The sequence below is a fragment of the Bradyrhizobium sp. CCGUVB14 genome (genome assembly GCF_024199935.1).
In the GTDB taxonomy this organism is placed as follows: domain Bacteria; phylum Pseudomonadota; class Alphaproteobacteria; order Rhizobiales; family Xanthobacteraceae; genus Bradyrhizobium.
Window position 1 is genome coordinate 2,102,038 of the sequence record NZ_JANADS010000001.1, and the last position, 230,686, is coordinate 2,332,723.

Here is a 230,686-nt window from a genome sequence, read left to right on the forward strand (position 1 = left end):
CAAAGTTGCCATGTCTCATTACCATGCTAGAGGCGACAAACGAGATCCGGCGAGGGAGCATGATGGATGCGTTGCGTGCGGCACGTACCGACATCGTCAAATGGAACGCGCAGGACGCGGGCGTTGCGGATATATCGAAATGCGGCCTCAAGGGCTCGCCGACTATCGTCAAGCGTGTCTTCGCCCCCTCCAAGCGCGCCGAGAGAGCAATGCTGGTGGAGGACGCCAACCAGCCTGTACCGGCGTTGATCGACGCGATCTTTAAGCACCGGCCAAAGTTAGAAGCTGAACTTGCAGCCCTGGCGCGCGCTTCTGATCTGAAGCCGTAGCGATGAGCCGTTGAAATCTCCCGCTATTGTCGCGCCGTGGTGCTGCCCATGAAGGCTTGGTACAAGAGTCTATACGCCCAGGTGCTGATCGCCATTGTCATGGGCACCGTCGTCGGATGGCTGTGGCCCTCGCTCGCAACCAACGACTGGATCAAGGCGATGGGCGACGGCTTCGTCAAGCTGATCAAGATGGTGATCGCCCCGATCATCTTCTGTACCGTGGTCTCGGGCATCGCCCACATCCAGGACGCCAAGAAGGTCGGGCGCATCGGCGTCAAAGCGCTGGTCTATTTCGAGATCGTCTCCACCTTCGCGCTCGTCATCGGGCTCGTCGTCGGCAATCTGGTTCGCCCGGGTGCGGGCTTCGGTGGCGCAGCGGCAAACGCAAAGGCGGTCGTCAACTACGCCAAGCAAGCCGAGGGACAAAAGACAGTTGACTTCATTCTGCATATCATCCCGGACACCGTGGTCGGCGCGTTTGCGCAAGGTGAGATCCTCCAGGTTCTACTGTTCTCTGTGCTGTTTGGCTTCGCCATCATGGGGCTCGGCGAGCGCGGCCACGCAATCCGCAACTTCATCGACGATGCGGCCCATGCCGTGTTTGGCGTCATCTCGATCGTGATGCGCGCAGCGCCGATCGGCGCATTCGGTGCGATGGCCTATACCATTGGCACGTTCGGCACCAGTGCGATCCTCAACCTGATCGGGCTGATCGCGACCTTTTACGTCACCGCTGCGCTGTTCGTGTTCATCGTGCTCGGAACCATCGCGCGTCTTGCCGGCTTCTCGATCTTCCAGTTCCTTGCTTACATCAAGGACGAGCTGTTGATCGTGCTCGGCACTTCGTCGTCGGAAAGTGCGCTGCCGTCCTTGATGGAGAAGCTCGAGCGGCTCGGCTGCTCGAAGTCCGTGGTTGGCCTTGTGGTGCCCACGGGCTACTCGTTCAACCTCGATGGCACCAACATCTATATGACCCTGGCGAGCCTGTTCATCGCGCAGGCGCTCGGCTTCGATCTCACCTTGGGCCAGCAGCTCACCATCCTGGTGGTGGCGATGCTGACCTCGAAAGGCGCCTCCGGCATCACCGGTGCGGGCTTCATCACGCTCGCCGCGACGCTGGCGGTCGTCGATCCGCGGCTCGTGCCGGGCATGGCAATCGTGCTCGGTATCGACAAATTCATGAGCGAATGCCGCGCGCTGACCAATCTCTGCGGCAACGGCGTCGCCTGCGTGGTCGTCGCCTGGTGGGAAGGCGAACTCGATCGCAAGGAGCTCAGTGGGCGGGTCTGCCGCTAAAATCGATCGGACGAGTATCGGAGAACGACCTCAAGCAAGCCTGACGCCTTTGATGCCGTGCGATGGTGACCAGCTCGTGCGGCTCGGCAGCGACGCTGATCTCTGCGCCGCTGGCGCATGGAGTAGCAGCAGCACGTCGAGACCCGGCGCTGGATTTGCAAAATCAGGCAACTGTTGGCGAAGGAGACTTGACCGGAGAGTGACCCGCCGGTCCAAGTGTTTTCCGCCGTAACGAGATGCCGGGGGATTTCATGGTCAAACCATGGGCTGAGTTTGGTTGAGGACTCACGAACATCGGACGCGAGCTGGCGAAGAGGCCGAAAGGGCGTGTGGAGGTGGCCGCATCGAGTCTTCGCCGTGGCAGAACCGGGCTCGCTCCGGCGCCGCAACGAGCCCGGACTATCTCCGGAGAAGTTCTGTTAATGCGTCAATCGCGCTCGCCGAGCAACGAATATCGTCAATTTCTTGAGATAGCGTAAGTGCTCTTGCCCGAATGGCCGATATATTCGGACGGTCTAATATGGGACATCTAAGTTCGTTCAGACGTTGGTTCAGTTCGTCCAGCTGAGCCTGAAGTCGTTCGATGTCCGCATCTCGATGTGTTGGGGATTTGATGGTCCAGGCTCGCCGTGCTTGCATGACTAGTCCCCTTCTTTAACTCGCACCAACGGCTTAGCAGAGTTCGTGGCCGGAATTGGGAATCCCTCTCCGAGCGCCTGGCGGTTTAACGTCGCACCGAAGCTGCGCTTCTATCTGCCAGTCTCATCAATCGCTATGATCTCGTTGAGCGGTAATGTGGCCGACAACAGAGTGCGTTGCTGGCCGGTGGACAGATAAGGCTGCCTTGTTGGAATGAACTTGAATCTAACGCGGCGTCAGGTTGTAGGATTAGCGACAATCGTGAAGAAGCTAACGGTGATACGTGAATCGGTGTAATCGGCTATCGAGGAGAGTTTACTGCGCGCGAGGTCAACGCATGTGCGGAACGTTCCAGTCGAATGCGCGAAAGGAAGGACAAGCGATGTCAGGATTGCCATTGGTCCCAACGCGCGTTTCGAAGCGCTCGTTCATGGCCCGCAATGCAGGAGAAGGCAGCCTTGAGGGAGGACGGCGTATCCAGTGCGTCCCTCTCCCCTGCTTGGCACGTCGGCGACTGGCAGAATGAGACCTGCATGGATTAACATCGATACCACCGTCGGGCCAAATGACGACAGAGTTGTTTCTCGCCGGTCGGCTGCACAACCCGTCACGGTCTTCCCAAACTGCGGCGAAACGACTTGGTGTGGTCGAGCTACGGCGACCGTGAACATGTGGTCTTGTCGAAGCCAAAGGCTGTAAAATGCCGCCGCTCGTTTCAAATGATGAAGCGCTGGTGGCTTGTGACGAACGAGCAATGGGGCTCGGTCCGTGGTCAGTGATGACCAGACTAACGCTTTGCTTCATGCACGCCTCATAGGCTGGAATCGAGGCCATGTTCTGCAAAGTGCATCAAGCGATCGAGCCACGGGGACTGCCGCGAGTTGCAGCGATCAAGGTCGCTGGGTTTGGGACGCTTCCATCCTTAGTGCGATCGTTCCTTGCGCCAGGGTGAGACGCCGCCCGCGCAGCGTCGAGCTGTCCGTGAGGATACAATGGCGCGTCTCATCGATGAGGAAGTGAACCGTTCGGGAAGCGGTCGCCTCGTCAATCGGAGTACGGTGCCGCGCTCCTAGCGACATGCGCCCGTAGGTCGTGGCAGTAGAAGGGGCAGACTGGCACTGCGCAGCAGTGCCAGTTTGGAACGAAGAAGGTTCCGAGCAGAACGTGATCTACATCAGATCCGATGTATCTGCGTGGCAAAGGAGATGACATGAGAGCGCAGATTGTGGATCAGCTCGAAGCTGGTCGCGTACGACATGGACAATTCGCCAGCGCACCAGGGTCAGGTCCTCGCGGTCTCTTCTTTGTGCAGGGACCCTGCGGCTGCAGATTAGAAATCATTGGATTGCTCCGTCCACGTTGGGAGCATGTCTCCGTTTCGACACCGCGGCGTTGTCCGAATTGGCAGGAGATGTGCTTCGTCAAGGATCTCTTTTGGGAGAAGGAAGAGTGCGTGATGCAGCTTCATCCGCCCGAGTCCGAATACGTGAACAACAGCCGTTACTGTCTGCATCTCTGGAGGCCGACTAGTCAGGAAATTCCGATGCCGCCCTCGTGGTTCGTTGGTATAGTCGGAATTGGCCCATCTGAAGCGGCCACACTGGCTGCGCAAATACGGGTCAGGTGACGCAGATCGATCGGATCCGCCCCAACTGGAACTGGCACGATCAAGGAGTACCTCATCCCACTCGTGAAGGAGCTGCACGCCGATCACCGGCGGAATGCAATTGACCGGCCATCGATCCATTTTGAGTTTCTCAGAAACTCCGCGCATGGGTCCATAACCCAGTGTGCGGAGCGGTCCTTGCCTCCTGGTCATTCGCCCGCGTTGCCGCCGATAGGAGAAAGCCCATCCGTTATTCGGATATGTTCTATGAATACAATCGATTGTGTGCACTGCCGAGAACGGCGGATAAAAAGGACCGATCCGGAGAGACGTCAGAGCCTATCAGGATGATTTGCCGCGAGAGGAATTCTCAAGTCTGCGTCGAGCATCGCTGCCGAGCACGAATGGGCTAGACTTGCATGAGCTGCTCGTCGCGTCCGGAAACGAAATTCCCACCATACTTCTTTTGGCTGAGCTCGGCGACGACAACCGGGCTCGCGCGCCGAAAGCCAGCGCGTCGCATTTGCTGCGCGAGCCGTTCAGCAATAGCGAGCTGCACGCGTGCATCAAAGTGACCCTCAAAGACCGGACGACGCTTCGGAGGGCCCTTAATATGATCGGGCTGGGCTTGGTGACCTCCTCGTGTGGTAACCACCGGAGTCGGCTCCTGGCCGCAAATCGGATGCGAGTTCTAATTTCGCCGAAGTTAAATTGTTTCGGGGCGACAAGCCCGCCTTCCAAGCATAAGACGATTAACTCAAGCCACCAGATCTCGGTTGATGTCAACGCATAACCGGTGGGCGAGCTGAGAGCCGGGACCCCCTGGCAAGGCCGGTATATTGAGCTTTTGCGACATAGGCAGGAAGAAAACTGTAGTCGTTCAGAGTTATCTGGCGCATATCTCGCATAGATCGGGGCTGGCATTGCTAACGGGCTTGTGAAGCCTTGTGGTGACGCTTACGAGCAGATCGGTCGATAAGGTAATCATCCAACTTTCGGCCGGCACGAAGTTGCGGGCTGAGCCATCGCGGTGGTTTCCCACGGCCCGACCAAAGTGTGCTCCGTGTTCTTCGGATTTCTAAACTTTGGCCGCACAGGCGGGGAGGGCCTACGCTCACGACCTAGCCGGGCGAAGCTTATCGACGCTTCCGATGGTTCGCAGCCGCTCCTCTAGTCTGACCGTTTCCGCTGTAATCCGTTGAGCTAGAGCTGCGGACGCCTTCTCGCGGAGACTCCACAACTCGTCGACGCTCATTGACTTCAAGTCATTCGTCTTCATTGCGATCTGCCATGCTCGAAAATTTCATCGCATGAAATAGTCGCGCGAAGTAGTAAACAAGCCGCGAGTTTCGGGTAGCGAAACGGATGAGCTCGTTAAGACCGCAGAAGAACCTGGGAGCCGCCCTACAGCGTTGTCGGAGAACGACGAAGCAATCGATGGCTAGAGTAGCAACGACATTAGTTGCTTCTTTCTGGGCAATCTATTGGATTGCCAGGACAGGTCCACATTGCGGACCGAGCAACCTCACTCCACGAGCTATATAGCTACCGCGCGGCGGTTCGACATAGTCGGCACCGTCAATCCAAAATGACATATCCTCGACCGTAAGCCGTGGATTATAGATCCATCCAGTCTGGACAGCTTTCACCACTGCGAACGCCTCGCGTGGCGAAGACGAGTCCGGAATAATGACATCAGCATCTTGCTCACATGCTGACAGTAGCTCGATAAGATCTTTGACCTTCATTTCGCAGCCTTCGGATTGCAGTCGAGAGGAGCCTCCATCTAGGAGCTCTGAGGAATCGGTCAACCCTGCGCCACCTGCAGGCGACCGACCGCAACAGGCAGGGCTCTCCTTTCTCAGTCGAAGAGCCGCACCTTCTCCGCCTGCCGAGCCGAATTATCAAGACGCCACCGCGTTTCAGCTGCCTATCGTGACAAATCCATAGCGAATTGATCTGACGGCCGAGTCAGTTCTTTCGGGTGAATCCGCGCTCGTTACCCATCGCGCAGCTGGCGAGAGATGAGCGTTCCCGTATGGGCCGTTCCACCAACCACAAGTTTGTCTAGACAATACCGACCTTGAGTGAAGCTGTGTCGGCTACGGCTTCTGCAGCAAAATATCGTTCCGGGCGAGATTCTCACGGGGCTTGAATCGGACGGTGCGTCAAGTTGTATGATCGCAAAGTGGTTTCAATACGAACGAGGAATAAAGCGCGGGTCATGATGTGCTCGCCGCTCATCCGAAAAGGCGCAACCGCTCTGCAAGCTGAGGTTTATCGATGACGCTATTTTTAGTGCTGCTTCCGATTTTGTTTGTTGGTTTCGCAGTTGGGTACACCGTGCGCGCATGGCGCTCTCAAAAGCGGCGTGAGCGCTATCGTTTGCACGCGGCTTACCTTCGGCCGGTCTCCCGCGTTACGGAAAGTCCCATAGAAAGGTCCAAGCGCAGAGCGTTCTGATGCGTCATCAAGTCGGAACTCAAAAAGACAGGGGAACCGAAGCGGATTCCGGAAGATATGCCGACTAGGATGTTTATCAGATACCGCAGATGGCGCGGTTTCAGGTTATCGGCACAAATCTCCCGGCGATAAGCGATTATGGATGCCAAGGCTGGCGCGGACAATGAAGTCCAGCTGCCGGTGGCAAGGGCGTTCAATGAGTGCGGGTCCTTGATGCGACACCTCGTTCGCGAGCCTCGCGTCATCCACCTGCGGAGCCCCCGCCGAGTACGCCGGCGGGGGCGTCTTCTAGAGGCCGTGGCGATAAACCCGGCACGTAACGAGATCTGGACAGTTCGGCGAAGTGGTCACGGTTGTTGAGCAAGGACGTCGTGAGAGCGGAGGTGTCGTCAGATTTAAAAATCGGGCGCTTTACCTGATTTCCGTTTCACGATCATGCGTCTTCTCACCTGAGCGTCGAAATTGTGCGCTGAACGATTTAAGATTAGGGCGGTTCCGCAACCACAATTCGTCTTGAGAATTGGCATCCTCTTCCCTCGGCGGTTGCGTCGCGCGCTGCTGAGCCAACTGCGCCGAACCATCCCCGGTGTTTGGGCATGCGGCTTCGCCGTGTTTGGTCACGCGTGTTGCGGCTCAACGCTCTCGCGACAGTGTTAATTGAGTAAGGCGCCGTGTGCGGGGGCGCCGTGGTCGCAGGCGCAGACACCGACTGGCGGCACAACTGCGGAAAGTTCAAGCGACATCCGGGCATTCCAGTCGACGCCGCAACGAATCACATCGTATCAGAAGCGTCGAGTTTTGAAGAAGGGACCTCGAGAGCGAGCAGTGTGGCGAATGTTAGCGAGGCTGATCCCTTCCCGGTCTTGGCGCGAGTCTACGCTTGCAAGCGTGTCGCCTCCTGCTCGTTCGCTGAATTGGCTTGAAGCTGTCGCAGCGTCAGGTTGTAGAGTTCCAGAAGATCGCAGCAAAACCGAGGTCTTCCAATGGAAGCAGGCTGCGCTTGTCAGTGTGCGCGAATGTCAAGGTGAAGGTGGCGGGTTTTGTTGAAAAGAGATCTGAAGCATCTTGCAGACGTCGCGCCTTGCATTGGAGGGCACCAACGACATTTGCGGCGGCGTGGCGGCAGTCACAAACGGCATCGGACAGGCAGAAAGCCGTAACGGCACCGAAACTCTGATCGTCTCGATCGCTGAACTCGTCCTGCCTCAGCCGAAGTCCCGAACTGACCAAAGGCGAAAAGGAAGGCATTCAATGCGCCTTGACCAAAGAACGGCCGGCGGTGTCTCTCAACAGGGCGGCCGGCCGCATTGGGAAATCACCGCGTCGATCGACAGGGCCGCTCGTGCTGGGGCCGAAAGCGCAACCAACAATTCGGCCTGGCTCGAGAGTACGTGATGGATCTAAAGGCAATCATGGGCAAAGTCGCTAGCGGCGCCCCCTTGGGCCACCAGGAAATGGCCCTGGCGTTCGACAGTATGCTGTCGGGCAAGGCGACGCCCGCACAGATGGGTGGGTTGTTGCTGGCGCTGAGGGTGCGCGGCGAGACAGCGGAAGAAATAGCCGGCGCGGTTTCCGCGATGCGCGGCAGAATGCGACCGGTCAATGTACCGCCCGATTCCGTCGACATCGCGGGCACAGGCGGTGATGGTTCCGGCTCGGTCAACGTCTCGACATGCGCCTCTTTCATTGTCGCGGGCGCCGGCATTCCTGTCGCCAAGCACGGAAACCGCGCGCTGTCATCACGCTCGGGCTCCGCCGATGTACTGGCATCGCTTGGAGTGAAGATCGATTTGGAGCCCGATGATGTCGCCCGCTGTGTCCGGGATGCCGGGATCGGGTTCATGTTTGCGCCGACCCATCATCCGGCAATGAAAAACGTGAACGCGACCCGGGTCGAGCTCGCGACCCGCACAATCTTTAACCTCCTCGGACCGCTCTGCAATCCTGCGCGCGTCAAGCGGCAGATGATTGGTGTGTTTTCGCGCCGATGGGTGAAGCCTCTGGCGGAAGTCTCTAAGAACCTCGGCGCGGAATCGGTGTGGGTGGTGCACGGCTGCGATGGACTTGACGAGATCACGCTCACCGGCCCCACCTCTGTCGCCGTGCTGGAGGAGGGCGAGATTCGCAGCTTCGAGATGACGCCGGAAGAAGCCGGGCTCCCTCTCTGCCGAAAGGAGGAACTGAAGGGCGGAGATCCCGATGCGAACGCGATTGCACTGCAGAGCGTGCTGGAGGGCATGCGAGGCCCATATCGGGATGTTGCTCTCCTGAACGCAGCGGCGGCCATCATAGTAGCCGGTCGGGCCACAACGTTGAAGGAGGGCGTGGCCATCGCGCAGGCATCACTTGACAGTGGCGCCGCCGCCGCGCGCTTGAAGCATCTGGTTGCAATTTCCAACGCCAAGTAAGCGACATGATCGATTCCGACATTCTGACGAAGATCGAGATATACAAACGCGAAGAGATCGCAGCTGCCAGACGCGCGAGTCCGCGTGCTGAGCTCGACGCGCGCGCACGGCGTGCGCCTTCTCCGCGCGGCTTTCTCAGCGCAATTAATAGGAAGCGCGCGTCAGGTAGCTATGCCCTCATCGCCGAGATCAAGAGAGCGTCGCCATCGAGGGGGCTCATTCGCTCTGACTTTTATCCGCCGTCTCTTGCCAGATCGTATGAAGCAGGAGGCGCCGCCTGCCTCTCGGTCTTGACGGACAAAGCATCTTTCATGGGTGACCTCGATTATATGGAGACGGCGCGTGCGGCCACAAACCTGCCGGTCTTGCGCAAGGACTTTATTTTCGACACGTATCAGGTGATCGAGGCTCGCGCCCATGGCGCCGACTGCATTCTGCTGATTATGGCCGCGCTGGACGACGGGGCTGCCCACGACCTCGAGGCTGCGGCCTTAACGTACGGTATGGACGTCTTGATCGAGGTCCACGACCGCGCAGAGCTCGATCGCGCCCTCAAGCTTCGCTCGCAGATGATCGGCATCAATAACCGCAACCTGCGCACGTTCGTGACAAACCTTAAGACAAGCGAAATCCTGGCGCCGCTCGTCCCGAAGGATCGTCTGATCGTCAGTGAAAGCGGCATCTGCGCGTTCACCGATCTGGCGCGGCTCTCGCGATCCGGCATCTCGACCTTCCTAGTGGGCGAAAATCTCATGCGTCAGTCTGACTTGACAGCAGCAACTCGCGCTCTGCTTTCACCAAATCAGGCGGCAGCGACTCGGGCGAACCAATGACACGCAAAGTCTCCAATCAGCTGATGCGCCATACTCATATCCACGCTGACAGCGCCAGCCTTCGCATGATCGGTAGATCGGGAACACGCGTCGGTATGCAACCCGCCACAGCGAAAGGTCGTGTATCGACAATTGCGAAATCGGCCTTAGGACCATGGTCGGATCGGCGAGTGATGATCGCGCATCCGCATGTCACGGATCATTTGCAAATTGCAGCGGAGCGCCAAAAAGTCTCGTTTGCGCAGCTTTGCGACTATTCCAGAGGCGCGTCGGCGCCTAAGCCTTGAAGACGGATGGGCTAGTGTCAACCACGAGCAGGCCCGCATTAGGCTTGCCGACAGAACCTCCAGGCGTGTTCATCACCATGAACCGGCTAGTCACAAGCTCGACCGAGGCGCTTGTTACCGATCTTCTCTCCGACGCAGAAGCCTGCTCGATGTGCTCAACGGAGTTGAGAGGGCGCATATCGATCGAGCGGAGGGCCAGCTCGGACCACCTGAAGATGAAAACGACGTGCAGGAAAATACGCGTCGGGGGAATCACCGAAATGGTCGATCGCATGCCAACCACGACCAACGTTCCGAAGCTATTGCATGTCAGGGTATCGATATAGCTTGGCGACGTCAGTCGAGGCCGCAAGTCTCGCCCAACCGATCTGCGACCAAGATAGCTTATCCGAGCGATAAAGCGCCGGCCTGGGGAACCGAGAGCCGAGAGCGCGGCAATGTCCGCATAGCGCGAACGCTCGAACTTGAACGTGGTCCCGCAGGCGGGGCGCTGATCATCGGTTGCCTTGCCTGATGAGCGATATTCAATCCATCGAGGCGATCGAGTTTCGCCAAGCCATGCGAAATCTGGCCAGCGGTGTTGCGATCGTGGCGACAGGAACGGCGCTGCAACGGCGTGGTTTAACGGTCAGTTCTATCACTTCGATTTGCATAGAGCCCCCCTGTTTGCTGATCGGCATCGATAACAGTTCCGGGACTCACGATGCTATACTTGCGAACGGCAGTTTTGGCGTGAGCCTTCTTGCTATTGATCATCGGGACATCGCTCTGCGGTTCGCCGGTCGAGATGGCTCCAAGGGTCTCCAACGGTTCGATACCGCTCCTTGGGATCAGGGAATTCTCGACGTGCCTCTATTGCAAGGCGCAATCTGCGCTCTCGAATGCGTTTTGCACCACTATCAAGTCATTGGCACGCACGGAATATTTATCGGCCGAACCGTTAGGGTGCGCCCAGGCGAGGGCAATCCACTTATCAACTGTCGCGGCGAACTTCGAACACTACCGCACGATTGAATGCAGCTTTCTCAAGCGGCATATCAACGCTGGCAGCTAGACTCGTGGTTGGAAAAAAGGCGATGGAGCCGCGCTATGATCGTAGAATACTCGCCCGAGAGTGACGTCCGGCTGATGGGGCCGCTCGACTTTTGCGGGTTCAAACTCGTTCTGCGAGGTACGCTCGGCATCCCCTCGAGGTTGGTCGGAATCACGGCCGTTGACCAGGACAATGCATTGGTTCCTATCGATCTGGTGCCTAACACCTGGTCGTAGGACGATCGGGGTTGGGACGTGGCTTACAGCCAGATGATCTCTGGTCCCCGCGAACGCGCCTGGATCGATCCCAAAGCAAACGCGATCCGCGCACGCATTGGCTTGATACCCCTCATCTCGCCTGGATTTTCAGACGTGTCACGGGTCGCGAGTGAGTCAAGTTTTGCGTGCTTCCGCAACGACAGTGGCAAAGCAGTGGATAGTCGTGTGGACTCTAAGGATTCCCTTTTGAGGCCAAATCAGATTCGAGGCTTCTTTTTGGGAGGCGGCCTTGGGTGTGATGGATCGTTTGGTGTTGAGCGACGCGGCCTGGGAGCGCATGGCGCCGCTCATCATAGGCCGGCCTGACCAGAAAGGTTCGACCGGACGCGACAATCGGATGTTCGTGGAAGGGGGGCTTTGGATCGTTCGTACGGGCTCTCCCTGGCGTAATCTTCCGGAGGCGTTTGGGGATTGGAATAGCGTGTTCCGGCGCTTCAGTCGATGGAGCATCAAGGCCTTAGTTAGGCCGCCATCGCTTTCTTGGCGGCTTGCGCAAGAAAACCAGATCGAGTGAAGCCATGCTGTTCGGCATAGTTGTCGATCTCACTCAGAACGTCGGCGGGAAGAGTGACGTTGACGCGCACACTCTTCACCTCTTCCGCAGGCGCTGGAATGAGAACGGCAACGCCATCTCTGTTCTCAGCGTTCGCCATGATATCCTCGAGAGAGGAGGGCTCAGGTACGGCTTGGCCGTCTGCTGCCATACCTTCCAGATGTAGGGCCAAGGCTTCCGCAGCCATAGCGCGTGCATCGTCCAGATCCGTGCCAGCGGTGATCAGGCCGGGAAGATCGGGAAACGAAACACCATAGTCGCTGTCCGCGTCCTTATGGATCAGTGCAATATAGTGTCGCATGTGAGTTCCCCTCCTTGGGTGGGCCGGTCGCCCTCTCGATGCGGTGTCATTTCAACTTCAGGTCGGCTTGTTTCTCGATGCTCTTTAGCGTTCCAACCGGGATGTCCCGCTTGGGGTGAGGGACTGTGACCCGGCCATTCTTAGTCGGGTGTTTGAATTGAATGTGGCTACCTTTTTGGGCAACCGTCGGCCTTCAGAGCTTTGATAATGTTTGCCGATTTCATCTGTGTATTTATACACACCGAAGCTAACAGGAGTCAACACATAAATACACACTAATTCGAAAGGTTCCGTTCCTCGAGCGCCGCGGGGGAGGGGATCCGTTGTTGAACAAGCGAACAAGCAGATTGAGCAGCAGGCTCATCGTTTTGCCGGCCCCTTTCTGCTTCCACGAGAAGCATTTCGTTTTGAGGTGACGCCTCCGACGCTGGACTATTTCTGCGCGCTCAAGAAGCGATGGGGGATGTCAATCGCCACTATGATCTATCGAGCGTTCGACCTGGGCATGATCGACGAGCAGGAAAAGAGCGTTCTCTATCGAAATTCGACGCGGCGAGGCTGGCGCGGCCCATTGCAAGTGCCATTCGACAGCCCGTCTGAGATGCCGATCGAACGGCCGAAAATGATCCGCCGTGGATTACGGGTTGTCATTGAGCTCGGGACAAGCAAGGTAGCCATCAAAGCTGCGTTGAATTTGCCTGAGAAAGAGATCGAGCAGATCGCGGGCTTAGAGCCGGGCTTCTTTCGACCCGCGGCCGAGGTTCATAGCCTTGCGACGGCGAAACGGCAGACGCTGAAAGCAGTCGACGTCGAAAGCGGCGAGGTAATAGAGTTTCCGCACGCCACAAAGCGTTCCTAATCTCGCATCCGATAAGCCCCATCGGCCGAGCCGCGAGGAACGAGAGGGGCAGCAGACTCGGAAAGCCGCGCAGAAGTCAAGTCGCGTGAGCAATCCGCGACGCGGCAAACATACTTCGCATCGCGCGGTGTGCTTCACTAGCAGGCTGCTGAAAAAGATGCCTTGGATGATGATTTTCGTAATATGCGGCTTGAAAACGAAGCCAGCGATGGGCCTCGATGAGCTCCGCATGCGCTGTATAGGTGGGGTTGGTGGCTCATTTTTGACGCTCCAGACGGATTCATCCCGTCGCGGCCAGCAGCTTTGGGATGCGAACGAGGTTGTAGGCTGCGGCGGTGAACACGAAGAACCACTCGACCAGGCCGCGGCCGCGATGGCGCGTCTTGCGCAGGCCGCCAACCGTCTTGATCCACCCGAACGGCTCCTCGATCAGCTTGCGTTTGATGGTGCTGATCCGATAGCCGGGATGGCGGGTGGTGCGCGCGTCGATCGCCGAGCGGCGGTTGGTGTCGTTCTGCGAGACATGCGGCGTGCAGCCGCGCTCGCGGCAGCCGGCGACGAAGTCGGCAGTGTCGTAGTTCTTGTCGCCGCCGACCGTGCTACCGGGCCGGGCATTGTCCTCGATCATGTCGAGCGCAGTCGCGCGCTCGGCGGTGCCGTTGGCCTCGGTCAACCGCGCATCGACGATGAGTCCGTTGCGATTCTCCGTCATCAGATGCCCCATGTGGCAGAGCTTGGCCTCCTTGCCAGCACCCTTGCGGAACAGGCGGGCGTCGGGGTCCGTCGTCGAGGAATGCGTGGCGTTCTTGCGCTTCTCGCCATGGAAGTCGCGCTCGGCATTGCGGGAGCCGCGATCCTTTCCCGCGGGCGGATCGCCAGCGTCCTTCGGCACGAAGCTCTTCATGCTGGCCCAGGCCTCGATCAGCGTACCGTCAACCGAAAAGTGCTCGCTGGACAGCAGTCCTCGCACCTGCGGCAGGTTCAGCACGGCGACGAAGAACTTGGCGGCGATGTCGCCGTCGAGCAGCCGATCCCTGTTCTTGCAGAACACGGTCGGATTCCACACCGCGTCATCCATCGAAAGACCGACGAACCAGCGAAACAGCAGATTATAGTCGAGCTGCTCCATCAACTGCCGTTCCGAACGCACCGTATAGAAGGCTTGCAGCAGCAGCGCTCGCAAAAGCCGCTCCGGCGGGATCGACGGCCGACCTTCGCGCGAGTAAAGCCTGCTAAAATCGCGCGACAACTCTTTCAGCGCAGCGTCGACCAGGTCGCGGATCGCACGCAGCGGATGATCCGCCGGAACACGCTGCTCCAATCGCACGTAGCTGAATATGCCTTCCGACCGCTGATCTGCCCCGCGCATCGCAATCCCCAGCCCCAAGGAATCAAGCAAATGCAGGGAATCACAATCCGCGCGTCGCGCGAAGCGACTTTTTCAGCAGCCTGCTAGTCTTACTGCGTCACAAAAGAAGGCGCTGTTTGATCGGGCGAATGCAACAGGGACAGCGTGAGAGGGTGCGGACGATGGCAACGATCAGTCTTCGCCGCATCGTCGCAATCGAGTTCGGGATGTGACGTTCGGGTCGCAGCAGCGGAGCCTCTGGGTCGGTAACCGTTGGAAACCGCAAGTCTCTTGAACGGCCTGGTGGAACGAGATCCCGAGGGGGGAATCGTCTCCCTCTCGGAGACCAGGAATCCGTAGGCTGCGATGCACAGCGTAGCGTGGTGGTGGAAGCCACGCCAACCTCGCCCTTCGAAATGCCCGAGCCCGACCTCTTGTTTGAGATCCTGATAATCGCGCTCGATGCGCCAGCGCAGCTTGGTTAGATCGACTAGCCTTCCAAAAGTGATCGTTTCCGGCAACGTTGAAAGCCAGTATTTGGTCGGCTCGTCCTCACCTTCTGGCCATTCGATCAAAAGCCATTCTTCCGGTCGGCTTTCGGTGAGTTGGTAATCTCGATGCGCGACGCAAACGCGCGCGCGAGCGAAGCGCGACGATAGCCGCTCGGCCGCGCCCTCTCGCCACTTGATCGTGCGCCAGACCCGCTTAGGAAGGCAAAGAGCAAGCTCCTTGACCGAAATCGGTTGATGCTTGTGGTCGCGGCGCAGCAGCTTTGGTGGTCGCCCTTTGCCCGACCATTTTTTCGGCGGTAGCGGCGCCGTGTCGGATGTCCACACCGTGGTGTTTGGCAAGATACCAGCCACATAGGTCAACGCCAACGCGCTGATGCTGGTCCGCAGGTCCGTGTTGCAGCCATATCCGGCATCCATCAGCACCACGCCGCGAGGAAGCCCGGTTCTGCAGGCTGCTTCGATCTGTTCAAGCGCGATCTCTGGCTTGGTCTTAAAGCTGATCTCCTTGGGCACGCCCGCTTTGCGCCGACGTTTCTTATCTGCCGCCCATTCCTGCGGCAGATAGAGACGATACATCGCCGGCAGACTGGCGTGGTGATTGGCAAGCGACAGGGATACCGCGACTTGGCAGTTATCCTGCTTGCCGAGCTGCCCGCAATATTGACGCGCCACACCGACCGAGTGCGCTCCCTTCTTGGGAAAACCGGTGTCATCGATGATCCACGCTTCGATCGGTCCATGGCGCTCTATCGCCGGCAGTACCATCTCACCCACTTTGGCCAAAACACCCTCGTCAGACCAAGGCGATTGGCCGACGAAGTGCAGCAGCGACTGATGCTGCGCCGCCGTCCGATCAGGTGCCGTTACCGCTGCCATAGGCTCAACGCTTTTACGCTCCCCCGGCATGATTAAGCCGATGCAATAATCAAACAACGGCTGGGCCCGGTCCGCATGTCCGATCACACTCACAAGTTTCTCGACAAAAGCCGAAAATCGCGATTCACTGCCGCCTGATGTCCGGAGATCCATATCAGCCCCCGTTGCCGATGCCTGAATCTCAACAGGTAACTGATTCTCACAGGATCTCGCCCGCGATCTTTTGAATCAGACACTTTTTCTGACTCAGTAGTACTAGATGGAAGCCGCCCGAGAGGCGGTACCTAGCATTTCCGACGGTCCACGTGCATTGGCCGACTCAAGTTCCTCGGACGAAGGTTCAGAACGCCAATATGTCATTCCATGAAGGTGTCCGCCAGGGACCGTGCAGCTCAAGGAGGCGCAGCACACGATTTTATCGGAGTGCGTTTTGTCGTTGTTCCTCAAGTGTTGTGGGCAGCGGCGGTAGAATTGACGCGTCAGCAGCGCAAGAAATGAGCCCGCCAAAAGGCGAGTGACAGGAGTGTTAGGAGGGTAGGGCATGGCCCAAAGCGCAGCTGCGCGATGAACGAGATCACCACCATTGCTCGGCATTTGTAAGGCTCAAAAGACGGCGCCTGCAACTATCGAACCCAGCGCCTGACGGCAAGCCTTATGTTCGGCCAACTCCCGCAGCGACTTCAGACCGAATGATGGTTGCGGTGTTCAATGAAGCCTCTAGCGAGAGGTCCCCAAATGCGAGCTGACAAAGAAGATAGTTGGCGCCTGCCTCTTCCAGATGATTGAGGAGTGTTTGTCGTATTGAAGCGGCCGTCCCGGCGACGCACAGCTCACTCTCGATTGCTGCATCGAACGTCAAGGGCAGATTTTGTGGAGTGGGGATGTTGTTGCGTTCATAAAGGAACTTGAAGCTGTCGAGCCAGCGACCATAAGCAGGTGCAGCGAGTGAATAAGCATCTGCTTCAGAACTTCCAGCCACGACCATACGCAGCAAGCCAAGAAACGGCGACTGACCATTCGCGTCTGAGCGTTGCTCTCGATGCGAGCGGTATGCGTCCGTGACCCTTCGGACGGACGATGAGGGCCCAAGACTCGCGATGTTTGCACCGATTTCCGCGGCCCAGCTTGCCGAATCGGGGTGATTTACAGCGATCCATGTCGGGGGATGCGGCCACTGACGAGGCGTCAGCGTCAATGGAACCTCGTCCAATTGGTAATGGGTACCCTCGTAGGAGAGCGTGCCGCCGCGCATGGCTTTAACAAGGATTTCGCTAGCTTCCGTATAACGTCCCGGTGCAGCGTCTGCACGGACCCCGAAATATCCCAACTCAACGGGGAGGGAGCCGCGTCCGATGCCAAGTTCAAGCCTACCGCCGCTCAAGTGATCCAACATACAGGCCTCTTCAAAGACCCGCAGCGGATGATGAAGGCTAAGCAGCATAACCATCGGGCCGATGCGAAGATTGGTTGTGCGTTGAGCGACGCTGGACAAGAACAGATTCGGCGAAGGACTTCTGCCATGTGGAGTACAATGGTGCTCTGCTAGATGATAGGCATAGAACCCCAGACGATCGCATGCTTCAGCGAGCAGGAGCCGATCGTCATATTGTTTGGCGACATCACGGCCGTTCGCGTCCAGGTGATCGAAGATGCCGAACGTCAGTGTTGATGAAGGGAGATTTTTCACTAGATCACCTCGAGAATTGCAGCAGGAGAGTTATCGGCTTGGCTTAGCGCGAAGATCTGGAAATGTTACCGACCGCTGAAAGAAACGTATCCATTTGCGCGTCTGTGCCGATTGTAATGCGTATGAAAGTTTCGAGACCGCTTTCAGGAAAGAATGCAACAAGCACGTTGCGGCCCTGCAATGCGGCTTGCCACCAAGCGCCATCGTGTTCGCCGGGCACCCGAGCCAGCAAAAAATTTGCGTGGGAAGGCAATACCGCAAACCCAAGTTTGGACAGCTCAATTGTCGTTCGTTCCCTTGCAAGCATGATACGTTGGTGGTCCTCCTCGAAGGCGGCTCGATGCGCAATGATGCTCGCGCCGACCGCATGACCAATCACATTCATGTTGAAGAGGTTCTGCATGGTACGCAGCCTGCCGATGAGCTCGGGGTGACCGAAGCCGAAGCCGATGCGAAGGCCCGCGGTGGCATAACTTTTCGAAAAAGTTCTCAGTACCAGAAGATTTGAATAGCGGTTGACGAGCCGTAGTCCGTTATCGGGCGCAAAGTCGACATACGCTTCGTCGAGCACGATCAGTCGATCAGATTGTGCTACGAGCCTTTCGATATCGGCGATCGAAACAAACGTTCCCGTCGGATTGTTCGGATTGGCCAGCACGATGAACTTGGCATCCCTGGCGGGACCGAAAAGCAATTGGTGCGTGGGTAAGGAATGGGTCTTACCCCACCCGATCTCCAGAAATTGAGCTTCGTGCAACATGGCGAGCTTGCGGTTGAACGAAAATCCGGGCGATATCATCGCGACGGTGTCGCCCGGAGCGAGGAACGCTTTGTAGATGAGACCGAGAAGTTCAGACGATCCGTTCCCAGCAATCACCTGATCGGCGGACAGTCCGTAGGCACAGGCGGCCGCCTCGCGCAAGCCGGCGTTATCGTCTTCCGGATACAGATAATGCTGCTCAAGGGCGGCAATCGCGCTTTGCCTGATGATCGGCGGCAACGGGAATGGGTTCTCGTTCATGTTGAGTTTGACGCAATTAGCATCAAGCGCGGGCGGAGCAGGTGGCGTAACATCTAACTGTTTTGCCACGTGCGAGAGGGACGAGAGTGCGCTTAGCAGCCTTGCGTCTGACATGTGGTCACTCCGTCGAAAAGCATGGGTTCTGAGCATGGCGATGGTCCGATCTGGCTGAACACTCGTCTTGGAGCATGAGCTTCCGCACCAGCAGGCCGACCTGTCTCTTCACAGTCGGACGGCGCGGAGCTTCACCAGTTTTTAGATATCTATCCTAACAGTTGCATGAATGCAGGAAAGAAACCTTAAGGTGTGTTCCTCGTTCCTCGTATTGCGAGGGGCGAGTCGGTCGGATGTGAGCTCTCCCATGATACCTGCATTGAGTGCTGTTCAACTCCAGCGAAGGCGCATTGTCGGCCTGGAGAACTTCATCGACATCTCGATGAAGACTGTCGGCGGTGAGTTCAGACAGATCGATGTCTACTGTTCGGTAACGGCGGACCTCAAGAAAGCCCGCCGCGCGGCCGCGGGTCGTGCTTGGAGTTGAGGGACATCGTAGTTGTTCTCCAGCAGGGAGATATAGATGCTCTTGTACGCTTTCTTGGACGTGCTCGAGGAGCGTGACAGACTGACGCGGCGCAAACATTTGCGTTTGAGACATTCACAACCCTCGTTCCGGCGTCATCGACGGCCCCGATGCTCCTACCTGTTCTGGTAGTGTACAACTTGACCCTACGTTCGTTTCAAGGGGGCGATAGTCGTTGGACAATGGGGCATACTCGCTACAATGAGACTCGAGCCGCTAACGATCGACGAAATCGCCAAGCCATAAGGAAACGAGGCAAACTGCTTGCACTCAGTCGCTGCTTGCGTGTCCGAAGGCCGGCGACGCTATTCTCAGCGACGGCGTTTACGCGCCTGTGAGAGCCACCGCAGGGTCGCAAAGGCGCCTTCTGATGGGAAGTGAATCAAACCGAGCCACCCTCTAACTTGCAAACGGCCGCTTCAAGCGCGCGACACAGGAGGCGGGCCCGAGCGACCGTAGCTCGGAGTGTCTTTGTTCCTGATATCCCAATCCTCCAAGGTCTCCGAAACAATGGTAAAACCGCGGTAGATCGGCACATTCACTATCCCGGCATGTTCGGCCGGCACTTTGCCGAAATTGCCAGAGCCGCTGGTATGTATGGGGTGCGCCTTGAACATCCCCCAGAGGTAGACGACGGCATCGCCGCCGCGCCTGCGCACGAAGGGCCAGCTTTAGTCGACGCCGTCGTCAATCGGACCGAGCTCGCCGTGCCGCCCTCCGTAACGATGGAGATGGCCAAGGGCTTCTCTCTCCACACGCCTAAAGCAATTTGAATGACCGGACCGATGAGGTCATTGACTAAAGAGGATCTCGGGATTGGCTTTCCTGAAAGTACGACACCGTCTTCTGCCGAAGGAACGTGTGCAGCGATCGCATGCACTGGTACGGGGGAACGATGACAATCAAACAATCAAACAGCCGTTGATGAGATGGAGATTGCCTGGCCCGCAGCTTCCGGCACAGATGGCGAACTCGCTGGTCAGGTGAGCCTCGGCACCGGCCGCAAAGGCCGCCACTTCCTCGTGGCGGACATGAATCCAGTCGATGCATCCGTGACGGCGGATCGCATCGGTAAGGTCATTCTGGCTATCCCCAGCGATTGCATAGATGCGCTTGCCCCCGACCTTAGCAAGAGTGCGGGCAGAACGGATCTGCAACACTGGGCCATGGCCGATGTCTTGTCCGAGCGATTGACTTAGCGAAGCGCGAACGCCTCGCAAACATATCGACGGCGCAGCGCGATATCGCGTAAATGAACTCTTCGGCTGCCAATTCAGTTGCTACTGGTATGATCGTCTCCGCGCGTGCAAGCCACCAGATCTAGCCACGCCCTCGCAGCATGTGACAGATAAGCACCGCGGCGCCAAATCACTGCAATGTGCCAGTCCATATCAGCTTCGTCGAGCGGCACCCAAGCGATCGACAGATGTTTGCGTTGTTCCGCGATCATCCGCGGCAGAAAAGCTGGCCTCATACCCGTCGCAGCAAGCTCGACGATAAAATCAATCTGGCTGCTACGCGCGACGACTCGCTGCATTGATGTCGAGTATCGCGGCGTGGTTCTTTGTTGGCGCCGACCCAAGACTACAAGAGGCTCATTTTTCGCCAGTAGCAACATTCTCTTTGAATGCAATCGGAATCAGTATCTGGCCCCCCGGTGTCTGAACTTCCGCCGATGATCTCCCTGCGCACCGCTTCCGACCAAAGGTAGCGCATCGTTGAGGCCGTGCCGGAAAAGGCAATACGGCTTCTCGACTTGGTGCCGAGGTCGATCGGAACTGCCTCTCCGGTGTATACCGACTTGTGTTTCAGGCAGAAGATCTGTGCTGCATGCCTTTGCGTGTCAAATGCTCAAAGACTGCGCAGTCTTACCGGCGCGTTGGTCTAAGCGCCGGGCGATTCGGTGCGCGCCAAATCGCGACGACCGCGAAAGAATGGCCAAAAGCCATGATGGTCGCACGGTCTCTGTAGATGAATGCCCCTGACGATCGCTACAGATTCGTTGCGTTCTCGTTCCGCCCCGTGCACTAGGAAAAATCCAGTCGACGAGTAGGAATAATCTAGTCGACATTGCGTTTGCGCGCCTCCGTCTGGCCAGCGCGCTTTCATGTTGCATCGAGCGACAAATCGATCCGCGCATGGTCTCGCGCCGCAGGTCGGTCTTCCTTTTGCCCTAACGCAGCCAAATGCCCTTGCAAGGAGCCGAGCCGCCGACACGACGTTTGACAGGAGAGACGGTGCAAGTGTTGCAGGCAAGAAGTGGTGTCTTCGATCCGGAAGACCTTTGCATGTTGGGGAAGATTTTTGATGAGGCGGTGGCGGCGCTGCCGGCAAGTATGCGAACTCCCATCAACAGAACGGAGATCGCCAAGCTTGTGCTTGGACGCACAGCCGCTGGTCGGGCCGAATTGGTCCGCCTCAGGAAGCTGATGGTAGCCATTGCTTCCGCCGTTTAGTCCAGCAGAGGTCCAATGCTTCTTTCGATGCGCCCATGACGAGGTCATCCGACGCAAAGTCAACAGTGTGGTTGCTTCTTGCATGTCACATTCGCCCGGTGAAGCGCTTCCTCGGAAGGCAAAGTTCGATATTTCGTGCGAGAACCTGGCCGCAAGATCTACGGGCCGTCAAAACCGCTTGAATCTCACGTGGCGTTAGGTTGTAGGTTTGAAAACTGAGAAACATGAACAGACCTACAGTACTCAGGCGTCGATGGCGACGCATCGGTGAACTTGCGGATGCGACCGGCGTGACGGTACGCACTCTGCGTCACTATGAGCACACGGGATTGTTGGCCGCCTCGCAGCGCACGTGCGGTGGTCACCGGATCTACGACGGTGAGAGCCTCAGAAGAGTTTATCACATTCTGGCGCTTCGTGATCTCGGATTCTCTCTTCGAGAGATTCGGAAGGCGATGGACGGCAGAACTTCGCTTCCTGATTTATTGAGCGAGCAATTGGAGCGAGCGGAGCTTCAGGTCGCGCGTGCAACAAAGTTGCGCGATCGTTTGCGCAACATTACGAAGAATACGGAAGCGGATGTCAGTGTAGACGAGCTACCGGCCCGCCTTGATGCAATGTCGCGAGAGAGCGGTGGTCAGACGCGCCGGCGGGCACGGGCTCCCGATGATGGGGATCGATAGTGGCGGCCAGGAGAACTACGATTGCGTGAACGATCGGTCAAGAACGTGACGTTATGCCTACGGCAACAACCACGACTGAGGTGCCAAAACGAGCGTACATCGTAGCGCGAATCAGCCGACGTCAGGGGTCGCAAATGGCATTTCTTCGCCTGAGTTCATTTGCCGGTGCAGCGGTCCTTGCTTTCGTGTTGGTCTCCGGCGCCTCAGCTGACGATGTTTACGTTGCAGTGGCCGGACCTATGACAGGCAGCAAAGCTGCGGTTGGTGCTCAGATGCTTTACGGCGCAAGTGCGGCCGTGGCTGATTTGAACTCTTCTGGATTGCTTCCAGAACTCAAGATCAGATTGAGTGTCGCCGACGACGCCTGCGATCCGAAGCAGGCCGTTGCGGTAGCCAATCGGCTGGCAGCGGACCAGGTTAGGTTGGTTGTTGGTCACTATTGTTCTTCTTCCTCAATTCCCGCTTCCGACGTTTACGCTGAAGCGGGAATTATTCAGATTTCGCCCGGATCAACCGATCCTCAGCTGACGGAGCGAGGTCTGCGAACGGCTTTTCGGATCTGTGGCCGTGACGACCAGCAAGGGGTAGTGGCCGCCAACTATATCTTGCGGCACCACTCTAAAAGAAAGATCGCCGTCCTCGATGACAAGAGCGCAGCTGGCAAGGGCATTGCAGATGTCGTTGCGTCTCGTCTTCATGATGCGGGCCTCCTGAATATCATGCGACAAAGCTATATGGCCGGCGAAAAGGATTACACCGCTCTGGTATCAAGGATGAAGAGGGAAGGAATCGAAATCGCCTATATCGGTGGCTATTACGCCGAAATCGGCTTAATTGTACGCCAAGCCGCTGACGCACGCGCGCGTCTCACGGTCATGGCTAACGACGCGCTGATGACGAGCGAATTCTGGGCGATTGCGAGCAGTGCCGCAAATGGCACTCTCTTCACATTCATGTTCGATGCCACCAAGAACGCAGAGGCTGCCGGCGTCGTAGCCAGATTGAAAGCAACAAAACGAACTGCGGAAGGCTACACTCTTTACGCTTATGCCGCGGTACAGGCGTGGGCCCTTGCGGTGAGGCGCGCTGGCTCCTTCAACGCTCTGCGCGTCGCGAAAGCGCTTCGTTCGCAAGAAGTTGAAACCGTGATTGGCCACGTGCGGTTTGATGCGAAGGGCGACAATGCATCTGCCGGTTTCGTGGTCAATCGCTGGCGCGGCAACACGATCGAGAGGGTCGAGTAGACCAGGTATCGGTGGCTGAACGAACGACCTGATTATCAACAGGCCCGCTGCCTGTTTGGCCAATCGGCCGCCAGCAGAGTCTTGCGGTGGATGAGAACGCGATCCTCCGAGGCAACCATCGGAGATCGAAAGACACCGCGATCACCGGGTGGATCAGGGAGAGGACGGTCGAGCTGCCTGACAGGAGAAATGTGCGGCGAAGGGCTGACCCCGAAGAATCACCGGGGACGGAAAGCTATATCGACTTGTGAGGTCTCACTGTCGTCGGGCCGCCATTTCTTGGAGCGAGCGAAGGTCCTGCGAACCGCGATTGTCATGCCGAAGCATGTATCGCTGTGTCTCTAGCGGGCTAAGAGTGGTTCGGAAGATGCCGTAGGCGTGTCTTGGCGCGGGGAGAAACTAGGCGCCCTGCCTCCTGCAACAAAATTTCACGCATCCATATGCTTGCCGGATCAGTATTGTGAAGGGAAGGCCATTGGACGGCCTCGGTAAAGCCCGGAAGCGGTAGCGGGAGTTTAGTGATCCGCAGCGGCATCGTCTTTGCGAAGTACTTCACGAGCGTCAGGGGCATCGTCGCTATTCGGTTGGTTCCAAGTAACATGGGAGGGATCATGCTGAAGCTTTGCACGACGACCTCAACGCGCCTCTTGATGCCGTGCTCTTGCATAAACCATTCGTCTATGGAAGGCACTCGATTGCGCCCGAACTTGACCGCGACATGCCCCATTGACATGTATCTCTCGAATGTAAGCTGCCGCGATAGTTGCTTGTTCGAGCGGCAGCCGACGCACACGAGTGTCTCGTCAAAAAGGGTCGCCTTGGGGTGAGCGTCCGACATGTAGAGCTCGGGCACGATAAGAAAATCGATTTCGGCGCGCTGGAGAGGGTGATCGAACGGATTTGCGAGAGGTACCAACTCGAACCTGACGCCGGGCGCATCTCGTGCGACACGCTCCACGACATGTCGAAACCACACGACCGCAGCAAAATCAGACAGGCTGATCCTAAAGCGCCGTTCAGAGTCGGCCGGTTTGAATGCATCCCTGGAAGTTATGGAGAACTGGATGTGAAGTAGAGCCTCGCGAGTTGGGGCAGCGAGGGCTTCTGCACGTGGAGTCGGAATAAGTTCGCGACCTTTCATCGTAAAGAGGTCGTCTTTGAAATACGCGCGTAGGCGGCCAACCGCCGCGCTCATGGCCGGCTGGCTCAAGTTGATGCTGCGCGCCGCTGCTGTGAGGTTACCCTCAGTCATCAGAGCATCGAGCGCGACGAGGAGATTAAGATCAAGCCCTCGGAAACGCATTGTCACCTATCCGCACTGTAGATGTTTCTCATCCAAACAATCGATTTTACGAATTCGCTCGGCGCCGTCTAGGAAATCTCCAGTACCTGAGCAATCGGGGTAGGTTTCGGAGACGCAGAGCGTGGCACCGCAGATCGCAAGAATTGGTGATGCAGTTTCGTCGGCGCTTGGGCGTAACAGCTTAGCTCGGCCTCCGTCATTGTATTGTCACATCCGAATGCATTGCATCGATTCCAGTGTTAACCACTCATGCCAACGCTCGCCGAGCGCACACGCGGCGAGCCGTCGCGCCCGCTTTAAGAGAACAAATGAGCGGCAACAAGTTCGTCGCGTGCATCGAACTTGGCGGCAGAGATTGGACGAGGCAAATGAAGCCGCGGCTAACACGCTCGTGTCCCGCTTTCGGTGCCCGCGATCAGCATATCTCCTGTACGGCCAGAGGAGCGTGACGTCGCTTGCAGCGGAGTCGCAGCTCCTTCGCCCGTTCGAGACAGTTTCTACAATGGGGTCGTCTCCCGCTGCAACCGTACGCCGCTCAATAATGCGGCCAGGAGCGCGATTTAAACCATCGTATGCACTCCGCATACCATTCAATGGAAGGCGTCTACCTCGATATGATTGGGTAACTGGGTGGGCCTTGGATAACTTGAGTACCACACATCGCGGCCGCGGAGGATTTGAGACACTAGACAGAGCGCCACCTGTAACAGAGCCGGCCGCTACTTGCCTGGAGACGACGGCGATAACGAGCCGCGGTACACTCAAGATGAGCATGAAGGGTGGCTCGCTCCCCGCGCGATGCGATCGTAACGCCGTCCACAAGCCAACATTCCCCCCATTCGCTGACGACCCCATCGAACGAGCACCGTCACACTGCCCGTCGCTCGCTTGAGGCGTGCCTCAGGAAGGCAGCAAGAAGCAGGAGAGTCTTTCATGCGCCCTCAACTCCAGTGGAGGACGTGCTGGGAAAATAACTTACAACTCGCCGACCACGTCCAAATCTCCGGCTTCTTTCGAAGCGCCTACGGGCCGACCGGAGCGTTCAACGCAAAGCCATTTGAAGGCAATCGAAGCTGGGCGGGCGCGAGACCGGAGCTCAGGGTAGTTGGCTACGATGATCGCGGCGTCGCGGCTCATATCGGCGCATTGCGCCGGTTCATCAAAGTCGGTGGAACCGATCTGTTGGTGGCCGAACTTGGGTTGTACGCGGTACGCCCGGATCTCGAAGGTCTCGGAATCAGTCATTCCATGCGCGTGATGTATCCTCTGTTGCAGGAGCTCGGCGTCCCCTTCGGCTTCGGTACGGTTCGGCATGAACTCAAAGAACATGTCTTTAGGCTGCTCGGCCGGCCGGGATTGGCGACAATTGTTCAGGGCATTCGCGTGCGATCAACTCTTCCCGATATCTATGCCAACTTGCCCCCAACTCGAGTCGATGACGCGCTGCTTGTAGTGTTCCCTATAGCGCGGCCGATGAGCGAGTGGCCCGCCGGCACAGTCATCGAGCGTAATGGGCCAGAGCTGTGAAACAAACGAGTTGCTTGCTCGAAGCCAACAGCAAGCGCATCACGGACACCGCTCGCCACAGCGTCTATCTGACGTTCGATGATGGGCCTAATCCATACTGCACGCCGGATATTCTTGATGTGCTGGCGGAGTACCGCGCGCCGGCGACGTTCTGTGTCATTGGCACGTACGCGACGAATGAGCCAGAGCTGATTCGTCGGATGGTCGCGGAAGGGCACGAGGTCGCGAACCACACGATGACACATCCCGATCTGTCCAGATGCGACCCCGACGAGGTGCAGTGTGAAATAATGACCGCGAGTAGCGCCATCAGGAGCGCATGCCCTCAGGCCCCGGTGCGACGTGTGCGTGCGCCGTATGGGATTTGGACCGAAGCAGTGCTGGCCAAGTCAGCGAAGGCCGGACTTGCGGCTCTTCACTGGTCGGTAGACCCGCGCGACTGGTGTTGTCCCGGCGTCGATACAATCGTCGAAGCAGTGTTAGCCTCTGTCCGCCCTGGTGCGATCGTTCTCTTGCATGACGGATGCCCGCCCGACGAGTTGGGGCCGGGCATTCATGCCGGTCTGCGCAACCAGACGGTGAAGGCGCTGTCCCAACTTATTCCAGCCTTGCATGATCGCGGATTCGCGATCCGCCCGCTTCCGCAAACTCATTGAACAATTGGCGTCCTAATGAACCTACTTGCCACAACTAGTACTGTTGTCGTTTCGACTTATGCGTTGCTCTCCGCGGTCTACAAGTCGGCGCAGGCGTTCCATGCATCGCCGACACGAGTGTCGTCGGTATCATCAGATGGGGGCGACCCTGAATCGATACCCAGCGTGGATGTAATCGTACCCTGCTTCAACGAGGACCCGCGCACGCTGTCGGCATGCCTAGAATCCATTGCAAGCCAAGACTATGTTGGGCAACTACGCGTCTATGTCGTCGACGACGGTTCTGGAAATCGCGACGACGTGGCACCCGTCCATCATGCCTATGCGCACGATTCAAGGTTCAACTTTATTCTCCTGCGAAAGAACGTTGGAAAACGTAAGGCACAGATTGCCGCGATCCGCCGGTCTTCCGGAGAACTGGTCCTCAACGTCGATTCGGACACGATACTCGCGACCGATGTGGTCAGGAGGCTCGCACTGAGAATGCAAGATGATGGGATCGGTGCTGCCATGGGGCAGCTGACGGCGAGCAACCGGAGCGCCACTTGGCTAACTCGGTTGATCGACATGGAGTACTGGTTGGCGTGCAACGAAGAGCGCGCAGCTCAAGCTCGTTTCGGCGCGGTCATGTGCTGCTGTGGTCCATGTGCCATGTACCGACGATCGGCCCTCGATTTGCTGCTGGATCAGTACGAGGCGCAATTCTTCCGAGGAAAGCCGAGCGATTTTGGTGAGGATCGCCATCTCACGATCCTTATGCTGAAAGCAGGATTTCGAACTCAATACGTTCCAGACGCGTACGCCGCGACAGTGGTTCCAGATAGGGTAGGGCCGTATCTGCGCCAACAGCTTCGCTGGGCCCGCAGCACTTTCCGAGATACCCTACTTGCGTTGCGCCTTTTGCCCGGTCTCGATCGATACCTGACATTAGACGTTATCGGGCAAAACGTCGGCCCGCTTCTTCTGGCGCTTTCGGTGGTAACGGGCATTGCACAGCTCGCGCTCACGGACACTGTGCCATGGTGGACAGTTCTGGTCGTCGCATCAATGACCATGGTGAGATGCGGCGTAGCTGCCTTGCGTGCTCGTCAACTGCGATTCTTGGCGTTTTCTTTGCACACGCCCATCAATATCTTTCTGCTACTTCCGGTAAAGGCCTATGCGTTGTGTACGCTTAGCAATAGCGATTGGCTCTCACGCAATTCAGCCAAGGCACCTGGGTTTGGCGTAAACCAGGCGCTCCAGCAGAACCAGGATACTCAACCAGACCCAGCCCGGCCTTCGGGATCGGCAGTTCCGATTCGTAGTTCGCGCCGTCCGTCTAGCAATGACACGACCGCATTTGCAGCGGCGAGCGATTCGGACTGAGGAGCGGTAACTCATGAACCCGGATGACCGTTATCAATCGTTGGAACGAGAATTAACTGCCGATGATCCATGGCGGCTGGACGGCAATCCGTTCGAGCGAGAGCGTCATACGCAGATGCTCCGGCTTTCGCTTTCCAACGGCTTCATCACGAATGCGCTCGAGGTCGGGTGTGCGGCCGGCGCATTCACGGAAAAGCTTGCGCCCCATTGCGGACGACTTACAGTCGTTGACATCGCGCCGCGAGCGATCGGTCGGGCGAGCCAACGGACGAAGCGATGGTCGCACATCACATGGATAGTCTCTGATATTCAGCAGTTCTCTCGAACGGAACGGTTCGACTTGATCGTGGTGGCGGAAGTGCTCTACTACCTCCGCGATATTGCCGAGATGCGTACGGCCATCGGCAATTTGGTGGGAATGCTTGCGCCGGATGGTCATCTGGTTTTCGGATCGGCGCGTGATGCCACCTGCCTCGGCTGGGGACATGCTGCCGGCGCCGAGACGATCATCGCAATGTTGAACGAAACATTGGTCGAGGTCGAACGGGTGCAATGTCAGGGCGAGTCGGCCAACGAAGACTGCTTGCTCGCTTGTTTTCGGAATTCTGTCTTCCCTTCTATCTAAAAACTGACCGTAGCATCGGGGCACTATGCGTATCTGTGGCATCAAGCTGACGCACGACGGGTCCATCGCTCTTGTAGAGGATGGACGTCTGGCCTTTTGCATCGAGCATGAAAAACGTGAGAACAACCGACGGTACTCGGCCATCGAGAATCTCGACACAGTTGTTCTCACATTGGCGGAACACGGCCTTCATCCCCGCGATATTGATCAGTTCGTCATCGACGGTTGGGACGGGGAAATCGAAACGGAATTCCACGTCCTGAGTGGGTCGGAACGTCTGACGCTCAAAGGCGCACCGTATGTTGAACCTCCCGATGGGCTCCTATCTTCACGCGAGGGGGATGGGCTGGTGCTCGAGGGCGAGAGTTTCTCCTATAAGAGCTATGCGCACGTCACGGGCCATGTTGCCTCCGCTTACTGCACGAGCCCGTTTGCGAAAGCGAGAGATCCGGCTTTCTGCCTCGTATGGGATGGCTGCATCTTTCCGCGACTTTATTATGTGGAGCCGGGCGGGGGCCGCTTTCTCGAATGCCTATTCCCGATGATAGGCCATGCTTATGCTGTCGCTGGCCATTACTTCGGGCCCTATCGGCAGCCGAACCGGACCAGCTGGGACCTTGGCGTTGCGGGCAAACTGATGGCCTATATCGGTCTGGGGGCGCCCGATGAAGGCGTTGTGACGGTGTTTAGGGAGGTCTATGAGAAGCGCTTTGCGGGGGACACGGAGTCCGCTCAGCGTTACCGTGCGAACATAAATAATGCCGAGGCGTCACTTGCGGCTACGCATGAATTCTTCGTAGAAAGCGCACTTCGACTAGAGGTCAAGCGACCCGCGGATGTACTCGCATCGTTTCATATTTTCCTCGAGCGTCTGCTCATGCGGGAGATGGGCCTTGCTTTGCTTCGGCATTCGTACTTTCCGGGGCCGCGCAATCTATGCATAGCCGGTGGTTGTGGTCTTAACATCAAGTGGAACAGTGCGTTACGTGCGACCGGCCTGTTCGATGCTGTTTGGGTGCCGCCTTTCCCGAATGACAGTGGTTCAGCAATCGGAGCCGCCTGCTCGGCAATGGTGGCGGACAAAGGTTTCGTACCCCTTGAGTGGTCGGTCCATAGTGGTCCAGCCCTTGCAGGCGGAGATGCACCGGTGGGATGGGACGCAGCACCCTGCAGCATAGGCGAGCTTGCCGCACTCCTCGCAACTGGTAAGCCCGTGGTCTTCCTTAACGGCCGCGCCGAACTCGGCCCACGCGCCCTGGGTGGCAGAAGCATTCTTGCTGCGGCGACATCTCCGACAATGAAGGACTATCTCAACGATATCAAATTTCGCGAACACTTCCGGCCGGTTGCGCCGATATGCCTGGAGGACCGAGCGCCGGACATTTTCGATCCTGGATCGCCGGACCCTTACATGCTCTTCGACCATCAGACGCGGCCAGAGTGGCGAGACAGAATCCCCGCTGTTGTGCACCTCGACGGATCCGCACGGTTACAGACGATTGGCAGAACATCGCAGCACAAAGTGGCTGAATTGCTCATTGAATATGAAAAATTCACGGGCATTCCGCTGCTTTGCAACACCAGCGCCAATCACCATGGACGTGGCTTCTTTCCCGATGTCGCAGCTGCCTGCAAATGGGGGCGCATCGAACACATCTGGTGCGACGGCCTGCTTTGGACCAAAACGCTCGAAGTCAAGGTGCCGTCGTCCGAGCTGGCTCTGACAAGCTGAGATGAACGCATGTCGAGCGTAGCGATCAGTTTTGCCGCTGTAAACAAATCGTATCGCGGCAAAGCAGTTGTCAACGATCTGGCATTCACCGTTGCAGCGGGAGAGTGCTTCGGGCTGCTCGGTCCAAATGGTGCGGGCAAGAGCACCATTGTGCGTATGATACTCGGCATGGTCCCGCCGGACTCTGGCCAGATTACAGTGCTCGGCAAGCAAGTACCGGCACACGCTCGCTTGGCACGCGCAGGCGTGGGCGTGGTCCCGCAATTCGACAACCTCGAGAATGAGTTCACGGTCCGCGAGAATTTGCTGGTGTTCGGGCGCTATTTCGGCATGAACGCGCGCGAAATCGATGCGGTCATTCCATCGCTGCTCGAATTTGCCCGCCTCGAGAGCAGGGCCGATGCGCGCGTTGCCGAGTTGTCCGGTGGCATGAAGCGCCGATTGGTGCTGGCACGTGCGCTGATCAACGACCCGCATCTGCTCGTTATGGACGAACCAACGACAGGTCTTGATCCGCACGCGCGCCATCTGATCTGGGAGCGCCTGCGAGCGCTACTCGCGCGCGGCAAGACGATCCTGCTGACGACCCACTTTATGGAAGAGGCCGAGCGGTTGTGCGACAGGCTCTGCGTGCTTGAGGAAGGACGCAAGATCGCCGAAGGTGAGCCTCAGGCGCTAATCATCGAACAGATCGGCTGCGATGTCATGGAGATCTATGGTGGCAACCCGCAGGTATCCATTGAGCTGATCAAGCCTTACGCGCAGCGCATCGAACTAAGCGGCGAGACGATCTTTTGCTATGCGACGGATCTGGAGCAAGTGCGGAGGCAGTTGCGAGGGGCTGTGGGGTTGCGGCTTCTAGAGCGTCCGCCGAACCTCGAGGATGTGTTCTTGCGACTGACCGGACGCGAGATAGAGATATGATGAATATGACTTATGGCGCGGCCATGCCTGCGAATGCGTTTAACTGGGTTGCGGTATGGCGACGCAACTATCTAGCATGGAGGAAGGTCGCGCTTGCGTCGCTGCTCGGCAATCTCGCCGATCCGATGACCAATCTACTGGGGCTTGGCTTCGGCCTCGGACTCATCGTCGGTCGTGTAAACGGGACCTCATATATCGATTTTCTGGTGGGCGGGATGGTCGCGACCAGCGCGATGACTTCCGCGAGCTTCGAGACGATTTACGCAACATTCGCCCGCATGCACACGCAACGGACCTGGGAGGCAATGCTGTGCACACAGCTTACTCTTGGCGACATCCTGCTCGGAGAAGTGGCATGGGCAGCCAGCAAGGCCGTGCTGGCCGGTACAGGCATCACAATCGTCGCCGCGGGCTTGGGTTACGCGGCGTGGCCATCCATGCTGTATGCGCTACCCGCAATCGCTCTTACCGGGTTCGTGTTCGCAAGCTTGGCGATGGTCATCGTATCCTTAGCGCCAAGTTACGACTATTTCATATTCTACCAAACACTTGTCCTTACACCCATGGTGTTCCTCTGCGGCGCAGTGTTTCCGATCAATCAGTTGCCCGCGGCCTTCCAGTTCGTCGCAGGCCTGTTGCCGCTGGAGCATTCGATTGAGCTCATTCGCCCGGCGATGCTGGGGCGGCCAATCGGCAGCGTCGGTATACACATAGGCGCACTCTGCATTTATGCGGTCGTGCCATTCTCGTTGTCGGTTGCGCTGCTTCTCCAACGCCTCATGCGCTGAGACGCCGCAGTGGAAAGCACGACGCCGCAGCGAGCAACCGTGGGCCGGTTGGTCCCAATAGAGCCCTCTCACAATAAATGGAGAGTAAGATGCTGTGTCTCGGATTGAGCGGCGGATTAGACAAGATTTATGAATTCCGACCCGAGCTTCCAAGTACGTTTCTTCACGACGGCGCTGCGGTGCTCGTGCGTGACGGTCGTGTGATAGCGGCCGTTGAAGAAGAGCGCCTCAATCGGGTCAAGCATTCCAATAAATTTCCGAGCAACTCAATCCAATACTGTCTCGATGCTGCCGGTATTCGACTGAGCGACGTCGATCGCATCGCGTTCTATGCGACCGAAGCGTATTGCAATGCAATGCTCGAACGCCTGTTTGTCTCGCAGCCATCCGATGCCATTCCGATGGATGCTAGGCTCCTGCTCCGGACGATGCTGGCTCAGGAGTTCAACACCGAAGTCGATCCATCGCGCGTTTCGTTCGTAAGTCACCACCAGGCGCACGCAGTAAGTGCATTTGCAATGTCTGGATTTGAGCAGAGTCTGGTCCTCGCAATCGATGGCGGTGGTGAGTTTGTCTCCGGTCTCGTGGCCATCGGGTCCGGGACCGAAGTCAATCAACTCGAGAGCTTCCCGGAGAGCAACTCTTTGGGGCTATTTTATCTCGAGACGATCCGGTATCTGGGTTATAGCTTGTTCGATGAGTACAAGGTCATGGGCCTTGCTCCTTATGGCGATCCTGCGCCTTATCGCGAGCTGTTTGAGCGGTTCTACGAGCTCTCTGAGAACGGGGGCTACCGGCTCTACCTGGATCGCATCGGACCGGCGTTGGTCCGCAATATTCAGGTTCGACGAAAAGGCATGCCATTCACCCAGCAGCATCGAGATGTCAGCGCGTCATTGCAGGAAGCGCTCGAGCGAATCGTGTTTCACATAGTTCAGCACTACCGCGAAGCCACGGGTATGAAGCGGCTGTGCTTGGCTGGTGGCGTGGCCCACAACTGCACCGTCAATGGTAAGCTGCTGTATTCGGGTTTGTTCAAGGAGATCTTCGTGCAACCCGCGGCGCATGACGCAGGCTGCGCCCTAGGCGCTGCATTGATGGCATCTGATGAGGTTGGGCGGCCTGCCCCGCGCGAGCGGCTGAAGGAGGTCTATTGGGGGCCAGATCTCGGGACCGACCGCGCCTTGGAGCAGGAATTGGCGGCATGGGCCGGACATCTCGACGTCGAACGCAGTGATGACGTGTCCGGCAGAGCGGCCGATTGGATGGCAAACGGCGCAGTAATCGGATGGGTGCAGGGTCGGTCGGAGTTCGGACCACGTGCGCTGGGTAACCGCAGTATTCTCGCCGATCCCCGACCTTCCGCGAACAAGGGTCGCATAAACGCTATGGTCAAGAAGCGCGAGGGGTATCGACCGTTCGCCCCTTCCGTATTGGAGGAGGATGCGCGCGAATATTTCGATCTCCCGGCCGGAACGGACGAATTTCCCTTCATGAACTTCGTCGTTAGCGTACTTGATGCCAAGCGCGGCTTGCTGGGCGCCGTCACACATGTTGATGGTACCGCACGGCTACAGACAGTGTCGCGCAAGTCGAACCCAGCCTACTGGCGGCTTATTGATGAGTTCAAGAAGCGGACGGGCATCCCGGTTCTGCTGAATACCTCCTTTAACAACAACGCCGAGCCGATCGTGGATTCGGTTGCAGATGCCGTTGCCACATTTCTGACGACCGAGCTCGATGCTCTCGTAGTTGGACCGTTCCTTGTCAAAAAGCGCGCTGCAACGCTCGAGGATTGGACCTCGCTCGCGGTTTCACTGCCGCCTTATGCATCCCTGTATTGCGTCCGCGCACACACGGCACGAGACCGACAGGAGACGGCATGCGAGATCCGCACGACCGTCTCCGGCGGTGGTGGTGTGCGCATTTCAGATAGCGTGTTCGATCTGCTGATGCGGATCAAGGGCGAAGCCGTCCTCCGCGACCTCTTCAATTCGATGACATTGGATCAGGTCGCGCGCGAAGTTCTCGTCAAAGAACTACGGAGCCTATGGGAACAGCGGCGTGTTCGCCTGCATCCTCCCTCACGCGCTACACGGGTGCAGAACGACAGCGATCGTATGGCAGAGCCAGCATGAACGTCGATCGATGACTAGGTCGTGTTGACGGTTCTAATCCAGAGCATCGCTGCGGCGATGCTTAGCATCGACAGGAAAGCTCTGGCAGTTTTTTCGTAACGGGTGGCGACGCGACGGAACTGTTTGATGCGATTGACACAACGTTCGACAAGATTGCGATGTTTGTAGGCCTCACGGTCATATTTGATCTGGATCGTGCGGTTCGATCGCGGCGGGATCACAGCCTCGATGCCACGCTCCACAAGGTCAGCACGAATGGCGTCGCTGTCGTAGCCTTTGTCACCGAGAAGTTTTCTGGGACTGAGGTCGTGAAGCTCCATCAATGCGTCGTAGCCATTAACTTCATGGACCTCGCCGCCAGTGATGTCGAAGGTCAGCGGGTGGCCTTCGGCATTCGTGCGGATGTGGACCTTCGTCGAGAAGCCGCCGCGCGAGCGGCCGAGCGCCTCTTGATTTTGATTCCCCCCTTTTACTCCAGCTGCATGCTGGTGCGCCCGGATGATGGTGGAATCGATGGCGTGCTCCTCGTCGGCGGCAGGCCCGAGACTCGCCAAAGTCCCGAATGCCGCATCCCACACCCCGAGCTTGCTCCAGCGTGTGAAGCGAATGAAGACCGAGTTCCACTTGCCATATCGTTCCGGCATGTCGCGCCACGGCACGCCAGTTCGCGGAACCCACAGAATGCCGTTGACCGTACGCCGCTTGTCTAGAATTGGCGGGCCTCGTTCGCCGCCATCGGGCAACAACGGATCGAGCATCTGCCATCGTGTCTCCGTCGGATCGGCCCGACTCAATCCTGCCTCCTAGAAAGGCAGCCTTGAATCAAAACTCGATTCCTCTGTCAAAAACCTTCAACACGGCCTAGTACCCCCTTTCCCAGGGAAGTGAGTCATGATTCAACGTTGGGATGGTACCCGAAGCGAGAGGAGTCCACTTTTCGAAGAAAGATCGTAAGGTGCTGTGAGGAACGTTGGCGCTCACCGCTGACGCTGCAGCGCGATTTGACGTGAGCGCGGATCGTTCTTATAGCTGCGGCCGGCCGCAGTACCCGATCGATCGCCAAGGAGGTTGGGTCCAGCCGCGGACTGTCAGCCTTTGGCGCCATCGCTATGCGGATCAAGGTCTTGAAGGCCTGCAAAGCAAGCCCCTGCCGGGCAAGCAGCCGATCTATACGAAGGCTACCGACAGACGGATTTTAAAGTTGCTGGATAAGTCGCCTCCCGCCGGGTACGCGCGCCGGACAGGGCCGCTGCTGGCTGGAAACTTGGCGATGTCGACGTTCAATATTTCTGGCGCTTCCTGCGCAATAACAAAATCGATCTCGCTGCCGCAAGTCATGGTGCGAGAGCAACGACCCGCAGTTTATGGCCAAAGCTGCCGACGTAGTCGGCCTCTATGTGGCACCGCTCAAAAGGCTATCGTCCTATGCGTAGACGAAAAACGCTCGATTCAGGCCTTGGAACGAGCACAGGGTTATCCGACGCTGCCCGACGGTCGCGCCTTGGCCGGGTAAGGCCACGACTACAAGCGGCACGACCGCGCCATTTGCAGCGCTGGAAGTCGCCACCGGGAAGATCCTTGCGACGCAATCGAAACGCCGCCGCCGGGTCGAGTTTGTTGACTTCATGGATCGTGTGACCGCAGCATTTCCGAACCGCCAGCTTCGCGCTCGACAATCTCACAAACCCACAAAAAGAGCGCGCTATGGCTTTTGGGCGCATCCCAATGTGAAAGTTCATTTCACGCCCACAAGCATCCTGGCTCAATCAGGCTGAGGTGTGGTTCTCGATCTTGCAGGGGCAGTCGTTGAGCGGCGCCTCATTCACAAGTCTCAAACAGCTCAAGCAGCACATCGATGCCTACATCAAAGCATACAACGACAAAGCCGAGCCTTTCGTCCGGACAAAGAAAAAGGTTCGACCGCGTCCATACAAAAGGTAGACGTATCACTCAGCTATGATTCCGGGTGCTAGGGCCGCGATGACCTCTGGAGATCTTACGCAGAGTTCCCTAGGTCTGATCCGTCCGGTATGTCGTGGCGAGGACAGTAAAATGTTTGTTGATGGTGGTCTGTGAAAGAAAGGTTCGTTGTTTCCCGACGACGTACTGGCTTCGGTGATTGCTTGTGGTCGCTCGCGTCGGCTTGGCAATACGCCAAGCGGACAGGGCGTACGTTGGTTATCGACTGGCGCGGATCTTGTTATCTCGATGAGCCCTTCACCAACGCGTTTGGGGTGTTCTTCGAGCTAATCCAAGACATCGCCGGTGTACCCGTGATTTGCGATGATCGGATCAATCAGCTCTCTTTTCCGGGACCGTTTTTTCCAAGTTGGTGGAATCGGCCATCCGTCGACTGCGTTTATCGACCAGACGAGCAGATTTTCCGTGAACGTGATGAGCTGAGGCAGCTCTTCGAGGCTCGGGATGACACTCACGCGAATACTGTGGTGTGTGATGCTTGTTTGATGTGGGGGTGTGATCAGGATGCCGAACGACAAATATTTCGGGCCGTCAAACCGCGGTCTGAAGTTCAAACTCGGATTGACGCGATCTATCAGGAGCACTTCAAGGGTCGCAGCGTAATAGGCATTCATGTTCGACACGGCAATGGCGAAGATATCGTGGGGCACACGCCATACTGGGCCGATCCGGAGCGTGCCTTGCGGCAGGTGTGCACGGCCATCGAAGAGATCAAGGCATCGCCCCACGAAAGGCCGGTGAGAGTGTTCTTATGTACGGACAGTCCGAAAGTTCTGGATCGGGTGTCGGCCATGTTTCCCGACCTCTTTACCATCCCAAAGCGCTTCCAGGCGGTTCAAGCAGGGTAAGCGCTCCTTTCTACGCACCTATGCAGTTGAGCGCGGGGATGGGATGAGGTGTCCACCATGAGCGAGGTGGACACCATCGATGATCACTCCAGAAGAACCTTTGAGACTTGAGACGGTCGGCGTGTTGTGCAATGGCCGGCGTCGCTATGATCCGGCCAGCAAACAGCGACTGGTCGAGGCCTGTCTGCAGCCTGGCGTGTCGCTGGCGGGGCTGGCGTTGCAACACGGCGTGAACGCGAACCTGCTGCGCAAGTGGGTGGCCAAGCGACAACTTCAGAACGGGGATGACCAGCCGGAGGCGCGGGCGCCGATTGCGCCAGCTTTTATTCCGGTTTGCGCGACGGAGCGATCCTGTGCAGGGCGGCTGACGGCATCGATGCCCAACGGCGTGACGCTTTCGCTGGAAGGCGGCGACGCGCAGTTGCTGTCGGCGGTGATTGAAGCGCTGGGGCGTTGCGATGTTCCGACTGGCGTCTGATCTTCGGGTCTACCTTCACCGCGAACCGATTGACTTCCGGGCGGGCATCAACAGCCTGGCGATCGTGGTGGAGCAGTCGATGGGGCTGGATCCGTTCCAACGCGCGGTGTTCGCGTTCTGCAATCGTCGCCGCGACCGGATCAAGCTGCTGATTTATGATCGGTCAGGATTTTGGATGCTGCTGAAGCGGCTGGAGGCCGACAGATTCCACTGGCCCCGAAGTCAGGAGGCGGTGCTGACGCTGACGATGGAGGAGCTGCACTGGCTGCTTGACGGCATCAACATCGCGGCGATGCGTCGTCATCCGGTGCGGCAATATCAGAGCGTGGGCTGAGCGTGTTCGATGCGGGCGGCGTCATCGGGCTTCGGCATGGCCGTTCTCAGATGACGCCGCCGAAGACATGACGAAGACATGGGAGCCCGGTTGACGCGGCGGCATGACTTCGATTCAAGACTACGATGAGTGTGCGTCCAGCGAAGGCTGGCATGTTCAGTAGGAGTTAGTCCTACCGGGGTAAAAGTCAGTGCCCTGTAGCACGGATAGCAGGAGGGGAGGAAACGAACCTTTTGAAGCCTATCGACAAGTCTCCCGACGGGGAGATCGCGAGTCATCGGGCCGTATCGAAAGAGAACGCGTTGTGGCCTCGAAATATTGAAGACCGAGGGCCGAGCCCCCATTCATCGGGCGAAGGCAACATGGGCAGCCGAAAACTGACTGACACGGCTGTGCACCTCGGCGGGGTGGAAGCGACAGCACGATGACAAGGACATGCCGAGCAACTGGAGAAGCCCTCCTCGTCCCGGCAAGAAATTGTCGGAGCAAGATAGGCCATATAACCGGCGAACACCGGGAAAGTGGTCGAAGACGAGAGGGTGGCGGCCGGGTCCGTATGTAGCTGCGAAGTGGCGTAACGGCCGTGGAGCGAAGGGACCCTGCCATTTGTGAAGTCTCCAACGCAAGGAAGGCAAGGACGAAATGATAAAAGCGTCCATCGATTTGCAGGACCTGAGGCGGAGACTATACGTCAAGGCGAAGGCTGAACCGTCCTGGCGTTTCTGGGGCCTATATGTCCACGTCTGCAAGGTGGAGACGCTACGCATGGCGTATGAGATGGCTAGAGAAAATGACGGCGCTCCGGGAATAGACGGAGTGACCTTCGGAGCCATCGAAGCGCAAGGCGTAGATGCTCTGCTTGAGCAGCTACGGGACGAACTGATCGGGCATACCTATCGACCACTTCCGGCGCGGAGACAGGAAATACCGAAGGACGGGAACAAAGTTCGAGTCCTTTCGATTCCGGCGATCCGCGATCGGGTGGTCCAAGGTGCGCTCAAACTCATACTCGAACCTGTCTTCGAGGCGGACTTCCAATCGGGGTCGTTTGGATACCGGCCCAAGCGGGCAGCACATGACGCGATCAAGCGAGTAGCAAAGGCAATAACGCAACGGAAGACGCGGGTCCTCGATTTTGATTTGCGAGCGTATTTCGACAATATTCGGCATGACCGGTTGTTGACGAAAGTGGCGCAGCGGATCAACGACGCGGACATCATGCACCTTCTAAAGGTTATGCTGAAAACCTCTGGCAAGAAGGGCGTTCCGCAAGGCGGAGTGATTTCACCCTTGCTCAGTAATCTCTACCTCAACGAGGTGGACAAGATGCTGGAGCGGGCGCGGGACGTCACACGCATCGGCAAGTACACCGGTGTCGACTACGCGAGATTCGCAGACGATCTGGTGATCTTGATTGACGCCCACAAACGTCGTGACTGGCTGGTTGGTGCCGTTATCAAACGGCTACGGGAGGAATTTGTCAAACTTCAGGTAGAAGTCAACGATGAGAAGAGCCGTACAGTCGACCTGGAGCGAGGCGAGAGCTTTGGCTTTCTAGGTTTCGACTTCCGCTATCTCCGCAGTCGACGTGGAGTGATGCGGCCGCATATGACGCCTAAGCTCAAGAAGCGAACGGCGATTATGCGGGAGCTCAAGGAAGTATTTCGACGGCATCGGTCGCAGCCGATTGAGAGGATAATCAACCTGATCAATCCGAAGCTCCGTGGCTGGGTGAACTACTTTGCGGTTGGGCACTCCAGTGAGTGCTTCAGCTACATCAAAGAGTGGGTAGAGAAGAAGGTCAGGCGTCATCTGACGCGGGCGCAGAAACGGAAGGGCTTCGGCTGGAGGCGGTGGAGTACATCATGGCTGTACGGTACCCTAAAGCTGTTTAATGGCTATCAGGTGACATACAACATGACGAAAGCTGCCCCAGTGTGATGAGCCCATAAACCTTAGCGCGAAGCAAATGGGTGCGCGTAGTGCGGGAAATCTGCACGCTGCGTGCGACGAGGCGGGGGCTGGAAACGTGCTCGACCAAGAGATCTGGTCGAGTGGCGCGCCAGCCCTCGACCCTACCGCAAGCCCACGACGCACGAACTGGAAGCCTTGATCGCGGCGCTGAAGGCCGAGAACGAGAAGCTCGCGCAGCGCGTGAGGCACCTTGAGGAGCAGTTGCGGCTGGAGCGGCTGCATCGCTACGCGCCACGCAGCGAGAAGCTCAAGGATCGCATCTTCAACGAAGCCGAACAGGCTTCCGCCGAAGAAGGCGCGGAACAGGACGATCTCGAACCGGCGGTCGTGCCGGATACGGGGCGGCCGGAGGGTGAGACGCCCGCGCCGAAGAAGCGCGGCCGCAAGCCTCTGCCGGCGGATCTGCCGCGCCAGCGTATCGAACATGATCTGCCCGAGGACCGGAAGGCCTGCCCGTGCTGCCGGAATCGGATGCACCGGATGGGCGAGAACGTCACCGAACAACTGCATATCGAGGTGAAGGCGACAGTGCTGCAGCACGTGCGGTTCAAGTACGCGTGCCGTCACTGCGAGCGCACTGCGCTGAACACCCCGATCGTGATCGCACCGATGCCGGCGCAGCCATTGCCGGGCAGCGTCGCCACGGCTTCGACGCTGGCGCTCGTGCTGGCCAACAAATACGTCGACGGCACGCCGCTGTATCGTCTGGCGGACGCGCTGGCACGCGCCAACGTCAGCGTCGGCCGCGGCGCCCTGGCCAATTGGGTGATCCGGTCGAGCGAATTGCACCTGCAACGCGTGTATGATGCGCTGAAGCAAACGCTCCGGTCGCAGCCTCTGATCCATGGCGACGAGACGTGGGTCAAGGTCCTCAAGGAGGACGGGCGGGATGCGCAGACCAAATCGTACATGTGGGTCTACCGCAGTGGCCAGGACAGCGCCCAGCCAGTCGTGTTGTTCGATTACCAGCCCGGTCGCGGCCAGGAGCATCCACAGGCCTTCCTGGCCAGTTGGGGCGGCCTGTTGATGAGCGACGGCTATGACGCCTGGCGCACGCTCTCCGGTGTCACTCATCTTGGCTGCATGGCGCACGCGCGCAGGAAATTTACCGACGCGCTCAAGGCGATGAAGAAGCCCGGCGGCCTCTCGTTGCAGGCACTCAGGTTCTTCGAGGCATTGTATGAGGTCGAGAGGCTGGCGCGCCAGACGCCGCCCGACGGCAAAACGCGCGCCGAATACGCCTTGCGGCTGCGCCAGCAGCACAGCGTCCCGGTCCTGGCTGCGTTCAAAAATTGGCTCGACGATCAGGCGCCGAACGTGCTGCCCGAAAGCCTGACCGGCAAGGCCATCGCCTATGCCCGCAACCAATGGGATTATCTGGCCCGCTACGCCAATGATGGCCTTGCGCCGATCGACAACAATGTTCTCGAACGCGACATCAGACCCTTTGTGACCGGAAGAAAAAACTGGTTGTTCAGCGACACCGTCGCCGGCGCAAAGGCCAGCGCGGTGATCTACAGCCTGGTGCTGACATGCCGGGCCTGTGACGTTGAGCCCTACGCCTGGCTATGTCACGTGCTCGCTGAACTGCCGCAGCGTCCGCCCGACGCCGACATCGAAGACCTGTTGCCATTCAACTTTGCCAAGCACGCAGAGACCGTCAACCCTGGCTGATCGCCTTAAAGCCAACAGGGACACTCCACCAATCAAAATCCCCGCCCTGCGCAGACGAGGAGATGATGCTGCACCGTGCGTCAAAAAGCGCGCTTACCAAGCAGGGCCATTGCACAGTGCAAAACTGGGAGCGGAGGGAGGGTTCTCTGCTCTCATCGAGATGTACCTCCTCGGTCGATGCGATACCGTGATCCGCTTTCCGCCGACCAGCGCCTTCACGCGCTATGCGCGCCTTGTCGCGCCGCGCATTATTGAGTTCGATTTGAATGATCCGACTCGTCTGATCTTGATCGATGAGCCGCTCGAGCATCACCCGATCTTATAAGTTGCATGCCCTTACACTCTCGCCGATCGTGCGGCGACTTGTGTTTGTTCTGTTGTCGCGCTGCCGCGTCTTGACGAGGGTGGCGGGCCTTTTGCCGATTGGGGCGCCTTGGCAGTCGAGGTCATCGCTCTAATTTAACTCAATGCGCCGAAACGCGCTCACCGGCGAATCTTGCCGGTTCCGGGACCACTGAGACAACGAATCCGACATACGGGGGTGGTAACGTTCGATTGGCGGGCGTTGCGGGTATCGTTGCGGGTGCGGCAGTGAGTGCCGTTGTTCTGAGATGTCTGCCCGCGCAACAGGCTGTCGTGCTTGCTGTCTTACGGTCTCGCAGATAGTCGAGTGCCCCCAATTCGATCGAGAGACGAAAGGCTGCCGAGCCGCAACCTGGGTCGTGGGACGTGACGAAGCGACTTACTTCCCGTGAGTCGAAGGCGGTCAACCAAAAAGATGCCAGCGACTGTGACGTCGGATCGTCCGGCTGACAAATGACAAACCGTGCGCTCAAGACGCATTGAAGCATTTCCAACAAACTTGGCACTGTTGCCGTAGTTGCGCTTGAGTAAGAGAAGAGACGAATTTGACAGGAGCGCACGTCCGCCGGGGACAACTTGGGGAGCTCAAAGACACGGTAAGATCCCTCGCCTGTGTGGTTGCCAGAAAGCACACGCGCTTAATGTCTTCGATCCGCTAAGCTGTTAGCGAGCGCGACACTGCGTCGCAATCGCATCGGCATTCTTCGTATTGCACTGGCCCAAATCCTGCACAGATCCAAGCGCAAGTGAGTGCGACAAGGAGAATGGAAGAAAGATGCGCTTGGACCGGCATGTCAGACAACCATGCGCTCCAATGTCGCATGTCGGAAATCGACGTCAATATCCGTTGCATGTTGGTGGGACCGGCATGCAGCAGGAAAGACTGGAATATGCTGGTGCTCAATGCGCGTCGCGACTTCGGCTCGTCGGCCGGAGATCGATTTTTGCGCTGGCACGCCAGCTCTTGCCCGCGGCAAGCTGTCGATGATGATTCATTCCCGCAAGGGGCGGTGGCTGAAGACGATGTCGAGGTCGAGCTGGCTACCGCCGGATCCGACCGCACCGCTTGACCGAACTCAAAGAGTTTGGGCGCAAGCGGCTTCTGGCATTGCGCAACAGCGCGGCCGGCTCACACTCCGTGCCGGAGGGCGCGCTGCTGACATCATCGGAAACGCCAGTCGCCGACGGACGCAATTAACATCAGTCGTGGCGGCCGAGCCTGTTGGCATCGCGGTGGCGTTCCGTCCTTTGACCTACACGCGACCTGCATGGCCACCTGGGGTAGGCATATCGCTCCAACATTCTGGGACGTCGTGGTGGGAAAGCGAAAAGCTCACCCTGCGCTCGAATGAAGCAAGTGAAACACGAGATATCGCGATCCGCGACGTAGGCCGTATGTGATCATCTGCGAATACGTGAGAAGTCATCTCTTGTTTTCGTTGGGTCTGCACCAATATTATTCCAGCGAAGGTTTGTGCGCGATCTTGTGAAGCAGCGTGAATCGAGTGAAGCGTCTTGTTCACCGTCGTGCCATGAAAAGATGTTATCTCCTGGCGGCATCCGAGTGGACACGAGATTGAGCGTGACATGCAAGACGATGTTTTGAAGTGCGAACTAAGCGCAAGCGAGGAGAGGAAGGGCGACGTCGGCGTTGTCACAGTGCATATTGCTTCCGCGGGCGAATGGCCTGGCTCGGAGGGCGAGGCGAACAATCCCGTGGTCGTACCCTTGAACGAAATCGCCCTCAGAGGAGTGTTCGAAATATCGAACATGCTTGCTAGTCCTTCGCGGCTCGAAGTCGCGCTGGCAAGCGTCATCGAACTGCTTCAATCCTCACTGCAGATGCGGCACGGTGTCGTCTCTCTCCTGGCAGACGACGACGTGGCGGAAATCGCGGTCGGCGCCGGTTGGACCGAAGGAAGCGATGAACGCTACCGCATGCGCCTGCCTCAAAAGGCGATTGATGAGATTGTGGCGACGGGGATGCCGTTCGTAGCTGAAGACGTTGCAACGCATCCAGCGTTTAGTGCTGCTGACATGGATGTGCTCGGGGCCGGCGATCACATTCGGTTATCCTTTATCGGAGTTCCCATCAGCGTCGATGGACAAGTAGTCGGCACCCTATCGATCGAGCGTGTGCCAGATACCGACTCGATGTTCCCGCTCGATTCCGATGTCCGGCTGCTCACCATGATTGCCAACCTCATCGGACAGGCGGTGAAGCTCCATCGCTTGGTGGCGCGCGACCGCAAGCGCCTCATGGCGGAGAGCTATCGATGGCAGAAGGAGCTCCTCGAATTTAAGCAACCGGCGCGAGAGCGTAAGAAGGTTCATATCGATGGTATCATCGGTACCAGTCCGGCACTACGCGGACTGCTCGACAAGATCGCGGTGGTAGCCAAGTCGAATGCCACAGTTCTGTTGCGAGGTGAGTCGGGCACCGGCAAGGAGCTGGTAGCCAAAGCTATTCACGAGTTATCTCCGCGGACTAAGCGGCCGTTCATTAAGATGAACTGCGCGGCGCTGCCTGAGACAGTGCTGGAATCCGAATTGTTCGGCCACGAAAAGGGGGCGTTTACTGGTGCCCATAATTCACGCAAGGGGCGCTTTGAGCTTGCCGACAAGGGGACGCTGTTTCTAGACGAGATCGGCGAGATCTCGGGCTCGTTTCAGGCAAAGCTGTTGCGGGTTCTTCAGGAACAAGAGTTCGAGCGGGTCGGTAGCGGCCACACTATAAAAGTTGATGTCCGCGTGATCGCTGCAACCAACAAGGACCTGGAAGGGGCGGTGGCAAAGAACGAGTTTCGCGCCGACCTTTATTATCGTATTAGCGTAGTTCCATTGCTGCTGCCCCCGTTGCGCGAAAGACGTAGTGACATTCCGCTGCTCGCCACCGAGTTTCTCAAAAATTTCAACAGCGAAAACTGTCGTACGTTAACGTTCGATCCGAGTGCCATGGACGTGCTGATGAATTGTGGTTTTCCGGGTAATGTGCGTGAACTCGAAAACTGCGTGCAACGGACCGCAACACTGGCGCCAGGGCCGTTCATCGTCAGGCGCGATTTTGCTTGCTGTCACGGTCAATGCCTCTCGGCCCTGTTGTGGAAGAGCGGATCGGATCAAACGAAGCCGCGGGCCACGGTGATCGGTGAGCTATCGGCGAAACCAGTTATACCGGCCCCTGACACAGCTGCGTCGATTGCCGTTCTAAGTCCACCTATCGAGGTCGCGCCGGCCGATGGTGCGATCGTGAGTGGTGCAAAGCTGACGGATCGCGAGCGCCTCATTGCTGCAATGGAAAAAGCTGGCTGGGTTCAGGCAAAGGCCGCGCGCCTTCTTGCACTGACGCCGCGCCAAATCGGATACGCGCTCAGGAAATATGGCATCGAAATCAAGCGTCTGTGAACAGCTCCTGGATTCGGTCTATGCTGTCAGAGGCGCGAATGTGAAGTGACGAGAGGCCTCCCACGCCCAAGAAGAAGCAGCATCGGAGATCCGGCGCGACGATGAGAAAATGCGTGTGATGGTCGAGGCCGTCAGCCGGCTGCAGGAACCGGCCAGTCCCCGGCAAGGCGGTCGGTGCAGCGAAAGCCAAGCCGGTTGACGTAAAATGCTTAGGCTCTCAGGACGTAGGCTCTCAGGACGTCAGGTACAAAATATGCGACGTGAGATAGGGGGCGTGGACGGATAACGGAGGCTGGCGATAAAACAGCCGAGGCTGTCGATTGGCCGTAATAGATACGTCCCCGAAGCGTTCGAGAAATTCCCCATAACCACGGGCTGCCGTCTGACAGAAACCGGCAAGCCGATCACGAAATCGGTGCCATCGATCGATTCGATGGAACCGTCATCAAGATAGCGCACATCGCGGTTGCGGCGCAATTCCGCGGCATTGTGTCTAACATTGCCATATTGGCCGCGCCCATTACCGTCTTCCGAAATCGGCAACGCGGGCTCGGCGGCTTAGACGCCTCGCAAAGGAGGCAATCGGCCGGCTACCGATCAAGATCGTTGAACTTCCGTTCAAGCTCCCGCCCGTGCAACTATCTGTGCAGTGGCACAGATACAGATCGAACGATACGGCCTTGAGCTGGCTCCTTGAGATGATGAGGGCAACGGCAAGGAATTTAGGCTGAGCCCCCACATGCGAGGGACTTGAACGGTCAGAATGGCAAACACGTCTTTTGCCGCGTTTGGTGGATCCTGTGTATCTCGGCGGTCGGGTGCAGGATGAAACTTCTTTGGCGGGTGCGGCCAGGAGCTTGACGAAGAGCCTCCTCTCCAGTGGTTAATTAGCAAGAGCGACATTGAAGTTTTGCGTCTGAAAGTGGCTCGTCCTGTGGCGGAGGATCAGACAACCCGCTGTGTGGTGTGCGGAAGGACGACCGCCTCTGGTGTATTCCTGCCGGCCATCAGGCCGACAGTGCAGATTGGTAGGAAGATTGAGGTCCGGGAGCTGGAAGAACGAGGGCCGCAGCCTATGCAAGGTCGCTAATAGATCCGTGCCACGGGGGGGGCGCACCACGCCACCACTGAGGCCGACACTATAATCCGGGCCACCGTCCTAGTTCGGTACGCAGACTACAAATAGCGTTGTTCGCCAGATCAAATACATTCTTTTCTCCTGTTCTCAATGAACGTTCCAGGTGGGCTCGTAGCCTGGCGCGCAGCAACGCCTCAGCATTGTGGGTCAGAAATGGATCTTTCTCTACGAAACGCCATGACTTCTCAAACGCTGCGCTAACCAAAGTATCGAGTGTGTGCTCTGGCTTGGGCGAAGTGTGATCCATGGATAGAAACTCCAACAAGATATCCTTTTTCAGCAACGACTCGCCGCTGGTCAGAGAAGGTAGGTTGAAAGCGGCGCTTGGGGCGGGGAGTACTTGCAGTCATTCAGCTCGTGAACCCATGCCTATACAGGTGCTTGTTGAAGCGATGATGACTGCTGCTGTGCAAAGCTGCTTCAGTACTTCACAAATTCGGTATTCTAGTAAAACTTGCCACGATTGGCGCCTCACGTGATGGATAAAATCTATCGTCCATCCGCAGGACGAATCTGTTAGCTTCGCCGGGTTCAGATCCCATTGGCGTCAGAGCTGCTAAGCCAACTGCTATTTCGCTATTTCTCGCCTACGTGCATAAAGGCTTCCACAAAGCGCCTCGGTAAGACCACGCGAGCGGTAGGACGTCTCTTCAAGGCCAGAAAGTCCGGCGCTTTTTCGAGAGTTCGGCGTAGGAAGAAGATCAGCGAAATGATGAAGCAGCCCGCAAAGAACGGAAATGCGCCAACCCTAGAACGGTTTCACGCGGCATCGTCTCTGTAGCCGAGGATCGCTGCAACGAAGATCGCGACCTGCTGGCTCGACGATTGGAGCGAGGTGCAGAAGCCGCGGTTCCGGGGGCGTTGAGATCTCCGATAGATAGACCGAAACGCCGCCGGCGCACGATAGCGCCGATCGGGCGCATTAGAGCGCCCATTCAGAACATACCAAACGTGCTAAGCAGCAAAGTGGTTTCATCATCCGATGCAAAGAATGCCTTCACGACAACGCTAGCACAGAAGCCGGATAGGAAGAAGTCGAACTGCTCGAAAAAAATCCGCTCGTCGCACGATAGTCGCACCGCCCGGGAAATCGAGGTCGACATGGTCGTAGAAGTGGCTGTCCTCGGTTGCGGGCGTGAGCTTGACCACCGCGTCAGGAAAATCCTCAAGAGGGACCGAAACGTCATGGTCAATCGGCCTGCCACCAATCGGATCGCAGAATTGATCAAACAGACACGCCGCGACGATGGAAACCTTTAGCCAATCTTCTTGCAGGGAAGCGCGAATAGTGGGGACCGCTAACACCAGTAACAGGATCAGTCCGCCGAAGGCCAGGGTAATGGATTCGGAATAGGCACGAGAAGCAGCCAGCGCTGCCATTGGACGAGACAGATGCGGTCTATAAATCTCAAGTAACGACCATATGGTGTCCGCAACGCCCTTGCGCATACCCGGGCGGAAACGAAAAGACAGCTCGCAGTCCGACAGGAAGTGCCGGATAGCGGTCCTCCGGTTCGGCGGTATAGTCTGACTCACGTGGATCTTTCACTTCTACTATGTGCGTGTGCCTGGGATGTTCAGGCGCGTCTTTCTGAGGTCCGACGGCAACCTCCAAGTCGGTAGCCGGATATCTCAAGAGGCCGCTGCCACTTGGCGCAGCAGAGGCCAGCGCGAGGCTGACATATCCACTGCTGCGGAAGGCGCCTGCGGCCGAGTGATTGTCGCGACTTCAGCTCACATGTCCGCTTAGGATTGCGAAAGCCGAGCAAAACGACCGGAGTTCGTCTTTGGAAAAGTCGAACAGTACGGATGGATCCATGCTGGTCGCAAGGACGATCGATCGCCGGTGCCCACCCGAAAGTCGCTCGAGCCGCAGTTTGTTCGAGCGCCGTATCTTATGAGCTGCATCGAAACAAATGACGTTCTGACTAGCCATAACTTGCTCCCGTTATCTGATGTGGATCCTGCTCTCGAAATCGGCGAGCAGATTCGGCTGCCCACATAGGGGGAAAGTGTGGCGCCTTTGCGCGGATGCTGAAGTGATAGATCGGCAACACCTGACATCTGTCGCAGGTGCGTCAACTTCCGTCAGTAAAAAACGACGGGTACGGCGTGGTCGAAAGCTGAGGTCGGTGGGAAACTGAAGCAAACGGTATTCTTGGCAGGCATAGGGCGCGAGCTTGCGGAATGATCTAATCGCAACAGGCGAGCAGGATCTAAAATCGGCTCAGCGTGACGCATCACATTGCCTGGGTCATCGATGGATCGCACAAACGACACTGCCGCGTGCCTTGGATTTGAACGCCGGAAGGAGGGCGAGCCGCAGACCCACAACGGGTCGGAATCGGCAGTCGATAGGTTGCCGAAGACGGTGCAAAACGATCCGCCTTCCGAGATCCAGCTTGCTGGAAGTTCCTTTCAAGCGCGCCATCGCGTGAGAGTTGCTCATGGAGCGGCCACACGCGCGGGCGAGGCACATGAACTGCGGTGAAGCAATCCAAGTTCCGTCAATTGCTGAAGTTTTGGTCGCCTGATCGGGAATCAAGATCTCTGAGTACATTATGCTGAATCTTGCCTAACGCCGTTCGCGGCAATTCTTCCGTGAAAATGATTTCGCGGGGCACTTTGAAACGCGCGAGATGCGATTGCGCATGCGTTACGAGAGCTTCGGCGTTCGTCCCGGCTCCGGGGCGCGCGATCACATAAGCGACCGGTACCTCGTCCCATAAAGGATCCGGCCGGCCAATGACCGCGCACTCTGCAACGTCAGTATGCTCGAGGAGTACACGCTCGACCTCCGCCGGATAGATGTTTTCTCCGCCGGAAATAATCAGGTTCTTCTTGCGGTCATGAACCCAAAAATAGCCGTCGCGATCACGAGAGGCGATGTCGCCAGTGCGATACCAGCCGTCATGCATCGCCTCGCGCGTGGCTGCTTGATTGTCCCAATACGCGTGCAATACGTTTGGGCCTCGCACGGCGATCTCACCCGGCGTCCCCGCGGGCAACTCGTTACCGGCATCGTCTATCACGATCGCTTCACAGCACAGTCCGGGTAGGCCGGTCGACCCCTGCCGCGAAAGGTCACCGCCGAGCCTCGTATAGATCGCAATGGGGCTCGTTTCCGTAGAGCCGTAGACATGCAGCACGGGCACCCGGCGCGCAGCCAAGCGATCGATCAAGTGTTGCGGCACAATCGTTGAACCCACCGAGACCGCTTTCAGCGACGACAGATCGGCCGTCGACCACCTAAGGTCGCCAGTCAAGGTTTGAATGATCGCAGGCACCAAGGCGGTCAAAGTCGGCCGATCATGCGCGAGTGCGGTAAAGGTGGCGTCAGTCGTAAACCGTGAACAAATGCTAACGGTCGCGCCAAGATGCAATGCCGGCGTCGTCTGAATGTTGAGCCCGCCGACGTGAAAAAGTGGCAGTACTGTCAGCACATGATCGTCGGATGTGAGGTCGTGCATATGCTGACTCATCACGCCGTTCCAAAACAAGGCTTCTTGGCTCAGAATTGCTCCCTTTGGCCGGCCCGTGGTCCCTGAAGTATAGACGATCAGAAGCGGGTCGGTCATGTCCGCGTTGGGGTTGTAGTTCTCTCGCTGTATCTGCTCCAACAAGCCCTCCCATGTGCGCGTGCCGGAAGACGCAAAGTCGAAGCCCACGGTCGTTACCTGGGGCAGTGTCGCTGCTAGAATCGGCAGGAGTCCTTCAAAAGCCTGCTCGGTGAGCAGAAGCTTGGCCCCTGCGTCGGCTAAGATGAAAAGCTGCTCGGTAACCGCCAACCGCCAATTCAAGGGCACCAATATCGCCCCGAGTCGCGCGCAAGCGTAGAGGAGAACGAGGTAATCAGGGCGGTTGAGGCTGAGGAGAGCAACGCGATCGCCTCTGTTGACCCCGAGCTCATTTTTCATGGCACGTGCTGCGCGGTCGATGCGTCGATTAAGGTCGGCGTAACTTAATGTCTCGCCTTCGAAATGGATCGCAGGCTTGTTAGGAGCGAACGCAGCGTTGCGCTCAATCAGTGAGCAGAGATCCACTATTCTTGATCCTCTCTTGGGTCCTTACAGGGCTCTCAGCCGAGTTGTCCGAATCAGCGTTTGTCGTCGCCCATTTGAAGGTTGTGACTGTGTTTCACGCTTGAGAGGCCGATGTAGCCAAACGGACAAGACGTCAGGGTCATTCAACACTGGCTGCACCGACATCGCCGGGACCTTGGCGCGCAAGGCTCCGTATAACTCAGGCCGCCGCAAGCGCGGGCTCGGCACCGGACGCGTTCGGCATTGTTGTGGGAGGCGACCGGCTCGCATTTTCGTACCACTGGTGCGTCACAGCTCAGCACGACAACTGCGGTATCACACTCAACTCGAGATCACGGAAGCTGGTGTAATTCTGCCGAATCCATTGATGCAGTTCGCTTGAGGAATCCTTTTCATGGCGTAGATAGCCGGTGAAAGACAAACCTAATCGGCAGATAAAGGCGTTCAGAAATGCCGGCAGTGCCGCGAAGCGGAGCACGCGGCCCCGCTTCATGGCCTCGAATAGTTCGCCGCGGACAACGAACTCGTTATGGACGGTGATCAGTATCTGCGGCGGAACCTGCCACCGTAGCATCTCATGGGCGCGCGTAGAGACACGGTCGATGTCAGGCATGAATAGGACGATTGGCACGACGTTGTGCAATATCGCCTCGCTCAAGAAGTCAATCTCACCGCACATTTTGAAGAACTCGTCGAAGGCGTGGAAGCCGAGGTCGATCACCTTTGCCACGCTATCGTTGAGGATCAGTCGATCAACTAGCTGCATCTTGCCATAGGTATCCATGATATCCGCTGTCTCAGTGACAGTGGGGAGGTAGTCGAGCAACGACGGCTCCTTCAAGTTGAGGTCGAAGGAGAGCACTGTACCGTTCTTCAGTAGCAAGAACTCGCTCAAGAGCCGCGCGACCAGGGTCTTGCCGACCTGCGGGCTCGCAGAGCAGATGATGTAGACCGGGGTTACCAAAACTGCGATCCAGCGTTGCATAAGTCCTCGATTGACTACCTCTCGCCCGCACGGGTCACCGACTTGGCGCCGGCGAGGTCTGTCAAGTTGATGCGGTCATATTCGCTCCAGACATTGGCAAGCCAATGTCTGACGTAACCGCGCAGCACGAAAGAGTAGTCCGCGGCGTCTTCGTGCGGTCCTTTGTTCGCAACAAAATTGACGAACGGGACGGAGGCGACTTCGACCTGTTCATAGGCCATCTCATTGAGCTTCGGGATCGTTAAGTCAGTGGCGTCTTTGATGCGGCGGAAATAGGAGTTGTACGTCGCCTGGTCCCATTGAAAGAACTGCGTGTCGTTGATGAAGTTCTTGACCAGGTAGTACTTTGCCCCGGCCATGAAATTGCTCGTTTCGGCTATCTCGTCCAGCGAGGCGATAGACGATCCCAATACATGGAATACGGCAAAGGTAATTTGCCCCGATCGCGCGGCGTCTAAAAAGCCTATATCGCGCAGCGACGCGAGCGCTGGGGACATCAGTCCTGCGCGCACGTCGATCACGCTGACGGATAGGCCCGAGTTCAGCGTGTCGAAAATCTTCATCTGGTCCGCGGTCCTCGTCATATCCACGATTTCGGTGATCGCGGGGTGAAAGCGCTTGAGCGTCCCGCGCGGCGACTCGGTGTCAAATGCGCGGGTCTGCACGTTGTTCGCGCTGAAATAATCAAGAAGCGTCCGAGACACGGTCGTTTTGCCGACCCCTCCCTTGTCCGCTCCGATCACAATAACTACTGGCTTTACCATGGAAGTCCTCTCAAGATCCTCGTTCAATCCATGCGACCGCGAAGTGCGCGGCCTGCGTGTCTGCGGTCGTGGCTTCGACGCAATCATGGCCTAATGTGGAGTTCGTTTGATTTGTGAGATCTAGACAGCCGCTCCTGTTGAGGATGCGGCTGTCTATCGTCGCTCTGGAAAAGATGGCATCTCAGTTCATACGTGCGTTTCCATGTCCGAGTGGCTTACTAAAGCGCGATAGCGACTTCACGTTGTCCTACGAAGCTCCGCATAGGCAGCATCATCAGACCAAGCACAACGGAAAGCACGATTGCGACCGCGGCGACAAAAGTATGCTTGTCCCAACCCGTCCCTTCTCGAGGAGCTTGATGCGCCAACATCAACGACGTCAGGCCGCGGTTGGGGCGCTGGGAAGAGCGGATGCGCATGGGTTGGTCCTACTAGTCAGGTGAGACGGATCGCCAGACCGGCATTGTCGAGCGCTTGTAGGATTTCATTTGCAACACGTTGAGCGCTGCCCTTGTGCTCGCCGATCTGGCTAGATGCCACGACGCCCGTGATTATGGAGCATGCTTTCTGTCGCTCCGCGAATGTGTTCTCAAGATAGTCGCCGCATGCATTGCATTCGATCACAGGACGGCCGCTCCATGGGTCATGTGATGCAGTGTGATCTCTGGCATGACATTTCGGGCATTGCATGTGTCAGGCTTTCGAGTCGGAGTCTTCGTTCTTGTGAAGCGTATGTCGGCGCGGGGTATCTCTTGTCCAGGTCGTCGCGCGCGAAACCGCGACCTACAGTCTGAATATGCCGTAGTGTGGCACTCCGATTGGAGTATTAAGCGAAGCGCTCAATGCGATTGAGAGTGCGTTTCTGGTGTCTATTGGATCAAGAATGCCGTCATCCCAAAGCTCGGATGTTGCATAATAGGCACTCGATCGCTCCCGATACTCTTCCAAAATCGGCTCTCGAATGGCTGCTAATTCTTGCTCGGACAGACGCCCGCCGTCACGAGCCAATTGCCTCGCCTTGACGTGGGTTAGCACACCAGCCGCTTGCTCCGCCCCCATGGCCGAAATCTGAGAGTGTGGCCAGGTAAACATAAAGCGTGGGTCGAAGGCTCGACCAGCCATGGCGTATGTCCCTGCTCCATGAGAGCCGTTGCAAATCACCGTTATTTTCGGGACCTCCGCTCCGGAGACGGCCATGATGAGCTTGGCTCCGTCCTTCGTGATGCCGCGCTCTTCGTATTCCCGTCCAACCATGAAGCCGGTGGTGTTCTGCAGGAAGAGCAAAGGCGTCCGGTTGTTGTCGCAGAGCTGTATGAAGTGGGCGCCCTTCAGGGCACTGTCGTTTTGCAGCACGCCGTTGTTTGCGATAACCCCGATCTGGTATCCATGGAGTCGTGCGAAACCGCATACCAGGGATTGGCCATAGCGGGGCTGGTACTCGTGGAACCGGCTGCCGTCAACGAGGCGCGCGATGATCTCCCGCATGTCGAACAGCGCGCGGGGATCCTTTGGAATAATGCCGTATAATTCAGATGGATCATAGGCCGGAAGCTCCGGAGCAGATTGAGCAATCGCTTCTTTCGCTGGACGCTTCATCTGAGCAACAATGTCGCGCGCAATGGCAATCGCATGCATCTCGGAAGTCGCGAAGTAGTCACTCGTTCCCGAAACGCTCGTATGCATGCGAGCGCCACCAAGCGCTTCGGCAGATACCACCTCTCCGGTGGCGGCCTTCACGACTGGAGGTCCGCCGAGAAAGATGGCCCCGGTCCCCTGCACGATGATATTGTAATCGCTCAGCGCCGGAACGTAGGCTCCTCCCGCGGTACAGTGCCCCATTACGATGGCAACCTGCGGCACCCCCATCTTGGAGAGAACTGATTGGTTACGCAGAATTCGACCTGCGTGATAGCGATCAGCGAAGAACTCTGCCTGCAAAGGCAAGAACCCGCCCGCGCAGTCACAAAGATGGACCACCATCAGGCGGTTCTCAATTGCGATATCTAAGGCGCGTACGAGTTTTTTTACGGATAGTGGATACCAAGCGCCGCCCTTCACACTGGCATCATCCGCATGAACAATGACCTCGCGACCCGCCACTATGCCGATGCCGACGATCTGCGCTGCACACGGCACTTCGCCCTCGTAAGCCTTGTTGGCGGCGAGAGTCGAAAGCTCGAGAAACGGGGTGTGGGGATCAAGTAACGCCTCGATCCGATCACGAACGAACAGTTTGTTTTGCTGCCGCAGGCGTCCACGGTCTCGCGCCGGTCGATCGAAGCGAGCTGAACGCTGGCGCTCCTTCAATTCCGTCGCAAGTCGTCGGTTATGGAGCTCGTTGAGGCGAAAGTCTCGCGACTTGGTGTCCACCCGGGAAGCAATCCGATGCACGTCAGCGCCCTTCCTCGAAAAATGTAACCAGCGCGGAGTCTCGCTCGAAACTGTCGCCTACGCCGAAGTGAACGCGCTCGACCACACCGTTCCGAGGAGCACGCACGATGAATTCCAATTTCATACTTTCGACCAGCATCAGCGTCGCGCCTGCAGACACGACATCACCACGAGAAACTTGGGTTGCAATCACGACGCCAGGCATCGGTGCTCGAGCCACAAGATGGCGCGCCTGCTCGTCCAAGCAAGCGAGCGTTCGCAGTTGATCGCGATATCGTAAAATGTGCGTCCTGCCGCGGATATGCAGGTAAATGATATCACCATCGATTGCGAATTTAACGGGAACGGTGTCGCTCGCAATGACAAGGGTACCGCTACCGGCGAGTTCGTGTGAAAACGACACCGGGGCAAATACCGCGTCGTCCAGGTGAAGACGATAACCGTGTTGGTCAGGTGAGAGCCATAATTCATAGTTCTCGTCATCAAGTGCAAAAAGGTGCTTCACATCAATTTCTCCACTTGCCGATCTCTGCGTGGAGCGCGGGCACGGCATCTGCTGAATCGCGAACGGGCCTTGTCAGGAGCGCGGCGGCCGCTAGGACGGCAGGTAGGTCGATCGCACATTGGCCAGCCGCCACGTGCGGGTTTTCATCGAGATAGCCGGTATGAATTTGTCCGCTCAAAAACGTCTCGTCAGCGAACAGACGCGCAAGGAAATCTACGTTCGTCTCGCAGCCAAGAAGCACCAACTCGCGCATTACGCGTTCGGACGCTAATGCGGCGTCACGGCGGTTGGACGAATGTACAACGACCTTTGCAAGCATGGGATCGAATGCAGTCGTGATCTGCTGACCTTGAACAATGCCGCTGTCAATTCGTACCCCCTCGCGCTGAGGGTACTCCAGCATGAGTATCTTTCCGGTCGTCGGAACGTAGTCGCGTTCAGGAGCTTCAGCGTATATTCTGGCCTCAATCGCGTGGCCTTCAGAGACGATATCGGACTGTGCATAGCGAAGCGGGCGACCTGCGGCGATATGAACTTGCTCGGCAACGAGATCGATGCCGGTGACCATCTCAGTTACAGGATGCTCAACCTGAAGCCGGGTATTCATCTCTAGAAAGTAGAATTGACTCCCTTCGAAGATGAATTCGACAGTTCCGGCATTGCGATAGTTAGCACTACGAGCGATGCCGACCGCTATTTCGCAGACCTCGTTACGCAACTTTGGCGACAAGGCAGGTGAGGGTGTCTCCTCAATGATTTTCTGGAAGCGGCGTTGCACCGAGCACTCTCGTTCGAAAAGGTGGATCACCTTCCCGAAGGAATCGCCTAGCACCTGTACCTCGATGTGGCGTGGTTTTTCGGCATATCTCTCGACATAGAGCCGGCCATCATCGAAGTAACGTAGCCCCTCACGGCGCGCATGCGCGATCGCGTCATCAAGGTTGTCGAGATTGCGAACAATCCGCATGCCCTTGCCGCCGCCGCCAGCGGAAAGTTTCACCAGCAAAGGTAGGCCAAGGGCCCGCGCTCTGGAATGGAAGGTGTCTGGATCGTCTTCCTCGACGGCGGAAGGCGCGACCGGAAATCCACAGCGCTTAACAAAACTGCGGGCGCGAATTTTGTCGCCCATCAGTTCGATGCTTTCTGAACTCGGCCCGACGAATGCAATGCCCGCCCTTTCAACAGCTCTCGCAAACTCTGCGCTCTCCGACAGAAATCCATACCCAGGATGCAAGGCGCCGGCTCTTGCTCTGCAGGCTGACGCGATAATTTGCTCGGCATCGAGATAGGCCGCGATCGGGGAGCAACCGTCGATGGCGATCGCAGTGTCCGCCATGGAAACCGCTGGCGTGTCTGCATCGACATCGTGATAGACGATTGCGGAGCGTAACCCCAATTTGCGCAACGTCTTGATGATGCGCACGGCTACCTCGCCCCTATTGGCGACCAGGACCGTATCGAAGGGGAGTGTCTGCATCGCGTATTCGTCCAAAGAGGGTCGGAATTCCGGCGCTTGAGAGCTGTTGGTCCACGAGAAAGTGCGCGCACTCGTCACGCAAGGGCGAAATGGCCGCGATGCCCCATGGATCGGGTTCGAGCGAGGCCGGCCGGGACCGATCGAAGCCGCGCCGAAGTCATTTCGAGCCTGCCTTTGCGCTGCCATGCGTTGACATCACGTAGCGACACTGGTCACTCAAGCTGGTGACCTTAGTTCGGAGACAAGCAGTGATTGCCTCGATATCCGGTATGACGCTGCTGCAGAGCCGAAACACGTCCGGTGTGCAAGCCCTCTGGTCCTCCTCCGTTGCCGGCTTATCTCGGGCGACGGCGGGCTCGAGAGTGAGAGAGAGCATGGTCGCAAACGCAATGAAAGCTATTGCATTGGAACCGGTTCTATAGGGCCAGAGAGCGAGGGGACACAGGCTTCGAGTCAAGATATCCTCTTTGATGGTTGATTGGCGCCGTATTGAGCGTCGTGCGAGGCGGTCAACGCTTCTGCAATAGAGAGTTGGCCAAGGGCTCAGATCAGCGACTCTCGCGAAGAGCGACAGCGTTTTAATTCGCGGGGCGGGGTGCTGCTCTGGGCCATAGTGACGGTTGCTTCAAGCGAGCTCGAATGCATCCGAGAGCGACAGATAAGAGGTAATTGCAACGCACGTCTCTGGATGCAGGTGAACTGCACGGCGATCCGTGTCATCACAGTGTTCCGTGTCGGACATCCTCGTGACGCGTAGGGGTGGCTCCTGTATCGGACATATCGGGTTTGTGACGATGAGCACGAACCACGATGGGAGATCGAACTGGCGAACTGAATGGAGGTCTCTTGTCATGGGCGACGGAGACGTGCGCATGCTCGGCATCGGACTCAGAGTACGCCCTCTCTTTCGCCTGACTTGGGCCAAAGGTGGCAAGCCATTCAAGGTCTCGAGGAAGTCGGCGATCGCTCTTTCGGGCGAGGGGGCCGGATCCTGATAGCGTCGTCCGAGGTGAACACAAAGAGGGTGGGACATTGGCGATCCTTAGACTCCTTGGAGATGTTGGCCTCGCCGGAGACCACCATCACTTGTTCGAGATCGTACAATTTGACGCCACGTGCGATTCAAGCCCTCCGAGCGTTTTGTTTGACGACATTGTGTGAATTTGTATGGCGGCGGCACGCACATCATTCGCGACAACGTTTTGAGGGCAAGGCGACAAGAAAGATAGAGGGTGAAACGATCTCGCGGCTCAGCCAACCAAATCGCAAAGGTGATCGTGGCGAATCCTGAGTGATTGCGATGCAGAAGCAGACGTCACTCGCCAAACGGGGCCACTCGTGGACAAAAGGTAAAAGGCCCGTTCGCCGTCAGTCCACGCGGAGATCGGCGAGCGATCAAGCAGGCAACTGCGGTGGCATGAGAAGGTTTGCGCTTTCGAAGCGAGCCGAACAATCTGCTGTCAGCCCGACTTCGTCGTGCACGATTGCAGCGTCGCGAAAGGAAAGCCGATGTCCTCTGGCTCAACGAGAGCAGGGGCGCGCCTGCAGCCAACTAGAGTTGGTAGGCACCAAAGGAATCGCTTGAATCTTACGTAACGTCACACTGTAGGCCTGGAGCGCAGAATGTGAACGGAATACGAAAGGCATGCATCATGCATGAATGGCGCAGCTTTCAATTGAACACGCTCCCTACTTACGTGCTCGGCATAGAGTATAGCATCGTGACGCCGGTTGCCGACTATTCTCTCCCCAATAATTGCGGCCGGTCTAAGGAAGACGAGCAAGAGAGGGCCAAAAAAATATGGGCCGGCTGCTTCGCGCCTCAGGACCGGATCAAGTACATCCGCAAAAAACGCTCGCAGTTTGAGTTCCGTGACATCAGTCAGATGATGGACGTCGTGCGGGGCCGCTGCTTCACCGGCTGCGCGTCGGAGCTAGTCAACTGGCGCAATCGGTTCAGGGCGAGGGCGTGGCGCGTCGTCCTATTGTTCTGCCTGGCCACATGGTTAGCCATTGTCTTCGCCGTGGTTCGAGCAGTCAGTTGAACGTTGGCACGCGAACTCATTACAAGCTGCGGACCTGAGCATTGGCTCGGATCGAGAGTGTCGAGGAGCGAGCGAACTCTGCGAGTCCGGCACTCGCTAGAGCATTTTCCGCTTGATGTGGATCAGGCCCCGTATCCTGCATGTCGAAAGTAGTTGTCGCACTGGTCGGGCGCAAATGTCTTCATGAGCTTGCCGATCAGTTTCATGAGCGCCTTGACGGTGCGTGCCGCGCCCTTGCGCAGCGCGGTCTTCAGCTTCGAGAATGCCATTTCGATCGGGTTGAGATCGGGCGAGTAGGCCGGCAAATAGCGCACCTTGGCGCCGACCGCTTCGATCGCCTGGCGAACGCCGTCGATCTTGTGGGTACGCAGATTGTCCATGAAGACGATGTCTCTTTTGCGCAGCGTCGGCGCGAGGATCTGCTCGACATAAGCGAGGAATGACGGCCCGTCCATCGCCCCGTCGAAGACATACGGCGCCGTCAAGCCATCGATGCGCAGCGCGGCAACGAGTGTCAGCGTCTTCCAGTGGCCGTGCGGCACGCTCGCAACGAGACGCTCGCCACGCGGTGAGCGGCCGTAATGCCGTACCATCTTCGTCGTGACCGCCGTCTCGTCGATGAACACGAGGCGCGGCGCTTCAAGCTTGGATTGCTCGGCCTTCAGCTCGGCGCGCGCGGCAGCGACATCGGAGCGATCCTGTTCAGCGGCGTGCAGAGTTTTTTTTGAACGTGATGTCGTGGCGTTCGTAGAAGCGCCAGACCGATGTCGTCCCGACTTTCAGCCGCTTCTCGGACTTGAGCCGCGCGCGAATCTCTTCGAGTGTCAAGTCCGGCTCCGCGGCGATGAGATTGAGCAGCCACTGGCGATGCGCCTCGAGCGGAGAGCGGCTCTGGCCCGTGCCGGGCAATGCCGCCACACTGCCCGTCCTCGTCCAGCGCTCGATCCAGCGGATCGCGGTCGAGGCGCTGAGACCGAGCACGCGCGCGGCTTCCCGTCTGCTCTCGCCGTCTTCGACAAGTGCCACCGCACGCACTCTCAGGTCTTTCGAATATCCCTTCGCCATCGCTCGCCCCGTCGTTAAAGCCAGAGCAATCGAATCTGATTTGCGCGACCGAGGGAATCTGGAGGGTTCTGTGAGGTCGCGCTCACGCGAGGGCGCGGCAAGCGCTTATAACGCGACCTCATTGAAGCCGGATTGAACGAAGGCGCGGGAGATCATGCACGGTGGTGCGGCTATGGGGATAGTTTGAGATCGCGGGTTGCTATCGGCAGACTGCGGAGCTGACGCGGCGACGTTTTGGTTGCGCAATGGCGGCAACTTGAGACAGAGAGCATTTTACAGGCGGTCGTGGTCGAGGGCCCGCTGCGTCGAATAATCTTCATCGCGCTGTTTGGCCGCACGGATTCGGCAGCGTCTGCGATGATCGAGACGATGGGATCATAATGACGAATGATGATCGTCGTGCACGGCATGAATTGGCTCACGATGTGTCGCACCGGAACGATTGGGTTGGAGCGCCGGAACGATTGAAGCTGTGTCGAAAGCGCTCGATGATGCGCATGACGCCACCACAATCAGGACAGGCGGGAACCTTGGCCCACGTCGGAGCGTCCGAATCCACAGGCGACGGCTCGCCATCGTTTGGCGCTGTCCGCTCAGACTCGAGAAGTTTGCGGCAGAGGGCAAGTTTGATAGCGCGATGGCCGTTGGCCATGAAGCCGAAGTGGCGGATGCGATGGAAGCCATCGGGCAGCGTGTGAAGAAGGAAGCGGCGGATGAACTCGTCGGGCTTGAGCTTCATGATCTTTGTCGCGCCGTTCTGGCGGTAGTCCTTCCAGGTGAAGGCGACGTGATCCTCGTCGAGGGCGACGAGCCGGCTGTTGGCGATTGCAACGCGATGGGTATAGCGGCCGAGATAGGCCAGCACCTGCGCGGGGCCGCCGAACGGCCGTTTGGCGTAGACGACCCAGCTGATGCGCCGCATGGCGACGAGGTGAGCTGCGAAGGCGGCAGGCTCGGCCAGGGATGCGAGATCGCTGAAGAAGTTCAGGGTGCCAGCGTCGAAGGCGGCGGTCAGACGTTCGAGGAACAGGCGTCTGAACAGCCGGGCGAGCGGTTTGATGGCCAGGAAGAAGTTTGGTCGGCTGGCGATCCAGCGCGCGCCATCGGGCGAGAGGCCGCCGCCCGGCACGACGCAGTGGACGTGGGGATGGTGCGTCAGCGCCTGCCCCCAGGTGTGGAGGACGGCGACGACGCCGATCTCGGCACCGAGCCGGCGTGGATTGGCGGCGAGCGTCGACATCGCCTCGGCGGCGGCTTTGAACAGGATCGCATAAACGATGGCCTTGTTCTGAAAGGCGATCGCGGCGATCGGAGCCGGCAGTGTGAAGACGACGTGGAAATAGGGAACCGGCAGCAGGTCGGCTTCTCGCGCGGCGAGCCACGCGGCTCGGGCCGGCCCCTGACACTTCGGACAGTGCCGGTTGCGGCAAGAATTATAGGCGACGCGTGTCGTGCCGCAGTCGTCGCAAGCCTCCATGTGGCCGCCGAGCGCCTCGGTCCGGCACGCCACGATCGCGCTCATCACGCGCCGCTCGACCCGACCGAGATGACCGGCATGTACACGGCGATAGGTGTCGCCATGCTGGCGCAGAATATCGGCAATCTCGATGGCGGGCCTGTTGCAGCGGCTGTCGGGGCGGATCATCACCCGCATCCCGCCGCGGATCATCTAGGTGGCGTCACCTCCAGCGACAGGCGATCGAGCGGGCTCTGCGTTGCCCGGATCGTATCGGTGGCGACCTGCGTGTAGCGCGCTGTCGACGACAAATTATTGTGCCCGAGCAAGACCTGGATGATCCGGATATCGGTTCCGTTCTCGAGAAGATGCGTCGCGAAGCTGTGGCGCAGCGTGTGGAGCGTGACGCGCTTGGTCAGGCCCGCAGCCTTCACCGCCGACCGACAGGCGGCGTGCAACACGGTCTGATCGATCGGATGATCTTGGTCACGACCCGGGAACAGATAAAGCCGCGGCCGGGCAAGCCGCCAGTAGGTGCGCAGGATGCCCAGCAGCTGGGGCGACAGCATCACGTTGCGATCCTTCGCGCCCTTGCCGTGGCGCACCTGGATGACGCCGCGGGCGCTGTCGATGTCTTCGATCCGCAGTCCCGCGACTTCGGAGGCCCTGAGTCCGGCCGCATAGGCCGTGGTGAGCGCGGCGCGGCTCTTCAGGCTGGACACGGCCTCGAGGAACTGAACCACTTCGTCGGCGCTGAGCACGACCGGCAGCTTGCGCGGTTCTCGCGCATAGGGAATGCGCTCCGGGATGAGCGCCTCGCCAAGTGTGACGCCGTAGAAAAACCGTAGCGCACAGACGATCTGGTTCAGCGCCGGCCATGAGATGCCGGTCGAGACCAGATGCACCTGGAAGGCGCGGACATCTTCCAGCTCCAACCGATCCGGAGATTTGCCGAAATAGCGGCTGAACTTCGAAACCGCGCTGATGTAGGATCGTTGCGTCGCCGGCGACAGATTGCGGACGGTCATGTCTTCGATCATGCGGCGGCGAAGAGGGCTCAAATCGGCCATCTCAATACTCCTGTCTGAGGGGGTGGGCTCCAACACCCACATCCTCTCAGCCAGGGGGCGATCTACGCCACCTTGCCCCTCGCGCCGCGGCAGCGGCTTCGTTCAATCCCCTGTACCCTTCCGATTCACATAAAGTGGAAACCGCTCTAGCAATCCGTCGAGCCAAGAGTTCGTCAACGAGGTGGTCGTCCATTGCCCATCGGTGCAGAGACCGGGTAGTAGCGATGCGTCGGCTTATGTGAGCGCACCAGCGGTACCGGAAATCGGTCGTTCTGGCGCGACTTCGACGATCGATTGACGAGATCAGATATCGGCGATTGGCCGAAAGTCGCCTCGGACGCGTCGAGCGGCCCACGCCAGGGCGAAAGCAGCTCGATTTCTCTTTTGCGGTCGTCGTGACTGTTCTTCACCGTGTTACGATGAGGAGCGAGGTCTATTAGTATTCAAGCGGCAGCCACAAGGGCAATAATCAACTTAACGAGAAGACCAAGTTCGATTTCAGTAAAAGATGCACGCCCTAGGATGAGTTTGGCTATGTCTGTCCGGTTGGAATGAGTTCGCAAGCTTGGGGGTAACGCCAAGACTGCTTCATCAAAAAGACGTCCCAGCTTCAAAAGCTGTTCCGGCTCGTACAGTTTGCCGTACTCCCGCTCGATGCGTCTCGCTTTCCCTCCTGTGACTGCACTATCAGTTTGTTCGTTAACTTTCGAGCACATGTCGAGCTTCGTCGCTACCAGCTCGTTTGTAAGTGCATTGAGGAGCCGAGTTGCTTCAAGCGCGCTTTGGCCCTCGCAGATTAGTCTTGCAATCTCTTCGATTTGTAACTCGATCCTCTGTTTAAGGTGTTGAACACGGGAATTGCAGCAACGTGAGAGCGCAGCACGCGCTCCAGGCGGCGCAGTGGTGATATGTGGGTCAGCATCAGCTTTCAGTCGAACGGGAGATGAGCTGGCAAAAGCGCGAAAAGGAAGAGGGAAATATCGAAGCAGCTGCGTAAAAAGGCCAAATGCCATCACCCGATATGCTTGGTTCAGGTGCTCAACTGCTCTCGATTTTCGAGATACGTACACTGTCAAAGTCATAGCTGCCTCATGCATCGTTCTGGTACACGAATCTTCTAGCGCGACGCGCCGGCCTCCAGCGCGCGGGAGGATGCTGCCCGATAAGACCGGCTGATAACCGTTCGAAAGGCCTTTTTGGAGCCTTACCGTTGAACAGGTGACGAATTAGTCCACCTGGAGCAACTGCCCTTAGCAGTCGACGATCAATCCTCACGACCCGCTCCAATCCCCGAGCTCAAGCGCTGCGTTGACTAGCAGCAGTCATTTGGATTGGTAAAATAGATTGTTGTGATGCAGCGCATTCACCCCATGGATGGAAGGAGCGAGCAATGACGTATTCCGGATTACGTCCGCAGCAATCGAAATGCCGTTGATGCAGCGCTACGATTACGAGTCTTTCGCGTCTGGTCGAGCTTGGCGCTGGGAAGTTACCGAACGGTAGGCCAAGGAGCGAGTTTTCTCGCGCCACGACACAGACTAGGTGATGCAGTCGTGCAGTCGTTAGATTGAGTTCGCGGATCGTCCGTGTTCAGCAACTCTCGATCGCACACGCCACCATTTTGGAAGTGGTATTAGGGCCTCGTTGCGCGATTAGATTGTGCCCTGTCGTCATATCTGTTGAAGACGCGTCACTGCAGCCGGCAACGCAAGCGATCATGGCCTCTAGCGGGCGGCAATCGTCTCAAGGTTGTGTCTGGTACGGTGCGATAAGTGTGGACATGCCGGGCTCGTACATTTCCCGAGGCCGCCCATGTGGGTTCGAAGAGCGTGCCCCGCTCCGGATCGCGCAGACAAGCGGAAATCTGACACTCCCGGCAACGCGTAGAAATTGTCATGTTGTGGAATATATGGCAGATTCCATTTGAGCCCAGTTTAATCGACCGGACGGTCGAATGTCGCAGAACCCTCTCAAGCCGCCTCAATTCGACATGGAAAGACATGAGGATTCGGTGGTGCTTTGGGAAGACGATGATTGGGTCTTCTGTCGCGCGTGGCGTCCGAACGCCGATGGTGACCGGCAACTAGTTTTGATTGTGCGATCCGCTCCAGCGCACCCTCCGCGTGCTGCGCTCGACCGCCTGGCCCATGAATATGAATTAAGGGAAGGGCTCGACCGGGGATGGGCGGTGCGGCCTCTGGAGCTACTCCGCGAAGGTGGCCGAACCACTCTGGTTCTGGAGGATCCGTCTGGTGAACCCCTGGTTCGCCTGCTGGGCGTACCTTTGGAGCTGGACTGCTTTCTGGATCTGGCCATTAGCATCACTGAAACTCTAGGCAACATTCACCGGAATGGCTTAGTGCATAAAGACGTGAAGCCGGCTCATATTCTGGTCAATTGCCCGGACGGACAGGTTCGGTTCACCGGATTTGGCCTTGCTTCGCGCCACCCGCGCGAGCGGCAGGCGAGCGAGCCGCCCGAGTTCATCGCGGGCACACTGCCCTACATGGCGCCGGAACAGACCGGGCGGATGAATCGCTCCGTCGATTCTCGCAGTGACCTCTATTCACTCGGCGTCACGTTCTACGAGATGCTCACAGGTGCACTGCCGTTCGCCGCGTCTGATCCAATGGAGTGGATCCACTGTCATATCGCCAGAAAGCCAATATCCCCGCGAGAGAAGGCAGAAGGCATCCCGGAGCCGGTTTCCCGAATAGTGATGAAGCTACTCGCCAAGGCTGCGGAGGATCGTTACCAAACGGCCGCCGGTGTTAAGCACGATCTGCGGCGTTGCCTCGTCGAATGGTCGGGCCGGCGACGTATCGCCCCCTTTGTGCTAGGCGAACAGGATACGCCGGATCGCCTACTGATCCCCGAGAGACTCTACGGGAGAGGCGCCGAAATCGAGGCGTTGCTCGCCGCTTTCGATCGCGTGGTCGAGAGCGGCGCCCCGAGGTTAGTACTTGTCGCCGGTTACTCCGGCGTCGGCAAGTCCTCGGTTGTCCACGAGTTGCATAAAGCTCTGGTGCCCTCGCGTGGGGTCTTCGCGTCGGGCAAATTTGATCAATTCAAGCGTGACATTCCCTACTCTACGCTAGTTCAGGTATTTCAGGGGGTTGTCCGGCCTCTTCTCGGCAAAAGTGACGCTGAGCTCGCGAATTGGCGCAACGCACTCCTGGATGCACTCGGTCCGAACGGACGACTAATGATCGACCTGATTCCCGAGCTAGGGCTGATCATCGGCGAGCAGCCTGCCGTTCCGGAGCTTCCGTCCCAGCAAGCACAAACTCGCTTCCAACTGGTCTTTCGCCGGTTTGTCGGCGTCTTCGCCAGCCAACATCATCCGTTGGTGATCTTCCTTGACGATTTGCAATGGTTCGATGCGGCAACCCTTGACGTGCTCGAGCATCTCCTGACCGAGGTCGAACTGCAACTGCTGCTCATCGGTGCGTACCGGAGCAACGAGGTTGATTCCAGCCATCCACTGAAACTCAAACTCGATAGCATTAACAGCACCGGGAAGAATGTAGAGGAGATTACGCTTGCGCCACTGAGCCCTGAGCATGTCGAGCAGTTGATTGCGGATGCATTTCGCTGCAAGCCGAAGCGCGCAGCACCGCTCGCTCAGCTCGTTCACCAGAAGACTGCGGGCAATCCGTTCTTTGTCATTCAATTCGTTTCTGCTCTCTCCGCAGAGAAACTATTGAGCTTCGATCACAGCGCGGCGTGCTGGACTTGGGATCTCGAACGCATCCACGCAAAGGGATACACCGATAACGTGGTCGACCTGATGGTCGGGATACTTGCCCGTCTGACAGCCGCAACGCAGAATGCGCTGCAGCAGCTCGCCTGTTTCGGCAACATCGCCGAAGCATCGGAGCTTTCAATTGTCTACGGGACTTCGCAGGCGCGGGTAAACGCACTGCTGTGGCCGGCGATCCATCAGGGTCTAGTCGAGCGACACGGAAACATGTACAGTTTCGTCCACGACCGCATTCAGGAGGCCGCGTACTCGTTGGTTCCGGAAGTATTGCGCGCTCCAGCCCATCTGCGGATTGGCCGGATGCTCGCCGCGCATACGCCTCCGGAGAGCCGTCGAGAGGCTATCTTTAATATCGTCAATCAACTCGATCGGGGGCTGTCCCTAATAACCTCCAGTAAGGAACGAGAGCAGCTCGCAGAGTTCAATCTGATCGCTGGCCAGCGTGCCAAAGCGTCCGCAGCTTATGCATCCGCACTCACCTACCTGATCGCCGGCATTGCACTGCTTGCGGACGACTCATGGCAGAATCAGCGCGAGCTCACCTTCGCGCTGGAGCTGAACCGGGCCGAGTGCGAATTCCTGATCGGCGAGCTGGACGCCGCCGAGGAGCGCCTATCCGCGCTTTCCAAGCGCACTATGCATGCGGTCGAACAAGCACGTGTAGCATGTTTGCGCGTGGATCTGTACCTGACGCGCGGCCGCAACGAGCGTGCGGTGGCGGTAGGTCTCGAGTATTTGCGCTGCGTCGGGATTGACTGGTCGCCACGTCCGACGCGGGAGGAGGCTCAATCCGAATATCAGCTGATGTGGTCCAAGATCCCTGATGGCCAGATTGAAAAAATTGCAGAGTTGCCTTTAATGAAAGACGAGACATGCCTTGCTATTTTAGCCGTCTTGACGCGGATCGTGCCGCCGGCCGCGTTCACTGACACCAACCTACCTACCTTGGTGATATGCCGAGCGGTGAATCTTAGCCTCGACCACGGCAACTCTGACGCTTCGTGTGCGCACTACGCTTGGCTTAACCGGGTCTTAGGTGGCCGGTTCGGTGACTATCAAGCCGCTTATCGTTTTGGTCAGCTTGCCTGCGATCTGGTCGATCGTCGTGGGTTGGTCCGTTTTCAGGCTCCGGTCTATCTAGCCGTCGGATCCACTGTGATTCCTTGGATCAAACACATCAGGGCTGGTCGCGACTGGATTACGCGGGCGTTCAAGGCGGCCACCGAAGTCGGCGATCTCGTTTATGGGGCCTACAGTCTGGCGCATTTGACCTCAAGCATGATCAGCGTGGGCGATCCTCTGAAAGATGTACAGAGCGAAATAGCGAGAAACCTCGCTACCGTTCGAAAGATGAAGTTCCGCTTCGCGTCCGACATCATAGGTCTGCAGCTCGGATTCGTTCGCACGATGCGAGGCCTCACGCGCAGGTTCGGCTGCTTTGATGATCACGAAATTGACGAATTGGCCGTCGAGCGCTCCCTCGAGAAAGGTCCAGAAGTCGCCGCTCTTGGAGCCATCTATTGGACCCGTAAGCTTCAGGCGCGTTTCTTTGCGGGTGACTACGTCGCCGCGATCAATGCGAGGTCAAAGGCAGAACTTCTAATATGGACAGTACCGACGGAAGGCTCAACAGCGGATTTCCACTTCTACGGTGCGCTGGCTCACTCTTGTCATTGCGATGGTTCAGTCGCGAGTGAAGAGAAAGAGCATCGAGGTATCATAAACGCCCATCACAAACAGCTTCTGGCGTGGGCGACGAATTGCCCTCAGAATTTTGAACATCGAGCTGCTTTGGTTGCAGCCGAAATGGCAAGGCTTGACAATCGCGATGCAGAAGCAATGCGGCTCTACGAACACTCCATACGATCCGCAGCGGCCGATGGTTTTCATCACCATGAGGCGATCGCCTGCGAGCTTGCGGGGCGATTTTACGCTGCGCGTGGGTATGAGAGGATCGCAAAGACTTATCTGAGCGATGCACGGCACAACTATCTGCGTTGGGGAGCGGATGGGAAAGTGCGACAGCTCGGCGAGTTGTCTCCTTATCTGAATGAGGAGGATGACGCGCGAGCCCTGTCCGGCACGAGCATAGGAGCGCCCGTTGAAAATCTAGACCTTGCTACGGTCATCAAAGTCTCGCAGGCGGTCTCCGGTGAGATCATTCTGCAGAGGCTCATTGATAGACTCATGCGCACCGCCATTGAGCAGGCCGGTGCCGAGCGAGGTCTGCTGATCTTGCTCCGTGGCAATGAACCGCGGATCGAGGCAGAAGCCACAACCGCCAGTCAAGCGCCCGTTGTGCACATGCATGAGCAATCGGTGACCGCGGCTGCCCTCCCAGAATCGGTGCTCCACTATGTCATGCGCACCGGTGAAAACGTCATTCTCGAGAATGCTGCTGTCCAATCTTCATTTGCTAACGACCCCTATATCCGCGAACACGGGTCGCGTTCGGTTCTGTGCCTGCCCCTCATCACTCAATCCAAGCTCATCGGTCTGCTCTACCTCGAAAACAACCTGGCGCCCGGCATCTTCGCGCTGGCGCGGAGTTCGGTGCTAAAGCTGCTCGCCTCGCAAGCAGCAATAGCCCTAGAAAACAGTCGTTTGTACCGTGATGTTCAGGAACGTGAAACGAAAATCCGCCGCCTGGTCGACGCCAACATTATCGGGATCTTTATCTTTAGCGATGACGGGGAAATTATCGAAGCTAATCATGCCTTTCTCGAGATAGTTGGATACGACCGCGAAGATCTCGTCGCGGGCCGGGTGCGCTGGAACGAGCTAACTCCCCCAGACTGGACGGAGCGCACTGCGCGCGCCGAGACGGAGATGCGAATGACTGGAGCTGTCCAAGCTTTCGAGAAGGAGTACATCCGCAAGGATGGTACCCGCGTGCCGGTTCTGATCGGGGCAGCCGGGTTCGATGTGCGACAGGATCAGGGTGTTGCGTTTGTGGTTGATTTGACTGAACGCAAGCGGGCGGAAGCCGAAGCCCGCGAAAGCGAGCGGCGGTATCGCGAGACCCTGATCGAGCTCGCACACGCAAATCGCGTCACCACAATGGGGCAATTGACGGCCTCGATCGCGCACGAAGTCAACCAACCCATCGGTGCGGTCGTCAGCAACGCGGAGGCCGGTCTAAACTGGCTCGATGCGCAGCCGCCAAACCTGCAACGGGTCCGGCAGACATTCGGTCGGATTCTCAGCGATGCCGTGCGAGCTGGAGAGATCATCGATCGGATCCGGGCGCTAATCAGGAACGCGCCTCCGCAAAAGTCCCCCTTGGCGATCAATGATGTGGTACTTGAAGTTGCAGCCCTGACCCGCGCGGAAGCGATGAATAACAGTGTCTCGGTGCAAACCCAACTCGCGGGCGCCTTGCCGCTCATTCGGGCAGATCGAGTTCAACTCCAACAGGTGATTATCAATTTGATCATCAACGCCGTCGAGGCGATGAGCGGAGTAGAGGAGGGAGCGCGGGAGCTGGTAATCAGCACTGCGAGATCCGGCTCGACTGGCATACTGGTTAGCTTGCAAGATTCCGGTCCAGGATTTGATTCGAACAGTGTAGAGCGCCTGTTCGAGGCCTTCTACACCACCAAAGCCCAGGGTATGGGCATGGGACTGGCTATCTGCCGTTCAATCATCGAGGCCCATGGCGGACGCATGTGGGCGAGTGCGAACGAGACTAGAGGCGCCGTCTTTCAGTTCTCTCTGCCTGTCGAGCCGGATGATACCGATCCCAGCTTACAAACTGATGGAATACCGGTGGCATGAGACACGACGAGAGTCCCGGCAAAGCTCCGTCCGCATAGCGATTGGTTGTGTCTCAGATAATTGCGTCCCTTGTCAGTCCGCCGTTTGATGCGCGGATTTGTCGAGCCCGGCCTTCTGGCAGATCGAAACGGTCCGAAGCGCTGAAATTTCTTAGGTCGACCGGAGCTATCGAAAATCGCATGGTGGCAAACTAGAGAACGATTGCGTTTCTGATCGAGGACGGGTGATCTGGGCTTAGGGTGCCGAAGAGGTCGGTCTTCAAGCCTTCACCGACTTTGGAATGGAAAACCTGATCGGGCCGATAAGTTCCGCAAAGAAAAGCGTTAACTCCATAAGCGGTATCTCTGCGACCTAGGTCGAATGAATACTCTTGAACTGGCGTTTCGCCCCTCTTTCGTCGTCTTGCCAATCGGAACATCATCTCACGCTCCAATCGTTCGGTCATCCGTGCGGGATCAGCAACCACGAAAACATCTCCCCCGCTTCGTTTAAGTCGCGCTTACCGCTTCAGACATGGCGCAGGCGCAGCCTCTCTCTCGATACGCCGCCGTAAGAATGGATGCGAACTCCATTTTGCGGCTGCGCACCAATCGCCATTCGCGAGCTGCGCGTGGAAGGCTCGTGATTGGTCGGGTGTGCCGAGTCAGGACAATTTTGAAGTCGCGTGCTCGCTCAAAGTCGCCTGAAGAGCACGCCGTATCCTGCCGTGGAAGAAGTCGCAACTGGTCGCTGAAATTTTTGCGGGCTTGTCAGCTCCTGAACAGCTAACTGACCTATTGAGGCGTCTCCCAAAAATCTGAACGTCAATTCCTTCTACCAGACTGAGAACGTCACGGACTGGCCGATGTCAATATGAACTGAAGGGGTGCCCGCTTGCTGACGGTACGCACGATGAATCTGCTGAGCTGCAGACTTCGATACGTGGACTCGGGGCCAAAGCTTTCACGTCTTCACTCGGCCGTTTCCCGTGGGCCGAGCTCGATGTCTTCCAGCTGCGCGGATTTGTGAGGTGCCATGGAGCGAACGAACAACAATTTCAACCTGTTCGACTTTGATGTGGAAGGATTCGCGCGGGCGTACGGTCAGCAGCCGCAGGCCGATCAGCGCTCCGGCGATACCGTTCAAGGTTTTGAGGAGCGATTGGGCGCGTTGCAACTGAGCTCGTCTCGCGAAAACTCCGCAGAAGCTAGTTCGCCTGATGCGCGTCCCGGAGGGAGTGGAGCGATCCGGGGGGGCGACATCGGTGGTTCGATGCGGATGCCACGACAGGCGGGGAGCGCGTTCAGGTCCACGCGGCGCAGCGTTGACATCCCCTGCGCTCTCCCTAGAGAGTGGATCGAAGAACAGCCGCAGTCCGATCTGCGGGATGATCGCTTCGGAAGTGCACGGTACATCCCGTTGTCCGATTCGGAGTCCCCGACCCAAGCCGAGCGCAGCAAGAAACGGGGACTATGGTCGCGCATCAAGTCAGAAGTGGGGAAGGCGTTTGGAGGGAGACGCAGCGAAAAATCGTCTAGCTTCCAGGCGCAGCATGATATCCTTTCAACAAACATTCGAGTTGATCACGCCAAGCAACCGGCCCGCATACGCGGCGTATTCGAGGAGGACGATGCGCTCTTGAACGAGTTCGAGAGCCAAGCCGCAGGGCTGAGCGCTGGCACAATTCGGAATGCTCGAGCCGACATTCGCAATTTCAGCGCCTGGCTTAACGAGAATGGAAGGGAACAAATCGCCTACCGGCTGGGTAATCCTGCGCTGGAACCGGGGTTGGACCGCGATTTAGAGGCCTACGCGAATGCTCGCCATATCAACAGAAGGCGCACGGATGCGGCTTTGAAGAAGCTTCGGGATGCCAAGGCCGGAAAGGCTGTGACAACTGCTAACTTTCGATTGGTTCCTTATGCCGTGGATGCGACCCTGATCGACATGTGGGGGGCAGCGGAAAAAAGGGCACATAGGGTCGAGCCGGAAACTGTGAACCGACGGGCTGGCCGTCTTTCCAGGCTGAGTGACTGGTTGCAAACGCGCGAGAGGGGAGCCATGGCTGACAGGCTCTTCACTCAAGGGCTCGCTCAAGACGTCAAGGAGTACAGGCAGCAAACTGGGGACCGCAAAATCGACGCCGATTTGCTCCGGCTCCAGCGATACCAACAAGTGATCGACGGAAATCGAGCGCTGGGAATAAGCCTTCCTGAGGATGCTCCGGGGAATACGGTTCGCCAGCCCAGTCCACCGCAAGATCCTCTCGCAATGCCGGCCACACCAAGTGACGGGGCATGGGATCTTTGGAGGGAGGTTATGCAACAACCCGCATCACCATCGGCCACACAGGTCCGCGGACCGGAGCCGAGCCCAGACCAGGATCTTCCCGCAATGCCAGAGACACCGAGCGAAGGGGCTTGGGGCGTCTGGAGGGAGTTTATACAAGAGCCCGCGTCATCATCATCCGCCGCGCGGATGCCGTCGGACGTCTATGGCGATCTTGAGCCACTGGTTAATCTGAATCCTCCCACACCGTACGAATTGTACGACGATGCGCACTCTACGCCCGCACTTGGCGGGGCCAGACCGCCGTCGTTCGTTGGGCCATCAGTTCTCCGGCAGGAGGTCGGGGATATCGGGCCAATCATCGGTGAGGGTTGGCGCCACGGCTCCCAACCGGCCTCGGACGTGGTCATCGACATCCTCCATAACATTGATCGACTGCCAAACCAGTTCGGCCCGCGGCAGGTCGAGATCCAGGGAGAGCTTTACTCGGTCACACTGGGGCCGGGAGGGCGCAACGACGTTCGTCTCATCCATCATCCGCGCGCTAGCCACATAGATGAAGCTGCGCCATCCGTTCGGGCCACTGGGCAATCCCTTCGGCCTGTACCTGATCTTGGCTATCTCATTCGCGGTGGGTGGCAACACCGCGAACGCTTGCTTCCGAACTACCTTGCCCGAGCCTTGGAAGGCGAGGGCCTCATGCCCGCTGTCGGCCGCCCAACGTACGTCAACATCCACGGTGTGCCTTACAGGGCCGAGTTGGTGCAAACGGACAGCGGCGAACGCGTTCGGATCCATCCTGAGCTTGGCTGAAGAGCGCGCTTTGACGGCAACGCATTCTAGTTTGGTAATCCTCGGCTTTAGTAGCGCAAACTCGAGAAGCGGCAGGCCGCGGACCTGCCCAGCTCGTACAGATAGTGCGGGCGAGGACATGGAAACCACGAAGTCGCCACGACGGCCCCCGAAAGGTAAGTCGACAGTGATCGACAGCGTAGATGCAGCCCATCAACACAATCGATTTTACCAGTCTGATAGGATTCCGCATAAGGCAAAAGTCGGCTTGGAGAAAAGCCTTCAGTCATATCGGAATGGTTATCGATCCTTGCTTGAATGGCCTGGAGAAACAGTCGATCTATGTCGAGCGTCAATGCCAGCGCACGGTCAAGTCCGACCGCGTGCTTCGGTTGGCATGAGGCCGAACTCCGTGGATCCCGGTCCGATTGAACAGAAGAAAGCAACACCAGATTTCGTTTGGGACGGACATCGGCCCTCTGTGGCTAAGGTTAGCGGCGAATGCCCTCGCCGCAAATGGACCGCCGGCAGCAGCCACTCCCTCTGCCGACGGAAGCTGGGGCGATGCGCAGTAGCATCGCTCCTTCCGAGACTGACTTGTGCCCGGCCACCGAAGGTGGCCGGGCTTCTTTTGGGTGGCGCGGACGAGCGACCGCCCGGAAGGCGGTCGTCCGCAATTCAGTTTCGTTTCATCTCTGCAGCAGCGCATTTCCTCATAGTGGAGCAGGTGCATCATGAATGACTCTCAAGACAACAGGCGATCATGCAGTTCATACTGGTAAATCACAGGACGCCAAGCAGCTCGTCGACCTGCATCGAGTGTCATCGACCTCTAGGGGGCGGCTACTTGCGAGATATGTCCACGCGGGAGCCCTACTGCGGCTACGATTGTTATCTTTGCTACCGGGAGAAGAGACTATGCGTGCCGTGGTTCGCGATTAGATACAGCGTCCGTTCGCTCGCGCGCGATTATTTTGCTCACATCGAAACTGTCGGTTCCTTTGCTGCCGCTACATGCTGGTATTCGATCGCACTCACCGAAGCCGCACTGCGTCTTGGCGAAATGGCGCTGTTGAAGCGACCCCATACGTAAGAACGCATGGGGCTAACTAGCATTACAGTTGTGTTTCTTGTGGATTTCTGAATCCATGGGCAACCATGATTCGAATGTCGTGGGCGCGGGCCGCGTCGGTTGAGGAGACGCTTGCGTTATGGGCGGCGTCGCTTCGAGAGATCAAGAAGCGGATACGTCCGTTGTTCACGCAAGAGCGTGTGGCGACGAATGCGGGCCTGTTCCTGGAAGGCCTGCTCGGAGATGAGCAGCGCAAGACCGGTTGGATGCGGGCGGAGGCGGCTGGCGATCCTGGCCCATGGCGGCAGCAGGCGCTTCTTGGTCGTGGGGATTGGGACGCGGATGCTTTGCGCGATATCGTGCGCGACTATGTCATCGAGCATTTGGCGGATGACGACGCGGTGCTAGTGATCGACGAGACCGGCTTTCTCAAGCAGGGAAAAGCGTCATGCGGAGTGGCGCGGCAATACACTGGTTCGGCAGGCAAGATTACGAACTCTGATGTTTGGCATTCGGCTTTCGGGTGACGACGGAAAGCATGGGTGGCGCCGCAAAACGAAGAGGTTGTTCATGTTAGTCCCATTGCGCTACTGGGCACTGCTGTCCATGCTCGCCGCCGTAGGCGCCGGCGCACAAGCGAAGGATCGCCGCACGGTCGCCGAACCTGTCGCACCTAGTTATGTCTGCGCCCGCCTGGCGCCATCAAGACAAAACGACACAGCCAGGCTGCAAGACGCCATTGCTCACTGCCCTCCTGGCTCAGCGGTTTATTTGTCCGGCGGGACGTTCCTGTCGGGCCCCCTCGAGATGAAATCCGGAGTAACGCTATGGATCGAACGCGGCGCCACGCTTGTCGCGGTTGCCGAGAGGGAGGCCTATGACAAAGGCTTGGGAAATTGTGGTCGCATCGAAGGCAAGGGCGATGGTTGCCGGCCGTTCATCAGCTTCTCCAAAACACGTGGAGGCGGCATCTATGGCGAGGGCATGATTGACGGCCAGGGCGGCGCGCTCATGGTCGGCACTACAGAGAGTTGGTGGCAGCTGGCTCGGCGCGCGCAAGCCGAGGGCGGCTACCAGAACGTCCCACGCCTGATCCAGATCGATCATGCCCATGACATTACCTTCCACGGCATCACACTGCGCAATGCGCCCAATTTCCACGTGGCGATGAGCCGGGTTGAAGGTGCCACCCTTTGGGGCGTCACGATCGATACACCGGCCGACGCCCGCAATACAGATGGCATCGATCCCGGCGCCAGCCAGGATGTGACGATTACTCACTGTCAGATACGCACTGGGGACGACAATGTGGCTATCAAAGCAGGCAACAATGGTCCCACACGCCATATTTCCATTATCGACAACTATTTTGGCTGGGGGCACGGCATGTCGATCGGCAGTGAGGTGAGCTCAGGTGTCAGCGACATACTGGTGCACGGCCTGACCCTGGACGGCACGACGTCTGGTCTGCGCATCAAGAGCGATGTCAGCCGGGGCGGTCTGGTGGAGAGGGTGACCTATGAGAATGTGTGCCTGCGCGGCAACCGATGGCCCATCTATTTTGATACACGCTATGACATCCATGCATCCGGTATCCGGATTCCGCTCTACCGAAAGATCGCTCTACACCACGTGCGTGGCGGTGATGGTGCGCTGGTGATGCACGGGCTTGATGGAGGTCATGCACTTGAGATTGCGCTCGATGATGTGCGGTTTTCCGATTCTGCGACCTGGCAGGTGGAAAATGCAAATGTGGTGGTCTCCGACGTGTGGCCACCGTTGCGCAGTGGGCAAGCCCCACTGTCGTCGGGTGAATGGGAAGGCTGTGCAAAGGCATTCCGCTAACCACCGACCAGCGTCCAGAAGGTCTCGCGCCCCGGTAGTACTCATCGCTTCATTGTAGCATCCGCACTTGACCGCACAAGAATAGCAGGCGCTCGGAATGTGGCTGGCGTTGCTACTCGGTGCCGAATCGGGGGATAAGCTTGGCTATCCGAGAAGCTTGCGAGATTCGCGAGGCGGATCGCAAACCTTAATGGGTAAGATAATAGGACAATGGCCCGTGTGCGCGCGAGAGAACGGCGCGACGGCAGACAAATCACAATTCCTCGATCAACCCATAGTTCCTATTTTGATGGTGAGTTCGGCAGCCAGTTCGTGTCATCAGCAAAAAAGGAGTTGAGCGACCATTGCCTAGCTTCACTGTCCGTCAGTTGATGGGAGTAAGGCTCCCGTCCTCCGAGATTGGCGCCGATTCCGGTGGATTGGTATTCGGCATAGTAGGCTGTCATTAGCCTGTTGGTCTTGCCGCGATCCCACTCGATCCACCCTTCCGCTATCACCGGCGCATTCATCTTGGTGGATAAGAAGATCACCGTAGCATAAGAGCGCCAAGGGCGGCCAAGAGCGATGCCACGTGCGGCGAGATCGGCGGTCAGAGTGCAATGGTCAAAAACATAGGCGCTGTCCTCCTCCGGCGAGTCTTTGCTTTGTGCGGTGTACACCACTGCCTGATTGGCGAGGCCGTGCAGCTCACAGCGCTGAAAATAGGCATTGGCGTTTCCGAATATATAGTCGACATGTCCCTCGATATAGCAGTCCGAAAAATATTGCCGTGCTCTTCGGCCATTCGGCCCTCTGTTGGCGAACAGCGTGTCCTGTGCGCCGAGCAGGCGGATGTGGGTAATAACGTCCTTGTCTCCAGTAATAGCCAGCGCTACGGCCTGCGACAGCGGATTGACCGGATTTAGGGAATAGTCGTTTTGTACCGTTAGATTGTTGAGCCGGAAGTCATCGCCAGATGCATCCATTGTGGCGGAATGAACGGTTCCACCCACTTTGATCGCGCCGTCGCCATAGACGACAACCGTGTCTTCCGGCTTCTTCCCCGTGCCTCTGATATGAACGCCGGATTTACTGACCTTCACCTTCTCGCGATAGATGCCCGGCGCGATCAGAATGTCGCCGCCTCGAGCTGGCAATGCGTCTATGGCCACCTGGATGGAGCGATATGCCTTGTCGCCGGATTGCGAGACAAGAATTTGCTCAGCACTGGTTTTCGGGAGCTGAAAGCAGCTGGTCAGAATGGCAGTGGAAATCAGGAAATATCGCATATCGGTCCTTATTCTTTGTCGGGCCAGTTGCTCGCTCGCGGCTGCAATGCTCGGCCAAACTAGTACCGTTCCACAGAGATGATGACGGATTTTTTTAGCGCAAAATCGGCAAGGCTTCCGGAGGGACGAGAAGTTGGATGCTTCGGGCAGCTCCGGGCACGCGTGTGATGAGCCCGGCTTTTTCCAAGGTCAGCACCATCTGGTGGACGGTGGGAGCGGTGACCTCGAAATGGCGACGCATGTCGGCTTCGGCCGGGGGCCGTTTGAAGATCCGGCTATAGGCGTAGATGAAGGCTAGGTACCGGCCTTGGGTCTGCGTAAAGCGGGGTCCGGCCGCCGCGGGGCTTTCGTCAAGTGTTTGACTCATTTCCGATTCATCCGCGCCTCGACGCTTAAGGAGGTGCAGTTGAATATAAAGTTTCGTGTCGACTTTAGCCAATCGGAACGTGATCAACTTGACGCTTTGTTGAGCGGGGGACGCCACGCGACGCGCAAAATAAAACGCGCGCAGATCCTCGTGGCGGCGAACGACGGCTTGAGCGACGAGGCAATCGCCGCAACCTTGAAGGTCTCAGGATCGACGATTTATCGGACCAAGCGCCGTTTCGTGGAGGCGAACCTTGAGGGTGCGCTCTCCGAGGAGCCGCGCCCTGGGGTAGCACGCAAATTATCGAGCAAGGAGGAGGCGCTCCTGGTGGCGACCGCCTGCTCAAAGCCGCCACCGGGAAGGGCCCGCTGGACCCTTGAGCTGCTGGCCGATGAGATGGTCCGGCTCACCGACCATGAAGAGCTGTCTTCTGAGACCGTCCGTCGACGGCTGGCGGAGAACCATCTGAAGCCCTGGCGCAAAGACATGCGGTGCATCCCCAAGGTTGACGGGGAATACGTCGCTCGCATGGAGGATGTGCTCGACCTCTATGCCGAGGCGCCCGATCCCCAACGACCTGTGGTCTGCTCACATGGGGATTGAGTGTGTCAAGGTGGTTGGTCAGCTCTTTGTTCGATGGCAGGCCAGCTCTTCGTCCCGACCTTGGAGCTTTGGAGATGGGGCGCGCAGATCAAGTCAAGGCCGGCCCGTAGGGCCGCCGCGCAGCGGCTTGGCCTTGACTTGATCGAGCACGCCATCAGGCTGATGTGGTCGGGCGTAGGCAGGCCAGATAGCTCCTTTTTTCGATGGCGATCCAAGTCGAGCCCGGTTTTGGCAATCTGGTTTACTTGCCAGATCAAACTCACATTCGGTCGTCGCGCGAGGCAACTGCACCAACATTCCGCTTGCGGCGGGCAGGCTCGAGAGGACGAGACCATTCTTCGACGCGGCTTTTTGAAGCCATGCAGACCATCGGTTCGTCCACCCGGATCGGCCGAGGCTGATCGAACCTCGGCAGATTGGTTTTGAGTTTGCGGGGGAAAGCGCTTGTGTTAGGCGACGGACTTCATCACGGCTCCCTCAATCACGACGCCTGCGGTCACGTACTTCCACAGAGCCACGAGCAGCTTGCGCGCCAGCGCCACGATCGCACGCTTGCGGCCGCGCTGGCTGTGCGCCTTGAACCACTGCGCCAGAGCCGATTGTCCCTGGTGGCGCACCCAGAGCCAGGCGAGCTGGACCATGGTTGTGCGCAGCCGCGGATTGCCGGCCTTCGACACGCCCTGCTCGCGTTCGATACCGCCACTCCGCCATGGCGTGGCCGCAAGACCGGCATAGGCAGCAACCTGACGACGGTTGGCGAAGTGGCGGTAGAAGGCCTCCGACCAGAGAACCCCGGCGAAGTTGGCGCCCATTCCCTTCAAGGCGAGCAGCATTGTGACCGGGTCCGCTGCGCCCTTCTTCTCGCCGGCTGGCTTTCCCGCCTCGACCAGGAGAGCATCCTGCGCGGCCTCCACTGCCTTGATCTGGTCGAGCAGCAGTTCGAGCCGATCGAGTTCGCGACTGACCTGCTCTTTGAGATGCGGCAGCAGTGCGCGACCGTCCCCCGTACGCAGGGCCTCAAGGCGCGCCCGCCGGTCGCGCCGCAACGGCGCGTAATCAGATATCCCTTGCGCGAACAGAAGGCCTTTGATCCGGTTCACATGCTCGATCCGCTCAGCGATCAATGTCCGCCGCTCACGGCAAATCCGGCGGCGGTCCTCTTCTTCCGGAGAGGGAGCAACGACCATCGCGCAGACCCGCGGCTCGCCGCGCTTGTAGGCCAAAAGCGCCCGCAGCAGCGTCTCGCCATCCAGCCTGTCCGTCTTGGCCCGCCTGCGCCGGCGCGAAGTCGCGATCGAGGCCGGATCCACCACGTGGCTCTCGATGCCCTCCTGCTGCAGACTGCGGTGAAGCCAGAACCCATCCAGCCCCGCCTCCTGGATTGTAATGATCGGATAGCTCTCACCCGTTCGCGCCTGCGCCTTGCGCTTTAGCTCTGCGAACAGCTTCAAGAGTTCCGCAATATCGCCGGCCTTCACGCTGCGTTTGGACATTTTCTCGCTCTTGCCGGGCGATAGCGAGGTAACCAGCCAAGTCGAACGGCTCAGTTCCAACGACACAAAAATTGCGCCAAACTGCGTGCGGATAGCGGCCGGTCCGTCGGAATGATGATCGAGCAACATCGTCGTTCTCCAGGTTGAAGGGATTCAGCAACCTCAGTCTGGCCTCAGACCTAGTCGCTATCCACTCCCCATGGAATCTTCGACGAGAGTCCGACCCAACTCATCGGCGAGGTGCGCGAGCCCATTGCCGCCAAGCCGGGCCAGCTTGAGCGCTACGACTGCGAATATCGCCGCAACGGCACCGTCAATCTGTTCGTCTTCCTCGACGCCCACCGTCCCTGGCGCCGAGTCAAGGTCACCGACCGGCGCACCAACCAAGACTTCGCCGAGTGCATGCGCGAGTTGGTCGATATCGACTATCCCGACGCCCCGATCATCCGGGTGGTGATGGACAACCTCTCCACCCACTCAACCGGGGCGCTTTACGACGCCTTCCCCGCACCGGAGGCTCGCCGGGTGCTGAAGCGGCTTCAGTTCCACCACACCCCGAAACACGCCAGCTGGCTGAATATGGTGGAAATCGAAATCGGCGTCCTGCGCAGCCAATGCCTCGACCGCAGCATCGACGACAAGGAAACCATCCTCGCCGAGGTCGCCGCTTGGCAACAGCGGCGCAACGCCGAAGGCGCTCAAATCCAATGGATGTTCACTACCGAGAAGGCTCGCGAAAAACTCCACAAAGCCTATCCCGTCAAGGAGTCATAATCTCTGTGGAGCGGTACTAGCTGCGTCCAACATGTGCTTATAGTGGCAGCTTCCTACCCGTCCCACACCTGGATGCATGGGGCAACTTCAATCGTGGATGACGATCGCGCCGCTTCAGCGTCGGCGTGGGGACGAATATGAAAATTGTCAGAACTCACACTTGGTTTCGTCGTATCTTGCCCTGCCTTGCTTGGAGAGGCCCATGTCCGAAAAGCGACATTAGGGTGAGAACGTTGTGTTGGCGCGATGCAAATCGTTGGATCCCCTCTGCAATCGTGGCTTGCAGGCTCCTGGCACGATGATTGCTCAATAGTCGAAGGGCACCGTCACGGCGATATTGCAGTCGCTGGCGAGGGAGTTCAAATGCGGCGCAGGCCAGCTGGTGCGAACCAATGCCTTGCCAAATCTTGGCTTCCCGAGCCGGAGGTGCAGCCGTGCATGTCGGGATGAAGGTTGTGCCAACAAATGCTGGAGCAGGAACGCGGATAGCATGGTGCCTGTGGTCAGCGACCGATGGCGTGACCGTGCCGGTCGCATCCGAGAAATACGAAACGCCATGACTGTTCTGCCAGAGGAAAACTGATGAAGTTTGGAGTGTTCTATGAGCACCAATTACCGCAGCCCTGGGAAAATGGCGGCGAGAAAGAATTGTTCGACAACGCGCTGGAGCAGATCGAGCTCGCCGATCAGCTCGGATTCGATTACATGTGGCAGGTTGAGCACCACTTCCTCGAGGAATACTCCCACTCGTCCGCACCCGAAGTCTTTCTGGGTGCCGTTTCGCAGCGTACGAAAAATATCCGCGTTGGCCACGGCATTTGTCTTTCGCCGCCGCACTACAATCATCCAGCGCGGGTAGCTGAGCGCCTCGCGACGCTCGATCTCATCTCTGGAGGACGCGTCGAATGGGGGACTGGAGAATCCGCCTCGCTAATCGAGATGCATGGGTTTGGAATAGAGCCCGAGTTGAAGAGTGCCATGTGGCGGGAAGGCGTCGAACAGACCGCCAATATGATGACCATGCGGCCGTATCCGGGATACGAGGGACGATTCTTCAAAATGCCTTCCCGCAACATCGTGCCAAAGCCGATTCAGAAACCGCACCCACCGCTCTGGATGGCTTGTTCGCGGCGCGACAGCATTTTGCGCGCCGCCCGTTATGGTGTAGGCGCGCTGGTCTTTGGGTTTGTCGAAGCGTCTCAAGCAAAACTCTGGCGGGACGAGTACTATGAGACAATCAAGTCAGACGAGTGCGTTCCCATCGGTCATTCGGTGAACGCCAATATAGCAACGCTCAACGGTATGATGGTTCATGACAGTGCCGAAGAAGCGATGCGTCGCGGAATCGATGGCTTCAAGTTTTTCGGATATTCGATCGCACATTATGCGATATATGGTGAACATCGTCCTGGGCGCACGAATTTGTGGCGTCGCTTCCAAGCGGTCAAGGACGACATCAAGGAGACGCCGGGCTCTGGTAGCATCGGTCGGCCTCAGAGCGTTCGTGACCATCTCATGAGCTACGCGGATGTCGGTATCGACCAGATGATCTTCATCCAGCAGTGCGGACTAAATAAGCACGAGCATATCTGCGAGGCACTCGAGCTGTTTGCCAAAGAGGTTATGCCCGCACTGAAAGAGCGGGAAGACGAGCGTGTCCGACGTAAAGAAGAGGAGCTGGCACCCTACGTAGCGGCAGCGCTGGCCCGCAAGCCCTTGATGCCGGAGCTGCGCGAAACGGACATCCCGAACATCGAGGCTATGGGCATCGTACTCGAGCGTCGCACTGGTAAGGACTACGCTTCGGCGGGCGGCCCCTTCGCGGATCCAACCCGCGGAGGTGCCATTCCGATGGTTTCACGCGAAACCTATGCCAAGGCAGCAAGGTCGACTGATGGCGAAGCGGAACTTGCCTGAGTTCATGTTCGGTGCCGCTCGCAGCGGCGACGGCGGAGCACCACACCTGCAAGCATCTGAGCCCTAATGAAGATATCACACGCGTTCACATTCGAGGCGGCTCACCGTCTTCCGAACGTGCCGGCCACACATAGGTGCAGCCGCGTGCACGGCCATTCCTATCGAATTGAAGTGCAGCTCGATGGACCGGTGGATCCGGTCACAGGATTCGTCGTAGACTTCTTCGACCTTGAGGAGTCCTTCGCCGAAGTGATGAATGCACTCGATCATCAATGTCTGAATGAGGTCGAAGGATTAGGCAATCCCACGGCGGAAAACATTGCCATTTGGATCTGGGAAAGACTGTATCGCAAGTTTCAAGGAATGTCGTGTGTTCGAGTCTATGAAACATCCGATGCTTGGGCCGAATATGACGGACGATGACAAGGGTATCAGCCCATTTTGTCGGTCCCGCTGGGGCTGATTAGAGCCGCTCGAACCTTCAATTCGAGGCTGCAATCCAAAAGCTCGCGAAATGGAAATCCCGGCTGAAAGAGTTCGTGAGATGGCCTCGTACGGCAGAAGACATTCCTGAGCATTTCCCTCCACGGCCGACCTAGTGACGGGGCACTGCGCGGCCCCGAACGCCATCTAGCTGGCCGTGCCGGCGTATTGATCGTGACAATCGCCGGTCGATGCGGAGCTAACACGACGCGGGCAACCTGACATCTTGGAACGCGGGCAGACGGCGCAAGAGAAAAAGATGGTTGAAGCGCCCCGGCGCTCGTCGTCACGAAGAAAGCGCGCCGGGTCCGCCAGACGTCGCCAGTGCATTCTGACCAATCTGTCCGCTCATGAATCAAGTAGCGTGGCAGATCTGGGGCGGGCCCGGTCGGTCAAAGCATTGCCTCCGCGATATACTGACCGGAGCGCGACGGAGCTTGAATCGCACGTTGCGTCAAGTTGTAGACCGCACCATGGTGATACCGACCTAGCAAGGTGGCGCGATATGACGTTCTCACAATGCATGTGGGGAAAGGAAGGTGTTGCTCTTCTTTTCATTATACTTTCCATCTTCTTTGCTAGCTTCGGGTTGGCCTATGCCTCGCTAGAGTCACGGTTTCAGCGACGTGACCAGTACAGACTAGACGTGCATGATGCATCCCCTAGTGTCGGCTCTCCAGACGCCTGCGACCGCGAGAGCCGATAAGGGTAGGGATGGATCTCCGAATAGCGGAAGGTTCTCTCATCGTTCAATGGCTCATGCAGCGGAGAGCGGGATGCATACATCGAAATCCGCAGCTGCTCGTGAGATAAGGAGCAGAAGCTCCTGCACGTGCGTATTTGAGGGCTCTCCCACGGCCCGCGTGGGCAAACGCACGAGGCCGCGTCTACACTGAGATGATGTTGTACGAAGTAGCAGCCCACGAGGGCGGCAATCTCGAGAATCCGAGCAACTAGTCGCTCCAAGTTAGGTCGCTGTTCTTGAAGCTCACAAAGCGATTGGCACATTCGACGGGCATCGGGTGAAGCCGTCTTGCTGTTAAACACAAACGTTCAAAGACCATAATACTCGATCCGGCGTCGAATGTCCTGTTCGTCAAGCGGCGCCACTGGATTGGCGGTCGCAAATACGAGAGCGTCAATGGCACGGCGCCTTTCTTGTAGCCTGTCGTCTTGTCGTGCAAACACAAATTTATAGAGCTTACCAACTGACGCCACGTCCGATTCAAGTTCTATCGAAGCGCTCGCGTAAATTATGCTTTGCTGCTGTGGAGCAGGCTATGCGCCTCAGTTTTGCCACGCTAGTCGCTTCAGTCAGAGCAGCATCATCACGGATGTACTGGTGGTGCTAGAGGCGGAACCCGGCGCATTTTACACACGGCAAAGTGCGCCGGGCGCCTCGGTTGATCGCGAGCCGCAATTCGTCGAAGTCTGAATCGATTGCGCCGAAGTGCGTTGTCGAAGGACAGTTGGTGGGCGAGCTGCAAACCAGCTGGAAGACAAAAGGGGCCTCCTGCACGAACATGGCCTTGTCAGCCCGCATCGCCACCTGAGCCGGCCTCAACGCCCATTCAATTCGAGAGGCAAGGGCTTCTGCGTTGAACCGACGAAGATGTCGGTCAGGTGATGTCTGGCCGAGGGCATTGCGTCCTGCATTGCCGGCCTTGGTCCAATAATTGCTAATTCCCGGCCGGAGATGCCGGGGGTGCGCATCTAATCTAGTCCTAAAGGAGCTCGCTTGCGCCTTCATGAATCAAAAGGAGACAGCGTTGCTGGCCCGACCTCTACGCCGGATCTCGCGCTCTGCCCGTTTCACGACGATAGGTCGCACGCGCAGGCTGGCGGAAGGAAGACGCTTGTATTGACCGGCGCTTCGCGGGGCATTGGCCACGCGACGGGCAGGTTGTTTTCGGAGGCTGGCTGGCGAGTCATCTCCTGTTCTCGACAACCCTTCGATAGCCGATGTCCCTGGGAGTCGGGAGGCAATAACCATGTGCAGGTTGAGTTGAGCGATCATCGCGCGTTACCGGGCGCGATTGCCGAAATCAAGAAGCGGCTCAATGGAGAGCCGCTTCACGCGCTGATCAACAATGCGGGCATCTCCCCAAAGGCGTCGGACGGAGGCCGACTGAATTCGCTAACAACATCCATCGGAACTTGGATGAGCGTATTTCACGTCAATTTGGTCGCGCCGATTCTGCTTTCCCAAGGCCTGTTCGAAGAGTTGAAAGTGGCATCTGGCTCGATCGTCAACGTCACCTCAATCGTTGGCACTCGTGTGCATCCTTTCGCCGGTACAGCCTATGCGACCTCCAAGGCAGCGCTTGCCTGTCTCACGCGCGAGATGGCGCATGATTACGCTCCGTTCGGGATTCGGGTCAACGCGATCGCGCCAGGCGAGATCAAGACCGACATCCTCTCGCCGGAAACCGAAGCGAAGCTCGCGCCTATCATACCGCTACATCGTGTCGGCACACCCGATGAGGTTGCGAAGGTTATCTTCTTCCTCTGTTCAAGCGCTGCGAGCTACGTCACAGGTGCGGAAGTGCCGATCAATGGCGGACAGCACGTGTGATATGGGCGGACAGAGCAGGACGCGAAAGTAGGCTTGGTCGCGCTGGCCTAAGACGAGATATCGGCTACCGTCGTGCAACGTCAATTCGACGGTCGCGAACGCGACAAAAATGCTCGCGTAGACGACAAAATGGCTGTCGCTAGTCCGACGGCGCAAGTAGAACGTCCCACGTGACTTACAATGAGTCAAAGGTTGAAGCCGGAGAAGTGTGAGGCAGTCGGACGAGGCGCCGTTGATAGTGACACCGCTAGCTGCTGGTAGGTTTGGTGCAACTGAACACGGGAAAGCCCACGTCGCCTCTCTTGAGGTCGCTGCAGACCGGCTACACGCTCAAGACATTCGTATCATAATAATTCTGGCGGGCATTACGAATGCAAGGTGCCGTCTGGCTTGCGATGGCACACGTCTGACGGATAGTGTCGAACTATCCAATCGCCTCGTGTGTGGCACGATGCTTGAAGGGAAAATGCCGAAGTCGAACGGCATCGTTTACTCGCAGGAGTCGCAATTCATGGCTTATAAGATCGTCGCCTCGCAATGCTCGGTTTGCGGTGCATGTGAGTTCGAGTGTCCGAACGGCGCGATCAGTTTAAAGCGCGACATATATGTGATTGATCCCAAGAAGTGCACAGAGTGCGAGGGGCACTGCGATACGCCGCAATGCGCCGTCGTCTGTCCAGTCGAAGGCACATGCGTCCCCGCCTGACGACGTCGAAGAGGATGTTGCCCCGATCGAGGCGATCGAGAGATCGTCGGCGCACGCACGCCGAATTATCAAGTGGCGTAGCGAGCTTGCGGTAGCATGCCGGTCAGTGTCATCGTCGCCAGCGGTTAATGGATGATTGGCAGCTTAGCAGAGTGGGGCGCGGCATCGCGTCGACCAATCGCTATCGCTTTGAGGCTCTGATAGCCGGAAGGATTCTGTCGGAAGATCGCAGAAATCCGCCGGAGAGGGAACGAACTTGCCCGAATGCCTCCATGACCGCTGGAGGCCTAATGGACCATGACCGGGGATAGCCCGGGCGTCGAGGACCCAAAGAGCCCGAACTTCAGGACATAATGCGCGCGGAGGTCGAAAGAGATGGTCTCCTCCTTCGACGAGTTAGATCTGAGCATCCTGAGGGTGGCCCCTAGTTGGTCATGTTGGAGGTCTGCGGCGCAAAAGCTCGCGGTCGAAGCGGGCTCCAAACCGGTTCCCTTGGCCCAACGCCAAGGTAGAGCTGAAAAAGTAGATAAAGTGTCATGCCGCTCGCGGATGTCATCTGCGAGCTGGCGCAGGTGGACTGCAATTCGGCTATCCGAAGACGCATAACAAGCGCCTAATCGAACGCGACACAAATGACATGGGATGGTTCGCCGGGAAGGTCCGGTGCGCCCAAGGCTGCACTGACGACACCGCAGACAGAACTGAACGAGATTGGATTGCTGATGACCCCGTGTGCGCCTTGTTCAAGCCCGGCCTGCACCACAGGATCGGATTTCCGTTCTGCTACGAGGAGGATCTTGGCGCTCGTGAACACTCTATTTAGTTCGTCCAGGACCGCCTCGCCTCGGTCCCGCAGGATGGCAATGCCGATCAGTACTACGGCGGGAGTCTTCGTGGACGACGACATAGCCTCAGCCATCGCGGCAAAAGCATGTGTCCGATAGTGTTCGCGTAAGATGTAGTCGAGCGCGGAACGCACCACCTGCTCAGGTTCGATCAGGAAAATGGTCGGACGGTCTTCACTCGTTGAAACGTCGGTTTCGAACTGCATAGTACCCTCGGCTCATTCATTGATGCGCCTCAAGCAAGCTCCGGACCGGAATACGATCAGAGATGTGCGGTAGGATAGCTGCCGTTGTGGCTAGTCGGTAAGACAAGTATTGCCGTGTTTCGGACAGGCGAGTGCAACGAAACATCGAGCCTTGCCGATGTCGGACTTGCAACAAAGCGCATCTGGACCGGTATCTATCTCCACTTACTTCGTTTTTCGTCCCGAAAAGGCGCTGGCACGCTCGTTGCAAAAGTCATTACCCGAGGGCGACGCTGTCGACCATTGTATTGGACTGCGCTGTGATGCGGCGAGCTGGACGATGGGATCACGACAGAGCGCAGCAGGTAGATCGTCAATCGGTTGATGGAGAACAACATGGCTTCGCTGAGACAAATCGCGTTTTATGGCAAGGGTGGTATCGGTAAATCGACGACCTCGCAGAACACCCTCGCAGCACTCGCCGAGATGAATCACAAGATCCTGATCGTCGGCTGCGACCCGAAGGCGGACTCGACCCGCCTGATCTTGCACGCCAAGGCACAGGACACAATCTTGAGTCTCGCGGCAAGCGCCGGCAGCGTCGAAGACCTCGAAATCGAGGACGTCTTGAAGGTCGGCTACAAGGATATTCGCTGCGTCGAATCCGGTGGTCCGGAGCCGGGCGTCGGGTGCGCCGGCCGTGGCGTCATCACCTCGATCAACTTCCTGGAAGAGAACGGGGCCTACGAGGACATCGATTACGTGTCATACGACGTGCTCGGCGATGTCGTCTGCGGCGGATTTGCAATGCCGATACGTGAGAACAAGGCGCAAGAGATCTATATCGTCATGTCCGGCGAGATGATGGCGATGTATGCCGCCAACAACATCTCCAAGGGCATTCTGAAGTATGCCAATTCGGGCGGGGTGCGGCTGGGCGGCTTGATCTGCAACGAGCGGCAAACCGACAAGGAGCTGGAGCTGGCAGAAGCGCTCGCCAAGAAGCTCGGCACCCAGCTGATCCACTTCGTGCCCCGCGACAACGTCGTTCAGCACGCCGAGCTGCGCCGCATGACGGTGCTGGAATATGCGCCGGACTCCAAGCAGGCAGACCACTATCGCAATCTTGCGACCAAAATCCACAACAATGGCGGCAAGGGCATCATCCCGACCCCGATCAGCATGGACGAGCTTGAGGACATGCTGATGGAGCACGGCATCATGAACCAGATCGATGAAAGCCAGGTCGGTAAGACTGCTTCCGAGCTCGCCGCGCTGTCCGCGTAATTCAGTTCGCATATTCGACGTCTTTCGAGAAAGCGTTGACGCCTGAAGCGCACAAGACAATTAGAAGGATATCCGCATGAGCCTCGCATCTACCCAGAGCGTTGCAGAGATCAAGGCCCGCAATAAGGAGCTGATTGACGAAGTTTTGAAGGTCTACCCGGAGAAGACCGCCAAGCGTCGTGCAAAGCACCTTAACGTGCACGAGGCTGGTAAGTCCGACTGCGGCGTCAAATCGAATCTCAAATCGATCCCAGGTGTTATGACTATTCGAGGTTGCGCCTATGCCGGCTCGAAAGGGGTGGTGTGGGGGCCGATCAAGGACATGATCCACATCAGTCACGGCCCGGTTGGTTGCGGGCAGTATTCCTGGGGATCGCGGCGCAATTATTATGTCGGTACCACCGGCATCGACACCTTCGGAACCATGCAGTTCACCTCCGACTTCCGGGAAAAGGACATCGTCTTCGGCGGCGACAAGAAGCTCGCCAAGGTCATCGACGAGATCCAGGACCTGTTTCCGCTCAACCGAGGAATCAGCATCCAGTCGGAATGCCCTGTCGGCCTGATCGGCGATGACATAGAGGCGGTGTCGAAGGTCAAATCAAAGGAATATGACGGCAAGACAATCGTTCCGGTGCGCTGCGAAGGCTTCCGCGGCGTATCGCAGTCGCTTGGTCACCACATCGCCAACGACGCCATCCGTGACTGGGTGTTCGACAAGATCACCTCGGAGACGGAACGGCGATTCGAGCCAACGCCCTATGACGTTGCCATCATCGGCGACTACAACATCGGCGGCGACGCCTGGTCCTCTCGCATCCTCCTGGAGGAGATGGGCCTTCGGGTGATTGCGCAATGGTCGGGCGACGGCAGCCTTGCCGAGCTTGAGGCGACGCCAAAGGCGAAGCTGAACATCCTGCACTGCTATCGCTCCATGAACTACATCTCTCGCCACATGGAGGAGAAGTTTGGTATTCCGTGGTGCGAGTACAACTTCTTCGGCCCATCCAAAATCGTAGAGTCACTGCGCAAGATCGCGAGCTTCTTCGACGACAAGATCAAAGAGGGGGCCGAGCGCGTCATCGTGAAATACCAGCCGCTGATGGACGCCGTCATCGCGAAGTACCGACCGCGCCTGGAAGGCAAGTCCGTGATGCTCTTCGTGGGTGGCCTGCGCCCGCGGCACGTGATTGGCGCTTATGAAGATCTCGGTATGGAGGTCATCGGGACCGGCTACGAGTTCGGCCACAACGACGATTATCAGCGCACCGCCCAGCATTACGTTAAGGACGGTACGTTGATTTATGACGACGTCACTGGCTACGAATTCGAGCGCTTCGTCGAGAAGATCCAGCCTGACCTCGTTGGTTCTGGCATCAAAGAGAAGTACGTGTTCCAGAAGATGGGCGTGCCGTTCCGGCAAATGCACTCCTGGGACTATTCGGGTCCTTATCATGGCTACGATGGGTTCGCGATCTTCGCCCGAGACATGGACATGGCAATCAATTCCCCGATCTGGAAGAAGACGAGGGCGCCGTGGAAGGACGCCCCGCGTCCGAGCCTGATGGCGGCGGAATAGGCGAGCCGGGCCAGACGATCGAACACGAATCCAAAAAGGACGCCACGATGACCCAGAATGCCGAAAAAGTGCTCGATCATTTTGAGCTGTTCCGAGGTCCGGAATACCAGCAGATGCTGGCTAACAAAAGAGCGCTCTTCGAGAATGCACACGATCCCGCGGAGGTTGCGCGTATCCGCGAATGGACCAAAACCCCCGAATATCGCGAGAAGAACTTCGCGCGCGAGGAACTGACCATCAATCCGGCCAAGGCCTGCCAGCCGTTAGGTGCGGTGTTTGCTTCGATCGGATTCGAGGGCACCTTGCCCTTCGTGCACGGCTCACAGGGCTGCGTCGCCTATTACCGAAGCCACCTGTCACGACACTTCAAGGAGCCGACCTCCTGTGTTTCCTCGTCGATGACCGAAGACGCAGCCGTATTCGGCGGCCTCAACAACATGACCGACGGGCTCGCCAACAGCTATAACACGTACAAACCGAAGATGATTTCGGTCTCGACCACGTGCATGGCGGAAGTGATCGGCGACGATCTCAACGCCTTCATCAAGACCTCGAAGGAAAAGGGGGCGGTGCCGGCTAAGTTCGACGTTGCCTTTGCTCATACGCCTGCCTTCGTCGGTAGCCACGTCACCGGCTATGATAACGCCCTGAAAGGCATCATCGAGCATTTCTGGGACGGAAAAGCCGGGTCCGAACCCAAGCTTGAGCGCGAGCCGAACGACAAGATCAACTTCATCGGGGGCTTCGACGGCTACACCGTAGGCAACCTCCGCGAGATAAAGCGCATTTTCGAATTGATGGGGATCAGATACACGATCCTTGCGGATAACAGTGACGTGTTCGACACGCCCACTGACGGTGAGTTTCGCATGTATGATGGCGGCACGACTCTGAAAGACGCCGCGGATGCGATCCACGCCAGGGCGACCATCTCTATGCAGCAATATTGCACGGAGAAAACGCTTCCGTTCATCGAGAGTCATGGCCAGCAAGTCGTTGCGTTCAATCATCCGGTCGGCGTTAGTGCGACGGACGACTTTGTGATGACGCTGTCACGCATTTCGGGCAAGGCAATCCCAAAGGTCCTAGAACAAGAGCGCGGTCGTCTGGTCGACGCCATGGCAGACTCCAGCGCACACATTCACGGTAAGAAGTTTGCAATCTATGGTGATCCCGACCTTTGCTATGGCTTGGCGACCTTCCTGCTCGAGCTAGGTGCCGAACCGACACACGTCCTGTCAACCAACGGCAACAAGGCCTGGGAAGAGAAGATGCAGGCGCTCTTCGCCAGTTCGCAGTTCGGCAAAGACTGCCATGCCTATCCGGGTAGGGACCTCTGGCACATGCGATCGCTGCTGTTCACCGAGCCGGTCGACCTTCTGATCGGCAACACCTATGGCAAGTACCTGGAGCGCGATACGGGCACGCCGCTGATCCGCATCGGCTTCCCGGTGTTCGATCGGCATCATCATCACCGCTATCCGGTTTGGGGTTATCAGGGAGGTATGAATGTTCTGGTGAAGATACTCGATAAGATTTTTGACGAGATCGATAAGAACACCAACGTGGTCGGAAAGACGGACTACAGCTTCGACATCATCCGCTGATGTGGGCGTGTCTCCGCCTCATTGCGGCTTATCGCCGCCGTGAGGTGGGGATGCGGGCGCCAGCCGGCCTATCGACCGTGCCCGAACCAGAAAACGTCCGCGGAAGGAGACAACCGTGACTTCACTATCGGCGACCATCCAAGGCGTCTTCAACAAGGCGGATTGCGTTGAGAACGCCAACAAATCGGCAGCTGCCCGCAAGAAGGGCTGCACCAAGCAACTGCAGCCTGGCGGAGCCGCCGGAGGTTGCGCTTTTGATGGCGCCAAGATTGCGCTCCAGCCGTTTACCGATGTCGCTCATCTGGTTCATGGCCCGATCGCGTGCGAAGGAAATTCCTGGGACAATCGCGGTTCTGCCTCCTCTGGCTCCGATCTCTGGCGCAGAAGCTTCACGACCGACATGCAAGAGATCGATATCGTGTTCGGCGGCGAGAAGCGGCTATACAAAGCCATCAGGGAAATCATCCGTAAGTATGATCCTCCGGCGATCTTCGTCTACCAAACCTGCGTGCCTGCCATGATCGGCGACGATATCGACGCGGTCTGCAAGATCGCCACAGCGAAATGCGGCAGGCCTGTCATTCCTGTTAACGCGCCGGGATTTGTCGGTTCGAAGAACCTTGGAAATAAGCTCGCCGGCGAAGCGCTGCTGCGATACGTGATCGGTACCCAAGAACCCGATTACACGACCCTCTACGACATCAATCTCATCGGGGAATACAACCTGTCCGGCGAATTCTGGCAGGTCAAGCCGCTGTTGGACGAACTCGGGATTCGCGTCCTGTCCTGCATCTCCGGCGATGGCAGATATCGCGACGTTGCCTGCTCACATCGGGCGCGCGCGGCAATGATGGTGTGCTCGAAGTCCTTGATCAATGTTGCGAGTAAGATGAAGGAGCGATACGGCATCCCATTCTTCGAAGGATCATTCTACGGTATCCAGGACTCCAGCGAGTCTTTGCGCGAGATTGCGCGCATGCTGATCGAGCGCGGAGCGCCGGCCGAGTTAATGGAACGCACCGAGCTCACAGTCGCACGCGAGGAAGCGAAGGCGAGGGCCGCAATCGCGTTCTTCAAGCCGCGTTTTGCTGGCAAAAAGGTGCTGCTTGTCACCGGGGGCGTTAAATCGTGGTCAGTCGTCGCGGCTTTGCAGGAGGCCGGACTTGAGATCGTCGGAACTTCTGTAAAAAAATCAACCATGAAGGACAAGGAGCGCATCCAAAAGTTGATGGGCCATGATGCTCACATGATCGAGGATCTGACCCCGCGTGAAATGTCCAAGATGCTCAAAGAAGCAAAAGCCGACATCATGCTCTCGGGCGGCAAGTCGCAATTTGTCGCCCTTAAGACCGCGACGCCATGGCTCGATATCAATCAGGAACGCTGCCACGCCTATATGGGCTATCTCGGCATCGTAAGGCTGATGGAAGAGATCGATAAGGCACTCTACAACCCAATATGGGATCAGCTCCGTAAGCCCGCGCCGTGGGATGATGCCGACGTCGCTTGGAAAGCCAAGTCGCTTGCGCAGGTAGATGTGGCAACTGTCGATATTGATCCGAGTTTGGAGCGCGTCGAAAAGGCGCGCTGCGATAAAAGAGCCTTTCGTTGCCAAAATCTTGATCTCGGTGTCACCAAGGAGAGCGTTGTCACTCTCGGTTCGACTACAGTCGATGACATCGCGGAGCATGCCGGGGCCCCCGACATCTGCGGCGCCAGTGAGCGGGCGATCGCGGGAATGACTGCGGACCTGCCGACCTCCACGCAGGAGGCGGCAGAGTAGGACGGTAAATCAGGTTCAAAGCCATGGCTATCGTTACCAGTTCCAATAAAGCCTGCTCGAGCAACCCGCTCAAGATGAGCCAGCCAATCGGCGGCTCCTTTGCCTTCTTGGGGCTTCGGGGGGCAATGCCGCTCCTACACGGTTCTCAAGGCTGCACGTCCTTTGGCTTGACCCTGTTTGTCCGCCATTTCAAGGAGGCGGTGCCGCTGCAGACCTCCGCGATGAGCGAGGTTGCCACAGTTCTCGGTGGCTACGAGAATGTCGAGCAGGCGATCCTCAATATCTGCAACCGCACCAAGCCCGAGATCATCGGTATCAATTCGACAGGAGTCACCGAGACCAAGGGTGACGACGTCGAGGCGTTCATCCGCCTTATCCGGCAGAAGCATCCGCAGCTCGAAAAATTGCCGCTTGTCTACGTTTCGACGCCGGATTTCAAGGACGCGTTTCAAGATGGCTGGGAAAAGACCGTGGCGCGCATGATCGAGGTGCTTGTCGATCCTCGCGATGCAGCCGCACCGCGCGACCTCTCGCGCGTTAATGTCCTGCCTGGCTGCCACCTGACCCCCGGCGACCTTGACGAGCTGCGGACGATTTTTGATGATTTTGGGCTGAGGCCGTCCTTCCTGCCGGATATCGCCGGTTCGCTCGACGGTCACATTCCCGATGAATTCACGCCGACCACGATCGGTGGGATCGGGGTCGACGAGATCGCGACTATGGGGCAGGCGGCTTGGACGATCGCGATCGGAGCGCAGATGAGGCGCGCGGCCGAGGCCATGCAAGCAAGGACGGGTGTGCCGTTCCGGCTGTTCGAGCGGCTCTGTGGCCTCGGCCCTAGCGATGTATTCATCGCGTCTGTAAGCGAGATCAGCGGCAAACCAGTGCCCCCAAAATACCGCCGGCAACGTGGCCAGCTCGCGGACGCCATGCTGGATGCGCATTTCCATATTGGCGGCCGAAAGCTCGCCATCGGGGCTGAGCCGGACCTCTTGTTCGACATATCCAGCATGCTCTGTGAGATGGGCGCACAGCTGACCGCGGCAGTGACGACAACGGCCTCTCCGGTGCTCGAACGCGTCAGGGGGGGAGAGGTTATCATCGGCGATCTTGAAGATCTGGAGGAGCTGGCCAAAACGCGCGAATGCGATCTCCTGATCTCCCATTCACACGGCCGCCAAGCGGCAGCACGGCTGAACATTCCATTCTACCGTGCTGGCTTCCCGATGTTCGATCGCATTGGCGCAGGTCACCAGATGACGGTCGGCTATCGCGGCACGCGCGAGCTGATCTTTGACCTTGCCAATCTCATCATTGCCGACCGCGAGGACAACCGCCAGCCGACGCCGGACACCTGGCGCATCACCGACAACGGCCTGCATGTCGTTCCCCCGCGGCCCAATTGATGCGAAGAGAGGAATTATGCCGATGAAAGTCGCATTCGCCACCCAGGATCTGAAGCGCGTCGATGCCCATTTTGGCTGGGCTAGAAATATCGCCATCTATGAAGTCAGGCCAGAGGGGCACAGTTTCGTCGAAGCCATCCAGTTTGACGGCGACCTTAAGGACGACGGTAACGAGGACAAGCTCGCGCCGAAGATCGAAGCTATCAAAGACTGCTCCATCCTCTATGTGGCCGCGATCGGCGGCTCTGGCGCCGCGCGCGTCGTCGCAAATAAGATCCATCCCATGAAGGTGAACCAGCCTGAAGCGATCGACGATCTTTGTGTCAAGCTTGAAGCCGTATTGAAAGGCTCACCGCCACCCTGGTTGCGCAAGGTGCTTGCCAAGGGCCAGGAACGCTCGTTTGATTTAGAGGATTGAGGTAAACGACATGACTGAGGCGGCCGAATTGATCCAACCCGGGCCTGCGGGAGAGGCGCCCTTTGTGAAGGAGCTCGTCAAAATCTGGCGCGCCGAGGACGGGCATGGTGCTTGGGAGGGCAAGAAGGACCTAGAGCTGCTCGAGCCCTATATTCTCGACAGGGAGAAGCGCCGCACCTTGCCGATCGTCGGTGACCCCGATCCGGACACGATCTGGCGGCTTGAACTGTTCTTCAACGCTGTCGCCGTGTCCATTGAGAAGGCGACCGGCGTGATGGTCTCGCCCATGCTGAAAATGCACCATGAAGGCTTTGGCCGCATAGTGCTGATCGGCGGGCGGCTCATTGTCGTAAATAAGCAGCTGCGCGACGTGCATCGTTTCGGTTTTGACAACCTCTCAAAACTTGCCACGGAAGGTGACATGTATGTCGACCGCGGAATTGAGATGATCCGTAGGTTCCCGGAAGTTGCGAACTACTGAGGTGACGAATGAGCGATCTTGAAGCACTGAAAGCCGAGATCAAGAAGCTTTCCGCCAAGGCGACTCAGGCAAAGATGGATCTCCACGATTTCGCCGAAGAATTGCCGGTCAACTGGACCTCGGTCCTGAGTGTGGCCCAGAAGGTCCACGATGCCTTCGACGAGCTCGAGCGCAAGCGCGAGGATCTCAAAGCGCAGGGAAGAGCAGACGGAAAGTAACCATGTCATTCGCAACGCGCGACGGCCGCGACTGGAAGCCGGAGTATCTGGCTTCCATCGACCCAAAGAAGTGCATAGGCTGCGGCCGCTGTTACAAGGTGTGTGGCCGCGAGGTCATGATGCTGAAGGGTATCAATGCGGACGGCGAGATGATCGATCTAGAAGACGATGACGATGAGATCGAGAAGAAGATCATGGTGCTAAACGATGACGGAGCGTGCATCGGCTGCGGGGCTTGTGCCCGGGTGTGCCCGACCAACTGCCAAACCCACGTTTCAGCTGCTTGAGTTTAGCCATCGGAAACAGAGAAGCGATAACGTCGCTAGGGATCTTCTGCAAGGACTGAAATGGACTCCGTTTTTGGGACCATCAGTTAAGTTGGAAAGCGACCGCTCCGTTTGCTAGATGGAGCGGATGATGACGAAGAAGACGAGACGGAAGATTGATGTAGCGCTGAAGGCGAAGATCGCCTTGGAGGCGGTGCGAGAGCAAGCGACGGTCGCCGATTTGGCCCAGCGTTACGAGGTTCACCCCAATCAGATCTACGCCTGGAAGAAGCAGCTTCTGGAGAATGCGGCGCGCTCCTTCGACGCCAATGTTGGCCTTGACGCGGAAAAGGCGGCGGAGAAAAAGGTCGAGGACCTCTACGCCAAGATCGGGCAATTGACGGTGGAGCGGGATTTTTTGGCAAAGAGGTCCGGAAGATGAGCGTTTCGGACCGTCGCGGGATGCTCGATCGCGCCGACAAGGGGCTGTCGATCCGCCGCCAATGCGAACTGCTCGGCGTGGCGCGCTCCGGCGTCTATCGCCTGCCAAAGCCGGCCAACGACAATGATCTCGCGGTGATGCGGCGGATCGACGAGTTGTTCACCGCCTGGCCATTTCTCGGCTCGCGGCGGATCACGGCGATGCTGAAGGCCGAGGGCGAGACGATCAACCGCAAGCGCGTGCAGCGGCTGATGCGCCAGATGGGCATCGCGGCGCTGGGTCCGAAGCCGAACACCAGCAAGCCGGCGCCGGGTCACAAGATCCATCCCTATCTGTTGCGCAACATGACGATCGACCGCCCGAACCAGGTGTGGGCGGCCGACATCACCTATTTGCCCATTGGCCGCGGCTTCCTCTACCTCGTCGCGATCATCGACTGGGCGAGCCGCGCCGTGCCGGCGTGGCGTCTGTCCAATACGATGGACACCTCGTTCTGCCTGGCGGCGCTCGACGACGCCTTGGCGCGACACGGCCGACCGGAGATTTTCAACACCGATCAAGGCTCGCAATTCACCAGTGCCGCCTTCACCGGCGCGCTCGCGGCGGCCGGGATCAAGATCTCCATGGATGGCCGCGGCCGCTGGATGGACAACGTGTTCATCGAACGGCTGTGGCGCTCCCTCAAGCATGAGGATATCTACCTCAAGGGCTACGCCGACGGCCGCGAGGCCAAGGCCGGCATCGCCGCGTGGATAGAGTTCTACAATGAACAGCGCTTGCATCAGGCGCTTGGCTATCGCACGCCGATGGCGGTCTGGCGCGAAGCAACCGCAGCCGCTGTGGACATGATGGACAACGCTACCGCGTTGACCACATGCCCATCTGTGGACGCCCCGCTGGATGCAAGAAGAATCTTTCGATCAGGTGTTGCGCGTAGTCGGGTGCTGACATCTGTCCGGCCTTTATTGCGACCGTCAGATGTCGCGGGCCCGTATGGGAGTTCGCGGATCAGATCCAAATCACAGCAGCGTGCTTGGAAGCACCTGGGCATGTACTGGTTTTCCTGACCCCGTCTCATCGACTGTTGCGCCGTACCTTCCGTTTGACCTTCCTACCTCCTCGACGACCTCTGGCCGGGCGGACTAAGCGATTAAGCCGCTGCGACCGGAGCTTTGTAGACCCCACCGTTGACCATCAAAGCCCAAACGGTGCGAGCCATCTTGTTGGCAAGAGCGACCGCGACAAGCATGGGCGGCTTACGAGCGAGCATGCGCTCCAGCCATGTCCCTTGCGATGCACCGCGTCGGCGAGCCAGCTTCACCACCGCACTCGCCCCGATGATGAGGAGACGCCGCAGCGTTCGCTCACCCATTTTCGATATTTGGCCGAGCTTCTGTTTTCCACCAGTGGAACGTTGCAGCGGCGTCAAACCCAACCACGCAGCGAAATCCCGGCCACGTTTGAAGTTTTCAGGCTCAGGCGCTAGCGCCATCAGAGCCGTCGCCGTGATTGGGCCGATGCCAGGAACCGTCATAAGCCGTCGAGCAACCTCCTCTTCTCGGGCTCGTCGCGCGATCTCAATATCGAGTTGCTTGATTTGCTCTTCCAGCACCCCCAGCATCTTGACCAGGATGTCGAGCGCCGGGTGCGCCGCCGTTGGCACGCCGCTCCCGGAAGCTTGCGCGTGCTCAACCAGCCCGGCGACATTGGACGCCCCCTTTGCAACGACCAGGCCGTATTCGGCGAGGTGACCTCGCAGCGCGTTTATGATCTGAGTACGTTGCCGGACCAAAAGATCACGAGCGCGAAACACGACCGCGCTCGCCTGCTGGTCCTCACTCTTCGCGGCGGCAAAGCGCATGGTGGGGCGTTGGGCTGCTTCGCAAATCGCTTCTGCATCGGCCATATCGTTTTTCTGGCGCTTAACAAAGGGCTTTACATAGGACGGTGGAATCAGACGCACTGTGTGACCTAGCTTGCCAATTTCACGAGCCCAGTAATGGGCGCTGGCGCAGGCTTCCATCGCTACCAGGCACGCAGGCTGCCGGGCAAAGAAAGCCAGCACTTTGTCACGACGCAGCTGTTTGCGGAAAACAACATCGCCGCCAGCGTCTGCGCCATGTGCCTGAAAAACATGTTTCGCCAAGTCTAGTCCAATCGTGCTAACCTCGTTCACGGACGCCTCCTCTTTTGTGACGGTTCAACACCCCTCACTTTGGCATATCGATGCCGTCGAGGGGCGTCCACCCCATCACAGCAACAGCAGACAACGTCGTTGGCGGCGTGATAGAAAGGAAGTAGGAGCGGTCGGATTTCCCAACTAACAAACCGGCTCAAACGGTCCCGCTCCGCGGGTTCATTTCAGGACCAAGCCTATATAGCGTCAGAAGGCATTGGGTGAGTGCGTGAGTGCTCCGCCTCTGCCGCTGCGGCTCTAAAAGGAGTTGGCCCTGGCGCCTCTCGTCGTCATTGCCGCGCTTGTCGGCGATAATTCGGTATGTCGTGAAAACTTGATACCAGTTTCGCCGAGATATGATGGTTAAATCGAAGCTATAAAGCCGCCTCAACTCTTGCTACTCGATTCCCTGTTCACATGCTTTCATCATCGCGGCAATCCGAAACCGCTCCTGGATGGAGATGGGGTTAGCGAGCATATCGGCCTCTGCCTTCTTAAAGGCGGCGAGAACGATCTCGGCTTCCTCGCGCGTCAGCGGGACGCGGCCGGCCATGTGGGTAGCGTCAGGTACTGCGGCCAGGATTGCTCGGCAGTACGGATGATCCTTGACCTCGATGAGCTCGCTAGCTTCCAGCTTTCCGTCAAGCAGGATTGCCAACCCTAGCACCTCGAGCTTGCGGCCGTCCTGAGTGGTCTTGATGAGCGTTGCCATTTCTATTCTGCCTCCTGCGCGACGATGGAAAGTCGCCTTGGGCCACAGTACATTGTCGGGCGGGGTCCGCCGCGACGCCAGCTGGAATCAGTCCCGTCAAACAGAACGAGAGCTCTACCCATCTTCGCTCTCGCTCCCTCAGCGAAGCCTGGAGGTAGGATGGGCATTGTAGTCGTCGAGCCGCTCAAGCCAGCCGTTTGAACTTGAACTGCCGCAATCTGTACCGAGGGGACTTGCATGCGAGACTTTCGCACTGTTGATCGTTCGATTGTCTGGCCTGGCGGACAAGTCCAGCACAACGCCAACAGTCCTGGCAAATGGGATAAGATGAGATCTGACGCCAGAACTCACACGGGGCGGTTCTCGTTGCGATTCTTCACCGGCTGCATCTTGGCGAGGCCTTCTTCGTAGGAGAGTTCGGCATAAGGGGCATTGATGCTCTTGGCGGCATCGAGCAGATAATCGAGCTTGCCGGCAGTATCGAGTTTCTTGATGTCGTTTTTCTCGACCCCAGTGAGATCCATCATCTCCTTCCAAACCGTCGACTCGTCACACGGTAGTATGCGAAATGTGACGTCACGGATCTTGATGCTGTATTTCGCCAGAAGATCGATATTGTTGCAGAACATGAAGTAGGTGCCGTTCTGGCTCAAGGCGCCATCCAGTACCGTTGCGGCATCGGCAAGATAGGCAAGAGAATGCAGGTAGCCAGCCAATACCGGGATTGTGGCCTCTCCCTCGTCCGCGACCGTCAATACCTGCTCGATCGAATAGTCGGGCGGACGCTTCTCGTCGGCCACCTGAACCTGGAACCTTAGCGCGATATCGCCGCGGAAGCCGAAGCGGCCCGGCTTTGTGGTGTCACCCTTCAGCACCGCATTGAGCAATCGGCCTTCTTTATCAAGCCGGCCAAGAGCGGTGTTGTCGATCGACGTCATGAAATCCTCCTGGTCTAATGTGGCTGGCGCAGGGTGTCGAATCGAGCGAACCCACGTTCGGCTCCATGCAAATTGTTTGCCGTCGGCCCACGTATGCGGCGAAAGCCAAAAGCGGCGCCTCGTCTGCGCGGCTTTGACGGACATATCCTGCCGGCAGCGTTACAGCACCGTGCCAAGATTGTTTCCTAGCGGCAAAGCGTCATGTCGTAAGCCCGACACGCCCTGCAGCGCAAATGACCGACATTCGCCAAAGCCAAGTACTATCGGGAGCGTGGTTGCTGGCATGGGACTTGCCAATCTCATCCCGAGCTGACGTAGCTCGCGAGGGAAATCGATGATCAGTCTGACGAAAAGCGCGGAGAATGCGGTGAAGAGCGCGATCTCTGCGTCAGCGCAGCCGGCGAAGGGCTTGCGGATAATGGTCGAAGGGGGCGGCTGCGCCGGATTAAAGTACGCGATGGGGCTTGCCGACGAGCCGAAGCCTAATGAGACCGTAATCGAGCGGGGCGGCATCAAGGTATTTGTCGACAAGAATTGTCACCCGCATCTTGCCGGCACGACGATCGATTTTGTGGTGGCGCCGGAGGGCTCTGGCTTCACCTTTGACAATCCCAACGCAAAGTCGGGCTGCTCATGCGGCAAGTCGTTTGGCTAGAGCTGCATCCCTGACGAGTCGCCACGAAGAGGTTTGAAACATGCTTGTCGAGACCGAACAAACGAGACAGCTGCCGGCCGCGAAACCTGCCGAATGTGAGCGTATCGTCCGCGCCGTACTCGACGAAATTCGGCCGAATCTGAAGCGTGACGGCGGAGATTGCGAGCTTATTGGCATCGACGGCAACAAGATTATGATCAAGCTTACGGGGGCTTGCGTCTTCTGCAAGCTCGCCAGCGCAACACTGGAAGGCATCCAGGCGCGCCTCATCGAACGGCTTGGCAAATTCGTCCGCCTGATCCCGGTCGCGGGATCCTCCAAAGCCCGATACTAAGAAGGCGCACTGTGCAGTCGGTCTACCTCGACAACAACGCGACCACTCGGACGGATCCGTCCGTCGTCGCTGCGATGCTACCATTCTTCTCCGAGCAATTCGGCAATGCCTCATCCGCCCATGCAGCAGGCAGGCAAGTTGCAGAAAGCATAAGACAGGCTCGTAGGAGTGTACAGGCACTGATCGGTGCTGCTTTTGATCACGAGATCGTCTTTACCTCGGGCGGTACCGAATCGGATAACACGGCGATCCTTTCGGCACTCTCCGTGCAGGAGCGACGCGACGAACTCGTCACCACGACCGTGGAACATCCCGCTGTGCTCTCGCTCGCAGATGAGCTCGGCCGTCGCGGCAACAAATGCCATCTAATTCCTGTTGACTGCTCCGGCCGGCTCGACATTGATGCTTATCGTCGCGCGTTGTCCCCGCGTACCGCGGTCGTCTCCGTCATGTGGGCCAATAATGAGACCGGCACGATGTTTCCGGTGGAGGTCCTCGCCAAGATGGCGCGATCCATCGGCGCACTCTTCCACACTGATGCGGTGCAGGCTGCGGGGCGGGTTCCGATCGACGTGAAGACGACCCAGATCGACATGCTGTCGCTCTCTGGCCACAAACTGCATGGTCCAAAAGGCGTTGGCGCTCTCTATGTGCGCAAGGACACTAAGTTCAGGCGACTGATTTTCGGCGGACCGCAAGAGCGCCGCCGACGTTCCGGCACCGAGAACGTCCCCGGTATCATTGGGCTGGGTAAGGCTGCGGAGCTTGCTGCCGTAGAGCTCGGGCAGGAGCGCAGGAAAATAGTCGCGCTGCGCGACCGGCTGGAGCAGGGCGTCATCGCCTTCGGCAAGTGTGTGGTGCTCGGCGACAAGGAGAGCCGTCTGCCAAACACGTCAAATATCGCCTTCGAGCATCTCGAAGGTGAAGCAATTATTCATCATTTGAGTCGCGCTGGCATTGCCGCGTCCCTCGGATCAGCCTGCGCGTCAGGCTCCATGGAACCGTCTCATGTGCACCGAGCGATGCACGTACCGTCTGCCTTGTTGCACGGCGCGATCCGCTTTTCGCTGTCTCGCGAGACCACCAGCGAGGAGATCGATCACGTCCTCGTTGTGCTACGAAATATCATCGCGAAACTGAGAGGGACCCCATCTGGGCGGTCAGAGCGTGCAAAGACGACCTTTCGATCCAATGAGTCTATCAGATGAAAGTCATCATTCGTCGTTCTCCTGAAACTGGTCTCTCGATCTACGTCCCCAAGAAGGATCTTGAGGATCGGATCGTTGAATCCGAGCACGAGACACTGTGGGGCGGCTGGATCAGAATAGCTAATGGCTGGGTGCTCGACCTGCCGCCGATGACAAGCGACACCACCTTGCCGATTACGATCAACGCAAAGAGGCGTGGCGGCGACAGAGAAGAGACATGAACGTGCCGGCTCCGCGCATCGAGTTCGTTGGTCGGCCAGTTGCCGAAACCATGCTCCGCAAGGTCGCGGAGGGGCTTCGTCGTGGCGATGTCGTGCCCTATCTCGGACCCGGCGTGATGGATTCGTCGAACACGAGCGCGCCGATGAATCCGGAGGACTTGGCGGCATTCTTCGGCACCAAGGTGACGTTGCCAAAGCGCACGAGAGGGAACGCCTGGGCTTCCGCACAGCACATCGAAATCACGAGGCACCGCACCACCGTAACAGCGATGATGGCGGACGCCTTTGGCGCGCCGATCGCGCCAGCGCAGCTACAACGGTATCTTGCAACGCTGCGGCTGCCGCTGATCGTTGACAGCTGGTACGATGGTGCGATGCGAAATTCGCTGGCGGGACACAGCAATTGGGGTGAGATCCAGGGCATCACCCGCGCCGGTCTGAGTGAGGATCGCTGGTATCGCTTCTACGATTGCGCAGGCCATGAAGTCGTTTCCTCTCTTGCAAGAAGTTGGACAACGGTCCTCTACAAGCCGCACGGCAGCGTCGTCCCAGCCAAGAATTTCCTGGTCTCCGACGCCGACTATGTTGAGGTGCTCACGGAAATCGACATACAGACGCCGATTCCCGGAGAGGTGAAGGCTCGCCGTACCGGCCGCAGCTTCCTGTTTCTGGGGTGCCGCTTCAACGACCAGCTCCTGCGCATCTATGCGCGACAAGTGTCAAAGCGCTCGTCCGACGTTCACTATGCCGTGGTCGAACCCGACACGCTCTCCAAAAATGAGCTCCGCTTTCTGGCCGACCAAGGCCTAACGCCACTCGCAGTTCCGCTTGCACGTGCTGTCGAGATCCTTTTGGCAGATTAGGGAGGCTTCTCGCGTGGGCATTTGACCAGCGCTTGGTGAGGCAGCTCTTACACCATCTTGCTGCCACCTGACGAGCCATGTTTCCAGCAAAAATGAGAAAGGAGCGGCGATACCTTCAGTCAACATCTTCTCGCGCCGCTAGGTGCCGTTTCGATCACAACGCATGTCGGCTTTCCAACACGCCCGGGCAAGAGGCACACCAAAGCGCTTCCTAACTCGTTGAACAAGGTCATGAAAGTTGCACGCCGAGCCGTGGCATGCGGATTGCTGAGCCTCAGATACCGAGAAATCTCGCAGGCCTAAAGGGAGAACTGGATAAATGGCGACTCCAATGCATCGGGGATCATCGAGCGACGCCATTGAAGACGGCGAGGTCACGCGGTCGATTGCCGAGCACAAGGGCTGTGGCAAAAGTAGCCGCGGCGGCGGAGCTAGATGCGGTTCGCCAGCAGGCTGCACTGATCTTCCAGCTGAGACATGGGAAAAGGTGAAAAAGCACCCCTGCTACAGCGAGGAAGCGCACCATCACTATGCGCGCATGCATGTCGCGGTCGCGCCAGCCTGCAACATCCAGTGCAATTACTGCAATCGCAAATACGACTGTGCCAATGAATCGCGTCCGGGTGTGGTCAGCGAGAGGCTCACGCCTGAGCAGGCTGCCAGGAAAGTCATGGCCGTTGCCTCTACCATTCCACAGATGACGGTGCTCGGTATCGCCGGTCCTGGCGACCCGCTCGCCAACCCCGAAAAGACGTTCAAGACCTTCGAGCTCGTGCACAAGGCTGCGCCGGATCTCAAGCTGTGCCTGTCAACCAACGGTCTCGCGCTACCCGATCACATCGACACCATTGCCAAGTTCAACGTCGAGCACGTCACGATCACGATCAATATGATCAACCCCGAGATCGGGGCAAAGATCTATCCTTGGATTTTCTACAACCACAAACGATACACGGGCGTCCAAGCCGCAAGGATCCTCACTGATCGCCAGCTTCAGGGCCTGGAGATGCTCACTCGGCGAGGGGTTCTCTGCAAGGTCAACTCGGTTATGATCCCCGAAATCAATGATCAGCACCTCGTCGAAGTGAGTAAGGCAGTGAAGTCGCGCGGCGCCTTCCTGCACAACATCATGCCGTTGATCTCTTCTCCCAAATATGGAACCGTTTTCGGTCTGAAGGGCCAGCGCAGCCCGACGGCACTTGAACTAAAGGCGCTGCAGGATAGCTGCGAGGGTGAGCTGCATATGATGCGCCACTGCCGGCAGTGCCGGGCCGATGCGATCGGGTTGCTAGGCGAAGACCGCAGCGCGGAGTTCACCATCGAAAAAATCGCGACGATCGACATCAAATACGATGTCGAGAGCCGCAACGCTTATCAGGCCAATGTCGAGAACGGCCGTGCCGCCAAGGCCGCGGCCAAGCACGCTAACCTTGCGGAACTCGCAGTTAGCCTCGGCGACACGAAGGTCCTGGTGGCGGTCGCGACCAAGGGCTCGGATCTGATAAACGAGCACTTTGGTCACGCCAAGGAGTTTCAAGTCTATGAGCTCTCCAGCGGTGGCGCCAAGTTCATTGGCCATCGCCGCGTCGATCTGTATTGCCAGGGTGGCTATGCCGAAGAGGGAAAGCTCGCGACCATCATCCGCGCCATTAACGATTGCCACGCAGTATTCATCGCCAAAATTGGCGGCTGCCCCAGGGCGGAATTGATCAAGGCCGGCGTCGATCCCGTCGATCAATATGCTTATGAGCCTATCGATAAGTCGACGATCGCCTGGTTCAAGACCTATCTCGAGAGGGTCACCAGCGGTGCGATCAAACATGTCGAACGCGGCGATGCTGCGATCCGCCAAGGCGCATTGATTACCGCGGCATGAGAGAGGAAAAACATGCCGTTCAAGATCGTCGCCTCTCAATGCACGAGCTGTTCGGCGTGTGAGCCGGAATGCCCCAATGTCGCGATCGCGGAGAAGGGCGGAACATTCATGATCGATCCTGAGAAGTGCACCGAATGTATCGGCCATTTCGACGAGCCGCAATGCGTGGCGGTCTGCCCAGTCGACAATACCTGCGTCCTCGATACCTCGCTTGCACGCCACCAGGCGCGCAGGTGAGCGATGGAAATGACATGAACTTCCAGAAGAGACGATTGGTGCGACGAGCTATCCGAATGATGCTCCGAGCCGGCTGGCGCGCCGGCCGCGACCTTTGTCTTGCGATCAGCCCAAGTGGATGTTCGGGGCTTGCCGGTGGGATCAGCCTGAAGCCGCAGGCCATTGTTGCTGGGGTCAAGCACGATGACGTCTGGCGGGTTGTTCGCCGGGAGAGACTGCCACACGGCACGACGATGTGCCGACCGATTTCGTTGATAAGCCGAAGCGGACCGGGTTCGTATTGCAAGATCGCAAGCAAGTCTCTTGCGGGGACCATTGATTTCAAGAGGCGACCCGCGATGCCAGATGCCCTGTTCAGTCCGCAGTCCGAGATCAACGAGGTACTCCTCGCCAGGACCTTGCTTGGGGATGGGCTGCCCAGCGAGGCCGAGCATCACTTGTGGCAAGCAAGCCTCTCCTATCACCTTGATGAGGTCGCCGAAAGCCACCTGCGCAAGGCCGCAGGCCTGGCACCAGGGCACGCGGCCGTGCTGATCGGCTTATTTCGCTTCTATTTCTATAAGGCCCGGCTCGCCGAGGCGCTTGAGGTTGCCAAGCTCTGCATAAGCAAGGCGTCGGAGATGAACAATCTCCCATCGGACTGGCGTCTTGTCCGTGCCCATGATGCGGCGTTCGGTCGATATGAAGATATTCTGCCGCGGTTCTTTCTGTTCACGCTGAAAGGATACGCTTATTTGCAGATGCGCCTCGGTCAAATCGAGGAAGGGCGGTTAGCCGTTCAAAAGCTTCTTGAGATCGATCCCACCGATAAGATCGGTGCCAAAGTTCTCCTACGTGTCCTCGAACGTATGGGGCAGGCGGATGAGTGAGGACATTGGCAAGGCGAGAAATTGGCAGGGCAATCAGATCAATTGCGCCTGCTGCGCGCATATTGCTCTGAATCGCAACGGCTGCTGTCAACTCAAGCATGCTTGCGTCAACGACCGCTATGCCGGACGTATCGACTGCTTCTTCGAGAGAAATCCGAGCCTGGCCGACGCCTACCTCGCTCACCCGCATTTTGAAGTGCGCGCGATCGCGGCGAGATTCGCCAACGTCTTCCTGCTGCCGCCATTGCTCCACGATCACGACGAAACCGTTCGTTGGAGCGCCGTCCGCCGCCTGCCCAAGCGTTTCGCCCTGCAGCTTCGCAACGACCCTCATCACGAAGTTAGGATGTGGGTCGCGACACTGCTTGAAGGCGACGAACTGCTGCCGATGGCCTCGGATGAATATTACTACGTCCGCCTTGTAGTTGCGCGGCGGATTGCGCCCATGCTGCTCCGCGGAATGATCCGCGACGAGGACGCTGAGGTTCGTTGCGCCGTGGCGCGACGCCTCCCGGAGAAGTGGTTGCTCGGCCTGATCAATGACCGTGACGCATTGGTGCGGTTGGAGGTAGTTCAACGCCTGCCGGCGGAGTTGTTGTCGCTTCTGCGCCACGACCCGGATTGGCGTATCCGGCATGAGATCGCAAGCCGGATCGTGCCCTCCGAGCTCATGGGCCTTGTCGATGACCCATATAGCCTGGTGCGCGAAGTTGCGCGCTCGCGGCTTGCCCGATAGCCGGGACAAGAACAGGGGACCCTTGGCATGAACAATATTGTGGCTGATAGTGACATCGTCGAGCTGACTGCACGACCGTTCTTCGACTTTGGCGAGAAGGTGCGTGCCAACTGCACCATCCGAAATGACGGCACCTACGCCGGCAAGGAGATCGGCGACATCCTGGCCAAGAAGGGCGAGGTCGGCTACGTCATATCGATCGGCACTTTCTTGCAGCGGTTTTACATCTACGGCGTTGAATTCATCCAAAGCGGTCACCGGGTCGGCATGAAGCGAAACGAGCTCGATCCGGTCATACCACGCGCCGAAGTCGAGGACCTGCGCTTGCCGGGAGCCGACGATGATTGAAGCCAGACTGCCAAAATTTCAGCAGGGCCAGCGCGTCAAGGCGATGTTTGACCTGATCAATGACGGATCCTTTCCCGATGCCCCAACGGAAGGGCTCCTGGTCAGCCTCGGCGACATCGGCAAGATCGTCCAAGTGCGCCGGCACACGGAAGCGAACCTTCCGATCTATCTCGTCGAGTTCGGTGAGAACTTGGTCGTCGGTTGCCTCGAAAGCGAAATCGGCCAGGTCTAGGAAGTAGACGCGATGAACGCGGCCTTAGACATAAATCCGAACCTACCCGTGCATCCCAACGACATCGATCGCAGGCGCATCGAGCGCGCGCTGAAGTCGAGAGAGCGCTATCGTTATGTCTCAGCCAACATCACCGGAGTTGCCGGCGGCTACTTGATCGAATGCCCATGCTGCTCGCGCAATATCGACGTTAAGGGCGGCATCATTGACGTGGCCGTGCTGCGCCATGACGGGGCAAGCGCCAACTGGCAGGTATTCCGAAAAGATCACAAGCACGGCGTCTGGAAACTGCACTCCACGCACAAGCGTTTGGCAGCAGTTACCGATCTATTGAACGTCGATGCGGAACGCGTGTTCTGGCAATAAGGACCCGTTCTATGGCTCTGGGAGCAGGCGAAATTGCGGACATCGAGCGGACGCTCGCGTCATTCGATGATGCTTCTCAAGCCTATGCGGTGTTGCGACAGGGGTATCCGCATCTCGCCTGGATCCGCTGCGACTCGTCAGACCTTACCGAAACGCCTTTTTACAGCGTCGGACAATTCGACCTGCATTTGCTCGATAGCGCGGACCATTGTGCCCGGATCACGGATGATCCGACGCGGGCGACCGGCATTGTGCTCGCCAAGCGGGCCGTCGAGCCGTGACCGGACCAGCTCTAGGCCACGGCCTCGTTGCCAAGGCGGACGAAGAGCCGGTTCCAACGGGCTATGAATCCTTGATTCCGTTGTCGGATCCTGACATTACCTCGGCCGAAATCGCGGCAGTAGATCGCGTGTTGCGCTCGCCGCGGCTGTCTAACGGCCCGCTCACGGAACAATTCGAGGCGGCATTTGCCACCTATCTCGGGCGGAACTATGCCGTTGCGGTACCGAGCGGGACCATCGGCCTTCTGCTGTCTCTGAAAGCTTGCGGCATCGCCGCAGGCGACGAGGTGATCGTCTCGTCCTATTCATATCGCGAAACTGCGCACGGCGTCAGCCTCGCCGGTGTGCGGCCGGTATTTGCGGACATCGACTATTGGTCCGGGACGCTCGCGCCGCAGAAAGTTGAGGAGCGCATCACGCCAAAGACCCGCGCCATCCTCGCCGCCAATGCCAATGGCTATCCCGCAGCCTGGTCGGAGCTGCGCGATATCGCGAGAAGGCGTAATCTTCTGCTGCTGGAAGATTCGACTGAGGCCGTCGCCTCACGTTATAAGGGCCAATTGGTCGGCACCTTCGGCGATGTCGCTGTGTTTGACCTCGCGCAGCCCTCGCTTCTGACCTGCGGCGAAGGCGGCATAGTGGTTACCGATGATATCGACCTTGCGGTGGCACTTCGTCGTCACCGTTCGGACCGGACTGACGAGCGTTCTTCCGTTACCGTCGGTTCGGCTGCGCCATATCAAGCCGAAATGAGTGATCTGTCCGCTGCGCTGGGGATTACGCAGCTAAGGCGTATCGACGAGATACTCGAGCGTCGCCGGCTGATTGAACAGCTTTATGCAACGCATATGCAGTCGTTCGAAGGCATCAAACCGCCCTATGTTGGACCCGACGTGACTGAAGTGAACTGGTTCCTTTATGTTGTCCATCTCGGGACGCGTTTCACGCGCTCCAGCCGCGACGCGATCGTCGAGGATCTCCGCGTTGAGCAGACCGAGGCTGCGGCTTACAACCATCCTCTGCACCTGCAGCGGCATTATCTCGATCTCGGTTATCGCCGTGGCGATCTGCCAGTGACCGAAAAGATCTCCGATCGCGCCGTTGCACTGCCATTTCATACGCATCTCACTGATAGCCAGATCGAATTCATTGTCCAGACCATGAAAGACGCCTCAATCAATGTAGGCGCGGGCGCGGCGATCTACTGAACAGCCGCAAATTGCGGAGAAGGCGAGAAAAAGATCTCGCTCGTCATCCTACCGGAAGGTGGAACCATGGGCCTATCGTCACTCCGGCTTGCCGCGGAGATCGCGATCCATACGGACGTCCAGCCATGAGTCGCCGAATGGTCAAGGATCTGAGGAAGCTGCCGGAATATGCGGTCGCAGTCGCACCGAGCTGCCGTGAGTTGTCGAGCCAGGAACTCATGGCAGAGCCTATCGCCGCCACGCGACGACGATGTCGGCGATCGATCTATCCTTGTTATCTTCGCGACGGTCCGCCCGCGGGATTGTCGACCAATGCGCGTCGCTTCCATCCGTGTCGGCGGAAGTCCTTTCAAATGGTCCTGTCGAGAGTTGGTTTGGTGCTTGCATGAAACCGGGCGAGAGCAGGAGTAAGCGACATGGTGATGGCTGGGCTGGCAATTGAGGCCTTGATCGGCGAGGCGCTTCCGGAGGCGAATGTGATCGTGACCGATCTGGCGGGCACCGGACACCACTGCGGGGCGCGAATCGTCTCGCAGGCCCTTGCCGGCAAGAGCCGCATCCAACAGCATCGGATGATCCATGCCGCGTTAGGGAGCAAAACGATCGACACGTTTCGACGCGCTCGTGCTCGAAACCCTCGTGCCGAAACGAGTCACTTGCAAGGGAACATCATGAGCGACCTACCCGAACAATGCACTAAGAACTTTAATTGTGGAGGTGACATCAAGCCGTCTTCGAACGGGCCGATCGTCATGCGACCCTATGTCAAAGCAGAGTCTCGCGGCCATTGCGACATCGCATTGCGGTAACAGAAGTATGAGCGGCAACATGAATGAGTTCGAACTCCCACAGCTCTACCGGCATCACGTTTTCGCCTGCCGCACTCAGCGCCCTCCTGACCATCCGCACGGCAGCTGCGGGACGGCGGGCGGAGGATCGTTATGGGAACGGCTCGGCAAAGCAATCGAGGCGGGTGGGTTGACCGATATCGGCTTCACCGCAGCCGACTGTCTCGGCTTCTGCGGCTCCGGTCCTCTGATGGTCGTCTATCCTGACGGTGTCTGGTATCGCCCGAGCACCCCGGAAGATATTGACGAGATTGTCGAGTCCCATCTGAAGAATGGCTGTCGCGTCGACCGCCTCGTCGTGGTGCTCACGCGGAGTTAGCGGTCTTTTGCTTTCCACTTACGGGAGACGGAGCCATCGGCCGTCTCCGGCCGCACTAAGAAGGACGTCGATGCATCGCATCGGCGATTGCGAGGCTCTTTCCTCGTGAAATGGTGCACAGGGACGCTTGGCCGTGGGGCCGCTGTGCCGAATGCCGCTCTCTTCCAGAACGAGGCAAGGATAGTGCAATACCGCCTACGAAGAAGACTTCACACCTGCGTCCACCATGGCATCGCCTCCGCGCGCGTGGAGGGCCAAAACAACCCAAATATCCTTTTCCAGCAAATGGACCGACCGGCCCGAAGCCGTGGTAACAACGCCGAGAGCCGCAAGCCGCTCGCCACGAGAGGGAGCCAGATAGGAGTCTGCTATCGGCTACGAGCACCTGGCTGATGGATTCTGACATCCACGCGGGCAATGCAGGCATGAGCGCGATCAGATCCTGTAAGACCGGTTGCGGGAGCTTTTGCTTGAGTTTGGTCCGTGCCTCCGCGGCATGCGGTCTTCCCAGCTGAGCAAGCGCACGGACCGCGTCCCCGGCCGCAAGCTCGTGGCAATGCTGCAGAATGAGAAGGTCTGCCGGCTCGGAAAACAAGCGGTCAATCTGGTCACCATTCTTGCCAAGCCCCGCCGGGGTCAACGGTGTGAATTAGGCAGGCCCCTTGAACATCAGTGCTGTAGCCATTCGCCGGCCGTCTAAGCGAACGCGGTCTGAGAAAAGGTCAGAGCGCTCGCCTCCCCAATTCTTCGGGATCGCCTGCTCGCCCATGATCTCGGCGAACGCCCGTCTGATACGGTGCTCTGGGATTTCGCGCAGCGCGCCGAGGTCAGATTTCGCGGGGTGGTATGTAGCTTTAGCGCCGCTTTCTCCCACAAGAGGCTCGTGTGATACGCCACCTGCGAAGCAAACACATCACACCTCCGCACACCGCGGCGCCTTCTCCGTTCGCGCGCAGTTCTGAAGCTCTCGCCTCGGGCTTGAGCCCAGCAGCGCCGGTACCGGCTCGCGGTCAAATCCTGCACATCTTGTGTTATTGGCTTCGATCAGCGGCCGCCTGATCAGCAGTCGATCCTCGAGCATCAAGGCGATCGCGCTGGCGGCGTCGATCGCCGCCGGATCGACTTCGCCCGACGTTACCCGCGGCGCGGCTGGGTTGAACCAGGACCGAACCGGCGTGTTACCAAAGAATGTACATAGATCGGGCGCGGTCCAGAGTTCGGTCAGCAAGCTCTTTACCACGACATGATGACCCGCTGCCTCCAACGCACAATTCTGGCGCGCGTTCGTTCCGCAGTCGGGCTTCTGCCAAAACAGAATCGTAGTCATGTCAAGATTCCCCATTTGATCACGCTAAGCTGGATGGTTGGCACTGCCTTACCGTTGCCCAAGATGGTGTTGACCTTCTCACCCCGTCCAGCGTCAGCGGTGTGATCACCGTGCCATGGCGCGCTCGTCTTCACGCGCTCAGGTGAGCCCACCTCGTCGGACGTGTAGGTAACGAAGAGAACGCGGACACCTTCGAACTTTCCGGTGAGTTCGCCAATCAGGTCCAGTCCGCGGCTCATCAGTCAAGTGACACCGAGAAACATCTGGGGCGATTCAGTCGAAGCTCGCGGCATAGGCCTATTCAGGCGTGGCCAGTTCGTGGGTCTCGATCTCGTCACGAAACAGGAACTGCAACGCCGAATGGGTGATCTTTTCCTGGTCGACCTCGAACACGCGCCGCCGTTTACAGCCTTGTCTGTCTCGACGCCAAACTGCATGTTGCCTTCCTTTCAAATCGCGTCACGATGCGGCGTTGGCAATTGTCATTCCGTCCTGCGCGGTTACAGTCGCAGCTAGATCGCACTTTAAGAGCCACAATCCTTGTCCTGTTTCTGACATAACAACAAATGGCTCGGCGCGGCGTCCGTCAATCGCGTCTGTCGACCATCTTCGAGTAGGCGCTTAAAGCACGCGCGGCGAATGGCACGCTAGTTGCTACTCGGATGCCGTAACTGCGAGTGAGGGTTGAGGCCACGCCGGCGCGTATGGCGAGCGCGTTCTCTTTCCCGACGCCGTGTGCCCAGGTTTCTGAGGGAGAAATACTCTCGCGCAAGTCCAACGCGAAAGCATTGGCAATCGGTTAATGGAGAGCAACATGGCTTCACTGAGACAAATCGCGTTTTATGGCAAGGGTGGTATCGGTAAATCGACGACCTCGCAGAACACCCTCGCAGCACTCGCCGAGATGAATCACAAGATCCTGATCGTCGGCTGCGACCCGAAGGCGGACTCGACCCGCCTGATCTTGCACGCCAAGGCACAGGACACAATCTTGAGTCTCGCGGCAAGCGCCGGCAGCGTCGAAGACCTCGAAATCGAGGACGTCTTGAAGGTCGGCTACAAGGATATTCGCTGCGTCGAATCCGGTGGTCCGGAGCCGGGCGTCGGGTGCGCCGGCCGTGGCGTCATCACCTCGATCAACTTCCTGGAAGAGAACGGGGCCTACGAGGACATCGATTACGTGTCATACGACGTGCTCGGCGATGTCGTCTGCGGCGGATTTGCAATGCCGATACGTGAGAACAAGGCGCAAGAGATCTATATCGTCATGTCCGGCGAGATGATGGCGATGTATGCCGCCAACAACATCTCCAAGGGCATTCTGAAGTATGCCAATTCGGGCGGGGTGCGGCTGGGCGGCTTGATCTGCAACGAGCGGCAAACCGACAAGGAGCTGGAGCTGGCAGAAGCGCTCGCCAAGAAGCTCGGCACCCAGCTGATCCACTTCGTGCCCCGCGACAACGTCGTTCAGCACGCCGAGCTGCGCCGCATGACGGTGCTGGAATATGCGCCGGACTCCAAGCAGGCAGACCACTATCGCAATCTTGCGACCAAAATCCACAACAATGGCGGCAAGGGCATCATCCCGACCCCGATCAGCATGGACGAGCTTGAGGACATGCTGATGGAGCACGGCATCATGAACCAGATCGATGAAAGCCAGGTCGGTAAGACTGCTTCCGAGCTCGCCGCGCTGTCCGCGTAATTCAGTTCGCCGGCCTCCAAAGGAGGCGCGCGTCAAGACTGATAGGATCCAATCAGTGGAGTTGTCCGTGACTGCAGCGCAAGAGGGTCTAATCGCTGCGATGTCGATTCCGTCGGGTGGGACCCCCGCTGACAGGCAGCTTGTCGGAATTGAACTCTACCATGTTCTAATTGGCTGCGGTCCGGCAGACGCTGACGTAAGGGATAATGACAAGTTTGACCGGCATGTGTTCGCCTCAGTTCTTTGTGCCGCTGTAATGGATGGAGCGCCTCTTCCAGAGCGCACGGGCCTGACCGCGCAGGAGCTCAATGAACTCCTGGCACAATGTTTCCCATCCGCGCCCGTGCAGGCCATCATCTCGATGGAAAACTCCGGTTCAGCCAGTGACGAAGAGATCATGCTGCGCGACCTCCTGCTCGGGCAGCGATCGGCAAAGGGCGAGATCAGTCGCTGGCTCGCTGCTATGGTCGCAAGGCGTGCGATGGAACCGAACCATTTGTGGGAAGATCTCGGACTACGCGAGCGGGCCGAGTTGACGCGCCTGTTGATGCGCCATTTTGCGCCGCTGGCGTCGCAAAACACCAAAAACATGCGCTGGAAGCGCTTCTTCTATCGCAGATTGTGCGAGAACGAAGGTTTGGTGATGTGTACGACGCCGGTGTGTACGCAATGCCGCGACTTCAATCACTGTTTCGGTGAGGAGAGCGGCGAGAGCCGGATGGCGGAGCGTCGCCGCAAACATTTGCGGGGAATGGAAACTCCTGCCGGAGCCGCAGGCAATCCGCAGGTGTGAGCAATCGACTATGCGCTCCCCCAGAAGCTGCGAAGGACCCCCGCAAGCTGCGATGCCTCGACCCTTGCGCTTTGGCCTTGCCGGAAATTGCTCGAAAGCGTGCATGCGGCTGCTGCGTGATGCGGCCCTGCAGCCGACGCGCCGGCGCGTGCTGCTGGCTCAGTTGCTCTTCGCAAGGGATGACCGCCACGTCACTGCCGAGATGCTCTTCAGCGAGGCGATCGAAGCCAACATCAAGCTCTCGGTTGCGACCGTATACAACACGCTGAACCATTTCACACGAGCCGGCCTGCTGCGCCGGATCACGCCCGACGGCTCAAAGTCGTTCTTTGACATCGATACCAGCATACACCCGCATTTCTATCTCGTCGGCGAAGATACTTTGATCGACATCCCCGAAAAGCTCCTGCTCGCGCGGATGCCCGAGGCCTTACCCGACCACGAGATCTCCCGGCTCGACATCATCGTCCACATTCGCCGTAAGCCAACCGACATCTGATATATCCGACTTTCGACATTGTTACATTTACGGCAATCTCAGTTGCTACCCAGAAGTGCAGTGATTTCAGGCAGTTCGTCAACCACCGCCCTGGCACGGCTGTTGCTCACCGTTCAGCGGAAAAGACGGAATCTGCACATGGCCTTCGGTGAAACGACTCGGTTCGGCAGCTCGCAGACACGACAAATAGTCCTGAACGACACCACGTTACGCGACGGCGAGCAGGCTCCCGGCGTGGCCTTTACAGCGCTGGAAAAACTATCGATCGCGCGCGCGCTAGCAAAGGCCGGGATCACCGAGATCGAAGCCGGTACGCCGGCGATGGGCCATGAAGAAGTCAGCGCGATCCGCGCTATTGTCGAAGCTGGCCTGGCCGCGACAATCATTGGTTGGTGCCGGATGAAATCTTCCGACGTCGATGCGGCAATCGATTCCGGCGTCTCAATGGTCAATGTCTCGATCCCATCCTCCGACGTGCAAATCGCGGCCAAGCTCGGCACCGACCGGGTTGCCGCGCTCGAGCAGGTAAGGCGGGTCGTCGGCTACGCTCGCGATAACGGGCTCGATGTCGCAGTCGGAGGCGAAGATTCTTCGCGCGCCAATGTCGACTTCCTGATCGAGCTGATCACCGCAGCAAAAGAGGCGGGCGCGCGGCGCTTTCGTGTCGCCGATACGCTCAGCGTGCTCGACCCGGACGCAGCCTTTGCGCTGGTGGCGGCGCTACGTGCCACCTCCGATCTCGAGATCGAATTCCACGGCCACGACGATCTGGGCCTCGCCACCGCTAACACGCTCGCCGCAATCAAGGCCGGCGCAACGCATGCCTCGGTGACCGTGATCGGCCTCGGCGAGCGTGCGGGCAACGCGCCTCTGGAAGAGGTCGCTGTCGCGCTCAGGCAGCTCTATGGATGCGACACCGGCGTTGTGCTCCCGGAACTCGACAATGTCGCGGCTGTCGTCGCGTCCGCTGCCGTTCGCAGCGTTCCGCTTAATAAGGCGATCGTCGGTGAGCATGTTTTTACCCACGAATCCGGTATCCATGTCGATGGCCTCCTGAAGGACCAGCGCAGCTATCAGGCGCTCGATCCGCGGCTGTTGGGTCGCTCTAACCGTTTTGTCGTCGGCAAACATTCAGGGCTAGCCGCTATCACGGCGTTGCTGAACGAATTGCAGGTTTCCGTGAGCGATGAGGAAGGCAAGGCGATCCTCGCGCGCGTTCGGCAGCATGCGGTCGAGCATAAGGGCGGGGTCGCGCGCGAGACTGTAATGGCGATCTGGCGCGAAGTCCGCGAGCGCTCGATGATCAACGCAATGTGAGGCTGTCATGTCCAGAATAGTCGCCATTTCTGTGATCGAGGAGATCGTTGAGCCGCCACGCCTGCGATACGCCCCCCGTTTGACGAGCACGCGTGGCCGGCCATCATTGCACACGGTGGAAGAAAAGACGGAGAAAGCCGAATGGCTGACGGAATCCTTTTGCGATTAAGCAAGGCGGCTGCGGCTGAGGAGTTTTTTGACTTGCTCGGCGTCAAGTACGAACCCAAGATTGTCAACGTGGCTCGGCTCCACATACTGCATCGCATGGGGCAGTATCTCGCAGACGAAGACTTGACCGGTGCGAGCGATGCAGCGGTCGCAGAACGTTGTAAGGCCGTGCTGGAGCGGGCATACACGGACTTCGTCGGCTCCTCACCAATCGATCAGCGCGTTTTTAAGGTCCTCAAAGAAGCGACCGCGCCACAGGCGAAGAAAGCGTCAAACTTGGTTCAACTGGAGACGTTTTAGTCATACTCGGGTTCAAAAAGGGTCTCTCACTCGTCCTGGTCGTCCCACAAGGACGGCAGTACGCCGCATAGTCCCAGATTACTCCGATGCCGCTGCGTTTGCGAGATCTCGGAAATTGCGACGTCGTGCTCACTGCCTTGCGGTGGCTATGTTCTTCGTGGAGGCGACGATAGGACGGACCTAACGCCTCTGTTCGGTCTCCGACGCTTGTCGCCGTGTCCTTGTCAGCTCTGGCGGTTCCGGCTGGACGAAAGTCACGTCGCCGCAGTCGCAAGCCTCTGTGTTGATATCAACTTTCGATCAAACCCTCAATTGGTACGACACTTGCTGTCTCTATTCGCAGCGAAGCCTTGGAGAAGCGCATGCATATCGACGTCTGCTACAAGCAAGTCCCGGCTTTCCCGGGGATTCGAGTGCACGCCGTGAGTAAGACCATCACGCTTCAGAGGAGGAAGCCAAGCCCTCGAGTTCAGCTTTCGCTCCCGCAATGTGGCTTCTGCGGATTGCCGTCAGTGCCAGCGCTTCTTTGGACCGGAGCTGCGCGGCTAAGGCAGCTGTAACCGAGACCCGGCGAGGAACGGTCGCTGAGCTGAGACAGATGATCGTCGCGCGCCAGACGAACCCGGAAGCCGATCTCGCGGTATGGCGCTCGACTAATGAAGCAAGGAAACCAATTCCATGAGCTCTACATCCAAAAGTCGCGCTCCGGCCGCCGCCTCTGGGCGCGCCGCGACCAAGAGGGAGTTGCCCGATCGCTTTAAAGCTTACAAGCACGTCTGGGTTTTCGTCGAGCAGGAACGCGGTGTTGTGCACCCCGTGTCCTGGGAACTCATGGGTGCCGGCCGTAAGCTCGCCGATAAGCTCAAGGTTGATCTCGCGGCTGTTGTCATCGGCCCGGAGAGTGAGGCGACGCAGCAGGCCGCTGCCCAGTCCTTTTGCTATGGCGCCAACCTCGCCTACCTGGTCGCTCACAATCTCTTGGCCGACTATCGCAACGAGTCCTACACCAAGGCGCTGACCGATGTCGTCAACACCTACAAGCCGGAGATCCTGCTGTTGGGAGCCACTACGCTCGGCCGCGATCTCGCGGGCTCGGTCGCCACGACGCTGCTTACGGGACTTACTGCGGATTGCACAGAGCTCGATGTCGATGCTGACGGATCGCTCGCTGCGACGCGGCCGACCTTCGGCGGCTCTTTACTCTGCACGATCTACACGCTGAACTACCGTCCGCAAATGGCTACCGTCCGCCCCCGCGTGATGCCGATGCCAAAGCGCGTCGCACGCCCGGTCGGCCGCGTTATCACTCACCCACTCGGTCTCGTCGAAGACGACATCGTCACAAAAGTTCTCACCTTCCTGCCCGACCGCAACTCAGCAAAATCAAATCTTGCTTATGCCGACGCGGTCGTTGCGGGCGGGCTTGGGCTCGGATCACCGGAGAACTTCCAGCTGGTACGCCAGCTCGCGACCGTGCTCGGGGCCGAATACGGCAGTTCGCGACCGCTCGTGCAGAAGGGCTGGGTCACCTCTGATCGCCAGATCGGCCAGACCGGCAAGACGATCCGACCAAAACTCTATATCGCCGCCGGCATCTCGGGGGCGATCCAGCACCGTGTCGGCGTCGAAGCGGCCGATCTTATCGTTGCCATCAACACCGACAAGAACGCGCCAATTTTCGACTTCGCTCACATTGGCATCGTTGCGGATGCCATACATCTTTTGCCGCCGCTCACTGACGCGTTCCGGACGCGGCTGTCGCCACATTCCCGTGACCGGAAGCAGGTCGAAGGAGTTCGATCATGATCGAGGAAAAATTCGATGCCATCGTCGTTGGCGCAGGCATGGCGGGTAATGCGGCAGCGCTCACCATGGCCGAGCGCGGTATGAAGGTGTTGCAGCTTGAGCGCGGCGAGTATCCGGGATCAAAGAATGTGCAGGGCGCGATCCTCTATGCCGACATGCTGGAGAAGCTTGTTCCCGATTTCCGTGACGACGCTCCGCTTGAGCGACACCTGGTCGAGCAGCGCTTCTGGATGATGGATGACCGCTCGCACACCGGCTTGCACTACCGCTCCGAGGACTTCAACGAGGAGAAGCCGAACCGATACACCATCATCCGCGCTCAGTTCGACAAATGGTTCTCGCAAAAGGTTCGCGAAGCCGGCGCCACAGTATTATGCGAAACGACGGTCACGGACCTAGTCCGAGATGCCCATGGTAAGGTAATCGGCGTACGGACCGATCGGCGCGACGGCGAGATCCATGCTGACGTCGTCGTGCTGGCGGAGGGCGTCAATGGCGTGCTCGGTACGCGCGCTGGCCTGCGCGAGCGGCCGAAGCCCGAGAAGGTTGCGCTCGCAGTCAAGGAAATGCACTTCCTGCCTAGGGAAACCATTGAATCGCGCTTCAATCTCAAGGGGGACGAAGGCGTGGTGATCGAGGCCGTAGGCACGATTTCTCGCGGCATGACCGGTATGGGATTCATCTATGCCAACAAGGAATGCGTCTCGCTGGGTATCGGCTGCTTGGTCGCCGACTTCCAGCGTACCGGCGAGACGCCTTATGGCCTACTCGATCGCTTCAAGCGGCATCCTTCGGTCGCGCCTCTGATAGAAGGCTCCGAGGTGAAGGAATATTCTGCCCATCTGATTCCCGAGGGCGGCTTCAAGGCAATCCCGCAACTCTACGGCAAGGGCTGGGTCGTGGTCGGCGACGCCGCGCAGCTTAACAACACAATTCATCGCGAAGGATCAAACCTCGCGATGACGTCGGGCCGGATCGCGGCGGAAGCGATCCTTCAGATCAGGTCGCGGAACCAACCGATGCTCCCGCAGAACCTGGTGCTATACAAGAAGAAGCTCGATGAATCCTTCGTGATCAAGGACCTAAGGAAGTACAAGGATATGCCGGCGCTGATGCACACCCGGTCGCAAAACTTCTTCCTGACCTATCCGCAACTCGTCTCCAAGGCTATGCAGAACTTTCTGCGTGTCGACGGTACGCCTAAAGTCGAAAAGGAGAAGCTCACACTTAAATCGTTCACCAAGGCGCGCTCGCGGAGCGGCCTGTTTGGCGACGCCTTTCGCCTCATGCGCGCGTGGCGTTGAACGGAGAAACAGCAGCGACCAACGACGGAGACAAAACAATGTCGATCGAGCAATCCCTGCGTGTCGAGGACAAGCTATTCTATAACCGCTATCTCGTCGATACCGGCCGTCCCCACATCAAGGTGCGGCCGCACACCAAGCCATCGCCGCAGCTTTTGTCGATGCTGAAGGCCTGCCCGGCGCGGTGCTATGAACTCAACGAACAGGGCCAAGTCGAGTCCACCGTCGATGGCTGCATCGAATGCGGCACCTGCCGGATAATCTGCGAGGAGACCGGCGACATCGAATGGAGCTATCCCCGAGGGGGCTACGGCGTCCTGTTCAAATTCGGCTAAGCCAACATCGGCGGCTTTTGCACTGATCCGAAACAACGTGCAGACTTTGAGGCACCTTCCGTGGGGCTCGCCGCGGGCTAGACCGCGAGAATAATCGGGGCTTCGGCCGAATGGCCGGCCCTATTTGGGATTCTGCACGGCCGAACTCGAAGCGTTCCTCGATAGGCCTGAGGCGACCGTCGGGCTACCACGAATCTTCCATGCTTGGGGGCGAAAGCAGTGAAGCTTGAGTCTGCCGCTTGGCATCACCTCAAGCCGGTTCCGCGATCGTCCGGAAGCGCGTGGGTCGGGCGCCTCTAAGCCGTCCTTGCCTGGGCTGCGGGCGCGAACAGTGACTACCAGGGAACGCAGACGACACGAAAGTGTCTCAGTGTCTTCTCACCACCTCACTCCACCAAACGAAGTACGCCAGGACAAAGTTGTGACGACGACGATCAGCGAGGATCTTGCTGCTATGCGCAGTCATCGTAATCGCATCCACCGCTATCGCGGTTTGCTTGAAGGTCAACCGACTGACCTTGAGCGACAATATCTCGAGCAACGCTTGTCTGAAGAGCGCTGTGCTTTCGATGCCCTAGTGGTGGGTAGTTTTCCCCTGGTTTTCAGAATCCCCGCATGAAGCCGGTCGAAGCCATCTGTTCCAGTCACAAAGGTCACCCACCTTGGGCTTGGCGTCGCCCAGTGTTAGGCTACTCAATGCTCTTGGGAGCGAAATGTGGTGCGCCAGAGACGGTATTTGCCGCAAGCCAAGTTGTTTTGCCTCTCGTTGGCCTATTCGCTTTTGCGAGCCAGGCGTTCCGCAACAGGACCTTCCGACATCGAGAGCCATCGAGCGTATCATCTGCGGCTTGTGATCGGTGCCCGCGTGTCATCAGAGGGGGCGCTCCTGCACAGCATCAAGCGCTGTACGCGAAGTAGGAGTCTTCCTTGTAGTCGAACATGTGGGCTTCACGACGCCTGACCGCCACTGAGAAGCTGGATGACGTGTCGTGATCAAAGCGCTGTACGCACCTGAGTGTCCGCCATAAGCACGAAATGAGATCTCTCTCCCTGGGGGTATAGGTTCGGTAAGTCGCCGCTGACGCAACGATGGCTCATGTAACCATATCCGCTAACTCGATCCTCCCGCACCAAGACGCTGATGTGACGGGCGTCGTACACCTTGATGACAGGATGCTGGAGACTATGAGCCAATACGACCGACGTAGCGGTTGCCCGAATGCGCGGTTTCACATTTTCTCCTTGCTAATTGGCCGTCGCAACTAGGTCGAGGGCGGCTGATGTCTAGCCCCGACCGCGCCAAGCCCACTGTCGATTTCGTGCCTAAGAAAGCAAGCGGTGTGCCGAACTGCGATCGGGGTGAGATCGCGTCCGAGGAGGGCTTGAATCGGACGCAGCGTCAAGTTGTATCTAGCGTACAAAATCGGTTCCAGAAGACATAGCCAAAATGAGACAATCCTCCCTTGTTGCTACAGTATGTACCGTATTCGGCTTGATTGGGGTGAGTGGAGGTGCGCTCGCTGACACAATCGGGCACTACGACTGCACCATAGTCGCAACAGCCCGAGAGCCGGTCGGCGATCGGAATGAACACAACATCGTCAGCTTCCAATATACGTGTCGTGGCGGAGATGGGTTATTCAAGGACGCAATAGTCACAGCAATATCTGTCGTTGAGTGTGATAACGAGAAGGGAACCTATTTGGCTTCTTTCGGTCTTCACCGCTCGCCCGCTGGCTTCGCGGCTGAGCAGCTGTTGGAGGGCATCGCCTACATTGTCATAGAGGACGACAAAGCTGTTGGCGTCGAATCGTACGGTAAGACGTCCTTTAAGTTCGCATCCGGTACCTTGGCAGACCTCCCAGAAGAGACCGTCAAATTCACGGCCACGCCCACCGGATTGGGTCGATTCAAGCTAGAGTTTACGGACTGAATTGCTCGTCAATTGAAGCCGTCGTTGTCCACCTGCAAGTAGCGAGACGTCGCTGGCTTGTCTCTGATTGCTGGCTGGCTGTAGGAGTTATGCGTGTCTGCTCGCGATGCGGGCGGCCTCGCTGACGGTCGTCCGGCGGAGTCACTAACTTGCAGCGTCTCAGCAAGTTGTCGACCCGCACGCGGCTCTGCGCGCATCATATGGAAATGAAGGAGGGCCGGCTCAGATGCACGGCGCTCATATTGCGCGGCCCGCTTAGATATGGACCTGGCCAAGACCTTGGTCAGCTCTTCGACAGATCATTGGGGATATAACAGCTTCAAAGCCTTCAGCCGGTACGTCGACTGCACTGGAAACGCCCGAGCCATGGCTGCCCAGTCGTGCCTCTTGACCCGGCAAGTGAGGCCAAATTCGAACAAGAGGACACGAATTGGCATGCCGCGGCTAGGGGCGCAGGTCTCGGTCGCCGTGGAGCGATACGCGCTCCCGCGCAAATGAGCTGAGATCGAAGCAAGGCCAAGAAGTTGAAAAGTTCCGGTAACCAGCTGCCAAACCTCGCTAGATCGCATTGACAGCGCATAACGCGCGATTGCTCATCTGGCGTATCACATCCGTGCCAGCGCTTGGGCAAGAGCGCCGTTCGGAGGCACGGTACTGGCGCGTCCGGTGACTTGGGGAACCGTGCAGATCCGTTTGTTCGTTACCGCGCGCGTGGCTATCTCACCTGAACGTGCACGACGACAATAATCCACATTGTCGCTAGACGCGGCGGTGGGCTCGAAGCGCTACACGCGGGTCCGTATGTACCCACTGGCCCAAATCCTGCACTGCACAAATGCGGGGCGCCTGAGCTTACGGAATGGAGGCGCATTTGAAACTTGATCAACCCAAACGACGATGCTGTGGTGGCTCCACTGCTGGCGAACAATGGCCGCATTTCGCTGAAAAGGCCGTCCGGCGCAAGGCTGAGGTCATCAACGACTTTAGCAGAAGGCTCAACAAGCTCGTTCCAGATCAATTTGCAGACACTGATCTGGCTTGGACAAGGACCTTCTTAGGAGCCGAAGGCCACCAACCTGCTCTCGATCGCGCGCCCGGGAATGCACTCGCTCGCCGGCGCCGACCATGCCACTCGCGGTGATGCGGGCTTGGGAGATCTCTATGTTCGACCAATTGGATTTAGCATCATTCAAGCTCCACCCTGAGCGTGACGCTGTGCTCGGCGAAGTGCATGCGCGCCCGTTTACCGGTCTCGTTTCACCGCTTGGCATGGTCCGCTTCATATTTCTTGCAAAGGGCGACGATGCCGCAAGCGATCGCCGCCGGTTTATCGAGTTCTGCCGGGCGAATAAGGTCCCACCACCGGAGGCGTCTGCGAAGCATCATCAGATCGGGTTCGGACCGGTGGTGCTGCGCTGGGAGCAGCATTCGGAATTTGCTACTTTCACGTGGATCTGGAGCACTGCGAACAGTCCAGCAACGCGGCAATTCGGCGATGTCCGTGACGGCGTTCGATCACTAATCCGCGCACTATCGCAGACCGGAGAATTGCTGGCCGCGATCAAGTTGGAAGTAGAGCGGGGTGCTTCTCCAATGGAACGCGCCGAGCAGATTTTTGACCAAAGTAGTCTGGCGATGGTCAACGTCAAGGGAGGCGCAGGCGCTGTGGCCTCCGACTTCCGCGCAGACAAAAGAGGTTTTACGAGAATTCTAGTCTACGATCTCGGACTGACGCCGCACGATCTCGGCGCACTGGTACAACGTCTCCTGGAAATCGAGACCTACCGCTCGCTAGCGCTGCTTGGTCTGTCGACCGCGCTGGAGCTTGCGCCGTCGGTCGATCGGATCGATCGCCGTCTCGTCGAAGTGCTCGAGGAGATGCAGGGCGCCGAAGGGCTGAAGGTCAACAACCATCTGCTTGAGGAACTGACCGCATTGGCCGTCTCCTTCGAAAGAGACGTCGCCGGCAGTCTGTTTCGCTTCGGGGCCAGCAGAGCATACAACGAGCTGGTACAATCCCGACTGTCGATCATCGAAGGCGAAGATGTCGTGGGTTATCCGACCTGGTCGTCGTTTCTGGGCCGCCGTATGACGCCCGCGATACGAACCTGTGCGACGATGGAGGAGCGTCAGGCCAACCTATCGGAAAAGTTGGCTCGTGCCGCCGATCTGTTGCGAACGCGCGTCGACGTCGAAATCGAGCAACAGAATCGTGATCTTCTACGTTCGATCAACGAGCGCACGCGACAGCAACTCCGGCTGCAGTCTACGGTGGAGGGGTTGTCAGTCGGGGCCATCGGATACTATGTGGTCAGCCTGTTTGCCTATCTCGCAAAGGGCGCGCAGGACGTCGGACTGCACGTAGAGCCCGCGTCCGTCACCGCGGCCTTCGTGCCGATCGCCGTCGGTGTGATCTGGCTGGTGAGCTACAACATTCGGAAGCGGCACCTCAAGCCCGACGATGCACCGTCCAGGGTTCGCAAATAAGTCTGCCAAAGGCGAGAATCTCGCTGTGCACGCGAGGCTCGGCGATGTGCATGTTTCAATTTCGTGTGGGCGCCCGGCCGCGGCGCGCCTCTGCGTGATCTGCCACCGTGAAGGCTGACTATTCGAGTGTCTTTGTGGATAGGTTGACGCTCTACATTGTCATAGATCCAACGGATCGGCGAGGCAATCAGGCGGCTCGGCGTGGTTCCGTACGAGCACGGGATGTTTGGGGCGCACATCGTGCTTTGTCGGCGTGATGTTCGGTTTGCTACAAAATTGTTCGAGAGTGACCGAGCGCAGCGCATCAATGCGAATGACCGCAAGGGAAGAGCACCCGAACAGAAATGTGCTGCCCAAATGGCCGAAACAGCCCGCTGAGACCGCTTTGATCTTGATGAAGGTCTCGCAATCGGGCGCGAATGGATACAAGTTGACATCAGCTGGATTCACGCTGTTCGAGGATATGAGAAGTTTGCAACAAAATGTAAGCTCGCCTCGGCACGCCACTTGCTTTGTTCCAACCAGCATCACTAGGCCCCCCCTGGTGGTGTAGGGGCGGACTCGGCGCTTTTCCAGGTCCAGGCGTCGAGGCCGCCCTGCGATACTTTCGACGGCCCGCCGTCGGGAAACGATATCAAAGGGTATGTCGGGATCCCTACCGCTGCGGTCACGTTCGGCCGTACTTCCGAGCCCGTCTTGTCATCATGCTGTACGAACCCGAAATCCGGCGCATGGCGGGATCAACGTTGCCAAGAGCCGGGACCGTGCGAGCGGCACGGGCTTGTCGGCCTTTGCGATCTCTTGGGAGAGGTCCGCTTCGCGCGATGGACTCGATCGTAGAATCTGAATCTTCCAGCCGAGGAATTCCATCGGAGGAATAAGCGAGATTGGGCTCTCTACGAAGTCGGAAAGCGGCGTAGCTGCGACTTGCGTTGCGGCTAGTGTGCCGAATCGCTCACGGGCCAATGGAAGACGCATGTGCCGGATACGATCGGCGTCCAATATTCCACTCGCATCCCACACATAATATGGCCCGTGCGACAATCGTGCAGCGCTCCGCACGCTCGCGGGATGGCACCGATTATAACAACTTGAAGAGCATAGATCCAACCAGCTTGTATGGCCCTAGATCTGTCTGCGCACCGCGATCATGGTCGATGCCAGAGGCCGGGCCAATTCGGTTAAGATGCTAGATTCTGAATGGCCGAATGATCGGGGCCTCTGAAATGCGCCTCGCCGCCGGAGCCGTTCAATTGTGCCTCGCACCTCATCACGCCGAGCGCCAATGGCACCGGCAAGGCCGCCTTTGCCAAAGATGGACACTGGAGAAAGTCTGCGTCTCAGGCTCACAGCGAAGCGCAAGGTTAGTCATCTAGGTGGCGCGGTTGGTGCAGTCATCCAGCAAGGCCGCTCGTAAGCGCCAGATCCGAGATGAGGGCGCTCACGCAGTAAGGTTGGCCCGCTTCTTGCTGCCCGTGCGTCCATCGATGCGTCAAAGAAGACGAGAGGGTTCATGGAGGGGGCGACGGAAACATTCTATAGCGTAATCAGGCGACAGGGCATCACGCGCCGAAGCTTTCATAAATTCTGCAGCCTGATGGCGGCGAGCCTCGGGCTTGCGCCGCTGGGGGCGAGCCGCATTGCAACCGCGCTCGAAACAGAGCCACGAATGCCGGTGATTTGGATGCATGGGCTCGAATGCACCTGCTGCTCTGAGAGCTTCATCCGTTCCGCTCATCCCTTGGTGAAGGATGCCGTGCTGTCGATGATCTCGCTCGACTATGACGACACCATTATGGCGGCAGCCGGACATCAGGCCGAAGCGATCCTCCAAGAGACCCGCGCCAAGTACAGGGGCCGGTATGTGCTCGCGGTCGAAGGCAATCCGCCCCTGAACGAGGGCGGCATGTTCTGCATCGACGGCGGCAAGCCTTTCGTCGAGAAACTGAAGATGATGGCCGAGGACGCGATGGCCGTCATCGCCTGGGGCACGTGCGCCTCCTGGGGCTGCGTTCAGGCGGCCAGGCCCAATCCGACGCGGGCAACGCCCATCGACAAGGTCATAACCAACAAGCCGGTCATCAAGGTGCCGGGATGTCCACCGATCGCCGAGGTCATGACCGGTATCGTCACCTTCATTATCACCTTCGGCAAATTGCCCGAGCTCGATCGCCAGGGCCGGCCCAAGATGTTCTATTCGCAGCGCATCCACGACAAATGCTACCGGAGGTCGCATTTCGATGCAGGCCAATTCGTCGAGGAATGGGACGACGAGGCGGCGCGCAAAGGATATTGCCTGTATAAGATCGGCTGCAAGGGACCAACTACCTACAACGCCTGTTCGACGGTGCGCTGGAACGGTGGCATCTCCTTCCCGATCCAGTCCGGCCACGGCTGCATCGGCTGCTCGGAAGACGGGTTCTGGGACAAGGGCTCGTTCTACGACCGCCTCACCAGCATCAAGCAGTTCGACATCGAGAAGAATGCCGACCAGATTGGCATGGCGGTAGTGGGCGCCGTGGGAGCTGCGGTCGGCGCGCATGCCGCGGTGACGGCAGTAAAGTGGCTCGCCAGCAAGCGCGAAGACGCAAACCAAGATCACTAGTCGATTTGAGGGACCGCAAGCGATGGGCATCCGGACACCCAACGGGTTCAAGCTCGACGATTCCGGCAGGCGCATCATTGTTGATCCGCTGACCCGGATCGAAGGTCACATGCGGGTCGAGGTCAATGTCGACTCCGACAACGTGATCCGCAATGCAGTCTCCACCGGCACGATGTGGCGGGGCATAGAGACCATCTTGAGGGGCCGCGATCCGCGCGACGCCTGGGCCTTCACCGAGCGGATCTGCGGCGTCTGTACCGGAACGCATGCGCTCACTTCAGTGCGCGGTGTCGAGAATGCGCTCGGTATCACCATTCCGGAGAACGCCAACTCGATCCGCAACATGATGCAGCTGTGCCTTCTGGTGCATGACCATCTCGTGCACTTCTATCACCTGCATGCGCTCGACTGGGTCGACGTAATCTCGGCACTCAAGGCTGATCCGAAGGCGACATCGGCGCTGGCGCAGTCGGCCTCGTCCTGGCCGTTGTCTTCGCCCGGCTATTTCAAGGATCTCCAGATCAGGCTGACGAAGTTCGTCGCATCCGGCCAGCTTGGACCGTTCAAGAACGGTTATTGGGGCCATGCCGCCTACAAGCTGCCCTCCGAAGCGAACCTGATGGTGGTCGCGCATTATCTGGAAGCGCTCGATTTCCAGAAGGATATCGTCAAGATCCATGCCATCTACGGCGGCAAGAACCCGCATCCGAACTGGCTGGTCGGCGGCGTGCCCTGTGCAATCAATGTCGACAGCACCGGCGCGGTTGGCGCCGTCAACATGGAGCGGCTCAACCTCGTCTCCTCCGTCATCAATCGCTGCATCGAGTTCGCCGAAAAGGTCTATTTGCCCGACATCGTTACGATTGGCTCGTTCTACAAGGACTGGCTCTATGGCGGCGGCCTCTCGGGCAAGAGTGTGATGGCCTATGGCGACATCCCGGAGACGGCTAACGACTATTCGGCCGGTAATTTGAAGCTGCCGCGCGGCGTGATCATTAACGGCAACCTCAATGAAGTGCTGCCAATCGATCATGCGGACCCCGAGCAGATCCAGGAGTTCGTCACCCACTCCTGGTACAAATATGCCGATGAGTCTAAGGGCCTGCATCCCTGGGAAGGCGTTACCGAGCCGAACTATGTGCTCGGTCCCAATGCTAAGGGCACCAAGACCGACATCAAGGAGCTCGACGAGGGTGGTAAGTATTCCTGGATCAAGGCGCCGCGCTGGCGCGGCAATGCGGTGGAGGTTGGACCACTCGCCCGTTACATCATCGGCTATGCGCAGAACAAGCCCGAGTTCAAGGAGCCAACAGAAAGGCTGCTCAGGACGCTCGGCCTGCCCCTCATCGCGCTGTTCTCCACACTCGGCCGTACCGCGGCGCGGGCGCTGGAATGCCAATGGGCGGCGCACCAGATGCGCCACTTCCAAGACAAGGTGGTCGCGCGCATCAAAGCCGGTGACTCCTCGACCGCGAATGTCGACAAATGGAAGCCGCATAGCTGGCCGCAGGAAGCAAAAGGCTACGGGTTCACCGAGGCCCCGCGCGGCGCGCTCGCGCACTGGATCAAGATCAAAGAAGCTAAAATCGACAACTACCAGTGCGTGGTGCCCACCACCTGGAACGGCTCGCCGCGGGATCCCAAGGGCAATATCGGCGCCTTTGAAGCTTCGTTGATGGATACGCCCATGGCGGATCTGCAACAGCCGCTGGAGATCCTGCGCACCATCCACTCCTTCGATCCGTGCCTAGCGTGTTCGACGCATGTGATGTCGCCGGACGGCCAGGAAATGGCGATGGTTAAGGTTAGTTAATGAGGAAGGAACGCCCTGATGAGTGCAGTTGCGCCCCCGGCGGAAACTGAGCCGGACCTTGACGCGACCGATGCCGCCGGTGAGCAGGCCATTGCCGGGCCCGTGTATATCTACGAAGCGCCGGTGCGCATCTGCCACTGGGTGAGCGCGTTTTCGATTTTCCTGTTGGCGGTCACCGGCTATCTGATCGGAACGCCGCTGCCGTCGTTCGCGGGCGAAGCGTCCGACAACTTCGTGATGGGCTATATCCGCTTTGCCCATTTTGCGGCAGGACAGGTGCTCGCAGTGTCCTTTCTCACCCGCATCCTATGGGCCTTCGCCGGCAACTACCATTCCCGGCAGATATTCTACGTTCCCGTGTATCGTAGACAGTTCTGGAAGGACGTCTTGCACGAGGTCCGCTGCTATGCCTTCCTAGAGCGCAAGCCGAAGATGTATCTCGGCCATAATCCGCTGGCGCAGACCGCGATGTTCACGTGCTTCACGTCGGGCGTGGCCTTCATGATTGTCACGGGATTGGCCCTCTATTCGGAAGGCACCGGGTACGACAGCTGGCAGCACAAGCTGTTCGGCTGGGTGTTTGCAATCTGGCCGAACAGCCAGGATGTGCGCACTTGGCACCATCTGGGCATGTGGATGCTGATCATATTCTTGATGCTGCACGTCTATGCCGTCATTCGCGAAGATATCATGTCGCGCCGGAGCATTATCTCCTCGATGATCTCCGGTGTACGTCAGTACCGAGACCCGCCGAGCAGGTCGGTGCCGACATGTTTACAGCCAACGCGCATCCTGGTGCTCGGTATCGGCAACATTCTTTGGGCAGACGAAGGGTTTGGGGTGCGGGCGGTGGAAGAATTCCATCGCCGATACGCGGTACCCGATAACGTCACCATCCTGGATGGGGGTACGCAGGGGCTCCAACTTGTGAACTATCTTCGGGAAGCTGACAGCCTGATCGTATTCGACGCGGTCGATTATGGCCTGGAGCCTGGACAGTTGAAGGTCGTGCGTGACGGAGATGTGCCGCGCTTCACCGGCGTTAGGAAGATGAGCCTGCATCATACCGGTTTGCAGGAGGTTATCAGTGCAACTGATCTGCTCGGACATTGCCCAAAACACCTCGTGCTGGTCGGTTGTCAGCCACTCGACCTCGAGGACTGGGGCGGGTCCCTGACACAGGCGGTGCGCAATCAGATCGATCCTGCGGTTGAACTTGCCAGCTCAATCCTAGCTGAATGGGGCGTGAAGGTAACGGCCCGCATTGCACCATTGCAGGAATCCGAGTGGTTGCTCGCCAACGGCATCGATCACCTGCATTACGAGATGAGAGCGTGGACCTGAACGGTCAGCGAGCTGTCGGAGACATCGCAGATGTGTCTTGGTTTGCCCATGACGATTATCGAAACCGACGGCATCTCGGCGCTTTGCGAGTTTCGAGGCGTACGGCGGCGCGTCTCGGTGCTTTTGCTCTCCAGTCCGCCTGTCCATGCCAAGGTGCTGGTCCATCTCGAAACAGCGGTTCGGCGTCTAGAGGATCAAGAAGCGCGGCTGATTGCCGATGCGATTGAAGGCATCGGCGCGGCGCTCAACGGCGAGGCTTGCGATCGCTTCTTCTGCGACCTGATCGACCGCGAGCCGATACTGCCCGAGCATCTCCGGCTCGATCTGGCCAATGGCCATCTTCGGCACTCCAATACGAACGATACGACAAGTGCCGGGCTCAGGGAAACTGCTGCGAAGCCGGAAGACGAGCCTCAGGTTCAAAGAGATGACTGTGATCCGGTCTCAGCAGCGGACTTTTCCGCATGAGAAAATATCTGAAACGGTCAGAATCGGAAGAACTATGCAGCGGGAACGCCTGATGTGCTGCCACATGGCCGGTCCGAGGTCGATTTTACTTGCCTCGATCGCTCTCCAGCCGCGTCCGATGAGGCAGGAGTGGTGACCGTGTTGTTGTCGGCGGGCGATCCCGAAAGACTTGCGGAGGCGACCGAGGCTGCCGTCGTTCCGCCCGAGCTGATCAATGAGTGTATTGGGCGGCTGCGTGGCGCGGTGATCGCACGCAAGGCCGAGGATGACCTCGCTCAGGGCTCTTTAATGCGAGTACAGCCGATGGTGATGTGGCTCGCCAAGGCGCAAACACTTGGGCTGATCGCAAGAACAATTAAGGCTTGGTCGATCCATGTCGACCATATCTCCAAGCCGATCGGCCGACTGCACCGAGGGGCCGCCGCAGTCGTCTCGTACCATAAATCGCTGGGTGTCGGACTATGAAGGCGGGCCACTGGTCAGAGGCTGAAGACGCGGAGCAGCGAGTCTACCGCGAGCAGGGCTTGGACGCAGCTGGCGGCATCCTGACGGCAGCGGGCGCTTTGGCGAAGCTTGCGTCGCTCGATAGTGCGGAGCTGGCCAGGAACTGCCCGAGGGCGGTCGAGCTATTGTCGAAGCTCGCTATCACTATCGCCAGCCGAGAGGTCGCCGCCTCGACGCGACTGTTCAGGCTCGGCAATCTCGACGACCTTGAACGCAAGCTGATTGCCGATGTGCTCGGCGAAGGCGAAGTGGCCGGCCTCATCGCGCTGCCGGATGGATCGCTCGCGCAAATCCAGGAATCGGTGTTGGCCGGAATCTGGCGCGTGCGGCTCGAGACGGATGAGGCATCGGAATATCTCGAGGTCGGCGCCATCCCGGAAATCGTGAAGCGCGCGGCCTCCGATTTCACGACAGCAGATTTCGAGATCGGGCAGGTGCCGGACGGATCCATGAACGTGCTGCCGGTGCTTGCCGAAATCCGAGAGCGTGCGCTGGCTTGGCGCCCGGGCATGCTCTCGCAGATCGTCAATTTCACGCGGCTGCCGATGAGTCCAGTCGACATGAGCTTCCTCCATGAGACGATCCGGAATGGGCCGGTCCAACTCGTCTCGCGCGGCTACGGCACATGTCGCATGTTAGCGACCGGAATCCGCAATGTCTGGTCGGTGCAGTTCTTCAATGCGATGGACACCATCATCCTCGACACGCTCGAGATCGGCGGCGTGCCGAAGGTCGCACTCGCGGCCGACGAGGATTTCGAGGATTCCGCCGAGCGGATGCGCGAAATCATCGTGGCCTATTTCAAATGAAGGGTTTCGAGTATTTTGACGTGCGCCAGCATCTTACCGACGGCACGCGGCTGGAATGCGGCATCCGGTCTATGATGTCGCAGATGGCGAGGCGCAGGTCGCGCCTAACACACGGATCGGTTCGTCGCCGGAGGACTGGCACTGTCCGAATTGCGACGCCTCGAGATCCAACTTCCCGGCGATGGAATGGGGATGGGCAAGGCGCATATCCAGCTCAGCGCGGCCAATACCGTTGTGTGGGGCGAACGGTCGGCCGGCGCTTATCGCAAGATCGGCGATCGCGCGATGCGGCGGTCGGTTCCCGCCTCTTCATTGTGACGGAGCGGCATCCATGAGCCCGGCCTTCCTCAACGAGATCGACATCACGGTCTGGCGCGCCGGCCGCACCATCGAGGACGTTGCAATCGTACCGCGCGGCCGACCGTCCTTGACGCGCCTGTTTGCGGGAAAGCCGGTCGCGTCGTTGCTGTCTGTCCTGCCGCGCCTATTCTCGGTGTGCTCGGCAGCCCATCAGGCGGCATTCCTGTCGGCGGTCGAGGCTGCGCACGGCAAAGCATCCTCTGCCGAGACATTGCAGCGCCGCGTCACGGCCGTGATTGCCGAGCGTCTGACCGAGCTGGTGCGGGGGCTGTTCGTAGGTTGGCGCACGCTGGACCGCCGGAGTGCCGCCGTGGCTCGTGCCGCGATGCTCGCCACGACCGTGCTCAGCAGCGGCGAGGGTTCGTCACGGGGCCGGGCCGTGTCGCAGATCTGGACGTCGCTTAACGCGCTAGGCATCACGGGCGAAGAGCTGGCACCGGCGCCGGGTAGCGCACTGGCCACGCATCTTGCGAGCCTCAACGGCAACGCGCTGTCGCTTTCGGTGGTCGAGCAGTCATTCTTGTCAGCGGCCGACGATCTTGACGTCGTCATGCGGATGGTGGCAGACGGCCCAGCCTTTTCCGGTGCGCCCGACCTTAACGGCCGCATTCCGGAGACCGGCGTCTGGGCGCGCCGGATCGGGCGTGAGTCGACCGTTCCGCGGGACGCCGGCCCTGCCGAGCGCCTGAACGCGCGGATCACTGAGATTGCCCGGCTTTGCGCCTGGCTTGAAGGCAGGACTCAAGTGCTGGAAAATGGCATCATCGAGGGCTATCGCCTCGGTGCCGGCAAAGGTGCGGCCGCTGTCGAATGCGCGCGCGGCCGGCTTTACCATGCCATTGTGCTCGACAACGACGATTGCATCGTCCGTTTCGAATTCCTAGCCCCGACAGAATGGAACTTCCATGCGCGCGGACCGCTGGTCCGCAGGCTGCGAGGCTCCCTGCCGGCGGACGGGCGGCAGGGCCAGGACGCGGTCCAAAACCTCGTCAGCTCGTTCGATCCATGCGTCGGCTTCACGCTCAGCTTCCGCGAGGTCGGTCATGCATGAAATGGCGCTATGCGAAGGGATCATCGGGATCGTCGAGGAGGAAGCGCGCAAGCACTCGTTCTCCAGGGTGAAGGTGGTATTCCTTGAGATCGGAGCGCTCAGTCATGCTGCGCCGGAGGCGATGACGTTCTGCTTCGAGGCGGTCGCCGCGCGGACCATTGCGCGAGGCGCGAGGCTCGAAATTGTCAAGACGCCCGCAATAGCTTGGTGCGTGGCCTGCTCGACGAGCATCGAGATCAGGCACCGTTATGGACCGTGTCCCCTCTGCGGCAGTCATCGATTGCAGGTGACCGGCGGGGAAGAAATGCGCGTCAAGGAACTGGAGGTCGACTAATGTGTACGGTTTGCGGCTGCGGTGACAGAAAGTGGGTCGTCGAGCATGCACGTGATTATCATCATGATCACGGTGGACGGCATCATCACCCTCATGGACCTGGCCACGATCGCCATCACCATCATCATGGTGGCGCCCATATTGAGGAGCATGGCGACGTCGGGCTGCTCGATTGCGGTGCGAATCCGGCTGGCCGCCGGATCTCCGGCATGAGCCGCGATCGTACCATCCAGGTCGAACGCGACATCCTCGGCAAGAACGAAAAGCTCGCCGGCGACAACCGCGCACGCTTCCGTGCTGATGGTGTGCTCGCGTTCAACTTGGTCTCGAGCCCCGGCGCAGGCAAGACCTCGCTGTTAGTTCGCGCCGTCCTTGAACTGAAACACAGCTTTCCGATCGGCGTGATCGAGGGCGACCAGCAGACGTGCAACGACGCCGAGCGGATCCGCGCGACCGGCGTGCCGGCCATCCAGATCAACACCGGCAAGGGCTGCCATCTCGATGCCGCGATGGTGGGCGCGGCCTATGACCGGCTGCCTGGCCTGAACAGCGGCGTTCTTTTTATCGAGAATGTCGGCAATCTCGTCTGTCCTGCGGGATTCGATCTCGGCGAAGCCTGCAAGATCGTGGTGTTCTCGACCGCCGAGGGCGAAGACAAGCCGCTCAAATATCCCGACATGTTCGCTGCCTCGTCCCTGATGCTGATCAACAAGATCGATCTTCTCCCCGTGCTCGGTTTCGATCTCGCCAGGACTATCGAATTCGCGCGGCGAGTTAACCCCCGGATCGAGGTGCTGACGGTGTCGGCGCGCACTGGTGAAGGATTGGCGGCATTCTATGCCTGGATCCGCAAGCAATCGGAGAAGATGAAGCCGGTCGATATGGTCACCGCGGGATGATCGTGCGCGGTGAGACCACGGCTCAGAATGGAAAGCGGCTACGCCTGCATGTGCGCGGCGCCGTGCAGGGCGTCGGGTTTCGACCCTATGTCTATGGCCTCGCTGCGCGCTATCGCCTCGGCGGCTTCGTCGCTAACGATCCGCACGGCGTTGTGATCGAAGTCGAGGGCGAGCGCATGTCCGATTTCGTCGCTGCACTGCCGCTTGAAAAGCCGCCGCTCGCGCGGATTGACGGGATTTCCATCCAGGGCATCGCTGCCGTCTTGAGCGACGAATTCTGCATTCGCGCCAGCGGACAGGGCAAGGTTTCGACGCGGATCGTCGCGGACGCCGCGACCTGTCCGCAGTGTCTGAGCGAGCTGTTCGATCCGAGCAGCCGCTTCCATCTTTATCCCTTCGTCAACTGCACCCATTGCGGCCCGCGCTTTACCATCGCCGAGCAGCTGCCCTATGATCGCTCCGCCACGGCGATGAAGCGCTTCGCCATGTGCGCGGCGTGCGCGAACGACTATGCCGATCCCACAAGCCGGCGATTCCATGCCGAGACGATCGCCTGTCCGCAGTGTGGCCCGAGGCTCAGCCATAGTGCGGGCGAGATCGCGGCTACGATCGCCGCGGGCAAGATCGTCGCGATCAAGGGGCTCGGCGGCTATCAGCTCATCTGCGACGCGCGCGACGATAGTGTCGTGCAGTGCCTGCGTCGGCGAAAACAGCGGGACCAGAAGCCTTTTGCCGTGATGGTGGGGTCGGTTGACGCGGTTTCGGAGATCGCCGAGGCCAACATGGCTGAACTTGCCCTGCTGGAATCCTCGCCTCGGCCGATCGTGTTGTTGATGTCACGCCAACGGCTTGCATCCGCGATCGCACCGGAGCTGTCGCGCATCGGCGTCATGTTGCCGGTCGCTCCGCTACATCACCTGGTGTTCCATGAACTGAATTCGAGCCATCCGCGGACGGACAGAAACTGGGTGATCGTCGCGACCAGCGCCAATCCCGGCGGCGAGCCGCTTTTGATCGACAATCGGGAGGCGGAGCAGCGCCTTGGGGCGATTGCGGATCTTATCGTCACCCATGATCGCGCCATCGTGACACGCGTCGACGATTCGGTTGCGTCGGTCGTGGCGGGACGGATGCGGTTCATTCGTCGGGCGAGGGGCTATGTTCCCGAGCCGGTCCGGCTTGCGCGGCCGCTGCCTCCAGTGCTCGCCGTCGGCGGCGCCTTGAAATCGACGATCACGGTCACGCGTGGCAACGAGGCCTTCGTATCCCAGCACATCGGCGATCTCGATACCGTAGAAGGCATCCGCTTCTTCGAGGAAACTGTGCGACACCTGATCGCGATACTGGATGTCGAACCGGTCGTCATTGCGCATGACCTGCATCCCAATATGGCATCGACCCGCTTCGCCGAGGCGAGCAGCCAGCGGCTGGTCGCTGTCCAGCATCACCATGCTCATGCTGCCTCGGTCATGGCGGAGCACGGTATCGAGGGATCTGCGCTCGCGCTCGTGCTCGATGGCTACGGCTATGGCAGCGATGGTGGTAATTGGGGCGGCGAAATTTTGCTCTGTGAAGGAGCGCGCTTCCAGCGGATCGGACATTTGGCGCCGCTCAAGATGCCGGGCGGAGAGCGCGCTGCGCGCGAGCCATGGCGAATGGCGGCGAGCGTGCTGCATTCCCTGGGGCGTGGCGAGGCGATCCCGCGCCGGTTCGCGAGCCGGCCGCAGGCCGGACGCCTCTGCGCGTTGCTCGACCAATCCGACGTGCCCGTGACGACCAGCGCCGGCCGGCTGTTCGATGCGGCGGCGGGACTGCTGGGTCTCTCCTCCGTCCAGAGCTATGAGGGCGAGGCCGCGCTGAAGCTGGAGGCGTGCGTGCGCGGCTCCCGTGTCGCAGACGATGGGTGGGTCATCGAAGACGGCGTGCTGTCAATGCATCCGCTGCTCGATTGCCTGAGCGCCGATGCGCTCGATCCGACCGAAGGAGCCGAACTCTTCCATGGCACCTTTGCCGCCGCTTGCGTTGACTGGATCACGCGTGCGGCGCAGCAGACAGGTCTCAAGACCGTGACTTTAAGTGGCGGCTGCTTCCTCAATGCCATCCTCGCTGAAGAGATCGAGCGCGGCTGCCTCGCCGTCGGTCTCAGGCCGCTGCTTCCGGGCCAGGTGCCACCCAACGACGGTGGCCTGAGCCTCGGGCAGGCCTGGATCGCGGCCCTGCTACTCCTCGAACACCAAGGCTCATAAGGAATCGCCTGATGTGTCTCGCCATACCCGCTAAGGTCATGACGCTTCTCACTGAGGATATGGCCGTGGTTTCCATCGATGGCGTCAGCAAGGAGATATCCGTAGCGCTGATCGAGGATATCGCCATCGGCGACTACGTGATCATCCACGTCGGCTACGCTCTGGCCAAGATCGATCCGCAGGAGGCGAGGCGCACGCTCGAGCTCTTACGCGAGCTCAACATCGAAGGGCAGCGAGCCTCGCAATGAAATATGCCGACGAATTTCGCGACAAGGTCACTGCGCTGGGGCTGGCAAAGACGATCCGCGCCGCGGCCGATCCGGAAAGATCCTATCGCTTCATGGAATTCTGCGGCGGCCATACGCACGTGATCTCGCGCTATGGCCTTGAGGACATCCTGCCGAGCAATGTGCGGATGATCCACGGCCCCGGCTGCCCGGTCTGCGTGCTGCCGGCCGGGCGAATCGATATGGCGATCCGGCTCGCCGAGCGGCCCGATGTCATCCTGTGCGTCTATGGCGACCTGATGCGTGTGCCGGCTTCGCAAGGTGCTTCGCTGCTCAAAGCAAAGGCCGGCGGTGCCGATATCCGCATGGTCTATTCCACCATCGATACGATCCGGATCGCAGAGGAGAGCCCCGCCCGCGAGGTCGTGTTCTTCGCCATCGGCTTTGAGACCACGGCGGCGCCGACGGCCGTCATGGTACGTCTGGCCGAAAAAAAGCAGCTTTCGAATTTCAGCGTATTCTGCAACCACGTGCTGACGCCGCCGGCGATGCAGAACATTCTGGAGAGCGCCGACATCGGCAATATCGGCCATGTCGAGATCGACGGTCTCGTCGGGCCGGGCCATGTCTCGACCATCATCGGCACGGCGCCTTATGAGTTTGTCGCGGAGGAGTTCGGCAAGCCGGTCGTGATCGCCGGTTTCGAGCCACTCGACATGATGCAGGCTATCCTGATGCTGGTCCGGCAAGTCAACGAGCATCGCCATGAAGTGGAAAACCAGTATCGCCGCGCGGTGACCCGCGACGGCAATCCGCGTGCCAAAGACGAGATTTCTGACGTTTTCGAGCTGCGAGATCGATTCGAATGGCGTGGTCTCGGTGAAATCCCCTACAGCGGGCTGAAGCTGAAGCGCGCTCACGGCATACACGACGCAGAGCTGCGCTTCGAGATGCGCGAGCTAAGCGTTGCAGACAATCGGGCCTGTGAGTGCGGCGCCATCTTGCGCGGGGTAAAGAAGCCGGTGGATTGCAGGCTTTTCGGGACCGTCTGCACGCCAGAAATGCCGGTGGGGTCCTGCATGGTCTCCTCAGAAGGCGCCTGCGCCGCGCATTGGACCTATCGCCGCTTCCGGGATCAACAGCAAAGGGGTGCGTCATGAGAGGCCATCAACGCAAGCTCGACATCCGGAATGGCTGCATCGACCTGTCTCACGGCTCCGGCGGCCGTGCGACGGCGCAGCTGATTTCGGGGCTGTTCCACGAGGCCTTCGGCAATGAATGGCTGGCGCGCGGCAATGATCAGTCGGCCTTCGACGTCGGCGCCGGTCGTATGGTGATGACGAGCGATAGCTACGTCGTCTCGCCATTGTTCTTCCCGGGCGGGAATATCGGTTCGTTGGCCGTGCACGGCACGGTCAACGACATCGCAATGGCCGGGGCGAGGCCGCTTTACCTGTCAGCGAGCTTCATCATCGAGGAGGGGTTTCCCTTCTGCGACCTCAAGAGAATCGCCGATTCCATGGGCGAAGCGGCGCGATTGGCCGGCGTCCACATCATCACGGGCGACACCAAGGTGGTCGAGCGCGGCAAGGCCGACGGTCTCTTCATCTCGACAGCCGGCGTCGGTATGGTACCCGACGGGCTCAATCTCTCCGCAGAGAACGCGTGCGTCGGAGACCGCGTTTTGATCTCGGGCACGCTCGGTGATCATGGCATCGCCATCATGTCCATGCGGCAGAACATCGCCTTCGAAACCGAGATCGCGTCCGATTCGGCGGCGCTGCACGATCTCGTCCAGAAGATGGTTCAGGCCGGAGCCCACGGCATTCGCCTGATGCGTGACCCCACCCGCGGCGGGCTTGCCGCGACCCTGAACGAGATCGCCCAGCAATCCGACCTCGGCTTCCGCTTGCAGGAAGAGGAAATCCCGGTGAAACCGGGCGTGGCGGCGGCCTGCGCGCTCCTGGGACTCGATCCGCTTCATGTCGCCAATGAAGGCAAGCTGGTTGCGATCGTGTCGCCCGATGTCGCCAATGCCGTACTCGCTGCTATGCAGGCGCATCCGCTCGGCTGCGATGCCGCCGACATCGGCGAGGCGATCGCCGACGTCCGTCATTTCGTACAGATGATCACCCGTTTTGGCGGCGGCAGCATCGTCGACTGGCTATCGGGCGAACAACTGCCGCGGATCTGCTGAGGATGAGGCATGCAGGATAGGACTATGGCACGCGGCATGGACTCGGTCGGGTGCGGCACGAAAGCATCTTGGCGGCGGCCCTTTACCACTAACATGATTGCAAATACCACAATGAGAAGCAGAAGCTTACGCATTCGACGAAGTTATTCCGGAACTTGTATCGCAATTGTGAAGCTCATCCATCATGAGCTGAAGGGGACTAAATAATATTGTGGCGCACAAAAGGACTCGGTGGCTCGTTGAACAGCTCCTAAGTTAGCGATTTCTTTGCTCACGCCGCAAGTCGCCTAGCCATACGCAGATCGCGCTGGAAAACTGTGCTTGAGCCCGGAAACAGCAGGATTATTGCGTCGAATTCGAATAATTATTGTGGTTTCAGGCCGTCACCGGACACTTTTCCCCTTGCTGCCATCGAGGGCTGTATGATGGAGAGCCATGACCTTGTTTCCGCTAGCCTACTGGCGCTGACTGCGACGGGCCTCGCGCTGCTCTGCTCGAGCCTGCTCGCCTTCGCCTTCATTTGAAGTCAACTTAGCGTTCGCGCCTCGCGGCTTAAGGTTGGCCCGGCAACGATGGCCAACTCTCAGAATCAAGAAAGCGCAAATTGGATCCACGGCGAACCGCGCGATCTCTGCCGGCGTGGATTTGCGCAGTCGCAGGGCTTCGTTTCATGGCCTGTGTCGCCTGCACGAACCCACCGGTGCTCTCGTAGGCCGCATGCTGGAATCGGGCGCTTCTGACGAGATCGACGATAGTCTTGCCGGTGAATAGATGCGGACAGGGACATTCTCGATCGTGTGGTGTTCGAGGCCCATGTCGAACACTTTGGGTCCAAAGCGGATGATTTCAATTCTGGGACCCTCGATCGGCCGCCATTCACGCGCCTTCAGGACGGCTTCCAGGACATCCTCGTCCGACGCGGGTGCCAAACCGAACGCGGTCTCCCTTGGATACGCACAAAGCCCGTCCAAAAACTTCCTGAGTGTGCAGCTCTCAACCAATTCCCTCAAGGTGCCGGTCGATCGATCTCGACCTGCGGGCCAAATCCGCCCGTCGATAGGCGTACCCCGGCTTCAAATGCCGTTTAAGTTCCTCGCGTGGCGGGCCGCGCGCTTCAGCAAGACGTTCGGCCCCGGCCGCTCATCGCCCGCGCCATGGACGAGGGTCCGCTCCTCCGAGAGACTGCCCCGCGGCTTCCAATGCAAGCCTTACAGCCGTTGAATCCGGGCTGGAGCGGGACAGTCCGCGCTGCCGCCGAGAGTCTAGTCGCGATCGCCCCTTAGCAATACCTTGCGGACGTGGGCTAGCGAGGCATTGCAGCGGCAACCTCAGGCGTGGGCCGATCTCTGCAAAGCCAGCTTTGAAGTACAATGCCAAGCTGGAGTTGCGGCTCCACATCGGCTGCCTGGGCGCCGCCAATTCAAGTTGACCCCAGGCCTTTACCCTCCCCAGGCCTACGGCAGCCTCAATGAGACGCATTGCAACCCCTGACGATCGCTGGTCCGGCACGACGTAGAGTTCGGTGATCGTAGCGTACCTTCCGCGCGCGAAAAGAGCCGCGCTTTCCGACAACATGATGACGCCGACCGGGCGATCCTCGGCAAAAGCTAGGAACCCATAGATACGCTCTTCAATAGCAAGGAGTTCGGCGACAAGCTGGGTATCTGGTCCGGCTTGTACCTGGCCGCCCCCAAGTTCGGCGGCTAGCGCAGCAACCATGTGGGTCACTGTTGGGGCGTCATCGACAGACACTTCGCGCGTCGTTACCATAGTGATCCTCCTCCGAGCTCAAGCGACATGGCATCCGATCAAGCGGCAGCATCGCGACCAGCGTGGTCACCAGCGCGACGGCAAACGATGTTCCACGCGCCACTCGACTGTCGAAGGCCAGCGCAGCAAACAGCAGTGTCGCGCCTTGAGCGAAGTTCAGGACACCGGAAGGCCTTGTAAATCAGCAAAAACTGACGGTGATCAGCAAGTGTATTCCCCCGGAAAGCAGCGCGAGAGCTATTAACCGACATCGTTGTCCAGTGGCTAAATCCTCTCAGACAATCTTCGAATGCGCGAGTCCAAGACGAACTCTTTTTGATAGGGCGAAGATAACCAGACCTTTGTATTTTCCCAGGAGACGTATTGATCCTTGCTCGCCGCGCACCTGCTTTGGGCGTCCGCCGCCTCATGCGCCCGCCGCGCGCCACCCGTCGTAAGCTTCGCTCATTGCTTCTTCTCACCTTAGCTGACGAGGCGGCCTGCCTCATTCATCGTCCAGTTCACCAGCGGTCTTCCAAATTTGAAATCCACTCGTTTTAGATCGGCCACCGATAGGCCGGTGTAAGGCGATATTGCTTCTTGAACGCGCACCGCCTGTCGAATTTGTTCAACTGTCGCTGGGAGGCGCTCGGCGAGCTCAGGCTCGGCGATCAACTGTCGCAACTGAAGTCCGCGCTGGACACGCAAGCGCAAAATTCTCCTGCCACAATGCCAATCTCCAATTCCAATTGTAGCTAGTTGTGCAAGTCGATGCGTGCAAGCAATCCTCGGTCCAGGATCGCGATTTCGCGTTGAGTACTGCCGATGAACTCAAGAATGCCTGCTTTGTGCAGCTGAGACACCGCGCGCGATACCGTTTCGAGCGTCAAGCCAAGGTAATCAGCGATATCGCGGCGGGACATCGGCAGCGAGATTTTGCCGGCGGCGGTCAGACGCTCGTCCATTTCCAACAAAAACGCAGCAACCTTCTCAAGTGACGTTTTGCGTCCCGGTAGCAACATGTGGTCTTCTGCGTGCTGTAGGTTGCTAGTCGTCAGACCAAGTAGGTCGCGCGACACGAGGGTATCTTTCTCGGCCACCAGCTCGAGGCTTTGTCGTTTCATCAGGCGAAGAGTGGTCTCAACAACGGCTTCAGTTGTAAAGCGGTGCGTTCCACCGTTTTCGAGCCCGAAAATATCGCCAACCAAATGAAATGCACCGATCTGACGGCGACCATCGGAGAGCAGTTTGTAACTCCGCACCGCACCTCGTGTTACGAGATAGACGTACTTGGCGGGTTCCTTTTCACCGTAGATTTCTTTCCCTTTTTTGTACGTGTATTCGCCTAGATTGACGATCGGGTTTGAGCTGCTCGCCAAGCGGAAGTGTTTGAGTGAGTTTGGACGAGACGTTTGATCTGTCGTGATGCGAACAAACATCGGCATACTCCTAGATCAAATCCCAACTCGAACAAAAACTGTTGCGAGACAGAGTGCAGTGGTCGCCGGCACGTCCAGCAGCGTTCAGCGACTCTAATGACGACATTAGTCTCCACAAGAATGGCAAGGCCGTCAACCTCGCGTTTTGAACCGAGCCAGACGCAATCTGACGATAATTCATTGGTGGTTAGTAGCTTGCCGCCTGGCATCGACTCCAAGCTCCACGGACGGTCGTGAGATCTGGCAAAAAAGGCTACACCAACGATTTCCGGCGTCCTGAATCTGCTTAAGGGTGAAATGCGTCGCCGCTCTGCAATAACTCGCCGTATCTCGACTTAACCGGAGTTTCGGTCCTGTGAATGCGCGCGAAGCATCGTTGAGGTGCATCAACAGAAGATTTGGTCGGCGATGCTACCGAGTTCGTCTTCAAATGATGGAGGCTGAAACGCAATTCCGTGTACGATCAATTCGCCGTGTGGCCGTTCTTGGCTTGATACCGATCTCTGCAGAGGCCGCTTCAGAGTGTCCGGTCACCGGCGTCCAGTCGAGTTAGGGTGTGAATTCAAGCGGCTACTTCAGTGTCTCGGCGTTCGGCAAGTGGCACATGGCTATTGCCGCTCAAGGTGGACGCAGTGATTGCCGCTTCCACCATCTCGCAAAAGCCCGCACATGGGACGCTAAAGCTGATGTATCGACATACACTTACACGGCCAAGGCAGGTTACAAGGGCAGCGATGCGTTTGCAGTCAGCTTTACGGGAAAAGGGGCCCTCGGGTTCTGGAGAGTCAGTAATCACAATGAACGCGACAGTTCAGTGACACGTGTGCCGTAGTCGGCTTGGTGATGGGCCTGCGGGCCGGGCCTAACGTCGGGAGTGCCCTTGCTCCCGGAGTTGCTCAAAGGCTGGCGATGAAGCAAGAGCACTGCCGTCTGCACATTCTCTGCCGATCAAGATTCGGCGGGCAGGAAAGATGTTCCGGTCAAGATCGCATCGCCCATTGGCGAAAGACGCGGATTCCTGACCTCGCGGTCACTGCCCAAGCCCCGAATTGCCCTAATCAGTAAGGGAAGCAGCGAAACATGCTCCCCATGAACGCCGTGATCGAAGCCGCACACACACCTGTGCTCAGTGTCACGCGCGCGACGTCACCGTCATCGCCCGGGCCAAGTCACTCGTCCTCAATCTGTGCCACGTAGTTGGCGTTATTTTTACTGCGTCATGGGCGTCGACGTCGGTTCGATGCTGCGCCGACGCCACAGCACGGACATCGCGGTAAGGTTTTGACAAGCGCGCGGATCAATCGGGCGCGCATGGTGGAGATCGAGTTCGGGATGTGGCGTTCAGGCCGCACGTGCGGAGCCTCTGGGTCGATAATCGTCGGGTAAGCGAGGTACCGGGACCGGCGTGGCGGAACGAGGTCCTGAGGGGGGAATCGTCGCCTGCTCGGCGATCAGGAAGCCGTAAGCTGCGATGCACAGAGTTGCGTGATGATGGAAGCCGCGCCAGCCGCGTCCCTCGTAGTGACCGAGCCCGACCTCTTGCTTGAGTTCCTGATAGTCACGCTCGATGCGCCAGCGTAGCTTGGCGAGGTCGACGAGCCGCTCGAAGCTGATGGTCTCCGGCATCGTGGCGAGCCAGTATTTGGTGGGCTCTGGTTCACCCTCCGGCCATTCGATCAGCAGCCACTCCGGCGACAGCTTCTCGGGGATCAGTTTGTTGTACCCGACCCGGACACGCACACGTGCGAATCGCGAGGATAGCTAGTCGGCCGAGCCTTCCCGCCACGTCACCGTACGCCAGGCCTGCTTCGGCAGACCGAGCGCCACTTTTTTGGCCGAGACCAGTTCGGGCTCGTCGCGGCGGCCGGTGTTGTTCATCGGCTTGTCCATCCGCCGTGGGCTGCTGCCAGGGCCCCACACCAAGATGGTCGGCACGATTCCGACCACGTAAGGCACGCCCAATTCCGTCATGCCCGCACGCAGACGCGCGTCCCTGCCGTAGGCCGCATCCATCAACGCGACGCCGCGTGGTAGACCGCTCTCGCAGGCCCAGCGGATTTGCTCCAGCGCGATCTGCAGCTTGGTCTTGAACTTGATCTCTTTCGGCACGCCTGCCTTCTTCCGCCGCACGCGATCCTTCGTCCAAGCGTCCGGCAGGTACAGCCGATAGGTCACCGGAAGGCTGGCGGCATGATTGGCAACCGACAGCGACACCGCGACCTGGCAGACCGTATGTTCGTTGTCCGAGAGGTGGCTCGTCCGCAATATGCGATGAGCGAGGGTTGCGCCGGCGCCGAGCCTCTCACATAGGAGGACGAGCTGTGCGGCAGGATAGCAAAATCTACGTGGGACTGGATACGTCGAAGCTGAAGATCTCGGTAGCCGTAGCCGAGGCGGGGCGCGATGGCGACGTGCGCTTCATCGGCGAGATCGACAGCACGCCTGATGCGGTGGAGCGATTGATAACGAAGCTCGCCAAAAGGCACCGGGGCCTCGCCTTTTGCTACGAAGCCGGCCCGACCGGCTACGGTCTCCATCGTCAGATCACACGGCTTGGTCACGACTGCATCGTGGTTGCACCATCACTGATCCCGAAGCGGCCTGGAGAACGGGTCAAGACCAATCGCCGTGATGCGCTGACCCTGGCCAAGCTGCATCGTGCAGGAGAGCTGACCGCGGTCTGGGTACCGGATCCGGAGCACGAGGCGGTGCGAGAACTGGTACGTGCCCGGGAAGCCGCGATGGAAGATCTGCGGCGGGCCCGTCAACGCTTGCAGTCCTTCCTGCTCCGTCACGGCCGGGTCTTCACCGGCCGTCAAGCGTGGACCAAGGCGCATACACGATGGCTGTGCGAGCAACGCTTCGAGCATCCGGCGCAGTATCTCGTGCTGGCCGAGTATCGCCAAGCGATCGAGGCCGCCGAGATCCGTCTCAAGCGTCTGGACGACCAGGTTGCCGAGGCGGTGAGTACATGGTCCATGGCTCCAGTGATCGCCGCCTACCAAGCGCTACGCGGCGTCGCCTTCCTGACCGCGGTCACCTTCGTCACCGAAATCGGCGACGTGCGCCGCTTCGACAGCCCGCGCCAACTGATGGCGTATCTTGGCCTGGTGCCCTGCGAAAACTCCACGGGAGAACGCATCCGGCGGGGCAGCATCACCAAAGCTGGTAATGGCCGGGCGCGCCGCGTGCTCATTGAGGGCGCCTGGACCTACCGCTTCCCCGCCCGGATGAGCCGCCTACTGCAGGAGCGGCAGGCCGGCCTGACGAAAGCGGTGTGCGACATCGCCTGGAAAGCCCAAGTCAGACTCTGCGCTCGCTATCGCAAGCTGATGGCACGCGGCAAACGCCAGGCAGTCGTCACCGTGGCCATCGCCCGGGAAATGGCCGCCTTCCTTTGGGCAATCGGCCAAGAGGTGGAGCCGCACGGCGCAACCTGATCGCTTGCTGAATTAGCTACGCTTCCTTCCACCTCAACACAGGAGAACTCTCAGGAGCGACATCATTGTTGCGCATCGCTGGAGGCAGGGCCCCGGTTGGGGAACTCTCGCACGAATTGTGTGGCCGACATTGTCGATGCCCGCTGGCAGATCGAGACAGCCCCGGACGAACAAACGGAAATGCGGTATCCAACCCGCGTATCAGAGTCTACAAACCGTCGTCTCAGCGGCTCTGCCTCCTGCGCTGCGTAACAATCATCCAATTGACAACTCCGGCACAAACGGAGGTCGCACCCTCATGCCGATAACCCTGGACAACGAACATCAGAATTGGCCTGCTTGCCGAGCTGCCCGCAATATTGGTGGTGCACGCCGACCGAATGCCTGCCTTGCTTGGGGAACGAGGTGTCATCGATGATCCACGCCTCGATCGGTCCGCTCTTCTCGATCGCTGGCAGCACCATCTCGCGCACCTTGGCCAGCACCTCCTCGTCCGACCAGGCCGCGTTGCCGACAAAATGCAGCAGTGATTGGTGCTGTGCTGCCGTCCGCGCCGGAGCCGTCCGCGCCGCCATCGGCTCGACGCTCTTGCGGTCACCCGGCAGCATCAAGCCGGTGCAATAATCACGCAGTGGCCTGATCCGCACTGCCTGACCGATCACCCTTCCAAGCCCCGCTACATACGCCGCAAACCGTGCCTCGCTGCCTTCACCCTGATTGAGATCCATCTGGCCCCCCTCGTGCCAAACTGTGAATCTCTTCAAATATTTGATTCTCCGCCCCCGCGGGCGCGACCGAATGACTCAGTAAAATTATTCCAGGCTACGAACAGTGTTGACGTCCCGATGGATGTAGCGTCCGCGTCAATTTGGTTGGGTACCCGCCTTGAACATATAGATGCAAAGGCTGGCGATAGGATCGAGGGCGTCCACCGTCGCATGCTGACGCAGAATGCGGACCGTTCGCGCTGATCGAGCGATTCCATGAGTTCGTGCTGTGCTGTGGCGGCCGGTGCTGGCGCGCGCGGGCAACTCGTCACCGGCCAGGTCGGTGGAGAGAGCATATCGTGGTCGATCGGCATCAAGCGCGGAATTGGCCGGTAGAAGCGAACGACGATCTACTTCCGCTTAGGAGTTGCCGGTTTGAAGAGCAGGCAGCTTTTTGGACGTCCCGTTTCCGTGTGATCATCAGGTGTGAGAAAATCAACCCGTAAACCGCCAGTGGCCGAATAGCTTGTCGCCCGACGACCATCGACGACATTGGATACGGGGCGAAAGCTCTTGTTGATCTGTTTGAGGACGTCCAGCACGGGAGTGGTGCGGTCGCCGACTGAGACGGAGACGTTGGTGAATTGGGCGATGTCCATGGTAATCGTGCCGGCAGACGGCAAGCGGAGGCCAAGCATCGCGGCGTAGGTCTGGCAATAGTCCCGACAAGTACGCCGCGAAGACGAAAGACGCCAGCGCGAGCGAAAGCTGCAATGATCTCGCCGATCTCGGTGACAGGACGAGGTAGGCCCAGCGAGCGGACAAGGGTGGAGACAAGCGCTCGACGCTCGCGCTCGTCTTCGCGAATTTCCTTGTGGCGCTCGATTTTTTCCAACAGTTCGGGCGTCTCGGGTCCGACATAGCGTTGGGACCGCTCGGCGCCCGTGCCGGTTTGAAAATACCAGTACTTTCGCTGCTTGACAGTCTTGGAGGTAAATGCGCCGTCTTCCGCGAACGCTTCCTGGAAGGCGGCGTTGGCAGTGCGCTCGAGAAGCTCGGCATAGGTCGTCTGGGAAACCAAGGAAGGGGCCGGCATAGGTCGTTTCCAGATTTATACTCACTTTGCAAGATGAGTATAAATCCCGTTAACCCGGCTCCAAGGGGTAGAATCGGGCGCGCCAGCCCCATCATTGGAATGCTTGTCCTATCTCGTCTGCCTTTTGTTCCATGCCTGCCTCTATCGCGCTCTTGTCCGCATACCGCGGCAACAGCGAACAGGCGAGCCTTGCCAGGCGGCGGCGGGAGTGGGCGGTTCGTGGCCACGACCCAAACCCGCCAATTCCTGGCCGATCCGGACGTCCGTTTTGTGATGGAGTTGCTGGACTACGCTCAGTTCCGTTCGTTGATGAGGCGCTGAAGAGCCATTCTCCGTTCACAAAAGACAGGCTGGTAGGCCGCGCTAGAGGTTTACTGGTAAGGCGACAAGGTCGCCGAAGGTACGTCGAAGCCGTTGATGCAGCCGGAGGGCCGGGCGGTCCGCTCGGCGTTCGACGGCTTTCTGAAGTGGCTGGAGCGTATTGAGGTCCTGATCGGCAACGATGTCATCAGCGTCGGCGGCTTTGGCGAGCTGCTTTCCTACGGGTTGGTGTTGCTCACCGAGATACCCGGAAACGAAGACAAGATAGTTCACCTCGGAGATGCGGAGCGGCAGGCGGTTTGGGATTATATCCGGGGATACGAGTACAACTTAATTGTGCGGCTGTTTGCTCGCTACGGCCGTGCCGGCCCGGTCGGCATCAAGAGCTTCAAACCCCGGCCGGCGACGGCGAGCACCGTCAAATAGGCTCACCGTTCACGGGGGCGCAAGTTGGCTTTCAGTTTCTGGGTCCGCCTCGTTTACCCGAATAGAGTCGGTTCGTTGTCTGATAGGGTTTCGGCAGAAGTGTCTCAGTGTTGAACGAGCACGATTGGTGTGAAGCTGACGTGCAGGCCATCTAGGCCAAGCATTCTGACAACGGCAGTTCTCTAATAATCTCAATGCGCCAAAAGCGCTGAATATGTCAGAACGGGCCTTAAAAAAACTACGGCATTTCGAGACTCGCAAGCTTGCCCGCTTCGTATTTACTCAAAAAATCTTCAATCGCCAGCTTGCGGAAATCCGGCAGCGCAGCGTGCAGACTTTTGTGATCCCAGTCCCACCACGCAAGCCTGGCGAGCCGCCCGGCGATATCGTCCGAGAACCGCCGCCTGACGGTGCGAGCCGGATTGCCTGCGACGATTGTGTAGGCCGGCACATCCTTGGTAACGATTGCACCGCCCGCAACCACGGCACCAGTGCCGATGTTGCGGCCTGGAAGTACGATTGCGCCGTGACCGATCCAGACGTCGTGACCGATCTGCACCTGATGCTGTCTCCGCCAATCGAAGAATTCTGCCTCGTCACTCTCGTTCGGAAAATAGGCGCTTGCCCGATAGGTGAAATGCGACTGGCTCGCTCGGTGCATCGGATGGTTGCCGGGGTTGATTCGGGTCATTGCCGCAATTGAGCAAAATTTTCCTATGCTTGTGTAGGTGATCTGGGAATCGTTTTCGACGTAGGAGTAATTGCCCATCGTCGCTTCTCGCGGGATCGTACGCGCGCCGACCTCACAGTATGCGCCGAGTTCTGTATCGTGCAGCTGCGCAGCCGGATGGACGGTCGGTTGGACCGAGAGGGGTTTGGCGGCCATGGTGGCTCTGCAAATTAAGAGGTAGGCACTCGTCTCGAATGGATTGACACCGGTGAGCCGCAGCATCGCCGGACGGCAGGCTCGGCGCCGGCAAGATTTCAGTCCGTCTCGAAGACGCTGTTGGCGAGGAGTTCGGCCGGATTGCGTTCCGCCACGATCTGTCCCTTCTGGACGACCAGCGCTCGAGCAACCAGCGAGGCGACGAAACTGAGATCCTGATCGGCAATGATTATGGCCGTGTTTTCCAACCGGTGAATTGACGATAGGCATTCGGCGATTTCGTCGGTCACTGAGGGCTGAATGCCCTCTGTCAGTTCATCGAGCAGAAGAAGCCGCGGCGAGCGAACCATGGCGCGCGCAAGCGCCAGCAACTGCCGTTCGCCTCCACTCAAAGCACCGCTGGGGCGCGCGAGAAGCTTTTCGAGCCTAGGAAAGAGACGCAATATTTCGTCAATCGGCTTTGCCTTGCCGGCGCCGGGCATCATGCCCGCGAGCAACAGATTCTCCTTGACGGTCAGGCCCGGAAAGCCCGCGCCGCCTTGCGGCGTGTAACTAAAGCCGAGACGACTGCGTTGATGGGCAGGCAGAGCTTCGATGGCAACACCGTCCAGCATGATGCGGCCGCCTTCGACCGGCAACAGCCCCATGACGGTCTTAAGCAAGGTGGTCTTGCCCATACCATTGATACCGATGATCCCGAGAATCTCATGAGCGCCGAGATCGAAGCTCAAGCTGCGCAGTACCTGTGTATTGCCGTAGCCGGAGACCAAGCGTTCAGCTTTCAGCATGAATGGCCTCCTTCTTGCGGCCGAGATAGATGTCTCGAACGGTCTCGTTCGCCTCGATTTTGTCCATGGTGTCCTCCACCAACACTTTCCCCCTGTGCAAGACAGTAACCCTCTGTGCGAGGCGGGCGATGAACTCGAGGTCGTGCTCGACCACGATCACCGTGGCACGGGCATTGAGGCGCTTGATGATGTCGACGGTCTTCAACATCTCGTCGCGGGTCATGCCGGCGGTCGGTTCGTCAAGCAGCGCGAGACGGGGATCGCTCGCGAGCAGCATGCCGAGTTCGCACCATTGGCGATGAGCGTGCGACAGTGTGACCGCCGGCTGGTGAGCGAGACGATCGTCGAATCCGATCTCGTCCAGCACCAGGTCAACGACCTTGTCCAGCTCACGCTTTGCGAGGCGTCTTCGCAGGGCGGCGAGCCGGATATTTTCGCGAACGTCAAGGTTGGCGTAGATGCTCGGGATCTGGTTCTTGATGGCAATCCCTAAGCGGGCAATACGATGGGTCGGCAGCCCCTGCAGGTCGTGGCCCTCGAAGAGAACGTGGCCACTGGTCGGCTGATGCTGATGGGTGAGGCATTTGAAGAGTGTGCTCTTGCCAGCACCGTTCGGACCTATGAGGCAGCGGATTTCGCCGGCGGTCACGACGAGGTCGACGCCGTCAACAGCGGCAACCCCGCCGAACCGTTTAACCAAACCCCGCGTTGCGAGAATCGGTGAGCCGCTCATGCCGGTTTCTCCTTCCGCCGCAAGATACCGAAACGGTTCGGGAATCTCAGGTTCGACAGCTTAAAGATCATCGGCAGCAGACCTTGCGGCGCAAGCAGCACGAACACGATGATCGTCGCGCCGAAAATCAGCTCCGTATTGAAGATCTGGTCGGCTCCGAGCTGGCTGCTGAGAAGCTGGAAGCCGAAGCTTGCCACCACGGGTCCGACAAAGGTCCCAAGTCCCCCGGCAATCACCCACAGAACGAATTGCGAGGCTTGCGGAAGATCGAAGACATTCGGGCTGACAAAACCCATCACCGCCGTGTAAAGCGCTCCACCGAGCCCTGCGATGGCAGCACTCACGGCAAAGCCAACGAGCTTGTAGGAGCGAATGTCGTAGCCAAGGAGCTCGCTCCGCAACTCACTTTCGCGAATCGCCGTCATGATACGCCCGGCATCGCTCGAACGCAGGAACGAGAGCAGGATGTAAGCGCCTGCAAGCGCGAGCAAACAGATTGAGAACGTTGCGTCGGTGGATAGAAATGCCTGCGGATCACCTGGCATATTGAGCGAGGGTACTGCCGTGATGCCATTGAAGCCGCCGAGCGGCACCGGACCGACGTGAAACCAGGGGTCCGCGGTCGACGTCATGAAGGAATAGAAGATCAGCGTCACGCAGAGCGTAATGACGCCGAGATACACGTCACCCAGACGGCTGAAGAACAGGAAATAGCCAAGGATGAGCGAGAATACGACCGGCAATACGGTCCCGATCAGCACGGCAAGAGTACTATCGCCGAGATTGGAGACCGCGATGGCATAGGCATAGGCACCAAGACCGAAGAAGACCGAATGTCCGAGGTTCAGGATCCCGAGTGTCCCCCAGACGAAGGCAAGCCCAAGTGCTGCGATCGCCATGGCCGAAAAGGCCGACAGATTGAGGAGGTCGAATGGCTCAAGAACAAACGGCCCAAGGGCCGCGAACAGGACGAGAGCGGCTGGAAACAGAGCATGTTTAAGTTGGCGCACCATGACTTTATCGCCCTCCGGTCCACAGGCTGGAGACGCCCGTCGGAAACAGGCGCAGGATGACCACGGCCAAAAGCAACAGCGAGGCCTGGCCGACGACTGGGGTCGCGAAATAGGACAGCAGCGCCTCAGCCGGCCCAAGGATCGTTGCGGCAGACAGGAACCCCGTAATCAAGGCGCCACCACCGCTGATCACCGTGACGAAGGCGCGGGCGACATAGGCCGCCCCCATATGAGGAAGCACACCGGATATCGGCGCCAGCAGTGCACCGGCCAAGCCACTGATTGCTGCCCCGATGATAAAAGTGGCCGCATAAACGCGATCACAATCGACCCCGATGGTCGCGGCCATCTCCGAATTCTGCATCGCCGCCCGCGCGATCAGCCCGTATTTCGTCCGGTGCAATGCTAACAGTGAGCCCACGACCAGCAGGGCTGTGATGACGATCAGGAACAACTGGTAAGCGCCGATAGAGTAGGCCCCGATCGGAATATTGCCGAGCGGAGCGCTCACGCCCATCGTGGTGTTACCGAAGATGGCCGTCACAGCGCCAATCAGGAACAGGCTTAGCCCCCAGGTCGCCAGCATCGTCGTCACCAGATGACCGTAGAGTCGGCGAACGATGAGGCGCTCCACGACCGCGCCGATCAGGGCAACGAACATCGGCGCCACAACCAGCATGGAGAGCCAAAGATTGATGCCGGCATGATTGGCGATCACGGTGGCGTAGCCGCCGAGCATGATGAACTCGCCGTGAGCAAAGTTGATGACGCGCATCATGCCGAAAATGACGGCAAGCCCCAGGCTGATCAGGGCGAGAAGCGCGATGGAATTGATTACCGCGAAGCACAATATGATGTATTGGTCCATGATCTAATCCCGACCTGCGAAAAACGGGGACCGGCAACGGGCTGCGGCGCCGCAAGAGGCGCGGCGCCGGCGAGCCCTACCACCAAGATCTACGGCATCAGGAAATCGGTCTGGTTCGGATTGGTGAAGACATTGCACTTGCCGTCATAAGTATCCGGCGCAATCTGCTCCTTCTTCTCGATCAGGCTCCAGACGCGGTTCTTAACCTTGATGATGTGAACGTCTTGCGTCGTGTTGTGGGTGGGGCCATCCGTGGTCATGACCCCAGCAGGTCCTTCCCAGCGAATGCCGCTTTCGAGGGCGGCGAGAACCGCTTCCCGCTCGAAGCTGCCTGCACGTTTGACGGCTTCAGCCCAAAGCATGACACCGCTGTAGCCTCCGAACACTTCGCCGTTGATATAGGGGTGGTTCTTGCCGGCCACGGCTTCGACCTTGGCCAGGAACTCCTTATTCTTTGGTGTGTCGAGCTCCTGGAAGTAGTTGTAGGCAACGATCACGCCGTCGGTTTCCTCGGGAGCAAGAACCTCGTGCTCGTTGCCAGCGGCAAACACGATCGAGATGATCGGAATCTTGTTCAGCATTCCGGCCGCTGCCCACTGCCGGTAGAACGCCATGGCTGGACCGCCAACGAGGCAGGAATGGAGGATATCCGGCTTGGCCGCCTGAATCTTTGCGATAGCCGAGGTGAAGTCCGTAACGTCGAGAGGATAGTAGTCATCGGCTACCACCTCGCCACCTACGCGCTTGGCCATTACGTGGTTCCAGATGCCGAAATTGCGGGGTGCGTTATAGTCTGAGGCGATGTAGTAGAGTTTCTTGCCGAGATTCTTGAATGACCATTCGAGTAGCGGCACAACCTGCTGGTTGCCACCCGTGTTGACGCAGAACGTGTTCTTCTCGCAAAGCCCGCCTTCATAGAAGGAGCCGTAAATGAAGGGGATCTTGTACTTGCGCAGGACCGGGCGCGTGGCCTCGCGCGCAGCGCCGCTCAGCGCACCCTGCACCATGACGACCTTGTCGTTCAGCGCCGCCCTCTGCGCATATTGCGGGTATTTGTTGATATCGGACTGGCCGTCATAGACCTTGAGCTCGACCTTCTTGCCGAGCAGACCGCCGGCGGCATTGATCTCCTCGACGGCGACTTTCATGCACAGATTCGACGGCACGCCATAGATATCAAGAGCTCCCGACAAGTCGTGCAATGAGGCGATCGCGACCGTATCCGCCGCGGCCAGGGCGCGGGTGGACGACGAGCCGGCGATCACCGCGGCGGAGAGCGCTGCGGACGAGCCGAGAAAATTGCGACGGGACAAGTTCATAACAATGTTTCCTTTGAGCTCTGAGGAGAAGAGAAGCCAAGATAATGTGAAGAGAAGAGCATGTCGGATCGACGCGACGTGTCGTCGTCGATCATTCAGGCCAGCAAGCAAGAACTCCCTGCCGGCGCCTAAGTGCGCATCTAAGGCATCAGGAAATTGACCTGTTTGGGATTAGTGAACACGTTGCACTTGCCGCCATAGGTGTCCGGCGCAATCTGCTCCTTCTTCTGGATGAGGCTCCACACGCGGTTCTTGACGGTGATGATGTGGACGTCTTGCGTGGTGTTATGGGTGGGACCATCCGTGGTCATGACACCGGCCGGCCCCTCCCACCGGATGCCGCTTTCGAACGCCGCCGTAACCGCGTCCCGCTCGAAGCTGCCGGCGCGCTTGACGGCTTCCGCCCAGAGCATGACACCGCTATAGCCGCCGAAAGCATCGCCGTTGATGTACGGACGGGACCCGCCGACGGAGGCGTCGACCCTGGCCAGGAATTCCTTGTTTTTCGGTGTGTCGAGTTCCTGGAAGTAGTTGTAAGCGACGATCACACCATCGCTTTCCTCCGGGGCAAGAACTTCGTGCTCATTGCCCGCGCCGAAGACGATTGAGATGATCGGGATCTTCTTCAGCATTCCGGCGGCCGCCCACTGGCGATAGAAGGCCATGGCCGGCCCTCCCACGAGACAGGAATGCACGATGTCGGGCTTTGCCGCCTGGATTCTTGCGATGGCCGAGGTGAAATCCGTGACATCCAGGGGATAGTAGTCGTCGGCTACGACCTCGCCGCCTTCGCGTTTGGCAACCACATGATTCCAGATGCCGAAATTGCGCGGCGCGTTATAATCCGACGCGATATAGTAGAGCTTCTTGCCGAGATTATTGAACGACCATTCGAGCAGCGGAACGACCTGTTGGTTGCCGCCAGTGTTCACGCAAAAGGAATTCTTCTCGCAGAGGCCGCCTTCGTAGAGCGAACCATAAAAGAATGGCACCTTGTAACGGCGCATGACCGGTCGCGTCGCCTCTCGTGCGGCGCCGACCATGGCGCCCTGAAGCATAACACAGCGATCGTTCAATACTGCCTTTTGCGCGTACTGGGGGTTCTTGTTGATGTCAGACTGTGTGTCGTAGATCTTGAGATCGACTTTTTTACCGAGGAGACCACCGGCCGCATTGATCTGCTCGACAGCGACCTTCATGCACAAATGCGACGGAGCGCCATAGATGTCGAATGGTCCGGACAGATCATGCAGCGAGGCAATCGCGACAGTGTCTGCTGCGGCCCAAGCGAGGTCCGCAAATGAGCCGACCACGGAGGCAGCCGAGACCGCTGCGGAAGACTGAAGAAACGCGCGGCGTGACAAAGGCATGTGAATGCTCCTTGGAGCTTGAAAATGAGAGCCCAATGGTGCGAACGACCGCCTCCGTCGGGGCCAAACGACGGACGGGCAGGCTTGATGCTCTTCGGCGAGGAGTGGCTTTCGCCGAAGGCAGAATCAGGGTTGGGCTTGCCGTGCCATCGGCACGACTTGACGCTCGACAGGCAGGTCGGGCTCGTACAGGTACTTTGCGCTTCCATCGAGAAAGTCGTGGGTGTGGATCACGACGGCGTCCGGGTTCAGGAATGCGATTGCATAGGCCGGTGGCTCCATGCTGCAGGGAATCCCTCGCTTGTGGCTGAAGTCGAGCCACAATTGATGATTGAGTCCGCGCAAAGTGGAAAACGGAATGTTCTGCCAGCTTCCGGTAATCGGGCGATGCACATGCCCGAAGAACAGATGGCGGATAGCATGACCGTCCAAAATCCGTCCGAACGCCGCGCCATCATCAAGCATGATGTCGTCGGCCGGCCGGAAATGAACCGACAGCGGCGGATGGTGCATGAACAGATAGACCGGCTTGCCCTGCGCCTCGTCCAGGCGTGCGCGCAGCCATGCCTGGCGCTGTTCACAATAGAGGCCCGCATGGCTGTCGGAGCGCTTGGTATCGAGGAAGAGAAAGCGCCCCGCTGACGTGTCGAGCACCGATTGAACAAAACCGTGATCATCCACGGGAGCTTCGGGAAACACGCTACGGAAATTGCCGCGATCGTCATGATTACCCATCAGAAGCCGCACCGGCATCGGCAGGACCTCAAGCGCTTCCCGCAGGCGAATATAAGCGCTCCGTTCGCCATGGTGGGCGAGATCGCCCGTGATCACGCAAAGCTCTGCATCTGCATGGTGCCTGGCGACATCGGCAAGGCAGGCCTTCAGGCGTTCGCCCGGGTCATTGTCGAAGAGACGATCGCCAGGTGGAACGAGGTGAAGGTCTGTGATTTGGATCATTTTCATTGCGGTGTTTGCCAGCGGCTTTGCGCCTTCACGAGGCAATGGCTTGCCTGGAGCGCGTTGAGTTCGCGTTCCAGAGCCGGCGGGATGCAATCTCGGCGCCTTGCACAAGCGACTCGAGTTTGCGCCAGGCAATGTCCGGGTCGACGGTGTGAAAGGTCGCAAAGCTCGCGAAGCCGCAGTCCGTTCCAGCGATTACGCGCTCGCGGCCGACCAGATTGGCGTATTGCTCGATGCGCTGAGCGACGACTTCGGGATGCTCAATGTAGTTCGTGCAGGTATCGATAACGCCTGGCACGATAACCTTATCATCGGGAAGTCGCGTTTCCTTGAACAGGCTCCATTCATGCGAGTGGCGCGGATTCGCCGCCTCCAGCAGAAGCGCCATTGGCCGCGCCTTGATGATGATGTCGAAGATCTCGTGGAGATCGATGTCGTGGTGGTGCGGCGACTCATAATTGCCCCAGCATAGATGCAGGCGCATCCGATCGGCGGGAATGTCGCGCAGAGAATGATTGAGCACTTCGACGTGAAGAGCGATTTCCTTGCGGAACTCCGCCACATCCATTGGTTTGGCCCGAAAATGGCGGCCGAGCGCCAGATCCGGACAATCAATCTGCAGGAGCAAGCCTGATGCAGCGACGGCATCGTATTCATGCTTTATCGCATCGCCTAGCGCATAGAGGTAGGCTTCCTGCGATGGATAATATTTGTTGGGCATGTAGTGTGCCATGATCCCCGGAGACGAGGCGTTCATGAACGCTTCCTCGACAGAAACCGTGTTGAGTGCCGCCTTGAGATTGGCGATATCCGTCGCCACCGCCGCCTCTCCCTGGTACTCGAGAGGCCCCACGCAAGCGGGAGTCTTGATATCGAGATTGACCCGCTTTGCGAAATTCGAGAATTCGGCCAGTTCGGACAAGGCAAGCGGCTGATCAATGCCCGTCAAGCCTGTCATACGCTCGCGCGCATAGGTCGAATAGGCATATTTGCTCATCTCGCCATCATCGACAACCGTTAGGTCAAGATTCGCCTGCTTTTTTACGATGTCGGCGACCGCTGAACTGATGCTGGCCGCCAGCAAGGGACCGCGATCAGCGCCCAGTCCCCCCTTTTCTTTCGCCAGCAGCATCTCCTCCAATAGGGGCGGTCGCGGCAAGCTGCCGACATGCGTCGTAAGGATTCGATCGGTGCTTACTTTCATTCGTCTCTCCTGTAAATTTTGGCGAACTCGGCCGACGGCCCTCTATCAGCGCTTCTGCGGCGCGAGGAGCACCTCCTTCACTGATGATTTCATTGGGCGTGAGCGATGCGCTCCCTGTTTGCGAGCCGAGAGCGCATAGCGGCTTGTCGTCTGCTTCCGGAGAAGAGGCGTAGCAAGTGTTGTTGACGCGTAAATGTCTTGATATTAGCCTTGCTAATAGAAGAAGTACTGCTTCTATTGAATAAGCTGGCTTCCAAATCGGCTCAGTATTGCCACTGCCGCCTTTATCCTGCGCGACGAGCCTGTTGATCGCAGTCAATTATCCCGGACCGTGCCACCGTTCCCGGTAAGAAAATTCAACGAGCAGCTTTAATTGTCGGTACGTTCCGTTTCAAAGTGTTTGCAGTTGGCACTATCTCTTTGAGATGTTTCTCTCGCGCAGAGGAGTTGCTGCGAAGCTGAGGTTCTTTGGCTTGCCTAGACCTGAGACTAGCGAACAAGGCTCCAAGCTCTGCTTGGAGAAGCAGCAGAAGTTTGACTTTTCGTATACCGTGTGATGTTCATTCCCGAGTACCACAAGAAAACTGTGCGGCGACCTGAGGCAACATCTCGGAAAGTTGTTTCGTCGATTCGTGATGCAGAAGCAGAGCTCGATTGAGGAAGGGTTATGAGAACCTTCTGGGAGCCGGGAATACGTTGTTTTGACCGTCGGCCCAGACGAATCCGTGGGTAGAGAATGAATCCGGAAGCAAGAGGCCGAAGATCCGCACCTTTATCCGCTGTTCATGTGGCACTGATTCCACCTTTGGGTGTCCTCATCGATTGTGCCCGCACTGGCGATGCCAACGTGGAGGTTGATCCGCCCAACGGTTTTTGGTTCTGCCAGAGACAACGGACGATGCGCGAAAAGCCCTTGACCCCGCTTGGGAATGCGAATCCACCACAATGGGATGAGCAGGCTTCAACAGCATGAAAATCAGTTCTCATCAGACTGCTGCTTTTACAGAGGTCTTCAGGCGGAGAAGCGTTTCTGAAGCTGCAACCGTCCTCGGTGTCACCCAGTCGGCCGTCACCCAGCATCTTGCCAAGCTCGAGCAACATATGGGGACGACACTCTTCATTCGGCATCGCACCGGGCTCGTACCTACAAAGCCCGCTCAGGAACTGTTCGCGCTAACTGATCGCGTTCGGGTTCTAGAGCAACTGGTCGCGGAGAAGATCAATGCCTACAGTGATCTATCCGCCGGCCATCTAACGGTGATCGCGAACGCGCCTTGTCCGGCGATGCCGATTATTTCCGAATTCAACCGGCGTTTTCCGACAGTGAGGATTACGTTTTCACTGGTGCCCTGGGAGCTTGCTAAGCAGCGACTTGAAGCGCGTGATGTCGACATTGCTATCATCACCGAACCTGATGACCTTGCCAGCCTATTCCACGTGGAGCTAAGCAAAACTCGGCTTATGGCGCTCGTGCGGCGCGAGCATCGGCTCGCCTGCAGACCGACACTCAGTCTGGCTGAACTTGCACAAGAAAGGATCATTCTAACCGAGGATGGTTCTCTAACACTACGAGAAGTGGAAAAGGCGTGTCTTGAGAAGAGTATAAATATGCCGAATGTTATTAAGATGGCGACTTATCCCGTTCTAAAGGAAGCGGTTCTGCACGGAATCGGGGTAGGTATTCTTCTTCAAGACAGCGTTTTTCCAGCAGAGGAGCTCGTGTACAAATCTGTCGATGAATTCTGCAGTGATTTCAAAACGTATATCGTCACGACATCGGATAAAAGACGCTTACGGTGCGTAGAGTCATTCTTTGAAACGGTTCAGATGTCTATAGAGAATCAACGAAGTAATCGCCATGCCGAGACAGATTAGAAGTCCTATCGCAGCCGCCTTGCGCGGACTGAAGGAACATCGTTCGAGGTAGTTGCTACACGACGGGGCCTGTTGGAATACGCCCTTGGATGGTGAGCATCGACGCGCGAGGAGTACGACCGCGCTCGCCGGAGATCTCAGCCGGCTGTCGTTGGTTTCATGGATGTCGCTCCGGCCTTCGATGTCGTAGGGTGATATCGCAAGTTGGTCACGTGCTTATCTCGGAATTCATTCCGTTGGCATGATGGTCACTTGGTTTGCCCAAGGTGTTTCAAGCAGCAGGCGTCGATCATTGCCTATCTTGATCGAGTAGGGCGAAGATGCGGTCGGCTGATACCGGTCGGCCGATGAGATATGCTTGGATTTCATCACAGCTGGTTTGGCGCAAATACCCGAGCTGCTTGGTGATTTCGACGCCTTCTGCGACCACGCCAATGTGTAGATCGTGCGCCAGTGAGATCATTGATTTTACGACAGCCGCGCTATCCGGCCGTGTCAGCATGTCGCGTATAAAGGACTGATCGATTTCAATGTGGGAATAAGGCAATTCTAGCAAATAGGTCAGCGACGAAAATTCCGTTCCGAAATCATCAAGCGCTACCGTCCCCCCTGTCGATTGTTATGATAAGGATGCAATAGGACGATTCCTCCGCCTTCGGCGCCAGCCAAAAAGCATTTGGCCTAGACCGGCCATGGAAGCGAGTAGGTCTTCAACTGCGTGAAGCTACGCATTGCTTCCAGCACGCCCTCCTTGTGCCCGAGTCCGGACTGCTTGATTCCCCCGAACGGGGTCAATTCGGTGCGATATCCGGGAACTTCCCATACGTTGACGCAGCCAACGGCGAGACCGTCGATGAGCTTCGTCACATGATCGAGCCGGTTGGAGCAGACTCCGGCAGAAAGTCCGAACTTGGTTGCGTTAGCGATCGATATGATCTGATCAACATCGTTCGGACAACGGATGATCGGCAGCACAGGTCCGAATGTTTCTTCAATGACCAGTTCGCATCTTGGTGAGACATAGTCCAACAGGGTGGGCGGATAAGATGCGCCGTCAGGTGGGCTTCCGAGCAATAAAGTAGCACCAGCATCGACGGCATCGCTAACGCGCCGAGCAATCAGTTTGGCCGCCTCTTGATTGATGACGGTGCCGAGGTCAACCGATGGATCGCTCGGATCGCCGGTCGAGAGCTTCCGCATGTGATGGAACGCCCGCTCGGCAAATTCGTCGGCAATAGAATCAACGACGAGTGCCCGCTTGACGGATGTACATCGTTGACCCGAATTCTTGATCGCTCCTTGAACAGCTAGATGGGCCGCCCGATCGACATCGGCATCTTCGAGCACAATGATCGGATCGTTCCCACCGAGCTCCAAGATGAGCTTCCGGTAACCGGCCCGTTCCGCAATATGATGCCCAGCGCGAACGGAGCCGGTAAATGTCACCAGCTCTGCATTGGGATCGGTGAACATCGCATCTCCCAAGCCGTGGGGGGCTCCAGTCACGATCGAAAGCATACCCTCCGGAAGGCCTTGCTCGTACAGAATCCTGCCAAGCGCTAGAGCAGTCAACGGCGCCCGCTCAGAGGGCTTCAGGACCACGCGGTTGTTCGTCGCAATGGCGGGAGCGAGTTTATGACTGACGAGATTGAGAGGATGGTTAAACGGCGTGATAGCGGAAATCGCACCGGTGAGCGGTGTGCGCATGGAAAAAATGCGCCGATCATGGGGTGTCACGCCAATGTCAGATGGATAAATCTCGCCCTCGCTCTGGATCAAGGTGTGGGCAGCAAATGACCAAACATCGCATGCACGCCCGGTTTCATGCAAGGAGTCCTTCAGGCAGAGGCCGGTTTCTGCCGTGATAAGCCGAGCAAACCGGTCTTGATCTCTTCTAACGGCGCTTGCTGTCCCCAGGAGGATATCCGTTCGTTCGCGGCGCGTGAGCCGAAGATCAGTCCGCGCAGCTATCTCAAATGCTTGGCGTGCATGTCCCGGTCTAGCCTGCGGGACGCTGCCAACAAGCATTCCCGTGAATGGATTGCGGACCTCGATGGTCGCGTCCGAGTGGGCAGGCGCGCCCGCGATGAGCATTGGATGGTAGTCTTGATCGTTATCGTGCATGCCATAACTCGATTGGTTGCGCCTATTTAAGATCCGAGACAGATCTTGCGTTGTTCCGAAGTAGCTTGCTAGCCCATAACAACCCGGTTCATCCTCGAAACAGAGCGATGAAAATCAGCATACGCCCGACCATAGAGCTACGACGCCCGTCCCGTTTTCCGGGCGGTCTCGGGCTCGTTACGGCGAATGCTGGCACAACGCTGAAAGGTAGTTTTGTTCTGTAGGGGAGAATATCGACTCGTGACGCGGGGAAGCTGAGGGGGATGGAGGCGGTTGACTTTGCAAACTACGAAGTGGGGCCCCTTATGCTGAGCGCATTGCCGCATGATAGTCGCGATATGCTCGGCTCGCTCACAGCGGGTCGCCGTTCGATACCCGCAGGCGGAGGCGATAACTTCAAGAGACGTCGTTCGTGATGTCGAGAGCTGACCGCCAGTTGAAACATACCCTTCGTTGTCCAGCACCACATGCATGAGATTTTGGGGGCTGGCATAGCCAATAGTCGATAGAATCCCCATGTGCATGAGCGCGCCACCGTCTCCATCCAATGCCAGGACGGGGCGGCCAGGCGTGGCCAGCGCGAGCCCTGCCGCGACCGCACTGCAATGCCCAAGGGAGCCCTGCATGTAGAAATTCAGGGGACGATCTTGGACACGGAACAGCTCACGCGAGATGAACCCGGTCGTAGAGACAATGAGAGTGTCATTTTGGAGCTGCTGGCAAATCAACTGTATGGCTTGCCCGACACTAAGCCCGTAGTGGATTGCATCAGCTCGTAGTTCAGCCGCGCTGCAGTCGGATAGCTGGCCTCGCCGGAAGAGCAATGCAAACGGGGAAGCGCGATGAAATTCATCGTTGCCGCGCGCGAGCGCGTGATCCAAGCCGGACTCGGTCCCATCGAAGTCACACCACTCAATGGAGAGCTCGTTCAGAAGAGTCTTTGTCTTGGCACCCATGATCGCGTGTTGTGGCTCGTCGACAGATTCGTCGGGGTGGCCGCGAACGGACAAGAGGAGCAAGAGCGGAATTTTGTTGACCATCAACAGAGATGTCAGCGGGTTGATGATGTTGCCGAGCCCAGAGTTTTGAAGCGCAACGACGCCTCGCTGTCCTGAGAGAACCGCGCCAGCAGCTAGTGCAATTGCGCTGCCTTCATTGGCGGCAGGCACGGTCAGGAATCCAGGAGAGTCAGCCACTTGGTCAAATAGATCGCCAAAGTTGGAACACGGTACCCCAGAAAAAATGCTGTACCCAGCGGCGCGGATCTTCGACAGCAGAACGCGGGTCGGAATGGACATGTCGTGCTCGCGCGATTCAAGAAAGGAGCGGCGGAGTAAGTCGCTCCCCAAAGCAGTAGTGTCAAAAGCGTCAGGCGATCTTTTTCGCGACGATGAGGCTGCGATTGCAGATGGATTTGTGGTAGTCGATCTCTTGGAAGCCTGTGCTCTCGAGCATGGCCCGCATGTCCTCGAAGGAGTAACAGCAGCCCTCGTACCCCGTCGTAAGCAGCACGGAGTATTCTGCTTCGGCAGCTGGAGACGGGCGGCCTCCGCGGTCGTCAGGGTGGCAGCTGTAAATTGCTATGCGACCGCCGCAAGTCATGCTGTCGAAAGACTTGCTCAGGAGCAGTTGGACCTTGTCAGGTCCCCAATTGTGAAGGACGTGCGAATAGAGGTGCAGGCTGGCATCCCGGGGCAGGGGGTCGACGAACATGTCTCCAGCTATGACATGGGCACGACCCGGGTACAAATTGCGGTTAGTGAGACAGCTCCTTGCAAGTTGATCAACGGGTGGACGCTCGAAGATCGTTGCCGAGAGTGAGGAATTGCACATCAATAAATGCGCAGAATAGACGCCTGATCCACCGCCAACATCGAGCAAGGAAGTATCGTTCGTGCAGTCAAGCAGCGTCGCGAGGTGCGGAGCAAAGATCCGTCCGCGTTCCTCCATGCCTCGCGTGTTCAGATCGGCAAACTCATCCGTCTGCATCAATGCGTCCCAAGTCTTGGTTACGCCACGCTCGACGTGCCAGGTCTCCGAGCCATCCTGTCGTAGGATCTCATAAAGTTCCCGAACAGAAGGCTTATACTTCATCGTTGCAATATACGAGGCGATGTTGTCTGCGGAATTGCCACTCAGATATCGAACGGCGCTGGCCGTTGCGTGCAGCCGGCCGGATTGGTTGGAGATGAGGCCCCACGATTCGAGGAGTCGAACCATGGTCCGCGTTGGCCGCTCCCGAAGAGAGAAATGGAGTCGCAGTTCCTCCTCGGTGACCGGGTGACCATCCAGGTAAGTAAAGAGGTCAAGCCATGAGACTGCGGCGATATAGAGATCCGCGGCATACGAGCTGTCGCGCCACTTGATCATTTGTGAGATATCGGGAGGGTAGACAGCGGCGGCTTCAGAGATATGATCGCGTGACGTCAGTGAAGAGGATTGCATTCCCGCAAGTCCTTCGAAGGATTTGTATCTGTGGATGAGCTATTGCTGATCTCGGCAAGCTCTAGCCCGACATTCGGCCAGCAATCAGTGACACACGTTCGTCATTTGGATCAATTGCTAGTAATGGTAGTTGACCTTTCGCAAACTCTTGCGTCCAGCACGATGTTGTAGGAGTGACGGCCAAGCGCCGAAAATCACAAGCTGCACATGCGAGCACCGTTAACTCCTTCTCACTAACAATCGCAAGGCTCGGCAATCGATGTCTGCGGAGTACTTTTGGATATGCTTAGCGATGATACGGGTCGCGACGCTCGTTCGAGGCAGTGCAAGAGGGGGCCAACACCGAATTTGGTTGGCGCGCAACCTCTTGTGTGCGCTTATCGGTCGCATTCCGGTTCGCGGTCGAACCGCTGTCGCGGTGTAGCGAAATGTATCCGGCTCTAGAGCGCGGTCTTCTCGATACATACAAGCGGTCTTCTCGACTCATCGAAAAGGCTGCGACTCGCGTTGGCGGCGCTGTCGCACCTCTGACGTATGTCGCAACTGCTTCAAAGCACGTGAGGCATCGCAATTGATCGCGGACGCCTACTTGTTGTCTTTACGCTTGACTAGCGCGACCTGTGGGTACTGGTACGATACTTGCTTTTCTCCTCGCCAGCTCTCAAAAGCACGCAGGAGGAGAAATGAACCGGACCACGATCGGGGCCAGTGGTGGAAATGGCGTGCATGCGACAGCGAAATTCGACGCCGTGGTCATCGGCGCCGGCGTCGCCGAGCTTTATCAACTCTACCCCCTGCGAGAGTTCGGGCTGCACGTCAGGGCGATCGATGCGGCCTTGGGTGTCGGCGGCACGCGGTATTGGAACCGATATCCCGGTGCGCGCGTCGATTCAGAAGGCTACGTCTATCCGTACATTTTGTCCGAAAGTCTCTACAAAGGATGGAGCCGGAGCGAAAAGTGTCTGAGCCAACCGGAAATCGAGCGCTGGCTGAATTACGTAGCGGACGAACTTGATCTGCGCAAAGACATTCAGTTCGGCATGACCGTCCAGAGCGCTCATTTCAATGAAGCGGCCGAACGATCGGTGGTCGCGATCAACAAATGCCCGAGCGGCTAAGGGATTCTAAGCTGTGCGACCTGCTGATCCCAGCCGAATATGGATTCGGTACCCATCGAGTCCCTTTGGAGCAGAACTTCCTCGATGCATTCAATCGGCACAACGTGGGAATTGTTAGCGTCAAGACCAACGCAATCGAGCGCATCGCGGCCGAAGGCATCCAGATGGCCGACAGCATGACTCACCCGCTCGACGTCATCATCTTGGCGACCGGGTTCGACGCAGGAACGGGCGCTTTGACCCGCATCGACATCCGCGGTCGCGATGGACGGCAGAGACGTTCGGACCAAGGTCGAGTGGATAATCGAATGCATCAGCCACCTCCGTGGCAAGAACTTGAACGTGATCGAGCTGACCAAAGAGGTGGAAGATCAATGGGTCGCACATCAGGATGAGACTGCCAAAGAGATGTTAATCGCCAAGACTAATTCCTGGTACTAACTCCTGGTACTTGGGATCGAACGTCGAAGGGAAGCCGCGTCGGGTTCTCTCCTACACGGACGGCGTTGGCAGCTATCGACAAGAATGCGACGAAGTCGCAGCAAGCGGCTATCAGGGCTCTGCCATGCACTAGCTCCAAAATTAAGCCGAATCCGGCGCGAGCAGGCCCGAGATTCGAGAGTTCCACTTGATGGTGGTTTTTACTTGGGAAAATGGCACCGTGACGGGAGCATTATCAGATCTGCGGGTCGTCGAGATTGGCAGCGCGGCGGTTACTAGCTATTGCGCGCGATTGTTCGCCGACTTCGGCGCGGATGTGCAGAAGATCGAGCCGCCGGCCGGCGATCCACTTCGCTATTTCGCGCCGCTCACTCCAATGGGCCAGAGCGCTTGGTTCGCGTTCCTGAACTTTAATAAGTCAAGCACGATCATCGATCCCGCTGCCCCGAATGCGATCGCGCGGCTGACTACAATGATCGAGAATTGCGACAGTCTAATTGACGGCAGGGACATTGATCCGGCGGATTGCCCGTCCATTGACGTCGCTGGGATCCGCCAACGGCGGTCCAGATTGATTTCCCTCCAAGCGAGCTGGTTCGGCCGCGAGGGTCCTTATGCAGGATTTGCCGCAACCGATACGACGATCCGCGCGCTCGCCGGCCTCATCAAGCTGGTTGGACCGGTCGAGGGTCCACCATTGCACGCACCGGATTTCCAGACTGGTATCCTCGGTGGCCTGTGGGGGTTCATCGCCGCAGCTTCTTCAGCGGTTGCGCAAATCGAGGGCGAAGCTGGGCCGTCGTGGTCGGTCAGTATCTTCGAATCGAGTATCGCTGTCAGCGAATATCTCATGTTCGAGGCGTTTGCGCGCGGCGAGGTCGTGCATCGGATTGGTATTAACCGCTTCTGGCCGGTGTTCCCGGGCGGCATTTACGAAACCAAGAAAGGCTGGCTCGGCGTGACGACATTTACGCCGGCGCAGTGGCGCGCATTCTGTGACATGCTCGGCCTGTCCGGCTTGCGCGATAATCCGGCGCTGGTCCTTGGCGAAGAGCGTCTGAAGCACATCGATCGGATCGAACCACAGTTCGTGCCGAAGCTGAAGGCTCGGACAGCGCAGGAGTGGTTTGCAGAGGGACTGAAGCGGAGAATCCCGATCGTGCCGGTGCCCGACATGTCCGATCTGCTCCTCAATACCGATCCGCGACGTCTCATTGCCCTTTGCGATCCGTACAGCGGCACCAACGCTCGGAGAGCACAACAGCGAGATCCTATCGGAACTTCTCGGGCTTTCCGAGACGGAGATCGCGCAATTGGCGTTGGAAGGCATCATCGGGACGTCGATGGTCTCCGAGCGAAACTAGCAAGAGCAAGTGACGTCTCGTGAATATGATAGATCGGCCGCCCATTTCGTTTCCAAGGACTTATGAAACCAGCACAAGGCACAGCATGCCTGGAGCGGCGTCCTCGACGTTACCTCGACCGGAGACTGAATGTTATTTCTATGCAGTATCGTCACCTGATCGGATAGAGGCGACGCCAACCCCTAATAAAGTTGCTTCTTAATCTCTTGCTCTGAGCCTTTCAGGCCGTTTATCGCACTGCAGGAGTTGAACCAACGCATCCGCTGCGTACTGCCCCAAAGAGCTTTTCGCGCCAATTTCGTGTTCGCAGGATTTGAAGCGGGCGACGACAGCTCGTCCTGACCGCAGGCGCGCCCGCGCGATTACCGGCGATAGATCCCAGCTATGTCCTTCAACGAAATCCAATGGTCTGGCAATTGGCCCAGCTCTTGCTCCACGGCTTACCGCCACCGTGAAGCTTCACCGCCGGAATTGTCTGCCGTAGAGCATTCCAATGCGAGATGCTTTCAGTGTGTCAAACGAATGATAGGTCGAAAGCGCGACCTCACTCATCAGTGAGGGCTGGATTCACATCGCCATGCTGCTTTTGACGCTATCTCGCCTCAAGCACATGGGAGGGAGAATGGCATGACCGACGCTGATGCGACCAACTCGGATCTCTCGCCCGAGCGGGACTTCTCAGTTCGTCGACGACTATTCTTTCTCGAGGTGAGTACCAACCGTATTCAAGCGATGAATCCGGATGGTTCCGGTAGAAAGGTTATTGTCGCCGATTGTCAGCTTCCTGACGGAATCGCCATCGATGTCGGCAATAGTCGCATCTATTGGACCAACATGGGGTCCGGCGTCGCCGTCAATGATGGTTCGATCGAGCGTGCAAATATCGATGGAAGCGCTCGCAAAGTCATCGTTCCGCCCGGCGTCACGTTCACACCGAAGCAGATCCAGATCGATCAGAAAGGCGGCAAGCTCTATTGGTGTGACCGCGAAGGGATGCAGGTTATGCGGTGCAATCTCGACGGCTCTGAGATAGAGACGCTGATCGAGGCAGGCCGCGGTGACATGGACCGGCGCGACCCGACCAGGTGGTGCATCGGCATCACGATCGACACCGAGCGCCGCAAAATCTACTGGTCGCAAAAAGGTCCTGACAATGCCGGCCGGGGCCGGATCTTCCGCGCCGACTTTGACATCCCCAAGGGCGAACACCCGGCAAACCGCTCCGACATCGAGGTGCTGTTCAATGGCTTGCCGGAACCGATTCACCTTGAATTCGATCTGGCAAACCGCGTGCTCTATTGGACCGACCGCGGAGATCCCCCGCGCGGCAACACAGTCAATCGCGCACGAGTCGACATAACGACGGAGCCAGAGATCCTGATCACGCACCTGATGGAGGGTATCGGCATCGCACTCGACGTTGCCGGCAACCAGATGTTCATCACGGACCTCGCCGGTTCGATCTATACCGCCGATCTCGATGGAAAGAACAAGCGCAATCTCCTTTGGTCCCAGGGAAATTTCACCGGAATCGCGTATACGGAAATTTAACCCATCGAGGAATTGAAATGACCGTAAACAAGCCAGTTTCGGCAAGGCGCCGTCGTCGGCATCAACCTGTTGGCACGAGCTGGACGGCGCTGTTTGCCACAAGATCACAGATCCTCGCAAACCACATGGCACAGAAGGCAGAAGGCACGCTGAGGCAGTTCGCGGCGCCCGACACTCAAGCGGTTGGGCCGCGCGCCCGAAGCGCCGCTCTCGACTCGCAAAGTTCGCGACCTCACCCCCTTAAGGTGCCGGCGGCGTTGTTCTCGTCTGGAGCAACGAGCTAGAACGGCTCAAACGACCGGGATGAACGCCAGGCGTTGGAGGCTTCAACTTGCCGCAGAGGCTACTTCCGGCCCGGGCGTCTAGCGTCAAAGCGTTCTTGAGCGAAGTGGTCAGATCCGCCCATAAGTGACTTCAGCAATCGATGTCAGGAGATGCAGTATGAACGTTAAGCGCAAGATTATTGTCACGATTGCGCCAACGGGAGGCGTGGTGAAAAAATCAAAAAACCCGCACCTTCCGACCCAGCCCAGCGAGATCGCCGAGGATGTGTATAGGTGCTACGATGCGGGCGCATCTATTGTGGCGTTGCATGCGCGCAGGCAGGACGATGGCGCGACCTGTAGTTCGGAGATCTACCAGGACATCAACTCACGGATCCGGACAAAGTGCTGTATCGTGATCAATAACAGCACGGGCGGGGGTATCGATGGAGATATGGTGCGATCCATAGGGCCCGGGCTCGATGAGGTTATATTCGAACAGCGTCTACAAGGCTTCGAAGCCGGCGCTGACATGGCGACATTTGGCGCTCATACCGTTCTGGCCAGCTTTGGTGGCCGCGAGATTTTCGTTAACACCTCGCCCACCCGCTGCGACATCATGGCAAAACGATTCCAAAAAACGGGCATCAAGCCTGAATGGGAATGTTTCTCACTTTCTCATCTTCTCCAAGATCCGATACGCCTCATCAACAAAGGGTTCGACAAACCGCCCTATTGGATCAATTTCGTTCTTGGCGCCGATCGCGGAATCCAGGGGGGATTACCGTACACTCCGCAGATTCTCGATATGCTCATCGGGAATCTTCCAAAAGGAGCGATGTTTTGCGTTAGCGGGGTCGGTCGAGCTCAGTTGCCCGCCACAACTCATGCGGTGCTCGCCGGCGGCCACGTTCGCGTCGGACTCGAAGACAATCTGTATCTCGAACCGGGTATACTTGCCACTAACGTGCGGCTCGTCGAGAGAACGGTAAGAATTATCCGAGAACTCGGGTACGAGCCAGCCACCGCGGTGGAAGCGCGGACAATGCTCGGGCTTGCGCCACGCAAATAGTCCGGTGTCGATAGTTCCCAATCGGAAGATGACGCGTTGGTCCGATGGCCGGCTCTCGACAGCTCCTGAGCATGAGCGCCAATCGTGGAAAATGTTGTCGATCATTGAAATGGACGATCGCCACCTGTGGCAAAGGTTCTCGAGTCAACCTGGTATCGTCGCGCGGCTTCGGTCCTCGAAGGAGGCGTGTCGTCGGCACAATTTGTAGGAGCAGAACGAGTGATAGTCTCCGTTGCTGCCCAATGTCATACCAACGATGAGGCGAGCTCTAACCTGGTCGCGAGCGCCGTTGCCAAAAACACGCTGCGGCTGGTGCCACTTTTGGGTCTTGCCTATCTCTTCAACAACCTTGACCGGACCAGCGTCGGTATCGCTGCGTTGCAGATGAACGAAGCCATTGGCTTGAGCGCCTCACAATTCGGCTGGGGGGCGGGGATCCTCTTCTTTGGTTACTGCGTGCTGGAAGTCCCCAGCAACATGATGATGTATCGTTTCGGCGCGCGCCGCTGGCTCGCCCGCATTATGATAACCTGGGGCCTAGCAGCCGCGGCGACGGCGTTCGCCGTTGGACCATACAGTTTCTACGTGATCCGCTTCCTTCTGGGCGTGTTTGAAGCAGGCTTCTTCCCCGGCGTCATTTGGTACATCTCAATTTGGTTTCCGGCGCGAAACCGAACGGGCGTTCTTGCCTGGTTCATGGCTGCAACACCCCTGTCCGCGTTGATCGGCAATCCAGTCTCGGCTTTGCTATTAGAAATGGACGGTGTGTGGAGGCTGGCCGGCTGGCAGTGGATGTTTTTGATCGAAGGCCTTCCGGCCTGCCTGCTCGGGGTTCTATGCCTCGTCCTGCTTGCCGACACGCCGGACAAGGCCTCGTGGCTGACGCCCACCGAGCGTGATGTGTTGCTGAACGAGCTCGCAAGGGAGAAGGACAAGAAGGTCAAGAAGGATCTCTGGGCCGCGATAAAGGACGTCCGCGTGCTCATGTTGACGGGCATCACTTTCGCATTCACGATCGGTTCTTATGGAATCGGCGTCTGGCTCCCCCTGATGTTGAAGAGCCACGGCTTGAGTAACACGCAGGTCGGTTGGCTCTCGGCGGTGCCCTATCTCTTTGTCACGATAGGCATGTTGTTCTGGGCGCGCCATGTCGATCGTAAAGGGTACAGGATCTACAACCTGATCGCTGCATTGATGCTTGGCGCGACCGGACTTGTCGTTTCGGTGATGTTCACCTCTCTCGTGTCGGCGCTCACATGCATGACGCTTGTTCTGATCGGCACGATCTCCGCGCGGACGATCCTCTACACGATGCCGCAGAGCTTCCTTACCGGCGCTGCTGCTGCCGGAGGCATCGCATTCATCAATTCCATTGGTGCCTTTGGCGCCTTCGTCGGCCCGTACATGGTTGGCGTTCTTAAGGATGCGACGGGATCCTTTGATATCGGTATGATCGCAATGGCATTCATTCTGGTTGTTGCCACTGGCATTGCCCGCAGCCTTAGGCTGGTGATTACGTATGGTGATAACGTTCCTTTCTGAGCGGACCGCCCGAGTAGAGGCCCCTCCAACCAATCGTTTAGCCGCAGCCGTAGCTTCTGCTGAACGATCGATTGGAGATCGCTGCTGCTTCTCCCATCGTCTGCAACGGTCCTCTCCGGGCTCCTGGCAGATGCAATCGGCCGGGCCCGCGCATCTCGCTGCCGGGCGACCCCAGAGAGGCTGCAATGGGCGCGACCGCTCGCTCGGCGGAAATGTGATTTGCGCGGAGGTCCGGCATTTGATCCAGAAACGAATCGGCACTCCGCAACTCCTAACTACCGAGCTCGCACTTGCATCAAGGCCCCCCGCGAAGTTCGCGCGCCGCCGCGACCATGTTGATGAGCGCAGGGCGGACTTCCTCCCATTTGCGGGTCTTCAGGCCGCAATCAGGATTGATCCAGAGCTGCGAGTCCGACAGGCGTTGGCGGGCCAAGGCGATGAGATCTCCGATCTCAGTGGCTTCGGGAACGCGCGGCGAGTGGATGTCATAGACGCCGGGACCGATGTCGTTGGGGTATTTGAAGGCCGTGAACGCGTCGAGTAGCTCCATCTTCGAACGCGACGTCTCGATCGAGATGACATCTGCGTCCATCGCGGCAATTGCATCGATGATGGCGTTGAACTCCGAATAGCACATGTGGGTGTGGATTTGCGTCGCATCTGCAACGCCGGAGGAGCAGATGTGGAAGCTTTCCACTGCCCAGTCGAGATAGGCCTTCCAGTCGGATCGGCGCAGCGGCAGGCCTTCGCGTAGCGCGGCCTCGTCGATCTGGATCATGGTCGCGCCAGCCTTTTCGAGGTCGCCGACCTCGTCGCGGATCGCAAGCGCGATCTGGCGGCAGGTGTCGCTGCGCGGTAGGTCATCGCGGACGAATGACCAGTTCAGGATCGTCACCGGTCCGGTAATCATTGCTTTCATCGGTTTTTTGGTCAGCGATTGCGCGTAGCGCCACCATTCGACAGTCATGGGCTTCGGTCGCGAGACATCGCCGAACAGAACCGGCGGGCGAACGTAGCGCGAGCCGTAGGACTGCACCCAGCCGTATTGGGTGAACACGAAGCCGGAGAGCTGCTCGCCGAAATACTGCACCATGTCGTTGCGCTCGAATTCGCCATGCACGAGCACGTCGAGGCCGATGTCTTCCTGCCACTGCACCGTACGGGCCGTCTCCGCTTTGAGGAATTGCTCGTATCGCGCGTCCGTCAGTTTGCCCTTGGCATGAGCGGCGCGAGCGTTGCGAACGTCGGCGGTTTGCGGGAACGAGCCGATCGTCGTCGTCGGAAAGGCCGGCAGACCAAAGCGCTTGCGCTGGACCTCTGCGCGGTTGGCAAAGGCGCCGGTTCGGCGACGCATGGCGTCGTCGATCGTCGCCATTCTCTGTGCAACGATCGCGTCGTGGATCTTCGGGGAAGTCTCGCGCGCCGTCGCCGCAAGATCGGATGCGGTCAGCGCGGCTGCGACACTCGCCTCGCCTGCGAGCGCCCTCGCGAGAATCGTGAGCTCGCCGATCTTCTGCACCGAGAAGGCAAGCCAGCTCTTCACGTCCGGATCGAGATCGGTCTCGAGCTCAAGATCGATTGGGACATGCAGGAGCGAGCAGGAGGGCGCGAGCTGCACGCGATCCCTGCCGAACTTTGCAATGACGGGTTTGAACCGCTCGATCAGTGCCGATAGGTCAGAACGCCACACGTTGCGGCCATCGATGACGCCGAGCGAAACCACGAGGTCGGCGCGGGCGCCGCATTCAATCTGGCTCAATTGTTGGGGAGCTCGGATAAGATCGACATGCAGCCCAGCCACAGGCAGGCCCAGACCGGTCGCGAGGTTGTCGCCGATCGCCCCGAAATAGGTGGCCAGCATGACCTTGATGTCAGGTACCTCCTTGGCGAGACAGCCATAAGCGCGCTGAAGCGCATTCCGCGTGGTCTCGTCGAGATCAAGCACCAGGCACGGCTCGTCAAGCTGGACCCATTCGGCTCCGCGTTCTGCCAGTTCCTTGAGAACCTCGACATAGACTGGCAGGAGACTATCGAGCAGCGAGATCGGATCAAACGCCAGATCAGCGCTCTTGCCGAGCTTCAGGAAGGTGACCGGTCCTACCAGAACCGGACGCGTTTGATAGCCAAGGGCTTTGGCCTCCTCATATTCCTCGATCGGCTTTCGCGAGGAGAGCCTGAAGGTCTGACCTTTATGGAATTCGGGCACCATGTAATGGTAGTTGGTATCGAACCACTTGGTCATCTCCTGCGCGGCGACCCCGCCGGCGTCATGGGGGTGACTGCTACTTGCTTCATGCTCCCCGCCTTGAGAGCCGCGCGCCATGGCGAAATAGGTCTTCAGCGGGACCGGACCTACCTTCCAGCCATACGCCTCGGGAATGGCGCCCACCATGACGCTCGTATCGAGAACCTGATCATAGAGTGAAAAGTCATTTGAGGGGATGACGGTGACGCCAAGCGAGTGCTGACGCGCCCAGTTGGCGACACGAAGACCGGCCGCCGCTTCAAGAAGTTGCCGGCAGCTGATCTTGCCGGCCCAGTAGCCTTCGAGTGCCGACTTGAGTTCGCGGCGCGGCCCGATACGTGGCATGCCGAGAGTTGCGGCAGGAAGTGAGAGAAGAGACATAGCTTTAACCCCATTATGGTGATGGTGGGGGCAAAGGCCATGGCGGACGCGGGCAGGAGGGCCGCGAAAGCGCCTGCTGCTTGGCGTACCACCGGACACCCCGCCCGTGGACGTTTATGTTGTCGGGGCAGGTCTCCTGGCTCGCGGGTCATCGTCTGCATCCGGCCTTCCCGAAGCATCTGCTTCAGTGACACGTATGGATGCGGACTCGCCGCTTACAGTTGCGGGGGCAGCGCCGGCATTACTTCAATCCTGAATGGATCGTGAGTGCACCGGCTTCCCTCTTAGCTCCAGATCGAGCGAGACCTGGAGAACCTCGACGTCATCGATTTATCCGCAACCGAGGCGGTGCGTCAACCTCGGAGGAGGACCGCCTCTTCTGCGGCATGCTTCCGAGAATACGGCCTCAACAATGGAGGTCACTCCAAACGAACAGCTTGACGATAGGGTGCAAAGCCAAAGTTGACCAGCGCCCCTGACGGCCATTGTTGTCGATAGGCTTGGCTGCCCTGTCCTTCCGATCTCAAGCGTTCTCATGTCCTTCTCCAACGTCATGAGTTTCTTGCTCGCTCGGCACGGGCGGCAATTTCTGCATCGATCGTCAAGCGAAGTAAACCCTTGTGCCCCGGTCAACTACCAATGTTAGCAATTGATCGAACCGGCAGATCGGTCAATCATGGATGAAAGACCGTCACGTAGGCCACACCTCACCTGTCGCAGACCCCGTAAAGAGTGCACGAGGGGGCTCGTCGCCGTCACCGTGGAGTTTGGCGGATCCCGCTATGCGGTCCAGCAATCTGGCGTTCGACAGCTCCTATCGCAGCTGAATAGCTGGCCTGGCGAACAAGGCGCGAATTTGGAGAGTGCCGCTATGAGTGCAACGGACTTGTCGGACAATGTCATTCCTCGCGCCGACATCGTCAAACGGGGAGCGCGCATCGGAGCGGAAATCCGAAACATCAAGCTGTCGGGCGATCTGCCGGACCAGACGATCGCCGCAATCAACGAGCTGCTGCTCGAGAATAAGGTGGTCTTTTTTCGCGACCAGGGTCATCTCGATGACGCCGAGCAGGAACGTTTTGCTCTTCGTTTCGGAAGTCCGGCATGTCATCCGACGCTCGGTGCCATTAAGGGGACGGCGTCGATTGTCGAGCTTGACTCGGTCCGCGCCGGTAGCCGGGCCGACCTATGGCACACCGATGGAACCTTCGTCGACCGCTACCCTAAGATCGCGGTGCTGCGAGGCGTCGTGATGCCACCGTTCGGTGGCGATACGGTTTGGTCAAACACCGTTACAGCCTACCTCGACCTGGTACCGCCGCTGCAACGGCTTGCGGACAAGCTCTGGGCCGTGCACAGCAACGCCTTCGACTACGCGATAATGCCCCGCGCCAGCGAGCTCGACAAGAAGCACTTGGACGAAGTCTTCACAAAAACGATCTATCAGACTGAGCATCCAGTTGTGCGCGTCCACCCCGAGACCGGCGAACGCACGCTACTCCTCGGCGCCCTGGTGCAACGTTTTATTGGCGTCCCGAAATACGACGGCCAGAAGCTGTTTGATCTGTTTCAGTCTCATATCACTGCGCTCGAAAACACCGTGCGCTGGAGTTGGAAGGAAGGCGATGTGGCGATGTGGGACAATCGCGCCACACAACACTACGCGGTGAACGATTATGGCGATCAGCATCGGGTCGTTCGACGCGCCACCGTCGTGGGCGAGGTACCCGTCAGCATCGATGGTCAGAGCAGCGTAACGCGCATCAAGACAGCAAAATAGCCGACCGTGAAGGTTGCCTAGTCTAGCCGGTCAACTGGATTGACGTCGGTCCGGCGATGCAGCCTCTACCATTGCCATCCATCCCTGTATGCAGCATTCGGCAGCTCGGTCCGCCATCGCATTCAATGGTGTCATTGAAAGCCATCGTGCCAGCTCTTAACCCAAGAGCGGCTTGGATTCCCGGAGAGGCTGCATCGGGTTGTTTGAGCTGAGTAGAGCTGCAAATGAGTGAACCGCAAGAGGCGGAACGTGGCTTTGTCGCTTCGCCACAGGGGCGCTTTCGAAGGAATGCCCTCCCCTTAGGTTTCCTGCGCGTCTCGAGATCGGCTTTCTCCTGCGTATTGGCCTCGAGACCTGCCGAGCCCCGTCCCTTCTGAACCAGAGTCAGCTCGCGCCGTTCGTCTTGGGCGAGTCAAAAATGCCGTCCAATCCACAGCTATTCAGCAGACTGAGGGTGTCGTCTATCCCCGCGAACTTACTGCGCGGTCAACAACACCGCGTTGCCGCTCTGCAAGCGTTTCCGCGGTGGTCGATCCCGTGTCTTTGCGAAGCGCGCTATGAGCGGGAAAGCCAACCTCTTCCAGCGGACGATCCGACGACTTCGTGGCGACGACGCCAAGAGCGTGCTTTTCGCGTCTCAGTGTCTGTAAACGAGCCAACGTCCTGAAATGGCTGTTACATCCACCTCTCGGCGCGCGGAACGCCGTGGAAAGAGCGAGTATCCAATCGATCGCGCAGGCCGTTGGAAATTGAGCACGCGCATTGATAGGCAGCGCCTTGCTCCCGGTCACCTACCAACCTTGGCAATTGATGTAACTGGCGGGCACATGGCAATCGTGCGTCAATAAAAGTGGTGCCGCTCACGTTAAGGAAGTCGGGATGCGATATGGGTCTGGCCGCAAGCGGCCTGATGAATCTGCTGTCTCGTCATCTGCAGCTATGGGGTCGACTTCTACGGCAATCTCTCTCGTTTCATGGAAGCCGAGGGTAAACTGTCTTGCGCGCTCGTCGTGCACTCTCGTGTTAAAGGTCTCGTGGCTTCGGGCTCGTCAGTTGATTTGTCGCGCGGTTCACGCGCTGAAGAAGAAGCTTCATGAAGCGAGCGCGCAGAGATGGGTTGCTGTTGCACTGTCTCTCGCCGCGAGTGCGGTCGGGGCGGGAGCACAAACTGCCAATGAGTCTAACTCCAAAAACGACACTGCGAGTGAGATTGCGCCGAAAAGAATTCAAGAGAAGACGCTGGCGGCTATCAAATCCCGAAGCGGCCGGTCGCAACGAGCCGGGCGCCTCATCACTAGCGCAGCGCCCGCACAGAATACGATTTTACTTGCGCCAACATCCGACGGCGCGGCTCTGCCTGCGAAGAATGGAACTCAGGAGAAGACCGGCCCCCTTGCAAAGTTCGTGCACCTCCAGGAAAAAGGTATGTGGCTCAATATTCCCGGGCCGGCCGATACGATAGATCAGGATTGCGGCGGCGTTAGATCTGCACTGGGAGGGGTCGGGATCGGCTATGTCGGCGGGACAGTAAATACCTTCGTAGTCAATCAATTGCCGAATGCAGCGAGAAGCCCCATCCGCGATCAGCTATATGTCGGCCAGAACCCGACGTTTAATACCTTAAACTTCGTGATCGCGACGTACGATCTCAGCCGCTTTGGGATTCCCGATGGTCAGATCATTGTGGGAGCCGAGCAGCAATATTGGACATGGAAGCCTGGCGGGCCAGATAGAGTAGGGATCAATACGATTGCTTACTATCAGACCGCTTTCGACGGGAAGCTCGAATTCAAATTCGGTTACCTCAGGAACATAAATGAGTTCGTAGGCACAGTGGTCGGAGGGAACGCAGCAGTCAACGTGTTTGGAGCATCATCGAATATCTTGTACCAAGCAGGCATAAGCAACAACGCGGCCCCGACGCCAGCTCTCAATTTGAAGTACAATTTTGATGATCGCTTCTACAATAAAGCCTCAATACAGCGTTCACTCAGTCCAGACGGCCAATCTGCGCAGATCGCTGAAAATCCGACCGGCTTGAACTGGAGCACGACCAACGCGGGCGTTCTCTTTCTCGACGAAACCGGCTACAAGAACAAGGCTGGTCCAGGCTTGCCCGAGACTTGGTTGCGGGCTGGTGCCGGAGTCAACAATAGCAGCTCCTCGGACTTGCAGCATCCGACTCAACCGAGAACCAGCGGCAATAGCATCTATTACATCGCCGCGGACAGGCAGCTATGGCAGGCTGATGCCCAAGGCTTGGCAGCTCGTGGCATCTATGCGGGAATTTCCGTCATGTACGCGCCGCCTGACTTAAATCGGGTCAGTCAGTACTATGAGCTTCGTCTTTATGCGAAGGGGCTGTTTGATAGCCGGCCGCACGATCAGATTGCTATTGTTGCCACCAACACTGCGTGGAGCTACATCGCAGTGGATGCTGCCTTGGCCAAGGGCCATTTGGCGCATCGCGACAGTACGGCGATTTCTGGAACATACACGGCGCATCTGGCACCCGGGATATACTCAAGCTTGGGACTGACATACATCAATAATCCGGCAAGCATCACATACACCCCCCGTACGGGACATGCGTTGAACTTGTTGGTGTCCACGTCGATGTTCTTCTAAGATTCGAGAACTTTGATGGTTTCTGTGTCCGCTATGCTCGCCACGTGAAGGGCGACATGGCCGCTAGTGCGCCACTACATAGAAAGAGCAGTGAACCGCCCGGGGTTTGCCGGAGGCTCCAATTCCTGCGAGGATGGAGCCATGACGAGCAAGACGACGAACAAGTTTTCACCCGAGGTCCGGGCCCGAGCGGTCCGGATGGTTCTGGATCATGTCAGCGAGCACCCGTCTCGCTGGACGGCAGTGACATCGATTGCAGCGAAGATCGGCTGCACGCCGCAGACGCTGCATGACGGGGTAAAGAAGGCCGAGATTGACAGTGGGCTGCGGGCCCGCGTTCCGACCGACATGGCCGAGAACCTGAAGGTCCGGGAAATAGGCCCGGATGCGGATCATGGTCGGTTGAGGTGCCGACGCCGATGGCCGGGCTAGCTGATGGCCGCCGCACGATTTCGGTTACCCCTTGTGCTAACCGCCCCGAAAACTGGTTTCCAGAAATCGGCTTGGGTTCGTCAGGTAACGCCCTATTGCCGCGCCAAATCAGGCGTTCACAACCCGTTGTCGAAGCGGATTCATCTTGCAACGGTCCTGGACCGCTGCACGATCGTTGCCGCTCTCAAGAGGTATCCTGCCCCTGTTGTCGGGTCGTCGCTTCCAAGACGCTGTGATGTTCGGACAACGAGCGGTGCAAGCGCTCGCGGTTAAGTCATTGAAAAAATGGAGAACGAACTTTCTCTGGGCTCTTCCAGCAAGGTTGGCACAACTCTTGAATTTCTCTCGCTGCGCGCCGGCAGGAGCGATCGCGCGATCCTAGTGGTTGGGCTAGGCGTCCATAACGCTCAGGTCATGCACGGCGACTGAGGGATTTATGTCATGGATCGTCTGGAATTTCTTCGGACGAAGATAGAGAAAAAGGAGCTTCCAACCTATGTCTATGGCTATCCTTCGAAGCGATCGTATCGGGTTCTCCCGCAGCCACTCCGCATAACTGATGTTGTTGAGCAGGCCAGTCGCTCAAAGCAAATCAACATCTATATTCATATTCCGTTTTGTCGCTACCGCTGCACCTATTGCACGCTCTTTCTTACAACGCGCAATAGACAGGCCACCCAGGGGGCTTACGTTGCTCGATTGGTGGAGCACATCGCTCGATATGGAGAGTACTTCGGAGATCGAGAAGTCGTCAGTATCTATTTTGGCGGCGGCACCCCAACGCTGCTAACACAGCATCAGTTCGGCGAGCTCTTCGCCGCCCTCGACGTTGCATTTCCAAAACGAAGCCGGCGATGTGAGATTACGGTGGAGGCCGCGCCGGACTCCTTCAATAACAACCTTCTGGATCGCTTGAAGGAGCTTGGCGTCAATAGAATGAGCATGGGCATCCAAAGCATGGAGTCGGACGAACTTGCGAACTGCGGAAGACCATATTCGGTCAGGTTTGCAGAAGCTGCAATCGAAGCCGTCATCAAGCGCTTTCCTCACGTCAACCTTGATCTGATTTACGGCCTGCGTGGCCAAAGCCGCGACTCCTGGATCTTCTCGCTTGGCCGCGTGCTCGACTATGAGCCGCAGACAGTTTCTCTTTATCCCGTTGTTGTTCGTCCGATGACGAACATCATTGCGTCGAAAACGAACAATCCTGAATTGTTTTTCTCTGAATCGGAAAAGTATGAAGTCTACGATCAGAACGCTGCTTTGATGGAAGCTAGAAGCTACCGCCAGGAATCCTTTACACGTTTCACCAGGATCACAGGCGACCATGCCTATCGGCAGGAGGTGTCGGACTTCGAGGGAACGCCCCTGCTAGGATTGGGAGCTGGCGCCAGAAGCCATTTCGGCCAATATCACTATAGTACGGACTATGCCGTAGACCGGAGTGCGACTTCGCGAATTATCAAGGCCTTTTCGGATCGCCCGTTCGATCCCGAGGCAATAGCATCGCACGGAATTAAGCTGCCTCCGGACGAGCTTGTGCGTCGTTACGTCTTGCTTGGCCTCACATTGTCGGCCTTAAGCAGAAAAGATTACGCTGAATTATTCGGGCGGGAACTGGCAGTGGACTTTGGCGAAGAACTGAAGGCGCTCGAGTCTTTGCACCTCGTCAATTCGGCAGATGGAGATGTTTATCGACTTACTCATAAAGGGTTCAAGTATTCGAGCATTATGGTCCGAACGTTCTATTCCAACAGGATGATTGCCCTTGAGGAGCAATATCAGGCAGTATGAGGGCAGTATGGAAGACGAGGCGAGACATTCACCGTTTTGGTGGGATGCAGGCTACGCCGACCACAACGTTTCATGTATGGGTGGTCCTAGCCCGGAAATCTTCGAGATCGCGCCAGCACTCCGTGCGGAAAGTGTGGTTGTCGAGCTTGGCTGCGGCGAGGGGCGCAACGCTCTCTATTTGGCTCAGTTCGGTCATCAGGTTATCGCGACCGATATATCTGAAGCCGCTATCTCCAAGCTGAATCGGCTCGCAAACCATCTTGCCGTGAAGGTTACAAGCGGTGTGGCTGCTGTTGAATATTTCCAGCCCCCTCCTTACCTCGACGTCTTCATTGCGCATTCGGTCTTGCATTTCACGGAACGGACCGTCTGGAAACCACTCGTCGCAGCCCTGGTCGATCGAACGCGGCCTGGAGGATTTCATTGCTTCACCAACACGCTCGATCAACCAGATCATCCTATCCCTAAGGAGGGATTGGCAACTGGCCACAAAAAGTCGTTCGCACGTGGAGAGCTGGAGGCCATCTATACAGAAGCCGGTTGGGAGATCTTACGGTCCGATCACTACATTAAGTGGGATTCGCATCCTGGCATACCAATTCATTCGCACTGCATCGAGAAAGTTGTGGTTCGTAGGCCCATCGGATCTGAAGATCTCCCGCGAATGAGAGCTGAGCCCATCAAGGCAACCGGGATGATTCCTGCCAAACAGTTTGATAGGTTGAAACTGGGCACACCGCGCGATGCCATACTTGAAATGTTCGGCTCGCCATCGGCCAGCTATGGGGTGTCGACTAACCGCAAGACAGTCGGAGGCAACAATCAGGGGGCCATAGCCGACGGCTACGCGCGCGAGGATGTGTTCTATGGCGATCACGGTCTTCAGTTCGTTAACAGAACGCTCACGGGCAAATATCGATATTTCACGCCCCCGAAGCGCTTGAGCATTCGAGAAGCGTAAGCTTCAACAAAAATTCTCATTGGGATCTTGGCCGCAGAGCAACGTCGTGGCTCTGCTCTTACGCTTTCCTGGCGGGAGTTTCCGACGTGCCATCGCGGGTCGAGCCCACGCATAAGTATGTCCAGGTCGCGACTGAAATATCGTCCATGGCTTTCGCGGCGAAGTGTTGGGGCAGGGCAGACCTCGCAGAACCGCTTGCAGTAGCGCCAGTCCGGCTTAGGCACACTGCTTGCTTCGTTCAAGGAAGCATTGCCGAACTCGCCGGCGATGTAGGGGCGGGCCGGCGCATCACATCGAGGCGTCGGGCCGCTCCGCTTCTAAAATCCATCAAGAGGAGGGCATATGAAGGCGCACGTTCGGGCCGCTGCGGCTGCGGTTGCGTTGGCCCACACGTTTGGGCGCGCAATTGTGCGCGTGCACGACTACGAAGTCTCCGCATCTTCCAGGATCAGTGTGTCGGTACAAGAAGGAATAGTCAGTGGTTATGACTACGGCAGGCATTGCTACGTAACCGGTACTTTGCCGAACCTGTACCACCATGGTGAACGTTCGCATTTGATGCTCAAGCCGAAGAGCTCCGGTGTCTACGGCGGCTTCGACCACGATACGTCATCCTACTTCTCTGTGAATGTCGCAGGCGATGAAGCCCACGTATACGACTACAATGAAGACCTGTACTTCGCATACAGCGTCTGACCATGCATCCCGCGCGGGCGTTCGCCTCGCTCGATGCTGCGATTGCGGTGAGGTCCCGGCGATTTGACAGAAACCCAACTTACATTGTCGCATCCGCAACAATGGCCCGGAATGCTGTTGGGCCGGTATCGATGAGCGAGGGCGAGCCGTTGGATGCAGCTTCGTCGCGGCGATCGAGAAACTCATCTCGCCCCGACTGAGTGATTGTCCACATCTTCGCCGACATTTAAAGAGAAAGATGCCGCTGGTGGGCTCTTTGGTCTGAACTGCTCGGTGTAGACTCCGGACACCGCCATGCAGCGGTGCGTTAATCAACCAATCGTTCCTCGCATTCGTAAATCCATCTGGATAGGGAAGCTTCTTATCACCGCTGCTCAGAACGCTGAATTGCCGATTGCAATGCTGACAATTCTCTTCGCTATCATCTCCCTTCTTTACGCGACTGTTGGGCAGGCGGGTGGTACCGCGTTTCTTGCCCTCATGGCCCTTGCATCGTTTCCATCAACTCAGATGCGACCGACGGCGTTGTTGCTCAACATCGTTGCCGCCACGTATTCGACATGGCTGTTCAATCGCGGTGGGTTTATTGATTGGAAGAGGTTGAAGCTCTTTCTAATCGCTTCGGTGCCAACTGCGCTGATTGGAGGAAACACAATCCTGTCTCCCCATCTCTATGATGCTATCACCGGTGTCGCCCTTCTCGTCGCGGCTGCGATCTTGTTGATTGGGCGATCTAGGAGAGCGATCCCTGATGGTGAGACGCCGTTGTGGGGCGCAATTACGACAGGAGCCGGTATCGGCCTCGTCTCGGGACTCACTGGCGTCGGGGGCGGCGTTTTTCTCGCGCCTGTCCTTATCGCAATGCGTTGGGCTTCACCCAAAGAGACAGCAGCTTTGTCTGCCCCTTTTATATGGGTGAACTCCGCAGTTGGCTTGGTGGGCGCGATTTACGCTGGACAGTTGCCTTCACCGCAGACATGGCTATACGCACTGGGAGCCGTCACAGGGGCGATGATAGGGACCACGATCGGTCTTCGTTGGCTGTCGGAAACCACAACGCGCTACGTAATCGCTGTTGTACTTGCGGCCGCGGGGATCCTGCTTATGGTCCTTGCTACGACATAACACCATGAGCTCGAATCTTGGATCTAACTCGGAGGCTGCTCGCCACATGCCGGGATTCTGCTTGACGCTGACGAGGCCCAGGCAACGGGCTATTGACAGCTAGTCGGGCTGATTTCCAAGCATGGTATCCTGATGGTCGCGTTCGCCAATCAGCTTCCAGCTCAAGGAGAGAGACTCGATCGCCGCTCGGTTATCGAGATAGTGGCGCACGTCCGGTTCCGTCCAATCTTAATGACCACGGCAGCGATGGTCGCGGCCTCTTACCGTTAGCGAACTGGCAGATCGGGCAACGAAGTAGCATACTTTTTTCTACTCCGAACTCTTGCTCCTAAGGAAAACCGTCCTATTTCAAGCTCGCCCATGCTGGCACTCGCGGGCCTCGATTGCTGGCAACTGGGAAACCGTCAACTCACGCAAATACCTAGGAGAGCTGCATGAATTTCCGTCCGCTTCACGACCGCGTCGTGGTCAAGCGCATTGATGCAGAAGAGAAGACTGCTGGTGGCATCATCATTCCCGACACTGCCAAGGAAAAGCCCTCGCAGGGCGAAATCATCGCCGTTGGCCCCGGTGGCCGCGACGAAAGCGGCAAGCTGATCCCGATCGACCTCAAGGTTGGCGACCGCGTGCTGTTTGGCAAATGGTCGGGCACCGAGGTCAAGATCGACGGCCAGGAGCTGTTGATCATGAAGGAAAGCGACATCTTGGGCGTTCTCACTCACGTGTTTTCCAACACTAAGGCCGCCTAATCCACCGCTCGCACCGCTCACCCCTGAGGAGCGCCTGCCGGGCGCCTCGCCAAGGGTGAGACGAGACCAAGACAACTCAGGGAAACCAATATGTCAGCCAAAGAAGTGAAATTCGGCGTCGACGCCCGCGACCGCATGCTGCGTGGCGTCGAGATCCTTGCCAACGCCGTGAAGGTCACGCTCGGTCCGAAGGGCCGCAACGTCGTGCTCGACAAGTCGTTCGGCGCTCCCCGCATCACCAAGGACGGCGTCACCGTCGCCAAGGAGATCGAGCTCGAGGACAAGTTCGAGAACATGGGCGCGCAGATGGTGCGCGAAGTCGCCTCCAAGTCCGCTGACGCGGCCGGCGACGGCACCACCACCGCGACCGTGCTCGCGGCTGCAATCGTCCGTGAAGGCGGCAAGGCGGTTGCCGCCGGCATGAACCCAATGGACCTCAAGCGCGGGATCGACCTCGCCGTCGAGGCCGTCGTCGCGGATCTCGAGAAGAATACCAAGAAGGTCACCTCGAACGAGGAGATCGCCCAGATCGGCACCATCTCGGCCAACGGCGACCAGGAGATCGGCAAGTTCCTCTCCGACGCCATGAAGAAGGTCGGCAACGAGGGTGTCATCACCGTCGAGGAAGCCAAGTCGCTCGAGACCGAGCTCGACGTCGTCGAGGGCATGCAGTTCGACCGCGGCTACATCTCGCCCTACTTCGTCACCAACGCCGACAAGATGCGCGTTGAGATGGACGACGCCTACATCCTCATCAACGAGAAGAAGCTCTCCTCGCTGAACGAGCTGCTGCCGCTGCTCGAGGCCGTGGTGCAGAGCGGCAAGCCGCTGGTCATCGTCGCGGAAGACGTCGAAGGCGAAGCGCTCGCGACCCTGGTCGTGAACCGTCTGCGCGGTGGTCTGAAGGTTGCGGCCGTCAAGGCTCCGGGCTTCGGCGATCGCCGCAAGGCCATGCTGCAGGACATCGCGATCCTGACCGGCGGCCAGGCGATCTCGGAAGATCTCGGCATCAAGCTCGAGAACGTCACGCTCAACATGCTCGGTCGCGCCAAGAAGGTGATGATCGACAAGGAGAACACCACGATCGTCAACGGCGCCGGCAAGAAGGCCGACATCGAGGCGCGCGTGGCCCAGATCAAGGCGCAGATCGAGGAAACCACCTCGGACTACGACCGTGAGAAGCTCCAGGAGCGTCTTGCCAAGCTCGCAGGCGGCGTCGCGGTGATCCGCGTCGGCGGCGCGACCGAGGTCGAGGTGAAGGAGCGCAAGGATCGCGTTGATGACGCGATGCATGCGACCCGCGCGGCTGTCGAGGAAGGCATCGTCCCGGGCGGAGGCGTCGCCCTGCTCCGTGCCACCGAAGCGCTCAAGGGGCTGCGGACCAAGAACGACGACCAGAAGACCGGCGTCGAGATCGTGCGCAAGGCACTGTCCTGGCCGGCTCGCCAGATCGCGATCAACGCCGGTGAAGACGGCTCGGTGATCGTCGGCAAGATCCTTGAGAAGGATCAGTACGCCTACGGCTTCGACTCGCAGACCGGCGAGTACGGCAACCTCGTCACCAAAGGCATCATCGACCCGACCAAGGTCGTGCGAACTGCAGTCCAGAACGCCTCCTCCGTGGCGGCGCTGTTGATCACCACCGAGGCCATGGTCGCTGAGCTGCCAAAGAAGGGCGGCGCAGGTCCCGCCATGCCGCCTGGCGGCGGCATGGGCGGCATGGACTTCTGATCCAGCCGCCTCACGCCGAATCACGAAATGCGAAAACCCCGGCAGCAGTTGCCGGGGTTTTCTAGTTGGGGCGCACTCACATGCGTCGCTTTGGCCTGATATATCTGCGGCCGGATGGCAAGGTGGGGCATGATGCGCTCGCCGTCATCCGCGAGACGATCGGGGAGATGCACAGGCGTGTGGTGTTGACCAATCGCGAGCACATCATTGCGCTCAAACCGCTCGACAAAGGTCTGGTCGGCAACCTGCTGCGTTATCCCTAAGAAGTGCGTTCCCAGCAGGAGTATTTTTGACGAGATCCAGGACGTCAAAGTGACAAAAGACATGCTGGACCTTGCGAAGCCCATCGTGAACCAGAAAGCAGGTCGTTTCGAGCCGAACAAGTCCGAGGATCACTATGAGGCGGCCCTCATCGACCTCATCAACAGCAAGCGTGCGGGCAAACCCATCACACCGAAGGAGCTGCCGCTCGGCGAGAGCGTCGTCGATCTGATGGAAGCGCTGCGCCGCAGTGTTGGGCAGGAAACGCTTCCGGCGAAATCAGCGAAGAAGCCGCGCAAGGCAGCGAGCGACCAGAAGGAAATGCTGATGCCGATTGAAAGCAAGAAGCCGAAGAAGGCGGCGGTGTCCAAAAAGCCGTCGGCAAGCCAGCGCAAATCTGCCTAGGCCGTCGGAAGTCTGGTTGCGTTCGAATTCTTAACCAGCGAGCGTCAGCTTTCCCATGACTGAGATAGTGTCGGGTTTCATGCGCGTCTCGATGCGCCGTTCGTCGTCAGTCGCGAATAGCCGGTCACGCCTTACCACGTGGCTGCGTAGGCGCAAGCGGAATGGGGCGCGCTATGGAGCGTGAAGCTCGTGACGGGTTGCCTGCCTTGACTTCATATTGATCGGCAAGCTTCAAGAGACGTTGCCTGGTAAACGGATCAGCTTGCTCAGCAATGTCGCGGACCAAGGAAGCCCGAGCCCGATAGAAATCCTCGTTCATAAAACACCAAACACATGCTGGTTTGTTGGTTATGCATACCGCTTGATTCGCTAGCGGTCTGCTTCTTTCTGCGATAATTAAGCGTATTCTGATTTCATTCAGCTAGCGTGAACAATAGCGCCGCCGCGGCTCGCGCATGGGTGAGCATGCGCCTCACCTATGCTCGTGAAGTGCTTCGCTAAATTTGCCGCGCGCATCGAACAAACATCATTGCAGCGTACGCGGACCTGCCTCCATCGTCCTTGTCAGTGGCCGGTCTTAGCTCGCGGATCTTATCCAACAGCTCATAAGCCTCGGCGGCACGCGGGCGTGGTGATTGACGACGCCACCCGTCAGAAATGCGTTGCCAAGGTTGCGTCGGAAGGATCTTCATCCATGCGCACTGTCGCCAGCTTCTCGGCCAGCAGCTTTTCGTGGTCCAGAGGATCGCCTGGCGCTCGCGACGGCACGGGCCATACCGATTCTGCCGTTCGAAGCTATCCTTGCATCAGGTAATTTGTAGCATCGACCTCCAAATTGAAGTCAGTCAATTTAGACGAGAGCCGAGGCCGACATCAAGTGTGACGAAAGCCAAAGGCTTTTCATTCCGATCCTCCCGCCGCTCCGATAGAGAGGGGCGCCCTCCTTATTTGAGCACGTAGGCGTGACCGATCAGACAAGTCGTGGGATCGAGCCTTGTGGACCGACGGTTCGAGCACCGAAACCAATTCGGCATTGCTGGCCGTCCTATCCATATCCACTGAGCTTCGCCGGTCCGCAACGCGAAGGCTTCGCATGACGCTGCAAAAATGCAATTTGATCGCCGAAGCAGCAGGAATAGTGCGCGCTCTTTATCGAAAAAGCAGATACCGGAGCCCCAGCGAACGCAAATGAGAGCTTTCGTGTGCGATTGTGACCTCTTCTCGGACAGTGTCCTGGCAGTGAGCGCGGTCGGCTATTTGCCTTTGACTAAGATCAAACTATGCCGTGCGGATCCGCTATCCTCGGCAAGACTCAACGGAGGCTAGACTCTCATGCGTTATCTTTGCATTCTTGCGCTAGCGCTTTCCTTCATCGTCTGTCCTGGACCGCGTTCCACCGCCGCTCCGCGGGAGGGGAGCCGCATGCCCTCCGCTCCGCAGGACCTCTATTGCCTTCAGGGACGTATTTGGGGCTATCCGGGCAATTGCCAATTCTCGACCTACGGCCAGTGTATGACCAGCGCATCCGGCACAAACGCCTATTGCGGCATCAATCCGATCTACGCGTTCGAGCGACATGGACGTCTGCAGCGCTGAGTGAAATCGCCGCCGAGGCGAGGTGAGCGTGCTTGGCGTAAGTCCCGCAAAATCAGACATGTATTCGAACTCAGCAACGAACTATAGTTGGGCGCATGTCGCGCCAACGCCCGGCGCGGCCATCGCCGCGGTGGCCGTAGCCGGGAAAGCTCAGCCATTTCTCACGGGCCTCAGCCGCGATCGCTGTCGAATCAAACCAGCGCAGGAGTGATCGCCAGCGTCTAACCGACGAAGTCTCTTTGTGAACAATCCTGAGCGGTCTTAGCGCCAGCGTCCTCGCCCAAATCCCACAATCCATCGCCGGTCTTAAGCGTCGCTTACTATGAAAAAAAGCAACAATACAAGTTGATGGATCGTAGGGTTCTGGCCTCGTTGCCATCCGCTGTTGGGCCGGAGCCGAATTTACACGAAGCGAGCAAGCCCATTCAACAAGGGACATAACCTGATCGAAAGCGAGGACAGATCCGCCGCTCTTTTTGATCGTAACAATGAACCTGCGGTATTGAGGACGGTGGCTGGCGAGTAATCGCTCTTGCGGTAGGCCTCCTCGGGTGCTCGGATAAGGTAGTCAACGAAAGTATAATCCGATCGGCCGGAGCCGTCGGTGAAGTGAACTTTCGTTCTTACTTGCAATCGATCACCTCTTAACAGCGCCAAGTCTGCGCGTATCACTGAGGGCCTAGAGTGCCATTCAACTTCTAGGATTCCATAGTAGGCCTCGGAACTCAGCGTCCACGCAATACCCAAATCGCAGTCGGTAGGACGACATCTGCTCCACCCATGAACAAGGGCTTTGTCGAATTGCTGGTCGATCAATATGCGTGTAATGATGCCGGCGCTCCGATCCTCACTAGACCAATTTCCAGCAAACTCCGTCATTGTCCTGCCACCGAGGTTGCGGGGCATAAGAGTGTTGGATTGCTCGCCAAACGCTGGTCGGAGAAGCAGGAGCGCGAGCAGCATGACCGCGGATAATCGCAACATTGTTTTGTCCTATTTGGTTGACATTCATCGGTTGGCAACAACCGTGCCAGCTAGCTGGACTCGTTAAATGGAAGGTTTGGAGTGGATCTCGTCTCTGCAGCTCAGAGATGCCTCGTCGTAAATCCGACGATCCGCCGCGCCAACAGACGGCTGCGTGGCAGACTTCTTACTTCCTTGTTCGATTTCGGCGCGACTTGATAGCTGCCTAACAGCTCACTACGGCATGAGTGTACCGTGTGAGAGGCCGACTGCGCCTGCGCGCTACGCAGCGGATAAGGCTTCTGATTGCCGAGTTATTGCCTGGTGTAGCGGTGTAGCTCCTTCGAGCGGAAAACAGAGCGTGCGCGGCGCGGCCATTCGCGTTTCGTCCGGGCACGAGGCTACAACACGAACTTGGGTGTTCCCAATCATCGGGACAGGGTGACTGAAAGCGCGGTTAGGTACCCAAGGTCTCTGCAATCCTTCGAAGGATGGACAACCGCAGCTTGTCCCGATAACATGAACGGAAAGGGAACGATATCGGTGCGTCCCGGTAGTTCGGGGCGATTGCCGGGAGGGGGCCGTTTTGCTGTTCCGACACCTCAATGACGATCTATTTCTAGCATTTTCGCGAGATCATAAGCATCTTTACTCTCTCGTCTTGTTGGACTTACACGACCGCTTTTTCACCGGAGCCCCGGCCTTTCCCACTCCCCAAGAGGTCACGCACGCAATTTACGACGTGATGCGGGCCAATCCGTCGCTTTGGAACGAGAGTGACGACTTCGGCGAGCCACTGCCCGAGGTCGTGTCCGCAGGGCGCAGACGGATCAAGCGCGCCGCGGCGAGCAAGACCGAGACGGCGGACCGGGCTCTGATCATCGCTCGCCAACTCTATCAGCGGCTGGTCGCTTGGGGCTGGCTCGAAGAGGAGGAGTACGGCCTACGCGTTACCGTCGACATGTCGATGGGACCACTTCTAGTGATCCAACGTCTGGCCAGCCTGAACAAGGACGTCTCTCAGAGGTTCGGCGGCCTCATCGTTACCGTCCGTGTGAATCTCGAGGCCGTGGAGAAGCTCAATCCAACGGTCGTCGACAGGAAGCAACGGCAGGTCGCGCTGGCGCTGCGGGAGGCACGCAACCAGGTCGACCAATTCACCAAGAGCCTACGCGCCATCCTGTCGGACCTGAAACGCATCCGCCGTACCGTCATGGAATCCAAGACGGTTGGCGATCGGCTCGAGGCCTTCTTCGAGGAATTCGTAGAGCAGCTTCTGCTGAGGGATTTTGAGTCGATATTGACGTTCAATCATCCTTACCGGTTCAGGGACACCATCATCGATCTCGCGAGGCGGATTGCTTATACGCCCGCGACCATGAAGGTGCTTTCCGAGGAGTACGTCACCGCGGGCCTTTCGCCATCGATGTCGGAGGCCAACCTAGATGTCGAGAGCGATCTACTCGCGATCGAAAGCACCTTCGGTCATATCGGCGAAATGTTCGAACGGATCGAGGCCTTCCGGCGCCAACTCGAGGCACGCGTCCGCAACACAATCAAATACGCCGAGCGCGGCACCCGCGGCCTGGTAGGACGGGCAGGGGATCTGGTGCGCCGGCTCGATGGGCTCATCGCGCGAGGGCGGCACGCGAACGCCACCGTCGAATGGAGTCTCGAGCCGCTTCGCTCGCCGTGGTCGGAATTCCACCATGCACCGAGCCGCGAGCCGCGCAAATCTATCGAACTGAAGCCCTTGGGCGATTGGCCCGACGATCCCCTCCACGAACTCCGGAAGAAATTGCGCAGGCGATATATCGAGAGAATTGCGCCCGGCCCCAAGGAGGTTCAACGCTTCCTCGAAACCCAGGTGCCCGTCGCGGGGACGAGAGAAGCACGATTTATGGTACTCGAGACGGTCGACGATTTCCTTGCCTTCGATGCCGCTCGTAGGTTTGTTTTGACCAACGAAATTCCGCCGGAGGTTGGCCTTCATTTCGAATTGGAGTTTGCGCCGGACTCGCCCCCTCATGATAGCGAATGGCTCCGGTGCTCCAATTTCATTGTCCGGCGCCATGCCCCTGCGAGGCGCCGCCATGCTCAGTGAATTCGAGGCGATCGAGCGCAGCTTGGGTGCGGAAAAAGCTGCCGACCTCAGGAAGGCAATGCATTTCCTGTTGAGGCGGCAGTTTCTCTTCGCCGGCGATCCGCGAACCGGTACGATCTACAATGTGATCATGGACGGCCGCTTTCGGTCGGTCATCGATGAATTCTTCGACAGTTGCGGTTACCGGGTGCATCGGGACACCGCGGCCCAGTGGGCCGGGATCGTCGCTGTCGGTGAAGACGTGCCACTGCCACGCATGAAACTCGACGAGACCATCGTTGTCCTGGTGCTGGCCGCGCACTGGCAGGACGAAGTCAACGTCGGCGCTGTCGAAGACCGCGCCATAGTCGTCACGACGGTGAACGACCTGTTCGACCGCTACAAAGACATGGTCCAACCGAACGGATCGGGCGCGATCTCGCTCGGTCGTTTTCGGGAGATATTGAAGGAAGCGTCTCAAAGGAGCCTCGTCGATGTCGGAGATTTCGACAGCGAGGCGCAGGACTTCGAAGTCGCGATCCGTCCGATGATCAAGCTGATCAGCGGTTCGGACGCCCTGCAGCGGATCGAACGCTACGTCCGATCTCAGGAGGTGGGCGTGCCCCAGATGGTCGATGGAGACGAATCGTGATGGAGTTGCGTCATGTATCCATGGTCAATTGGCACCTCTTCGACGTCGAAGATTTCGATCTGACCGGCCATGTGGGCGTTTTCGGCGAGAACAGGTCGGGCAAGTCGACCATACTCGACATGGCCCAGGTCGTGTTGACCGGCGGTAACAAGAACGTTCAGCGGCTCAATGCGGTCGCCGGCGACAAGGGAAAAAGCCGTAGCGCATCCAAGCGAACCATCGTGGACTATTGCCTTGGCGCCTTGGGGGAGGATGAGCGCAAGAGAGAGCAGGCTCGCACCTACATTTGTCTCGGATTCGTAGACACCGAAGGCAAGCGGCCTCCGGTCACGATCGGAATGGCGATAGAGGCCCGCCGGTCGGAGACCAACGAAACCGTCCTCGGCCGCTTCGTCGTCACCGGCAAGATATTGAAGGCGGCGGACTTCATCGAGGTGAGGGAAGGCAAGCGATTTGCGGCAGAATGGGACGACGTTCGCAACAGGATCGTCTCAGCCGTCGGACAAGACAATCTCGTCAATCACCGGGACAAGGCGATCGACTACGTCCGAGAGTATATGCGCAAGCTGGTTCCGCATGCTTCCGTCGTCGGAGAGCAGAACGCAAACTCGCTTCAAAAGGCCGTCGTGAACGCAATGACGCTGGATCACGATCAGACCGCCACCGAATTCGTGCGCAATTACATTCTCGAAAAGAACAATATGAAGGTGGGAGAGCTCCGGGAGTCGATCCGAACCTACCGGAATATCAACGATACGATCCGGACGATGCGAGAGAAGCTGGAGGCACTGGTGGCGCTGAAAGCCATTCTTGCGGAACTTGCCGACTCCCACGAGCGCAAGGCTCTGGAACAGTGGATATCGAAACGTGCCAATTGGTTCGGCGCACGTACGGCCTACCTCGCGGAAGTCGCGAAGTTCACGGAGGAGGCGGCCAAGCGCGATGCGGCCAAGGCCGAGATGGATTTCATCGATGACGACTTGAGAGCGATCGAGGCCGAAATCAGAAGGTTGGACATTGCGATCTCCGAGCACGACGCAAAGAGCGGACGCAGCGCGCTCTCTCAGTCGCTGACTTCCGCCTTGCAGGCGGGGCACCGTGCAAGCATCGAATTCGAGCGAAGGTTGGATTCCGTCCGTTCTCTGCAGGCCCTGGTCGCCATGAGGGATTTTGGCTTCGACGAGTTTATCCCGCTGATCTCCGGGCTGACGCGGGCCGCGGTCGGCGCGTCGATCGAGCGGCCGACCGGTGGCTTGCTGGATGCGGAAATTCGACTGATTGCCTCCGACCGAGTGTTGGTAATGAAGGTCGACCAAGCACGCCGCGATCTGATCCGGAAGGCCGAGGACGAAAAGGGCCGGGCACTGTTGCTCGAGGAGCGGCTTCGACAGCATGCGAGCGGCGGAAGTTCGATTTATCTGCACGAAGACACGGAGCGCTTATGTCTCAAGTTGCGGCAAGCCGGGATGTCGCCCCGCGTGCTGTGTAACCTCATCGAGCTATCGGACGTCGCCTGGACGGCAGCGGCAGAGGGCCTCTTGGGCCGAGACCGGGAGGCCGTCTTCGTCGATCGGTCCGATATCGCTCGCGCCACGGCCATCTTCAAAGACGGACGCCGTGAATTCCGGCGTGCTTCGTTGGTGAGCTTGAACAAGCTCGATCCGAACGGTCCCGGTCCGCGTGCTGGAACATTTCCAGCGCTTTTCAAGTCCGACGATCGGGATGCCATTGCGTTCATCATCCGAAGGCACGGGACGGTGCGGCTGGCGGATACGATCGCCCAATTCAACGAACCCGGGCGGGCGATCATGAAGGACGGTCTTTACGACGATGGTTTGGTGCGAACGCACCGCGCGGCCGAGCCTTCTGACTTCAAGATCGGCAAGGCGGCGCAGACCCAAGCGTTTCGCGATTTGAAGGAGCAGGCCGAACAGCTTTCCGATGCGCACGCAAGGTCGGATGGTGCGGCCAAGTTCGCCGATGCGGCGTACGTCCAGCTTGGAAGAATCTTCGACGACAAGCTGCCGTCGTTCAAAACCATCGTCGCGGACTACGAAAAGTCGGAACTGGAGCGGAAAGAATTCGAGCAACGTATCGCTGCGTTGGACGGCGCCGGTGACGGCGGCCTGAAGCAAAAACGACAAGCCCAGTTGGAACTGAAGCGGCATCGTGCAGGACAGAGGACTCCGCAAGAGGACGCGCATCGTAAGCACACAAGGGCGGCCGACATCGCGATGCACACCATCGAGTCGGGAGAGGGGACTTCGGGCTCGAAGCTGGGGGCAAGGGTAGCCTGGGCTTCGTACGGGCAGTATCGAAAGCTATACGATCGGCAGTCCGGGCGCGCGGCTTATCGGTCTCGTTTCGAAAAACTATCGACACGAGCCGTTCTGGATAGGCACAGGACGATCGCGTTCGAAGCGTCGAAAGCGGCGACCGGGGCGGATGATGATCGGATCAAGATCGAGCGTCGCATGCGACAGGCGCTCGGAGATTATTTCGACCAATTCGGCGTCGTGTCGCAGGTGGGGACCGAGAGTGAGCCTCTGCAGGAAGTGCGACCGTGGATGGAGATGCTGATTCAGGAAATGGAGGAGAACGAACTACGGCGGTACGAGAGACAGGCGGCGGAGGCGGCCGATAAGGCGAAGACGCTGTTGCGAGGCGAGTTCATCAACGCTCTCACGTCGCGTATCAGCAAGATGGAGCGCGAGCTCTCGGCCATGAATATCGGCCTGGCCGATCATCCGTTCCACAACGAACGGTATTCATTTCACCATACGCGCCTGGTCGAATTTCAGCCGATATTGAAGGTCGTCGAGATCGGTAAGACCTCGCCAGAGGCGCTCGACATGCTGTTCAAAGGGGACGAGGTTCCGGACGACTTTCCTCATCGCGACACGCTGCGGGAGATCGAGGCGTTGCTCGAGGATCCGGAGAAGGATTTCGGTCTGTTCGAGGATTACCGCAACTTCTTCACTTTCGAGATCCACATGACGGACATCGTTACTGGTCGACCGACGCGATGGGAGACGCGCCGGGGAACCGGGTCGGGCGCCGAGCAACAAGTCCCGATCTATGTGGCCATCGGAGCGTCGCTCGCGTCGGTCTACCGTAGCGGGAAGTCCGGAGCGGGACGTCCATCGGGCATGTCGGTGGCGATTTTCGACGAGGCGTTCTCGAAGATGGATGGAAAGAATCAACGGCAGATGATGAGCTTTTACAAGAAGCTCGGTCTCCAGATCATCATTGCCGCGCCAAACGAAAAGAGGATCGCCGTTCTAGAACATATCGATACTGTGATCGAAGTCGATCGAATTGGTGAAAACGCTCGGGTTACGGTGGCCGAGCTCAAGGAGCGAGCTCGTAGAGAACTCCAGGCGATGGACCCCGATCGCATGTCCGATGACGAGCTCAAAGCGATGGCCGCAGAATAGGATGCCGAGGCAGTTCACCGACGCGCGCCTGCTAATGTCGGATCTTCTAGACCGTTTTGAAGGCGGCGCCGAAAGCCCGATCGCTTATCCGGACTATGACGGGTTTCTCAATGTTGCCCAGATGGACAAGTTCATCAAGGAGCTCCGCGATGCGGAAGGACGCGGAGGGATCCGGATCGCCAGGGGGCGTGGACTCAAAAGTGAGCAGATCAAGCACGTCAGGCTGGAGAACGCCCCGCCGGTCTACGAACTTCTCGAACGGAGACCGGTCGGAGAGCTGATGGAGGTGGCCGCTAACCGCCTGTTCGACGGACTGGAACTGCCTGTTGAATTTCAGGGCGCGGTGGATGGGCTTCGGTTGGCTTGGTCACGCGGGCGCGAATGGCAGGGCTTCTCGCTGGACGACGTGGATCGCCTAAGGCCTGCCTTCGTGATGGCGAAGGCTATATTGGAGGGCAAGCACGCAGGCCTAGACTATCGGACGTTTTCCCGTCGCTTCGGCGGGGAAAGTAAGCGGCTCGAAAGGCTGGAAGGACCCGTGGTCAGGCTGTTGAGCGGAGCATTGGAGCTTCCGCCGGGCGCTCGCCCAAGAGATGCGCTTCGGACACTAGGACTTGAGAAGTTCGCCCCCCCAATGCTGATCTCCGGCCGGCTCGATTTTGACGTGGCCGAGTTATCGGCCGCAGGGCCGAAGTATTTCGGCATTTCACCGGACGAGGTCCGACGTCTCAGGGTTCGAGAAAAGCCCCAGTATGTTTTGACGATCGAGAACTTCGCCAGCTTCAATCGTCATGTCAGGGAGGCCGACCCGGAGCGCGCCGGCGTCACCATCTACGTCGGCGGATACCCTTCAATGGCGACGCAGGACGCCCTAAGAACCCTAGCGACGACCCTGCCTACCGACGTTCCATTTTACCATTGGTCGGATATCGACCCGGATGGCACTTGGATCTTCTGCACCATCGAGACCTCAATCAGTAGGGCGCTCAAGCCCCATCTCATGTCTGCGGATCTGGCCGATAGGCTAGGGAAGGCGCCGACAGAAAGACTGAGATTGCCCGCCGGACCTGTCACGTCAGCTATTTCGGATCTCATCGACTATCTTCGACGTGATGACGCCAAGTGGTTGGAGCAAGAGGAGCTCGATCCCGTACTGCCCCAATCGTGATCTTCTTGACGAGGTCGCGGCGGCGGTTTGCCTCTCTCGACATCTGGCGTCTTTGCGGAAAGACTTCGGAGGCGCGAGCGCCCGGGGGGCAGTCGAGGACGACGCAGAATTTGGCGGCCGTATCGAGCGCGGTCGCAAGCGCGGCCCCAACAGATACTTGCGCATCGACTCCCACCAGCCGCACGAGAAGCCAATTCCACCATCACGCGACGCTGTGCATCGCGGACAAGGGGCGATCAGCGTGGCCAAGCGGCGGCACGGCTCGATCGAGGCCGCTACAAAGGCAGCAGCGGAATGACGCGGTGGGTCGGGCTCGACGTCATTGTTGACAACCTCATGAGCTTCGGTCGCGCTCTGGACGAGCAGTCACTAAAAAAGGTAGCCACTTCCAGAGTAACCTTGGCTCGATAAGCCCCGACGGTCCCCGGCGGGGCTTATCGCTTGCCTGCATGGTTGACGCGCCCTTCAGAGCCGCGATTCTTGCGCCCGAGAGTAGCTAGTGAACGCACTTCCACCGGGTTCGCGCCACTCGTTCGGCTCAACCTCGGCTCGTGCCGAATCCATCTTGATTATGTTGACTGAAGTCCGTCAAAGGGACGCGCTGTCGTCTTTGATCCGCCACCTTGCGACGTTCTCTTTTCGATAAGCACCTCGCCTTCATGCATGATCTGGCTAAGGTGCAAGTCAGCGGATGCGGCTGAGCAAGGGACGAGCTAGGAAGGCGCCGACTTGGAGAATTTCCCAACACCCCTTCCGATCAAACTGAACGTGGGAATTGAGTTCAATGTTGAAAATTGTAGCAGTAGCGGCAATTTTTGTAGGAGAAGCCCTTTCAATAATCGCCGAATTGATTGCCTCAAAGAAATTTGGAACGGTGAGTGCGCCTCTAACAACGCTTCTGCCGATGTTCCTGCTGATAACGTTGGGCGGCATCCTGCTCGTCTTTGGATACGCCATCGGCTACATGCATCTCAAGAACATTTGGATAATTGTCGCGATATCGGTGGGATCGATTTTAGTGGTGGAGCCCATTCTCACATTTCTGCTGTTCCGCGACGTGCCTACAACCGGCTCACTGATCGGGCTGGTTTGCGGCGCGGTGGGCACGCTCGCAGCGATTTTCTTATAAACGCTCGTTTGGTCGGAGCTCAATTGGCAGGCTTGGGCGAGATAGGTGATGGAACTGAAGAGGTCGGCGCGGCAGGCTCGGCACTCGCTGGAGAGGCTGGCGTTGGTCGGGAAGGTGGCGGCTTTGGACCGAATGGTGTCCGCCGTTACCCGCTTTGGATCGCGCGTCTTCGGCGCGCCTGTCTCGTGCGCCAACCACCCTGGTCTGACAACGCAGTTACCCGTTCGTCAGGTTTATCTGACCTCCGGTCCTTCTCGCGAACTCCGGCTCGGCAAGCATGTTGCTCTTTTTGAGGCATGCGCTCGACGCGTGCGCCCGATCGGGACTACAGCCCCCAGGCCGCCAAGCCATGTCGTAAAAAGGCGGAAACGGTTGCCGCGCGTAGCCGCGCTGCGGCTCTGGTCCGCACCAATCCCGGCCCATCTCCGGCCTGTGTCGGCCTACCCCAGGCCCTTTGTCCTAGAGCGAGGAAATGGTGGATCATCCCCGAACTAAGCTACGCACGATCGCCTTGATTCTGACCGCGATCGACTGCACTATCGTGGCAAAGTGCACCGCCGTTTGGACCACCGCCGAGCTGATGCCGGGCTCCCGCAGCGTTTTCTCACGAGCGTCCATGCAGTCGCCGCACCATTTACCACGAAGACTGCCTACGACCACAACTTGAAATTTGACCCTGTTCACAACGGGGGCGCGACAACATTCGCGCGTAACCGCACCAGCATCGCCTTGTATTCCGGATTGGATGCGAGGTGAACGAAGCGCTATTAAACCTTGTTCATCGCCATCACGGCAGCCGCACATTTCGCTGCTGCGATCGCCGCTGGTGTGATCACGACGGCCGCCGCGGATACCATCGCCTCTATGACAGTGAGTTGCGAGTCGCAATCGCGCTCGCCAGCAACAGACCGTATTTGCTCTGCGGTAAAAGCGTCTCATCGGTCATCGTTGGCGCCGGAGTCAGACGTCCTTGGCGCAATCCGGAATTTGATCCCTCAACTGCTCGATTGACATGTTGCCTCAGGCGAGCTGCAGCGTCTCGCCGCCGATTTCGCGATTGCAGGGGCAGAGCTCATCGGTTTGCAGCGCGTCCAGGACCCGCAGCGTGTCTTTCGGGCTGCGGCCGACATTCAGGTTGGTCGCATAGACATGCTGGATCGTATTCTCCCGATCGACGATGAACGTGTAGCGATGGGCGACGCCCTCAGGCGAGCGCACGCCAAGGCCATCGACAAGGGCGCCTTTGGAGTCAGAAAATTGCCAGATCGGAAGGCGATGCAGGTCTTTGTGCTCGCGGCGCCAAGCGAGCTTGCAGAATTCGTTGTCGGTTGAGCCGCCAAGCACGATCGCATCGCGATCGGCAAAGTCCTTGGATAGCCGGGCAAACTCGGCGATTTCGGTCGGGCAGACGAACGTGAAATCCTTGGGGTAGAAGAAGATGATTTTCCATTTTTCGGGAAAGCTCTCTTGAGTCAACGTCTCGAACGCGCTCTGCCCCTTCTCTTCCTGCAGGTGAAAGCCGGGCTTCACGCCCGTGACTTCGAACGGCGGCAACTTACTTCCAATTCCAAGCATGTGCGTCCTCTCAGGGTTGCTTCGCGTGGAGCGATGGTTCGGCTTCATCGAAGCAATTGACATGCCACTCGATCTTGCGGCTTAGACCGGCGGAAATGCACCACAGGTACTGATTGGTTTGAGGGTTCCGGAGAACCGATCGGGGAGGCACCAGCACTTCGATGCTGTGGGGCGAGCCGGGCTGGCGACCTGACGAAAAACGTGCACATTCGAACGTCAACATCATCTGGTTAATGGAAGGCAGAAGACACCGCGAAGCGCCGTTGCATTCCTATTCGGGCGCTTGATGGGTGCACGGATTTGGCGGTCACGGCCTGTGGTATGTGTTTTCTCCTTAACCTACTTCGCTCTGGCAAAATCACTTGCTGCGATCTTGATGTGTTTGGACTTAGTCGAAACGACTTGCTCGGGTGGGGGCGCCGAGCGATCCGCGAGAAGAAACGTTCTGCGAGGCTGTCCTCGGGATCGATGATCGAGGCGCGGCAGATTGGTGACGCTCGCGAGGGGGCTTCAAGTGCAGCTGCAGGAGTGTAGCACGGAGTTGTATCCTACCAAAACAAGGAGGCGACAACATGCTACTTTGTGTAGCAAGATGCTATGCGCGCGTTCGGAAAGAAAACGCGCGTTCGGAAAGAAAAATCGGAACGAAAAAACAGTGTCCCACAAGCGCGTGATTCGGAGTAGTCGGATGATCACGCCGGTTCGACGGAACTGGAGTCCCAAGGTATTGTTCAATGGTTTGACGCCCGCGATGTTCGCTGCCGAGCCATCTATTGTACGCGCGCGTTGGGACAAGTTGTGGCCGGATTTGTATACGGAATATGACGCGAGGCATTTGAAAAAAGAACTATCCATTCGTAGCTTGATCGTTACCGACGAAGCTGAGGCATTCTTTGACGCCTGGGCTGCGGATGAAGAGCGTCACACCGATGGCTTCGTCCAAATCATAGAACTCGTCGCTGGCGGATCCGAAGAGAATCTTCGGGAGAGATTGAACGATCGATCCCATAATTTTAGTTCGATCAGTGAATACTTGAAAGACGAATTCTCTCTAATGGTTATGATCGCATTTGATGAAATGTGTACTTGCCACGCCTATGCTACAGAAAGGGAGTTTTATGTCAGGCTTCGGAACGACAGATTCCTTGGCTGGCTGAGAGAAGTGATCGCCGACGAGGCGGTTCACTCGATGAATGCGGTTAACGTTATCCGCGCCCGCTACGACGACCGCATCCGCGAAGTCGGCCCAATCCTTGATAGTCTGATCAGTGACTTCGCCGATGATCCTCCTTACGCCGGCACCTTCGTTCTGGACTACTTCGGCGGGTCCTATACGAAAGAGCTTTTTGTCAAGTGCCGCGCCGCGATCCTGAGAAATCTTGCCAAGCCACTCACGACCGCAGAGCGAAACAGACCGAAGCCAATTTGACCTCAACGCCGTCGCGCGCCGCTTTCGGAGGCTTCCAGCACCGAGGCCCAGCTCACTCCTTCGGCTTAAGATGACCGGCTGCTGCACAACAAATAGCGAATGTCGAATGGCGCCGTTGCCTTTAGGATCGACGGAGGCTGTCTCAGTCTTATCGCTGAGTTCGCTAGAGCCAAATTGTTCGCCAGACGTTGGATCTGCGACAAGCCTGCCCTTGGCGTTGCAGACGCTGGGGTTTACCCAGCTGCCGATACCTTTTTTTCGGTGATGACCGTGTAGCCGTGCACCTTGGCCAAGGCGATGACGAAGGGATCGGCTTTCTCTTTGCCTGTTCAAACTGGAACTGCTGCCGGTCGCGCTGGAGACATAACCTGGGCTAGCCGAGAATCTGAAGTGGACCCCGGATTTTGGACCGGCGGCTTAGGTGGTGCGGATGCCGTTCCGTTTTGATAAACGGAGCGGACCATGAAGAAGACGAGACGGACAATCGATGCGGCGCTGAAGGCAAAGATCGCCTTGGAGGCGCTGCGAGAACAATCAACGGTGACGGATCTGGCGCAGCGCTACCAGGTGCATGTGAACCAGATTTATGCCTGGAAGAAACAGCTTCAGGATCAAGCGGTTCGGGCGTTCGACGCGGGCGCTGGTCGGGATGGCGAGGCGGCCCACGAACTGGAGGTCGAGAAGCTCCACGCCAAGATCGGACAATTGACGGTCGAGCGGGATTTCTTAGCCAGGAGGTCCGGAAGATGAGCGCGCCGGATCGCCGAGGATTGCTTCAGCGCGATCATGCGGGTCTATCGATCCGCCGGCAATGCCAACTGCTGAGCGTTGCGCGATCGAGCGTGTATCGGCCGCCGCGGCCGGCCAATGACAACGACCTTGAGCTGATGCGGCGGATCGACGAGCTGTTCACGGCCTGGCCGTTCTTGGGCTCGCGGCGGATGACGGCGATGCTCAATAGCGAAGGCTGTCGCATCAATCGCAAGCGCGTGCAGCGGTTGATGCGCAAGATGGGCATCGCGGCGCTGGGACCAAAGCCCAGAACCACAAAGCCGGCGCCGGGACACAAGATCTTCCCGTATCTCCTGCGCCATATGGTGATCGACCGACCGAATCAAGTGTGGGCGGCCGATATCACCTATCTGCCGATCGGCCAGGGCTTTCTGTATCTGGTGGCGATCATCGATTGGGCGAGCCGTGCGGTGCTGGCCTGGCGGCTGTCGAACACGATGGACACATCGTTCTGCGTGTCTGCGCTCGAAGAGGCCTTGGCGCGCTTCGGCCGGCCTGAGATCTTCAATACCGACCAGGGTAGCCAGTTCACCAGCGCCGCCTTCACCGGCACGCTGGCCGCCACCGGCGTCAGGATCTCGATGGACGGTCGTGGGCGCTGGATGGACAACGTGTTCATCGAGCGGCTGTGGCGCTCGCTCAAATACGAGGACATCTATCTCAAGGGTTATTCGGATGGCCACGAGGCCAAGGCCGGAATCGCCCGATGGATCGAATTTTACAATTTCCAGCGCCCTCATCAGGCGCTGGAAAACCGCGCGCCGATGGCGGTCTGGCGGGCCGGTGTCACCGGCGCACAGGCTGTGGATATGACGCTTCTCGCAAGCGAGAAGCTTGGACAACGCTGCGCGTTGCCCACATCCCCACAGCCACAACAGCAGCAGGCAAGAGTAGCGTAAAGTCACTGGGAAGAACGAACGGCAGCAGCTCCACTTAAAAAGCCGGACCCAGTGGTCCTCAGCATAGGATCCACTTCAAATCTACTCAGCCTAGGGAGCGAACCGACTGATAAATTCGTGGAGCGACCTTATTTCTGTGGCCAAGAAATGCGTCGCGCCCGTCCATGACCGGCCTTCGTGACGCCACTGCGCTTGACCTTGTACCGGTCGAGCTTTCTGAGGGCACGCGACCCAGATAGCCCATCAGCTCGCGCGGGGTTTGAAAGAAGATCGCCGATCTCGGCCAACACGCCCACAGCCGCTATGAGATGGATCCCACGTACCGCCTGGAGGGCCGCGACAACCTCGGAGAGCGACCATTCGGGCACCACTTCGCGGATAGCATTTTCCAAACGCTCCAAACATTCGCCTTCCTGGCGTATTCCCTCGAATAGCTCTTCGAATGCGATGCGCTGCTCGCGGTACTCGATCTTCTGCGCCGTCGGCCATCTCATGTGGCCTGGTCCCCACGTTGTCTTGCCCGGATAGATGCGTCCCAGCCGCAGCATCAATGACCAAATCTGTTGACGCTTGCCCTGGAGGTCCTTCTTCACTAAATGACGGGCGCGCGCGAGAGCGCGCATAGCCTCATGGCGTTCGTCCGACACCCATACCGCGGTAAGCTCACTCAGCGCGCAACAGCTTGGCGGGGCTTACCGCATCGCGCCGGTTCGTCTTCACTCGATCGCCGGCGTTCTTCGGAACGAGAGAGGGGGCGACCACCAGGCAGTCATGGCCGAGGCTCTTGAGCAATCTGTAGAGGCCATATCCCGTCGGCCCTGCTCCGTAGCAAAACGTCAAATGACAGCATTTTGCTGCAAGCTTTGCCACCAGCTTTCGGATCGCCGCCTCCGTAGCAGGAAACTCCCCCAGATACCGGACCTTGCCGCCACGGCCGCTATCAGCAATTGCTACCGCATTACGCAATTTTGACGTAGCGATTCCGACAGAGGCCTCGGTATGATGAGCCACGGCTCGCCCTCCTTGTTTGAGGCTCTGCCCGGTCCATCCGGGTAACCCTTGTCGCAACATCGAGGGTGGGCGCCTCATTTTGTGGATAGTGACGCCAGCGGGAAAGCGGAAAGCTGTCGTACATCTCATGAAGGCTCACGGGATGATGAGCGAACGGCGGGCGTGCAAGGCCATCGGCTGTTGCCGCATGACCATCAGATTTCGCAGGAGGTCGCCGACATTCTGGCAACTCTTGCGCGCGAGAAACGCACTATTTCTCCGCCGCCTGCAAGATTATCTCGAGAATGCCTCGCATCGGACATCCTTCTGCTGCACAATCCAGCGCGTCGGGCGAATTTCGAGGTGCTGCGATCCAGTGAAACGCCGAGCGTTCTCGTCGAAATGGGTTCATTTCAAATAAAGACGACGAATTGCTGCTGCGATCATCATCGAGCCAACGTCGTTGCGGCGCCTAAGACCGGTCTTGAGGTTTTGCATACGACAGACCACGACGCTCTAAGTGCCGCAATTGCCGCGGCTCCGCCTCGCTGGATGAGGGGACGACTGTCCGCGAAGCGCCCAGGGCATTGGGGATAAACCGCAATCAGTAGTGTGACGCGCTTGAAAGCTAAGCCGGTTGGCGCTACCGAGATGTAATGTTATAACATAACGCTGCATCTCGGTAGCGCCATGGATCGTCATACCGCTCCGGTTGCTAGATGCGCAGGTGAGAACGGGATGTCAGTAGACGGTGCAGGATGGACAGACGAGCGTACTGAACGGCTGAAGTCTCTTTGGGCGGGAGGACTAAGCGCCAGTCAGATCGCTGCCGAGCTTGGCGGCGTCACGCGAAACGCCGTGATCGGGAAGGTTTACCGTCTCGGTCTTTCTGGCAGTGTGACAACCGAGACGAAACCGCGGGCCCCACGTTCACCCCGTCTCCAGCAATCATCACGGTTTGGTCCCATGGCCAGCGTTCGGCATCGCGGCAATCTGGCCTTGGTCTCGCCCGAGATCGACTATGTCGACGAGCAGGTAGAGGTCACATCAGAGATCGTGCCACTGGCCCGATATCTCACTCTGGCAGAGCTTGAGCCGAGTTCATGCCGCTGGCCCATCGGGGATCCGGCCTCGCCGGAGTTTCGGTTTTGCGGTGCGCCGGCGCTTCCGGGTGAAAGCTATTGCAGGGCGTGTGCGCGCAAGGCCTATCAAACAACGACCCCACGCTCATCCATCTCTGGACAGCGCTTCAACACGGGGCGTGGGTTCAGGCCATAAGTGGACGTTAGCCCGAGTTCGCGGATTCGCGTTGGAAAATCGCGATTCTGAGATTTTTTCGTGAGCTAAGCGATTGATCTGCAAGGAGTTGGATCGTCGTTTTCGACCGAAAACGGTTGTAGTGAAGACCTACCCGATTCCCAAGGGCGTGGCGTTGCGCGTAGATTCGCTGCGCCATGTTCCTGCGACGCACCGAGCGAAAGAAGAACGGCAAGGCGCACCACTATTGGAACTTGGTGGAGAACAAGCGGCTCGATGACGGCCGTGTGGTGCAGCGGCATGTGCTGTATCTCGGCGAGATCAATTCCGCTCAGGCAGCGGCATGGCGCAAGGCGATCGAAGTGTTCGACGAGGACGCCGGCCGCGCACGGACACTGGCGTTGTTCCCGGAGGATCGCTGTGAAGCGGTGACCGGTGATGCTTCCGTCATTCAGCTTCGCCTGTCGGAGATACAGCTTCGTCCTCCGCGACAATGGGGTGAGCGCGGGGATGGGATGAGGTGTCCACCATGAGCGAGGTGGACACCATCGATGATCACTCCAGAAGAACCTTTGAGACTTGAGACGGTCGGCGTGTTGTGCAATGGCCGGCGTCGCTATGATCCGGCCAGCAAACAGCGACTGGTCGAGGCCTGTCTGCAGCCTGGCGTGTCGCTGGCGGGGCTGGCGTTGCAACACGGCGTGAACGCGAACCTGCTGCGCAAGTGGGTGGCCAAGCGACAACTTCAGAACGGGGATGACCAGCCGGAGGCGCGGGCGCCGATTGCGCCAGCTTTTATTCCGGTTTGCGCGACGGAGCGATCCTGTGCAGGGCGGCTGTCGATCAGCTCACAGAAGATTAACCAAACTGCATTTCCCAGTTCCTGGACATCGGGTCGATTCCGGCAAGAACGCGTCAGGGCTTCTGTAAGTCGGTCCGGAAGATCTTCATCGCGAGCGTCTTTATTTATCCGCGCGATCTCTACCAGTGCAGCATTGCTGCCTCGGCGCAAGTCTGCCATTGAGTAGGAAGGCCGGTGCGGACGCACCTCGACATCTTGAGCGAGGTGATCGAAAAACCCCATGCGATTGAGATAGCCCATTGTGCCCGCTTCACCTTCCTCGAAATCGAGGCAGACACTTTTCGTCGCCGAGACGAGTTGGTTTGCGAGCGACAGCAGACGAACTGCCGAGTCGACCATAATCTTGCAGCGTTCGGGGAATTCAAAAGTGACGTGGTTGTTATTCGTGTTGTGAGGCCCGCACGATCAGCCTAACGCCGTCTCAAATTGTGATGCGTTGATCCAGTAACTTGGAAAGCGCACCACGCAATTCACGGTAAGCGCTCCTTTCTACGCACCTATGCAGTTGAGCGCGGGGATGGGATGAGGTGTCCACCATGAGCGAGGTGGACACCATCGATGATCACTCCAGAAGAACCTTTGAGACTTGAGACGGTCGGCGTGTTGTGCAATGGCCGGCGTCGCTATGATCCGGCCAGCAAACAGCGACTGGTCGAGGCCTGTCTGCAGCCTGGCGTGTCGCTGGCGGGGCTGGCGTTGCAACACGGCGTGAACGCGAACCTGCTGCGCAAGTGGGTGGCCAAGCGACAACTTCAGAACGGGGATGACCAGCCGGAGGCGCGGGCGCCGATTGCGCCAGCTTTTATTCCGGTTTGCGCGACGGAGCGATCCTGTGCAGGGCGGCTGACGGCATCGATGCCCAACGGCGTGACGCTTTCGCTGGAAGGCGGCGACGCGCAGTTGCTGTCGGCGGTGATTGAAGCGCTGGGGCGTTGCGATGTTCCGACTGGCGTCTGATCTTCGGGTCTACCTTCACCGCGAACCGATTGACTTCCGGGCGGGCATCAACAGCCTGGCGATCGTGGTGGAGCAGTCGATGGGGCTGGATCCGTTCCAACGCGCGGTGTTCGCGTTCTGCAATCGTCGCCGCGACCGGATCAAGCTGCTGATTTATGATCGGTCAGGATTTTGGATGCTGCTGAAGCGGCTGGAGGCCGACAGATTCCACTGGCCCCGAAGTCAGGAGGCGGTGCTGACGCTGACGATGGAGGAGCTGCACTGGCTGCTTGACGGCATCAACATCGCGGCGGTGCGTCGTCATCCGGTGCGGCAATATCAGAGCGTGGGCTGAGCGTGTTCGATGCGGGCGGCGTCATCGGGCTTCGGCATGGCCGTTCTCAGATGACGCCGCCGAAGACATGACGAAGACATGGGAGCCCGGTTGACGCGGCGGCATGACTTCGATTCAAGACTACGATGAGTCGCAAGCCCACGACGCACGAGCTGGAAGCCTTGATCGCGGCGCTGAAGGCCGAGAACGAGAAGCTCGCGCAGCGCGTGACGCACCTTGAGGAGCAGTTGCGGCTGGAGCGGCTGCATCGCTACGCGCCACGCAGCGAGAAGCTCAAGGATCGCATCTTCAACGAAGCCGAACAGGCTTCCGCCGAAGAAGGCGCGGAACAGGACGATCTCGAACCGGCGGTCGTGCCGGATACGGGGCGGCCGGAGGGTGAGACGCCCGCGCCGAAGAAGCGCGGCCGCAAGCCTCTGCCGGCGGATCTGCCGCGCCAGCGTATCGAACATGATCTGCCCGAGGACCGGAAGGCCTGCCCGTGCTGCCGGAATCGGATGCACCGGATGGGCGAGAACGTCACCGAACAACTGCATATCGAGGTGAAGGCGACAGTGCTGCAGCACGTGCGGTTCAAGTACGCGTGCCGTCACTGCGAGCGCACTGCGCTGAACACCCCGATCGTGATCGCACCGATGCCGGCGCAGCCATTGCCGGGCAGCGTCGCCACGGCTTCGACGCTGGCGCTCGTGCTGGCCAACAAATACGTCGACGGCACGCCGCTGTACCGTGTGGCGGACGCGCTGGCACGCGCCGACGTCAGCATCAGCCGCGGCGCCCTGGCCAATTGGGTGATCCGGTCGAGCGAATTGCACCTGCAACGCGTGTATGATGCGCTGAAGCAAACGCTCCGGTCGCAGCCTCTGATCCATGGTGACGAGACGTGGGTCAAGGTCCTCAAGGAGGACGGGCGGGATGCGCAGACCAAATCGTACATGTGGGCCTACCGCAGTGGCCAGGACAGCGCCCAGCCAGTCGTGTTGTTCGATTACCAGCCCGGTCGCGGCCAGGAACATCCTCAGGCCTTCCTGGCCGGCTATCGCGGCTTGTTGATGAGCGACGGCTATGACGCCTGGCGCACGCTGACAGGCGCGACCCATCTCGGCTGTATGGCGCATGCGCGCAGGAAATTTACCGATGCGCTCAAGGCCAGGACAAAGCCCGGCGGCCTCTCGTTGCAGGCACTCAGGTTCTTCGAGGCATTGTATGAGGTCGAGCGGCTGGCGCGCCAGACGCCGCCCGACGGCAAAACGCGCGCCGAATACGCCTTGCGGCTGCGCCAGCAGCACAGCGTCCCGGTCCTGGCTGCGTTCAAAAATTGGCTCGACGATCAGGCGCCGAACGTGCTGCCCGAAAGCCTGACCGGCAAGGCCATCGCCTATGCCCGCAACCAATGGGATTATCTGGCCCGCTACGCCAATGATGGCCTTGCGCCGATCGACAACAATGTTCTCGAACGCGACATCAGACCCTTTGTGACCGGAAGAAAAAACTGGTTGTTCAGCGACACCGTCGCCGGCGCAAAGGCCAGCGCGGTGATCTACAGCCTGGTGCTGACATGCCGGGCCTGTGACGTTGAGCCCTACGCCTGGCTATGTCACGTGCTCGCTGAACTGCCGCAGCGTCCGCCCGACGCCGACATCGAAGACCTGTTGCCATTCAACTTTGCCAAGCACGCAGAGACCATCAACCCTGGCTGATCGCCTTAAAGCCAACAGGGACACTCCACCAATCAAAATCCCCGCCCTGCGCAGACGAGGAGATGATGCTGCACCGTGCGTCAAAAAGCGCGCTTACAATTCACGCGAAATCCTCACTGAGCGATTCGGGCGATCATTATATGTCCTGGTTGCGGATAGGGGTGGCTACAACGTTCGGCCGGTCCCAAGTTTGGGATCCGCCTGACCTCAAATGGCTCGCTCATGCACCCAATAAATAGTAAGTAATTTCAATAAGATGTACGCATGATTGATATGTATCCTTGCGCATTATCTTGACAATCGCAAGGTTTTGTATCATATATGTTCCATGAGGAAGGAACCGCAACGCCAAGAGGATCGGGCGATCTCGCTTCTCCAAAAGCGGGGCATGATGCGGCTTTCCGAATTCCTCGAGGAAGGGATCACGGCCGCAACCATCTCCAGGATGGAGCAGAAGGACGCGGTCAACCAACTCAGTCGTGGTCTTTACCAGCTCCCTGACGCACCGCTGGATGGCAACCATTCACTCGCCGTCGCTGCTAAACTCATTCCAAATGGTGTCATCTGCTACGACTCCGCGCTCGCCTTCCATGAACTGACCGACCGTATTCCTCCCTACGTATGGATGGCGATCGGTCCCCGCGACTGGCGACCCAAGATTACGAGTCCTCGTATTCAGATCGCGCGTTTCGGCCTGAAAGAATTCGATAAGGGCGTCGAGCGTCACATGATCGAAGGCGTCTCGGTGCCGATCTACACGCCGGCGAAGACGATTGTTGATCTCTTCAAGAGCGGCCAACGTCAAAAGACTTTCTACAACGCGCCCACAGGCCTTGCGCATGCCACGCAAGCAATGAAAGACGCGCTCAAGCTACGCAAGGCGACACCGTCCGAAATTGCAAAGTATGCGGTCGAGGCCGGTATTTGGGAGAAAATCGTTCAGCCGCGCCTTGAGACGCTGACCATAAATGCGTAAGCCGTTGAAGAATGTCGGCGCTTCCGTCCGGGCCCGCCTGCTCACTCTCTCGAAAGAGCGCAACGAGCCGTTTGACCTCCTGCTCACGCAATATGCGCTTGAACGGCTGCTCTACCGGTTGAGCATCAGCAAGTACAAGGACAAGTTTGTCCTTAAAGGTGCGATGCTCCTACGCCATTGGCTCGATGATCCGCATCGGCCGACACGCGATCTCGACCTGCTCGGCTTCGGCGAAAGCGATCCGCAACTTACCCTTGGCTATTTTCGGGAAATTGGTTCGGTTCAAGCCGACGACGGCGTCACTTTCGAAGTCGACACGCTTGAGGTCGACACGGTCCGCGATGACTCCGGCTACAGCGGACTACGCCTCAAATGCTATGCGACGATCGATGGTGCTCGGATACGGATCGTCATCGATATCGGCTATGGCGACGCGACCGAGCCTGGACTCAATGAAATCGAACTTCTGCCGTTGCTCGATCAACCGGCCCCCAAGCTTCGCGCCTATCCACCGGAGACGGTCATCGCCGAGAAATTCCAGGCGATGGTCCATCTTGGCCTCGCCAACACGCGTTTGAAGGACTTCTACGATATCTGGGTACTCTCCCGCACATACGAATTTAAAGATGACCGGCTCGCGCGTGCACTACGCGCGACTTTCGAGCGCAGAAAGACAGAGATTCCAACTGTGCGGCCAGATGCGCTCAGCGAGGCGTTCGCGAACGATCTGACCAAGATCCAGCAATGGACTGCCTTCATCCAGGACGTCGCAATCGATCCCGGCCCTCTAAATGGCGTCGTCGAGACGCTTGCCACTTTCCTGATCCCCCACGCGGAAAAGGCGCGAGACCTGAAAGCCTAGGAGCTGCTATGGTCAGCCGGACCAAAGCCGCCGGTATGGATGGTAAGCCCCTTACGACCGCTCTTCATCGATGGTGGCCCTGAGGTCTTGCCGGCTAGCGCGATGGTCATCGGCGAAGCGGATGGCCTCAGACATCCCACTTTTTCGGTGGGGGGATCCACCGAACCAGCGGCGGATTAGCGGTGACGCAACTCGTCGAATCGAAGGGCACCGTCGTGATGAACGACGGATACCTTCCGGCATCGCGACATCCGGACGAGCGCTCGTCTAATCCGTCTCCGGCAGCCTGACCGCACTATCGGGAAATACGCTCAATTTCAGAAGCAAATCGACCGGCCCAAACAGGTTTGACCTGGAGTTCACGGAGTGACTACAGTGGCGCATCGATCCACAAGCATCATGGGAGCGAGACGATGAAGGCTCTGATGAATCTGCCCTGCAAGCTCACTTGCAAGATCCGTCTAAGCCGCCAGGTCGACCACAGCCGTATCCTCAGAGGCGGAGCGCGCTTCGAGCATTTTCGTGCTGATTCCTGATTGCGTCGTCCACCGGCGCTCTCGCTGTGGTATGAGATGCCTTTTGTAGATACTCAATCGTTTCTCCAATGAGAGACATCGAGAGGCAATTGGTGTCCTTTACAAAAGTGTGCCGGCCAATCCCGGTGGGTACCACTAAGTTGAGTGCGCCATCTCTGTGTTTCTTCGTGGCGTCAAACGCGCCCTCGACCAGTGATTCGTCCAGTTTTGCATGATAGATTGGCAGCCCCGCGTTGGTGAGCAGGTGAACAATGCGCAGCGCCTCCCGCTCTGTCATCAACGACAATCGCGACGCCAGAATTGCGCTGAACGCAATGTCAATTGCGACGGCGAAACCGTGATGCAGTTGGTAACCTGTCGCTGCTTCCAATGGATGGCTCAAGGTGTGACCAAAGTCGACCGCGCGCTCCAATGTCGCCGTCTCGAAAGGGTTCGCGCTGAGCTGAGTAAGCATTCCCGAAATCGACCGCCTCAGAACGCTCTTTGCGACGGCCTCTGGCTCTTGAAATCGCGTTCGCGTCAGATCCGTGACCGTCGCCTCAACATCCTCGAACAACGCACTATCACAAACGCACGCAAGCTTCACGATCTCGGCGATGCCCTGGAGGATGCCATCTTCGCTGAGGGTTCTAAGGAACGTCGGAATGACAGCGACCGCTTTCGGCGGGTAAAAGCAACCGATGTAGCTCTTGAGGACGCCAAAGTTGACACCGCCCTTGAGTCCGATGCCCGCGTCCACCTGCCCGATTAGGGTGGTCGGAATCCGCACATGGGATATACCCCGACGCAGAAGAGACGCGGCGAGACCAACGATGTCGGAGCACACGCCGCCGCCGATCGAAACAAGAACACCGCGGCGATCGATATCCGCTTCTTGGGCCTGACGACAGACAGCCATGACGGCATCAATAGATTTTGTTGTTTCTGTGCATGCCAGCACGAACACGCGCGGCTCGACGTCTAGCACCGACCAACAAGCGCTGAGCTGTTGTGAATAAAGGCGATAAACGGTTGGCGTCATAACGACGAGGATACGATGGTCGTTCAGATGAGTCTTTATCCATCGCGTGAAGGAGGCTGAAGTGACATCCTCAAACAGGTCGACTCCAAAGCGGCAACAGCGGCTCGCTTCAAGCGATAGTTCAAGCTCCGGCGCAGCGACGTCGGGATGTTCAATCGGCGAAACGGCCGGCGAAGGTTTCATGTCGATCTCCTAGTAGTCCTCTAACTTGACGATTCTTTCGGTCAGTCGCCCGAGAAATGAGCATTGTCACCAAGGGTTCTCCGATGGAGGTGCGCTCCGACAGCTGTGAGCGAAGGTGCCTTGGACGCTCCTTGAGGTGGATGTGCCGCGTGATCCGGTGGGTGCCGTCGTTTGGACAATCGGCTGTGAATCTGACAAGTTCTCGCGTGCAACCGGAACGTTTCAGTGACCCCAGGGATTGAGTTCGCGCGGATTCCTTGCATGGCTTCGAATGCCGCCGCGAGCAGGTTGACACGATGTGAGTGTTTTCCAGCCTTGATGAAGGGCCTGGCACCAGCGCCAAGCACACTTCCTGGCGATTGTTTGTCGACACGCAGCATGGAGAGATGGAATGGAGAGAAGGTATCAGCTATCACTGTCGGACCTATTGTCGGACAGCAGCCGGACGCCGCCCGACGGCCCCACAGCGTGCATGGTGCAACAACAGGAGATCGCAGATGTTGGAGATCATTGATGCCGATCTCCAAGTCGCGTAAAATAAAGTCCGTCCAATCAGGCCGCTCCTCAACGACACGCAGGCGCAACCGAACCTTTTGGATCGGCGGCTGGACCTACGCTCTGCGACAGAACGACCAAGCGCTACGTCGTGCATAAATCCTGCTTCAGTTAATCAGCTCTCGAGAGCTTCAGCACCTGCCAGTTTTGGTAGGCGGAGCCCCCAAAGCGGCAAGCGAACCCGATCGTGATGGCCGGGCGCCATGGAAAGTTACCCGCCGTGGAGGCACCGACCGATGGAACGCCGGCGAGTTGCTCGCCGACGCGCTCAACGGCAGGGTCGCGCAGATCTTCGACACTATCAAGGAGAAGATGAGCGAGCGGCGCGTGCTCAATGTCGTTGACACCGAGGCCGCGAAAGCAAAGCTGCAAAAAGATCAAGGACGCCTTCCAGCGCTGGATCTGGTCCGATCCGGATCGCACCGATCGCCTGGCCAGGGTCTATAACGATCGCTTCAACAACATCGCGCCAAGAGCCTTCGACGGCTCCCACCTGAAGTTTCCGGGGGGCCTCTGGTGCCTTTGTTCTTTATGGGGACCAGAAGCGCGTCATCTGGCGCATTGTCTCGGCCGGATCGACATATCTCGCCCGTTTGGTCGGAGCCGGCAAGACCATGACGATGAAATAATCCCGAACTCGATGACCGTAACACGCCTCCGAGGGTTGCGGTCACTTCAAAACCAAATTGCCGTCACGGCGACGATTTTGCCCTCGGCTTGACATCCCGGTACATAGCTACTCAATACAAAGACAAAGCGATGCGGTTTGAGAAGGTCGTCATGCCTGCCCCTGATCGTTTCCCAAAGACATTTGATCGCTGCAATTTGTTCGAACTGCCTCTCGATCGAGAATGCGCCCACTGCGGAGAAGGGGATGTGTTTGCCCGTCGCATTGCTGCACCGTGTAATTTTGCAGGCTCGTGCAATTTTATTGATTACGCAGAAGTCCCTCCCGGCTCGTCCATTGGACGGCATCGGCATGGGCCGGATGAGGAGGAGTTCTATCTCGTTCTTGACGGGCAAGGTGAAATGTGGAGAGACGGCGATGTCTTTCCTGTCTGCGCTGGCGATCTGATCCGCAATAGCCCAGGCGGAGCGCACGGTCTGAGGAACGTTGGTTCAAAAACCATCCGTCTGTTTGTGTTCGAGCTGTCGGTAGCGCCATGATCTCGCAAGAAGATCGAACGGCGCTTGTGGCCGACGCGCAGGAGTGGATTTATGCCTTTTGGCGCTCGCGCGGACATAAAGGCTGAAGTACGCCATGACAAGCTTGGCTTCCAGGTGAAATGGGCATCAACAATACGTTGACGAATCGTCAAGTGGAATGGATTGTTGGCGAGCCAGTGATCCCAACATGCATCTCATGCGGATCGTCAGCACAGATCTCGACTATGCCGTCATCGGCTATGCCACGGAATGCATGACTGAGCTTGAGCGGACTGAGATGATACAAGGGATCCGCGAGCGACTGCTGACCATCGATCATGATTGATATGAGACCGAGATCGACCTCATGAGTGCCTGGTACCGCCAAATCTCGAAACTGCAGCCGTATGCCGCCCTGGCCGCTTCCAGCGCGGTGAAAGCGAATGGAGAGCCATTATGGCCGTTCGATCCGGAGCGCGCAATGTACGCCGTCATCAAATACCGCATCGATTTCGTCCGGGGACTTTCGACGCATTTTCTGGCCTGAAATCGCCATTGCGGAGGGGCCGCGGCCTTGGACTTTTTAAGCCGACGCGTCTTACGTCGAAAATCCAGGATACACGAACGCACCCTTGATGGCTTCGGCGTCCTTTTCCGTGACGCCTTGACCACGTACGACGTCATACCAAGATGCCCGCACTTGGTCTGTCATGGTGGAGACAAGGCCCTTGGCTTCATCCGCGTCTAACAGAAAGCGCGCATGCTGCGACAGGACGTTCTTCGCATTGGCAAACCGGCCTTGATCGCCGACCCCGAGCGCAAGATCGCGGCGTTCCTGGGCGATGACCGGGGAGGGGGTCAGGTCATAACCGGGCGACAGTTGCCAAGGATTGTCCTTCGCCACCAGCGCATGATTGCGCGGATGATCGTCGAGGTTCGAGATCAGCGCATTAAAAGTCATGCGGCGGAAAAGCTCTTTGACGTCTTTCTGCGGTTCTTGCACCACCCGGCGCAACTCTTCGGCCATCAAAACATAGGACCAGCGATCTCGCATCTCGGGCGCTTCGTCGGCCTGCAGCAAAGTCAGCCCGCTGATCATGCGTGAACGTTGGTAGCCTGCTTCCGTCTTCGTGCGGTCAAAGCGCTTGACGAGCAAGACATCCTTGCCGCCCACCGTGACGACGGCGCTTTCGGCAACGCAAATGCCGCACAGCCGGGCAAGCTCGAGCATCGCGCGCTCGACGCGCGTGTTGTTCCAGCGATCATCCGGTCGGTTGAATTTGGCGACCCAAAGCCCCCGATCATCCTCAACAACCGACTTGGGACGCGCGCCGCCCATCGACGTCCCGAGCAGCCTCAAGTCTTGGACCTGCGCCGCTTCCTCCGTCTCCACATTCTCTTCGAGCATCAGCGCCTCGGCCGCGGCCTGCAGTTTGGCCAGCTCAAGCGTCTGATTGAACTTGCGCCGCGGGGCTGGGGGCTGCTGACCAAGACCAAAGCCCAGCGCGCCAGCACGGTCGTCCGCAGAATTCAGCAGGTAGTCGAGTTCGCCAAGCTGGGGAACGCCGGCATGCTTTTCGATCACGAGCCGGCCCCAATAATCCGGCCCGGCATCGCGCAACGCACCGAATACGCCGTTAAGGCGACCGGTCTCGTAGGTGCTGCCCGAGAGCTTCAGTTCGACCGGATCAATGCCTACGGCGTTGTCGCGCGCGAGATAGGACTTACCGTAGACAAAGCGTCCCACGGCGTTTCCACGACGATCAAGCGTCAGTTGAAAGCGTCCCGCCGTCACCGCCTCGGTCTCGCCAGGCAACGTAATATAGACAAAGCACTCGGTGTTGCCCTTAGAAGTCATTGTCGAGGCCTCCGCCCTTACGCGCGCGCTTGCGTTCGCGCGTCGCCTGCAAGGCAAGGCCTTCCTTGTCCTTGGATGGATCCGCCAATTCTTCAAGCGGCCGGATCATATCGTAAAGCCAAAGCAGGCCCGCATAGACCACGATACCCGTCGACGCTTTGCCTTTTTCGGCATCCATCACCGCACGCAAGCCTGTCCCGATCCGGCTTGCGGCATCCTCCATCGTCATGTTGCGGCGAATACGTGCCGTTCGAAGATCAGCCCCCAATTGGACAAGCGCTTTAGCGACCACGTGCGGCGGAGCCTTCGTGAGTTTGTTCAACGCTACCATGCTATCAAGAGCCGGTTAATTGTGATAAGCAGCTCTCAACAGCATATCACAAAGGAGACTCGATTGCAATGAAATGCTTTCAAGAGCGCTTTCCGGGATATTAAGTGCTCTTAAGAGATATTTCTCCTTTTTTGCGTAACCTTAGTCCGTCTTATTCATGATTGCGGGGGGGGGCTACTGGAAGATTTCCGGTCGGAGTTGAAGGCGCGCGCGAACGCTACGGCTTTTTCGCCGCTTTTCGACCGGACTTCGTGAACGCGTTGGAGGACGGCGGCGGGGTGACCGGGGGCTCATGCCCCGCGCGTCAGGGTGCTTGCGGGGACCAGAGCGTTTGCCAGGCCGCGGAACAGGTCGGCGTCGGGGCACGCCGCAGCGAAGGCAAGACGGACGCGGGTGGCGGTCTCGATGACGCGGGCTGCGATCTTGAGAAGCCTGAGCCTGATCGTGTTGAACTCGGCCGTTGCCAGATCACGCGGCTTCGGGATCGCGCAGTGCGTTGAGAAAGGGAACGTGGTGCTGGCAACCGGCGGCGGGGCGTTCGAGTGCGAGGAAACGCGGCGCCTCATTCAGGACAAGGCGGTGTCGATCTGGCTCGACACCAACCGAGACGAGATATGGAAGCGCCTTGCAGAGGACACCAGCCGTCCGTTGCTGCGGATCGACAAGGCGGAGGATAGCGACCTCGCCGAGAGCTCCAACACATCGGCCATCAAGAAGCTGCGCTTCGAGGAACTCGTCGCGCAGCGCACGCCCCACTATCGCCAAGCCGATCTCACCGTCGTTCCGCGCGAGAAGCGGGACAACAAGAACGCAGATGCATGCGTGCAGGCACTGCACACCTACCTTTGCGAGCAGGGCGCTCCGGACCAGAAACGCCCTGAAGATCAACGAGAGGCAATCCGCGGGGGATAGCGGCCCGCCGGCTACTAATCACAACGCATTAGCATTCTCCCTCTCTCACACGTATCGGTATCCAGATTCAAGCCCGACTGCATGACGCGGCTCGTTTGCCGAGCTGATCAACCTCACATTCGGTCGCCACCTATCGCGGCTGCACCAATATCCCGCTTGCGGCGGGCGGGGCTCAAGACGACGAGACCATTCTCTCTGAAACGGCATTTAGGGCCCGTTGATCATTTACCGAATCGGATTTTTCCGTTCGGGGGATTCCCAAGGTGACTCGCAGCTCATATAGAATTGCAGGGTGATTGACGATGCGGCGATCAAATTGCGCTATGCAGCGACGCGCGGCGATCCGACGGAGCCAGCTCAGTGATCGCATCTACGGTGCGGTCGTCACACGCCGACTGCGTGCCATGGGCATCCGGGACAAACCTACCGCGCCAGCTTCACCCTGGCAGAACGGCTTTGCCGAACGACTGATCGGATCGATCCGGCGTGAGTGTTTGGACCACATCATTGTCTTGGGCGAGGCACATCTACGCCGGATTCTGAAATCTTACGCTCGCTACTATAATGAGACGCGCACGCACTTGGTCTTGGACAAGGATGCGCCTGTCTCTCGCCCAGTTCAGCGAACCGGTATGGTCAGGTCACTTGCCGTCCTGGGCGGGCTTCATCACCACTACCTCAAGGCGTAGGTTTTCGGTACACACACCCGTCCGGTTCTTTCCTGATCGACACGAGTCGGTTCTCAAGCCGTGCAACCCTTTCACTTCAGCAGCCGCACCATTGTCTGTGGGCGATCAATCTCTGACAGATCATTAGCCCGTCTTCGCGGATTGGCGGGTTTTTGAAGGGCTCGCCTGAGCCGGATCAATGGGTTAGCTCAAAAGGTCTTCACTACGGCGGCTGCGGTGATCCTGGGTGGCGGCTGCGGTGGCAGTTTGAGCTTCAGCCGGTCGATCAGAAGCTGCAGTTCGGGCTCGGGATGGGTGTAGCGAGTGAGCTTAATCTCGCGGCCGTCGGTGGTCGGCAGATGGACATCGATCATCTGGACGGCGGCAAATTTCTCCAGCGCGCTGCGCGCGGTCAGTCCCGGCGCCAACGCGTGGAGGCGGCGCGTCAGCGTGATCTGCATGCAATAAGCCAGGAAGGCGATGAAGATGTGCGCCTCGATGCGCCTCTCGTCTTGGTGGAAGACGGGGCGGATTGCGAGGTCGCCCTTGAGATTGCGGAAGGCCTCTTCGACAGAGACGAGCTGGACGTAGTATCGCCAGAGGCGGGCCGGATCATTGTCGGTAAGGTTGGTGCGCAGCAGATAGCGGCCTTCGCGTCGCCGGGTTTTGCGCAGCTTCGCGCGATCGAGCGCGAAGCTGAAGCTCGGTCGATGCCTGTCGACTTCAACGTCTACCAGACGCCAGGCCGCCGGCGCATGTGAGCGCGCGCCGCCGAGCTTCATCAAGAGTTCTTCGCGCGTCAGCTCCATGGCGGCGATCTGGCGCAGCCGCTTCCACAGCCACTTCAATTGCCGCCGGCGCATCGCGCGTTCCTTGGTCACGCGATCATGGCTCTGCGCGAAGACATAGAGTTCGCCATCCTCGGCCAGCAGCTTGACCCTGACGCCCTCGCGCGCCTCCTGCCATGGCCTGTCCACGAGGTGCTTCTCCAGCCGGTTCAGGCGGCCCTTGGGCGTGCCCACCAGATACTGCACCGGCGGATCGCTGCCCCGCATCTCGGCCAATACGGCCTCGGTCGGCACGCCGCGATCCATCACCCAGACCCGGCGCGCCTTGCCGTATTGCTGCTCGATCTTGGAAAGGAACGTTCGCAGCGTCTTGCTGTCGGCGGTGTTGCCGGGCAACACGTCATAAGCCAGCGGCAAGCCGTCCGGCGTCACCACCAGCGCGATCACGATCTGCGGGCAGTCCGGCCGCTTGTCACGGCTGTAGCCATGGCGGCGCTTTGTATCTTCCGGCAGGTCCGCGGCATTGACCTCGAAGTAGGTGCTGGTCAGATCGTACAGCAGCACGTCGAAGTCGGCGCTGAACAGATCGCGCCAGCGTCCGACCAGATGCGAGAACAGCGCGTCCTTGTGTGCGAGCAGCAGGTCGTGGCAGGCGTAGAGCTTGTGCTCCTCCGCAAGCCCGAAGTCCGCTCCCAGAAGATCGGCCATCGCGCTGTTGCCGAACCATTGCCGGTGCAGCCGCCACTCGCTGCCCGGCGCAATCAGCCGGTAGGTCGCGAGCACCTGCAGGATCTGATCCCAGCGCGTCTTCTTGCGGCTCGGTGGCAACCGATCGGCCCAGAACCGATCAAGCTGAAGCTCCTGCCACAACTGTCCCGCTAACCAGCAGGCACCCCATTGTCGCGGACGACGAAGCTGTATCTCCGACAGGCGAAGCTGAATGACGGAAGCATCACCGGTCACCGCTTCACAGCGATCCTCCGGGAACAACGCCAGTGTCCGTGCGCGGCCGGCGTCCTCGTCGAACACTTCGATCGCCTTGCGCCATGCCGCTGCCTGAGAGGAATTGATCTCGCCGAGATACAGCACATGCCGCTGCACCACACGGCCGTCATCGAGCCGCTTGTTCTCCACCACGTTCCAATAGTGGTGCGCCTTGCCGTTCTTCTTTCGCTCGGTGCGTCGCAGGAACATGGCGCAGCGAATCTACCCGCAACGCCACGCCCTTGGGAATCGGGTAGGTCTTCACTACAACCGTTTTCGGCCGAAAACGACGATCCAACTCCTTGCAGATCAATCGCTTAGCTCACGAAAAAATCTCAGAATCGCGATTTTCCAACGCGAATCCGCGAACTCGGGCTAGCCGGCCAAACGATCTGCACGCGTCGCCGATTTCTCTCAAATTGCTTACTCGCCTCGAACGAGACAATATTCAAACATTGATACGTGGGACGGATATCGCGCTGTAAAACAAGGGGAAAGTTGGCGCGCCATTCAGAACAAAGATACGAACTCGTATGTTATTGAAATATATATGTAATTTCACGGGCGTTCGCCCGACGAACCCTCACACGGCCAAAGCGCCGATCACCACGCCGCTTTCTCGGTCGGATCGGGATCATTTCGTCTGCCGTCGGGCGCCTCACTGTCAGCGAGCGCTGACAGGATCCAAGTGAGATCGGGTGTTGTCCGCAATGTGCTGGCGCGGCGGAGCAGGCGGACGGCGGCGGCACGGTCGCCGGTGGCGAGGCTTTGAAGGCCGGCCCCCACCAGCGTCGCACTCTGCTGCGCGATGCGGTGGACGGTTTCAAGCTCCGCCCGGCAGCGCCGACAGGTGTCGCCGCCGCCGAGCCGCGCGCCGCAGACCGGGCACTGGTCGAAAACCCCGGACGTCATGACGCTCTGCCCCGGATCAGGTCTCGAGATAGAACAGAAGATCATCGAGCCGCAGCACCGTGTCGGCGAGCCTTGCGTCGTCGCCGCTCACTCGGCTGTCCTCGATGGTCTCAATCAGATCGACGATCTCCGTGCGGTCCTCCGCGACCGCGCCGTCGAGCCTGGCGCGCGCCTTGGCGAGCAGGGCCTCGAGTTTCGGGTCGACCGGGGCGGTCCCCTCGACGTCGGCGGCCGTCACTGTCTCGTCAGTGGACCCGCCGAACAGGCGGTCGATGTGCTGACGGGCCTCCTTGATCTCCGCCTTGTCGTAACGCGACATCGCGTTGTCGATGGTGATCCGTCGTTCGAGCCCGGTCGCCTTCTCCTTGGCGGATATGTGCAGGATGCCGTCGCGGTCCAGCGCGAGATCCAGGATGATGGTGTTGCCGGCCGGCACGTCGGCGAGGTCCTCGACGCGGAACTCGCCGATCTGGATGTTTTCCAAGGCGTCCTCGTTCTCGCCCTGATAGATGCGGACCTCGACGACCTTCTGATCGTCGATGATGGTCGCAAACGCCTCGCTCTTGCGCACCGGGATCGGCGTGTTCTTGGGAATGATCGGGATGAAGCAGTAGGGATAGAGGGTGCCGCCCAGCTCACCGAGTGCGCCGGTGCCGAACGTATAAGGGGTTACGTCCACCAGCACGGCCGGCACCTTCTCGCCCGCCATGGATGCGCCCTGGATGGCAGCCCCCATCGCGACGCACAGGTCGGGATCGACCTCGCCGCGAGCCTGCCGCCCGAACACTTCGAACAGCCGGTCGCGGATCAGCGGGGTGCGGGTTGCGCCGCCGACCAGGAGGACTTCCTCGATCTGCGACGCGGTCAAGGCGGCCGATTCAAGCGCGATGTGGATCGCGCTCAGCGTCTCCTCGATGAACGGCGCGATCATCTCCTCGTAGTCGGCGCGGGCGAGTTCCAAAGCCAGATGGACCGGCTTGCCACTGACCTCGGCGAGGTATTCCTCCTCGATCCGCGCGAACGGATGGTCGGAGAGATGCTTCTTGGCGTTCTCGGAGGCGCGATGGATGCGCGCCATCGCCTGCGGATCGTCGCTGACGTCCGCTTTGTGCTCGATCCTGAGATGGTCAAGCACGTGTTCGACGATCTTATGGTCGAAGTCGTCGCCGCCGAGATGGTTGTTGCCGTGGCTGGCGATTACCTCGACCACACCCTCTTCGATGCGCACCACCGAGACGTCGAAGGTGCCGCCACCGAGATCGTAAACCAGCACCCGCTTGCCCTGCTGCTGCGCGGCCTCGTAGACCAGCGCCGCAGCGGTCGGCTCGTTGACGATGCGCGCCACCTCGAACCCGGCGATCTCGCCGGCTTCACGGGTGGCCTGCCGTTGCGCGTCGGAGAAGAAAGCCGGCACCGTGATCACCGCCTTGCGCACCGGCGCGCCCAGCCGCTCCTCGGCGATCTCCTTGAGACGACGCAGGATCATCGCCGAGACGTCTTGCGGCGCATAATTTCGGTCGCCGAGCGAGACCTTGCGGTCGCTACCCATCAGCCGCTTGATCGAGCGTACCGTGCGTTCGGGATAGAGGATGTACTGGTTGCGCGCGGCCTCGCCGACCAGGAGGCTGCCGTCCTGATCTAGGCCGACGACCGACGGCAGAATCAGGCGCCCGCTGCCATCTGCCTGCACCTCAGGCCGGCCGTCGCGATATACGGCGATCTCCGAATTGGTGGTCCCGAGATCGATTCCGACAATTGTCTCGCTCATTCGTCATCTCTCCGATCGGAACGATCCTTAATGCCCGGATCTTTGGCGCTCGTACGTTTCGCCACGATCACCTCTGCGACGCGCAGCACTTCGCCCTCCCACTTGAAACCAGTGCGGGATTCGGCAATCACCAGTCCCTCGGCGACGAATGGGTCGTCCCGCGTCCCCACCACCCGGGCAACATCGGGCATGAAAGGGCGGCCGATAGTGGCGATCGGGGTGACGCGGCGATCCGCCAGAACCCGATCGAATCGCCGCAACGTCATCTCCAGACCCTCCCGCCAAGGGTCGCGCAAGGGGTCGGCGGCGGTTGCAGTTCGGCGCCACCACGATCGCAACGGCGGCGCGCGCTGCGGCGGAGCGGCCGCGAGCCCGGCGGCTAGGCGATCCCGCACGTCAAGGAGGTCGAGCAGCAGCGGCCGCAGAACAGCGCGGGTCTGCTCGCGGGCGCGCACATGCGCTTCCTTCAGCTCACGGTCCAGCGCCGCGTTGCCGGATTGCAGCGTCGCGAACACGGCGCGGAACTGGTCGAGCGCGTCCTTGACGATGCGCGACTGGGTGCGTACCTCGTTGCGGGTGGCAGCGATCTCCACGAATACCGAGAACAAGTCCCGCGCCTCGTCGGTCACGGTATCGCTCTCGAGGACGGCCAACATTTCGGTGGCGTCCGCGGCCGGCGAGACGTCGGCTTCCGGCGCGTCCGCCGCATCGAACTGTTCCAGATAGGCGCGCAGCCGCTCGAGCAACGTCTCCTTGATGGCCTGGTCCATGTCGTCGTTCCCGTCCCTCACGCACCGTTGGTCCGCGAGGCGCCGGTTCGTGCGGTCTCGGTTCGTGAAGTCTCTTGCCATCGCGCGATCGCCTGCTCGATACCCTCGACCAGCAGCGCCGTCACCTGCGCCTGAGAAACCCGCCCTTGCTGCCGTGCCTCCGGCGACGGCAGGCTGGCCGTCTTGAGCCGCGTCAGTGCGGTGCCGTGCGTGGCGAGCAGCTTCGCTGCGAGCCGTTGGCGCTCGGTGTGCAGAGCTTCAAAAGCCGCTCGGTAGCTCTGGAACCGCTCCGGTTCACGGTCGGGCGGGAAGTCCCGCACCAGCGCCAAGTAGCGCAGTTTGATCTCCTCGTCACTGGCGTTCTCGTCGACGCCGAGAATGGAAAACGGGTCCGTCATCATTTGTCGTCCTCAGGGCACTCAGAACGGCGGCGGCGCCTCGTCGAGGGCCGCGGCGACCATCGTCGTCGCGACCATTTGCAGGAGCGGGCGCGGCAACGCGGCGCCGAACGGCAGCTTGCCGAGCCGGTCGGCGAGGGCCGCGACGCCGCCGTCCCGTCCATGCGACCTGACGAGCTTCTGAACGTCGCGCTCCGAAATTGCCTCCATGAAACTCGTCACGATGTCTTCGAGCAAATCGAAGCCGCTGGTGGCGTCCGCCTCGCGTCGCCGCGCCCGTCGCCGAGACTCGCGATCGTCACCCGCGTTGTTCAGGTAGCGGTCGATGCGGCTGTAGCCGTGGCGGTTCTGCGCGATCGCGGGCGAACGGCACATCTCGTCGATATCGTTCTCCTCGCCGACGGACATCCAGTCCGGGTTGTTCTTGGTCCGGGCGACGATCTCGTAGAAGCGCCACAGCCACTCGTTCGGCTCGCGCCGCCTGCCGGCGGCAGCGAACGCGTGGAGTATTCCGAAGTCGTTCCCGCGCACGATCGCGTCCGCCACCGAATGGAATTCCGCGATCGACAGCACGATGTGTGTGGCGTTTCGCAGCCACGTGCAGAACTTCCAGGCCAGCTCGGATGTGGCCTTCTGATCGGCCCGGACGTCTTCCGCCGAGAACAGGGCGGCGATCGCGATGATGTCCGCCTTGGTGGGAATTCCGCGCAGGATGCGCGCGAGCTCGTCACTGATCAGCGACAGCGGACGTGACCGCGGCGGTGTCAGCAGCGCATCCTGCAGGGCGGCGCTGAACCAGCCGATCGCGCCGCCACCGGCCAGATCGACTCCCTCGCGAAATCCCGCTTCCGCCTCCAAGTCAAGCCCGCCGCGCAAGCCGACGAGTCCCCGGTTGGTTCGCAGGTCGGCATTCGGCGCATCGGCGCAGTCCCACGCGCCGGCTGCGGTCAGCTCCTTCCAGGCGAGGTCGGGACGCTTCGCCCGCATCTGTTTGCGGGCATACGAAATCTGTAGCTCGATCATGCGCTGGCGCGCCAGCCGGTTGATCGGATCGACCGCCAGAAGCTTCTTCGCGAACCCGGCCGCCTTCTTGTACGACTTGCGGGCGGCCGCCGACTCGATCGCCTGCATCAGTACGACGCTCTCGGTCGGGAACCGTCGCACGGCATCCTCGGCGAGGGCATGCCAGTCCTTCTCGTTGCCATCGTCGCGATGGAGCTTGATGAGCTGCAGCACCGTCGGCAGATGGTCCGGATCGTAGTCGAGGCTCTTCTTCAGGTAGGAGACGACAGGATCGGTGAAGGGATCTTCGCCTTCGATCATCGGCTCCTTGAGCGCCAAGGTCGCCAGATGACGATAGATAATGCCTGCCGACAGCTTGCCGTCGCGCGAGCCGTCACGCACGAAATGCTGTGCTGCGACGCGCCAGCTGGACTCGGCGCGAGTCCAATCCTGCTTCGTCTCGGCCGCGAGCGCGAAGATGCGCGCCTTCTCGGCCTCCAGCAGTTTCCCGAAGGTTTTCTCGAAGGGAATGATGCGGTCGGGGAGCTGCGGCAGCAGATTGAAGCAGGCGCTCCGGATGTCGGCGGCCGGCAGGGTCGCCTGCTTCGACAGGAAGTTGAACAGCGTACCTGGTCCGCCGCGTTCGGCGTCCAGCAGCCGCGCCAGCAGCGATGGGCCGGATGTGGACCCGCCGCCGAGCCTGTCGAGCGCAAAGGCCCGCTGCGCCGCGCTCGCCTTGCCCAGCTGACCGATGACGTCGGCCGGCTCTCCAGGCAGCGCCGCCTCGACCGCAAGGCGCAGCGGCGCGAATGGCGAGGCAGCCGGCACGCCGTCGAGTAGCCGGCGGGCCTTCGCCGGATCGTCGGTGAGCAGGGCCTTGCCGATCAGCCTCACCGGCCCGAACGGCGAGCGCGCCGGGATGTGGGCGAGCAGCGGTTCGATCTCATCAGCGGCCTTCTCCTCAGTCAACGCGGCCAGCACCGCGCGCGCCGCGTTGGCGGCCGCGATCCAATCGGCGCGAGCCGGCGGGTCGCCGTCGCCCGACTTAAGCGGAACCGGCTGAGCCAAAAACAGCGCTGCGGTCAGCTCGGACAACAGGCGTCCCTGGTCCGGCTCCGGGACGTCGGTGCCGATGTATTTGAGGGCGTGGGCGAGCGCCTTCTCGATCTGGCCCTGGCGGACCAGGCAGCTGAGCAGGAGCAGCGGCTCCTTGACGGCGCCGTCGAGCGCCACCGCGTTGCCGAGCACGACCTCGGCCTCCTTGAACAGCCCCTTGGCGGACAACATTTTTGCGCGCCCCACATAGGCGGCAGCGAGGGCATCCCGCCAGTCGGCCCTCGCCTCATGCTTAAAGAGCTGCTTATAGAGCTCGATGGCCTCCTTGAATCTGCCAAGACGAAGCGCCTCCGCGGCCTGGGTGGCGAGCACATCGGCCGGTGCAGCAGACTTCATCTTGCGCGGGTTCTGATTGGCCATGCCGACGACTCTTGGCAATATTCAGTGGCGATGTCGACTACACGGAGCGCCCCGATCCATCGTATCCCCAACCTGTGAACAGGAGGACTTCAAATGGCTCCAGGTCTAACGATCCTGGCCCTGAGTTCGTTGTTTTGTCCTGAATGGTGGCAATATGGCGCGCCCGACACGATTCGAACGTGTGACCTTTGCCTTCGGAGGGCGACGCCCGATCTACGCTGCAGGGCGGAATGGTTCCCTCGACCAATCGCGAGAATCGGGCTTTGCGTGCCCCCGCAACCAGCGAATTCTTGCGAATTCGGCGCAGGCGACCTAGCAGAGTTTCCTTTCGCGTTTTGGGAACCATTCCGCAAGGATCGGGTCTTGCGGCTCCCCGCAACCACCGACGCTTGCGATAGCAAGCCGTTCAGAGCCCCGGCTTCCGAAAGGACGTCGGGGTTCTTTTTGCCTGCCGCAAACCGGAGGATCGCGGCTAGGTCGCCGCGCAGCACGATCGCGAGTTCCTCCGCCTCGGGCATCAGCGTCACCTGATCGACGAGGGTACGGAAAACCTCCGCTGCCTCCCCTTTGTCGTCGTCGCTTTGCAGGCTTTCGTACAGCGCGGCCACGCGCTGCCGATATATCTCCGCCATGTTGGGATGTAGGAGAGGCGGCGGCTCTTCTGCGTTCGCGAGCTTCTCTCGTACCTCCACCTTTCTGGCCTCGAGCCGCTTCATGTCCTCGACAATGGCCTCGATCGGACCTCCAGCCTTGATGGCGGCCACCAGCTTTCCAAGCTCACGTTCAATGCGCGGAAGCTCGTTCCTCATCGCCGCAAGGTCCGCTCCTCGGTCAATCCGCAGCCGGTTCACCTCGCGGGTAAACTCATCGCAGAACTCTTTGAACAGCTCTGGTTCCATCAGGTGCGTGCGAAGGCCGCTCAACACAGAGGTCTCCAGCGCATCGCGCCGGATGTTCAAACGATTATTGCACGTTCCCTTATTGCGAGCCGTTGCGCAGCCGAGCAGGTCCTTCGAAATCATCGTGTACCCGCCGCCGCAGCATCCGCACTTCACGAGGCCGGCGAGGAGGTATTTGGGCCGATGGCGCTCATTAAGCCTGTTCTCGCCAGGCGCTGAAGGCTCGTAGGCTAGCGTCTGCTGACGCGCCTTGACCGCATCCCACATTTCCTGATCGACAATGCGCAGCTCGGGGACTTCTTGGATCACCCATTCGGATTCAGGATTCAGCCGAGAAACGCGCTTTCCGGTATCAGGGTCTTTGAGATAGCGGAGCCGATTCCACACGAGGCGACCCACATAGAGCTCGTTGTTGAGGATGCCAACGCCGCGCTTTGGGTTGCCGTGAATGGTCGATGGTCCCCATTCAGCGCCTTGCGGTCCAGGCACACCTTCGCGGTTCAGCTCGAATGCGATTGTGCGCGAGGACTTGCTGGCAAGGTAGTCAGCAAAGATACGGCGAACGACAGCCGCCTCGGCCCCGTTGACGGTGCGGTCACCTCGGATCGGCTCGCCATTAGTGGCGAATTGCTTGACGACGTCATAACCGAAGCACAGCCCGCCGCCCGACTTACCGTCCGCGACGCGGCCGCGCAGACCTCGTCGCGTCTTGTCAGCGAGGTCCTTCAGGAACAAGGCGTTCATCGTGCCCTTCAGCCCGACGTGCAGATGCGTGACGTCTCCCTCCGAGAGTGTGACGATCCGCACGCCGGCGAAGGCCATGCGCTTAAAGAGCCCGGCAATGTCCTCCTGATCGCGGCTGAGTCGGTCCATTGCCTCGGCAAGCACCACCGCAAACTTCCCGCGCATGGCGTCGCTGATCAGTTCCTGGATGCCGGGGCGAAGTAGCGATGCACCGGAGATCGCCCGGTCCGTGTAGCTGTCGACCACCGTCCAACCTTGCTTCTCGGCGTGGAGGCGGCAGAGCCGCAACTGATCTTCGATCGATGCGTCGCGCTGATTGTCGGACGAGTAGCGGGCGTAAAGTGCGATCTTCATGACGCCTCCTTAGTCCGGGAGGCGGTCACGCTTCCGGCTGTCTGTTTCGGCTTGGACGAAGTCCCGCGCGGCCTGCCGAGCCAGCAGGCGCACCAAATTGACCAGGCGCGGATCGGATTTCGATGCGGTGACGGTCGCAGCCACGGCTCCGGGCGCCGTATCGGCGACCACGCGAAGCTTTTCAGCTGTTGTTCCTCTCGGTCGCGCCACCGCGGCGTCCTTGTCGTTGCGCGGATCGCTCCGCATCGTGACAAAGATGGCGAGTTGCGGCCGCAACTCAAGAGAAAATATCTAGCGATATCAGCGCTTTGTGGCGTAGTCGCGCGCTGATCCGAGATAGGAAGCGTAGCGGATCGGGAAATCGCAAAGTGGAGCGCACGAAAAACATTCGCGTGATCACCTCTGCTAGAGGGCAATCTGTTTGAGCGCGACGTCGGACAACACTACCGACCTCTATTACTGCTGCCGAGGTCAAATGAGACCCTCGCGGTCTTGCGGCAAGCGGAAGATTCGGCTATATATCCAGATATACCATGGAGGCGATCCGTGAGCAATAGTGCGCAGAAAAGGGCGATCGAAAATTACCGATCCAGGCTGACCAAGCGCGGCATCGTGCGGTTCGAGCTCCAAGCCCTCGAGACCGATCGCGATCTCATCAGAACGCTCGCCCGGAAGTTGACCGAGGAAGGGCCGGACGCCGGGCATCTCCGACGCGCGGTGCAACAGGCCGTTTCTGGCGAGCCGCCGAAGCCCGGTGGTATCCTGAGTGCGTTGCGTCGCTCGCCGCTCGTTGGTGCCGATCTCGACCTGACGCGCCCCCATGAAGAAGGGCGTAAGGCCGATCTGTGACGCGCTATCTTCTCGACACCAACATCATCAGCAACATCGTCAAGCCGAAACCGTCAGAGTCACTGTTGGCCTGGATAGGCCAGCAGCGCGATGAGGATTTGTTCATTGCCTCGCTAACAGTCGCCGAAATCCGGCGCGGTATTCTGGAAAAGCCGCGCGGCAAGAAGCGTGATGCGCTCGACGCCTGGTTCGTTGGTCAAGAGGGACCGCAAGCGCTGTTTGCGGGGCGTATTTTGTCGTTCGACGACAAAGCAGGCCTGGTCTGGGCGCGGCTGATGGCGGAAGGGAAGGCCGTCGGACGGCCTCGCAGCGGACTCGATATGATCGTCGCCGCCGTCGCGGGTGCTAATGACTGCGTGGTGGTGACGGACAACGAAAAAGACTTTGCAGGGCTTCAGATCATCAATCCATTGCGCGGCGACTTGTAGAGGGAAATGCATGACAGGAGGGACGCCTGAACCCATCGAGTATCAGCTCATCGGTCTGACTGAGGACGGCAATGCAGGCGACCTGCTACTTGGGCTTGATCAGAAGCAAGGGCGCATTCGCCTCCAGGCGCTGATCTCCGAATGGCTGCGTATGGAGAACCTCGTCGTTCTGACGGGATCTGGTACGTCGGTTTCGGCTGGCGGGAAGACCATGGTGAATCTTGAAACCGCCGTCTTCGAGACGATCGAGGCTCTCCCCGACGTGCCCGCCTCAGTCGGCCCTATCATCAAGGCGCGTCGGGATGCTGTCTCATTGGCCGACTTACTCGATGAGCCCACCATGGGGTTCGAGCAGTGGCTATCATTCGTTGCCAATTCCCTCGTTGTTGGTAACTCAAAGGACGCACCATTTTCTGGCGTCACCTGGCCGGGCACGCCAGCTCCAAGCCTTGATGACCTCCAATGGTTTGTTGATCGGCTGCGCATGTCGATCTTCTCGGAATGCGCCCTGTCTTTGCCTGACACCGCCAAAGCGAAGTCGGCAAGCGAGATCGCGCCGCAGCTTGCATTTTTATCCAAGCTCGTCGCGCGTGACAGCAATCTTGGCCGAACTCATCTCTTCACGCTGAATTACGACACGCTGTTCGAGCAGGCGTTGGAGTTGCTAGGCATCCAATATTTCGACGGCTTCACCGGCCGAGCAGCCGCTCGCTTCGATCCATCGGTTTATGGGCTCGATGTCTATTATCCGGGTGAGGTTGCCGAAGGCCGGGTGCGGCGCTTCGACAAGTTCCTGCACTTCTACAAACTGCACGGATCCATTCATTGGTTTGAACAGGACGGTGAGATGCGCGCGCGGCACCCCGACCTCGTCCCGTTCCGAACCTATGCAGGTTTGAACCGGGATGAGAAGGCAGCAGTGCTCGTCAAATTGACCGGCGGAACGCCATCGGTTGGAATCCTGCCGACTGCCAACAAGTTCGCGCAGACTCTGACGATGCCCTATGCGCATCTCTTCCGGTCCTTTCAGGTGCGCCTCGGTGTCCCCCAGACCTTCCTGCTCGTTCTCGGTTACGGCTTTGGCGATGATCACGTTAGTCGCATCATTGAGAATGCGCTCATGAATCCGTCGTTGGTGATGCTCGTGGTCGAACCTAATCCAGCCAGCCCGGTCATAGAGCGGGTACGCCGCTATAAGGACCTCGGTAAGCGCGCCTTCGTCTTGTGCCCGACGGATGCCGCCTTTGCTGCTAGCAAGTTCAAACACGCGACGTTTGATGATTTCGCCCGCTCGGTAATGCCCGACGTGCAATGG

General features: G+C 58.6%; 188 protein-coding genes, 26 pseudogenes and 1 riboswitch (2 of these 215 running past the window's edge). Of the genes and pseudogenes, 140 read left to right on the top strand and 74 right to left on the bottom strand.

Annotated features, from left to right (window positions below):
- Nucleotides 1-329 carry the 3' portion of an electron transfer flavoprotein subunit beta/FixA family protein gene (locus NLM32_RS09760; protein WP_254128819.1) on the top strand. It extends 526 nt beyond the left edge of the window, so 329 of the gene's 855 nt are visible here — the last part of the coding sequence; the start codon falls outside the window, past its left edge; it ends in the stop codon at nt 327-329.
- Nucleotides 330-377: 48 nt separating this feature from the next.
- A complete protein-coding gene (gene dctA, locus NLM32_RS09765; RefSeq protein ID WP_254128820.1) occupies nt 378-1,625 on the top strand; it encodes a C4-dicarboxylate transporter DctA in 1,248 nt (415 codons plus the stop codon).
- A gap of 3,171 nt (nt 1,626-4,796) precedes the next feature.
- Here the strand turns inward: dctA and NLM32_RS46310 are convergent.
- Nucleotides 4,797-4,988: an H-NS family nucleoid-associated regulatory protein gene (locus NLM32_RS46310; RefSeq protein WP_375143545.1), complete on the bottom strand. Its 192-nt coding sequence runs from the start codon at nt 4,986-4,988 to the stop codon at nt 4,797-4,799.
- Between the two features lie 2,281 nt (nt 4,989-7,269).
- On the bottom strand, nt 7,270-7,581 hold the full coding sequence (locus NLM32_RS09770; RefSeq protein WP_254128821.1) for a hypothetical protein: 312 nt from the start codon (nt 7,579-7,581) through the stop codon (nt 7,270-7,272).
- Between the two features lie 143 nt (nt 7,582-7,724).
- Between NLM32_RS09770 and trpD the strand changes: the two genes are divergently transcribed.
- The 4 genes and pseudogenes from trpD to NLM32_RS09790 form a co-directional block, all read left to right on the top strand.
- Entirely contained in the window at nt 7,725-8,741 is a 1,017-nt protein-coding gene (gene trpD / locus NLM32_RS09775) for an anthranilate phosphoribosyltransferase (protein WP_254128822.1), read from the top strand.
- A gap of 5 nt (nt 8,742-8,746) precedes the next feature.
- A complete protein-coding gene (gene trpC, locus NLM32_RS09780; RefSeq protein WP_254128823.1) occupies nt 8,747-9,574 on the top strand; it encodes an indole-3-glycerol phosphate synthase TrpC in 828 nt (275 codons plus the stop codon).
- A gap of 800 nt (nt 9,575-10,374) precedes the next feature.
- Entirely contained in the window at nt 10,375-10,875 is a 501-nt protein-coding gene (locus NLM32_RS09785) for a flavin reductase family protein (RefSeq protein ID WP_254128824.1), read from the top strand.
- Nucleotides 10,876-11,410: 535 nt separating this feature from the next.
- Nucleotides 11,411-11,632, top strand: a pseudogene (locus NLM32_RS09790) (transposase); the annotation flags it as partial.
- Between the two features lies 1 nt (nt 11,633).
- Here NLM32_RS09790 and NLM32_RS09795 read toward each other — a convergent pair.
- Both NLM32_RS09795 and NLM32_RS09800 read right to left on the bottom strand, forming a co-directional pair.
- Nucleotides 11,634-12,026, bottom strand: coding sequence for a type II toxin-antitoxin system HicB family antitoxin (locus tag NLM32_RS09795; protein WP_254128825.1), 393 nt, complete (start codon nt 12,024-12,026; stop codon nt 11,634-11,636).
- A 46-nt stretch (nt 12,027-12,072) separates the two neighbouring features.
- Nucleotides 12,073-12,250: pseudogene (locus NLM32_RS09800) on the bottom strand (type II toxin-antitoxin system HicA family toxin).
- Nucleotides 12,251-12,489: 239 nt separating this feature from the next.
- On the opposite strand from NLM32_RS09800, the gene NLM32_RS09805 reads away from it, so the two are divergent.
- Nucleotides 12,490-12,885 (top strand): hypothetical protein, encoded by a 396-nt coding sequence (locus NLM32_RS09805; RefSeq protein ID WP_254128826.1) that lies wholly within the window; start codon nt 12,490-12,492, stop codon nt 12,883-12,885.
- A gap of 280 nt (nt 12,886-13,165) precedes the next feature.
- Here the strand turns inward: NLM32_RS09805 and NLM32_RS09810 are convergent, their stop codons facing one another.
- From NLM32_RS09810 to NLM32_RS09825, 4 genes are all read right to left on the bottom strand, one after another.
- Nucleotides 13,166-14,254: an IS5 family transposase gene (locus NLM32_RS09810; protein ID WP_254128493.1), complete on the bottom strand. Its 1,089-nt coding sequence runs from the start codon at nt 14,252-14,254 to the stop codon at nt 13,166-13,168.
- Between the two features lie 89 nt (nt 14,255-14,343).
- The gene (locus NLM32_RS09815; RefSeq protein WP_254128465.1) at nt 14,344-15,774 is read right to left on the bottom strand and encodes an IS701 family transposase; all 1,431 of its coding nucleotides are present in this window, start codon (nt 15,772-15,774) and stop codon (nt 14,344-14,346) included.
- A 499-nt stretch (nt 15,775-16,273) separates the two neighbouring features.
- Nucleotides 16,274-17,308 (bottom strand): LLM class flavin-dependent oxidoreductase, encoded by a 1,035-nt coding sequence (locus NLM32_RS09820; protein ID WP_254128827.1) that lies wholly within the window; start codon nt 17,306-17,308, stop codon nt 16,274-16,276.
- Nucleotides 17,309-17,351: 43 nt separating this feature from the next.
- Nucleotides 17,352-18,443: a histidinol-phosphate transaminase gene (locus NLM32_RS09825; protein ID WP_254128828.1), complete on the bottom strand. Its 1,092-nt coding sequence runs from the start codon at nt 18,441-18,443 to the stop codon at nt 17,352-17,354.
- Between the two features lie 247 nt (nt 18,444-18,690).
- Here NLM32_RS09825 and NLM32_RS09830 point away from each other — a divergent pair, with 247 nt between their 5' ends.
- A complete protein-coding gene (locus NLM32_RS09830; protein ID WP_254128829.1) occupies nt 18,691-18,870 on the top strand; it encodes a hypothetical protein in 180 nt (59 codons plus the stop codon).
- Between the two features lie 846 nt (nt 18,871-19,716).
- Here NLM32_RS09830 and NLM32_RS09835 read toward each other — a convergent pair.
- A pseudogene (locus NLM32_RS09835) lies at nt 19,717-20,069 on the bottom strand (thiamine pyrophosphate-binding protein); the annotation flags it as partial.
- A gap of 113 nt (nt 20,070-20,182) precedes the next feature.
- Complete coding sequence (locus NLM32_RS09840; protein ID WP_375143546.1) at nt 20,183-20,446, bottom strand: LysR substrate-binding domain-containing protein; 264 nt, start codon at nt 20,444-20,446, stop codon at nt 20,183-20,185.
- Between the two features lie 700 nt (nt 20,447-21,146).
- On the opposite strand from NLM32_RS09840, the gene NLM32_RS09845 reads away from it, so the two are divergent.
- The 3 genes from NLM32_RS09845 to NLM32_RS09855 all read left to right on the top strand — a co-directional run bounded on the left by NLM32_RS09845 (nt 21,147) and on the right by NLM32_RS09855 (nt 23,292).
- Nucleotides 21,147-21,365, top strand: coding sequence for a hypothetical protein (locus NLM32_RS09845; RefSeq protein ID WP_254128830.1), 219 nt, complete (start codon nt 21,147-21,149; stop codon nt 21,363-21,365).
- 224 nt (nt 21,366-21,589) lie between these two features.
- On the top strand, nt 21,590-22,048 hold the full coding sequence (locus NLM32_RS09850) for a MerR family transcriptional regulator (RefSeq protein WP_256561151.1): 459 nt from the start codon (nt 21,590-21,592) through the stop codon (nt 22,046-22,048).
- A gap of 134 nt (nt 22,049-22,182) precedes the next feature.
- On the top strand, nt 22,183-23,292 hold the full coding sequence (locus NLM32_RS09855) for a branched-chain amino acid ABC transporter substrate-binding protein (RefSeq protein WP_254128832.1): 1,110 nt from the start codon (nt 22,183-22,185) through the stop codon (nt 23,290-23,292).
- Between the two features lie 349 nt (nt 23,293-23,641).
- On the opposite strand, the gene NLM32_RS09860 is transcribed toward NLM32_RS09855, so the two are convergent.
- Complete coding sequence (locus tag NLM32_RS09860) at nt 23,642-24,595, bottom strand: LysR family transcriptional regulator (protein WP_254128833.1); 954 nt, start codon at nt 24,593-24,595, stop codon at nt 23,642-23,644.
- Nucleotides 24,596-25,528: 933 nt separating this feature from the next.
- On the opposite strand from NLM32_RS09860, the gene NLM32_RS09865 reads away from it, so the two are divergent.
- The 8 genes from NLM32_RS09865 (at nt 25,529) to NLM32_RS09900 (ending at nt 34,353) form a co-directional block, all read left to right on the top strand.
- Nucleotides 25,529-26,122, top strand: a complete 594-nt coding sequence (locus NLM32_RS09865) for a NodA family N-acyltransferase (RefSeq protein WP_254128834.1) — start codon at nt 25,529-25,531, stop codon at nt 26,120-26,122.
- 14 nt (nt 26,123-26,136) lie between these two features.
- Nucleotides 26,137-26,778: a chitooligosaccharide deacetylase NodB gene (nodB, locus tag NLM32_RS09870; protein ID WP_254128835.1), complete on the top strand. Its 642-nt coding sequence runs from the start codon at nt 26,137-26,139 to the stop codon at nt 26,776-26,778.
- Between the two features lie 15 nt (nt 26,779-26,793).
- Nucleotides 26,794-28,146 carry a chitooligosaccharide synthase NodC gene (gene nodC, locus NLM32_RS09875; protein WP_254128836.1) on the top strand — a complete coding sequence of 451 codons (1,353 nt, stop codon included), beginning with the start codon at nt 26,794-26,796 and terminating at the stop codon, nt 28,144-28,146.
- 13 nt (nt 28,147-28,159) lie between these two features.
- On the top strand, nt 28,160-28,771 hold the full coding sequence (gene nodS / locus NLM32_RS09880) for a nodulation methyltransferase NodS (protein WP_254128837.1): 612 nt from the start codon (nt 28,160-28,162) through the stop codon (nt 28,769-28,771).
- A 25-nt stretch (nt 28,772-28,796) separates the two neighbouring features.
- Nucleotides 28,797-30,503 carry a nodulation protein NodU gene (gene nodU, locus NLM32_RS09885; protein ID WP_254128838.1) on the top strand — a complete coding sequence of 569 codons (1,707 nt, stop codon included), beginning with the start codon at nt 28,797-28,799 and terminating at the stop codon, nt 30,501-30,503.
- A gap of 9 nt (nt 30,504-30,512) precedes the next feature.
- Complete coding sequence (nodI, locus tag NLM32_RS09890) at nt 30,513-31,427, top strand: nodulation factor ABC transporter ATP-binding protein NodI (protein WP_254128839.1); 915 nt, start codon at nt 30,513-30,515, stop codon at nt 31,425-31,427.
- On the top strand, nt 31,427-32,215 hold the full coding sequence (locus tag NLM32_RS09895; RefSeq protein ID WP_254135270.1) for an ABC transporter permease: 789 nt from the start codon (nt 31,427-31,429) through the stop codon (nt 32,213-32,215). The genes nodI and NLM32_RS09895 overlap by 1 nt, the downstream gene beginning before the upstream one ends.
- Nucleotides 32,216-32,304: 89 nt before the next feature.
- Nucleotides 32,305-34,353, top strand: a complete 2,049-nt coding sequence (locus tag NLM32_RS09900; protein WP_254128840.1) for a carbamoyltransferase — start codon at nt 32,305-32,307, stop codon at nt 34,351-34,353.
- A 14-nt stretch (nt 34,354-34,367) separates the two neighbouring features.
- Here NLM32_RS09900 and NLM32_RS09905 read toward each other — a convergent pair whose 3' ends face one another.
- Complete coding sequence (locus NLM32_RS09905) at nt 34,368-35,147, bottom strand: IS5 family transposase (RefSeq protein ID WP_256568233.1); 780 nt, start codon at nt 35,145-35,147, stop codon at nt 34,368-34,370.
- Between the two features lie 113 nt (nt 35,148-35,260).
- On the opposite strand from NLM32_RS09905, the pseudogene NLM32_RS09910 reads away from it, so the two are divergent.
- The 10 genes and pseudogenes from NLM32_RS09910 to nifA all read left to right on the top strand — a co-directional run bounded on the left by NLM32_RS09910 (nt 35,261) and on the right by nifA (nt 45,409).
- A pseudogene (locus NLM32_RS09910) lies at nt 35,261-36,313 on the top strand (IS630 family transposase).
- A 112-nt stretch (nt 36,314-36,425) separates the two neighbouring features.
- Nucleotides 36,426-37,178: pseudogene (locus NLM32_RS09915) on the top strand (nodulation protein NodZ); the annotation flags it as partial.
- Nucleotides 37,179-37,260: 82 nt separating this feature from the next.
- Nucleotides 37,261-37,659, top strand: coding sequence for a transposase (locus tag NLM32_RS09920; RefSeq protein ID WP_254128299.1), 399 nt, complete (start codon nt 37,261-37,263; stop codon nt 37,657-37,659).
- Entirely contained in the window at nt 37,640-37,993 is a 354-nt protein-coding gene (gene tnpB / locus NLM32_RS09925; RefSeq protein WP_027584880.1) for an IS66 family insertion sequence element accessory protein TnpB, read from the top strand. Before NLM32_RS09920 ends, tnpB (NLM32_RS09925) begins: the two co-directional genes overlap by 20 nt.
- A 765-nt stretch (nt 37,994-38,758) precedes the next feature.
- Complete coding sequence (gene ltrA, locus NLM32_RS09930) at nt 38,759-39,934, top strand: group II intron reverse transcriptase/maturase (RefSeq protein WP_254128553.1); 1,176 nt, start codon at nt 38,759-38,761, stop codon at nt 39,932-39,934.
- Nucleotides 39,935-40,039: 105 nt separating this feature from the next.
- Entirely contained in the window at nt 40,040-41,641 is a 1,602-nt protein-coding gene (locus tag NLM32_RS09935) for an IS66 family transposase (RefSeq protein WP_375143636.1), read from the top strand.
- Between the two features lie 88 nt (nt 41,642-41,729).
- Nucleotides 41,730-41,966: pseudogene (locus tag NLM32_RS09940) on the top strand (nodulation protein NodZ); the annotation flags it as partial.
- An 859-nt stretch (nt 41,967-42,825) separates the two neighbouring features.
- On the top strand, nt 42,826-43,074 hold the full coding sequence (locus tag NLM32_RS09945; protein WP_254128842.1) for a hypothetical protein: 249 nt from the start codon (nt 42,826-42,828) through the stop codon (nt 43,072-43,074).
- Nucleotides 43,071-43,202 (top strand): hypothetical protein, encoded by a 132-nt coding sequence (locus tag NLM32_RS45780; protein WP_256568234.1) that lies wholly within the window; start codon nt 43,071-43,073, stop codon nt 43,200-43,202. Before NLM32_RS09945 ends, NLM32_RS45780 begins: the two co-directional genes overlap by 4 nt.
- Nucleotides 43,203-43,591: 389 nt before the next feature.
- Nucleotides 43,592-45,409 carry a nif-specific transcriptional activator NifA gene (gene nifA / locus NLM32_RS09950; protein ID WP_254128843.1) on the top strand — a complete coding sequence of 606 codons (1,818 nt, stop codon included), beginning with the start codon at nt 43,592-43,594 and terminating at the stop codon, nt 45,407-45,409.
- A gap of 240 nt (nt 45,410-45,649) precedes the next feature.
- Here nifA and NLM32_RS09955 read toward each other — a convergent pair whose 3' ends face one another.
- From NLM32_RS09955 to NLM32_RS10000, 9 genes and pseudogenes are all read right to left on the bottom strand, one after another.
- Nucleotides 45,650-45,952, bottom strand: coding sequence for a hypothetical protein (locus NLM32_RS09955; RefSeq protein ID WP_254128844.1), 303 nt, complete (start codon nt 45,950-45,952; stop codon nt 45,650-45,652).
- Nucleotides 45,953-46,548: 596 nt separating this feature from the next.
- Nucleotides 46,549-46,794, bottom strand: a complete 246-nt coding sequence (locus NLM32_RS09960) for a hypothetical protein (protein WP_254128845.1) — start codon at nt 46,792-46,794, stop codon at nt 46,549-46,551.
- A 377-nt stretch (nt 46,795-47,171) separates the two neighbouring features.
- A pseudogene (locus NLM32_RS09965) lies at nt 47,172-47,616 on the bottom strand (MFS transporter); the annotation flags it as partial.
- Nucleotides 47,617-49,054: 1,438 nt separating this feature from the next.
- Nucleotides 49,055-50,590, bottom strand: coding sequence for a class I adenylate-forming enzyme family protein (locus tag NLM32_RS09975; RefSeq protein ID WP_254128847.1), 1,536 nt, complete (start codon nt 50,588-50,590; stop codon nt 49,055-49,057).
- A gap of 295 nt (nt 50,591-50,885) precedes the next feature.
- On the bottom strand, nt 50,886-51,575 hold the full coding sequence (locus tag NLM32_RS09980; RefSeq protein WP_254128848.1) for a hypothetical protein: 690 nt from the start codon (nt 51,573-51,575) through the stop codon (nt 50,886-50,888).
- Nucleotides 51,576-51,589: 14 nt separating this feature from the next.
- Nucleotides 51,590-52,339 (bottom strand): hypothetical protein, encoded by a 750-nt coding sequence (locus NLM32_RS09985; RefSeq protein ID WP_254128849.1) that lies wholly within the window; start codon nt 52,337-52,339, stop codon nt 51,590-51,592.
- A 783-nt stretch (nt 52,340-53,122) separates the two neighbouring features.
- Entirely contained in the window at nt 53,123-54,709 is a 1,587-nt protein-coding gene (locus NLM32_RS09990; RefSeq protein WP_254128850.1) for a carboxyl transferase domain-containing protein, read from the bottom strand.
- Nucleotides 54,710-54,731: 22 nt separating this feature from the next.
- A complete protein-coding gene (locus NLM32_RS46075; protein ID WP_254128851.1) occupies nt 54,732-55,235 on the bottom strand; it encodes an acetyl-CoA carboxylase biotin carboxyl carrier protein subunit in 504 nt (167 codons plus the stop codon).
- Between the two features lies 1 nt (nt 55,236).
- On the bottom strand, nt 55,237-56,712 hold the full coding sequence (locus tag NLM32_RS10000; protein WP_254128852.1) for an acetyl/propionyl/methylcrotonyl-CoA carboxylase subunit alpha: 1,476 nt from the start codon (nt 56,710-56,712) through the stop codon (nt 55,237-55,239).
- Nucleotides 56,713-58,364: 1,652 nt separating this feature from the next.
- Here NLM32_RS10000 and NLM32_RS10005 point away from each other — a divergent pair.
- Complete coding sequence (locus NLM32_RS10005; RefSeq protein WP_254128853.1) at nt 58,365-58,757, top strand: hypothetical protein; 393 nt, start codon at nt 58,365-58,367, stop codon at nt 58,755-58,757.
- 122 nt (nt 58,758-58,879) lie between these two features.
- Here NLM32_RS10005 and NLM32_RS10010 read toward each other — a convergent pair.
- The 4 genes from NLM32_RS10010 to NLM32_RS10025 form a co-directional block, all read right to left on the bottom strand.
- Nucleotides 58,880-59,822, bottom strand: a protein-coding gene (locus tag NLM32_RS10010) for an IS630 family transposase (RefSeq protein ID WP_254128247.1) whose coding sequence is annotated in 2 segments (ribosomal slippage) — nt 58,880-59,482 and nt 59,484-59,822 — 942 coding nt in all. Because the reading frame shifts where the segments join, the coding sequence is not laid out codon by codon here.
- Between the two features lie 418 nt (nt 59,823-60,240).
- Nucleotides 60,241-61,467 carry an IS91 family transposase gene (locus NLM32_RS10015; protein ID WP_254128498.1) on the bottom strand — a complete coding sequence of 409 codons (1,227 nt, stop codon included), beginning with the start codon at nt 61,465-61,467 and terminating at the stop codon, nt 60,241-60,243.
- Between the two features lie 20 nt (nt 61,468-61,487).
- Complete coding sequence (locus tag NLM32_RS10020) at nt 61,488-62,348, bottom strand: tyrosine-type recombinase/integrase (RefSeq protein WP_254128499.1); 861 nt, start codon at nt 62,346-62,348, stop codon at nt 61,488-61,490.
- Between the two features lie 443 nt (nt 62,349-62,791).
- Complete coding sequence (locus NLM32_RS10025) at nt 62,792-63,430, bottom strand: hypothetical protein (protein ID WP_254128854.1); 639 nt, start codon at nt 63,428-63,430, stop codon at nt 62,792-62,794.
- Nucleotides 63,431-64,302: 872 nt separating this feature from the next.
- On the opposite strand from NLM32_RS10025, the gene NLM32_RS10030 reads away from it, so the two are divergent.
- The 4 genes and pseudogenes from NLM32_RS10030 to NLM32_RS10045 all read left to right on the top strand — a co-directional run bounded on the left by NLM32_RS10030 (nt 64,303) and on the right by NLM32_RS10045 (nt 75,865).
- On the top strand, nt 64,303-69,888 hold the full coding sequence (locus NLM32_RS10030) for a trifunctional serine/threonine-protein kinase/ATP-binding protein/sensor histidine kinase (protein ID WP_254128855.1): 5,586 nt from the start codon (nt 64,303-64,305) through the stop codon (nt 69,886-69,888).
- A gap of 1,014 nt (nt 69,889-70,902) precedes the next feature.
- Complete coding sequence (locus NLM32_RS10035) at nt 70,903-72,969, top strand: hypothetical protein (RefSeq protein WP_254128856.1); 2,067 nt, start codon at nt 70,903-70,905, stop codon at nt 72,967-72,969.
- A 1,137-nt stretch (nt 72,970-74,106) separates the two neighbouring features.
- Nucleotides 74,107-74,526: pseudogene (locus NLM32_RS10040) on the top strand (transposase); the annotation flags it as partial.
- A gap of 64 nt (nt 74,527-74,590) precedes the next feature.
- Nucleotides 74,591-75,865: a glycoside hydrolase family 28 protein gene (locus tag NLM32_RS10045; RefSeq protein WP_254128857.1), complete on the top strand. Its 1,275-nt coding sequence runs from the start codon at nt 74,591-74,593 to the stop codon at nt 75,863-75,865.
- Nucleotides 75,866-76,146: 281 nt separating this feature from the next.
- On the opposite strand, the gene NLM32_RS10050 is transcribed toward NLM32_RS10045, so the two are convergent.
- Both NLM32_RS10050 and NLM32_RS10055 read right to left on the bottom strand, forming a co-directional pair.
- Nucleotides 76,147-77,133 (bottom strand): pectinesterase family protein, encoded by a 987-nt coding sequence (locus NLM32_RS10050; protein ID WP_254128858.1) that lies wholly within the window; start codon nt 77,131-77,133, stop codon nt 76,147-76,149.
- Nucleotides 77,134-77,227: 94 nt separating this feature from the next.
- The gene (locus NLM32_RS10055; RefSeq protein ID WP_254128859.1) at nt 77,228-77,500 is read right to left on the bottom strand and encodes a LexA family transcriptional regulator; all 273 of its coding nucleotides are present in this window, start codon (nt 77,498-77,500) and stop codon (nt 77,228-77,230) included.
- Nucleotides 77,501-77,539: 39 nt separating this feature from the next.
- Here NLM32_RS10055 and NLM32_RS10060 point away from each other — a divergent pair.
- Nucleotides 77,540-78,088, top strand: a pseudogene (locus NLM32_RS10060) (IS630 family transposase); the annotation flags it as partial.
- 464 nt (nt 78,089-78,552) lie between these two features.
- Here NLM32_RS10060 and NLM32_RS10065 read toward each other — a convergent pair.
- Complete coding sequence (locus NLM32_RS10065; protein ID WP_254128738.1) at nt 78,553-79,725, bottom strand: IS110 family transposase; 1,173 nt, start codon at nt 79,723-79,725, stop codon at nt 78,553-78,555.
- Nucleotides 79,726-79,803: 78 nt separating this feature from the next.
- On the opposite strand from NLM32_RS10065, the pseudogene NLM32_RS10070 reads away from it, so the two are divergent.
- The 5 genes and pseudogenes from NLM32_RS10070 to NLM32_RS10090 form a co-directional block, all read left to right on the top strand.
- Nucleotides 79,804-80,370: pseudogene (locus tag NLM32_RS10070) on the top strand (IS630 family transposase); the annotation flags it as partial.
- Nucleotides 80,371-80,952: 582 nt separating this feature from the next.
- Complete coding sequence (locus NLM32_RS10075) at nt 80,953-82,287, top strand: LLM class flavin-dependent oxidoreductase (protein ID WP_254128860.1); 1,335 nt, start codon at nt 80,953-80,955, stop codon at nt 82,285-82,287.
- Nucleotides 82,288-82,353: 66 nt separating this feature from the next.
- Nucleotides 82,354-82,710 carry a 6-carboxytetrahydropterin synthase QueD gene (gene queD, locus NLM32_RS10080; RefSeq protein ID WP_254128861.1) on the top strand — a complete coding sequence of 119 codons (357 nt, stop codon included), beginning with the start codon at nt 82,354-82,356 and terminating at the stop codon, nt 82,708-82,710.
- Between the two features lie 1,798 nt (nt 82,711-84,508).
- A complete protein-coding gene (locus tag NLM32_RS10085; protein WP_254128862.1) occupies nt 84,509-85,345 on the top strand; it encodes an SDR family NAD(P)-dependent oxidoreductase in 837 nt (278 codons plus the stop codon).
- Between the two features lie 511 nt (nt 85,346-85,856).
- On the top strand, nt 85,857-86,051 hold the full coding sequence (locus NLM32_RS10090; protein WP_254128863.1) for a 4Fe-4S binding protein: 195 nt from the start codon (nt 85,857-85,859) through the stop codon (nt 86,049-86,051).
- Between the two features lie 613 nt (nt 86,052-86,664).
- Here the strand turns inward: NLM32_RS10090 and NLM32_RS10095 are convergent.
- A complete protein-coding gene (locus tag NLM32_RS10095; RefSeq protein WP_254128864.1) occupies nt 86,665-87,102 on the bottom strand; it encodes a response regulator in 438 nt (145 codons plus the stop codon).
- A gap of 375 nt (nt 87,103-87,477) precedes the next feature.
- Between NLM32_RS10095 and nifH (NLM32_RS10100) the strand changes: the two genes are divergently transcribed.
- From nifH (NLM32_RS10100) to NLM32_RS10145, 10 genes and pseudogenes are all read left to right on the top strand, one after another.
- Nucleotides 87,478-88,368 (top strand): nitrogenase iron protein, encoded by an 891-nt coding sequence (nifH, locus tag NLM32_RS10100; RefSeq protein WP_254128865.1) that lies wholly within the window; start codon nt 87,478-87,480, stop codon nt 88,366-88,368.
- Nucleotides 88,369-88,444: 76 nt separating this feature from the next.
- Entirely contained in the window at nt 88,445-89,947 is a 1,503-nt protein-coding gene (gene nifD / locus NLM32_RS10105; RefSeq protein ID WP_254128866.1) for a nitrogenase molybdenum-iron protein alpha chain, read from the top strand.
- A gap of 47 nt (nt 89,948-89,994) precedes the next feature.
- The gene (gene nifK / locus NLM32_RS10110; RefSeq protein WP_254135272.1) at nt 89,995-91,554 is read left to right on the top strand and encodes a nitrogenase molybdenum-iron protein subunit beta; all 1,560 of its coding nucleotides are present in this window, start codon (nt 89,995-89,997) and stop codon (nt 91,552-91,554) included.
- A gap of 115 nt (nt 91,555-91,669) precedes the next feature.
- On the top strand, nt 91,670-93,337 hold the full coding sequence (gene nifE / locus NLM32_RS10115; protein WP_254128867.1) for a nitrogenase iron-molybdenum cofactor biosynthesis protein NifE: 1,668 nt from the start codon (nt 91,670-91,672) through the stop codon (nt 93,335-93,337).
- Between the two features lie 23 nt (nt 93,338-93,360).
- Nucleotides 93,361-94,743 (top strand): nitrogenase iron-molybdenum cofactor biosynthesis protein NifN, encoded by a 1,383-nt coding sequence (gene nifN / locus NLM32_RS10120; RefSeq protein ID WP_254128868.1) that lies wholly within the window; start codon nt 93,361-93,363, stop codon nt 94,741-94,743.
- A gap of 22 nt (nt 94,744-94,765) precedes the next feature.
- Nucleotides 94,766-95,161, top strand: a complete 396-nt coding sequence (nifX, locus tag NLM32_RS10125; protein WP_254128869.1) for a nitrogen fixation protein NifX — start codon at nt 94,766-94,768, stop codon at nt 95,159-95,161.
- Between the two features lie 10 nt (nt 95,162-95,171).
- Entirely contained in the window at nt 95,172-95,642 is a 471-nt protein-coding gene (locus tag NLM32_RS10130; RefSeq protein ID WP_254128870.1) for a NifX-associated nitrogen fixation protein, read from the top strand.
- A gap of 8 nt (nt 95,643-95,650) precedes the next feature.
- Complete coding sequence (locus NLM32_RS10135) at nt 95,651-95,860, top strand: CCE_0567 family metalloprotein (RefSeq protein ID WP_254128871.1); 210 nt, start codon at nt 95,651-95,653, stop codon at nt 95,858-95,860.
- Between the two features lie 2 nt (nt 95,861-95,862).
- Entirely contained in the window at nt 95,863-96,147 is a 285-nt protein-coding gene (fdxB, locus tag NLM32_RS10140; protein WP_254128872.1) for a ferredoxin III, nif-specific, read from the top strand.
- 130 nt (nt 96,148-96,277) lie between these two features.
- Nucleotides 96,278-97,374: pseudogene (locus NLM32_RS10145) on the top strand (IS3 family transposase); the annotation flags it as partial.
- Nucleotides 97,375-97,718: 344 nt separating this feature from the next.
- Here NLM32_RS10145 and NLM32_RS10150 read toward each other — a convergent pair.
- The 3 genes from NLM32_RS10150 to NLM32_RS10160 all read right to left on the bottom strand — a co-directional run bounded on the left by NLM32_RS10150 (nt 97,719) and on the right by NLM32_RS10160 (nt 100,394).
- A complete protein-coding gene (locus NLM32_RS10150) occupies nt 97,719-98,744 on the bottom strand; it encodes an IS110 family transposase (RefSeq protein WP_254128873.1) in 1,026 nt (341 codons plus the stop codon).
- Nucleotides 98,745-99,141: 397 nt separating this feature from the next.
- The gene (locus NLM32_RS10155) at nt 99,142-99,456 is read right to left on the bottom strand and encodes a hypothetical protein (protein WP_254128874.1); all 315 of its coding nucleotides are present in this window, start codon (nt 99,454-99,456) and stop codon (nt 99,142-99,144) included.
- A gap of 347 nt (nt 99,457-99,803) precedes the next feature.
- Nucleotides 99,804-100,394, bottom strand: a complete 591-nt coding sequence (locus tag NLM32_RS10160) for a hypothetical protein (protein WP_254128875.1) — start codon at nt 100,392-100,394, stop codon at nt 99,804-99,806.
- A gap of 334 nt (nt 100,395-100,728) precedes the next feature.
- Between NLM32_RS10160 and NLM32_RS10165 the strand changes: the two genes are divergently transcribed.
- The 16 genes from NLM32_RS10165 (at nt 100,729) to NLM32_RS10240 (ending at nt 110,995) form a co-directional block, all read left to right on the top strand.
- Complete coding sequence (locus tag NLM32_RS10165; RefSeq protein ID WP_254128876.1) at nt 100,729-101,049, top strand: iron-sulfur cluster assembly accessory protein; 321 nt, start codon at nt 100,729-100,731, stop codon at nt 101,047-101,049.
- A 40-nt stretch (nt 101,050-101,089) separates the two neighbouring features.
- Nucleotides 101,090-101,383, top strand: a complete 294-nt coding sequence (locus NLM32_RS10170) for a NifU family protein (protein WP_254128877.1) — start codon at nt 101,090-101,092, stop codon at nt 101,381-101,383.
- Nucleotides 101,384-101,394: 11 nt separating this feature from the next.
- The gene (nifS, locus tag NLM32_RS10175) at nt 101,395-102,591 is read left to right on the top strand and encodes a cysteine desulfurase NifS (protein ID WP_254128878.1); all 1,197 of its coding nucleotides are present in this window, start codon (nt 101,395-101,397) and stop codon (nt 102,589-102,591) included.
- Nucleotides 102,588-102,812: a putative nitrogen fixation protein NifT gene (nifT, locus tag NLM32_RS10180; RefSeq protein ID WP_254128879.1), complete on the top strand. Its 225-nt coding sequence runs from the start codon at nt 102,588-102,590 to the stop codon at nt 102,810-102,812. Before nifS ends, nifT begins: the two co-directional genes overlap by 4 nt.
- The gene (locus NLM32_RS10185; protein ID WP_254128880.1) at nt 102,809-103,675 is read left to right on the top strand and encodes an SIR2 family protein; all 867 of its coding nucleotides are present in this window, start codon (nt 102,809-102,811) and stop codon (nt 103,673-103,675) included. The genes nifT and NLM32_RS10185 overlap by 4 nt, the downstream gene beginning before the upstream one ends.
- A 331-nt stretch (nt 103,676-104,006) precedes the next feature.
- The gene (nifB, locus tag NLM32_RS10190) at nt 104,007-105,551 is read left to right on the top strand and encodes a nitrogenase cofactor biosynthesis protein NifB (protein WP_375143637.1); all 1,545 of its coding nucleotides are present in this window, start codon (nt 104,007-104,009) and stop codon (nt 105,549-105,551) included.
- 12 nt (nt 105,552-105,563) lie between these two features.
- Nucleotides 105,564-105,788 carry a 4Fe-4S binding protein gene (locus tag NLM32_RS10195; RefSeq protein WP_254128882.1) on the top strand — a complete coding sequence of 75 codons (225 nt, stop codon included), beginning with the start codon at nt 105,564-105,566 and terminating at the stop codon, nt 105,786-105,788.
- Between the two features lie 338 nt (nt 105,789-106,126).
- Nucleotides 106,127-106,657 (top strand): hypothetical protein, encoded by a 531-nt coding sequence (locus NLM32_RS10200; RefSeq protein WP_254135273.1) that lies wholly within the window; start codon nt 106,127-106,129, stop codon nt 106,655-106,657.
- Nucleotides 106,650-107,393 (top strand): 4Fe4S-binding leucine-rich repeat protein, encoded by a 744-nt coding sequence (locus NLM32_RS10205; protein ID WP_254135274.1) that lies wholly within the window; start codon nt 106,650-106,652, stop codon nt 107,391-107,393. Before NLM32_RS10200 ends, NLM32_RS10205 begins: the two co-directional genes overlap by 8 nt.
- 27 nt (nt 107,394-107,420) lie before the next feature.
- The gene (locus tag NLM32_RS10210) at nt 107,421-107,741 is read left to right on the top strand and encodes a nitrogen fixation protein NifZ (protein ID WP_254128883.1); all 321 of its coding nucleotides are present in this window, start codon (nt 107,421-107,423) and stop codon (nt 107,739-107,741) included.
- Entirely contained in the window at nt 107,734-107,973 is a 240-nt protein-coding gene (locus NLM32_RS10215) for a nitrogen fixation protein NifZ (RefSeq protein WP_254128884.1), read from the top strand. Before NLM32_RS10210 ends, NLM32_RS10215 begins: the two co-directional genes overlap by 8 nt.
- A gap of 12 nt (nt 107,974-107,985) precedes the next feature.
- Complete coding sequence (locus NLM32_RS10220) at nt 107,986-108,339, top strand: hypothetical protein (protein WP_254128885.1); 354 nt, start codon at nt 107,986-107,988, stop codon at nt 108,337-108,339.
- An 11-nt stretch (nt 108,340-108,350) separates the two neighbouring features.
- Nucleotides 108,351-108,620, top strand: a complete 270-nt coding sequence (locus NLM32_RS10225; protein WP_254128886.1) for a hypothetical protein — start codon at nt 108,351-108,353, stop codon at nt 108,618-108,620.
- Nucleotides 108,617-109,828, top strand: a complete 1,212-nt coding sequence (locus NLM32_RS10230; RefSeq protein ID WP_375143547.1) for a DegT/DnrJ/EryC1/StrS family aminotransferase — start codon at nt 108,617-108,619, stop codon at nt 109,826-109,828. Before NLM32_RS10225 ends, NLM32_RS10230 begins: the two co-directional genes overlap by 4 nt.
- A 416-nt stretch (nt 109,829-110,244) precedes the next feature.
- Complete coding sequence (locus tag NLM32_RS10235) at nt 110,245-110,637, top strand: BolA/IbaG family iron-sulfur metabolism protein (RefSeq protein ID WP_375143548.1); 393 nt, start codon at nt 110,245-110,247, stop codon at nt 110,635-110,637.
- Between the two features lie 19 nt (nt 110,638-110,656).
- A complete protein-coding gene (locus NLM32_RS10240) occupies nt 110,657-110,995 on the top strand; it encodes a ferredoxin (RefSeq protein ID WP_254128887.1) in 339 nt (112 codons plus the stop codon).
- Between the two features lie 913 nt (nt 110,996-111,908).
- Here NLM32_RS10240 and NLM32_RS10245 read toward each other — a convergent pair.
- Together NLM32_RS10245 and NLM32_RS10250 are read right to left on the bottom strand one after the other, a co-directional pair.
- Nucleotides 111,909-112,322 (bottom strand): ArsC/Spx/MgsR family protein, encoded by a 414-nt coding sequence (locus tag NLM32_RS10245; protein ID WP_254128888.1) that lies wholly within the window; start codon nt 112,320-112,322, stop codon nt 111,909-111,911.
- Complete coding sequence (locus NLM32_RS10250) at nt 112,319-112,561, bottom strand: hypothetical protein (RefSeq protein ID WP_254128889.1); 243 nt, start codon at nt 112,559-112,561, stop codon at nt 112,319-112,321. Before NLM32_RS10250 ends, NLM32_RS10245 begins: the two co-directional genes overlap by 4 nt.
- Before the next feature lie 575 nt (nt 112,562-113,136).
- On the opposite strand from NLM32_RS10250, the gene nifH (NLM32_RS10255) reads away from it, so the two are divergent.
- From nifH (NLM32_RS10255) to NLM32_RS10305, 11 genes are all read left to right on the top strand, one after another.
- Nucleotides 113,137-114,027 carry a nitrogenase iron protein gene (gene nifH / locus NLM32_RS10255; protein WP_254128865.1) on the top strand — a complete coding sequence of 297 codons (891 nt, stop codon included), beginning with the start codon at nt 113,137-113,139 and terminating at the stop codon, nt 114,025-114,027.
- 100 nt (nt 114,028-114,127) lie between these two features.
- On the top strand, nt 114,128-114,820 hold the full coding sequence (locus NLM32_RS10260; RefSeq protein WP_254135276.1) for a nitrogen fixation protein NifQ: 693 nt from the start codon (nt 114,128-114,130) through the stop codon (nt 114,818-114,820).
- A gap of 103 nt (nt 114,821-114,923) precedes the next feature.
- Entirely contained in the window at nt 114,924-115,319 is a 396-nt protein-coding gene (irrA, locus tag NLM32_RS10265) for an iron response transcriptional regulator IrrA (RefSeq protein WP_309143681.1), read from the top strand.
- A 138-nt stretch (nt 115,320-115,457) separates the two neighbouring features.
- Complete coding sequence (nifV, locus tag NLM32_RS10270) at nt 115,458-116,636, top strand: homocitrate synthase (RefSeq protein WP_254128890.1); 1,179 nt, start codon at nt 115,458-115,460, stop codon at nt 116,634-116,636.
- A gap of 141 nt (nt 116,637-116,777) precedes the next feature.
- A complete protein-coding gene (gene nifW / locus NLM32_RS10275; RefSeq protein ID WP_254128891.1) occupies nt 116,778-117,104 on the top strand; it encodes a nitrogenase stabilizing/protective protein NifW in 327 nt (108 codons plus the stop codon).
- Nucleotides 117,105-117,782: 678 nt separating this feature from the next.
- The gene (locus tag NLM32_RS10280) at nt 117,783-118,910 is read left to right on the top strand and encodes an electron transfer flavoprotein subunit alpha/FixB family protein (RefSeq protein ID WP_254128892.1); all 1,128 of its coding nucleotides are present in this window, start codon (nt 117,783-117,785) and stop codon (nt 118,908-118,910) included.
- On the top strand, nt 118,907-120,214 hold the full coding sequence (locus NLM32_RS10285; protein ID WP_254128893.1) for an FAD-dependent oxidoreductase: 1,308 nt from the start codon (nt 118,907-118,909) through the stop codon (nt 120,212-120,214). The genes NLM32_RS10280 and NLM32_RS10285 overlap by 4 nt, the downstream gene beginning before the upstream one ends.
- A gap of 38 nt (nt 120,215-120,252) precedes the next feature.
- Complete coding sequence (locus NLM32_RS10290) at nt 120,253-120,549, top strand: ferredoxin family protein (RefSeq protein ID WP_254128894.1); 297 nt, start codon at nt 120,253-120,255, stop codon at nt 120,547-120,549.
- Between the two features lie 421 nt (nt 120,550-120,970).
- Nucleotides 120,971-121,168 carry a hypothetical protein gene (locus NLM32_RS10295; RefSeq protein WP_254128895.1) on the top strand — a complete coding sequence of 66 codons (198 nt, stop codon included), beginning with the start codon at nt 120,971-120,973 and terminating at the stop codon, nt 121,166-121,168.
- Nucleotides 121,169-121,996: 828 nt separating this feature from the next.
- On the top strand, nt 121,997-122,482 hold the full coding sequence (locus NLM32_RS10300) for a hypothetical protein (protein ID WP_254128896.1): 486 nt from the start codon (nt 121,997-121,999) through the stop codon (nt 122,480-122,482).
- A 1,161-nt stretch (nt 122,483-123,643) separates the two neighbouring features.
- Nucleotides 123,644-124,969, top strand: a complete 1,326-nt coding sequence (locus tag NLM32_RS10305; RefSeq protein ID WP_254128897.1) for a DUF3422 family protein — start codon at nt 123,644-123,646, stop codon at nt 124,967-124,969.
- A 159-nt stretch (nt 124,970-125,128) separates the two neighbouring features.
- On the opposite strand, the gene NLM32_RS10310 is transcribed toward NLM32_RS10305, so the two are convergent.
- Nucleotides 125,129-125,497 carry a hypothetical protein gene (locus tag NLM32_RS10310; RefSeq protein ID WP_254128898.1) on the bottom strand — a complete coding sequence of 123 codons (369 nt, stop codon included), beginning with the start codon at nt 125,495-125,497 and terminating at the stop codon, nt 125,129-125,131.
- 985 nt (nt 125,498-126,482) lie between these two features.
- Between NLM32_RS10310 and NLM32_RS10315 the strand changes: the two genes are divergently transcribed.
- From NLM32_RS10315 to hypE, 16 genes and pseudogenes are all read left to right on the top strand, one after another.
- On the top strand, nt 126,483-127,574 hold the full coding sequence (locus NLM32_RS10315; RefSeq protein WP_254128899.1) for a hydrogenase small subunit: 1,092 nt from the start codon (nt 126,483-126,485) through the stop codon (nt 127,572-127,574).
- 22 nt (nt 127,575-127,596) lie between these two features.
- Entirely contained in the window at nt 127,597-129,387 is a 1,791-nt protein-coding gene (locus tag NLM32_RS10320; protein ID WP_254128900.1) for a nickel-dependent hydrogenase large subunit, read from the top strand.
- An 18-nt stretch (nt 129,388-129,405) separates the two neighbouring features.
- Nucleotides 129,406-130,134 (top strand): annotated as a pseudogene (gene cybH / locus NLM32_RS10325) (Ni/Fe-hydrogenase, b-type cytochrome subunit); the annotation flags it as partial.
- Between the two features lie 15 nt (nt 130,135-130,149).
- Nucleotides 130,150-130,731: a HyaD/HybD family hydrogenase maturation endopeptidase gene (locus tag NLM32_RS10330; RefSeq protein WP_254135277.1), complete on the top strand. Its 582-nt coding sequence runs from the start codon at nt 130,150-130,152 to the stop codon at nt 130,729-130,731.
- A gap of 30 nt (nt 130,732-130,761) precedes the next feature.
- A pseudogene (locus NLM32_RS10335) lies at nt 130,762-131,049 on the top strand (HypC/HybG/HupF family hydrogenase formation chaperone); the annotation flags it as partial.
- Between the two features lie 279 nt (nt 131,050-131,328).
- A complete protein-coding gene (locus tag NLM32_RS10340; RefSeq protein ID WP_254128901.1) occupies nt 131,329-131,664 on the top strand; it encodes a hydrogenase accessory protein in 336 nt (111 codons plus the stop codon).
- Nucleotides 131,661-132,512 carry a hydrogenase expression/formation protein gene (locus NLM32_RS10345; RefSeq protein ID WP_254128902.1) on the top strand — a complete coding sequence of 284 codons (852 nt, stop codon included), beginning with the start codon at nt 131,661-131,663 and terminating at the stop codon, nt 132,510-132,512. The genes NLM32_RS10340 and NLM32_RS10345 overlap by 4 nt, the downstream gene beginning before the upstream one ends.
- A 55-nt stretch (nt 132,513-132,567) precedes the next feature.
- A pseudogene (locus NLM32_RS46080) lies at nt 132,568-132,636 on the top strand (hypothetical protein); the annotation flags it as partial.
- A gap of 68 nt (nt 132,637-132,704) precedes the next feature.
- On the top strand, nt 132,705-132,830 hold the full coding sequence (locus NLM32_RS45790; protein ID WP_256562435.1) for a hypothetical protein: 126 nt from the start codon (nt 132,705-132,707) through the stop codon (nt 132,828-132,830).
- A 13-nt stretch (nt 132,831-132,843) separates the two neighbouring features.
- A complete protein-coding gene (locus NLM32_RS10355; RefSeq protein WP_254135278.1) occupies nt 132,844-133,923 on the top strand; it encodes a hypothetical protein in 1,080 nt (359 codons plus the stop codon).
- Nucleotides 133,916-134,257, top strand: coding sequence for a hydrogenase maturation nickel metallochaperone HypA (hypA, locus tag NLM32_RS10360; protein ID WP_254128903.1), 342 nt, complete (start codon nt 133,916-133,918; stop codon nt 134,255-134,257). The genes NLM32_RS10355 and hypA overlap by 8 nt, the downstream gene beginning before the upstream one ends.
- On the top strand, nt 134,257-135,156 hold the full coding sequence (gene hypB / locus NLM32_RS10365) for a hydrogenase nickel incorporation protein HypB (protein ID WP_254128904.1): 900 nt from the start codon (nt 134,257-134,259) through the stop codon (nt 135,154-135,156). Before hypA ends, hypB begins: the two co-directional genes overlap by 1 nt.
- Nucleotides 135,153-137,402 carry a carbamoyltransferase HypF gene (gene hypF, locus NLM32_RS10370; RefSeq protein WP_254128905.1) on the top strand — a complete coding sequence of 750 codons (2,250 nt, stop codon included), beginning with the start codon at nt 135,153-135,155 and terminating at the stop codon, nt 137,400-137,402. Before hypB ends, hypF begins: the two co-directional genes overlap by 4 nt.
- Before the next feature lie 11 nt (nt 137,403-137,413).
- Nucleotides 137,414-137,650 (top strand): HypC/HybG/HupF family hydrogenase formation chaperone, encoded by a 237-nt coding sequence (locus tag NLM32_RS10375; RefSeq protein ID WP_254128906.1) that lies wholly within the window; start codon nt 137,414-137,416, stop codon nt 137,648-137,650.
- On the top strand, nt 137,647-138,789 hold the full coding sequence (hypD, locus tag NLM32_RS10380; RefSeq protein WP_254128907.1) for a hydrogenase formation protein HypD: 1,143 nt from the start codon (nt 137,647-137,649) through the stop codon (nt 138,787-138,789). The genes NLM32_RS10375 and hypD overlap by 4 nt, the downstream gene beginning before the upstream one ends.
- Nucleotides 138,786-139,826, top strand: coding sequence for a hydrogenase expression/formation protein HypE (gene hypE / locus NLM32_RS10385; RefSeq protein ID WP_254128908.1), 1,041 nt, complete (start codon nt 138,786-138,788; stop codon nt 139,824-139,826). Before hypD ends, hypE begins: the two co-directional genes overlap by 4 nt.
- A 1,140-nt stretch (nt 139,827-140,966) precedes the next feature.
- On the opposite strand, the gene NLM32_RS10390 is transcribed toward hypE, so the two are convergent.
- From NLM32_RS10390 to NLM32_RS10405, 4 genes and pseudogenes are all read right to left on the bottom strand, one after another.
- On the bottom strand, nt 140,967-141,596 hold the full coding sequence (locus tag NLM32_RS10390; RefSeq protein WP_309144839.1) for a GNAT family N-acetyltransferase: 630 nt from the start codon (nt 141,594-141,596) through the stop codon (nt 140,967-140,969).
- A 462-nt stretch (nt 141,597-142,058) separates the two neighbouring features.
- Nucleotides 142,059-142,283 carry a hypothetical protein gene (locus tag NLM32_RS10395; RefSeq protein ID WP_254128909.1) on the bottom strand — a complete coding sequence of 75 codons (225 nt, stop codon included), beginning with the start codon at nt 142,281-142,283 and terminating at the stop codon, nt 142,059-142,061.
- 47 nt (nt 142,284-142,330) lie between these two features.
- Entirely contained in the window at nt 142,331-143,014 is a 684-nt protein-coding gene (locus NLM32_RS10400) for a helix-turn-helix domain-containing protein (RefSeq protein ID WP_254128910.1), read from the bottom strand.
- 1,341 nt (nt 143,015-144,355) lie between these two features.
- Nucleotides 144,356-145,240: pseudogene (locus NLM32_RS10405) on the bottom strand (IS701 family transposase); the annotation flags it as partial.
- A gap of 95 nt (nt 145,241-145,335) precedes the next feature.
- Here NLM32_RS10405 and NLM32_RS10410 point away from each other — a divergent pair.
- Nucleotides 145,336-146,454 carry an IS110 family transposase gene (locus NLM32_RS10410; RefSeq protein ID WP_254128911.1) on the top strand — a complete coding sequence of 373 codons (1,119 nt, stop codon included), beginning with the start codon at nt 145,336-145,338 and terminating at the stop codon, nt 146,452-146,454.
- A gap of 320 nt (nt 146,455-146,774) precedes the next feature.
- Here NLM32_RS10410 and NLM32_RS10415 read toward each other — a convergent pair.
- Together NLM32_RS10415 and NLM32_RS45795 are read right to left on the bottom strand one after the other, a co-directional pair.
- A pseudogene (locus tag NLM32_RS10415) lies at nt 146,775-147,182 on the bottom strand (transposase); the annotation flags it as partial.
- A gap of 389 nt (nt 147,183-147,571) precedes the next feature.
- On the bottom strand, nt 147,572-148,282 hold the full coding sequence (locus NLM32_RS45795; protein WP_309144840.1) for a GSU2403 family nucleotidyltransferase fold protein: 711 nt from the start codon (nt 148,280-148,282) through the stop codon (nt 147,572-147,574).
- Between the two features lie 392 nt (nt 148,283-148,674).
- Between NLM32_RS45795 and NLM32_RS10425 the strand changes: the two genes are divergently transcribed.
- Nucleotides 148,675-149,004 carry a hypothetical protein gene (locus NLM32_RS10425; protein ID WP_254128913.1) on the top strand — a complete coding sequence of 110 codons (330 nt, stop codon included), beginning with the start codon at nt 148,675-148,677 and terminating at the stop codon, nt 149,002-149,004.
- Nucleotides 149,005-149,242: 238 nt separating this feature from the next.
- Here the strand turns inward: NLM32_RS10425 and NLM32_RS10430 are convergent, their stop codons facing one another.
- The 9 genes from NLM32_RS10430 to NLM32_RS10470 all read right to left on the bottom strand — a co-directional run bounded on the left by NLM32_RS10430 (nt 149,243) and on the right by NLM32_RS10470 (nt 158,145).
- The gene (locus NLM32_RS10430) at nt 149,243-149,890 is read right to left on the bottom strand and encodes a chloramphenicol acetyltransferase (RefSeq protein WP_254128914.1); all 648 of its coding nucleotides are present in this window, start codon (nt 149,888-149,890) and stop codon (nt 149,243-149,245) included.
- A gap of 98 nt (nt 149,891-149,988) precedes the next feature.
- Nucleotides 149,989-150,678: an ABC transporter ATP-binding protein gene (locus tag NLM32_RS10435; protein WP_254128915.1), complete on the bottom strand. Its 690-nt coding sequence runs from the start codon at nt 150,676-150,678 to the stop codon at nt 149,989-149,991.
- Entirely contained in the window at nt 150,665-151,411 is a 747-nt protein-coding gene (locus tag NLM32_RS10440) for an ABC transporter ATP-binding protein (protein ID WP_254128916.1), read from the bottom strand. The genes NLM32_RS10435 and NLM32_RS10440 overlap by 14 nt, the downstream gene beginning before the upstream one ends.
- The gene (locus NLM32_RS10445) at nt 151,408-152,424 is read right to left on the bottom strand and encodes a branched-chain amino acid ABC transporter permease (RefSeq protein ID WP_254128917.1); all 1,017 of its coding nucleotides are present in this window, start codon (nt 152,422-152,424) and stop codon (nt 151,408-151,410) included. Before NLM32_RS10445 ends, NLM32_RS10440 begins: the two co-directional genes overlap by 4 nt.
- A 4-nt stretch (nt 152,425-152,428) precedes the next feature.
- A complete protein-coding gene (locus NLM32_RS10450; RefSeq protein ID WP_254128918.1) occupies nt 152,429-153,292 on the bottom strand; it encodes a branched-chain amino acid ABC transporter permease in 864 nt (287 codons plus the stop codon).
- Nucleotides 153,293-153,381: 89 nt separating this feature from the next.
- Nucleotides 153,382-154,722: an ABC transporter substrate-binding protein gene (locus NLM32_RS10455; RefSeq protein WP_254128919.1), complete on the bottom strand. Its 1,341-nt coding sequence runs from the start codon at nt 154,720-154,722 to the stop codon at nt 153,382-153,384.
- A 29-nt stretch (nt 154,723-154,751) separates the two neighbouring features.
- Entirely contained in the window at nt 154,752-155,981 is a 1,230-nt protein-coding gene (locus NLM32_RS10460; protein WP_254135280.1) for an ABC transporter substrate-binding protein, read from the bottom strand.
- 126 nt (nt 155,982-156,107) lie between these two features.
- Nucleotides 156,108-156,944 carry a phosphodiesterase gene (locus NLM32_RS10465; RefSeq protein WP_254128920.1) on the bottom strand — a complete coding sequence of 279 codons (837 nt, stop codon included), beginning with the start codon at nt 156,942-156,944 and terminating at the stop codon, nt 156,108-156,110.
- Nucleotides 156,945-156,972: 28 nt separating this feature from the next.
- On the bottom strand, nt 156,973-158,145 hold the full coding sequence (locus NLM32_RS10470) for a cobalamin-independent methionine synthase II family protein (RefSeq protein WP_254128921.1): 1,173 nt from the start codon (nt 158,143-158,145) through the stop codon (nt 156,973-156,975).
- Between the two features lie 969 nt (nt 158,146-159,114).
- On the opposite strand from NLM32_RS10470, the gene NLM32_RS10475 reads away from it, so the two are divergent.
- A complete protein-coding gene (locus NLM32_RS10475; RefSeq protein ID WP_254128922.1) occupies nt 159,115-160,020 on the top strand; it encodes a LysR family transcriptional regulator in 906 nt (301 codons plus the stop codon).
- Nucleotides 160,021-160,309: 289 nt separating this feature from the next.
- Here the strand turns inward: NLM32_RS10475 and NLM32_RS10480 are convergent.
- The 4 genes and pseudogenes from NLM32_RS10480 to NLM32_RS10495 all read right to left on the bottom strand — a co-directional run.
- Nucleotides 160,310-160,630: pseudogene (locus NLM32_RS10480) on the bottom strand (EAL domain-containing protein); the annotation flags it as partial.
- Between the two features lie 71 nt (nt 160,631-160,701).
- Nucleotides 160,702-162,144, bottom strand: a complete 1,443-nt coding sequence (phnY, locus tag NLM32_RS10485) for a phosphonoacetaldehyde dehydrogenase (RefSeq protein WP_254128923.1) — start codon at nt 162,142-162,144, stop codon at nt 160,702-160,704.
- Between the two features lie 137 nt (nt 162,145-162,281).
- Complete coding sequence (gene aepY / locus NLM32_RS10490; RefSeq protein ID WP_254128924.1) at nt 162,282-163,442, bottom strand: phosphonopyruvate decarboxylase; 1,161 nt, start codon at nt 163,440-163,442, stop codon at nt 162,282-162,284.
- A gap of 70 nt (nt 163,443-163,512) precedes the next feature.
- The gene (locus tag NLM32_RS10495) at nt 163,513-164,589 is read right to left on the bottom strand and encodes a methyltransferase (protein WP_254128925.1); all 1,077 of its coding nucleotides are present in this window, start codon (nt 164,587-164,589) and stop codon (nt 163,513-163,515) included.
- Between the two features lie 683 nt (nt 164,590-165,272).
- On the opposite strand from NLM32_RS10495, the gene NLM32_RS46315 reads away from it, so the two are divergent.
- Nucleotides 165,273-165,707, top strand: coding sequence for a hypothetical protein (locus NLM32_RS46315; protein ID WP_375143549.1), 435 nt, complete (start codon nt 165,273-165,275; stop codon nt 165,705-165,707).
- On the opposite strand, the gene NLM32_RS46320 is transcribed toward NLM32_RS46315, so the two are convergent.
- Nucleotides 165,704-166,021: a hypothetical protein gene (locus NLM32_RS46320; RefSeq protein WP_375143550.1), complete on the bottom strand. Its 318-nt coding sequence runs from the start codon at nt 166,019-166,021 to the stop codon at nt 165,704-165,706. The genes NLM32_RS46315 and NLM32_RS46320 overlap by 4 nt on opposite strands.
- Nucleotides 166,022-166,338: 317 nt before the next feature.
- Between NLM32_RS46320 and NLM32_RS10505 the strand changes: the two genes are divergently transcribed.
- From NLM32_RS10505 to NLM32_RS10520, 4 genes are all read left to right on the top strand, one after another.
- A complete protein-coding gene (locus NLM32_RS10505; protein WP_254135281.1) occupies nt 166,339-167,535 on the top strand; it encodes a CoA transferase in 1,197 nt (398 codons plus the stop codon).
- 604 nt (nt 167,536-168,139) lie between these two features.
- Nucleotides 168,140-169,063, top strand: coding sequence for a 3-hydroxyacyl-CoA dehydrogenase (locus NLM32_RS10510; RefSeq protein WP_254128926.1), 924 nt, complete (start codon nt 168,140-168,142; stop codon nt 169,061-169,063).
- Nucleotides 169,064-169,504: 441 nt separating this feature from the next.
- Entirely contained in the window at nt 169,505-170,398 is an 894-nt protein-coding gene (locus tag NLM32_RS10515) for a 3-keto-5-aminohexanoate cleavage protein (RefSeq protein WP_254128927.1), read from the top strand.
- Nucleotides 170,399-170,617: 219 nt separating this feature from the next.
- On the top strand, nt 170,618-171,940 hold the full coding sequence (locus tag NLM32_RS10520; RefSeq protein ID WP_254128928.1) for an MFS transporter: 1,323 nt from the start codon (nt 170,618-170,620) through the stop codon (nt 171,938-171,940).
- Between the two features lie 295 nt (nt 171,941-172,235).
- On the opposite strand, the gene metE is transcribed toward NLM32_RS10520, so the two are convergent.
- On the bottom strand, nt 172,236-174,566 hold the full coding sequence (gene metE, locus NLM32_RS10525; protein ID WP_254128929.1) for a 5-methyltetrahydropteroyltriglutamate--homocysteine S-methyltransferase: 2,331 nt from the start codon (nt 174,564-174,566) through the stop codon (nt 172,236-172,238).
- 108 nt (nt 174,567-174,674) lie between these two features.
- Nucleotides 174,675-174,900: riboswitch (cobalamin riboswitch) on the bottom strand.
- 537 nt (nt 174,901-175,437) lie between these two features.
- Here metE and NLM32_RS10530 point away from each other — a divergent pair.
- From NLM32_RS10530 to NLM32_RS10615, 19 genes and pseudogenes are all read left to right on the top strand, one after another.
- Nucleotides 175,438-176,346: a TauD/TfdA family dioxygenase gene (locus NLM32_RS10530; protein WP_254128930.1), complete on the top strand. Its 909-nt coding sequence runs from the start codon at nt 175,438-175,440 to the stop codon at nt 176,344-176,346.
- Nucleotides 176,347-177,366: 1,020 nt separating this feature from the next.
- Nucleotides 177,367-178,974: a carbohydrate porin gene (locus NLM32_RS10535; protein ID WP_254128931.1), complete on the top strand. Its 1,608-nt coding sequence runs from the start codon at nt 177,367-177,369 to the stop codon at nt 178,972-178,974.
- A 141-nt stretch (nt 178,975-179,115) separates the two neighbouring features.
- Nucleotides 179,116-179,349: pseudogene (locus tag NLM32_RS10540) on the top strand (IS3 family transposase); the annotation flags it as partial.
- Between the two features lie 498 nt (nt 179,350-179,847).
- Nucleotides 179,848-181,200, top strand: a complete 1,353-nt coding sequence (locus NLM32_RS10545) for a coproporphyrinogen-III oxidase family protein (RefSeq protein WP_254128932.1) — start codon at nt 179,848-179,850, stop codon at nt 181,198-181,200.
- A 7-nt stretch (nt 181,201-181,207) separates the two neighbouring features.
- Complete coding sequence (locus tag NLM32_RS10550; protein WP_254128933.1) at nt 181,208-182,161, top strand: methyltransferase domain-containing protein; 954 nt, start codon at nt 181,208-181,210, stop codon at nt 182,159-182,161.
- A 342-nt stretch (nt 182,162-182,503) separates the two neighbouring features.
- On the top strand, nt 182,504-182,857 hold the full coding sequence (locus NLM32_RS10555) for a hypothetical protein (RefSeq protein WP_254128934.1): 354 nt from the start codon (nt 182,504-182,506) through the stop codon (nt 182,855-182,857).
- 294 nt (nt 182,858-183,151) lie between these two features.
- Complete coding sequence (locus NLM32_RS10560) at nt 183,152-183,982, top strand: sulfite exporter TauE/SafE family protein (protein ID WP_254128935.1); 831 nt, start codon at nt 183,152-183,154, stop codon at nt 183,980-183,982.
- 99 nt (nt 183,983-184,081) lie between these two features.
- A pseudogene (locus NLM32_RS46325) lies at nt 184,082-184,234 on the top strand (efflux RND transporter permease subunit); the annotation flags it as partial.
- A 182-nt stretch (nt 184,235-184,416) separates the two neighbouring features.
- Nucleotides 184,417-184,731 (top strand): co-chaperone GroES, encoded by a 315-nt coding sequence (gene groES / locus NLM32_RS10565; RefSeq protein WP_254128936.1) that lies wholly within the window; start codon nt 184,417-184,419, stop codon nt 184,729-184,731.
- A gap of 90 nt (nt 184,732-184,821) precedes the next feature.
- The gene (gene groL, locus NLM32_RS10570) at nt 184,822-186,462 is read left to right on the top strand and encodes a chaperonin GroEL (protein ID WP_254128937.1); all 1,641 of its coding nucleotides are present in this window, start codon (nt 184,822-184,824) and stop codon (nt 186,460-186,462) included.
- A 101-nt stretch (nt 186,463-186,563) separates the two neighbouring features.
- Nucleotides 186,564-187,128: pseudogene (locus NLM32_RS10575) on the top strand (Ku protein); the annotation flags it as partial.
- A gap of 1,332 nt (nt 187,129-188,460) precedes the next feature.
- The gene (locus NLM32_RS10580) at nt 188,461-188,724 is read left to right on the top strand and encodes a DUF3551 domain-containing protein (RefSeq protein WP_254128938.1); all 264 of its coding nucleotides are present in this window, start codon (nt 188,461-188,463) and stop codon (nt 188,722-188,724) included.
- A 1,549-nt stretch (nt 188,725-190,273) separates the two neighbouring features.
- Entirely contained in the window at nt 190,274-191,791 is a 1,518-nt protein-coding gene (locus tag NLM32_RS10585; protein ID WP_254128939.1) for a Wadjet anti-phage system protein JetA family protein, read from the top strand.
- Nucleotides 191,781-192,422 (top strand): DUF4194 domain-containing protein, encoded by a 642-nt coding sequence (locus NLM32_RS10590; RefSeq protein WP_254128940.1) that lies wholly within the window; start codon nt 191,781-191,783, stop codon nt 192,420-192,422. The genes NLM32_RS10585 and NLM32_RS10590 overlap by 11 nt, the downstream gene beginning before the upstream one ends.
- On the top strand, nt 192,422-195,859 hold the full coding sequence (locus NLM32_RS10595; protein WP_254135282.1) for an SbcC/MukB-like Walker B domain-containing protein: 3,438 nt from the start codon (nt 192,422-192,424) through the stop codon (nt 195,857-195,859). The genes NLM32_RS10590 and NLM32_RS10595 overlap by 1 nt, the downstream gene beginning before the upstream one ends.
- Nucleotide 195,860: 1 nt before the next feature.
- Complete coding sequence (locus NLM32_RS10600; protein ID WP_254128941.1) at nt 195,861-197,027, top strand: Wadjet anti-phage system protein JetD domain-containing protein; 1,167 nt, start codon at nt 195,861-195,863, stop codon at nt 197,025-197,027.
- Between the two features lie 226 nt (nt 197,028-197,253).
- Nucleotides 197,254-197,438: pseudogene (locus NLM32_RS10605) on the top strand (hypothetical protein); the annotation flags it as partial.
- Nucleotides 197,439-197,811: 373 nt separating this feature from the next.
- On the top strand, nt 197,812-198,156 hold the full coding sequence (locus tag NLM32_RS10610; protein ID WP_254128942.1) for a hypothetical protein: 345 nt from the start codon (nt 197,812-197,814) through the stop codon (nt 198,154-198,156).
- Nucleotides 198,157-198,288: 132 nt separating this feature from the next.
- Complete coding sequence (locus NLM32_RS10615) at nt 198,289-198,651, top strand: DUF6088 family protein (RefSeq protein WP_254135283.1); 363 nt, start codon at nt 198,289-198,291, stop codon at nt 198,649-198,651.
- Here the strand turns inward: NLM32_RS10615 and NLM32_RS10620 are convergent.
- A pseudogene (locus NLM32_RS10620) lies at nt 198,637-199,170 on the bottom strand (alkyl hydroperoxide reductase). The gene NLM32_RS10615 and the pseudogene NLM32_RS10620 sit on opposite strands and share 15 nt — an antisense overlap.
- Before the next feature lie 6 nt (nt 199,171-199,176).
- The gene (locus tag NLM32_RS10625) at nt 199,177-199,731 is read right to left on the bottom strand and encodes a peroxiredoxin (RefSeq protein WP_254128943.1); all 555 of its coding nucleotides are present in this window, start codon (nt 199,729-199,731) and stop codon (nt 199,177-199,179) included.
- Nucleotides 199,732-200,419: 688 nt separating this feature from the next.
- On the opposite strand from NLM32_RS10625, the gene NLM32_RS10630 reads away from it, so the two are divergent.
- Nucleotides 200,420-201,160, top strand: coding sequence for a hypothetical protein (locus NLM32_RS10630; RefSeq protein WP_254128944.1), 741 nt, complete (start codon nt 200,420-200,422; stop codon nt 201,158-201,160).
- 233 nt (nt 201,161-201,393) lie between these two features.
- Here NLM32_RS10630 and NLM32_RS46330 read toward each other — a convergent pair whose 3' ends face one another.
- Complete coding sequence (locus NLM32_RS46330) at nt 201,394-201,453, bottom strand: hypothetical protein (protein WP_375143638.1); 60 nt, start codon at nt 201,451-201,453, stop codon at nt 201,394-201,396.
- Nucleotides 201,454-201,622: 169 nt separating this feature from the next.
- Between NLM32_RS46330 and NLM32_RS10635 the strand changes: the two genes are divergently transcribed.
- A protein-coding gene (locus tag NLM32_RS10635) for an IS3 family transposase (protein WP_375143537.1) occupies nt 201,623-202,851 on the top strand; the annotation gives its coding sequence in 2 pieces (ribosomal slippage) (nt 201,623-201,905 and nt 201,905-202,851; 1,230 coding nt in all).
- A 128-nt stretch (nt 202,852-202,979) separates the two neighbouring features.
- On the opposite strand, the gene NLM32_RS10640 is transcribed toward NLM32_RS10635, so the two are convergent.
- A complete protein-coding gene (locus tag NLM32_RS10640; RefSeq protein WP_254128945.1) occupies nt 202,980-203,498 on the bottom strand; it encodes a hypothetical protein in 519 nt (172 codons plus the stop codon).
- A gap of 16 nt (nt 203,499-203,514) precedes the next feature.
- On the bottom strand, nt 203,515-203,862 hold the full coding sequence (locus tag NLM32_RS10645) for a hypothetical protein (RefSeq protein ID WP_254128946.1): 348 nt from the start codon (nt 203,860-203,862) through the stop codon (nt 203,515-203,517).
- A gap of 85 nt (nt 203,863-203,947) precedes the next feature.
- On the opposite strand from NLM32_RS10645, the pseudogene NLM32_RS46335 reads away from it, so the two are divergent.
- The 4 genes and pseudogenes from NLM32_RS46335 to NLM32_RS10660 form a co-directional block, all read left to right on the top strand.
- A pseudogene (locus NLM32_RS46335) lies at nt 203,948-204,067 on the top strand (IS3 family transposase); the annotation flags it as partial.
- A gap of 512 nt (nt 204,068-204,579) precedes the next feature.
- Complete coding sequence (locus NLM32_RS10650) at nt 204,580-205,119, top strand: GcrA family cell cycle regulator (RefSeq protein ID WP_254128947.1); 540 nt, start codon at nt 204,580-204,582, stop codon at nt 205,117-205,119.
- 176 nt (nt 205,120-205,295) lie between these two features.
- The gene (locus NLM32_RS10655; RefSeq protein ID WP_254128948.1) at nt 205,296-205,631 is read left to right on the top strand and encodes a hypothetical protein; all 336 of its coding nucleotides are present in this window, start codon (nt 205,296-205,298) and stop codon (nt 205,629-205,631) included.
- Nucleotides 205,632-205,649: 18 nt separating this feature from the next.
- A pseudogene (locus NLM32_RS10660) lies at nt 205,650-205,814 on the top strand (transposase); the annotation flags it as partial.
- A gap of 29 nt (nt 205,815-205,843) precedes the next feature.
- Here NLM32_RS10660 and NLM32_RS10665 read toward each other — a convergent pair.
- Complete coding sequence (locus NLM32_RS10665; RefSeq protein WP_254135569.1) at nt 205,844-206,299, bottom strand: hypothetical protein; 456 nt, start codon at nt 206,297-206,299, stop codon at nt 205,844-205,846.
- 219 nt (nt 206,300-206,518) lie between these two features.
- Here NLM32_RS10665 and NLM32_RS10670 point away from each other — a divergent pair, with 219 nt between their 5' ends.
- From NLM32_RS10670 to NLM32_RS10690, 5 genes are all read left to right on the top strand, one after another.
- The gene (locus NLM32_RS10670; protein ID WP_254128299.1) at nt 206,519-206,917 is read left to right on the top strand and encodes a transposase; all 399 of its coding nucleotides are present in this window, start codon (nt 206,519-206,521) and stop codon (nt 206,915-206,917) included.
- Nucleotides 206,898-207,251, top strand: a complete 354-nt coding sequence (tnpB, locus tag NLM32_RS10675; protein ID WP_254128706.1) for an IS66 family insertion sequence element accessory protein TnpB — start codon at nt 206,898-206,900, stop codon at nt 207,249-207,251. The genes NLM32_RS10670 and tnpB (NLM32_RS10675) overlap by 20 nt, the downstream gene beginning before the upstream one ends.
- A gap of 125 nt (nt 207,252-207,376) precedes the next feature.
- Nucleotides 207,377-208,951: an IS66 family transposase gene (locus NLM32_RS10680; RefSeq protein WP_254128949.1), complete on the top strand. Its 1,575-nt coding sequence runs from the start codon at nt 207,377-207,379 to the stop codon at nt 208,949-208,951.
- Between the two features lie 388 nt (nt 208,952-209,339).
- Nucleotides 209,340-209,927 (top strand): transcriptional regulator, encoded by a 588-nt coding sequence (locus NLM32_RS10685; RefSeq protein WP_254128950.1) that lies wholly within the window; start codon nt 209,340-209,342, stop codon nt 209,925-209,927.
- Complete coding sequence (locus NLM32_RS10690) at nt 209,920-210,789, top strand: nucleotidyl transferase AbiEii/AbiGii toxin family protein (RefSeq protein ID WP_254128951.1); 870 nt, start codon at nt 209,920-209,922, stop codon at nt 210,787-210,789. Before NLM32_RS10685 ends, NLM32_RS10690 begins: the two co-directional genes overlap by 8 nt.
- Nucleotides 210,790-211,281: 492 nt before the next feature.
- On the opposite strand, the gene NLM32_RS10695 is transcribed toward NLM32_RS10690, so the two are convergent.
- Complete coding sequence (locus tag NLM32_RS10695) at nt 211,282-212,529, bottom strand: sedoheptulose 7-phosphate cyclase (protein WP_254128952.1); 1,248 nt, start codon at nt 212,527-212,529, stop codon at nt 211,282-211,284.
- Nucleotides 212,530-213,297: 768 nt separating this feature from the next.
- Here NLM32_RS10695 and NLM32_RS10700 point away from each other — a divergent pair.
- The 4 genes and pseudogenes from NLM32_RS10700 to NLM32_RS10715 all read left to right on the top strand — a co-directional run.
- Nucleotides 213,298-213,707 (top strand): annotated as a pseudogene (locus NLM32_RS10700) (hypothetical protein); the annotation flags it as partial.
- A gap of 136 nt (nt 213,708-213,843) precedes the next feature.
- The gene (locus NLM32_RS10705) at nt 213,844-214,251 is read left to right on the top strand and encodes a cupin domain-containing protein (protein ID WP_254128953.1); all 408 of its coding nucleotides are present in this window, start codon (nt 213,844-213,846) and stop codon (nt 214,249-214,251) included.
- Nucleotides 214,252-214,438: 187 nt separating this feature from the next.
- On the top strand, nt 214,439-214,576 hold the full coding sequence (locus NLM32_RS10710; protein ID WP_254128954.1) for a hypothetical protein: 138 nt from the start codon (nt 214,439-214,441) through the stop codon (nt 214,574-214,576).
- A gap of 21 nt (nt 214,577-214,597) precedes the next feature.
- Nucleotides 214,598-214,777, top strand: a complete 180-nt coding sequence (locus NLM32_RS10715; RefSeq protein WP_254128955.1) for a hypothetical protein — start codon at nt 214,598-214,600, stop codon at nt 214,775-214,777.
- A gap of 51 nt (nt 214,778-214,828) precedes the next feature.
- Here NLM32_RS10715 and NLM32_RS10720 read toward each other — a convergent pair whose 3' ends face one another.
- From NLM32_RS10720 to NLM32_RS10730, 3 genes and pseudogenes are all read right to left on the bottom strand, one after another.
- A complete protein-coding gene (locus tag NLM32_RS10720) occupies nt 214,829-216,088 on the bottom strand; it encodes a type II toxin-antitoxin system HipA family toxin (RefSeq protein WP_254128956.1) in 1,260 nt (419 codons plus the stop codon).
- A complete protein-coding gene (locus tag NLM32_RS10725) occupies nt 216,078-216,419 on the bottom strand; it encodes an XRE family transcriptional regulator (protein WP_254128957.1) in 342 nt (113 codons plus the stop codon). Before NLM32_RS10725 ends, NLM32_RS10720 begins: the two co-directional genes overlap by 11 nt.
- A gap of 290 nt (nt 216,420-216,709) precedes the next feature.
- Nucleotides 216,710-216,907 (bottom strand): annotated as a pseudogene (locus NLM32_RS10730) (transposase); the annotation flags it as partial.
- Between NLM32_RS10730 and NLM32_RS10735 the strand changes: the two are divergent.
- Both NLM32_RS10735 and NLM32_RS10740 read left to right on the top strand, forming a co-directional pair.
- Nucleotides 216,825-217,331 carry a shikimate kinase gene (locus tag NLM32_RS10735; RefSeq protein ID WP_254128958.1) on the top strand — a complete coding sequence of 169 codons (507 nt, stop codon included), beginning with the start codon at nt 216,825-216,827 and terminating at the stop codon, nt 217,329-217,331. The pseudogene NLM32_RS10730 and the gene NLM32_RS10735 overlap by 83 nt on opposite strands.
- A gap of 404 nt (nt 217,332-217,735) precedes the next feature.
- Nucleotides 217,736-218,020, top strand: coding sequence for a transposase (locus NLM32_RS10740; protein WP_254128959.1), 285 nt, complete (start codon nt 217,736-217,738; stop codon nt 218,018-218,020).
- A gap of 188 nt (nt 218,021-218,208) precedes the next feature.
- Here the strand turns inward: NLM32_RS10740 and NLM32_RS10745 are convergent, their stop codons facing one another.
- The 8 genes from NLM32_RS10745 to NLM32_RS10780 all read right to left on the bottom strand — a co-directional run bounded on the left by NLM32_RS10745 (nt 218,209) and on the right by NLM32_RS10780 (nt 228,370).
- Nucleotides 218,209-219,981 (bottom strand): IS1634 family transposase, encoded by a 1,773-nt coding sequence (locus NLM32_RS10745; protein ID WP_254128615.1) that lies wholly within the window; start codon nt 219,979-219,981, stop codon nt 218,209-218,211.
- A gap of 393 nt (nt 219,982-220,374) precedes the next feature.
- The gene (locus tag NLM32_RS10750) at nt 220,375-220,683 is read right to left on the bottom strand and encodes a hypothetical protein (protein ID WP_254128960.1); all 309 of its coding nucleotides are present in this window, start codon (nt 220,681-220,683) and stop codon (nt 220,375-220,377) included.
- Between the two features lie 16 nt (nt 220,684-220,699).
- A complete protein-coding gene (locus NLM32_RS10755) occupies nt 220,700-222,451 on the bottom strand; it encodes an Hsp70 family protein (protein WP_254128961.1) in 1,752 nt (583 codons plus the stop codon).
- Complete coding sequence (locus tag NLM32_RS10760; RefSeq protein ID WP_254128962.1) at nt 222,448-223,221, bottom strand: nucleotide exchange factor GrpE; 774 nt, start codon at nt 223,219-223,221, stop codon at nt 222,448-222,450. Before NLM32_RS10760 ends, NLM32_RS10755 begins: the two co-directional genes overlap by 4 nt.
- Nucleotides 223,222-223,238: 17 nt before the next feature.
- A complete protein-coding gene (locus NLM32_RS10765) occupies nt 223,239-223,622 on the bottom strand; it encodes a DnaJ domain-containing protein (protein ID WP_254128963.1) in 384 nt (127 codons plus the stop codon).
- Between the two features lie 18 nt (nt 223,623-223,640).
- Nucleotides 223,641-225,854 carry a hypothetical protein gene (locus tag NLM32_RS10770; RefSeq protein ID WP_254128964.1) on the bottom strand — a complete coding sequence of 738 codons (2,214 nt, stop codon included), beginning with the start codon at nt 225,852-225,854 and terminating at the stop codon, nt 223,641-223,643.
- A gap of 332 nt (nt 225,855-226,186) precedes the next feature.
- Nucleotides 226,187-228,094: a recombinase family protein gene (locus tag NLM32_RS10775; RefSeq protein WP_254128965.1), complete on the bottom strand. Its 1,908-nt coding sequence runs from the start codon at nt 228,092-228,094 to the stop codon at nt 226,187-226,189.
- Nucleotides 228,095-228,103: 9 nt separating this feature from the next.
- Complete coding sequence (locus NLM32_RS10780) at nt 228,104-228,370, bottom strand: hypothetical protein (protein WP_254128966.1); 267 nt, start codon at nt 228,368-228,370, stop codon at nt 228,104-228,106.
- 270 nt (nt 228,371-228,640) lie between these two features.
- Between NLM32_RS10780 and NLM32_RS10785 the strand changes: the two genes are divergently transcribed.
- The 3 genes in view from NLM32_RS10785 to NLM32_RS10795 are tightly spaced (at most 10 nt apart) and all read left to right on the top strand, a layout consistent with a single transcriptional unit that may run on beyond the window.
- Nucleotides 228,641-228,943: a hypothetical protein gene (locus NLM32_RS10785; protein WP_254128967.1), complete on the top strand. Its 303-nt coding sequence runs from the start codon at nt 228,641-228,643 to the stop codon at nt 228,941-228,943.
- A complete protein-coding gene (locus tag NLM32_RS10790) occupies nt 228,940-229,371 on the top strand; it encodes a PIN domain-containing protein (protein ID WP_254128968.1) in 432 nt (143 codons plus the stop codon). The genes NLM32_RS10785 and NLM32_RS10790 overlap by 4 nt, the downstream gene beginning before the upstream one ends.
- Nucleotides 229,372-229,381: 10 nt before the next feature.
- Nucleotides 229,382-230,686, top strand: partial view of an SIR2 family protein gene (locus tag NLM32_RS10795; RefSeq protein WP_254128969.1) — the 5' portion only. It continues 84 nt past the right edge of the window; 1,305 of the gene's 1,389 nt are visible here — the first part of the coding sequence; its start codon is at nt 229,382-229,384; its stop codon lies beyond the right edge, outside the window.

Bases quoted from the DNA above. Each gene is read 5' to 3' on its own strand.
- dctA (WP_254128820.1), top strand. From the start codon at position 378: ATGAAGGCTTGGTACAAGAGTCTATACGCCCAGGTGCTGATCGCCATT.
- NLM32_RS09770 (WP_254128821.1), bottom strand. From the start codon at position 7,581: ATGCCTTCCTTTTCGCCTTTGGTCAGTTCGGGACTTCGGCTGAGGCAG.
- trpC (WP_254128823.1), top strand. From the start codon at position 8,747: ATGATCGATTCCGACATTCTGACGAAGATCGAGATATACAAACGCGAA.
- NLM32_RS09785 (WP_254128824.1), top strand. From the start codon at position 10,375: ATGAGCGATATTCAATCCATCGAGGCGATCGAGTTTCGCCAAGCCATG.
- NLM32_RS09795 (WP_254128825.1), bottom strand. From the start codon at position 12,026: ATGCGACACTATATTGCACTGATCCATAAGGACGCGGACAGCGACTAT.
- NLM32_RS09805 (WP_254128826.1), top strand. From the start codon at position 12,490: ATGTCAATCGCCACTATGATCTATCGAGCGTTCGACCTGGGCATGATC.
- NLM32_RS09810 (WP_254128493.1), bottom strand. From the start codon at position 14,254: ATGCGCGGGGCAGATCAGCGGTCGGAAGGCATATTCAGCTACGTGCGA.
- NLM32_RS09815 (WP_254128465.1), bottom strand. From the start codon at position 15,774: ATGGATCTCCGGACATCAGGCGGCAGTGAATCGCGATTTTCGGCTTTT.
- NLM32_RS09825 (WP_254128828.1), bottom strand. From the start codon at position 18,443: ATGTCAGACGCAAGGCTGCTAAGCGCACTCTCGTCCCTCTCGCACGTG.
- NLM32_RS09830 (WP_254128829.1), top strand. From the start codon at position 18,691: ATGATACCTGCATTGAGTGCTGTTCAACTCCAGCGAAGGCGCATTGTC.
- NLM32_RS09840 (WP_375143546.1), bottom strand. From the start codon at position 20,446: ATGCAGCGAGTCGTCGCGCGTAGCAGCCAGATTGATTTTATCGTCGAG.
- NLM32_RS09850 (WP_256561151.1), top strand. From the start codon at position 21,590: ATGAACAGACCTACAGTACTCAGGCGTCGATGGCGACGCATCGGTGAA.
- NLM32_RS09855 (WP_254128832.1), top strand. From the start codon at position 22,183: ATGGCATTTCTTCGCCTGAGTTCATTTGCCGGTGCAGCGGTCCTTGCT.
- NLM32_RS09860 (WP_254128833.1), bottom strand. From the start codon at position 24,595: ATGCGTTTCCGAGGGCTTGATCTTAATCTCCTCGTCGCGCTCGATGCT.
- NLM32_RS09865 (WP_254128834.1), top strand. From the start codon at position 25,529: ATGCGCCCTCAACTCCAGTGGAGGACGTGCTGGGAAAATAACTTACAA.
- nodC (WP_254128836.1), top strand. From the start codon at position 26,794: ATGAACCTACTTGCCACAACTAGTACTGTTGTCGTTTCGACTTATGCG.
- nodS (WP_254128837.1), top strand. From the start codon at position 28,160: ATGAACCCGGATGACCGTTATCAATCGTTGGAACGAGAATTAACTGCC.
- nodU (WP_254128838.1), top strand. From the start codon at position 28,797: ATGCGTATCTGTGGCATCAAGCTGACGCACGACGGGTCCATCGCTCTT.
- nodI (WP_254128839.1), top strand. From the start codon at position 30,513: ATGTCGAGCGTAGCGATCAGTTTTGCCGCTGTAAACAAATCGTATCGC.
- NLM32_RS09895 (WP_254135270.1), top strand. From the start codon at position 31,427: ATGAATATGACTTATGGCGCGGCCATGCCTGCGAATGCGTTTAACTGG.
- NLM32_RS09900 (WP_254128840.1), top strand. From the start codon at position 32,305: ATGCTGTGTCTCGGATTGAGCGGCGGATTAGACAAGATTTATGAATTC.
- NLM32_RS09920 (WP_254128299.1), top strand. From the start codon at position 37,261: ATGATCACTCCAGAAGAACCTTTGAGACTTGAGACGGTCGGCGTGTTG.
- tnpB (WP_027584880.1), top strand. From the start codon at position 37,640: ATGTTCCGACTGGCGTCTGATCTTCGGGTCTACCTTCACCGCGAACCG.
- ltrA (WP_254128553.1), top strand. From the start codon at position 38,759: ATGGCGTATGAGATGGCTAGAGAAAATGACGGCGCTCCGGGAATAGAC.
- NLM32_RS09945 (WP_254128842.1), top strand. From the start codon at position 42,826: ATGTCGGAAATCGACGTCAATATCCGTTGCATGTTGGTGGGACCGGCA.
- nifA (WP_254128843.1), top strand. From the start codon at position 43,592: ATGCAAGACGATGTTTTGAAGTGCGAACTAAGCGCAAGCGAGGAGAGG.
- NLM32_RS09960 (WP_254128845.1), bottom strand. From the start codon at position 46,794: ATGGATCACACTTCGCCCAAGCCAGAGCACACACTCGATACTTTGGTT.
- NLM32_RS09980 (WP_254128848.1), bottom strand. From the start codon at position 51,575: ATGCAACGCTGGATCGCAGTTTTGGTAACCCCGGTCTACATCATCTGC.
- NLM32_RS09985 (WP_254128849.1), bottom strand. From the start codon at position 52,339: ATGGTAAAGCCAGTAGTTATTGTGATCGGAGCGGACAAGGGAGGGGTC.
- NLM32_RS10000 (WP_254128852.1), bottom strand. From the start codon at position 56,712: ATGCAGACACTCCCCTTCGATACGGTCCTGGTCGCCAATAGGGGCGAG.
- NLM32_RS10005 (WP_254128853.1), top strand. From the start codon at position 58,365: ATGCATGAATGGCGCAGCTTTCAATTGAACACGCTCCCTACTTACGTG.
- NLM32_RS10015 (WP_254128498.1), bottom strand. From the start codon at position 61,467: ATGATCCGCCCCGACAGCCGCTGCAACAGGCCCGCCATCGAGATTGCC.
- NLM32_RS10020 (WP_254128499.1), bottom strand. From the start codon at position 62,348: ATGGCCGATTTGAGCCCTCTTCGCCGCCGCATGATCGAAGACATGACC.
- NLM32_RS10025 (WP_254128854.1), bottom strand. From the start codon at position 63,430: ATGACTTTGACAGTGTACGTATCTCGAAAATCGAGAGCAGTTGAGCAC.
- NLM32_RS10030 (WP_254128855.1), top strand. From the start codon at position 64,303: ATGTCGCAGAACCCTCTCAAGCCGCCTCAATTCGACATGGAAAGACAT.
- NLM32_RS10035 (WP_254128856.1), top strand. From the start codon at position 70,903: ATGGAGCGAACGAACAACAATTTCAACCTGTTCGACTTTGATGTGGAA.
- NLM32_RS10045 (WP_254128857.1), top strand. From the start codon at position 74,591: ATGTTAGTCCCATTGCGCTACTGGGCACTGCTGTCCATGCTCGCCGCC.
- NLM32_RS10050 (WP_254128858.1), bottom strand. From the start codon at position 77,133: ATGCGATATTTCCTGATTTCCACTGCCATTCTGACCAGCTGCTTTCAG.
- NLM32_RS10055 (WP_254128859.1), bottom strand. From the start codon at position 77,500: ATGAGTCAAACACTTGACGAAAGCCCCGCGGCGGCCGGACCCCGCTTT.
- NLM32_RS10065 (WP_254128738.1), bottom strand. From the start codon at position 79,725: ATGTTGCTCGATCATCATTCCGACGGACCGGCCGCTATCCGCACGCAG.
- NLM32_RS10075 (WP_254128860.1), top strand. From the start codon at position 80,953: ATGAAGTTTGGAGTGTTCTATGAGCACCAATTACCGCAGCCCTGGGAA.
- queD (WP_254128861.1), top strand. From the start codon at position 82,354: ATGAAGATATCACACGCGTTCACATTCGAGGCGGCTCACCGTCTTCCG.
- NLM32_RS10090 (WP_254128863.1), top strand. From the start codon at position 85,857: ATGGCTTATAAGATCGTCGCCTCGCAATGCTCGGTTTGCGGTGCATGT.
- NLM32_RS10095 (WP_254128864.1), bottom strand. From the start codon at position 87,102: ATGCAGTTCGAAACCGACGTTTCAACGAGTGAAGACCGTCCGACCATT.
- nifH (WP_254128865.1), top strand. From the start codon at position 87,478: ATGGCTTCGCTGAGACAAATCGCGTTTTATGGCAAGGGTGGTATCGGT.
- nifD (WP_254128866.1), top strand. From the start codon at position 88,445: ATGAGCCTCGCATCTACCCAGAGCGTTGCAGAGATCAAGGCCCGCAAT.
- nifK (WP_254135272.1), top strand. From the start codon at position 89,995: ATGACCCAGAATGCCGAAAAAGTGCTCGATCATTTTGAGCTGTTCCGA.
- nifN (WP_254128868.1), top strand. From the start codon at position 93,361: ATGGCTATCGTTACCAGTTCCAATAAAGCCTGCTCGAGCAACCCGCTC.
- nifX (WP_254128869.1), top strand. From the start codon at position 94,766: ATGAAAGTCGCATTCGCCACCCAGGATCTGAAGCGCGTCGATGCCCAT.
- NLM32_RS10130 (WP_254128870.1), top strand. From the start codon at position 95,172: ATGACTGAGGCGGCCGAATTGATCCAACCCGGGCCTGCGGGAGAGGCG.
- NLM32_RS10135 (WP_254128871.1), top strand. From the start codon at position 95,651: ATGAGCGATCTTGAAGCACTGAAAGCCGAGATCAAGAAGCTTTCCGCC.
- fdxB (WP_254128872.1), top strand. From the start codon at position 95,863: ATGTCATTCGCAACGCGCGACGGCCGCGACTGGAAGCCGGAGTATCTG.
- NLM32_RS10155 (WP_254128874.1), bottom strand. From the start codon at position 99,456: ATGGCAACGCTCATCAAGACCACTCAGGACGGCCGCAAGCTCGAGGTG.
- NLM32_RS10160 (WP_254128875.1), bottom strand. From the start codon at position 100,394: ATGACGTCGATCGACAACACCGCTCTTGGCCGGCTTGATAAAGAAGGC.
- NLM32_RS10165 (WP_254128876.1), top strand. From the start codon at position 100,729: ATGATCAGTCTGACGAAAAGCGCGGAGAATGCGGTGAAGAGCGCGATC.
- NLM32_RS10170 (WP_254128877.1), top strand. From the start codon at position 101,090: ATGCTTGTCGAGACCGAACAAACGAGACAGCTGCCGGCCGCGAAACCT.
- nifT (WP_254128879.1), top strand. From the start codon at position 102,588: ATGAAAGTCATCATTCGTCGTTCTCCTGAAACTGGTCTCTCGATCTAC.
- NLM32_RS10185 (WP_254128880.1), top strand. From the start codon at position 102,809: ATGAACGTGCCGGCTCCGCGCATCGAGTTCGTTGGTCGGCCAGTTGCC.
- nifB (WP_375143637.1), top strand. From the start codon at position 104,007: ATGCATCGGGGATCATCGAGCGACGCCATTGAAGACGGCGAGGTCACG.
- NLM32_RS10195 (WP_254128882.1), top strand. From the start codon at position 105,564: ATGCCGTTCAAGATCGTCGCCTCTCAATGCACGAGCTGTTCGGCGTGT.
- NLM32_RS10200 (WP_254135273.1), top strand. From the start codon at position 106,127: ATGCCAGATGCCCTGTTCAGTCCGCAGTCCGAGATCAACGAGGTACTC.
- NLM32_RS10205 (WP_254135274.1), top strand. From the start codon at position 106,650: ATGAGTGAGGACATTGGCAAGGCGAGAAATTGGCAGGGCAATCAGATC.
- NLM32_RS10210 (WP_254128883.1), top strand. From the start codon at position 107,421: ATGAACAATATTGTGGCTGATAGTGACATCGTCGAGCTGACTGCACGA.
- NLM32_RS10215 (WP_254128884.1), top strand. From the start codon at position 107,734: ATGATTGAAGCCAGACTGCCAAAATTTCAGCAGGGCCAGCGCGTCAAG.
- NLM32_RS10220 (WP_254128885.1), top strand. From the start codon at position 107,986: ATGAACGCGGCCTTAGACATAAATCCGAACCTACCCGTGCATCCCAAC.
- NLM32_RS10225 (WP_254128886.1), top strand. From the start codon at position 108,351: ATGGCTCTGGGAGCAGGCGAAATTGCGGACATCGAGCGGACGCTCGCG.
- NLM32_RS10235 (WP_375143548.1), top strand. From the start codon at position 110,245: ATGGTGATGGCTGGGCTGGCAATTGAGGCCTTGATCGGCGAGGCGCTT.
- NLM32_RS10240 (WP_254128887.1), top strand. From the start codon at position 110,657: ATGAATGAGTTCGAACTCCCACAGCTCTACCGGCATCACGTTTTCGCC.
- NLM32_RS10245 (WP_254128888.1), bottom strand. From the start codon at position 112,322: ATGACTACGATTCTGTTTTGGCAGAAGCCCGACTGCGGAACGAACGCG.
- NLM32_RS10250 (WP_254128889.1), bottom strand. From the start codon at position 112,561: ATGAGCCGCGGACTGGACCTGATTGGCGAACTCACCGGAAAGTTCGAA.
- nifH (WP_254128865.1), top strand. From the start codon at position 113,137: ATGGCTTCACTGAGACAAATCGCGTTTTATGGCAAGGGTGGTATCGGT.
- NLM32_RS10260 (WP_254135276.1), top strand. From the start codon at position 114,128: ATGTCGATTCCGTCGGGTGGGACCCCCGCTGACAGGCAGCTTGTCGGA.
- irrA (WP_309143681.1), top strand. From the start codon at position 114,924: ATGCGGCTGCTGCGTGATGCGGCCCTGCAGCCGACGCGCCGGCGCGTG.
- nifV (WP_254128890.1), top strand. From the start codon at position 115,458: ATGGCCTTCGGTGAAACGACTCGGTTCGGCAGCTCGCAGACACGACAA.
- nifW (WP_254128891.1), top strand. From the start codon at position 116,778: ATGGCTGACGGAATCCTTTTGCGATTAAGCAAGGCGGCTGCGGCTGAG.
- NLM32_RS10280 (WP_254128892.1), top strand. From the start codon at position 117,783: ATGAGCTCTACATCCAAAAGTCGCGCTCCGGCCGCCGCCTCTGGGCGC.
- NLM32_RS10285 (WP_254128893.1), top strand. From the start codon at position 118,907: ATGATCGAGGAAAAATTCGATGCCATCGTCGTTGGCGCAGGCATGGCG.
- NLM32_RS10290 (WP_254128894.1), top strand. From the start codon at position 120,253: ATGTCGATCGAGCAATCCCTGCGTGTCGAGGACAAGCTATTCTATAAC.
- NLM32_RS10300 (WP_254128896.1), top strand. From the start codon at position 121,997: ATGAGACAATCCTCCCTTGTTGCTACAGTATGTACCGTATTCGGCTTG.
- NLM32_RS10305 (WP_254128897.1), top strand. From the start codon at position 123,644: ATGTTCGACCAATTGGATTTAGCATCATTCAAGCTCCACCCTGAGCGT.
- NLM32_RS10310 (WP_254128898.1), bottom strand. From the start codon at position 125,497: ATGCTGGTTGGAACAAAGCAAGTGGCGTGCCGAGGCGAGCTTACATTT.
- NLM32_RS10315 (WP_254128899.1), top strand. From the start codon at position 126,483: ATGGAGGGGGCGACGGAAACATTCTATAGCGTAATCAGGCGACAGGGC.
- NLM32_RS10320 (WP_254128900.1), top strand. From the start codon at position 127,597: ATGGGCATCCGGACACCCAACGGGTTCAAGCTCGACGATTCCGGCAGG.
- NLM32_RS10345 (WP_254128902.1), top strand. From the start codon at position 131,661: ATGAAGGCGGGCCACTGGTCAGAGGCTGAAGACGCGGAGCAGCGAGTC.
- NLM32_RS45790 (WP_256562435.1), top strand. From the start codon at position 132,705: ATGGGCAAGGCGCATATCCAGCTCAGCGCGGCCAATACCGTTGTGTGG.
- NLM32_RS10355 (WP_254135278.1), top strand. From the start codon at position 132,844: ATGAGCCCGGCCTTCCTCAACGAGATCGACATCACGGTCTGGCGCGCC.
- hypA (WP_254128903.1), top strand. From the start codon at position 133,916: ATGCATGAAATGGCGCTATGCGAAGGGATCATCGGGATCGTCGAGGAG.
- hypB (WP_254128904.1), top strand. From the start codon at position 134,257: ATGTGTACGGTTTGCGGCTGCGGTGACAGAAAGTGGGTCGTCGAGCAT.
- hypF (WP_254128905.1), top strand. From the start codon at position 135,153: ATGATCGTGCGCGGTGAGACCACGGCTCAGAATGGAAAGCGGCTACGC.
- NLM32_RS10375 (WP_254128906.1), top strand. From the start codon at position 137,414: ATGTGTCTCGCCATACCCGCTAAGGTCATGACGCTTCTCACTGAGGAT.
- hypD (WP_254128907.1), top strand. From the start codon at position 137,647: ATGAAATATGCCGACGAATTTCGCGACAAGGTCACTGCGCTGGGGCTG.
- hypE (WP_254128908.1), top strand. From the start codon at position 138,786: ATGAGAGGCCATCAACGCAAGCTCGACATCCGGAATGGCTGCATCGAC.
- NLM32_RS10390 (WP_309144839.1), bottom strand. From the start codon at position 141,596: ATGGTAACGACGCGCGAAGTGTCTGTCGATGACGCCCCAACAGTGACC.
- NLM32_RS10400 (WP_254128910.1), bottom strand. From the start codon at position 143,014: ATGTTTGTTCGCATCACGACAGATCAAACGTCTCGTCCAAACTCACTC.
- NLM32_RS10425 (WP_254128913.1), top strand. From the start codon at position 148,675: ATGCAGCCGGAGGGCCGGGCGGTCCGCTCGGCGTTCGACGGCTTTCTG.
- NLM32_RS10430 (WP_254128914.1), bottom strand. From the start codon at position 149,890: ATGGCCGCCAAACCCCTCTCGGTCCAACCGACCGTCCATCCGGCTGCG.
- NLM32_RS10435 (WP_254128915.1), bottom strand. From the start codon at position 150,678: ATGCTGAAAGCTGAACGCTTGGTCTCCGGCTACGGCAATACACAGGTA.
- NLM32_RS10440 (WP_254128916.1), bottom strand. From the start codon at position 151,411: ATGAGCGGCTCACCGATTCTCGCAACGCGGGGTTTGGTTAAACGGTTC.
- NLM32_RS10445 (WP_254128917.1), bottom strand. From the start codon at position 152,424: ATGGTGCGCCAACTTAAACATGCTCTGTTTCCAGCCGCTCTCGTCCTG.
- NLM32_RS10450 (WP_254128918.1), bottom strand. From the start codon at position 153,292: ATGGACCAATACATCATATTGTGCTTCGCGGTAATCAATTCCATCGCG.
- NLM32_RS10460 (WP_254135280.1), bottom strand. From the start codon at position 155,981: ATGCCTTTGTCACGCCGCGCGTTTCTTCAGTCTTCCGCAGCGGTCTCG.
- NLM32_RS10465 (WP_254128920.1), bottom strand. From the start codon at position 156,944: ATGAAAATGATCCAAATCACAGACCTTCACCTCGTTCCACCTGGCGAT.
- NLM32_RS10470 (WP_254128921.1), bottom strand. From the start codon at position 158,145: ATGAAAGTAAGCACCGATCGAATCCTTACGACGCATGTCGGCAGCTTG.
- NLM32_RS10475 (WP_254128922.1), top strand. From the start codon at position 159,115: ATGAAAATCAGTTCTCATCAGACTGCTGCTTTTACAGAGGTCTTCAGG.
- phnY (WP_254128923.1), bottom strand. From the start codon at position 162,144: ATGCACGATAACGATCAAGACTACCATCCAATGCTCATCGCGGGCGCG.
- aepY (WP_254128924.1), bottom strand. From the start codon at position 163,442: ATGTCCATTCCGACCCGCGTTCTGCTGTCGAAGATCCGCGCCGCTGGG.
- NLM32_RS10495 (WP_254128925.1), bottom strand. From the start codon at position 164,589: ATGCAATCCTCTTCACTGACGTCACGCGATCATATCTCTGAAGCCGCC.
- NLM32_RS46315 (WP_375143549.1), top strand. From the start codon at position 165,273: ATGAACCGGACCACGATCGGGGCCAGTGGTGGAAATGGCGTGCATGCG.
- NLM32_RS46320 (WP_375143550.1), bottom strand. From the start codon at position 166,021: ATGCATTCGATTATCCACTCGACCTTGGTCCGAACGTCTCTGCCGTCC.
- NLM32_RS10505 (WP_254135281.1), top strand. From the start codon at position 166,339: ATGGTGGTTTTTACTTGGGAAAATGGCACCGTGACGGGAGCATTATCA.
- NLM32_RS10510 (WP_254128926.1), top strand. From the start codon at position 168,140: ATGACCGACGCTGATGCGACCAACTCGGATCTCTCGCCCGAGCGGGAC.
- NLM32_RS10515 (WP_254128927.1), top strand. From the start codon at position 169,505: ATGAACGTTAAGCGCAAGATTATTGTCACGATTGCGCCAACGGGAGGC.
- metE (WP_254128929.1), bottom strand. From the start codon at position 174,566: ATGTCTCTTCTCTCACTTCCTGCCGCAACTCTCGGCATGCCACGTATC.
- NLM32_RS10530 (WP_254128930.1), top strand. From the start codon at position 175,438: ATGAGTGCAACGGACTTGTCGGACAATGTCATTCCTCGCGCCGACATC.
- NLM32_RS10545 (WP_254128932.1), top strand. From the start codon at position 179,848: ATGGATCGTCTGGAATTTCTTCGGACGAAGATAGAGAAAAAGGAGCTT.
- NLM32_RS10550 (WP_254128933.1), top strand. From the start codon at position 181,208: ATGGAAGACGAGGCGAGACATTCACCGTTTTGGTGGGATGCAGGCTAC.
- NLM32_RS10555 (WP_254128934.1), top strand. From the start codon at position 182,504: ATGAAGGCGCACGTTCGGGCCGCTGCGGCTGCGGTTGCGTTGGCCCAC.
- NLM32_RS10560 (WP_254128935.1), top strand. From the start codon at position 183,152: ATGCAGCGGTGCGTTAATCAACCAATCGTTCCTCGCATTCGTAAATCC.
- groES (WP_254128936.1), top strand. From the start codon at position 184,417: ATGAATTTCCGTCCGCTTCACGACCGCGTCGTGGTCAAGCGCATTGAT.
- groL (WP_254128937.1), top strand. From the start codon at position 184,822: ATGTCAGCCAAAGAAGTGAAATTCGGCGTCGACGCCCGCGACCGCATG.
- NLM32_RS10580 (WP_254128938.1), top strand. From the start codon at position 188,461: ATGCGTTATCTTTGCATTCTTGCGCTAGCGCTTTCCTTCATCGTCTGT.
- NLM32_RS10590 (WP_254128940.1), top strand. From the start codon at position 191,781: ATGCTCAGTGAATTCGAGGCGATCGAGCGCAGCTTGGGTGCGGAAAAA.
- NLM32_RS10595 (WP_254135282.1), top strand. From the start codon at position 192,422: ATGGAGTTGCGTCATGTATCCATGGTCAATTGGCACCTCTTCGACGTC.
- NLM32_RS10600 (WP_254128941.1), top strand. From the start codon at position 195,861: ATGCCGAGGCAGTTCACCGACGCGCGCCTGCTAATGTCGGATCTTCTA.
- NLM32_RS10610 (WP_254128942.1), top strand. From the start codon at position 197,812: ATGTTGAAAATTGTAGCAGTAGCGGCAATTTTTGTAGGAGAAGCCCTT.
- NLM32_RS10615 (WP_254135283.1), top strand. From the start codon at position 198,289: ATGGTGTCCGCCGTTACCCGCTTTGGATCGCGCGTCTTCGGCGCGCCT.
- NLM32_RS10625 (WP_254128943.1), bottom strand. From the start codon at position 199,731: ATGCTTGGAATTGGAAGTAAGTTGCCGCCGTTCGAAGTCACGGGCGTG.
- NLM32_RS10630 (WP_254128944.1), top strand. From the start codon at position 200,420: ATGATCACGCCGGTTCGACGGAACTGGAGTCCCAAGGTATTGTTCAAT.
- NLM32_RS10650 (WP_254128947.1), top strand. From the start codon at position 204,580: ATGTCAGTAGACGGTGCAGGATGGACAGACGAGCGTACTGAACGGCTG.
- NLM32_RS10655 (WP_254128948.1), top strand. From the start codon at position 205,296: ATGTTCCTGCGACGCACCGAGCGAAAGAAGAACGGCAAGGCGCACCAC.
- NLM32_RS10665 (WP_254135569.1), bottom strand. From the start codon at position 206,299: ATGGTCGACTCGGCAGTTCGTCTGCTGTCGCTCGCAAACCAACTCGTC.
- NLM32_RS10670 (WP_254128299.1), top strand. From the start codon at position 206,519: ATGATCACTCCAGAAGAACCTTTGAGACTTGAGACGGTCGGCGTGTTG.
- tnpB (WP_254128706.1), top strand. From the start codon at position 206,898: ATGTTCCGACTGGCGTCTGATCTTCGGGTCTACCTTCACCGCGAACCG.
- NLM32_RS10680 (WP_254128949.1), top strand. From the start codon at position 207,377: ATGAGTCGCAAGCCCACGACGCACGAGCTGGAAGCCTTGATCGCGGCG.
- NLM32_RS10685 (WP_254128950.1), top strand. From the start codon at position 209,340: ATGATGCGGCTTTCCGAATTCCTCGAGGAAGGGATCACGGCCGCAACC.
- NLM32_RS10690 (WP_254128951.1), top strand. From the start codon at position 209,920: ATGCGTAAGCCGTTGAAGAATGTCGGCGCTTCCGTCCGGGCCCGCCTG.
- NLM32_RS10695 (WP_254128952.1), bottom strand. From the start codon at position 212,529: ATGAAACCTTCGCCGGCCGTTTCGCCGATTGAACATCCCGACGTCGCT.
- NLM32_RS10705 (WP_254128953.1), top strand. From the start codon at position 213,844: ATGCGGTTTGAGAAGGTCGTCATGCCTGCCCCTGATCGTTTCCCAAAG.
- NLM32_RS10710 (WP_254128954.1), top strand. From the start codon at position 214,439: ATGCATCTCATGCGGATCGTCAGCACAGATCTCGACTATGCCGTCATC.
- NLM32_RS10715 (WP_254128955.1), top strand. From the start codon at position 214,598: ATGAGTGCCTGGTACCGCCAAATCTCGAAACTGCAGCCGTATGCCGCC.
- NLM32_RS10720 (WP_254128956.1), bottom strand. From the start codon at position 216,088: ATGACTTCTAAGGGCAACACCGAGTGCTTTGTCTATATTACGTTGCCT.
- NLM32_RS10725 (WP_254128957.1), bottom strand. From the start codon at position 216,419: ATGGTAGCGTTGAACAAACTCACGAAGGCTCCGCCGCACGTGGTCGCT.
- NLM32_RS10735 (WP_254128958.1), top strand. From the start codon at position 216,825: ATGACGCGGGCTGCGATCTTGAGAAGCCTGAGCCTGATCGTGTTGAAC.
- NLM32_RS10740 (WP_254128959.1), top strand. From the start codon at position 217,736: ATGGGCATCCGGGACAAACCTACCGCGCCAGCTTCACCCTGGCAGAAC.
- NLM32_RS10745 (WP_254128615.1), bottom strand. From the start codon at position 219,981: ATGTTCCTGCGACGCACCGAGCGAAAGAAGAACGGCAAGGCGCACCAC.
- NLM32_RS10750 (WP_254128960.1), bottom strand. From the start codon at position 220,683: ATGACGTCCGGGGTTTTCGACCAGTGCCCGGTCTGCGGCGCGCGGCTC.
- NLM32_RS10755 (WP_254128961.1), bottom strand. From the start codon at position 222,451: ATGAGCGAGACAATTGTCGGAATCGATCTCGGGACCACCAATTCGGAG.
- NLM32_RS10760 (WP_254128962.1), bottom strand. From the start codon at position 223,221: ATGGACCAGGCCATCAAGGAGACGTTGCTCGAGCGGCTGCGCGCCTAT.
- NLM32_RS10765 (WP_254128963.1), bottom strand. From the start codon at position 223,622: ATGATGACGGACCCGTTTTCCATTCTCGGCGTCGACGAGAACGCCAGT.
- NLM32_RS10775 (WP_254128965.1), bottom strand. From the start codon at position 228,094: ATGAAGATCGCACTTTACGCCCGCTACTCGTCCGACAATCAGCGCGAC.